The 230686-nt window shown below is 41.1% G+C and carries 188 protein-coding genes, 1 pseudogene and 1 riboswitch (1 of these 190 cut by a window edge); of the genes and pseudogenes, 98 read left to right on the top strand and 91 right to left on the bottom strand.

Translation table 11 applies throughout. The features are described 5' to 3' along the window. The 3 genes from cysS to EHR06_RS11915 form a co-directional block, all read left to right on the top strand. Positions 1-253, top strand: partial view of a cysteine--tRNA ligase gene (gene cysS, locus EHR06_RS11925; RefSeq protein WP_135757208.1) — the 3' portion only. The gene continues 1157 nt to the left of window position 1, outside the view; only the last 253 of its 1410 coding nucleotides appear in the window; the start codon falls outside the window, past its left edge; it ends in the stop codon at positions 251-253. Then, positions 250-993: a 23S rRNA (guanosine(2251)-2'-O)-methyltransferase RlmB gene (gene rlmB, locus EHR06_RS11920; RefSeq protein ID WP_135757207.1), complete on the top strand. Its 744-nt coding sequence runs from the start codon at positions 250-252 to the stop codon at positions 991-993. Before cysS ends, rlmB begins: the two co-directional genes overlap by 4 nt. Positions 994-1094: 101 nt before the next feature. Then, a complete protein-coding gene (locus EHR06_RS11915; protein ID WP_135757206.1) occupies positions 1095-2276 on the top strand; it encodes an alpha/beta hydrolase in 1182 nt (393 codons plus the stop codon). 3 nt (positions 2277-2279) lie between these two features. Here the strand turns inward: EHR06_RS11915 and hisF are convergent, their stop codons facing one another. From hisF to hisD, 10 genes are read right to left on the bottom strand one after another with little or no spacing between them, the layout of a single operon-like run. Continuing rightward, a complete protein-coding gene (gene hisF / locus EHR06_RS11910; protein ID WP_135757205.1) occupies positions 2280-3047 on the bottom strand; it encodes an imidazole glycerol phosphate synthase subunit HisF in 768 nt (255 codons plus the stop codon). Next, entirely contained in the window at positions 3044-4504 is a 1461-nt protein-coding gene (gatA, locus tag EHR06_RS11905; RefSeq protein ID WP_135757204.1) for an Asp-tRNA(Asn)/Glu-tRNA(Gln) amidotransferase subunit GatA, read from the bottom strand. The genes hisF and gatA overlap by 4 nt, the downstream gene beginning before the upstream one ends. After that, a complete protein-coding gene (gatC, locus tag EHR06_RS11900) occupies positions 4501-4791 on the bottom strand; it encodes an Asp-tRNA(Asn)/Glu-tRNA(Gln) amidotransferase subunit GatC (RefSeq protein ID WP_135757203.1) in 291 nt (96 codons plus the stop codon). The genes gatA and gatC overlap by 4 nt, the downstream gene beginning before the upstream one ends. A gap of 22 nt (positions 4792-4813) precedes the next feature. Beyond that, positions 4814-6229: an undecaprenyl-phosphate glucose phosphotransferase gene (locus tag EHR06_RS11895; protein ID WP_135757202.1), complete on the bottom strand. Its 1416-nt coding sequence runs from the start codon at positions 6227-6229 to the stop codon at positions 4814-4816. Position 6230: 1 nt separating this feature from the next. After that, positions 6231-9176, bottom strand: coding sequence for an LPS-assembly protein LptD (locus tag EHR06_RS11890; RefSeq protein ID WP_135757201.1), 2946 nt, complete (start codon positions 9174-9176; stop codon positions 6231-6233). Between the two features lie 29 nt (positions 9177-9205). Further along, positions 9206-10051, bottom strand: coding sequence for an undecaprenyl-diphosphatase UppP (gene uppP, locus EHR06_RS11885; RefSeq protein ID WP_135757200.1), 846 nt, complete (start codon positions 10049-10051; stop codon positions 9206-9208). A 21-nt stretch (positions 10052-10072) separates the two neighbouring features. Next, entirely contained in the window at positions 10073-10813 is a 741-nt protein-coding gene (locus EHR06_RS11880; protein ID WP_135757199.1) for a lipoprotein LipL31, read from the bottom strand. Between the two features lie 50 nt (positions 10814-10863). Next, complete coding sequence (mfd, locus tag EHR06_RS11875) at positions 10864-14301, bottom strand: transcription-repair coupling factor (protein WP_135757198.1); 3438 nt, start codon at positions 14299-14301, stop codon at positions 10864-10866. Between the two features lie 6 nt (positions 14302-14307). Beyond that, entirely contained in the window at positions 14308-15159 is an 852-nt protein-coding gene (panC, locus tag EHR06_RS11870; protein ID WP_135757197.1) for a pantoate--beta-alanine ligase, read from the bottom strand. Further along, positions 15156-16448 (bottom strand): histidinol dehydrogenase, encoded by a 1293-nt coding sequence (hisD, locus tag EHR06_RS11865; protein WP_135757196.1) that lies wholly within the window; start codon positions 16446-16448, stop codon positions 15156-15158. Before hisD ends, panC begins: the two co-directional genes overlap by 4 nt. 64 nt (positions 16449-16512) lie before the next feature. Here hisD and EHR06_RS11860 point away from each other — a divergent pair, with 64 nt between their 5' ends. After that, positions 16513-17286, top strand: a complete 774-nt coding sequence (locus tag EHR06_RS11860; RefSeq protein WP_135757195.1) for an exodeoxyribonuclease III — start codon at positions 16513-16515, stop codon at positions 17284-17286. A 2-nt stretch (positions 17287-17288) separates the two neighbouring features. Here EHR06_RS11860 and EHR06_RS11855 read toward each other — a convergent pair whose 3' ends face one another. Beyond that, the gene (locus tag EHR06_RS11855; protein WP_207766654.1) at positions 17289-17657 is read right to left on the bottom strand and encodes a hypothetical protein; all 369 of its coding nucleotides are present in this window, start codon (positions 17655-17657) and stop codon (positions 17289-17291) included. A gap of 159 nt (positions 17658-17816) precedes the next feature. Then, positions 17817-18854, bottom strand: coding sequence for a diguanylate cyclase (locus EHR06_RS11850; RefSeq protein ID WP_135757194.1), 1038 nt, complete (start codon positions 18852-18854; stop codon positions 17817-17819). A gap of 179 nt (positions 18855-19033) precedes the next feature. On the opposite strand from EHR06_RS11850, the gene EHR06_RS11845 reads away from it, so the two are divergent. Then, complete coding sequence (locus tag EHR06_RS11845) at positions 19034-19504, top strand: four-helix bundle copper-binding protein (RefSeq protein ID WP_135757193.1); 471 nt, start codon at positions 19034-19036, stop codon at positions 19502-19504. Here EHR06_RS11845 and EHR06_RS11840 read toward each other — a convergent pair. The 4 genes from EHR06_RS11840 to EHR06_RS11825 all read right to left on the bottom strand — a co-directional run bounded on the left by EHR06_RS11840 (position 19501) and on the right by EHR06_RS11825 (position 24173). Further along, positions 19501-20925 (bottom strand): histidine kinase dimerization/phosphoacceptor domain -containing protein, encoded by a 1425-nt coding sequence (locus EHR06_RS11840; protein ID WP_135757192.1) that lies wholly within the window; start codon positions 20923-20925, stop codon positions 19501-19503. The two genes, EHR06_RS11845 and EHR06_RS11840, sit on opposite strands and share 4 nt — an antisense overlap. Further along, the gene (locus EHR06_RS11835) at positions 20922-21365 is read right to left on the bottom strand and encodes a response regulator (protein ID WP_135757191.1); all 444 of its coding nucleotides are present in this window, start codon (positions 21363-21365) and stop codon (positions 20922-20924) included. The genes EHR06_RS11840 and EHR06_RS11835 overlap by 4 nt, the downstream gene beginning before the upstream one ends. Beyond that, entirely contained in the window at positions 21362-23593 is a 2232-nt protein-coding gene (locus EHR06_RS11830; RefSeq protein WP_135757190.1) for a PAS domain-containing sensor histidine kinase, read from the bottom strand. The genes EHR06_RS11835 and EHR06_RS11830 overlap by 4 nt, the downstream gene beginning before the upstream one ends. Before the next feature lie 124 nt (positions 23594-23717). After that, positions 23718-24173 carry a peptidylprolyl isomerase gene (locus EHR06_RS11825; RefSeq protein WP_135757189.1) on the bottom strand — a complete coding sequence of 152 codons (456 nt, stop codon included), beginning with the start codon at positions 24171-24173 and terminating at the stop codon, positions 23718-23720. A gap of 215 nt (positions 24174-24388) precedes the next feature. Here EHR06_RS11825 and EHR06_RS11820 point away from each other — a divergent pair, with 215 nt between their 5' ends. Genes EHR06_RS11820 through EHR06_RS11805 form a run of 4 tightly spaced genes read left to right on the top strand, consistent with a single transcriptional unit; the run spans position 24389 to position 32768 of the window. After that, positions 24389-27046, top strand: coding sequence for an adenylate/guanylate cyclase domain-containing protein (locus EHR06_RS11820; RefSeq protein ID WP_135757188.1), 2658 nt, complete (start codon positions 24389-24391; stop codon positions 27044-27046). Beyond that, complete coding sequence (locus EHR06_RS11815; RefSeq protein WP_135757187.1) at positions 27030-29147, top strand: FecR family protein; 2118 nt, start codon at positions 27030-27032, stop codon at positions 29145-29147. The genes EHR06_RS11820 and EHR06_RS11815 overlap by 17 nt, the downstream gene beginning before the upstream one ends. Next, positions 29137-30324, top strand: coding sequence for an LIC11435 family protein (locus EHR06_RS11810; protein WP_135757186.1), 1188 nt, complete (start codon positions 29137-29139; stop codon positions 30322-30324). Before EHR06_RS11815 ends, EHR06_RS11810 begins: the two co-directional genes overlap by 11 nt. Continuing rightward, on the top strand, positions 30318-32768 hold the full coding sequence (locus tag EHR06_RS11805) for a right-handed parallel beta-helix repeat-containing protein (RefSeq protein WP_135757185.1): 2451 nt from the start codon (positions 30318-30320) through the stop codon (positions 32766-32768). Before EHR06_RS11810 ends, EHR06_RS11805 begins: the two co-directional genes overlap by 7 nt. A 15-nt stretch (positions 32769-32783) precedes the next feature. Here the strand turns inward: EHR06_RS11805 and EHR06_RS11800 are convergent, their stop codons facing one another. The 6 genes from EHR06_RS11800 to EHR06_RS11775 all read right to left on the bottom strand — a co-directional run bounded on the left by EHR06_RS11800 (position 32784) and on the right by EHR06_RS11775 (position 40956). Then, positions 32784-33470: an Lcl domain-containing protein gene (locus EHR06_RS11800; protein WP_135757184.1), complete on the bottom strand. Its 687-nt coding sequence runs from the start codon at positions 33468-33470 to the stop codon at positions 32784-32786. 193 nt (positions 33471-33663) lie between these two features. Beyond that, a complete protein-coding gene (locus EHR06_RS11795; RefSeq protein WP_135757183.1) occupies positions 33664-35526 on the bottom strand; it encodes an ABC-F family ATP-binding cassette domain-containing protein in 1863 nt (620 codons plus the stop codon). A 48-nt stretch (positions 35527-35574) separates the two neighbouring features. After that, positions 35575-37806 carry a PAS domain-containing sensor histidine kinase gene (locus tag EHR06_RS11790; RefSeq protein WP_135757182.1) on the bottom strand — a complete coding sequence of 744 codons (2232 nt, stop codon included), beginning with the start codon at positions 37804-37806 and terminating at the stop codon, positions 35575-35577. Between the two features lie 43 nt (positions 37807-37849). Continuing rightward, entirely contained in the window at positions 37850-38761 is a 912-nt protein-coding gene (locus EHR06_RS11785) for an alpha/beta fold hydrolase (protein WP_135757181.1), read from the bottom strand. Between the two features lie 7 nt (positions 38762-38768). Continuing rightward, complete coding sequence (locus EHR06_RS11780) at positions 38769-39242, bottom strand: cyclic nucleotide-binding domain-containing protein (protein WP_135757180.1); 474 nt, start codon at positions 39240-39242, stop codon at positions 38769-38771. 49 nt (positions 39243-39291) lie between these two features. Further along, on the bottom strand, positions 39292-40956 hold the full coding sequence (locus EHR06_RS11775; RefSeq protein WP_135757179.1) for a sensor histidine kinase: 1665 nt from the start codon (positions 40954-40956) through the stop codon (positions 39292-39294). Between the two features lie 175 nt (positions 40957-41131). Here EHR06_RS11775 and EHR06_RS11770 point away from each other — a divergent pair, with 175 nt between their 5' ends. Genes EHR06_RS11770 through EHR06_RS11760 form a run of 3 tightly spaced genes read left to right on the top strand, consistent with a single transcriptional unit; the run spans position 41132 to position 43650 of the window. After that, positions 41132-42361 (top strand): DUF445 domain-containing protein, encoded by a 1230-nt coding sequence (locus EHR06_RS11770; protein ID WP_135757178.1) that lies wholly within the window; start codon positions 41132-41134, stop codon positions 42359-42361. A gap of 1 nt (position 42362) precedes the next feature. Beyond that, positions 42363-42662 (top strand): hypothetical protein, encoded by a 300-nt coding sequence (locus EHR06_RS11765; RefSeq protein ID WP_100706117.1) that lies wholly within the window; start codon positions 42363-42365, stop codon positions 42660-42662. Positions 42663-42672: 10 nt separating this feature from the next. Beyond that, on the top strand, positions 42673-43650 hold the full coding sequence (locus EHR06_RS11760; protein ID WP_135757177.1) for an alpha/beta fold hydrolase: 978 nt from the start codon (positions 42673-42675) through the stop codon (positions 43648-43650). Here EHR06_RS11760 and pgsW read toward each other — a convergent pair. From pgsW to EHR06_RS11725, 7 genes are all read right to left on the bottom strand, one after another. Further along, the gene (pgsW, locus tag EHR06_RS11755) at positions 43647-44750 is read right to left on the bottom strand and encodes a poly-gamma-glutamate system protein (protein WP_244288592.1); all 1104 of its coding nucleotides are present in this window, start codon (positions 44748-44750) and stop codon (positions 43647-43649) included. The genes EHR06_RS11760 and pgsW overlap by 4 nt on opposite strands. 5 nt (positions 44751-44755) lie before the next feature. Next, positions 44756-45220: a poly-gamma-glutamate biosynthesis protein PgsC gene (gene pgsC / locus EHR06_RS11750; protein WP_135757175.1), complete on the bottom strand. Its 465-nt coding sequence runs from the start codon at positions 45218-45220 to the stop codon at positions 44756-44758. A 1-nt stretch (position 45221) separates the two neighbouring features. After that, a complete protein-coding gene (gene pgsB, locus EHR06_RS11745; protein ID WP_135757174.1) occupies positions 45222-46412 on the bottom strand; it encodes a poly-gamma-glutamate synthase PgsB in 1191 nt (396 codons plus the stop codon). A gap of 42 nt (positions 46413-46454) precedes the next feature. Then, complete coding sequence (locus EHR06_RS11740; protein ID WP_135757173.1) at positions 46455-48062, bottom strand: SpoIIE family protein phosphatase; 1608 nt, start codon at positions 48060-48062, stop codon at positions 46455-46457. A gap of 35 nt (positions 48063-48097) precedes the next feature. Further along, on the bottom strand, positions 48098-49615 hold the full coding sequence (locus EHR06_RS11735; protein ID WP_135757172.1) for a PAS domain-containing sensor histidine kinase: 1518 nt from the start codon (positions 49613-49615) through the stop codon (positions 48098-48100). Between the two features lie 186 nt (positions 49616-49801). Continuing rightward, positions 49802-50200 (bottom strand): FKBP-type peptidyl-prolyl cis-trans isomerase, encoded by a 399-nt coding sequence (locus EHR06_RS11730; protein ID WP_162494898.1) that lies wholly within the window; start codon positions 50198-50200, stop codon positions 49802-49804. After that, complete coding sequence (locus tag EHR06_RS11725; RefSeq protein WP_135757171.1) at positions 50197-50556, bottom strand: RNA recognition motif domain-containing protein; 360 nt, start codon at positions 50554-50556, stop codon at positions 50197-50199. Before EHR06_RS11725 ends, EHR06_RS11730 begins: the two co-directional genes overlap by 4 nt. Positions 50557-50787: 231 nt before the next feature. Here EHR06_RS11725 and EHR06_RS11720 point away from each other — a divergent pair, with 231 nt between their 5' ends. Continuing rightward, positions 50788-53100 (top strand): inorganic phosphate transporter, encoded by a 2313-nt coding sequence (locus EHR06_RS11720; RefSeq protein WP_135757170.1) that lies wholly within the window; start codon positions 50788-50790, stop codon positions 53098-53100. 161 nt (positions 53101-53261) lie between these two features. On the opposite strand, the gene EHR06_RS11715 is transcribed toward EHR06_RS11720, so the two are convergent. The 6 genes from EHR06_RS11715 to EHR06_RS11690 form a co-directional block, all read right to left on the bottom strand. Next, the gene (locus EHR06_RS11715; RefSeq protein WP_135757169.1) at positions 53262-55250 is read right to left on the bottom strand and encodes a TRAP transporter large permease subunit; all 1989 of its coding nucleotides are present in this window, start codon (positions 55248-55250) and stop codon (positions 53262-53264) included. Between the two features lie 84 nt (positions 55251-55334). Next, positions 55335-56342 carry a putative solute-binding protein gene (locus EHR06_RS11710; protein WP_100767022.1) on the bottom strand — a complete coding sequence of 336 codons (1008 nt, stop codon included), beginning with the start codon at positions 56340-56342 and terminating at the stop codon, positions 55335-55337. Positions 56343-56395: 53 nt separating this feature from the next. After that, positions 56396-57394 (bottom strand): hypothetical protein, encoded by a 999-nt coding sequence (locus tag EHR06_RS11705; RefSeq protein ID WP_135757168.1) that lies wholly within the window; start codon positions 57392-57394, stop codon positions 56396-56398. Positions 57395-57523: 129 nt separating this feature from the next. Beyond that, positions 57524-59101, bottom strand: coding sequence for a BTAD domain-containing putative transcriptional regulator (locus EHR06_RS11700; protein ID WP_135757167.1), 1578 nt, complete (start codon positions 59099-59101; stop codon positions 57524-57526). A gap of 374 nt (positions 59102-59475) precedes the next feature. Beyond that, complete coding sequence (locus EHR06_RS11695) at positions 59476-63189, bottom strand: Ig-like domain-containing domain (protein WP_135757166.1); 3714 nt, start codon at positions 63187-63189, stop codon at positions 59476-59478. A gap of 5 nt (positions 63190-63194) precedes the next feature. Further along, complete coding sequence (locus EHR06_RS11690; RefSeq protein ID WP_135757165.1) at positions 63195-66812, bottom strand: tryptophan 2,3-dioxygenase; 3618 nt, start codon at positions 66810-66812, stop codon at positions 63195-63197. Positions 66813-67250: 438 nt separating this feature from the next. On the opposite strand from EHR06_RS11690, the gene EHR06_RS11685 reads away from it, so the two are divergent. The 5 genes from EHR06_RS11685 to EHR06_RS11665 all read left to right on the top strand — a co-directional run bounded on the left by EHR06_RS11685 (position 67251) and on the right by EHR06_RS11665 (position 72977). Further along, positions 67251-68393 carry an AraC family transcriptional regulator gene (locus tag EHR06_RS11685; protein WP_135757164.1) on the top strand — a complete coding sequence of 381 codons (1143 nt, stop codon included), beginning with the start codon at positions 67251-67253 and terminating at the stop codon, positions 68391-68393. Between the two features lie 157 nt (positions 68394-68550). Next, the gene (locus EHR06_RS11680) at positions 68551-69621 is read left to right on the top strand and encodes a fatty acid desaturase (protein ID WP_135757163.1); all 1071 of its coding nucleotides are present in this window, start codon (positions 68551-68553) and stop codon (positions 69619-69621) included. A 145-nt stretch (positions 69622-69766) separates the two neighbouring features. Continuing rightward, positions 69767-70633, top strand: coding sequence for a DMT family transporter (locus EHR06_RS11675; RefSeq protein ID WP_135757162.1), 867 nt, complete (start codon positions 69767-69769; stop codon positions 70631-70633). A 4-nt stretch (positions 70634-70637) separates the two neighbouring features. After that, on the top strand, positions 70638-72329 hold the full coding sequence (locus EHR06_RS11670) for a glycosyl hydrolase family 67 (protein WP_135757161.1): 1692 nt from the start codon (positions 70638-70640) through the stop codon (positions 72327-72329). Between the two features lie 42 nt (positions 72330-72371). Further along, positions 72372-72977, top strand: a complete 606-nt coding sequence (locus EHR06_RS11665; protein WP_135757160.1) for an MORN repeat-containing protein — start codon at positions 72372-72374, stop codon at positions 72975-72977. Between the two features lie 65 nt (positions 72978-73042). Here EHR06_RS11665 and lsa20 read toward each other — a convergent pair whose 3' ends face one another. Both lsa20 and EHR06_RS11655 read right to left on the bottom strand, forming a co-directional pair. Further along, on the bottom strand, positions 73043-73624 hold the full coding sequence (lsa20, locus tag EHR06_RS11660; protein ID WP_135757159.1) for an LIC11469 family lipoprotein adhesin Lsa20: 582 nt from the start codon (positions 73622-73624) through the stop codon (positions 73043-73045). Positions 73625-73627: 3 nt separating this feature from the next. After that, entirely contained in the window at positions 73628-75103 is a 1476-nt protein-coding gene (locus tag EHR06_RS11655; protein ID WP_135757158.1) for a discoidin domain-containing protein, read from the bottom strand. Between the two features lie 179 nt (positions 75104-75282). On the opposite strand from EHR06_RS11655, the gene EHR06_RS11650 reads away from it, so the two are divergent. Both EHR06_RS11650 and EHR06_RS11645 read left to right on the top strand, forming a co-directional pair. Next, positions 75283-75714 (top strand): Rrf2 family transcriptional regulator, encoded by a 432-nt coding sequence (locus EHR06_RS11650; protein ID WP_100723285.1) that lies wholly within the window; start codon positions 75283-75285, stop codon positions 75712-75714. Between the two features lie 132 nt (positions 75715-75846). After that, entirely contained in the window at positions 75847-76848 is a 1002-nt protein-coding gene (locus EHR06_RS11645) for an alpha/beta hydrolase (RefSeq protein ID WP_135757157.1), read from the top strand. A gap of 19 nt (positions 76849-76867) precedes the next feature. Here the strand turns inward: EHR06_RS11645 and EHR06_RS11640 are convergent, their stop codons facing one another. Next, entirely contained in the window at positions 76868-77767 is a 900-nt protein-coding gene (locus EHR06_RS11640) for a LysR family transcriptional regulator (protein ID WP_135757156.1), read from the bottom strand. Between the two features lie 92 nt (positions 77768-77859). On the opposite strand from EHR06_RS11640, the gene leuC reads away from it, so the two are divergent. The 3 genes from leuC to EHR06_RS11625 all read left to right on the top strand — a co-directional run bounded on the left by leuC (position 77860) and on the right by EHR06_RS11625 (position 80922). After that, entirely contained in the window at positions 77860-79263 is a 1404-nt protein-coding gene (gene leuC, locus EHR06_RS11635) for a 3-isopropylmalate dehydratase large subunit (RefSeq protein WP_135757155.1), read from the top strand. Next, positions 79260-79886 carry a 3-isopropylmalate dehydratase small subunit gene (leuD, locus tag EHR06_RS11630; protein ID WP_135757154.1) on the top strand — a complete coding sequence of 209 codons (627 nt, stop codon included), beginning with the start codon at positions 79260-79262 and terminating at the stop codon, positions 79884-79886. The genes leuC and leuD overlap by 4 nt, the downstream gene beginning before the upstream one ends. Positions 79887-80013: 127 nt before the next feature. After that, entirely contained in the window at positions 80014-80922 is a 909-nt protein-coding gene (locus tag EHR06_RS11625; RefSeq protein ID WP_135757153.1) for a lysophospholipid acyltransferase family protein, read from the top strand. A gap of 66 nt (positions 80923-80988) precedes the next feature. Here EHR06_RS11625 and EHR06_RS11620 read toward each other — a convergent pair whose 3' ends face one another. Both EHR06_RS11620 and EHR06_RS11615 read right to left on the bottom strand, forming a co-directional pair. Then, the gene (locus EHR06_RS11620) at positions 80989-81255 is read right to left on the bottom strand and encodes a hypothetical protein (protein ID WP_135757152.1); all 267 of its coding nucleotides are present in this window, start codon (positions 81253-81255) and stop codon (positions 80989-80991) included. A 144-nt stretch (positions 81256-81399) separates the two neighbouring features. Then, positions 81400-82206, bottom strand: coding sequence for an enoyl-CoA hydratase-related protein (locus EHR06_RS11615; RefSeq protein WP_208757785.1), 807 nt, complete (start codon positions 82204-82206; stop codon positions 81400-81402). 277 nt (positions 82207-82483) lie between these two features. Between EHR06_RS11615 and EHR06_RS11610 the strand changes: the two genes are divergently transcribed. Then, entirely contained in the window at positions 82484-82792 is a 309-nt protein-coding gene (locus EHR06_RS11610) for a hypothetical protein (RefSeq protein ID WP_100706146.1), read from the top strand. 111 nt (positions 82793-82903) lie between these two features. On the opposite strand, the gene EHR06_RS11605 is transcribed toward EHR06_RS11610, so the two are convergent. Next, entirely contained in the window at positions 82904-84319 is a 1416-nt protein-coding gene (locus EHR06_RS11605) for an OmpP1/FadL family transporter (RefSeq protein WP_135757150.1), read from the bottom strand. Between the two features lie 277 nt (positions 84320-84596). Between EHR06_RS11605 and epsC the strand changes: the two genes are divergently transcribed. Next, entirely contained in the window at positions 84597-85493 is an 897-nt protein-coding gene (gene epsC / locus EHR06_RS11600) for a serine O-acetyltransferase EpsC (protein ID WP_135757149.1), read from the top strand. Positions 85494-85529: 36 nt separating this feature from the next. Here the strand turns inward: epsC and EHR06_RS11595 are convergent, their stop codons facing one another. Both EHR06_RS11595 and EHR06_RS11590 read right to left on the bottom strand, forming a co-directional pair. Continuing rightward, positions 85530-87239 carry a family 2A encapsulin nanocompartment cargo protein cysteine desulfurase gene (locus EHR06_RS11595; RefSeq protein WP_135757148.1) on the bottom strand — a complete coding sequence of 570 codons (1710 nt, stop codon included), beginning with the start codon at positions 87237-87239 and terminating at the stop codon, positions 85530-85532. Further along, positions 87226-88167, bottom strand: coding sequence for a family 2A encapsulin nanocompartment shell protein (locus EHR06_RS11590; protein ID WP_135757147.1), 942 nt, complete (start codon positions 88165-88167; stop codon positions 87226-87228). Before EHR06_RS11590 ends, EHR06_RS11595 begins: the two co-directional genes overlap by 14 nt. Before the next feature lie 464 nt (positions 88168-88631). Here EHR06_RS11590 and EHR06_RS11585 point away from each other — a divergent pair, with 464 nt between their 5' ends. Continuing rightward, positions 88632-89930, top strand: coding sequence for a COG3014 family protein (locus EHR06_RS11585; protein WP_135757146.1), 1299 nt, complete (start codon positions 88632-88634; stop codon positions 89928-89930). Here EHR06_RS11585 and EHR06_RS11580 read toward each other — a convergent pair. Beyond that, the gene (locus EHR06_RS11580) at positions 89918-90478 is read right to left on the bottom strand and encodes a penicillin-binding protein activator LpoB (protein WP_135757145.1); all 561 of its coding nucleotides are present in this window, start codon (positions 90476-90478) and stop codon (positions 89918-89920) included. The genes EHR06_RS11585 and EHR06_RS11580 overlap by 13 nt on opposite strands. A gap of 95 nt (positions 90479-90573) precedes the next feature. Here EHR06_RS11580 and EHR06_RS11575 point away from each other — a divergent pair, with 95 nt between their 5' ends. Both EHR06_RS11575 and EHR06_RS11570 read left to right on the top strand, forming a co-directional pair. After that, a complete protein-coding gene (locus tag EHR06_RS11575; RefSeq protein ID WP_135757144.1) occupies positions 90574-91413 on the top strand; it encodes a helix-turn-helix domain-containing protein in 840 nt (279 codons plus the stop codon). Between the two features lie 78 nt (positions 91414-91491). Beyond that, positions 91492-92049, top strand: a complete 558-nt coding sequence (locus EHR06_RS11570; RefSeq protein ID WP_135757143.1) for a YbhB/YbcL family Raf kinase inhibitor-like protein — start codon at positions 91492-91494, stop codon at positions 92047-92049. Positions 92050-92131: 82 nt separating this feature from the next. On the opposite strand, the gene EHR06_RS11565 is transcribed toward EHR06_RS11570, so the two are convergent. Then, positions 92132-92377: a hypothetical protein gene (locus EHR06_RS11565; RefSeq protein WP_100766949.1), complete on the bottom strand. Its 246-nt coding sequence runs from the start codon at positions 92375-92377 to the stop codon at positions 92132-92134. A gap of 440 nt (positions 92378-92817) precedes the next feature. Between EHR06_RS11565 and EHR06_RS19235 the strand changes: the two genes are divergently transcribed. The 4 genes from EHR06_RS19235 to EHR06_RS11550 all read left to right on the top strand — a co-directional run bounded on the left by EHR06_RS19235 (position 92818) and on the right by EHR06_RS11550 (position 94962). After that, complete coding sequence (locus EHR06_RS19235) at positions 92818-93042, top strand: hypothetical protein (RefSeq protein WP_208757784.1); 225 nt, start codon at positions 92818-92820, stop codon at positions 93040-93042. Between the two features lie 82 nt (positions 93043-93124). Further along, entirely contained in the window at positions 93125-93271 is a 147-nt protein-coding gene (locus EHR06_RS19150; RefSeq protein WP_208757783.1) for a hypothetical protein, read from the top strand. 36 nt (positions 93272-93307) lie between these two features. After that, positions 93308-94099: a hydroxyethylthiazole kinase gene (gene thiM, locus EHR06_RS11555; RefSeq protein WP_135757142.1), complete on the top strand. Its 792-nt coding sequence runs from the start codon at positions 93308-93310 to the stop codon at positions 94097-94099. Beyond that, complete coding sequence (locus EHR06_RS11550; protein ID WP_135757141.1) at positions 94096-94962, top strand: rhodanese-like domain-containing protein; 867 nt, start codon at positions 94096-94098, stop codon at positions 94960-94962. The genes thiM and EHR06_RS11550 overlap by 4 nt, the downstream gene beginning before the upstream one ends. A gap of 5 nt (positions 94963-94967) precedes the next feature. Here the strand turns inward: EHR06_RS11550 and EHR06_RS11545 are convergent, their stop codons facing one another. Together EHR06_RS11545 and EHR06_RS11540 are read right to left on the bottom strand one after the other, a co-directional pair. Further along, on the bottom strand, positions 94968-95606 hold the full coding sequence (locus tag EHR06_RS11545) for a LuxR C-terminal-related transcriptional regulator (RefSeq protein ID WP_135757140.1): 639 nt from the start codon (positions 95604-95606) through the stop codon (positions 94968-94970). Positions 95607-95625: 19 nt separating this feature from the next. Continuing rightward, positions 95626-98766, bottom strand: coding sequence for a response regulator (locus EHR06_RS11540; protein WP_135757139.1), 3141 nt, complete (start codon positions 98764-98766; stop codon positions 95626-95628). Between the two features lie 233 nt (positions 98767-98999). Between EHR06_RS11540 and EHR06_RS11535 the strand changes: the two genes are divergently transcribed. The 10 genes from EHR06_RS11535 (at position 99000) to EHR06_RS11490 (ending at position 108558) form a co-directional block, all read left to right on the top strand. Then, the gene (locus tag EHR06_RS11535) at positions 99000-100277 is read left to right on the top strand and encodes an acetyl-CoA hydrolase/transferase family protein (protein WP_135757138.1); all 1278 of its coding nucleotides are present in this window, start codon (positions 99000-99002) and stop codon (positions 100275-100277) included. A gap of 207 nt (positions 100278-100484) precedes the next feature. After that, a complete protein-coding gene (gene ccoN / locus EHR06_RS11530; RefSeq protein WP_135757137.1) occupies positions 100485-101924 on the top strand; it encodes a cytochrome-c oxidase, cbb3-type subunit I in 1440 nt (479 codons plus the stop codon). Then, on the top strand, positions 101921-102610 hold the full coding sequence (gene ccoO / locus EHR06_RS11525; RefSeq protein WP_135757136.1) for a cytochrome-c oxidase, cbb3-type subunit II: 690 nt from the start codon (positions 101921-101923) through the stop codon (positions 102608-102610). The genes ccoN and ccoO overlap by 4 nt, the downstream gene beginning before the upstream one ends. Positions 102611-102618: 8 nt before the next feature. Further along, positions 102619-102765, top strand: a complete 147-nt coding sequence (locus tag EHR06_RS11520; RefSeq protein ID WP_020768294.1) for a cbb3-type cytochrome c oxidase subunit 3 — start codon at positions 102619-102621, stop codon at positions 102763-102765. Position 102766: 1 nt separating this feature from the next. Then, positions 102767-103300 (top strand): cbb3-type cytochrome c oxidase N-terminal domain-containing protein, encoded by a 534-nt coding sequence (locus EHR06_RS11515; protein ID WP_135757135.1) that lies wholly within the window; start codon positions 102767-102769, stop codon positions 103298-103300. Between the two features lie 36 nt (positions 103301-103336). Further along, entirely contained in the window at positions 103337-104704 is a 1368-nt protein-coding gene (ccoG, locus tag EHR06_RS11510) for a cytochrome c oxidase accessory protein CcoG (protein WP_135757134.1), read from the top strand. Continuing rightward, a complete protein-coding gene (locus EHR06_RS11505; protein WP_135757133.1) occupies positions 104694-105179 on the top strand; it encodes a FixH family protein in 486 nt (161 codons plus the stop codon). Before ccoG ends, EHR06_RS11505 begins: the two co-directional genes overlap by 11 nt. Beyond that, positions 105176-107641 carry a heavy metal translocating P-type ATPase gene (locus tag EHR06_RS11500; RefSeq protein WP_135757132.1) on the top strand — a complete coding sequence of 822 codons (2466 nt, stop codon included), beginning with the start codon at positions 105176-105178 and terminating at the stop codon, positions 107639-107641. The genes EHR06_RS11505 and EHR06_RS11500 overlap by 4 nt, the downstream gene beginning before the upstream one ends. Then, on the top strand, positions 107638-107796 hold the full coding sequence (gene ccoS / locus EHR06_RS11495; protein ID WP_008591697.1) for a cbb3-type cytochrome oxidase assembly protein CcoS: 159 nt from the start codon (positions 107638-107640) through the stop codon (positions 107794-107796). Before EHR06_RS11500 ends, ccoS begins: the two co-directional genes overlap by 4 nt. A 9-nt stretch (positions 107797-107805) precedes the next feature. Continuing rightward, a complete protein-coding gene (locus EHR06_RS11490; protein ID WP_135757131.1) occupies positions 107806-108558 on the top strand; it encodes a sulfite exporter TauE/SafE family protein in 753 nt (250 codons plus the stop codon). A 3-nt stretch (positions 108559-108561) separates the two neighbouring features. Here EHR06_RS11490 and EHR06_RS11485 read toward each other — a convergent pair whose 3' ends face one another. The 7 genes from EHR06_RS11485 to EHR06_RS11455 all read right to left on the bottom strand — a co-directional run bounded on the left by EHR06_RS11485 (position 108562) and on the right by EHR06_RS11455 (position 115665). Beyond that, complete coding sequence (locus EHR06_RS11485) at positions 108562-109230, bottom strand: dienelactone hydrolase (RefSeq protein ID WP_135757130.1); 669 nt, start codon at positions 109228-109230, stop codon at positions 108562-108564. 42 nt (positions 109231-109272) lie between these two features. Then, positions 109273-109953: a Crp/Fnr family transcriptional regulator gene (locus tag EHR06_RS11480; protein WP_135757129.1), complete on the bottom strand. Its 681-nt coding sequence runs from the start codon at positions 109951-109953 to the stop codon at positions 109273-109275. A gap of 140 nt (positions 109954-110093) precedes the next feature. Further along, a complete protein-coding gene (locus EHR06_RS11475) occupies positions 110094-111482 on the bottom strand; it encodes an MBL fold metallo-hydrolase RNA specificity domain-containing protein (RefSeq protein WP_135757128.1) in 1389 nt (462 codons plus the stop codon). A 135-nt stretch (positions 111483-111617) separates the two neighbouring features. Next, positions 111618-112340 carry a LytR/AlgR family response regulator transcription factor gene (locus tag EHR06_RS11470; protein WP_135757127.1) on the bottom strand — a complete coding sequence of 241 codons (723 nt, stop codon included), beginning with the start codon at positions 112338-112340 and terminating at the stop codon, positions 111618-111620. A gap of 5 nt (positions 112341-112345) precedes the next feature. Then, on the bottom strand, positions 112346-113695 hold the full coding sequence (locus EHR06_RS11465; RefSeq protein WP_135757126.1) for a PAS domain S-box protein: 1350 nt from the start codon (positions 113693-113695) through the stop codon (positions 112346-112348). A 133-nt stretch (positions 113696-113828) separates the two neighbouring features. Then, positions 113829-114491 carry an NAD-dependent epimerase/dehydratase family protein gene (locus tag EHR06_RS11460; RefSeq protein ID WP_135757125.1) on the bottom strand — a complete coding sequence of 221 codons (663 nt, stop codon included), beginning with the start codon at positions 114489-114491 and terminating at the stop codon, positions 113829-113831. A 4-nt stretch (positions 114492-114495) separates the two neighbouring features. Continuing rightward, positions 114496-115665, bottom strand: coding sequence for an MBL fold metallo-hydrolase (locus EHR06_RS11455; protein ID WP_135757124.1), 1170 nt, complete (start codon positions 115663-115665; stop codon positions 114496-114498). A 148-nt stretch (positions 115666-115813) separates the two neighbouring features. On the opposite strand from EHR06_RS11455, the gene EHR06_RS11450 reads away from it, so the two are divergent. Further along, positions 115814-116350 carry a TetR/AcrR family transcriptional regulator gene (locus EHR06_RS11450; protein ID WP_135757123.1) on the top strand — a complete coding sequence of 179 codons (537 nt, stop codon included), beginning with the start codon at positions 115814-115816 and terminating at the stop codon, positions 116348-116350. 182 nt (positions 116351-116532) lie between these two features. Beyond that, positions 116533-119016, top strand: coding sequence for a SpoIIE family protein phosphatase (locus EHR06_RS11445; RefSeq protein WP_135757122.1), 2484 nt, complete (start codon positions 116533-116535; stop codon positions 119014-119016). On the opposite strand, the gene EHR06_RS11440 is transcribed toward EHR06_RS11445, so the two are convergent. Beyond that, positions 119013-122528, bottom strand: coding sequence for a nitrate reductase (locus tag EHR06_RS11440; protein WP_208757782.1), 3516 nt, complete (start codon positions 122526-122528; stop codon positions 119013-119015). The genes EHR06_RS11445 and EHR06_RS11440 overlap by 4 nt on opposite strands. 337 nt (positions 122529-122865) lie before the next feature. On the opposite strand from EHR06_RS11440, the gene EHR06_RS11435 reads away from it, so the two are divergent. From EHR06_RS11435 to EHR06_RS11425, 3 genes are all read left to right on the top strand, one after another. Then, positions 122866-123387, top strand: coding sequence for a hypothetical protein (locus tag EHR06_RS11435; RefSeq protein WP_135757120.1), 522 nt, complete (start codon positions 122866-122868; stop codon positions 123385-123387). A gap of 292 nt (positions 123388-123679) precedes the next feature. Continuing rightward, positions 123680-125467 (top strand): alginate export family protein, encoded by a 1788-nt coding sequence (locus EHR06_RS11430; protein ID WP_135757119.1) that lies wholly within the window; start codon positions 123680-123682, stop codon positions 125465-125467. Positions 125468-125672: 205 nt separating this feature from the next. Beyond that, a complete protein-coding gene (locus tag EHR06_RS11425; protein ID WP_244288583.1) occupies positions 125673-126851 on the top strand; it encodes a two-component system sensor histidine kinase NtrB in 1179 nt (392 codons plus the stop codon). A gap of 46 nt (positions 126852-126897) precedes the next feature. On the opposite strand, the gene EHR06_RS11420 is transcribed toward EHR06_RS11425, so the two are convergent. After that, positions 126898-127536 carry a Crp/Fnr family transcriptional regulator gene (locus EHR06_RS11420; RefSeq protein WP_244288582.1) on the bottom strand — a complete coding sequence of 213 codons (639 nt, stop codon included), beginning with the start codon at positions 127534-127536 and terminating at the stop codon, positions 126898-126900. Positions 127537-127672: 136 nt separating this feature from the next. Between EHR06_RS11420 and EHR06_RS11415 the strand changes: the two genes are divergently transcribed. The 23 genes from EHR06_RS11415 (at position 127673) to EHR06_RS11305 (ending at position 150951) form a co-directional block, all read left to right on the top strand. Continuing rightward, positions 127673-128527 carry an SDR family NAD(P)-dependent oxidoreductase gene (locus EHR06_RS11415; RefSeq protein ID WP_135757118.1) on the top strand — a complete coding sequence of 285 codons (855 nt, stop codon included), beginning with the start codon at positions 127673-127675 and terminating at the stop codon, positions 128525-128527. Positions 128528-128558: 31 nt separating this feature from the next. Next, the gene (locus tag EHR06_RS11410; RefSeq protein ID WP_135757117.1) at positions 128559-129551 is read left to right on the top strand and encodes a catalase family protein; all 993 of its coding nucleotides are present in this window, start codon (positions 128559-128561) and stop codon (positions 129549-129551) included. Positions 129552-129614: 63 nt separating this feature from the next. Further along, positions 129615-129798, top strand: a riboswitch (cobalamin riboswitch). 135 nt (positions 129799-129933) lie between these two features. Continuing rightward, the gene (locus tag EHR06_RS11405) at positions 129934-130116 is read left to right on the top strand and encodes a CbtB domain-containing protein (protein WP_135757116.1); all 183 of its coding nucleotides are present in this window, start codon (positions 129934-129936) and stop codon (positions 130114-130116) included. Beyond that, a complete protein-coding gene (locus EHR06_RS11400; protein ID WP_135757115.1) occupies positions 130107-130922 on the top strand; it encodes a CbtA family protein in 816 nt (271 codons plus the stop codon). The genes EHR06_RS11405 and EHR06_RS11400 overlap by 10 nt, the downstream gene beginning before the upstream one ends. Then, positions 130919-132109 carry a CbiX/SirB N-terminal domain-containing protein gene (locus tag EHR06_RS11395; protein WP_135757114.1) on the top strand — a complete coding sequence of 397 codons (1191 nt, stop codon included), beginning with the start codon at positions 130919-130921 and terminating at the stop codon, positions 132107-132109. The genes EHR06_RS11400 and EHR06_RS11395 overlap by 4 nt, the downstream gene beginning before the upstream one ends. Positions 132110-132118: 9 nt before the next feature. Next, positions 132119-132493, top strand: coding sequence for a DUF3209 family protein (locus tag EHR06_RS11390; protein WP_135757113.1), 375 nt, complete (start codon positions 132119-132121; stop codon positions 132491-132493). An 8-nt stretch (positions 132494-132501) separates the two neighbouring features. Further along, positions 132502-133254, top strand: a complete 753-nt coding sequence (locus EHR06_RS11385; RefSeq protein ID WP_135757112.1) for an FAD-dependent oxidoreductase — start codon at positions 132502-132504, stop codon at positions 133252-133254. Between the two features lie 6 nt (positions 133255-133260). Further along, positions 133261-134367, top strand: a complete 1107-nt coding sequence (locus tag EHR06_RS11380; RefSeq protein ID WP_135757111.1) for a cobalt-precorrin-5B (C(1))-methyltransferase — start codon at positions 133261-133263, stop codon at positions 134365-134367. Then, on the top strand, positions 134368-135036 hold the full coding sequence (locus EHR06_RS11375; RefSeq protein ID WP_135757110.1) for a precorrin-8X methylmutase: 669 nt from the start codon (positions 134368-134370) through the stop codon (positions 135034-135036). It abuts the gene before it with no gap. Further along, positions 135033-136259 (top strand): precorrin-6y C5,15-methyltransferase (decarboxylating) subunit CbiE, encoded by a 1227-nt coding sequence (gene cbiE / locus EHR06_RS11370; RefSeq protein ID WP_135757109.1) that lies wholly within the window; start codon positions 135033-135035, stop codon positions 136257-136259. The genes EHR06_RS11375 and cbiE overlap by 4 nt, the downstream gene beginning before the upstream one ends. An 8-nt stretch (positions 136260-136267) precedes the next feature. Further along, positions 136268-137035 (top strand): precorrin-2 C(20)-methyltransferase, encoded by a 768-nt coding sequence (gene cobI, locus EHR06_RS11365; protein WP_135757108.1) that lies wholly within the window; start codon positions 136268-136270, stop codon positions 137033-137035. After that, positions 137022-138176, top strand: coding sequence for a cobalt-precorrin 5A hydrolase (locus EHR06_RS11360; RefSeq protein ID WP_135757107.1), 1155 nt, complete (start codon positions 137022-137024; stop codon positions 138174-138176). Before cobI ends, EHR06_RS11360 begins: the two co-directional genes overlap by 14 nt. Beyond that, a complete protein-coding gene (gene cobJ / locus EHR06_RS11355; RefSeq protein ID WP_135757106.1) occupies positions 138173-139636 on the top strand; it encodes a precorrin-3B C(17)-methyltransferase in 1464 nt (487 codons plus the stop codon). The genes EHR06_RS11360 and cobJ overlap by 4 nt, the downstream gene beginning before the upstream one ends. 10 nt (positions 139637-139646) lie before the next feature. Beyond that, positions 139647-140429 carry a precorrin-4 C(11)-methyltransferase gene (gene cobM / locus EHR06_RS11350; RefSeq protein WP_135757105.1) on the top strand — a complete coding sequence of 261 codons (783 nt, stop codon included), beginning with the start codon at positions 139647-139649 and terminating at the stop codon, positions 140427-140429. After that, positions 140426-140959, top strand: coding sequence for a cob(I)yrinic acid a,c-diamide adenosyltransferase (cobO, locus tag EHR06_RS11345; RefSeq protein ID WP_135757104.1), 534 nt, complete (start codon positions 140426-140428; stop codon positions 140957-140959). Before cobM ends, cobO begins: the two co-directional genes overlap by 4 nt. A gap of 6 nt (positions 140960-140965) precedes the next feature. Continuing rightward, positions 140966-142345, top strand: a complete 1380-nt coding sequence (locus tag EHR06_RS11340) for a cobyrinic acid a,c-diamide synthase CobB (RefSeq protein ID WP_135757103.1) — start codon at positions 140966-140968, stop codon at positions 142343-142345. Further along, the gene (locus tag EHR06_RS11335) at positions 142342-143046 is read left to right on the top strand and encodes an adenosylcobinamide amidohydrolase (RefSeq protein ID WP_135757102.1); all 705 of its coding nucleotides are present in this window, start codon (positions 142342-142344) and stop codon (positions 143044-143046) included. The genes EHR06_RS11340 and EHR06_RS11335 overlap by 4 nt, the downstream gene beginning before the upstream one ends. Continuing rightward, the gene (locus tag EHR06_RS11330; RefSeq protein ID WP_135757101.1) at positions 143043-143672 is read left to right on the top strand and encodes a histidine phosphatase family protein; all 630 of its coding nucleotides are present in this window, start codon (positions 143043-143045) and stop codon (positions 143670-143672) included. The genes EHR06_RS11335 and EHR06_RS11330 overlap by 4 nt, the downstream gene beginning before the upstream one ends. Next, a complete protein-coding gene (gene cobU, locus EHR06_RS11325) occupies positions 143660-144214 on the top strand; it encodes a bifunctional adenosylcobinamide kinase/adenosylcobinamide-phosphate guanylyltransferase (RefSeq protein ID WP_135757100.1) in 555 nt (184 codons plus the stop codon). Before EHR06_RS11330 ends, cobU begins: the two co-directional genes overlap by 13 nt. Then, the gene (locus tag EHR06_RS11320; RefSeq protein WP_135757099.1) at positions 144211-146811 is read left to right on the top strand and encodes a cobyric acid synthase; all 2601 of its coding nucleotides are present in this window, start codon (positions 144211-144213) and stop codon (positions 146809-146811) included. Before cobU ends, EHR06_RS11320 begins: the two co-directional genes overlap by 4 nt. Beyond that, positions 146808-147779 (top strand): adenosylcobinamide-phosphate synthase CbiB, encoded by a 972-nt coding sequence (gene cbiB, locus EHR06_RS11315; RefSeq protein ID WP_135757098.1) that lies wholly within the window; start codon positions 146808-146810, stop codon positions 147777-147779. Before EHR06_RS11320 ends, cbiB begins: the two co-directional genes overlap by 4 nt. Before the next feature lie 9 nt (positions 147780-147788). Next, entirely contained in the window at positions 147789-148391 is a 603-nt protein-coding gene (locus tag EHR06_RS11310) for a histidine phosphatase family protein (RefSeq protein ID WP_135757097.1), read from the top strand. 409 nt (positions 148392-148800) lie between these two features. Then, the gene (locus tag EHR06_RS11305) at positions 148801-150951 is read left to right on the top strand and encodes a TonB-dependent receptor (RefSeq protein WP_135757096.1); all 2151 of its coding nucleotides are present in this window, start codon (positions 148801-148803) and stop codon (positions 150949-150951) included. Positions 150952-150955: 4 nt separating this feature from the next. On the opposite strand, the gene EHR06_RS11300 is transcribed toward EHR06_RS11305, so the two are convergent. The 10 genes from EHR06_RS11300 to EHR06_RS11255 form a co-directional block, all read right to left on the bottom strand. Then, positions 150956-151717 carry a response regulator gene (locus EHR06_RS11300; RefSeq protein WP_135757095.1) on the bottom strand — a complete coding sequence of 254 codons (762 nt, stop codon included), beginning with the start codon at positions 151715-151717 and terminating at the stop codon, positions 150956-150958. 57 nt (positions 151718-151774) lie between these two features. Further along, complete coding sequence (locus EHR06_RS11295; protein WP_135757094.1) at positions 151775-152254, bottom strand: response regulator; 480 nt, start codon at positions 152252-152254, stop codon at positions 151775-151777. Beyond that, positions 152251-153414 (bottom strand): sensor histidine kinase, encoded by a 1164-nt coding sequence (locus EHR06_RS11290; RefSeq protein WP_135757499.1) that lies wholly within the window; start codon positions 153412-153414, stop codon positions 152251-152253. Before EHR06_RS11290 ends, EHR06_RS11295 begins: the two co-directional genes overlap by 4 nt. A 17-nt stretch (positions 153415-153431) precedes the next feature. Next, on the bottom strand, positions 153432-159758 hold the full coding sequence (locus tag EHR06_RS11285) for a hybrid sensor histidine kinase/response regulator (protein WP_135757093.1): 6327 nt from the start codon (positions 159756-159758) through the stop codon (positions 153432-153434). Between the two features lie 195 nt (positions 159759-159953). Then, a complete protein-coding gene (locus EHR06_RS11280) occupies positions 159954-160586 on the bottom strand; it encodes a response regulator (protein WP_135757092.1) in 633 nt (210 codons plus the stop codon). Beyond that, complete coding sequence (locus tag EHR06_RS11275; RefSeq protein ID WP_135757091.1) at positions 160583-161941, bottom strand: GAF domain-containing sensor histidine kinase; 1359 nt, start codon at positions 161939-161941, stop codon at positions 160583-160585. Before EHR06_RS11275 ends, EHR06_RS11280 begins: the two co-directional genes overlap by 4 nt. 122 nt (positions 161942-162063) lie before the next feature. Further along, positions 162064-163212: a hypothetical protein gene (locus tag EHR06_RS11270; RefSeq protein WP_135757090.1), complete on the bottom strand. Its 1149-nt coding sequence runs from the start codon at positions 163210-163212 to the stop codon at positions 162064-162066. A gap of 88 nt (positions 163213-163300) precedes the next feature. Continuing rightward, positions 163301-163693 carry an OsmC family protein gene (locus EHR06_RS11265; RefSeq protein WP_135757089.1) on the bottom strand — a complete coding sequence of 131 codons (393 nt, stop codon included), beginning with the start codon at positions 163691-163693 and terminating at the stop codon, positions 163301-163303. 101 nt (positions 163694-163794) lie between these two features. Continuing rightward, complete coding sequence (locus EHR06_RS11260; RefSeq protein ID WP_135757088.1) at positions 163795-165054, bottom strand: MFS transporter; 1260 nt, start codon at positions 165052-165054, stop codon at positions 163795-163797. A gap of 15 nt (positions 165055-165069) precedes the next feature. Further along, on the bottom strand, positions 165070-165666 hold the full coding sequence (locus tag EHR06_RS11255) for an NADPH-dependent FMN reductase (protein WP_135757087.1): 597 nt from the start codon (positions 165664-165666) through the stop codon (positions 165070-165072). A 186-nt stretch (positions 165667-165852) separates the two neighbouring features. Between EHR06_RS11255 and soxR the strand changes: the two genes are divergently transcribed. Then, positions 165853-166311: a redox-sensitive transcriptional activator SoxR gene (gene soxR / locus EHR06_RS11250; RefSeq protein WP_135680822.1), complete on the top strand. Its 459-nt coding sequence runs from the start codon at positions 165853-165855 to the stop codon at positions 166309-166311. On the opposite strand, the gene EHR06_RS11245 is transcribed toward soxR, so the two are convergent. From EHR06_RS11245 to EHR06_RS11230, 4 genes are read right to left on the bottom strand one after another with little or no spacing between them, the layout of a single operon-like run. Next, entirely contained in the window at positions 166308-167435 is a 1128-nt protein-coding gene (locus EHR06_RS11245; RefSeq protein ID WP_135757086.1) for a sensor histidine kinase, read from the bottom strand. The genes soxR and EHR06_RS11245 overlap by 4 nt on opposite strands. Positions 167436-167439: 4 nt before the next feature. Then, complete coding sequence (locus EHR06_RS11240) at positions 167440-171075, bottom strand: response regulator (RefSeq protein ID WP_135757498.1); 3636 nt, start codon at positions 171073-171075, stop codon at positions 167440-167442. Positions 171076-171091: 16 nt separating this feature from the next. Then, positions 171092-171661, bottom strand: coding sequence for a chemotaxis protein CheB (locus tag EHR06_RS11235; RefSeq protein WP_135757085.1), 570 nt, complete (start codon positions 171659-171661; stop codon positions 171092-171094). Between the two features lie 18 nt (positions 171662-171679). Further along, entirely contained in the window at positions 171680-172504 is an 825-nt protein-coding gene (locus EHR06_RS11230) for a CheR family methyltransferase (protein WP_135757084.1), read from the bottom strand. A 353-nt stretch (positions 172505-172857) separates the two neighbouring features. Between EHR06_RS11230 and EHR06_RS11225 the strand changes: the two genes are divergently transcribed. From EHR06_RS11225 to EHR06_RS11215, 3 genes are all read left to right on the top strand, one after another. Continuing rightward, entirely contained in the window at positions 172858-173160 is a 303-nt protein-coding gene (locus EHR06_RS11225) for an ArsR/SmtB family transcription factor (protein ID WP_135757083.1), read from the top strand. A 134-nt stretch (positions 173161-173294) separates the two neighbouring features. Beyond that, the gene (locus tag EHR06_RS11220) at positions 173295-174044 is read left to right on the top strand and encodes an SDR family NAD(P)-dependent oxidoreductase (RefSeq protein WP_135757082.1); all 750 of its coding nucleotides are present in this window, start codon (positions 173295-173297) and stop codon (positions 174042-174044) included. Between the two features lie 98 nt (positions 174045-174142). Next, positions 174143-174925, top strand: coding sequence for an enoyl-CoA hydratase/isomerase family protein (locus EHR06_RS11215; protein WP_135757081.1), 783 nt, complete (start codon positions 174143-174145; stop codon positions 174923-174925). A 14-nt stretch (positions 174926-174939) separates the two neighbouring features. On the opposite strand, the gene EHR06_RS11210 is transcribed toward EHR06_RS11215, so the two are convergent. Next, positions 174940-176763 carry an FG-GAP-like repeat-containing protein gene (locus EHR06_RS11210; RefSeq protein ID WP_135757080.1) on the bottom strand — a complete coding sequence of 608 codons (1824 nt, stop codon included), beginning with the start codon at positions 176761-176763 and terminating at the stop codon, positions 174940-174942. Positions 176764-177030: 267 nt separating this feature from the next. Between EHR06_RS11210 and EHR06_RS11205 the strand changes: the two genes are divergently transcribed. The 4 genes from EHR06_RS11205 to EHR06_RS11190 all read left to right on the top strand — a co-directional run bounded on the left by EHR06_RS11205 (position 177031) and on the right by EHR06_RS11190 (position 180367). Further along, on the top strand, positions 177031-178698 hold the full coding sequence (locus EHR06_RS11205; protein ID WP_135757079.1) for a hypothetical protein: 1668 nt from the start codon (positions 177031-177033) through the stop codon (positions 178696-178698). Positions 178699-178793: 95 nt separating this feature from the next. Further along, positions 178794-179312 (top strand): DUF1993 domain-containing protein, encoded by a 519-nt coding sequence (locus tag EHR06_RS11200; RefSeq protein ID WP_135757078.1) that lies wholly within the window; start codon positions 178794-178796, stop codon positions 179310-179312. 262 nt (positions 179313-179574) lie between these two features. Next, positions 179575-179892, top strand: a complete 318-nt coding sequence (locus tag EHR06_RS11195) for an ArsR/SmtB family transcription factor (protein ID WP_135757077.1) — start codon at positions 179575-179577, stop codon at positions 179890-179892. Beyond that, positions 179879-180367 (top strand): SRPBCC family protein, encoded by a 489-nt coding sequence (locus EHR06_RS11190; RefSeq protein WP_086449104.1) that lies wholly within the window; start codon positions 179879-179881, stop codon positions 180365-180367. The genes EHR06_RS11195 and EHR06_RS11190 overlap by 14 nt, the downstream gene beginning before the upstream one ends. A 74-nt stretch (positions 180368-180441) precedes the next feature. Here the strand turns inward: EHR06_RS11190 and EHR06_RS11185 are convergent, their stop codons facing one another. The 5 genes from EHR06_RS11185 to EHR06_RS11165 are packed head-to-tail and all read right to left on the bottom strand — an operon-like array spanning position 180442 to position 185636. Further along, positions 180442-180909 carry a hypothetical protein gene (locus tag EHR06_RS11185; protein WP_135757076.1) on the bottom strand — a complete coding sequence of 156 codons (468 nt, stop codon included), beginning with the start codon at positions 180907-180909 and terminating at the stop codon, positions 180442-180444. Between the two features lie 55 nt (positions 180910-180964). After that, on the bottom strand, positions 180965-182743 hold the full coding sequence (locus EHR06_RS11180; RefSeq protein WP_135757075.1) for a nitric oxide reductase activation protein NorD: 1779 nt from the start codon (positions 182741-182743) through the stop codon (positions 180965-180967). Continuing rightward, complete coding sequence (locus tag EHR06_RS11175; protein WP_135757074.1) at positions 182743-183564, bottom strand: CbbQ/NirQ/NorQ/GpvN family protein; 822 nt, start codon at positions 183562-183564, stop codon at positions 182743-182745. The genes EHR06_RS11180 and EHR06_RS11175 overlap by 1 nt, the downstream gene beginning before the upstream one ends. Beyond that, positions 183548-184918 (bottom strand): cbb3-type cytochrome c oxidase subunit I, encoded by a 1371-nt coding sequence (locus tag EHR06_RS11170; protein ID WP_135757073.1) that lies wholly within the window; start codon positions 184916-184918, stop codon positions 183548-183550. Before EHR06_RS11170 ends, EHR06_RS11175 begins: the two co-directional genes overlap by 17 nt. A 31-nt stretch (positions 184919-184949) precedes the next feature. After that, positions 184950-185636, bottom strand: a complete 687-nt coding sequence (locus EHR06_RS11165; protein WP_135757072.1) for a c-type cytochrome — start codon at positions 185634-185636, stop codon at positions 184950-184952. A 176-nt stretch (positions 185637-185812) separates the two neighbouring features. Between EHR06_RS11165 and EHR06_RS11160 the strand changes: the two genes are divergently transcribed. The 3 genes from EHR06_RS11160 (at position 185813) to EHR06_RS11150 (ending at position 188286) form a co-directional block, all read left to right on the top strand. Continuing rightward, complete coding sequence (locus tag EHR06_RS11160; RefSeq protein ID WP_135757071.1) at positions 185813-186499, top strand: Crp/Fnr family transcriptional regulator; 687 nt, start codon at positions 185813-185815, stop codon at positions 186497-186499. Positions 186500-186567: 68 nt separating this feature from the next. Beyond that, complete coding sequence (locus tag EHR06_RS11155) at positions 186568-187038, top strand: MarR family winged helix-turn-helix transcriptional regulator (protein WP_135757070.1); 471 nt, start codon at positions 186568-186570, stop codon at positions 187036-187038. Between the two features lie 66 nt (positions 187039-187104). Further along, a complete protein-coding gene (locus EHR06_RS11150; protein WP_135757069.1) occupies positions 187105-188286 on the top strand; it encodes a thiolase family protein in 1182 nt (393 codons plus the stop codon). Between the two features lie 25 nt (positions 188287-188311). Here the strand turns inward: EHR06_RS11150 and EHR06_RS11145 are convergent, their stop codons facing one another. The 4 genes from EHR06_RS11145 to amt form a co-directional block, all read right to left on the bottom strand. Continuing rightward, positions 188312-189934, bottom strand: coding sequence for a glycerol-3-phosphate dehydrogenase/oxidase (locus EHR06_RS11145; RefSeq protein WP_135757068.1), 1623 nt, complete (start codon positions 189932-189934; stop codon positions 188312-188314). After that, entirely contained in the window at positions 189931-190779 is an 849-nt protein-coding gene (locus tag EHR06_RS11140; protein ID WP_135757067.1) for a phosphotransferase family protein, read from the bottom strand. The genes EHR06_RS11145 and EHR06_RS11140 overlap by 4 nt, the downstream gene beginning before the upstream one ends. A gap of 41 nt (positions 190780-190820) precedes the next feature. Then, positions 190821-191171 carry a DUF3147 family protein gene (locus EHR06_RS11135; RefSeq protein ID WP_135757066.1) on the bottom strand — a complete coding sequence of 117 codons (351 nt, stop codon included), beginning with the start codon at positions 191169-191171 and terminating at the stop codon, positions 190821-190823. 68 nt (positions 191172-191239) lie between these two features. Then, complete coding sequence (gene amt, locus EHR06_RS11130; RefSeq protein ID WP_135757065.1) at positions 191240-193375, bottom strand: ammonium transporter; 2136 nt, start codon at positions 193373-193375, stop codon at positions 191240-191242. 211 nt (positions 193376-193586) lie between these two features. Between amt and EHR06_RS11125 the strand changes: the two genes are divergently transcribed. The 4 genes from EHR06_RS11125 (at position 193587) to EHR06_RS11110 (ending at position 198341) form a co-directional block, all read left to right on the top strand. Continuing rightward, the gene (locus EHR06_RS11125) at positions 193587-194285 is read left to right on the top strand and encodes a lysozyme inhibitor LprI family protein (protein WP_135757064.1); all 699 of its coding nucleotides are present in this window, start codon (positions 193587-193589) and stop codon (positions 194283-194285) included. Positions 194286-194569: 284 nt separating this feature from the next. Then, on the top strand, positions 194570-195532 hold the full coding sequence (locus EHR06_RS11120) for a lipin/Ned1/Smp2 family protein (RefSeq protein WP_135757063.1): 963 nt from the start codon (positions 194570-194572) through the stop codon (positions 195530-195532). An 89-nt stretch (positions 195533-195621) separates the two neighbouring features. Next, positions 195622-197406 carry an FG-GAP-like repeat-containing protein gene (locus tag EHR06_RS11115; RefSeq protein ID WP_135757062.1) on the top strand — a complete coding sequence of 595 codons (1785 nt, stop codon included), beginning with the start codon at positions 195622-195624 and terminating at the stop codon, positions 197404-197406. A gap of 149 nt (positions 197407-197555) precedes the next feature. After that, complete coding sequence (locus EHR06_RS11110; RefSeq protein ID WP_135757061.1) at positions 197556-198341, top strand: MBL fold metallo-hydrolase; 786 nt, start codon at positions 197556-197558, stop codon at positions 198339-198341. A gap of 92 nt (positions 198342-198433) precedes the next feature. Here EHR06_RS11110 and EHR06_RS11105 read toward each other — a convergent pair whose 3' ends face one another. Further along, on the bottom strand, positions 198434-199993 hold the full coding sequence (locus tag EHR06_RS11105; protein WP_135757060.1) for a helix-turn-helix domain-containing protein: 1560 nt from the start codon (positions 199991-199993) through the stop codon (positions 198434-198436). Between the two features lie 85 nt (positions 199994-200078). On the opposite strand from EHR06_RS11105, the gene EHR06_RS11100 reads away from it, so the two are divergent. The 3 genes from EHR06_RS11100 to EHR06_RS11090 are packed head-to-tail and all read left to right on the top strand — an operon-like array spanning position 200079 to position 206142. Beyond that, positions 200079-203327, top strand: a complete 3249-nt coding sequence (locus EHR06_RS11100) for an efflux RND transporter permease subunit (protein ID WP_135757059.1) — start codon at positions 200079-200081, stop codon at positions 203325-203327. Then, positions 203324-204538 carry an efflux RND transporter periplasmic adaptor subunit gene (locus EHR06_RS11095; protein ID WP_135757058.1) on the top strand — a complete coding sequence of 405 codons (1215 nt, stop codon included), beginning with the start codon at positions 203324-203326 and terminating at the stop codon, positions 204536-204538. Before EHR06_RS11100 ends, EHR06_RS11095 begins: the two co-directional genes overlap by 4 nt. After that, positions 204535-206142 (top strand): efflux transporter outer membrane subunit, encoded by a 1608-nt coding sequence (locus tag EHR06_RS11090; protein ID WP_135757057.1) that lies wholly within the window; start codon positions 204535-204537, stop codon positions 206140-206142. The genes EHR06_RS11095 and EHR06_RS11090 overlap by 4 nt, the downstream gene beginning before the upstream one ends. 33 nt (positions 206143-206175) lie before the next feature. Here the strand turns inward: EHR06_RS11090 and EHR06_RS11085 are convergent, their stop codons facing one another. Further along, positions 206176-207774 (bottom strand): Na+/H+ antiporter, encoded by a 1599-nt coding sequence (locus EHR06_RS11085; protein ID WP_135757056.1) that lies wholly within the window; start codon positions 207772-207774, stop codon positions 206176-206178. A 108-nt stretch (positions 207775-207882) separates the two neighbouring features. On the opposite strand from EHR06_RS11085, the gene EHR06_RS11080 reads away from it, so the two are divergent. From EHR06_RS11080 to mgtA, 5 genes are all read left to right on the top strand, one after another. Beyond that, the gene (locus EHR06_RS11080; RefSeq protein WP_244288581.1) at positions 207883-209178 is read left to right on the top strand and encodes a phospholipase C/P1 nuclease family protein; all 1296 of its coding nucleotides are present in this window, start codon (positions 207883-207885) and stop codon (positions 209176-209178) included. A gap of 99 nt (positions 209179-209277) precedes the next feature. Continuing rightward, the gene (locus tag EHR06_RS11075; protein ID WP_135757055.1) at positions 209278-210297 is read left to right on the top strand and encodes a VOC family protein; all 1020 of its coding nucleotides are present in this window, start codon (positions 209278-209280) and stop codon (positions 210295-210297) included. 48 nt (positions 210298-210345) lie between these two features. Then, entirely contained in the window at positions 210346-211356 is a 1011-nt protein-coding gene (locus EHR06_RS11070; protein ID WP_244288580.1) for an alcohol dehydrogenase catalytic domain-containing protein, read from the top strand. Positions 211357-211803: 447 nt separating this feature from the next. Beyond that, entirely contained in the window at positions 211804-214092 is a 2289-nt protein-coding gene (locus EHR06_RS11065; protein WP_135757053.1) for a glycoside hydrolase family 5 protein, read from the top strand. A gap of 97 nt (positions 214093-214189) precedes the next feature. Next, positions 214190-216718 (top strand): magnesium-translocating P-type ATPase, encoded by a 2529-nt coding sequence (mgtA, locus tag EHR06_RS11060; protein ID WP_135757052.1) that lies wholly within the window; start codon positions 214190-214192, stop codon positions 216716-216718. A 23-nt stretch (positions 216719-216741) separates the two neighbouring features. Here mgtA and EHR06_RS11055 read toward each other — a convergent pair whose 3' ends face one another. Beyond that, positions 216742-217587, bottom strand: a complete 846-nt coding sequence (locus tag EHR06_RS11055) for a class I SAM-dependent methyltransferase (RefSeq protein WP_135757051.1) — start codon at positions 217585-217587, stop codon at positions 216742-216744. 99 nt (positions 217588-217686) lie between these two features. On the opposite strand from EHR06_RS11055, the gene EHR06_RS11050 reads away from it, so the two are divergent. Then, positions 217687-218538: a helix-turn-helix domain-containing protein gene (locus tag EHR06_RS11050; RefSeq protein WP_135757050.1), complete on the top strand. Its 852-nt coding sequence runs from the start codon at positions 217687-217689 to the stop codon at positions 218536-218538. A gap of 36 nt (positions 218539-218574) precedes the next feature. On the opposite strand, the gene EHR06_RS11045 is transcribed toward EHR06_RS11050, so the two are convergent. Then, on the bottom strand, positions 218575-219729 hold the full coding sequence (locus tag EHR06_RS11045; protein WP_135757049.1) for an adenylate/guanylate cyclase domain-containing protein: 1155 nt from the start codon (positions 219727-219729) through the stop codon (positions 218575-218577). A gap of 187 nt (positions 219730-219916) precedes the next feature. Between EHR06_RS11045 and EHR06_RS11040 the strand changes: the two genes are divergently transcribed. The 4 genes from EHR06_RS11040 to EHR06_RS11025 are packed head-to-tail and all read left to right on the top strand — an operon-like array spanning position 219917 to position 222322. After that, the gene (locus EHR06_RS11040; protein WP_135757048.1) at positions 219917-220624 is read left to right on the top strand and encodes an MBL fold metallo-hydrolase; all 708 of its coding nucleotides are present in this window, start codon (positions 219917-219919) and stop codon (positions 220622-220624) included. Positions 220625-220651: 27 nt separating this feature from the next. Then, positions 220652-221077, top strand: coding sequence for a YeeE/YedE family protein (locus EHR06_RS11035; protein ID WP_135757047.1), 426 nt, complete (start codon positions 220652-220654; stop codon positions 221075-221077). After that, positions 221074-221511 (top strand): DUF6691 family protein, encoded by a 438-nt coding sequence (locus tag EHR06_RS11030; RefSeq protein ID WP_135757046.1) that lies wholly within the window; start codon positions 221074-221076, stop codon positions 221509-221511. Before EHR06_RS11035 ends, EHR06_RS11030 begins: the two co-directional genes overlap by 4 nt. 4 nt (positions 221512-221515) lie before the next feature. Next, on the top strand, positions 221516-222322 hold the full coding sequence (locus tag EHR06_RS11025; protein ID WP_135757045.1) for a sulfite exporter TauE/SafE family protein: 807 nt from the start codon (positions 221516-221518) through the stop codon (positions 222320-222322). 58 nt (positions 222323-222380) lie between these two features. Here EHR06_RS11025 and EHR06_RS11020 read toward each other — a convergent pair whose 3' ends face one another. The 7 genes and pseudogenes from EHR06_RS11020 to EHR06_RS10990 all read right to left on the bottom strand — a co-directional run. Then, positions 222381-223025 (bottom strand): hypothetical protein, encoded by a 645-nt coding sequence (locus EHR06_RS11020; protein WP_135757044.1) that lies wholly within the window; start codon positions 223023-223025, stop codon positions 222381-222383. 120 nt (positions 223026-223145) lie between these two features. After that, positions 223146-223979, bottom strand: coding sequence for a hypothetical protein (locus EHR06_RS19230; protein ID WP_135757043.1), 834 nt, complete (start codon positions 223977-223979; stop codon positions 223146-223148). Positions 223980-224327: 348 nt separating this feature from the next. Further along, positions 224328-224675, bottom strand: a complete 348-nt coding sequence (locus EHR06_RS11010) for a hypothetical protein (protein ID WP_135757042.1) — start codon at positions 224673-224675, stop codon at positions 224328-224330. Between the two features lie 183 nt (positions 224676-224858). Further along, positions 224859-225215, bottom strand: a complete 357-nt coding sequence (locus EHR06_RS11005; protein ID WP_135757041.1) for a hypothetical protein — start codon at positions 225213-225215, stop codon at positions 224859-224861. Positions 225216-225307: 92 nt separating this feature from the next. After that, positions 225308-225679 carry a hypothetical protein gene (locus EHR06_RS11000; protein WP_135757040.1) on the bottom strand — a complete coding sequence of 124 codons (372 nt, stop codon included), beginning with the start codon at positions 225677-225679 and terminating at the stop codon, positions 225308-225310. 274 nt (positions 225680-225953) lie between these two features. Next, complete coding sequence (locus EHR06_RS10995) at positions 225954-226421, bottom strand: hypothetical protein (protein ID WP_135757039.1); 468 nt, start codon at positions 226419-226421, stop codon at positions 225954-225956. Positions 226422-227257: 836 nt separating this feature from the next. Then, positions 227258-230686: pseudogene (locus EHR06_RS10990) on the bottom strand (RHS repeat domain-containing protein); the annotation flags it as partial.

Here is a 230686-nt window from a genome sequence, read left to right as displayed (position 1 = left end):
AAATTCTCCGAACGAAAATGAACTCGTCAAAAGATTAGAATTATTTTATAAGATAGATTCCATCCTAGGAGTCCTAAGTTTCGAAAGAAAGGTACAAGTTTTAGACTCGGAAATAGACGAACTCGTGAGACAAAGACAGGAAGCCCGCAAAAACAAAAACTTTGCGGAATCAGACAGACTCAGAGACAAGCTGAACGAATTAGGGATCATAATCGAGGACACTAAAGAAGGTCTTCGCTGGAAAAGAAAATGAGCCGCCAGGAGTATATCTACGGAAGAAGAAATATCCGGGAAATTCTGGAAAGACATTTAGAAAAAGGTTCCGAGCTTTCCTTCCAAGAAATTTGGCTGACCTCCGGTGCGAAAAAAGAATTAGAAGAGATCCTTTCCGAATTAGGGAACAAACTTCTGATCAAAGAAGCTTCTCCTAGTAAATTAGACAAAATGGCTCCCGGTGTGAATCACCAAGGAGTGCTTGCACTTAGGATACAACTCCATTCCGGAGATAAAAAATCATTCGATTCTCATCTGGAAAATTGTAAGGGCCCGATCTTAGTTTTGGACCGTATCCAAGATCCGGGCAACCTGGGAAATATTTTAAGAACTGCGGAATGTTTCGGAGTAGAAACGGTTCTCATTCCTGATAGGGATTCTTCCGGTATCACACCTGCCGTGGAAAAAGTGGCCTCAGGCGCACTCGCCTATCTGAATGTTTTTAAAGTCGGGAACCTCGCACAAATATTAGAAAAATTGCAAAAACGAAATTTCTGGGTAGTTTCTACTTCCGACAAGGGAACAGAAGATTGGTCCAAAATTCCCGCTTGGGAGGAACTCGTGATCCTGATGGGAAATGAGGGAGAAGGACTAAAAAGGATACTGATGGAAAAATCGGATTTTACGGTTCGTATTCCTCTTCATGGTCATATCTCCTCTCTAAATGTGACAGTTGCCACAGGTATTGTACTGGATCGTTTAAAAAACCGACCGAAGTAAATCTTATTCAAACATTTATTTCCTTTCCGTTACGATATTAATGAACACCCGCCATCAAATTCTAGCTTGCGGTTTTTCCGGATAGCGACCAAACATATAGTATGAAAAGATTTTTATCTTTCCGAACTCTATTCTTATTTTTCACACTACTATCTTTCGGGAATTGCGATTATGTGCAAGACAGGCTCACTCCTCCCGACAACAAATCTGTAGCGGACCAAATTAAGGATTATATAGTCTCAAGTTATTTCGCGGAACAGAACCATGCCTTATATAAATTTTCGACCGTATTTCCGAATATGGCAGTAGGTAGTCTTTCTCCTCTATACTTCCAAGATCCGTATTTTCAGAGAGATAATTTCAAAGCAAAAATCGTTCTCATTCACGGTTGGGATTTCGCGGAAAGGCAAACGGATCTTCCTACCGATTTTAATAAGAAGGTAGCAAACCTGCTAGGAACCTGGAACCAGGGACTTGCATTTACCACCCAAACCAGCGACCTTCCCAGCGGTTATAGTGCGAGTGTATACGATACTTTCGAGATCTATGTTTTTACTTATAGGACCTCGGACTATATCGAAATAAACGGCAGAAGGTTTATAGATTCTTTAAATGCTGCTTTCAGCTCTTCCGACAAGGTGGTCGTTGTGGCACACTCAATGGGTGGACTAGTTTCTAGAGCTGCGATCCAACATGCAAATAATACTAAGGACGTGATAGATCATATCGTAAGTTTAGGAACTCCATACTACGGGTCTCCCTATTCTTCTCCGCAATACACCGGAAATTTGAGCTCCATAGGAACTATTATCAAGTTTATGACGGACACTCCCGGCGGACAGGGTCTTGCTTATACGAACGGGATTAGTGCAGGTGTAAGCAGTATTGCTCCTCCCATCACTGATGGAACCAACCAAGCATTCAATTTTTTCTTAGAAAGTATGATCGCAAATACTTCCAAGGATCCCGTCACTACCGTATATGGTGGAAGCATGGTTTCTGCAAATTGCAGCGGAGGCGATCATGCAGCCACCTACCAAGCTGCTTGTACTGTAATCACGAATGGAAACCCTGCATTTACAAATTCAGATGGGATTGTTCCCCTAAACTCCGCACTTCTGAACAACAGATTGGCAGGAGGTAATACTCATACTGTCAGCGATATGGACCATTCTCAAATGTCTTTTAGGAATGAAGGCGGAACAGGCAGCGGACTTACTACAGTAAAAGCACATTTTAATAATGTGTTTGGTGAAGTTTTTACGATAGTGAGCGGGTTATAAGGATCAAAGCCTTACCTTGATCCCCATTTCCTGCATATTCTCTTTAGTTTCTCGGATAGTAAATTCACCAAAATGAAAAATGGATGCAGCAAGAACTGCGTCCGCTTTTCCTCTCAGGATCGCTTCTACCATATGTTCAGGATTCCCGGCGCCGCCGCTTGCAATAATAGGAATTTCTAAATTAGAAGAAAATGATTTTAGAAGTTGTATATCGAAACCTTTTTTAGTTCCGTCACGGTCCATCGATGTGAGTAGGATCTCTCCTGCTCCTCTTTCTTGGGCTTCTTTTCCCCAGTCTAATGCATCTCTTCCTGTTTCGGTCCTTCCGCCGTGGAGGAACACTTCGTATCTTTGTCTATCAGGATGGAACTTTACATCCACCGCGCATACGATACATTGGGATCCGTAAATTTCGGAGGAGGCACGAAGAAGGTCCGGATTTTCAAAGGCAGCAGTGTTGATGGAAACTTTATCCGCTCCCTTTTCTAAAACCGCCTTAACATCGTCCAGAGTGCGAATTCCTCCGCCAACTGTGAAAGGGATAAATATCCTTTCCGCAACAGCTTCTACCAAATGGATCAGAATATCTCTTTTATCGCTGGATGCAGTGATATCCAAGAAACACAACTCGTCCGCGAGATTTTTTTCGTAAACCACTGCGGATTCTACGGGATCTCCTGCATCCACAAGGTTTACGAAATTCACTCCCTTGACTACCCTGCCGTCTTTGATATCCAGGCAGGGAATAATTCTCGCGGCGAGCTCGCTCATTTGATGGCTTCGGGCAACTGAACCTTGGAAGCCCAGTCGGAGATCATTTTAGCAAAACCGAATATTCTATCTTCATGTAAAGAAGGAGCAGTGATCTGCAAACCGATCGGAAGTCCTTTTGAATCCGTTCCGATTGGGACAGACATAGCAGGAACTCCGGCTAAGTTCACGGAAGTAGTAAGTATATCCGCCTTATACATTTGGATCGGATCGGAAGTTTTCTCTCCCACCTTGAACGCAGTCGTAGGTGAAGTAGGTTGAAGGATCAGATCCACTTTAGAAAAATAACCTTCGTATTCTTTTTTGATCAGAACTCTCGCTTTCTGTGCTCTTCCATAATACGCGTCGTAATATCCGGCGGATAAGGAGAATGTTCCGAGTAAGATCCTTCTTTGGACTTCTTTACCGAAACCCTCACTTCTGCTTGTTACGTATAGATCTTCCAGTTTACCGCTTGGATCTTTTCTTTGTCCGAAACGGATCCCATCGAATCTAGAAAGATTGGAAGAACATTCCGCAGTAGCGATGATATAATAGATCGGAATAGAATTGGAAAGAAGAGAAAAATCCAGATCCACAAGTTGAGCGCCTTTGGATTCCAACTCCGCCAAAAGAGACTCATATGCTTTTGCAATATCAGGCTCAATCTCGGAAGTGATCTTCATCTTACCTATTTTCAAACCTTTCCAAGGAAGTTCTTTTACCTTAGAAGGATCGAATGCAGGAATATTTTTTGAAGTAGCATCCCGCTGATCTTTTCCGGAGATCACGGAATACACATCTATGATCCCGTCAATGTCCTTGGACAATGGACCGATCTGGTCCAAGCTGGAAGCATAAGCGACTAGACCATATCTGGAAACAGTTCCGTAAGTCGGCTTTAGGCCGTAGATCCCGCAAAGAGATGCAGGCTGTCTAACGGATCCACCTGTGTCAGAACCCAATGCGATAGGCACAAAAGAAGCGGCAACCGCAGCTGCAGATCCGCCTGAAGATCCACCCGGAATTCTTGTAGTGTCGAATGGATTTTTTGTGACTTGATAAGCTGAGTTCTCCGTAGATGAACCCATTGCAAACTCATCCATATTCGCTCTTGGGATCAGAACAAAACCTTTTGCTAAAAGTTTTTCGATAGCAGTCGCATGAAACGGAGAACGATAGTTCTCTAAAATTTTAGAAGCACAAGAAGTGATCGTATTCTCTATACAAATATTGTCCTTCACTCCGATTGGAATTCCGTCGAACTCGGAGAGAGGTTTCCCTGATTTTCTTCTTTCAGTACTTTCTGCAGCGGCCTTTAGGATACTTTCTTTTTCCCAAGAAAGGAATGCCTTAATTTTAGGATCCTCTGCCTCTATACGAGAGATCAAGGATTGGATCAATTCGGTCGGAGTGAACTCACCTGAATTTAAACCTTTTTTAATATCTGAATATTTTAATTTCCAAAGTTCTTTCATGTTTCGATCACCTTTGGAACTACGAAGTATCCATTCTGGAAACTAGGCGCGAAGGATTCTATCTGAGAACGACTTAAACCCTCTTCTGCCTTGTCTGCACGAAGTGAATTTCCTTCATTCGGATATAATTCCTCATCGGATACTGAACTTACATTTAATTCAGTGATCGTATCCACATAATTCAGTACTTTATTAAAATCCGTAAGGAAGTTCTGTATATCCTTAGGATCAATTTTGAGCCTAGATAACTCTGCGATTTTTTGAAGGGATTCTTCGTTTAGGTTCACGGCCTTCGTTCTCCTTTTTCCCTTAATAGGCGTTCTTATCCATCACACCTTTTAAAGGTGTGAGCAGGATGATCTTAATATCCAACCAAAGAGACCAGTTTTCTATATAGTAGATGTCCGCATCTATCCTATCATCGATAGAAGTGTCTCCTCTCAGGCCCTTGACTTGAGCAAGACCGGTTATCCCAGCCTTGACCGCATGCCTTCTCATATAATGTCTATGATCCGTTTTGAATTTTTCGACAAAATGAGGTCTTTCGGGTCTCGGACCCACCACGGACATATCTCCTAAAAGCACATTAAAAAACTGAGGTATTTCGTCAAGGGAGGTCTTACGCAGGATCTTACCAATCCCGGTTACCCTTGGATCATTTTGGACGGTCCAGGTGGTCTCAGACTGGGACTTAGTTTGGACAACCATACTTCTGAACTTGAGCATCTTGAAACTTTTATTATCCAGGCCCACTCTTTCTTGGTGATAGAATACAGGCCCCCTGGAAGTTAATTTGATGAGAAGTGCAATGATCAAAAATACGGGAGAAAAAAGAATAATAAAGAAAAGGGAAAATAGAATATCAAAACTTCTTTTAATAACTCTGTTATAACCCAGACGAACCGGGATGTTTCGGATGGAAATGACAGGAAGACCGTCCATCTCATCCACTCTTCCTTTCGCCTTAATAAACTCTTGGAAACCTGGAATTACTTTTAAGTCGATCCCTTCCGTATCACATGCATCCAATACGGTTTCCAGACAGTCCCCTTCCGCATTATTCAAGGCATAAACAACCAGATCAGGTTTGATCTCGGACAGAACTTTTTCTATCTTATCCGTCTTTCCGACAAGCACCATATCCTTGCGGATCGCTTTGGAATTTCCGGAACTTACATAACCTATGATCTGGTATCCGTAAATTTGGTGTCTTTGGACAGAATCCGCAAAACGCGAAGCAGTTTCTCTTGTTCCGATCACAAGTACTCTGCGTAAATTGTATCCTTTGCTTCTGAGATATCTTAAGAATTGACGGGCGAGAAGATGAAGAAGCCCGATCGAAAAAATATTTGTCCCCGCGAAAACTAGAATAAAGGAACGAGAAAATCTTTCGCTTCCAAAATCACCTCGAAAGAAGAACAACATAGATAATACGAAGAGTAGATTTAAGAATACTCCCCCGAAGATCGCAAGGAATTCATCCAAAAAGGACAATCCTCTTCTGGGATGATACAGATCTATAAATAAGAAAACGATTACTTGGGAAACGGAAAGAACGGAACCTAATATAAAATAACTCTCTAGATCTATATAAGATCTGTCTATTCCTGTCGGGTCTCCAATATAAAAACGAAGAAGGAATGCGAATATACAACTTCCAAACGAGAAGATCAGGTCCAAGAAGACGAATAATAATTTAAAAGTTTGGCTTCTTTCTTTCAGCATATTATTCCGACTCGACTCCTTCCGTATAACCTGTCCTAAGAGGACGTTTTCTAAACCTGAACAGACGGATCCTGGAAAGCTGGGCAGAATCTTCCTGACCCAAACTGAAATCCGTTAAAGATATGGAGAAGAATATGGACTGGTCGTAAAAAGTCACCTGACTCGCCCCGGTAGTTCCCCCAGGTACGGATCTAAGATCACTACTTAGACCTAATCTCAAATTCATAGTATGTAGATTATATTTTAAGACCGCCATTGCACGGTTGACGTTCATAGCGGTGGTCTGTCTTGCCTGTGTTCCGTTGATCCCGGAACCGTTGATAATATCCTGACCTAAATTTGTGGGGTTCATATTCATCGAAGTGAATGGAGAAGTCGGATCCGTATTCAGAATATATCTTTGGTAATAATAATTGTCCGTTTGGTTCGTATATCTCCAAGGTTCCGTTACCCTGGAATCGATCTCCGCCTCGAACCCGAATTCTCTAGTGATATCTATACTTGCCTTAGCATATATCCTATAATTGTCCATCATAGAAGCATAATAAATATGATACCAGGTCCCTCCCACTTCCAACTCACGAATATATCTTAAGAAAGGAAGTCTAAATCCACCCATCTTATAGGATAGGGTGAAATTATTGGACAAAGGACGATGTAAAGGTGTATGATACACAAAATCGTTATTGAAGAACAGTCCGGTGTAAAAACTTCTTTTCCTTTCCAGAAGGGTCCTTTTTCTTTTGCTGAACCCTTCCAAGAAGTCTATATGACCCGCAAAACGGAATACGGTATAGTACCATCTTTCCTGGCTCGTAGGTTGAGGCTGGTATTCATCCGAAAATGTTCTTAGGTCTCGGATCGTTTTAAGAGAGATCTCAAAATTCTCCAAAGCATAACTTTCCAAAGAAAATTCCATCTCATGTTGGCGGTTTTTCATTAGGATCGGATCTTGTAAGTCCGGCTTCTCCGCTTCCAATTTACGATAAGTGGTATTAAAGAATAGGATCGGAGCACCAATCCTTAAGTTGGTATTCGTTCTGAAATATTGATAACTATCCCTGGCTAAACTTCTTTCCAAAGACGTAAAATTCGTATTAACGGTATCCGCACTTCCCGCAGGCAATTGAGCGGACTGTTTTTTAGCGCCGTAGTATACACTTGGAGCCAAGGACACATAACTTCCAAAATTCATAGAAGTCCTAAATCCGGTCTCACCCTGTAAAAAGTTTTGGGTCCTAAGAAGATTTTCCTTATAGTCCCCGTTAGGATTATCATAACTTCCGTCGGAGGTAGGGATTTTCAATTTTTCTTGTGTAGGAACACCGTAGAATCTCATCAATGTATTCGTTAAATACACATCCCAATATACCGGGGTCTCAAAATAAGGAAGCCTGGTAATTTCAGAACTATTCTTAATAGTAACGGATGGCAGAACATCCACTGTGGGAAAATAACCCGACTTATTAAAAGGAGAAAGGTTATAGAAGAGCATATTTCTCTTCATATTAACATTAACGGAAAGATCTCCCCTATTCTCCGTATAATCCAATTTCCATTCTAAGTTATTACGAACGTAACCGAAACGAACATCTCTGAATGTATATAATGACTGTAAACTATTGCTCGGTTGGTATCTATTCCCGTATTCGTATTCGAATAAACGGTTCGTAAAATTCTCATATTGAACGGAAAGGTTACGGGTTACGTCCTTCTCCGTATTATTCATTTTAGAATTTAAGAATATTCTACCTTTCCACCATGGATCTCTATCTTCTCCCACATTAGGGATATTGGTTCCCCAATAATTTCCCTTATCCACTTGGTTGGTGACTGCACTTGTTCCTATGCCGTAATTTGCAAATCTATCCTCAAAACCTGAAGTGATCTGGTAAGCTTTATGATTTGCATAACCTATATCTATCAAATAGTTTAGGTTGGCGCTTTGCCTCCACATTTCCATTTGGAAGGCTTGTCCCGTTTTTTCATAAAAATCCGCACGGACCTTATAACCCATTGGAGCCAAAGCCCAAGTAGGGATCGTAGACCATTGTAATGAGTTTTGGATGAATAGGCCTTGTGTATTGTTTTTACCTGCTTGAGTGGTCCAACCGTTCCCTAAATTATTATTATAGAAGAATGGAAGCCAAAACACAGATGTACTACCTACCTGGAATCGAACGTTAGTTCCGATAACTGTTCTATCCTGATAGAGCACTACCTTATCAACCTTAAAGGAATAATGAGGTTTTTCAGCGTTACATGATGTGAAATATCCCATCTCCAACATGTAACGTTTATCATCTAATTTTTTGATCTTCTCCCCGAAAAAATAAGCAGGGGCGACGGTGCCTTTTGTATTATAGACCACACCCTTATCCAATCTATAGTCATAGATGAATTTGTCCCCGGTGATCTTTGCGCGGCCGTCCTCGAATTTGATCCCGCCTTCCGCATACACTTCTTGGCGGTCGGAATCCACTGAAATTGTTTCCGCTTCTAGACTTCCGGACCTGAGTTTGATACGAACTCTACCTCTTAAAACAAGAACACCACCCTTGGTCTGGTCCACTCTTATAAGCTCGCCTTCCGCGGCATTCTCTATCACCATAGGAAGATCTTTCTTAGATGTTCCGGCTAACGCGGCAAAATCAGGCTTATTGTCTTCCTTCTCCCCTAAAGCGGCTTTTAATCTTTTACGTCTAGTGTAGATGGAACCTTCTCTGGAAAGACCTAGGTTTTCCAACTGCTCATCCACTTCTCTCTCGCTAAGAACTTCGATGGATTTGTTTAAAAGGCGGTTTCTGGTCTTAACAACCGATCTTTGGGTATCGTCTTCCGAGTTCGGATCACCCGATTGACCCCTAGGGCCTAGGTCGACCGGCTGCCCCCAAAGCAAGGTAGGCAAAAAAAGTAAAAATAGACAATTTCGGATCCAGGGGCGCATTCCGATCTAAGCCACACTATTGTGTCGGGTCAGCCCTGCATCACTAATTTGTAGAAGGAAAGCACTGAGATCCCAAGAAGTATCCGATACCAACCGAATCCGGTAAAGGAATGGGTCTGTAAGTATTTTAAGAACCATTTGATCACGAAAAAACAAAGTAGGAAGGAAAGAACAAAACCCAAACTTAAGATCGGCAGATTCTCCCAATTTAACACTGCCCTATGTTTGAATAGTTTATAAGCACCGGCCAAGAATAGGACCGGAACTGCAACAAAGAAGGAAAACTCGGCGGAACTTCTGGTATCCTTTCCTAAAAATCTGGCAGTCACGATAGTAGCTCCCGATCTGGAAACTCCAGGGACCAATGCCAAACATTGGAAGATACCGATCAATATCGCATCCTTTGTTCCGATAGGCTCGCTTGTTTTGATCTTCTCTCTTTTTTGGAACCAGAACTCCGAAGCTAAGATCAGAATTCCTCCAACAAGCCAAGCTCCTCCCAAGATCGCCAAAATATCTTCTCTTGCTTTGATCTTATCTAAAAATCCTCTGAATAAGAATCCCGCCGCCATGATAGGCAAAAATCCGATCGTAACTCTGGTTAAGAAAAGGAATCCTTCCTTGTTTTCTTCTCTGCGGAGAAGGTAACGTACTGCCGATCTTCCCTGTTCAAAGAACTTCTCCCGATATAGAACGACCACGGATAGAATTGCTCCGCTTTGGATGAATATATCGAATAAGTCGTCGAAATCCCCCCCCTCAGAAAAAGGATAGAAGGAGGAGAATAAGAAAAGGTGTCCTGTGGAGGACACCGGTAAGAATTCCGTAATCGCTTCAATTACGCTACGGAAGATTGCGTTTAGATATGAATTCAAATCGTTGAAAAATTTCTTTTTTTACTTAGTAGCTTCAGGCGCCGGTGCAGGAGGGGAAACTTCCGGTGCTTTGGTCTCCTCGACCTTAGGAGATTCTTCCTTGCTCAATTCGGCGAAGCTAAATTCTTTATCCAGATATTTTTCAAGATCGAACTTATCGTTATGTTTGATAGCGACAGTTTCTTTAATTCTATCTAGAACGGATTTATATACTTCTTCCGATTTTCTTCCCTTGATCTGAGCTCTTGCTGCATCGTAACACTGCTCCAGAGTTAAGGACTCTGCTTGTTTATATTTAGTGCGGAGTTCTTGGCAACCTTGGTTCAATTCCTGCTCGGTGATCTTAATTCTGGATTCGATCTGCTCAGCGACATACATTCCATAGATCAACTGCATCTCTTGGAATTTTAAGATTTCTTTAATATCGGATCTTTTGCTGAAACCACTTTTGTCCGCGGCAGCTTTAACGACCATCATCTCATGATAACGATCAAAGAACTTTCTTTTTCTGAATTCGTTTCTGAGTTGGAGAAAACTTTGAGGAACTTTGCTTTCTTCTTCGGTTAAAAATTTGATAACGTTCTTTTTTTCGATGTTTTGAGTACGGCTTAAAGTATCCAAAGCGGTGTCCAAAGCACTTTCAAAACTTGCGGTAGTGATCTTATTGCCGTCGATAGATTCGATGACAGGAGTACCGTCTCCGCAATTTGCGAAAGAGAAAAAAGATATTAGTAAAGTGAGGGATATATATAGCCGTTTCATCTGTATTGGAATTCCTACGCAAAAAATAGGAGAACCGGGCCTGGCGTCCATTACTTTTTGTCGGGTAACATTTCCGTTAAGAAGTACACAAGTTTCACAAGTTTGTCCTTTTGGTTGGCTTTCCCTGGAACGTATATTAGTACATTCGGTTCTCTAGGATTCATAGTAAGACCCATCCGAGCGGAGATCAAGTTTACGATTTTGTCATAACTTCCTAAAAAATGAGTCCCTAATTTCAAACGGATTTCCTCCCCTAACTCGGATACGGATTCGAATCCCAAGACGGAGGCCAAGGTCCTGATCTTCTCCAACATTAAGAAAGTTTTTGCCTCTTCCGGAGGTTCTCCGAAACGGTCCGTCATTTCCTGGGTGACTTCTTCTATTTCGTCCAGGTCTCTTGCGCCTTCGAATCGTTTGTAAAATTCTATCTTCTGTCTTGTATCCGGTATGTAAGATTCGGGTATGAAGAAGTTAGAATCCAAATTGATAGCAGTTCGTACTTCAATTTTCACTTCTTCTCCTTTGATACGAGCGATCGCTTCTTCCAACATCTGCACGTACAGATCGAAGCCCACTTCCATGATATCGCCTGATTGTTCTTTACCCAAAAGATTTCCGGCACCTCGGATCTCCAAGTCACGCATCGCAACCTTAAAACCTGAACCAAGCTCTTGGTATTCGTAAATGGTATTCAGACGTTTTTCCGCGTCCTCGGTCACCACTCTGTCCTTAGGAAGAAGAAGGTATGCAAACGCTTTTCTGTCACTTCTTCCCACCCTGCCTCGGATCTGATACAACTGAGAAAGTCCGAATAGATCCGCTCTTTTTACGATCAGAGTATTCACATTCGGGATATCTATCCCGGATTCAATGATGGTAGTGGTGACTAAAATATCGAATTTGCGTGCGTAAAAATCCACCAAAGTTTCTTCGATCTCGTCCTCAGTCATCTGACCGTGAAGAACTCCTATGGCTGCCTCCGGCACGATCTCGTTTAATCTTTTAGTCTCTTGTTCAATGGATTCTACTCTATTATAAAGATAGAATACTTGTCCTTCTCTTGCAAGTTCCGTGCGGATCGCATCTCTTAGGACCTCTTCATCCTCTTCGATCACATAGGTTTCCACACTTTGTCTGTTCTTAGGAGGAGTCGCAATGATGGAAAGTTCTCTGATCCCGGTAAGAGCCATATGAAGTGTTCTAGGGATCGGGGTCGCAGTGAGTGTGAGAACATCCACAAGATTTTTGATCTTCTTAATGGATTCCTTATGGTTCACACCGAATCTTTGCTCTTCGTCTATGATGAGTAGTCCAAGGTTTTTAGGCTGGACTGAATTCGCTAAAACCGCATGAGTTCCGATAAGCATATCCACTTTCCCGGAAGCAAAACGTTTCAAAACGTCTCTGGTTTCCGCCGCAGTTCTAAGACGAGAAACTAGTTCCACAGTGATCGGATAGTTCTCGAATCTCTTTTTCATATTATTATAATGTTGTAAGGCAAGGATTGTAGTAGGTGCAAGCATGAGTATCTGTTTACCTGCCATCGCCACTTTGAAAGCCGCACGGATCGCAACTTCCGTTTTTCCGTAACCTACATCCCCGCAGATCAAACGATCCATAGGCTTAATGGATTCTAGATCTTTTTTAACGGCTTCTATCGCTTCTATCTGGTCTGGAGTTTCCTCGTATTCGAATTCCGCTTCGAACTCTTCCTGATAAATTGTATCCGGAGGGAAAGCATACCCTTGTAGTTTGATCCTATTGGAATACATATGGACCAGATCTTCTGCAAGACCCTCGACCGCTTTTTGGACCCTATCCTTAGTTTTTTTCCAGGTGCTTTTTCCAAGACTGTCCAGCCTAGGCCTTTCGGTTCCACCAACGAATCTCTGGACGAGAGAGATCTGGTCCAAAGGAACGAATAACGTATCACCGCCGTAATATTCCAGTTTTAGAAAGTCCCTTTCTTTTCCACCTGCATTTACTCTTTCTATTTTGAGGAATTTTCCGACCCCATGGTTCACATGTACCACGAAGTCTCCCTCTTTCAGATCCAAGAAACTTTGGATGGCCTTGCTGTTTTGTTTTTTGAATCTGGTCTTACGTTTGTATTCCCTTCCGAATACGTCGTTCTCGGATAAGAATAAAAGTTTTTCCTCTTCCCATAAAAAACCGTTCCGTATTTCCGAAACCGCTAAATATACTTCTTCTTTGGATTTGTTTGGAAGAAGGATTGGTTCCGGTTCGGAAGCCTCCGAATTTAATAAACGAATTCCTTCCGATTCAAAAAGTCCCAAAAGCCTTTGTGTCTGGGCTTCAAAGGAAGAAGTTAGAATGATCTTCCAGCCGCCTTCTGCTTTCAATTCTTTCAGTTTTTCTCGGACTTCCCTGATCTTTCCCTTAAAAGAAGGAGCCTGATGTAAAGGACATACCAAATCTTCCGACTTACTCGGAGGAAGTTGAGTAAATTTGATACCGTTTCCATTTTCTAAAATTTCGGATTCTTCTTTATCTCTTAACAGCATAGAAGGAGGAGCGCATAAGATCTCCTTACTTCTTTTTTCATAAAGTGCGTCATATTCTCTCAATAGATGAGAATATCTTTCTTTCACTCCGTTTGCATCCGGAAAGATCAAACCGGGTTTAGATTTAAAAAAAGATAATATTCCCTTATTCTCCCGGACCATAGGAATGAGTTCTTCGTAATAGGTCCCGCCTGCATCATCAGGAATTTCAGGTAAATGAAGTGATTTATCCGCGTTTAAGATCAGATTTCTATATTGTTCTTTTTGAGGATCAGTCAGAATGAATTCATCCGCAGGAAGAAGAAACGCCTCTTCCAAATTTTCCAAGGATCTTTGGGTTTCCGGATCGAATGTTCGAATGGATTCCACCTCATCTCCGAAAAAATCGATACGGATCGGATCAGCGGAGAAGGAAGAAAATACATCCAAGATCCCTCCCTTCAAACTGAACTCGCCGAATGCCTGGCACATGTCTACTCTGTGATAACCAAGTCGGACAAGATCTCTCATTAAGTTTTCAGGTTGTATCTCTTGCCCTAATTTTACGGACAAAGATCTTTCCATCAGAGCGGAAGCTTCCGGAAGAGTTTTCAAAAAACCGGAAACGGAAGTGAATACTAAAACTTTTTCTCCGGATAAGATACGAGCAAGAGCTTGTATCCTTTCCCTTTTCATTTCCCCCGGATAACGCATGTATTCGTAAGGTAAAACTTCCTGACCCGGAAGATAACAAACAAGATCCGGCCCTAAATAACTTAAAGATTCTCTAAATAAGAACTCAGACTCGGTATTCGTAGGAGAGATTACGATTTTGGAATTTTTCTGGGACTGAAAGATAACGGAAGATAGAAGTGAATGAACCGAATTCGGGACGGAGGAAATTTTAGAATTCTCTTTTGCGGAAGAGAAAAGATCTTCCAGAGATTTTTTCCAATCGGATTGAGTGGAAACAGACTTAGCCATATTAAATTAAGACACCTTAACGGTTAGATTATCGATCAATCTTACCTGCCCTAAAAAGGCAGCAACAGCGAGAAGTATTTCCCCTTTCAGAATAGTAAGTTCTCCTAATGTGTTTGCGTCCAAAATTTCCAGATAATCGGTTTGTATTTTGGAAGAAGAGTCCAAAACATCTCTCATTACCGTCAGAACTTCGGAAGGATCTTTTTCTCCTTGTCGGATCAAACTTTCCCCCAAACGTAAAGCTCGAATCAGCAGCAATGCTTCTTCTTTTTCAGGCCCGGTCAGACGAGCGTTCCTAGAACTAAGCGCTAAACCTTCTGCGGAGCGAACCGTATCCACCCCGATGATCTCCATTGGAAAACCGAGAGCTTTCACAAAATCTTTCACTACCAGATATTGTTGGTAATCTTTCTTACCAAAATAAGAACGATCTGCCGGGATTATATGAAATAAACGAGAAAGAACTAAAAGTACACCTTCGAAATGACCCGGTCTAGTTATTGCATCCAGATTTTTCATCAAATGAGGAATACGTAATTCTACCTCGGGAATTCCACCGGGATACATTGCATCCTTATCCGGTAAAAATACCAGGTCCACCTTGGATGATTTACAAATTTCCAGATCACCTTCGGTATTCACCGGATATTTTGCATAATCTTCGGGATCGTTGAACTGCGCAGGATTTACAAAAATAGAAACTACAGTTTTGGAATTTTCGCCGGACGAACGAACGAATAAATTCGAATGTCCTTCATGCAAAAAACCCATTGTGGGAGCAAAACCTACCGAAAGTTTTTCGGACTTCCAGGCGAGTATTCGATTTCTGACTTCGTTTGGATCCTTGGATACGATCATGGTTTTCCGTTTTGAGAAAGACGAACTTTTACTGAATTCCCATGTTCCTCATCCAAACCCTCGAATTCGGAGAGAACTTTTACATAAGGATATAATTTTTCCAAAGAGTCCCTGGTCACTTCTTGGTAGGTCACTCTTTTTAAGAATGTGAGAACTCCTAAAGAAGAAAAGATCCTGCTTCCCCCCGCAGTCGGAAGAATATGATTTGTTCCGCTGATATAATCTCCCATAGCAACCGGAGAATAAGGTCCTAAAAACACGGAACCCGCATGTGTAATCTTCTTAAATAATTCGTGATAGTTTTCGGTCTGTATCTCCAAATGTTCCGGAGCGTATAGATTAGAGAAATTCACACATTCTTCTAAATTCGAAAAAACGAGTATCCAACTTTCATTCTCGATGGAGGCTCTTTTGATAGCTTCTCTTTTAGGTCTTTCTTTTAAAGCCTTGTCTATTTCGGCAGAAACCTTTTTAGCAAATTCCAAGGAATCAGTGCAAAGTATTGCTGCAGAATCTTCTCCATGTTCTGCCTGGGAAAGTAAGTCTGCAGCTACCCAGTTCGGATTTGCGAAATTATCCGCGATCACAAGAACTTCGCTCGGACCTGCGGGGCTGTCTATTCCGATCACACCTTGTCCGCTTAATAAAACCTTAGCAGCAGTCACAAATTTATTCCCGGGTCCGATCACAAACTCTGAGCGTGAAATTGTTTCCGTTCCGTAAGATGCGGCAGCAATACCTTGCGCACCACCCACTGTTACGATAGAATCTGCACCCGCAATTTTAGCGGCTGCATACAATCCATCAGGTATACCTTCCTTTTGAGGAGGAGTAACTATCTGGATATTTTTTACACCTGCGATCTTAGCAGGGATGACTCCCATCAAAATGGTAGAAGGATATAATGCCTTTCCACCTGGAGCATATACGGTAACAGATTCAATTGGAGTATAACGAATTCCTAATGTATTTCCGGAAACTTTTACGTCCAAGTCGGCGGGGATTTGGGCCTTGTGGAATATTTCAATATTCTCTTTTGCCTTTTCTAATGCGGCAACAAGCTCCGGGTCCGCTTTTCCCTTCCATTCGGAGACTGGATAAACCAATTTTTCAGGTTTTATTCGATCGAATTTTTGGGTAAGCTCATAGACTGCCTTGTCCCCGCCTTCTCTCACCTGATCCAAAATAGGACGTACCAGGGCCAAAGTGTCGTTTAGATCCTGCTTTGCTCTCTGGAGAATGGGTTCAAAGGAAAAATCCTTGCCTACCTCCCTGATACGAATGCTCATACGGACATTTTTTTTCTTTGCCCGGACTTAGCATCCCGAAAATCCTGGGAACTCTTAAACGCCTATGAAAGTTTTCTGCCTGAACTGCAATGGGATCCGATCCGCCTCGAGTAAGGGTCTCGCGGACATGATCTCTTCCGAAAAACCCGATTTTGTATGTTTCCAAGAAACAAAAGCACAGCCGGACCAGCTAGATCCCGAACTTTGGGAAGGGCTTGGATATAAGGCGTTCTTCCATTCCGCAGTAAAAAAAGGTTACTCTGGAGTTTCTATTTGGACCAAACAGGAACCTAAAAAAGTTACCTATGGACTCGGCCTGGATGAATTCGATAAAGAAGGAAGAAGTGTACTTGTTGAATTCGATTCATATACGATCTGGACGGTTTACTTTCCTTCCGGAACCACGGGTGATGTGAGACAAGCTGCTAAGATGAGATTCTTGGAAGAATTCCTAAAAATTTCAGCAAAGTTAAAGAAGAAACATACGAACCTGATCCTATGCGGTGATGTGAATATCGCTCATACTGAAATGGACATTCATGATCCGAAAGGAAATGCAAAGAACAGCGGATTCCTACCGGAAGAAAGAGCCTGGGTGACCAAATTTCTTTCCACTGGCTGGGTGGACAGCTTTAGGGAATTATATCCGAATAAACAGGAATATACTTGGTGGACTTTCAGAGCCGGGGCAAGAGGCAATAATAAAGGTTGGAGGATCGATTACTTTTTTGTGACTCCAGAGCTTAAATCCAAACTCAAAAAACTCACAGTCAAAAAAGATCCTATCCTTTCAGATCATGCAGCGATGATCTTAGAAGTCGATCTTCCTAAAAAGTAAAATTACTTTTTAGGAAGTGTAAGATCTATTTTCGGAAGATTCTTTTTTAGAAATTCCGAAAGTTCCGATTCGAATACCAAAACAGTATCCGTGATCCTTTCGGAAGATTTGGATTTCACCACTTTCTTATCTAAAAGTTTTCCTGAGAATAATAAAGGTTCTTTCCAAAAAGGAACACGTATCTCTATAACAGCGTTACTTCCATCCGGATCCGGATGAAAACGATCCAAGGTAAAGCTAAGTGCAGTTCCTTCGATGCCCTCCCAAGTTGCTTGAAAATCCCCGGAAGAGGAATGCACCTGCACTGGAACCTTTACGGTCTCAAAAAACCTGTTTTTGAATTCCTGTACTATTTTATCCAATATAGCCATTTCTATCTCTATATATCGTTTAATAACAGATGAGACTTAGTGCGATGCAAACAAATTTCCAATTTTATCAAAAAAATGCAGAAGAATCATGACAATACGGGAAAAAAATGAGAAATAAGACCCGGGTCCCTAACATTTTGGACCATAGGCAAACCGTTCTTATTTGAAGTGAGTGCTTCTATTTCTTCCGGCTTCTTTGGATTGGTAGAGGGCCTTGTCCGCTTCTTCTAAAAACTTTACTGTGTCCTTATCTTTTCCGGACATACGAGTACTGATCCCAATACTCACGGAAACAAATTCGGAAGTTTGAGAAGCTTCATGAGGGATCTTTAGTTCTTGTACTCGAGATCTGATATTCTCCGCAACCAATATAGCTTTTTCTGCGTCCGTTTCCGGCAAGATCACTGCGAATTCTTCTCCGCCGTAACGAGCGGGAAAGTCCCCTGCTCTTCTTGCTGTACTTTTTAGAACACCTGCAACCTGACGGATACATTCGTCTCCAGCTTGGTGTCCGTAAGTATCATTGAATTTTTTGAAAAAATCTATATCTAATAAAAGTAATGAGATCGGCTTTTCGGAACGACATGCTCTCTTCCATTCTACTTCTAAGATCTCGTCGAAAAATCTTCTGTTCCAAATTCCGGAAAGACCGTCTGTCCTGGAAACTCTAAGTAAAGTTTGGTAAGCTTCCGAAAGTTTATCCGTGATCTCTTCCAGATCTCTTTCTCTTTGTTTTCTTTGCAGCATCTCATGTCTGAGCCTGAGCGTGGAACGAACCCTTGCTCTGAGTTCATGAGCATCAAAAGGTTTTGTAACGTAATCGATCGCACCCAATTCAAATGCGGATTCCAATGTTTGGGTATCGTGGATTGCGGTGATTATAATAACAGGCAGATCCGAAAATTCTTCCTTAGAACTTAAGGTGCGAAGAATATCCAAACCGTTCATTCCTCCCGGAAGAAGAATGTCCAAAAGTAAAAGTGAAATATCTTTTTTGTTTTCAGGGTTTCCTTGCAGGCCTAACCATTCCAAGGCAGTTTCAGGTGATTGGGTGGAAATCACATCCCCGTATCCTGCTTTTTTAAGGATCCTTTCCACAAGCAGGCAGTTTTCAGGTGCATCGTCCAGAATTAGAATTTTGTCCGATTCGCCAATCGCTGCGGATGATTCGCTTTTTTCTTTCGTGGGTCCGAACATTTTAACCGGTTTAATTCATCCGACGAGTCTTTTCAATTAGAGCTACTTAGCTGGAAGAATTTTCCAAACGTATTCTAAAAGTTCCGAAAAGAAAGCGGTTTTTTTTAAGGTTTTCAACCTATTTTCAGGCGACGAAAAGCGGATTCTGGAATAATTTAGAGGACCGAGGGAGGTTCCTTTTGGAACAGAAAATATCTAGAAAACAAATCCTTGGCCTGGGTGCGACCACCATGGCTCTACTCGCAAGTTCTTCCGTTTTAGGACATGACCACGGGGATAAAAAATCTTCTAAAAAGAAGAAGGCCGAAAAAATTTCCGTGCCAGGCTCCGCGATCGAGGCCTCCTCCGCTTGTATCTTAAAAGGCAGAGTCTGCATCAGTATGTGCGTGGACATGCTGGCAGAAGGTCATAAGGAGATGGCGGATTGTCTTAGATCGGTCGAGGAAACAGTAGCATTATGTGATGCTTTCGTCGTATTGTCTTCACTGGGTTCCGCTTCTACTAAAAAATTAGCGTCCATTTGTTTGGAGTCTTGCGAAAGATGTGCAGTTCAATGTGATAAACACGCGGACCACCACGAAGAATGTAAGTCATGCGGCGAAGCTTGTAAGGCTTGTATTTCCGAATTCAAGAAGTTACTGGCTGCTTAATACGCGAACTCTATTTGAAATCGGGTTCCCGGAGCCGAAGTATTGATGTCCAATTTTGCCTTCAACTGTTTGGATAAGATCCGTATCAGTTGTAAACCTAAGGTTTCTTTGGCCTCAATCTGAGGATAATCCGGGATCCCCTTTCCATCATCTCCCACTTCCAAATAAAATATCCCGTTTCCGGATTTTGCTTTTATATAGAACTGGCCCTTCTTCTTTTCGGAATAAGCGTATTTGATGGAATTTGTAGCGATCTCATTGATCATCATCCCGATTGGAAGCGCCTTCTCCACAGCCAAACTTAAATTTCCTACATCGACTACTCTTCCGATCTCCGCGCCGATACCGTATACGTTCCAAAGATTATCCAGTAATTTATCCACATAAGAGCCCAGACCTATCTCCGCTAGATTTTTAGAATTATAAAGTTCATTATGAACTAGAGACATGGAATAGATCCTGCTTTCGGTATCCCTAAGTTCACGAGTCACTTCCTTATTCTTCGCATAATTCGCCTGAAGGTTCAGAAGACTCGCCATGATCTGCAGATTATTTTTCACCCTATGATGGATCTCCTGCAGAAGAGCTTCCTTATCTCTCAATGATTGTATTAGATTATCTTCCGACTGTTTCCATTTGGTCATGTCCACCAAGATAGCAAGGACTACTTCCTTTCCTTCCAATTGGAATCGATAAGAAGTGATCTCCATTAAGAGTGGAGTTCCTTCCTTAGATCTATGCACATGTGTTTCCGGAATATTTTTACCGTTATGTAATGCAAGATACTGTCTGCGTTCTCCCGAACCGCCTATAAACAGATCCGAAAACTTCATATGAAGAAGTTCTTCCCTATCGTAGCCGTAAATCCGTTCCGTTTCCTGGTTCAGATCCAAAACACTTTCACATTCAAAATTGTATAAAACGATCGGATGAGGATTATGTTCAAAGATCAGCCTATACCTTTTTTCGTTCTCTTTGATCAGGAATGCCTGCTCTTCCAGCTTGGACAACATGTCTTGTCTTTCGATCGCATATAAAATAGATCTAAAAAGAAGATGAGAATCGAATTTTCCTTTGATCAGATAGTCCTGACCTCCGGACTGCAATGCTTCCATTGCAATAGTCTCATCCTGGGTCCCGGAGCAGATCACGATCGGTATTTTAGGATGGGATTTTTTAATAGCTTCGAACCCATCCAGACCAAAACTATCAGGCAGGGTCAGGTCCAGAAGAATACAATCTATCTCTTCTCCCTGGTCTTTCAGAACTTCCAAAGCATCCGCAACCGTAGTAGAATGTTTCAAACGTACTCCGGAAGGATCCGCTTCTTTCAAAAATATTTCGAACAAACGAGAATCGTCCTCGTTGTCCTCCACTACCAAAATCTGCTTTACCCGGACGGAAACTACCCTTGCATTCATTTTGGAGGCAACCTCGAAGTTTTGAACCAATAGATACGTAATGTATCCATTGCTTCCAAAAAATTTTCATATTCCACCGGTTTCTGTATGTATGAGTTCGCGTGTAAATTGAAAGTGGCTATAATATCCCTTTCCGATCCGGAAGTGGTCAATACCACAACGGGTATCCTTTTATATTCCGGATCCGATTTAAGCTCCTCTAAAACTTCTAATCCGTTCTTTTTAGGAAGGTTCAGGTCCAATAGTATCAGATCCGGTCGTCTTGCTCCTACGAATTCCCCTTCTCCTTTTACGAAGTCGATCGCTTCTTCTCCGTCTTTAGCTACGAATAATCTTTTTTCGGATTTGAGATCGTTCAGAGCTTCTATGGTGAGCCGAACATCCGCAGGATTATCCTCTACCAAAAGAATATCAAAATATTGTTTAGAAGAAGTATTCATGATAAGACCTCAGGCAGAGTGAAAAAGAACTCGGATCCTTTTCCTAGGAAAGACTGGACCCAAATTTTTCCCCCGTGATTTTCCACGATCTTTTTGCAGATGGACAATCCTATCCCGGTCCCGGGATATTCGGACCTTGTATGCAATTTTTGGAATATGATAAAAATACGATCAAAGTATTTAGGATCCATTCCTATCCCATTGTCCGAAACGGAGAACACATTGGCTCCGGGGATATGTTTTACCTTGATACGGATTTCAGGGGCCCTGCTCGGGGAACGGAACTTGATCCCATTGGAGATCAGATTACTGAACAAACGTCTTATCTGGTCCTGATCTGCATATACTTCCGGAAAAGGACCTTCTAAAACCAAGTTTGCACCTGTTTCCTGTATTACGGAAGAAAGGTCTTTTTTGACCTCGTCCAGGATCACATTCGGATCTCCCTTGGATTTTTTCACAGAATCGGAACCAACTCTGGAATAACTCAAAAGACTTTCGATCAGTCCCTGCTGCCTTTTTGCGGCTTCCACGGATACATGAATGAACTCTCTCATCTCCGGCTTTATCTCTTCCGAAAATTTTCTCTCCAATAATTGAAGATAACTTGCGATCGTCCTAAGAGGTTCCTGCAAGTCGTGGGATGCTATATATGCAAATTGTTCCAGTTCCTTATTCGTTTTTGCAAGACCCTGGAGAGCTTCTTCCAGGGACCTTCTGGATTCTATTTTTTCGGAGATGTCCCTATTGACCATGATAAGGCCGGGGACCAGATAACCTTCCGCATTAATTTTTTTAAAATTACTTTCGATCGTGATCTTTCTGCCGGATCTTAACGTATGTATCAGTTCTCTTTTGGAGGCTCCCAAGTTTTCCCAATCGTCCATTGCGGATCTATAATTTTCCTCGGAGATCCAATCCTCTTGGAAAAGAGAAGTATAATGTTTTCCTAAAAATTCTCCCTCTTCTACCTCATACATTTTTGCGGCATAACTGTTATAATAAGTGATCTTCATATCGCCGTCTAATGCGATAATTGAATCATTCACTTGAGAGATGACTTCCATATTAAAACGATTCTCTCGAGTCATCTTGACCCGCTCTGAAACATCCATCGCGGAAACAAGGACCGCCTCGGTCTCCTGGAATTGTATGGGAGAAGAAACTATATCCAAATATACGATACTTCCGTCTTTTTTCAGATGTTTCATTTCCTGGAAAAAATTCTGACCGGGTTTAAGATACTTGATCTTTTCGATCATAAGTTCTCTTTCTTCGGGAAGCCTAAGCATCTCCACTGAACTTTCTAAAAATTCTTTTTCGGAATATCCGTATGTTTGGATCGCGGTTTGGTTTACCGCCAAGATCTTAAGAGAAGTTCTTTCAAAAACGAACATGATTTGAGGATTATTTTGGAATAAATTCCGATACTTCTCCTCATTTTTACGGATCCGATTCTCGTATTCTTTGCGATCCGAAATATCATAAACAATCCCTAATATTTCCTGTATACGGCCGTTCTTACCGATCCTAGGATACATTCTTGTTTCCAAGAGAAGATCGTTTTGATCCGTATGATAGATACTCTCTTCTCCCTGAAGTGCTTTGGAGAACGCTTCTAAAACTTCGGGTCGATTTACTGCTCTTTCAAAAATGGTTTTACCCACCACTTCCTTAGGATTGATCCTTAATCTTTCCAATCCTTTCCCGTCTGCGAGTATAATCCTTCCCTCCGGAGAAATGGAGAATACGACCACGGGTAATACACCTATCAGGGTCTCAAAATCAATAGTACGTTTTTCTAATATATCTTCCGCGATCCTGCGATCCGTAATATCGAGTGAAACCCCCACTATCCCTCTGATCTTACCGTCTTCTCCGATTGCGGGAGATATCCTTACCGAAAAATGCCTTCCTAAAAATATCGTCTCAGCACTGATCTCTTTTCCGGAAAGTACAAGTTTTAACGCATCCGTTTGTTCCAGACGACGTATGGTCCCGTCTTCTTCTCTTATTTCCGCATTCCATTCATGTTGTATAAAATTAGTCCCTGTGAATGCGCTTGAATCCAGGCCAAGCATGTCTAACGCTTTGCCCGAGGCAAAATTTATGAGTCCGGCCTCGTCAGCGGAAAATAATACGATGGGGGAATTAGAGAGTATATAATCTAGTAAGGACTTAGGATTTCCGGGGCTTGGATCTGAAAGAATAGTAGAAGGAGAACCCATAAATAGATCCGCCCGGAATATAAATTCCGGGCAGGGGTCTCTAATTATGGCGAAATATAGATATTTTCAAGCATATTTCGTCTTTTTGTGGAGTTTGTGGAATATATATCCCACAAGGGATACGTTAGATGATCTCTATTGTCTCAATCACCACCGGCTGAACAGGACGGTCCCCTGGAGCAGTGGGAGTTTCGGAAATAGCTTGGACTATGTCTTCTCCTTCACTCACATGACCGAAAACTGCATGGCGATTGTCCAGATACAGGTTGTCTCTTACATTGATGAAAAACTGAGAACCGCCTGTATTCGGTCCAGCATTCGCCATAGAGATAGTATACTTTTTGTTTTTCAATTCTGGATGGAACTCGTCTTGGATTTTATACCCCGGTCCACCAGTTCCGGTTCCTTGAGGGCAACCGCCTTGTATCATAAAATTTGCAATAATTCTGTGAAAGATCAGGCCATTATAAAAGCCTTTTTGAGCCAATTGGATAAAATTCCCGGCAGTGATCGGAGCCTTCTCATCTTCTAATAAAACAGAGAAGGTCCCTCGGTTGGTGGTAAACTTAGCAGTTGCCATAAATGTCCTCAAAGTCCAAATTTCCAGCAATGTCCGTATAATCAACTAAATAGGTATCCTAGATTGGGAAGAACACATTCGACTTGTTTTCAATATAGAATGCGGTTGTTCCGATAATTTAACGGAGGATTTCCGGAATCTACTTTCCGCTAGACGGATCGATTTTTTAGCTTTCTAAAAGAGAATTTTTATTCCGGAACTTCCCTAGGAACAAAATGCCATCATCTACAAAATACATTCCGTTCGGACCAAATGGTGCGGTCGCCTTCTGGGCCAGAGCAAATGATAAGGTCCAAAACCAGGACGAGTTAAGAGCCTGGGCAGATCTAGGGATCAAAACTGTAGTTTGTGTATTCTCGGAAAAAGGTTCTTCATTAATCACAGACTTGGAAGAAGTTCTGCATGCGGGAGAATGGAAACTATTCGCATTAGAAATTCCTCCCGGACCGGAAACAAACGAGTCAGTCTTCTACTCCGCTTGGAAATTAATTTCCGCAGCTGCAAAATCCAATATATTATTTTTAATCCCGGAAGAATTGGAAGAAAGATGGGAAGTGATACTTTCCAAAATGGTAATATCTTCCTATCCTCATATCGCCTCAGGCGAGTTAGGCGCTTGGTTCCCTAGTCTACTGGGAGAAGCGGAGGCGACATTTTTAGGAGAATTTAAAACCTATGCTTCCCGCAAAAAAGCTCCTAAAGAAATTCCGGACTCTACAAGAGGTGAATTTTCTCTTTTTCTAAAGGAACTTCCTTTGGCGGTTTCCGGAATCGAACTCGGAGTTTTCAAAAACGGTCATAAAGACTCCAACGGAAAGAAGAAGGTCCCGAAATTCCAAGAGGCGGAGAATTTCCGCAACTTGGAAAGTAAGCCTGTAATCTCTTTTGATACTGTATTCTCTGGAGATAAGCAGGAACCGGAAACTCCGGAACCTGCGGCAGAAGTTCCAAAAACTCCGGCAGTATCGGAAAAGAAGAATATTCCAAAAAAGGAATCCGCTCCTGCTCCTTCCGCGGATATGGGAGATTTGGCGACGACCGCAAAATTCCCTCTTCAGCTGAAACTAATGGCAGTGATCTCTTTATTGCTCACTGTCACAGTTTCCACAGTCATTTTATACGCATCCAGCGAGTTCAAAAAGAACTACGAAGTAAGAGTATTAGAGACTAACTTTTCTTTGGTGAATATTTTAGGGATCAAGGTAAAATCGGATCTAAAAGATATTCGTGATAAGGGTAAAACTCTTACGGAAAAACTTTTGGATCCTAAAGGTCCGGGAGCTTACGCGGATCTATTCTTCAGGAACGAACCTGATTTTCTTTTAGCGGGAATTTATTCCGCGGAAGGAGACAAACTTAAAAAAAGAACCGTTCTCTACAACGACTCTTACTTGGAAGGGATCTCTTCCAATAGAGAAGAATTGGATGCGGCAGTTTTTCAAAAGGAATCTTCTTTTTTAAAAACGATCCAATCAGGCGGAAGAATAGATAACCTAACGCCTAATTTTAAAGAACCTACTTTTTCCATTTCTGTATATGATTCTCAGAGTAAGTCCGTTCTACTTTATATCATCCGAGCAGAAAGGCTTCTCTCCGTATTCCAAAAACAAGATATTAACGTTCCGTTCCTGATCAATGGTGATGGAGATCTGATCGCACACCATGATCTTCAACTTCTTGCATCCCAAACAAATTGGGCGGACCTGCCTATTTTTGAAACGATGCTTTCTTCCGTAAGAGAGGACAGCCAACAGACAAGATACGAAGATTCTACTAAGACCAGATATTATGGTTCTTACCAAAAATTAGGTTTTGGCGGAGCAGGAGTAATCGTTTCCGTTCCGGAAGAAAAAGTTTTCGAGATGGTCTATAGGATCCAGACCAAAAACCTTCTTATCATGGCGATCGCACTTTGTATCGCGCTCATCATCGTATTCTTCTTAGCAAGAACCATTACCATTCCGGTATTAAAACTTTTGACCGCAACAGTGGAGATCGCGAAAGGAAATTTCAGGATAGGTATCAAGTCTTCCACAAGAGACGAGATCGGCGTTTTGACCGATTATTTCGTGAGCATGGGAAAAGGTCTGGAAGAAAGAGAGAAGGTAAAAGACGCACTCGGCCGTTTCGTAAACAAAGAGATCGCCGAAATGGTATTGAACAAGGAATTAACCCTTGGCGGGGAAAGAAAGATGTGTGCCATCTTCTTCTCGGATATTCGTTCCTTCACAGCTATATCGGAAAAACTGCAGCCGGAAGAAGTGGTTGAATTCTTGAACGAGTACATGACGGAGATGGTCCGATGTGTGAACGATACTCACGGTATCGTGGATAAATTTATCGGGGACGCGATCATGGCAACCTGGGGAGCGGTCCGCACTTCCGAACAAGACGCAGAAAATGCTGTGAACGGTGCACTTTTAATGAGAGCCGCTCTTATTAAATTTAACGAAGGAAGAGGCGGAGATAAAAAGCCGATCATCCGTATCGGTTGTGGTCTCAATTTTGGACCTGTGATCGCGGGTCAGATCGGTTCGGAAGAAAGATTGGAATATACTGTGATCGGTGACGCAGTGAACCTAGCCTCTCGTGTGGAAGCTTTGAACAAACCTTTCGGCACTGACATTTTGATCACACAAGATCTTCTGGATCATGTAAAAGATATTTTTGCGGTCGAAAAAATGCAATCTATCAAGGTAAAGGGAAAAGAAGAACCCCAAACCATTTACGCGGTCCTGGGAAGAAAAGACGATATGGACCGTCCGAGGGATCTGAATGATCTGAGAAAAAAACTCGGAATAGAATACGAATCTAAGAAAAAAACAAAAACAGGAGATGAAGAAGAGGAATTAAAGTATGAAATACTTGAATGACGGCAGAGTCGTCGTTACTGCTTTAGTTCTGCTCCTATTCTTTTTTTCGGGGTTATTATATCTATACGCCAACGCAGGCCCTAAAACGGGGACCAATAAGATAGTCGGCGAACTCAAAACGAAACAACTCAAAATATTAAGAAAACTTGATTCTGAAGTGATCTGGGAGGAATTGGACGAGTCTGATCCGATCCGATACAGGGACACGATCCGTACGGAAGAAGGTTCCGAAGCAGTATTACTTTTTACCGATGGAGACAATACCGCAGAGATCAGAATGGACGAAAGAAGTATGATCCTTGTGGAAGACACCGACAAGATCAGCTTCGTATCCGGTTCACTTTCCGCAACCGGAGGAGGATCAGGCAATTTGCAGATCAGTTCGGGAGATACTAAGATCTCTCTCGGAAATTCGGACTTAAAAATCTCAAAGGACGAGAATAATAAAGGTTTAAACCTGGAAGTAAAACAAGGAGAGGCTAAGGTAGTCTCCTCTTCCGGAGAGAATACAGTAGGTAAAAACCAATCCGCAGACTTAAAAGACGGAAAAGTAGAGGTCCATACATTAAATCTGGAAACAGTTTCTCCTCCGGACAAATCATATTTTCCTTTAGCGGGAGAATCACTTCCCGTTAGATTCGAATGGAAAAATTCTCCGAGTGTTAAAACATTCAGATTGGAAGTCGCGAAAGATTCAGGTTTCAGGACAGGTTTAAAAAAATTGAATGCAGGCGGAACAAACGCCTCCATCTCACTGCCTAACGGTTCTTATTATTGGAGACTCGCAGGTAAAAATCCTCAGTCGGGAAAAGACGAATTCAGTTCTTCTAAAAACCTTAAAATCCTTTCTTGGAATAAACCAAGACTGGTCTCCCCTACCAACAAAGAAACATTCTCCTATACAGAAACCGCTCCACCGGTCCGTTTCCAATGGAGTACATTCGATTCCCAGACAAAATATAAATTGGAAGTTTCTTCGGACTCGAATTTTAAACAAATCGTATATACAGGAGATTCTTCTTCCGGTTTCTTAAAATGGGAACCTAGATCGGAAGGACAATTTTTTGCCAGAGTCAAAATGAATTCGGATAAACAAGGATTCACCGAGCTGAGTTCGGATGCTGTCTCTTTTGTTTTACGTAAATCTGAACAGGCAGAACCTCCTAAACTTCTGAAACCTTTACAGGGAGAGGAGATAGGGATACGTGTATTCAAATCCGGCTCCTTCTTCAGTTGGAGTTCCAGCAAGGAATTCAAATCTTATTCCCTGGAAGTATCCGCCGATCCCGATCTCAAAAATATAGTTTTCTCGAAATCGACTAACTCCAATTTTGTGAAGCCGGATCTTGATTGGAAAGAAGGGACTTATTTCTGGAGAATTAAAGCGATTTCTAATGCTGAAGTAGAGATATTATCTTCTACAAATAAGTTCACTTTAAAACCTCTGGGTTCCATCCGGCTTTCCTTTCCTAAAGACGGATCCGAGTTAGGTCATCCAGTGGACGGCAAATTACAATTCAGATGGGACAGACCTGATCCAAGTGGAACTTATAAATTAGAAGTTTCTAAAGATCCTAATTTTGGTTCTAAGATATTCGAAACCTCGGTCCGTTCCGGACAGAACTCCGTGCCTCTCCAAGGTCCTGGGGACTATTATTGGAAAGTGACTCTACTTTCTCCGGAGGGAGAAGTTCTGACGAGCAGCCCTTCTTCCGGATTTAAGACCTCGGACTCTGCTCCTTTTATTTCGCCTGTATATCCGCGAGATAGAGATAAGATAGACCTGGATGAGAAACCAAGTTTGTCATTTTATTGGGAAATTGAAGGCAAATCTGAGGCGTACATTTTGGAGCTTTTAGAGGCAGACCAAAAAACCCTAAAAACGGTATTTAAAAAGGAAATAAAGGGAGAATCTTACGACTATCGAGAGTTGTATAAGTTAAGAGAAGGAAAATACCAGTGGAGACTGAGCGCAAAATACAGGGACAGCTCCGGGCAGATCCGCGTAACCCTTCCTTTGACCAGGGATTTCGAAGTAATCATGTCCGCTACTTTTAAAGCACCGGAGATTTTGACTCCTAAGGAATTCTATGTTGAGTAAAAGATCCCGAAAATCTACTACGATTGCGGTCCTTTTAGTCGGATCCCTTTTATTCTCTCTTCCTATTTCCGCTAAGGAAGAAGGAGTAAAATTGGAATGGAAACCTATTCCTGACGCAGGCGGTTATCAAGTAGAGATCAAAGATTCCCGTGGAAAGATCACCAGGGAAAAAACGAACGCTTCTCAGATACAGATAGAATTACCCCCCGGTGCGTACGAACATAGAATTGGTGTATTAAATAAATACGGTAGAGTTTCCGTATTCTCCGCTTGGATCCCGTTCGAAGTGATCCTTTCCCAAAAACCCGAAGTGATCGCCGCCGAAAAAAGTAAGTTCTTAAGTAAGGACATGCCTGAAACTTTCGAGATCAAGGGTAAACATTTTACGGATGCCACAAAAGTAATATTAAAAGATTCTAAAGGAAATGAGATCCCGGTTAAGTCTATCGATCTCAAAAATTCCGAAACTATGGTAGTTACCATAGATAAGAAGAAGTCTCCGGAAGGAGCAGTTACCTTACGTTTGGAAAATCCGCGGAACAAGTCCACAGAAAGGGAAAATTATTTCTTAGTCGCGGACACGGAAGATGAGTTAGCCGCTTTAGAATCCAAGTCCTCTTATTCTGGATCCTCAGGGCCTTCTATCTTTGATTTGGGAGCTGCCGCAAGATCCGCAGTCCTCCCAGGATGGGGACAATATTACCAAAAGAAGTCCACATTTAGAACTGCAATCTTTCCAAGTTTGGTTTTAGTCGCAGGTGGTTATGCTGCGGTAAGAGGAAGTTCCTATTTAAGCGCCACTCATGAGTTAGATACGGCCAGACAGAGTAATATTTTATACAACGCCGCATTCTTACAATCAGGGAACCCTGCACTATTCAATCTTGCATTATACAATTATACTCAGATCTCTCCTAAATATTCTCATGCTGTGGGAGAATACAACCAGTTAGGAGTGGCATTAGGAGTATTAGGATTCTTTTATCTAATCAATGTGATCGACGCAGGATTTTTCCCGGGGCCTAAACAAGTAAAGGTAGAAGGAACCGATACTCCGGTATCAGTCTCGCCAATCCTCAGAAATGCAAGAGAGTCCGACAGAGCGGCAACTTATGCTTCCGGCAGTTCTTATCTTCTACAGCAAAGAATGGAATTAGGAGTGGAATTCGCATGGTAACTCTAAAGAATTTTCTCCCCAAATTATATTCCATTTTTCTGATCGTATTCACCTTGAGCACGATGGGTTGTTATACACGTCCTAAAAAATCGGGCATTTTAGATTTTATGAATATATCTAATTTTGTGTCCTATTTGACAGGAACCGCCTTCCCTTTGAATGTTCAGGTAAACGGCCTCACTAACTCAGGTGTTTTGGTGGTGGAATTAGGAAGCACAGGAGAACAACTTACATTCTCAGCGGCAGGGACCGATTCTTTCGCAGGATATTACGATCCGAATATTATTTATACCTTAAGCATTATTACTCAACCTGCTACTCTTCCTACCCAGACTTGTATTATAAGTAACCCGAATCTCAATCTTACTTTTTCAAACACCACATTCGTAATAAATTGTGCGGAGAACTGGTATAAGGCGAATGTTTCCGTTACGGGAATAGACAGCACAAACACTACTAATTTAGAAATTTATAATAATGGAACGGACCTAAAAACGACTTCCGCCAATGGAACCGTGAGTTTTGATGTGGGGGACGGTTTAGCTTACGATATTACTATCGGAACGGTCCCTACGGTTCCTTCTACCCATATCTGCCAGGTTGTTACTTCTCCGGCAAACGGGACAATCAGCGGTGCGGATGTAAATCTACAGATCAGTTGTTTGAGCCTGATGAAAACAAGTGTGCCTGCAGCAGGTTCTTTTTTCCCCGCCACTAAGGCCATGAATTTTACGTTCTCAGGTCCTGTGACCGGCTGTTCGTTGGATGCAACTGCAGGAGGTCCTCCTTATTCCGCCGGAACGGCCAGTGGAAGTCCCGGTATAACTTACATCGGGAATACTGCAAGGGTCGCTCCTACTACTCTTCCTTGGTCCTTCGGCGCGCTGACCTTCCCTCTTAACGTTGTATTCATACTTACAGGTTGTAAGGATGCGGTGGCACTTGCAAATAATGGAGCAACCATATCTCTAAACGTTAAAATGATGGAAGGTGATGTTTTCTTTGTAAGCGATACTTCCGGTAACGATAGTAATAGTTGTACAGATCCGACTGATTCTTGTAAGACCATCCAAACTGGGGTCAATCAATGTTCTTCTACAAGCGTTTGTTCCGTGTTCGTAGAAGGCGGAAACTATATCATTTCAGGATCAGTATCTCCGATTTCCTTAACCTCGTCCGGAGGAGTCCGGCTTGTGGGAAGTTTTGATCCCACATTTTCTATCCAGGATCTGACAGGCACTCCTACTAGGATCTTAGATAACCGAACCGTAGCACAATGTTCCGGAATAGTTTTAAGCTCTAATGAATGTGCTCCGATCACAATCACAGCAAGTGGTATGGGCGGGGATTCCACGAAAGCACATGTAATCCAAGGGTTTAGTATATTTGCAGACGAATCGAAACCTAACGCATTCGCTATTCGGATCCTAAATGGAGATTCGAATAGTTATGTGTATCTCTATGGAAATTATATTTCAGGGGGAGAAGGAGGACTCGGAGTCGAGAATTCCACTGGAACACGAGGAGGGATCTACCTGCTTAGCTCCAGTTCTAATAACCAAATAGACACGAATGTGATCAAGGGCGGCTTCGGCGCGTTAAATTCTTCAGCGGTTTACAGCTATAATTCTAACGCCTATCTGCTTCGAAATAGGATCAGCGGAGATAAAGCTGCGAACGATTCCCATTCAGTATGGATCGTGAATTTTGTAGATACATTAGTGGCAATAATAAATAATACGATGAATTTCCGCCCATATTCGGATGCTGCCGTAACTTCTAAGTTTGCTTATGGGATCCGTGCCGAAGAGAATGCAACAGCCCTGACTAAATTCTATATAGCGGGAAACACGATCTTTGCCAACGGAGCTACTGTAGGTTCGAATTACGGACTATATATGACCGGAGCAGCGACTAATGCGCAGATGGATAATAACTTGATTATGGCTCAAGGTTCAAACGGAGTATGCGCTAATTTTACGAATGATCCTTCCACTGTAGCAACATTCAGAGGAAATAATCTAACCTGCAGCTCCGGCACGATGGTGCATTCTGTTTCAACAAATTTTAATTTACTATGTACTGGAGTATTTACCAACGCTGGATTATGCGTATTAGCGGTACTCAGCGATAAGTTCATGAACGACGGTTTTTCTACTACCAGATCGGATCAAAACTTTACATTTACTCCTTCTCTCGCGGGATATCCCGCGCTTCAACCTTGGTTGTCTCTCAACCTTGCAGCAGGTGGGCCATGTAGTATAGCTTTCGGTGGAGTAGAAACATCCGCATATTTAAACAGTTTCGATCCGGCTTATAAACTGGATGCAGTTATTGCCGCTCCAGTAACTAGAACGACATCTTCAGGTGGAACTACTCCGTCAGGCTCCGCAGGTTATTCTATCGGAGCCTTTGAGTTAGATGATGCTGGTTGCGCACCTTAAATCGATCTAGAACAATTATAATTTAGCTACACAAATCAAACTGGCAAGACCGGTAGAATCCGCAACGGCTACATAACGCTGAGCTACCGTTCCGCTTGTATAAGTATGAATGATCTTATCAGTAGTTTGGGTTGAAGTCCAAACAACGCCGAGCCTTTTTAAGGATTCTTTCGTTCCGAATGGAGTTAAAGAAAACGGACTTGTTGAAATATATAAAGTATCTAACTGAATTGCATCCGGTAAGAACCAGTCAGTATGACCGGCAAAATTTAAATTTTCACAAAATGTAACCGCCTGAGCTTGCGTAATATCCCTATCTGCAGTAACCACTCCTCCCGCATTACAATTCGAAGTAACGTAATCGTACAGAAGGATGGTACCGGCAGGCTTGTAAGCAGTGCAAAGGGTCCATAAAAAATGGTTTTGGGTATCAGTGACTGTTCCATCATCATTATCCACTAAAGAAGCTGATCCGCAGTTATTACCACCTGCGGCATTTATAAAATCAGAAATACTAGCGGGCGATTGATTGGTCGTAGTTGTATAAGGAACAGGATTCGCAACCGTCTGACCGCAATGAAATGAACTACCTGGTCCTCCTGCTAACAATAATAGTAAACCGCTTAGATCTTGTTTGGAATCGCTGCCGCAATTCGTTAATGTAATATAAGAAAATAGGAATAGCAATGTCAGACGTTTCATAGGAAGGAAGATGCTCCTAGTTCTTTTTCCGTCAAGCATCGAGCGACACTAAGGAACAAAAATCATGGATTTAGGAATATTCTGCAGCAAAAACTAATCACTTTGGATTAGTTCGTTTAACACTGTTTAATAGGACTGAAAATGTGAATCTATGTAAAGGACCCAACTGAGTCTTGTTAGATTAGAGCAAATTCTATTCTTTAGAAGCAAGCTCTTCCCATTCAGTGACCTTCTTCTGTAACTCTTCTTGCAGATTGCTCAGTCGTTCTCCCGATTTTCTGGAGAGTTCCGGATCTGTTGACTGCAGATTTTGGACCAGTTCCTTCTCCTCCGTTTCTAAAGAAAGTATCTCCTTTTCCAAGATCTCCAATTTTCTTTTGTCTTGGTAGCTTAGGCCCTTCTTCTTATTGTCCGATTGTTTTTCAGTCGGCTTGGGAGAGTTTGTCTTGGTTTCTTTTTCTTCGTATTCTCTGTATTCCAGATATTCCGAATAGTTTCCAGGGAATCTGTCTATCTTCCCTTCCCCTTTAAACACAAATAGATAATCGGTGACACGGTCCATGAAGTAACGATCGTGAGAAACTACGAGCACCACTCCGGGAAAATCGTCCAAAAATTCTTCGAGCACGGAGAGAGTCGGAATATCCAGATCGTTTGTGGGCTCATCCAAAACTAAAAAGTTCGGGTTTCTCATTAGAAGCAGGATTAGATAAAGTCTTTTCTTCTCACCGCCGGATAACCTTTCTATCTTAGTCTGCTGTAATTGGGGAGGAAATAAAAACCTTTCCAGAAACTGAGAAGCGGTCCAAGAACTTCCGTCGTTCATCTTGATCGTAGGCGCGATCTCTTCTTTTACATATTCCAATACTTTTTTGGGACCGGGGAGTTCTTTTCCAAGCTGATCGAAATATCCGAAACTCGTATTCAATCCCGCCGCCACATCCCCGGAGTCCGTCTTTTCTCTCCCGGTAATCAGATTCAAAAGTGTGGTCTTTCCAGCACCGTTAGGTCCTACGATCCCTATACGCTCTTTACTTTTGAATACGTAGGAAAATCCGGAGATCAGCTCCATCTTGGGATAGGATTTTTTAATATTCTTTAATTCTAATATTTTACCGCCAAGCCTTCTTCCTGAAACTGAAATATCCAGGACTATATCTTTGCCCGCTTTTTTCCTTTCCATTACCTCGATCACACGATCCGTTCTGGCCTTCTGCTTAGTACCTCTGGCCTTAGGCTGGCGTTTCAACCATTCTAGTTCCGTTCTAAGAAAAGATTTTCGTTTTGCTTCTTCCTTCTCTTCGATCACCTGCATCTCTACTTTTTTTTCCAGGTAAAGATCGTAATTCCCGGGATAGATCCTGAAATTCCCTCTATCTATTTCCAAGATACGGTTAGCGATCTCTTCTAAAAAATATCTATCGTGTGTAACTAGTAAGACCGCTTTGTCAGTACTTTTTAAGAAGTCCTGCAGCCAAAGGATCGCATCTATATCCAGGTGGTTGGTAGGTTCGTCTAAAACTAAAAAATTAGACTCGTCCGTTAGTGCCTGTGCGAGAGAGACTTTTTTAGCCATTCCCCCGGAGAGTTCCCCCATTTTTCTGGAAAGGTCAGGTATATTCAGTTCTCTTAATATATTTTTGAGTTTGGATTCAAGTTCCCATGCTTGTTTAGAATCCATTTCCTCCATTGCGGCATGGTATTCTTTTTCGGCCTCTTCTCCTCCTTTTTCCAGTTCGATACATGCTTTTTCGTATCTTCTGACCGTATCTAAAAGAATTCCAGAACCTGAAAGTATATGTTCTAATACCGTTTTATTCGGATCGAATTCGGGGAATTGGGATAAGAATGAAATTTTAAGTTCTCTGTTTCGGACTACTTTGCCGGTATCAGGCTCTTCTATTCCGAGTAAGATCCTGAGTAATGTGGATTTTCCGGATCCGTTGATCCCGAGCAGGCCTGTTTTTTCTCCCTCGTCTATCCCAAAGCTCAAACCTTGGAAGAGTTGTTTTTCGCCGATGGATTTACCGACCTTATCAATGGAGATTAGATTCATCGCTTCCAGCCTTTTTAAAACCGGATGAGAAGCAATTCTTTTAAGAGACTATTTAGGGATAGGAAGTTCTATTTTGTACCTGGTGCCTATATCTACAGTTTCCAGTCCCCATTTTGCTTTCAGCTTATCCAATAACATCCCTACCAATTGTAATCCCAATCCTTCCGAATTTCTAACATCCACTGTTTTAGGAAGTCCTACTCCATTATCTCCGATAGAAATAGAAAGCCCATTTTCCTTTTTGGCAATGGAGATGAATATCTCTCCATTTTGGTTCCCTGGAAATGCGTATTTTAAGGAATTTGAAACTAGTTCATTGAATACCAATGCAAGAGGGATCGCAAAATCCAAATTTAAACGTATGTCCTGGGATTCTATAGAATAATTCACTCTTTTGTTCGCACCGAACGACTGGACAAGTGCTACCAGTAAATTGTTTAGATATTCCGTGAAATCCGCATCTGCGATCGTATCGTTTTGATAAAGTTCCTTGTGAACTAGAGCCATGGATTGGATCCTTCTCTCACATTCTTTTAGAATAGAAACTAGTTTCGGATCATCCGTAAAATCGGTCTGCAAACTCAAAAGGCTGGAAACCACTTGCAGATTGTTTTTTACCCTATGATGGATCTCCTTCAACATCACTTCTTTTTCGTCCAAGGATTTTCTTAAGGTTTCTTCGTATTGGTATCTATCGGTAACATCCCGGATGATCTGGGTAGCACCTATCATATTATGGCTTTCATCGCGGATAGAACTGTAATTGATCTCTAACACGATAGAATCTTTAACTAAGCCTGAAATTTTTCTTTCCATTCTAAAAACTTCACCCGTTAAAGCGCGGCTCCAATTTCGGATAATTCTTTCTCTTTCTTCCGGATTATCGATCGAGATATCCCAGATCGTTTGGCCTACAGTGATCCTTTTTCCATATAGTTTCCAGACCATAAGTTCAAATGCAGTATTGCAGGAAATAATTCTTAGATCCATGTCCACCGCACAGATGGAATCCTTCACACCTTCTATAATTGCCTGCAGTCTATCGTTCGTTTGTAAGATCTTTTTTCTGAGTTCGCCTAACTCAAGTTCCGCTTTTTTTCTTTCGGTGATATCTCTTACGATCACCTGCATGAGTTTCTGTCCTCTTTGCTCGAACGCCACTCCGGAAACTTCGACGGAGATCTCCGTTCCGTCTTTACGGATAAATTTTTCCTCAATCGGTTCCAATGGTTCCGATTGCAGCATCGCTTTAAGAACTCTTTCTCCAACGACCTGTCTGGATTCAGGGTGGATAAAATCTATGATCGGTTTTCCTTCTACTTCTTCCACAGTTTCGTAACCGAGCATCTTGAGACCGGTCTGGTTGATATAGATTACTTTCCCGTCTGCGTGTAAGCCTATCGCATCCGGCGAGACCTCCACTAATTTTCTGTATTTCTCTTCGCTGGCGAGAAGTGCAGTTTCCCAAACCGTCCTAAGGGTTACGTCTTTTAGAAATATTACGACTTCTTTAATTGCCCCTTCCTTGGATAAGGGAGCGAATGAAACTTCAAGTTCCGAGTTGGGTTGGACGGGGAATAGTTTAGAAAAATGCCATTTGACCTTTGCGCCTGAAAATGCCTTGTTTAGCTGTGCCTGGAAAATTTCCTTATGAGTCTCCGAGATCAAAGATAAGATCTTAGAATCGGGAAGTAACTCTATCCCGAATTGTCTTCTGACCTCCGATCTTCCGGAAGAATTTACATATTGTATTTTTCCTGCTTGGTTTACCCGGATCACCCATTCTTCAGTACTATCCAAAAGAATATTCGTATAGGAAAGCTGGTCCTGTAGAATTATTTCACTTTTTCTTAATGGAGTAAGATCCTGGATGGAACCGTAGATTTGGACTACTCGCTTTTTGACGGGATCCCAAATCGGATGGGCATGGTCTCTTAACCAACGGATCTGTCCATCGGGACCATAAGTCCTATATTCGTCCGCTCTGGATGCTCCGGATAATAAGGATCTTACTCTTTGTTTGACCAGATCGAGGTCATCAGGATGAAAATATTTCGGATCTGCAGCAGGCCAAGGATTACTCAAATCGTCTATCGTGATCCCGCAAAATTTCAGGAATCCTTCGTTTGCCCAGCTTAATATTAGATTTCCATTATCTAATACGTCTATCCGGTATAGATAGTCGTTAAATACTTCGGGTGCGAGGGCGCGGATCTCTTTTTCTATTTTTTTTCGAAGATTCCGATTTTGAAACCATTTTAGAAGTTTGGCAAGAGCCATCGCAACTCCGAACAACTCCAAGAAAACTAAGTTTTCTTGGAGCTTACTTCACTAAAAATTCTTTATAAGTATTCGCTACTTCTTCCGGTCTTTCCAGCATGGGAACATGGCCCATATCTTTCAAGATCACCTTTTTAGATCCTTTGATCCCTTTCTCTAATACCGCAGCTCCGGAGACACTCAATACTCTATCAGTATCTCCCCAAAGGATCAGGGTTCTCGCTTGGATCTTATTCATATTTTCCTGCAAAGGAAATCCAGTAGATCGGATCTGTTTGAATATATATTTATTAAATTCGGAATTTTTAATCGCTTTTTCCGCGAAATAAGAAGCTAAAAAAGAAGGGATCGGAGGAGGAGTTACGAAAATGAATTTCATCAATTCCTGGAATTCTTCTGCATTAGTCGCAACTAAGTTGTTCTTTCCCTTTTCCAAATTTTTGGATAACTCGCTTTTTTCGGGACTATTCACACCGGAAGGAGCGAATAGTCCTAGGGACAATATCTTTTGCGGATAAGTTGCCGCATACACTCCGGAGATCGCTCCTCCCATGGAGTTTCCTACGATATGGAATTTTTCCCAGCCAAGCTTAGTAACGAACTCATCCAGCCGTTTTACTTGCTGGGCAATATTATAATCCTGATCTGCGATTCTATCATTCTCCCCAAAACCGGGAAGATCCACCGCTACTACGGTATATGCAGGCGTAAGCCATTTGGAGAATCTAGTCCAATTGTCTTTGTCACCGCCGAATCCATGGACCATTAGGATCTTTTCGCTGCCTTGGCCACCCTCTAAGTATACCCAGTTCCAAGGTTCTAACTTGGTTTGTTTTTTTTCCAGGCCGGCCTTCCATCTTTCATAACCGATGCCTGTTTTGACCAGGGTCTCAGAACAAGAGACCAGCGCGAAAAAAATAAGTAGAAGGTAGATTGGGAAAAATTTGCGGTTCATAGTCCGATCACGAATAACGTTTTTTTAATTCTCTAGCGTAAGCTAAGTCATGAGTCAAAAGTCTCATTCTTTTCACCAGATAATTGGTGATCCCTTTATAAAACTTAAGAGCGAGTTCCTTATCTCCATCCAAGATATGCTGTAGATGATCGAAAGGAATTTCCAAAAGTTCGCAACGTTCCATTGCTTCTACCGTTCCTGCTCTTTTTCCCTGATCCAAAAATGGGAATTCTCCGAAATGATCGCCGGTAGCAATCGTAGTTACGTTTACATCGTCACCCTTTTCGGTAGAGGTCAAAATTTTTAGAGTTCCGTACATTACCACGTAGAACGCTTTTGCATCGTTTCCTTCTTGGTAAACTGCGTCCCCTTGTTCGAGCACCTTGTATTTAGTCTTCTCAGCTATTCTAGCCAATTCATCCATAGAGAAGCTGGAAAATAAATAGATCTGGTGTAGGATTTCTTCTGTAGTGTGTTGCATGTGTTCCTTACCAAAGACCGAGTATTAAGCCTAGAAAAAAACCATCAAGCTACTTTCCTGGATTCCGGTCCGGAATTCTAAGACGAAAAACAACTCCATTTTCCGAAGTAAATTCTGAGTTCGCCTTAAGCTGCCTGGACAAGATCTCGATGAGCTGGATGCCTATGGTCCCGGAGCCGTTTTGATTTTCTTTTCGAAATCCTATCCCGTCGTCTGAGTATGAGAAGATGATATTCGGTTCTTCTCTATAGATCCTGACTTGTATTTTTCCGGAACGATCCTCCGGAAAAGCGTATTTTAACGAGTTGGTAAGAAGTTCATTTAAGATCAGTCCTAGAGGGATCGCTCTTTCAATGCTCACCTCTAAGGAGCTTAGATCCAATTGGAGTTGGATGCGGGGAAGTCCTCCATAAGCACGGATCAGGTTGGAAGAAACTGTGGTAAAATAATTTTCCAGGTCGACTGCCGCGAAATTTTCGGATCTATACAATTCGGCATGAACGAATCCCATGGACTTGACCCGGTTCTCACATTCCTGCAAGATCCTTTTTAAGTTCGGATCTTCCGTATTCTCATATTGTAAGCCCAGAAGGCTGGATACGACTTGTAGATTATTTTTGACCCGATGATGGATTTCTTGGAGCATAGCCTCCTTTTCTTTTAAAGATCTCTCCAATGTCCTTGTCATAGAATTTCTTTCGGTCACGTCCCTTACGATCCCCATATAACGAGACTCGTCTATCCGAACCGCATTCACATCCGCTTCTATAATTCTCCCCGACTTACTTTTGAACCTTCTATTTAAAATTACGGGTTTACCGATCTCTAATATTGGGATCCGATTTACCGCGTCTGCAAAACTATCCTCATCCAGAATATCCTTTAATGTGAATGTTTTGAGTTCTTCTTTGGTATATTCCAAAAGTTCGGATAATCTTCTGTTCACTTCCAAAATTTTAGTTTCAAAATCCGTAATGATGATGGAATCGGAGGCGCTTTCCACTAAGGAACGATACCTTCTTTCACTTTCTTCCAAAGAAGAAATGGCTCTCACTCTTTCAGTGACATCGTATAGAATGGAGAATAAAACCCTTTTGCCTCCGAACTGCAGAGGCCCGCTATAGACTTCCATCTCACGGATCTCTCCGCTTTTTAATTTATGTTGGAAGCGGAAATATTGCCTGGCCTCGAACGCGGCCTGTTTCATCTCTTCGAAAATTTGTTCTTTTGTGAAGATATTAATATCCGTGATCTTCATCCGTAAGAGTTCTTCTTGGCTGTATCCGTAAAATTGGCTCGCTGCCTGATTCGCGTATAAAATATCTCCCGAGTCCGGATCTAAGATCCATTTGATCGCTTGGTTGGTCTCGAAAATTTGTCGGAACGGTCTGTCGCTGGATAAGAACTCCTTCCAAAAGGAATTTTCGATCAGAAAATCGGAACCTTCTTCCATCGGTTCCATCCTGATCCAAAATATCCCATGAGTAAGCGTCCAAGTCGCGACGATCCCGATATTCCCAGGGAATGAAATAGGGCTTTTTTCAGGCTGCCAAGAAAGGACAGCGCTTCCCTTCTCCCCTTGGATCTTCTCCGTTCCATGTAAAAAATAAGAGAGAGGGTTTTGTCTCCAGGATTCCAAAGGCAGATTGGTCTCAAGGATCAATCCGGAAGGATCCATTAGAATACACCAATATGGAAAGAATGAGGACTTCATATTTAAAAACTGGAGAGGTCTATTCCCGGGTTTTATTCGACTCTGAAAAATCTTTTTTCAAAACCCAGAGTTCAGATCCGAAAAACGAACGGAAAAATAACTTGCAGTGCGCTGGGTCGAAAAGGACTTTGCAATAGAACCGAATAGTATAGCGCACGCTACAGGAATTGAAAATATGGATCTGTCCTTCTTCAGTCAAAACAAAGAATTGATCGGGATCATTATGATGCCCTTCACCTACGGATTCGTGGGTTGGTTTACCAACGTGGTAGCCTTAAAAATGACATTTTATCCCCTCGAATTTGTGGGAATTCCTCCTTATCTAGGATGGCAGGGGATCGTTCCGAAGAAGGCCCAGAAATTGGCCCTTAAATCCGTGAATATCATGACAGAGAGGCTCATCAAGGTAGAGGACTTTTTCTCCAAAGTGGATCCGGATCAATTGGAGACCGAGTTCCAACCTGTTCTAAATGATCTGATCCCTTCTGCCACTCATGAGATCGTTCATCATATCAATCCGATCTTAAGAAAACATTTAGAGAACGGACATGGAGAAGAGATCGTAAGAGCGGTACAAGAAAAATGCGCTCATACGGTAAAAAATATCATGACCCAGGTGAAGGAGAATGTATCCTCCGTTTTCAATTTCAGGTCACTGGTATTACGTAAACTCACAGGTCCGAATGTAGAAAGGATCGTAAACATATTCGAAGAAGTCGGTTCTAAAGAATTCAAATTTATAGAACATTGCGGCTGGGCTTTAGGTGGAGTGCTCGGGATCTTACAGGCAATCCTTTGGAATTATCTTCCTATTTGGTGGACTCTTCCTATCCAAGGGATCATCGTAGGATATATTACGAATTGGGTGGCACTCACTATGATCTTCCGCCCTCTTTATGAAAAAAGAGTGGGACCGATCAAATACAGAGGACTATTCATCGCAAGACAGGAAGAAGTTTCTAAAAAATATTCTAACGTATTCGCGACACAAGTCCTTACCGCAAGAAACGTATTAGAAGAGATCTTATACAAAAGAGCCGCAAGAACTCTTGTAGAAACCATCCAAGTAGAGACTGAATCCGCCGCTTCTCGTTTGAACTTAGCCGGGCAGCTAGATGAGGAGAATAAGGGAGAAGATTCCGATTTCGAAAATACCAAAAAAGAAGTCATCCGCAAAGTAAGCGATTCTTTGGCAGGAAGTTCCACTAAACTCGAAACTTATATGGGAAGAGCGATGAGCATAGAAAATAATATGTTCAAACGTATGAAGGATCTCCCACCGGAAGAATTCGAACCTATTTTAAGATCCGCTTTCCAAGAGGATGAGTATGTTCTCATACTGATCGGTTCCGTTCTTGGAGCAATCGTAGGTCTTGTGCAAGGGATCTATATGATCGCGGTGTAATATGGATCTGATCAAGGTTACTGAATCTGATCCGGAATCTTTCCTCCGGAAATTAACAAAAGCAATCTCCGGAGGAGAATTAGGTGCGGTCACAAAATTCGATCTGAAAGAAGACGATTTTTGTATCAAATTTTCCGGATTAGGTGAATCCAGGATCTGGTTCAAACTACAAAGAGAAGGAGAAGGATTCTCCGCAGTCAAAAAAAGGGAAAAGATTGCTTTACTACATTTAGCATTCAGATCAGAAATGGAAAAAAATTTGGAGAATATTCTGATCCGCTTAGGAGCAGAAGTTTCCTAAACATTTCAGAATGTTACAATTCGGTTCGGATTCCAAAATAGCAACTCTACCTTCCGGAATCCGAATCGCCTATCGGATCTTTCCAGGTAAATCCAAGGTCCCTCTTTTCTGTGTTCACGGTTTAACCGGAAATCTAAAAAACTTCGAACCGATCGCCCAAGGTCTTTCTAAAAAAGGGATCACAGTAATCGTATACGATCTGCGAGGCAGAGGGAATTCGGACAAACCTAAAGAAGAATATTCAGCCAGAGTCCATGCACAAGACCTGAAAGAACTCTCCACTATATTAGGATATTCTAAAATATCTATACTTTCCCACTCATTGGGTGCCTGGATCACTCTTAGATTTGCGGAAAAATTCCCCAGTTTCTTAGAAAAAGCGGTGCTGATAGACGGAGGCGGGGAACTTTCCATCAAACGTAAAATTTCCAATCTGCTTATGATCCAAGGTTCTTTGGCTCGTCTGGGTAGAAGGATCCCTAGCAAGGAAATATACCTGCAAGAAGCTAAAAAGTCTCCATTACTTTCCGTTTGGAATACGAATATTCAAAATTTCTTATTATATGAATTGGAACCGATCGGAACTTTATCTCCGTCTCTAATGCCTGGAGATACTTTTTATGGACCGGTTCTTTGTTCCATTCCCCCATTTGTGATCGATTCAGAATTAAAAAATATGGGTGGAGCAATGAGGCCTGCAGGTATTATAGCGAGGCTTTTCAAAGATCCTAAGGATTTTTTCAAAACTGTCCAAGAAAATAAGGTAATGCCTTATTCCGCATTACGCTGCCCGGTTCTTGTGATCCGCGCTCTAAAACCGAACTTTAAACCGGGGGATGAACTTTTACCTTCTAGCGCTATGGACAAGATGAAAGAGAAGATCCAAACTTTGAAAGTTTACGAATTAGCGGATAAAAACCATTATGAATCCGTATTATTGGAAGATAAGGAAAGAGACCAGGAAATATTCAAATTTCTGAGATCTTAAAGAGATTCGTCTCTATCTTCTTCTATAAAAGAATCTCTTTTAAAAAATACATACAATAAAACTAATATTCCAACTAAAACTGACGTCCCCAAACGAAGATCATATTCGGATCTTCTGAAAATTTTGCCTTCTCCAATTTCCGGAAGTTTTTTAGGTTGGATGGTAAATCCGTTTTGGATGGCAAGTTCTTCTACTCGAACCAAATGAATGACTGGAATTCCTTCATTTGCAAAACGCCTCATGACTGAATCTCTTCCATCACGAATGACTGGATGTTTTAGATTTAGACCGGGAGAAAATTCTCCTGCATTCTTCTTAGTTCCTACAGAAACAGTTCCCCCACCGACATTGATATAAACTTTGTATCCGGAAAGAGGGATTGTGGCGGAATACAGACCTATTCTTTCTTCCAGACTTTCCGAGTAATTTTTGGAATGTAACATTGGGAGAGAGTTTTTAGAAGCGGAATTTTGTAGAAGCTTCGACCCTTTTTCAGAGATCCCGAATGCCTGGTCTTCTATTCCTCCCCAACTATAGGCCAAGGACTTATAGGGAAAAATTCCCCGAGAGTAGAGCCATATCTCCATATCCGGCCATAAAAATTCAGGATCGTTCGCTCCCCATTGGGAAGAAGTCAAACTGGAGATGATCACAAGTTTTAGTTCCAGAACTTTTGCGGCAGAATACACCGCAATATTCAATGCGGGAAAAGAACCGGAAAGAGAAACTGCAACAGTATCCCCTTTTTGGACCCCGGCTTGGATTAAATATTCCAGAATCAATGCACCAAAATTCGGATTGATAGAAGTTTGTTTTGCTCTAAGAGAACCTAAATTACTTGTAACTGGCGTAAAAAATTCGCCGATCAATCCCGAACCGGAAGGATCAAATTTCAGATCTATCTTTTTACCCTTGGATTCTTTATAATGTTTAATTTCTTCGAATACTTTTGCAGTGAGTTTGGCGGCTTCTATTTTTTCCGAAAAATTCGGCTGAATTTTTTCAGAATGAAAATGTTCCACCATATACATTCCAAAAATGGAAAATACCGCTAAAACCAGATAATATAGAACGGATTTGTTAGAAGATTTCCAATACATCCCCTTCAAGGCAATAACTCCTTTCCGAGAAATAGGATTAGTATCAAACGGACGATCACGGAAGCAGTGAGTAAAGATGCAAGAGTCTCCAGCCAGCCTTGTCTATCCATCCAGACCGCGATAAGCCCGGGAATGATATGACCAACTGCCCTTACTTCCGAATCAAAATGGATCATTTCTTTAAAAATACCGGGAAATATCCATTCGTTCCCTATCGCATCCAATACGAATCCAAGAAGTAATAGGATCGCAGTCCTTCTTTTTCCGTATAATATTACAAATTTTGAAATTATCTTTCCTAAACCGAAAACACATAGGCTCACCGATAATGTAAGAAGAATACTGATCGGGTTCTGGAGCTGCAATGCAAAATAACCCGGAACCACAAGCCCGCCTGCTATCCCGAAAAATTCGGAAAAGAATAAACTGATCCCAAGTCCTAATCCTATGGAAATACTCAATAAGTCCATATTAGCTTTTTAGTATTTCCTTTTGTTTTAAATATTCCAGAAGTTCTAAACCTAGACCACCTATATTCCCAAGCCCGACTATCACTGGATCGGCAGGCAGAGACCTTTCGAAAAAGCCTAATATTTCCTTAACATTCAGATATTTCAGATCCTCTAATTTAGAATTTCCCAAATTGAATTTCGAACAGGTCTTTTTGAATACTTCAGTTTCTTCTCCCGCAATCAAGATCAAGTCTGCCGGATTTTTTTTCCAAGAAAGTATTTCTTTTGCCATTTGTTCCGATCTTTCCGGTCTGTCTTTTCTACAATTCACGAGAGCAACTTTATATTTATATTCAGGAAATTCTAGGATCGCATTTTCCCAAATACTTGCTGCAGATCTTGGATCGTTCGCTGCAAAACCGTTTGCAAATGCGACGGTTTTTGTTCCAAGATCGTATTCTACAAAAAATGTAGCTCCTAAATCCGGAGAATGGGACCACATTCCTCTGATTGCGATCTCAGGTTTTACTCCCAAAGATCCACATACTTCTAAGGCCAAAACCACATTTTCAGGATGTTCATAATATGCAAAACCTTGCATATAGTCTAGATCCGAATATTTTTCAAGACGAGTCGGAATGATCTCTGTATTTTTTCTTTTACATATCTCTTGGAAGAACGGATAAAACTCCTTTTCGGAAGTGAATAATATTTTGGCTTCCGGAATGGAACCGCTCAGAGCCAAAGCCACGTCCTTCTTCTCCGGTCCCATAATTTCCAAATGATCTTCTCTTACATTCGTGACGACTGCATGCGTAGCACGGATCAATTTTTCTTCCGAAACTTTTTGGTTGAATGGAACAAGTGCCATACATTCTAAAACGATTATATCCGCGCCTAGTTTGACTGCTTCTTGTATCGCAAACTTCTGTTCTAAAATATTGGGAGCGCCGTATCTGATGATATTTTTTTCCGAACCGTCAGGCAATATCAACCTTGGAATAGTGCCCGTGGTTTTAGCAAGAACGGAAAATCCACCCTCTTTCAAACCGGATGCGATCAGTCTTGTGACGGAACTTTTTCCCCGAGTGCCGTTTACATGGATACGGACCGGGATCTTATTCCTTTTGGAAATATGAAGAATATATTCTGCAAATCCGAAGCCTAATAAAACCAGAAGTAATGGAAATAGTATGAGAAATTCGGACACTTAAAGAATGTCCTTCTAAATCAACCTTTAGGTCAACTTAGATTAGGTTAGGTTTAGGGAAATCAGAGTGATATCATCCTGAGGTTCTTTTTCTCCCAGGTGAGCGTTCATTTCCTTTATGATCTGAGAATGAAGTTCCAAACCGTTTAGTCCGGACTCTTTATAAATTTTTTCTATCCTTTCTTCTCCGAATGGATTCTGCTCGGAATCGAATTCCTCAAAGATACCGTCCGTCAACATCAGTATGGAATCTCCTTCAGAGTAATCATACTCTTCTTCCAGATATTCCATTTTAGAATTCAAACCTAAAAGAGATCCTGTTCTTTCCAAAGGTTTGATCCCTGATCTTGATTTCCATAAGAGTGCAGGATGTCCTCCGGATGCGAATCTGATCTTTCTTTCTATCGTATCCACATCTAAGATAAAACAGGAAAAATACATCTGCAGATTTTTGAAATTTCTGCAATAATCCGTATTGATCCCCTTGATCAATTCCACAGGAGAATCCGCCAGGTATTTCAGAGGCTCATAAACTCCTTTGATTGTCATTGTTACGAGTGCTGCCTGGACCCCGTGGCCTGTTGCGTCCGCTAAGATCACTCTTAGTACTCCCGGACGGAATTCGAATATATCGAACCAATCCCCTCCCACTTCCATTACCGGAACGTAATTTACAAAAGTTTGAACTCCTGGAATGGAATAATCGATCGGTGGAAGTAAACTGTTTTGTACTCTTTTAGCAAGATTCAATTCTTCCTTCATTAAACGATAGAATCTGGAAAGTTCCTGGGAACGAGACTCCACTTCCGCTTCCAGATTTTGCAGCAGGTCCAACCTTTCTCTATCTACTGTTTTAAGTTCCTCTACGGTACCTCTTAATTTCTTTTGGATGGAAATTCTGTCCGTAATATCCCTAAGTATAAGAGTATAACCTTTTCCGGAAGAAGTATTTACCTTGGAAACGGAGGCTTCTAAAATTGGTTCGGTCCCATTCTTTCGTCTGGCCCTAAAAGGACCGAAAATCCCTCGGTCAGGATTTCCGCCAATTTGGTGTAATACTTTGGAAATATATTTCCTGCGTCTGGTAGGAAGTAGAAATTCCAAGGATTTTCCGGTCACTTCCCAAGAAGAATACCCGAATAACTTCTCCGCTGCAGGATTCATCATCACGATCTCCATGGATTCATTTACTGAAAGTATAGAATCCAAAGAAGTTCTCACAAGTTCGGAAAGTCTTTCCTCCGATTCTTTGAGTTTTACTTCTCCTTCTTTTCTGGCGGTAACATCTCTCAGATATACGGCAATATCTTCGATAGAAGGAAAAATACGGACCTCGTACCAGATATTCTCTTTGGAATCCAATATCTCTAGATCTTTTGGAAGTCCAGTATGCATGGACTCTATCATTGCGGGAAATAAAGCGGTATAATTGAATTGGGGAAGTATCTCGGGCAGTCTTTTTCCCACCAAATTTTCCCGGATAATATCCAGAAGTTTTTCGGCCTCAAAATTTGCGTATAAGATCCTAAGTTCCCTGTCCAAAGATAAGAATGCGTCCGTAATTCTTTCTAAGATCCGAATTACGTCTTTTCTAGAAGCGGATTGGAATGGTGCTCTGGTCCCGGAAGTTTTTTCCTCTGCTTCTGACATAGGAGATCAAAAGTATCTCCTCGCCTAAAGCAAGGTCAAGAAATCTTTTCCGAAGCCGGGATCACGATATGAAATGTGGCGGACTCGTCCTCGCAGCTTTCTACCTCTATATCTCCGCCCATTTCTCGGACGATCTCATAGCTGACTGAAAGTCCAAGCCCTGTTCCGACCGTAGTTGGTTTTGTGGTGAAGAATGGATCGAAAATCCGATTTAAGTTTTCCTCGCCTATCCCAAGTCCCCAGTCTTTAACGGTGATCCTGACAAAACGAGTATCCCCTCTCTGGAAGATGGACTGAGAAACCTGGATCTTCTTACTATCCGTCTCGAAAGGATATTTTTCGTTCAGTGAATCCCTCGCATTCGTGATCAAGTTTAGAAAAACTTGTTTTAGTTTTTGGGGTTCACCTACAACGAGAGGGATCTCGGAGTCCGCATCCACCAAACTTTCCATTCCTTCTATCCGGATACCGTCCCGGACCAGAAAAGGCAAAAGAAGTTGTATGGAAGAATATAAAATTTCTCCCGTAGAAACGTGGGCCTTAATACCTTCTTCTTTATGAGCAAAACCTAATAGACTTCTTACTATCCCGGAAATTCTTTCACTTTCCCGGATAATCACTTCCATATTTTTAGAAAGAGATTCGTTCTCTTCTACTTGGGTACGGACTAGTTCCGCGTAATTTAAAATACCTGTAAGAGGATTATTGATCTCGTGTGCCACACCTGCGGCCAGGGTCCCCAGGGCCTCTAATTTTTGTCTATGTCTTTGGGATTCCATTCTTCTCAAACGATCCGAATCGGATTCTTTTTGTTGTGTGGTATCCGAGATCGCAAGTAAGATCGCACTGATCTCTCTTTGTTTGGTTACCGGAGAGATCCTGATATAATAATGGCTTCTTTTTCCGGTGAAGCTGCTCCATTCTTCGAATGCTTCCGGGTTTCCTGTGTTTAATACTCTTGCTATGACTGCTTGTAATTTTAATGCATCGGAAGTTTTTAATACTTCGAAAAAATTCTTACCTTGGATCTCTTCCGCAGGAACCCCTGTGAATGTTTTATTGATGAATAATACATTCCCATTCAAGTCCATGATAACCACGAAGTCCATTCCTTCCATTAGAAAGGAACGCCAGCGGTAATCCGAATCTTCTAAGGAATAATCTTTTAGAAGTCCTTCTTCATCCAGCTCTTGTATTTGAACGAGCACTCTGCCTTCTTCCGTTGGAATTCGATTTGCTCTTACATATACTTTTTTGTATCCGTTTGCGGAAAGAAGTCTTGTTCTTGCGGAAAACACTTTAGGGACTTCGTTCCTAAATCTGTCCATGAATGCGTCGGTAAGGCTTTCCGTATCGTCAGGATGAGCGAACTGGGACCATTTCATTCTACCTTGGATCTCTGATTTTTTACGTCCTGAGATATCTTCGAACTTCTGGTTTACCAATGCGATGGTTCCATCTGCTTCTACCAAAAAAGCAGCTAATGGCTGGTGTTCGAATAAGGTACGATATTGGGAAGAAGTTGTACTAGCTAATGTGTGTTCTTGATTCAAAACCTTCTTCCTCCCTTTAGTAAATGGGAAGAGCGGGCTTGTTTAAATATTACAGTTTATGAAAAAAAAGGAGAATTAAGAGGAACTAAGATGCAGGTTTGTCGTGAATTGCAGTGAAATCGTGATATTTTGCTACTGTTGCTTCCGATCCATTAGGATAGAAGCAACAAATTTAACACAAAATTGTCAGTAAACTTTCAGCAATTCTACTTCGAAAATCAAGGTAGAATTCGGAGGGATAGTCCCCGCTCCGGAGCTTCCGTAACCCATTTCCGGAGGGATAGTCAATTTACGAACCCCGCCTTCTTTCATACCTTGGACCCCTTTGTCCCAGCCACGGATCACTTGTCCGGCACCCAAATCGAAGCGGAACGGAGTTCCTCTGTCTTTGGAGCTATCGAATTTTTTTCCGTTGGTAAGCCAGCCGGTATAATGAACGGTTACGTTAGACCCATTGAAGGCCTCTTTTCCTGTCCCCTTTTTGATATCTTTAATCACCAGACCATTTTGAGCGAATACACCCAGGCTCAAAACGAATGCCGAGATTAAAATTGCGGTTAATATATAGATTCTTTTTAAATTCATTTTCCTCTACCTCCAGTACGTCTGACGGAACTTCCAAAACCTCCCGTGGTCTGGCTTCCCTGCACTTTATTGTGGCTGGGTCCGCCTTTTACGGATTGTTTTTTATCGAATTCTTTTTTCCATTCGTCGGCGTCTACCACCGTTAGAACTTTTCCGGAAACCTCGTACTTGTTTAAAGCTTCCAGGGCTTTTTTTGCCGCTGCATCTTCCAATTCCAAAGAACCGTAACCCAGAGAACGTCCTGTGAGTTTGTCCTTTTTGATGGAAATATGTTCGGCCTTTCCATATTTGGAGAATAATTTTTCCAAATCTTCTTCCTTCCATTCCTGGGGAAGATTGCCCACTGAAATCTTCATACCGCCTCCTTTTTATATCGTGACGATTGATTCATCGGTCTTCTGCTTTCTAAAAAACCGGTTAGATCACCCATTCTTTCAGGTCGGGGAGAAATCGAAAGCCCATTTCATAATCCATATTTTGAAAAAGAAACTCACGGAAATTTAGGTTGAGGCTCCCACTTTGGCTTAAATACTACCCAAATCACCCTGCCTGGGTGTTCTTCTCCAATAATTCCAGGAAATAAGAATATGGATATTTTCTTAATCATCGTAGCGGTCATGGCTGTGCTCGGGGTAATGGATTTACTCGTCGGAGTTTCTAATGACGCAGTGAACTTTACGAATTCAGCAGTCGGTTCTAGAGCAGCCTCCAGAAAAATCATCCTGATCGTTTCTGCATTCGGTATCCTGCTCGGGGCCTTAAGCTCCAGCGGAATGATGGAAGTCGCTAGAAAAGGGATATTTCATCCCGAGTTTTTCAGCCTCGCCGAGTTGATGTTCTTATTTTTGGCCGTGATGGTCTCCGATATCATCCTTCTGGACTTATACAATACATTAGGACTTCCTACCTCCACTACAGTGTCCTTGGTTTTTGAACTATTAGGAGCCTCCTTGGTCCTAGCGATCCTCAAAGCAGATACATTAAACGACGCATTTAAGATCATAAACTCCGAATCCGCTTTAAAGATCATATTCGGGATCGCACTTTCCGTGATACTCGCATTCTTTGCGGGACTGATCTTGATGTTCTTCTTTAGATTGATCTTCAGTTTCCGTTTAGAAAAAACGATGAAATGGTTCGGAGGGATCTTCTCAGGACTTGCGGTCACAGTTGTGATCTTCTTCATCCTTCTTACCGCAATGAAAGGGTCTACTTTCTTGAGTAAGGATGTATTAGCTTGGATCCAGACAAATTTTAAGACCATTCTGGCCCTAAGTTTTATAGGATTTTCTATCCTATTCCAGATCCTGATATTATCTAAAATTAATGTTCTGAAAATCGTTGTATTATTCGGAACCGCAGCACTTGCGATGGCGTTTGCAAGCAATGACTTAGTGAACTTCATTGGTGTTCCGATCGCAAGTTTACAAACTCATGAGCTGATCAAGGCAGCCAATTGGGATGCAGGCGTAATGGCATCCGGCTTAGGAAAAGAAGTTCTTACGGATAATAGACTTCTGATCGGTGCTGCACTCATCATGATCATCGCATTATTCAAATCCAAGAAGGCGGAAACGGTCACAAGAACAGAAGTAAGTTTAGGCTCTCAAGGAGAAACTGTAGAGGCGTATCAATCTAGTTTGGTAGCAAGAGTATTCGTCCAGATCGCAGTCGGGATCTATTATCCTATCAAAAGATTTTTGCCTTCTATTCTCCGAAACTGGATCTCTTCCAGATTCAAACAAAGCGGAACCTTGGAGTTAGTTCGTTTGCATGAAAGTGACGCATTCGATTTACTCAGAGCCTCAGTAAACATTTTAATCGCATCCGCACTCATCCTCATAGGAACCATTGAAAAACTTCCGCTTTCCACTACATTCGTAACCTTCATGGTAGCGATGGGAACCTCACTGGCAGACGGAGCCTGGCAAAAAGAAAATGCAGTCAATCGTGTAAGCGGAGTTTTAACGGTTGTAGGCGGATGGTTTATGACTGCGATATTCGCCTCCTTCACGGGCGGATTTATCGCGGCCCTATTCTATACATTCGGCTTTGCGGCAGTTGTAGTTGTTTTAGTATTCACATTCTTCTTGGTCCTTGCATTCAATCGTATCCACAAGAAAAGAAAGGCAGAATACGATGAGAACCTGGAAAAACTTCTTATACTCTCCAAACATCCTGAAAAAGCGCTTTCTAAATCATTATCTTCTCTATTAGCAAATTTATTATTAGAGAAGAAGGCGATGAATACTCTTTCTTCCGGTTATATAGGAGGAAAGAAGAAGGATTTCAAACAGGCTTCTAAAATATTAAAGAACCTAAAGAAGAATTATGAATCTTCTATCTCCGGTTTTTTAAGTCTGGTGGATAGGCATTTTGATGAGTCGGATTTTCAATCCATTCATCCATTCACAAATGCACTCGGTTATATCGATCGTATCGCGGAGAATCTTGCAAATATCCATAGAAACACTTCCGAAAAAATAGATCGTTTCCAAACGGGTCTCACCAAGGACGAAAGAGAAGATCTGAAAGAATTACGTAAACTTGCGGAAGATCTTTTCGAACTTTTAGCTCAATCAGACAAGGTTCCTGGTTTAGTGGAAAAGGCGAGATCGGGTAAAAAAGCAAAAGAACTTTCCGATCTCAAAGTTCGTATCTACAAAAATCAGATGAAACGGATCCGAAAAGGAGACAGCAAATTAAAGTCCAGCGTAGCCTACTTCTTAGTGATAGAAGAACTTGTGGATATTAACGAAAACTTATTTGCTCTCGCAGAAGAACTGGTTTGGGTCTTACCTTGGATAGAAACCAAAAAGAAACAATTTGCAAAGGGAAATATCGGTTCTTCTAAACTGGAATTTCCTAAAACTAAAGGTAAGAAGAAAAAGAAGAAGTAGTGGTTTCGCACGGAGCTTAATTCCCACGCAGAGGCGCGAAGTCGCGGAGAACTGAAAAAAGTTTTGTAGGAATTCCAACATCTACCTTACTTTAAACCCTCTGCGACTTCGCGCCTCTGCGTGAGAAAAAACCTCAGTCTCTGTGCGAAACTCCGCGCCTCTTACCCAGCGTACTTAGAATACAGGATCGGTCCGAAAGCGGTTACGAGCAAGGTTAGAGTCAGAACAATGATCGGAATCACGATATGTTCATGTCTTGCAAAGAAACCTTTTCCTTCTAAACTTTTATCCTCTATCAATAGATCTCTCACAACATGTTTGGTCAACAAGTGGTTGAGAGCAACCGGAGGAGTCAGATAACCTAACTCGAAAGAAACAAGTGCAGTCATCCAGAAATTCAAAGGATGGATCCCGTTTGCCTTGGCGATCGGATACAAGGTCACTGAAACTAAAATTACAGCGCCGTATGGATCCATTAGCATTCCAATGATCACGAGTGCAAATGTTAAGATCAACATAGCAGACATTGGAGATCCAAGCTGGGTCGGGAATAGATCGATCACTTCCGATCTTTCAAAAACCCCGCCCATACAAGCGGATAACCCCATAAGAAGAAGAAGTGCACCTAAGTGAGAGCCTGCATCATAAGAAGTTCTGGAAAGTTCCACTTCTTCATTATGAGTTTCTCCCTTCTCCAATTTTTCCTTCTTGGAAATTCTATAATCTATGAATAGAAGAGCCAACATCGCGATTGGTAAGATATACGGTGCGGTTCTTTCATCAAAATGGGTTCCGAGTGCAAGAACGATCGTTAGAACGATAGCGATAGAGATCACCAAATATACGGAAAAGGATTTGAATGCTTCTAATGATTTTCCGAAAGCACCTTGCTCCGGTTTGATCTTCCAGGATTCAGTCCTGCTAAACCAGCTAACGATCAAGAATAAAGTGGAAGAAAGTGCAAATACTCTCCAACCCCAATGGAATAATTCGTCGGTAGTCACTTCTAAGTTTAAGGAAGCAACAATCACCACCAGCAAACATGGAGGAAGAACCACTCCCAAACTTCCGGACATTGCGGTCGCAGCAAGCGCTCTCTCTTGGCTTGCACCTGCCCTTCTTAATTCCTTGAAGATAGTAGCTCCTAATGCTAAAACCACGATCCCGGAAGCACCGCTATAAGCGGTAGGAAGAGCCGCAACAACAACGATGATCACCGCCATAAGTTCGGAAGGGAATTTCCATGGGTTCAGAAGATCGAAGAACCTTCTTCCCAAAGAAGTATCTCTTAAAAGAATACCTGTCCAAACGTAAAGACCGATCTGTATATAAAGCTGAGCATGAGCGGTCAATTTTTGCAGATAGATCGCAAGTCCGGCCGGGTGTTTTTCCAGAATGAAAAAGTACAATCCGCAGACAATCGCCATCCAGCAATATAGAGGAACGCATAATAATGCGTTGGAAAGTTTGGTATTCTGTTTTCCTTCTCCATTCTTAAATACAGGATTTTTTAAATTATAAAAATTTAATCCTGCCAAAAGAAGCAGTCCCAAAACCCAAAGCACCTGGATCTGAGCTTCCACACCTTTTTGAAGAGGATACATGAATGCTGCAGAAACCATGATGATCGTATTTGCGATGATCTGGCTCCACTCGGTGATCTTTTCCTCTTTGGAGTTCTCAGGGTTTCTAAGAGCGATATGATATCTTCGAGTAGTCGAAACGGTTCCTGCTACGATCAGCAAGAATACCATTGTCATTGGAATATAATCTATGGCTGAGATAGTGATCCAAGAAAGCCTGCGCTCAAATCCACAATAGATTTTTTGTCCTGTTGTTAGAGAGCCTGCAAGCTTCTCCAATTCCAATTGGGTTTCAGTAGGTCCTGTTGGAACTCCAACATTTTTCCCACCGGAAGTATCTCCTAGACCAATATCATCCAAAGCGTCCATATCCGCTTGGCTGACTTCTGCTTTTGTATCCGCTTCCGCATTCGGATCGGCGATACAAACATTTCGGATCATTGCATAGTTCGGCCAAATACTGCCGCCTAAGCCTAGTAACCTAGCCTGAACTAACTGGCTTCCACTTTGAACAAGGGGTACGAATAAAAAGAATAATACCGCCCAGGAAACGATTTTTCTCCACATAGAATATCCTCTGGAATCTGCGATTGATTGATATAAGAGTAGCGGGAAAGAATTTTCCCGCCTTTTTTGTGTTAGTTTTAGAAATTATTCCAGGTTATCCGCGCACTCAGCGGCTTCTTTATCCGCGCTGCAACGAACCCTTTTCATTAGTTTCAGAATGGTAGGATGATATACTTTTTTGTCTCTCAGCCTGATCCTTACTTCTCTGAATTTTTCGAAATAGTTCTTTTGAAGATCTTTAGGAACTTCTATCCAATACTTAGCAGGGATCTCCTGCTCCGCTTTTTTGGTAAGAGAAAGCATTGCATCAAACTGAGTTGCCGCCCAAGCTCTGGAAGTATTTCCGAAACCTTCTGCGAAATCTTTATGACGAGCCACGATCTGGAAAGTCAATTGTCCGATCGGAAAACGAACGATACCGCCGTTCGGAGAAATTCCTTTCATAAGTTCCAACGGTTTAATCCCGATCGCAGGGGAATAACAAGCGTCCGCTCTTCCGTTATTAAAAATACCTGCAAAAGTAGCGATCTCTGCAGGAACCATAGAAGCTCCTACGATATCCACCATAGTTGTTGCTGCTTGGTCGTAAGTTAAAGTAGCGATCTTTCTTCCGGCCAAGTCCTTGATATCTTTCAAGTTCTTGTCTCTTAATAAAAGATAAACCGCGCCTCCAGGGAACATAGCCATGGTTTCGTAGTCGCCGTCTGTATTCAGTTCTCTTACTTTAGGATTTGATAATGCTTCGATCGTTTTGCGGAGAAGGTCATAACTTGGCAATGCGCCGATCGCTTCGATGGATCCGGATTCATGCACATAACTTCTTACTCTAAGAGAAGTTAAGAATGCCATATTACATTTTCCGGCTTTGAAGTCGGAGTTTGCCACTACTTCGTCCGTATAAGCTTTTAGATCCAGACGAATTCCCCATGTTAAAGCCTGTGCTTGGTATCTTTGTGCCGCTTTAAACACGTCTCCGTGTGCGCCGGAAGGATCGAATACACACATGGATCGATCCACCGTCTCCGCTGCTCCCACACCTACGGACATCCAAGTCCCGAGAATGATTACCGATAGAATGAGAAACTTCTTCATATAGTTTTTTCTCCTTAAGGTCCCTTTTTTTTCGTTTTCCACCCAAGAACCGCTCAAAGATCTTTTAACAGATCGTCTTCTTCTTTATTGTTTTTCTTTTTTCCCGGGAAAGAGGAGAAGTTAATCGGTCCTCTATGTCCGGTTTCTTTCATCCAAATTTTATCGGATTCATGACGTGATAAATTTTCCGCAAATGCCTCTAAGAAACGATATTCTTTTTTAGCTGGGATTTGGCTTAGAACTTTAGAATGTTCTAATATAAGTTTTTTGATCTTCTCCACGTCTCCCTTTCCGGCAGCCGCTTGGATCTGGAATGCGCGGGCTAAACGAACACCTTCTTTGTCGCCTATCTTTACCGCTTCTTCCATTTGTTTGATAGGATCCTTTCCCTCGGGAGTCGCTCCCGGAACGGAAAGCCATACTACAGCTTCCAACGCTAAAGGAGTTCCCCACCATTTTTTAGGATCCAAACATCTAGAAGCACCTGCTACTACGCTTGGCACATCTCGAGTGATCCCTGCATATCCTTGGGAAGCGAAATCGTGAAGGATCGCTAATAACCCGGAAGAAAGTCCTACTAAATAATATAACTCTTCGTCTTCACTGATAGAAGGACATTTTCCATTCCATTCTCCGAAGTATTGGAGGAATCTGGTATGTGCATCCCCGTATCTTTTTGCGGCAACCCCATGGTAACGGATCTGTCTAGCCTGGTGATCCAGTGCTTCTTCTCCCTTACCTTTACGAACTGCTGCGATATATAACAGTTCGGCCTCTTGTGCTTGTTTTTCCGCACACATCCCTGCTCCCATTTGTGCCACCATAGTAGCCAATTCCACAGAAGCTCCCGTTCTTTCGAAAGAAGCTACCAATGGTCCGAGTGCAGTTCCTCCGGTACAAATCGCGTCCAAATCGTCGGAAGCTAGGTAAAAAGGGACCAAATGGTCTTGGGCATAAGAGTTTAAAGTTTTACCGGTAACTCTATATACGATGGAACAGTTTGCCAGGGTAATTGTAACAATCGTTACAAAAAAAAAGATTCGTTTATTCATTTTATTTCGGGGGTTATTTTTTACTTAGAATTTGGGGGATTCTGGAAGAACGTACAGAAGGGATTTACTTCGTCCAATATTTTTTTTCTAATGAGTGTTTTATTTTATAGTGCAGCGTTTCCAAAACAATCAGCTCACCGGAGAAGTAACACGGATCTTTTCAATGAGCGAAACTGTCTCTTGGTCAGGTTCCACGCCTAATTCTTTTTTCAGGATCTTCTTCATATCCTCGAATTTGCGTAGGGCTTCATTCTTACGATCCAGAGATTGTAAAGATTCGAAATGAAATCTCCAAGCTCTTTCGTCCAGATCATCCAAGCGGATCCAGCTTTCCGAATCGGAAAGTAGAGAATTTGCATCTCCCGCTTTCTGAGCGTATTCGCATAAAATTCTATAAATTTCGATCAGGTTCTTACGTAGATATTCTCTTTTTAGTTCTGATTCCGGGAAATACAGATCGAATTCAAAGAAGTCTCCCGTATACAGCTCCTGTGCTTCTCTATAAGATTGCACCGCTTCTTCTTCTTTTTTGTTACGAAGAAGTTTGCCTGCAGTCTCGAATTTTTTCTCGAATTCCACAAAGTCAGCTTCTACCAGATCAGGATGGAAGAAGAGCCTATCCTCAGCGAATACAACCGCTTCCGGGTTTCCTAATATTTTACGAAGACGGAATAGTAGTGCATGTAAACTATTGAGAGCATTTTTCTCGGACATCCCAGGCCAGAGATTTTCTAAAAGTTCCTCTTTATGTACACCTTTGCCGAATCGAACTAATAATAACTTAATCAATTTAAGTAGTTTTTTCTTACTGGAATATTCAGCTGCAGGGATCTTCTTCCCATCCAGATCCAATTCCAACGGCCCAAGTGCTCTAACACTTAACTTTTTAGGATTGCGGCCCTTTTCTTTATTAATATTAGATTCGGGACCTTCTACGCTTGTGTCCTTTGTTTGTGATCCAAAAGAAGAAGCCTCCGGCTTAGTAAGCCATTTGGAAACCGATTCCTTGAATTCCATTCTGACTTCCCTTTCGGACTTATTCACTGTGAGGAAGCTGTCCACGCAGAACATGAGGATCAAAAAGCTAAAATGAGAAGTATAAGGAATGCCGAGTAGATCGCTCGCAACCAAGATGTCCGCGATCAAACTCGCGAAAAATAATACCAATCCATAGAATAGAAAATGGTTCCTGAATCTGTTCTTTCTGAACTGATTCATCACCTTCATCACAGTCCATACGATCATCAGGATCCCGGAAAGGAAGATAAACTGCATGATTGTTGGCTGGTCCGTTTCATAGATCACTATGCCCAAAGAAGGAAAATGTTTAGGATGAGCAACGCTCATTGTATAAGCGTTCGGATCTTGCAGCAATATCCCCGCAAGGATCAAGTTCATGAATACGTATAGAAGAATGAAATCCCTGCTAAATAATTTCTTATAATTATTCACGAATAGAGCGATAAACGTTGCGAATATAGCGGCAGTCGCATTCTCCATTCTTTCCCAGATTAAAGCTTTTTCAGGATTATCTACATTGATTGTTTGGATAAAACAGAATAGATAACCGCCATACGCTACTTGCAATAGTGCAAAGTAAAGAAGGTATGCTTGTTTCCGATTTCTAAAATATAGAACTAAATTATGAATCGTACGGTAGACTAGTACAGTCACCACCAAGTAACATGAAAGCTGGTAATACGTCATATCCACTTTTCGTTTCCTATCTTATCCGGATTCCTGCAACCCATTTATGAAAACGGGACAAAAATTGTGACTAAATGCTCACTATTTTTAAATGCAAGTATTTGAATGAGTTTCCTTTTCATTTTTATAAAATTATCGAGCACGTTCTAACGATCGTTATGAAATAATAAATGCCGTTCGATAGAAATCGAACGAAAACTTTTGCGAAACTGTAGCAAAAGAAAATCAAAATTACACAATCCTAATTGAGTGAAGACTCACTCATAAGTTTTTTCTAATTTAGTAATCCAAAAAGCTCCTTAAAAAAAAAACCGAAAGGGTTTTTCCCTTTCGGTCATTTCGACATCTAGTTTTTCGAAATAGCTAGGAGTGTTTTAAGGGCAGACAATCAGAGATGCAGGATCTGTTACGGCTTGTCCTACAAATCTCATTCCTCCTAACAGATACGGATCCGCAACTTGAGGAGTATTCAAGGTGAAGAATTGTACCTTATCACTCTTCGCACTGATCGCACAAGATTGAGTTCCTGCAGGGTTGATCAATTTAGGGAAAGTGATGTCCGGAGGCATTGGTATCTCTTTCATAATACTGTTTACCATAGGAATTACCAAAGTGGTGACTAACGGAGAGATCACCGATTTGATACCTTCCGGGTCTAAGCCGAATGGATTGTAAGTTTGTCCTTCCAAAACTTCTACTGCATAATCCAAGTTATTCACCGGATCCAAAATCACCTGAAGTGCATTCAAGTTAGCAAATGCAGGGTTATTGGTCGGGTTAGAGAACATTTTGAAACGGAAATCTGCGTCCGCTGCAAAATTGATCCTAACAGTTCCAAGAGTTTGTTGGTAACCGTTCGCTCTTGTATCCGCTTGGCATTCGGTAAGTTCAGTATCCAAAAGACCTGTGCAAGAAGTCGGTTTCTTTGCAACGATCTGTAATTGCATTTCCGTAAAATACAATCTCATCTTAGGCACTCCGGCAGAAGTCATAGGTTTAAACTTCACGTTAGGAGCATGGATCGGAGACATCACCATATCTATATCATCATAAGATTTTACAGGAGGTGCAATCGCGTTGGAACCGTTCAGACCTTGTAATTTATTCCTTCCAGGCACAAGGATCGTGACCAAAGGAGAAGCTTTTAAGAAAGAAGTGGTCAAAGCAAATAGAGGATCCGCACCTGCAAAGGCATTCATTCCATCGATGAATGCTTTATTCAGAACGATATCCAATCCCCTTCTCTGCCATAAATGGAATGCAGCCTGAGAAATTGTATCGGTATGCATAGAGATCAAGAATCCAGGGTTTGCAGCGGATTGGCTGAACTGATAGGTAGAAGGAGGCGGATTTGCAGCAGTCCAAGTCCTGGTCGTAACCATACCTGTTTTTCCGGATTGGGTTCTTAGTCCGCCTGCAGGATTATAATTGCTTGTGAACGCAAAATCCAAAGAAGTCACAAGCCCTTTATTGGTTCCATCATGTTTGATGGACGCATCCGTATTCAGTTTAAACTTCACTGTTAATGGGAAATTCCCAAGAGGTGCAGGAAGATAACTTGGTAAAGTGATAGTCACTCCTGTGTCCCTTAAGTCGGCGATCACAGAGTTAAGAACGTTAGGAGCGATCCTTTGTACGATATCTCTGAGCATATACTGTGTGATGATCTGTTTTACCTGATCCACAGTTAAGTTCGCCATATTACTTAACTCTTCTCTACCTACGAGTGCTTCGATGATTGTGTTAAAACCTTCACTACCATGAATGTAAGTCATCGGAGCCGTATACATGAAGTCGGAAGTATCTTCCCCAGGATACAAACCTGCTAAAGACATATGCAAAGGGTTTGCCCAAGGACGAATGAAGAAGTTATTCGAATTCGAGAGTATCTGTGCAACGCTAGGATTATCAGGGAAGTAATCGTCGTTTACTGTGAATGGGGTCTTAACGGTCATATTGATCAAACCGTCGGAAGTCACAGTCATATTATTACGAGTACGGGCTAAAGCCAAACGAGGTTTGGACAATTGCACGTTATTCCAATCATAACCGGAAGGATTTAAAACTCCTTCTACGGCTGGATCCCAGTTCAACTTAGCAGTGGTTCTGAATACGAGTAGAGCTCCAGGTCCGTTAAATGCCCCATACCAGTCTTCGAAACGAGATACAACTAATAGATCCACTTCCGTATACCTGGATTTTAGATCCAAACCTAATCCAGGTGTAACTCCTCCGGAACCAGGGTTTACTTTGAGATCCGCAACAACGTTCCCTAATTGGGTCCCGGTTCCTGCGGCACAACCATGAGTTGCATTATTCGATCCGCATTTGACGAACTTAGGAAGTCTCATGTCGGTTACGTATACGTCTAATGTGATAGCAGCACTTCCATCTGCAATTCCGCCGGAAGCTACGTTTAAGATCGCACTATATTTTGAGAAAGGTCCCGGAGCGATTTTTTCGATATGATAAGAATCGAAGAAACATGCGGGGAATGCACAATCTAACAGGTCTTCTCCCGCTGATCCGATATCCCCTTCCGGTCTACCGAATGCGGAGAATACTGTAGAAGTATATCCACCGTTCTTATACGTCTTCACATCGGTAGGATAATGGCAAAGACTCCAAGCAGGCTCGTTCCAATGGAATAAGTTCTTACAAGCTTGAGGATAATTCGCGTTATTCTGGTTTTGACCACAATTATTATTATTGTATATAGTCCACCATTGGTCTCTGTCGATCCCGTTCCTTTTTTTAGGGTGATAAGGAGGTCCGTTATCCGTAACACAATCAGGGTGCCTTACCCAACAATATCCTCTTCCGGCACCGCCTGATTTCGCTCCGAACACAGGAATATAATCGAAATCTTTAAATGCAGCTGCGTTTGCATCCCCGGACATTTTAGCGTCTTGTCTCATACAAGCTTCACCGATAGTCCAAGCTCCGTTCTCAAAGAATTTTTTCTTAGGAAAATCAGGCATCCCTAATAGGAATTCTTGGAAAGTACGAGGTGTTCCGTTTGTATCTTTTACTTTAAAAGCGCCTGTAGTATATTTCTGGATGGCCTTCCCTAAGAATGGAAGCATCTGAGCCTCATCCATCACACCGTTTGCTACGTAAGGAAGAACTCCGTTCGCATTCTCCAATTTACCGTAGTTAAAGCTGAAATACTTACGGGAAGTTTTCCCATTGGCAGTAACGATCTCATAATAGTAGGTATTCCCACCGACAGTAGGAGGAACCTGAGAAGTATTTAAATTCAAAGAGATTGTAGCACTCATTGAACAAGGAGGAGTGGTACAAATATCTTGAGAATTATTAGAACCGATCTTTTTCAAAGAGACCGATTGGATATAATTCTCTCCTACAACCGGATTCGAGTAGGTGGATGCCAGTGTCAAAGCCGCTGACTGATCGAATGTCATATCATTCGATCCATTCAGAGTATATTGGCTTCCTTGGGTAATTTTGTTGGTCATACTATAATCGGCAGTCGTTCTAAAAGTAATATTATAATTTTCTAAAGAAACACCTGCGATAGTAGCCGCATTCGGATTAATAGTAAGAGTATAGGTCTCGGTAGGTTTTAACTCACGATAAGGGTTAAAAAATAATCTTTGCGGACTTTTCCAGTAAAATTCTCCACCCGGATTAGGTCCGATCAGATTCCCGGAATTTCCGGAAATCGTAAAATTTTGCTCCACTGTGGTTTTATTCATCGGATGAGAAAAGCGGATCTCTAATTCCTTGTATCTGTCTACGTTCTCGACGGAATTAATGAATAAGGTTGCCTGAGGATTGGTAGAACCGAAATCTACAGGAAGAACAGCGGTATCATTGTCCACGCTATTATACGGAGGTTGAAGATTAGGATTAGCATCAAATATCCTTCCCCCGGAAAAGAATCCCAAGTCGAAAACATCCGACATTGCAAATCCTTTCATTTTTTCAGGGCTACATCCTAAGATTCCTGCCCACAAAATAGAAAGGATCGCGAGTTTGATTCCTTTATCGACATTAGAAATTTTTATATTTTTCAGATCCATTTCCAGCCCTCGACTCATTTTTCCCAAAAAAATTCTCTTCATTATTCTCACCGGGTGAATACCGTAACGAACCTATCCCAATAGGTGTCCGAGTTTTCATCTTCGTTAAATCTGTCGTAGAATACGAACCCATCCGGGAATTGTTTTTTACCCGTTGAAGCAAGATCCGCAAAAATACCCATCAACACTCCTGCCGTATAGATCAGTGAGCTTTCGTCTTCTCTTTGTGTTTGTATCATATCCGACATCAAAAGTCTTTTGGCGTCTTTGAATATGGATTTGAGTGAATACGGACTTCTCATATCCGTTTCTAAATAAGAGTAGAATTCACCTGTCTTAACTATTCCCATCAACACTCCCACGGTGCTTCTTCCGTAAGGAGCGGAGACTTGCGCCAAGTCGGCAGTATCTACACTTAATAAATTCGTAATTAAGTAATCTTGTGTATTGGTATTATCAAGAACAAGTCCGCCCAAAAGATCCACAACAGCCGTAAGCTGAGCGTTTGTAGGGACATTGTCTATGATCATATCCATAGAAAAATCCAAGGTAGAGATAAGACTATATACTGAATCCGGATCGAAATAATCTCGGATACGGACTGCCCATACTCCTAACCTATCCCATTCCGGATCGTAAATATTCGTAACCCTTGAATCAGGGAAAGTGGCAACCATATCTCGGATCTCACCCAGATAGGCTTGAAGATTAAATTGGATCGGAGTAGGACTTTCGTTCGAAAGTTTAATCTCACCCATCAGATCTGCGATCGCCTGAAAAGTAATTTGAGCTCCGCTTGCTCTTTCCGGTTTTCCCATTTCGGCCAGCATTTGCACGAAAGTGCTTAAAAGATCCGTTCTTGAAATGAGATTCAAAAGACCGTCTTGGTATCTTCTTTCATTCTCTGCGAGGACGGAAAGTGGAGAACGTACCGGTTTACTTGTTACCGGATCTAAATAACGGAAAAAATATTCCTCTTCAGTGGAGGAGTTACTTCGAATATCGGAATCTACATTGACTATTTTCACAACATCGATCGTAGTCCCCGGAGTACTTGATGAAGGATCTTGGATACGAGCGAGTAGCGGCCTAGTTAAAGCAGCACTCAGTCCTGTTAAAATTTGGAACGGGTTTTTATTCAAACTTGGGCTTGCTTGGTCGTCCAGAGACCATGCAAGAGAAAGTATCAAAGGTAGAAGTCTATTTCTTTGTTCCCAAGATTCATCTACCGATTTTCCATATAGAGCGACATTCGGCCCGGATGGTAAAATTTTGTCAGGAGTCAAAAAGGACAATCTTTCCATCACAGCAAAGTTTGCCGCAATCACCTGAGGTAGAACTCCGTATCCGTCCGGATCCGGATAGAAGATACTATAAACGGAAGCATCTCCTAAACTATTGAATGTAAGAGAACCGGTTCCACTTGTACCATAATCCCAGGCTTCCAAATAGAACATACTATCGCCAGGAATATCGGAATAGTTTTCTTGTAAGATCGGAACTCCTGGAACTTTAAAATTAGGTTGAGAAGGACCTGCACATCCCGGTTTCAGGAATGTATTTTTCTCTCTCCAGATCGCATTTTTCGTTTCCCCACAAACAGTGCTGGTAGCGTCCAAAACCGGTCTTGCGCTCATTAGACCGGTCAAACCATTTGCTACCACAGTTACGAAAGCCGCCATTTTATAAGGAACTCCCGTTCCCAAAGAAGCGCGAAGCGGGATCACAGCAACCATACGTTTTTCATGAAGAAGCCACTGGAAGTTCTTATAGATCGCTTCTTCGTCTGTGTTTACGGCTCTTTCCGTAGCATTATCTTTTGCAATTTCCCAAACTGGAATGCTCCATCCCCTTGCACCGGAAGCATTTGCCCCTGCAGCAACCGGAGTGAAAGAGTTATTGGCTACGACCGCATTTGTTTCTCTTCCTCCAGGACCTACCCATTTACAGATTGTTCCACCTGTGCAGGAACCGCTTCCTGTATTGGATACTTTGATCCTATATTCAGAAGTATTCCAAGATTCCTTATAGATCTGATCTACACCATTCGAGTCTTTATAAAGTTTTCCATCGATCGTATATACGTTTCCATTCGAATCAGTGCGGTTTTTATTATAATACGGCCCACCACCGGATACCAAAATTGTCCGGATCAATTTCATGATAAAAGGAATTGTTTTAGTATAAACCGGATCGTTCGCAGCAGGAATAATGCTTGGATCCGGAGCCTCCAGCAAGGTTAAAGTGGGGGTATTCAATCCTATTATCAAAGGAGAAGGTGTACTTGCGTCCCCGTTTTTATAAACGGCTCCGTCATTAGCACTTTGTTTCATGAATTCTTTAATCCCGATCGATCCGGTCATAGTAGAATTCATGGAGTAAATACTATCACCTACGGTAAGCACTCCGCCTGTCATCGGTCCGCCGTTCGAACCATCCGTTTCTAATGCTTTTGTTCCGTTACTATTAAGATCTGCCCAACGATATCCGTATACGTCCGACAAAGTGAGAATGAACATTAGCGATTCAAGAGCAGTGACCGGACTGCTAGTAATATTTGCAGGATTAGATCTGTCCAGACCGTTCGCATCCAATCGGACTAGCTCTCTTAAAGAGTTATCAACCCCGGTTATACTAGAAGAAAAATCGAACTTTGCAAAGTTCTTCGCCATTTCCAAGGAAAGAAGAACATTAGGATCTGCTGTAAAGTTTCCACCCTTCCCAAGCATTGGTCTTAAATAACGGAATGATTCGGATAAGATCGCTCCTAACTCAGCCGGATATGTGGCATCTCTATAATCCGCAAAGGTTGGATCGGAATATAAAGTATAATCATCGTTCCCCGGATCGGAGTCTCCGTCAGGATTCGCAGCAGTATAATAATTTTCTAAATTAACTACTAAGTTTTTCAGAACGGTTTCAGAAGACTTAGCGTCGCTAAAACCCGCTCTTTGGCGAAACGACTTTCCTACCGCGGAAATCATCTGGATCAATTTTTCTTTCATTACTCTATCAGCAATAAGAGAAGGATCGACCATTCCTTGTAAAAGACCTTTGATTGCCTGTTTCGCATTCGCGTTTCGGTTGATTGCCTTGTCTAGCACATCTTCCAATTCCACAAAAAGGATCTTAATTTCAGGATCTTTTAATATTGCAGAAACCTCTTTAAACTTGGTTTCCATAACTTCTTTGGAATACGTAGTATACATGTATTTCAAAGCAGTCTGGCTAAGCGGAGCCATATTACGAAGTACAGGTTTACGATAATTGCGTAATGCTTCCAACCAAGGTTGAAGTGTATCGAATGCGTTATTCGGTGCGTTCTCTATACGATCCAAAAGAGAATGAACTCTGACAAGAGACTGACGCACATGAGCTTCCGGTTTAAGAAGAAGATCTCCGGAAACTCTTAAGAATCCTACGATATCCTCTCTGTAAGGAATAGTCATAGAGGACTCTAATTTAAGATTGAAATGAATAGGTTCTAAACTTTGGAAACCTGATTTGATGGAAGGATAATCATCGAACAAATTAAAAAGGCGAATTCCCTTATAATCGATATTATCGTAAAAAGTATCCGCGCTTGATTTCTCACCACCTGCCTGACAGCCCATCCCCAGAGCCAAACAAAGCGAGAAAAGAATGTGTGCTTTCTTTATATTCATATCTATTAGCTTATCCTAACAGTTTCTTTCCAAGTGTGGACAGCATAGCGATCGCTACATAAAGCGGGCTTATATCAGGCTTATATTTCCCAGGCATTTGAAAAAAAATAAGCGAGACTCTATAAAAAGTTTCCGGATGATTTTTCTGTATTTTTAAAATAACAATTGTTATTCAATATAGGTCTTTTCGATTGGAGGTCTCAATCTATCTTTTGAGACTTCGATTTTGTCCATTCGAATTAAAACTATATTACAAAAAACGAAACTACCTTTCTATCCCTTGGGAGATAGGTTAAATTAAACGATCGTTTTATAAAATTTATTCTAGATTTTGTTCTAACTTGTAGAAGTGACTACAAAATTCATCTCAGTAGGAACGGCTCCGAATCCAAAACGGAATCCTTGACAACTTGCTCAGTTTTTTTCATTCTCCCTGCCATGCCTCCAGACTCAATGGGAAGTCATAGTTACTACAATCCGGGGACTTGGTTCCAGATCCTTTGGGCAATCACCCAATTCGGAACTGCACTCGGAATTCTAATGTCTCTTGGGCAGCTTGTTATGGAGAATAAGTCAGCTCTAAACAGGCTTTTGGCCCTGATTTTCCTGATTTTGGGCTTAATACAAGGCAGTTTCCTACTATTAGTTTCCGGTCTATATATAGAATTTCCCAGGATTTCACTGATCCAATTCCCTCTAATCGCATCCGTAGGTCCCATCCTATTCGGAATTCATAGCGTGAGCCAGGATAGAGATTCGGAAGATATCTCCTATTTAGGACTTCCGAAAAAACATCTGATCCTGCCCGGTCTTGTATGGATCGTATATTTCCTGGCAGTGTCCCTTCTTCCCCAAGAATGGATCTTAGAAAAGATCTCCGCTTTCCTGAAAGAAACCGGCTGGAACGAGGGGGAGATCCTACTTTCTTCTCCTATCCTGATCCTGATCTTTTATATATTTCTGATCCTAAAAGGAAGTTCCGACCTGCTTCGGTGGGAGGTACTACAAGAAGAATGGACCGCCAGGATCTTGGCGTTCATGGTAATTTCTACATTCATAAATCTTGGATTCGGTGCGGTTTACTTGTCCAGCAAGTCGCCTGTTTTCCTTCTTGCATGCTCTGCAATGATGGGGGTAAGCCTTTGTCTCGCCTATCTGATCGGGCACAAACGACCTGCATTCTTCCAAGTTCTCCAAGAAGTAAGCCAGGCAACCAGACAAAAATATGCGCGCTCCCTGCTCTCCGGAGTGAATAGACATGCACTCAGAGACAGTTTGACCCAGCTCATGGAAAAAGAAAAATTATACAGGGACGAAAAGCTTGGGCTCGCAGATCTCGCAGACGAACTTGCGCTTTCCACTCACCAGGTTTCCGAGCTGATCAACCAGGAATTGGGAAAAAATTTCTCCGCATTTGTGAATGATTATAGGATCAAAGAAGCTTGCGAACTTCTACAAAAAGAACCGGAAAGATCCATCTTGGACATCGCATTCGAAGTTGGATTCGCGACAAAGTCATCATTTCATAGAGCATTCCAAAAACACACAGGCAAAACTCCTTCCGAATTCAGAGGAAGTTGATCAGTTTGGCACCAAACTAACCAAGCGTATCGACAGCAGATTAGTAAAAATTTATAGATTGGGACAAATTCGGCAGTTGCATTCGATCAATTGAGACGACTGTTTCCAAAAATTTCCGTAAGATATGGACAACCGAAAACAAATACGGAGGAAACCGATGATCGCCATTGCAGAAAGAGCGACCGCTCAGGTTCCAACCAAACTTTATACTAGATTGTCCCAAAAGGAAAAAAGTAAGAAGATCATGAAATGGATCCGATTCAGGGACAGAAAACTACGTGGTAAATTCGAATTCTTAAAACACCAAGATGAATTAGGTCTTGCGATTACCTTAGGTTCCGCTGCGGGCATGATACTGTTTGCAGGACTTTATATCGCAGGGATCATTCCTGCTTGGGCATGTATCGTAGCCAACGGAGTGCTTGCCTCCATTCTTCACGAAGTCGAACACGACTTAATCCATAATTTATATTATAAGGATAATCTAAAGATCCAAAACTTCATGTTTTGGACGGTTTGGATCTTCCGCGGTAACACAGTGAGCCCTTGGTATAGAAGAATGATCCATACTCTTCATCATAAGGTATCCGGCCATAAAGAAGATATAGAAGAACGTCTCATCGGGAACGGAATGAAATTCGGACTAAAACGTTTTATCACTATGATGGACGGGAATATGTCCTTCTTATTCCAATCTCACACCCTACGCAGAGAGGCCCCTAAGTTTAAAAGAAGTGAGATCACTCGCTCCAGTTGGCCTTACCTTGTGATCTATTTTCATCTCTGGTATAATTTTTTATTCATTAATCTTTTCTATATCGGAAATGAATTGTTGGGAAAACCTGTAGAAGTCCCGGCTTGGTTGGATACTGTCCGCCATCTATTGAATATTTCAGCAGTGGTTTATACCATCCCGAATTGGATCAGACAAACCAGCATCCAAGTCGTTTCTTCTAATATGCATTATTATGGAGATGTGAAAGGACTTCATGAGCAAACTCAAGTGCTGAATCGTTGGTTCTTATTTCCTCTCCATCTATTCTGTTTTAATTTCGGAAGCACTCATGGGATCCATCACTTCGTAGTGAATCAGCCTTTTTATCTCAGACAAGCGGTGGCACCTTTTGTTCACCCTGCTATGAAACGTTATGGGATCAGATTTAATGATTTCGGAAGTATTTTCAGGGGAAATCGTTTGGGTAAAGAGCAAGCCCTAACAGCGGCTTAAAGAATACATTCCTCTTTGGTATGGGATCCGGGTGAAAGCCCGGATCCTTCTTCTTATCTTGATTATTACAAATCATAGAAATCATTTATAGCGCAAAAGTAATTTCTTTCCGTTCCAAATAGGCATCGGAAATTAGTCCTGCCAGATGCAGGAAAACAGACTTAGAACCTATCTTGAATTCCAAGTTTCCCAAATTTTGATCAGTGGAAACGTATTATTCGCTCAGGTTCTTTCTTATTCCCCTTCTCTAATCACCTGGGGAAGAACATTATTCGCGGCAACCCTACTCGGCTCCGTTCTTTGGTTTAGGAAAAGACCATTCTTCTTCCCCACTAAAAAAGAAAATTGGATCTCATTTTCTTTAGGTGTACTTTTAGCATTTCATTGGGTTACTTTTTTTGCTTCTGCACAAGAAGCTACAATTGCCGTGGCGGTGCTTACACTATTCACTCATCCTGTATGGACAGTATTGCTTGAACCTTTATTCTTTCCTTCTAAGATCAGGAGTTTGGATCTAGGACTCGCAGTCTTAGTTCTATTTGGAATGTGGATACTCGTCCCAAGTTTTGATCTAGAAAATAAATATCTTTTGGGAGTGGTCCTTGGACTTGCATCTTCCTGGGCAATGGCATTCCGGAATATTCTCACTAAAAAATATCTTTCGGGTCATGGATCCACACAAGTCATGTTCCACCAAGTCACCGTTACATGTTTGGTCTTGAGTCCGGTTTTATTATTCGAGGATCTATTCATCACTCCTCAAGATTGGGGATTGATCGTTCTTTTAGGAGTATTTTTCACTGCAGTAGGACATACATTCTATATCAAATCCGTCTTCAAGATGAAGGTGAAAACGGCAGGATTATTATCCACGGTGCAGCCCGTATATTCTGCAATTCTAGCTTGGGCGATCTTACATGAGGTTCCCAGAAAAGAAGAATTTATAGGCGGGACTCTGATCTTATTTGCCGCTGCTCTAGAATCTTTTAGATACAGAAAAAAAACGGAGTAGAAGAATGCTTTCTCTCGTAGATGGATCTGCTCCTTTCTTTCTGGAATCCAAAGAAAAACACCAAAATTGGTCCAAGGCCCCTCTGGCTCATTTAGAGAAGTCATCTCTTCCTTCTAAGAAAAAACATAAAAGAGTCAGAGAATCCTTTTATAGATATACTAAAAGAATTTCTAAATTAGGATTTAACGCTATCAGTTTGGATGAACTGTGTTATCTCTCGGAAAGAGATTTTTACCCTGAAGATCTAAAACGTAAAATCGCATCCTATCGTAAAAAGTATAAAAAACTATTTAAGATCGCTTCTTCCCAGGATCTGAAAGTATTTATCACCAGCGATTTTTTCTCCATCAATGATTCTATTCTGGAACATACAGGTGAAAATCTGGATAAGATCATCCAACTTTTTAAAAAATCTTTAGAAGATCTATTTTCCAGTTTTTCGGAAATTTCCGGAATTGTTCTTAGGATCGGTGAATCGGACGGAGTAGATGTAACGGGAGATTTTAGAAGTAAACTTCTTCTTAAAAACCCTAAACAGGCAAACTCATTCCTAAAACAAATCCTACCCGTTTTCGAAAAATATAATAAAACATTAATATTCAGGACTTGGACATTAGGAGCCTATGAAATTGGGGACTTGATCTGGAATCCTAAAACATATCGTAAAGTATTTCAGAACATCAAAAGTAAATCACTGATCATTTCCTTAAAATATGGAGAAGGTGATTTTTTCAGATATCTTCCTATCAATCCGTTATTTTTCGAAGACGATAGACCTAAACTTCTGGAATTACAAGCCAGAAGAGAATACGAAGGTTTCGGGGAATATCCAAGCTTTGTAGGATGGATGTATGAAAAATACAGATCGGAACTTTTAGGAAAAGCGAATATAGCAGGGATCAGTGTTTGGACGCAAACCGGAGGATGGTCCTCCTTCAAAAATATCACATTTTTAAAAGGTTCTTCTTATTGGAATGAATTGAATACATTCGTTTCCGTTCAGTTGTTCACAAAACCGGAAAGAAGTTTAGAAGAGATACTGAATAAATTTTACGGCAAAAAGAATGCGGATCTATTTTTAGAATTTTTGCAATTAAGTGAAAATTTGATCTTACATCTTTTATACGATCCCGGGTTTGCCGGACAAAGTTTTTATATGCATCGTGTTCGGATCCCCCCGATTCTTCATATCACCTGGGACAAGATCACGGTTTCAGACCCTTTTCGGTCCTTATATTCTTACTTAAATCCGAATCCAAAAGAGTCTGTCCGATTAGGAGAAGAGGCGTTTGCATATCTGCCTCGAATGAAAAAAATTTCTGAAAAACTGGACCTTCCCTATGATTCCCAATTCCAGAAAAAGACATTCAAGCTCATTCTAAACGCAAGAAAACTACTCTACTCCGAAAATCCTTCTCTATTAGCCGAATCCAAAAGGCTTGCAAAAGAGTATCATAAGAAATATCCAAAAACGTTTCGCTTCCAATTCCAGGCCTCCAAGTCCAAACCTTCCTGGTTTTTAGGATTGATACTGAAATTATTTTTAAGGAATAGAAGCAGCTATCGACTACGTGACAAAATCTTATTTCATCCGGTTTTGCGTAAGATCTACTATCTGGTATTTTTAGGGATCAAAAACAAACTTCCCGATTTTATCAACCGCCAGGGGATGCCGGTCCGAGAATTATTACAGTGAAATCGGATTGACGAAACTAAGTTTAGGGTCGAAAATTTTACCATGGCTCGAATTTTCACAGGTTCCCTGATTTCCATTTTCGCATTTTTTATAATATTCAACTGTTCTTCCTCGGAAACCAAGGATACTTCCCAATCTTCTAATAATGCAAGCGCTAGTTCGTCCAGACCAGAAGGTTCAAATTCTGCTTCTAATAGATCCATGAATTCTGACCAAGAAAGTGAAGATGGTCGTTGCGAATCGGGCGACTGTGAGAACGGCACAGGCACCTATGTATATTCTACAGGAGATATATATACCGGCGGATTCAGTAGTGGAATGAGAGAAGGTAAAGGCAAATTCGTTTACAAAAACGGAGACAAGTTCGAAGGAATTTATGTAAACGACCTGAAAGAAGGAGATGGAATGTATTTCTGGTCCAACGGAACCGTGATCCGAGGAAATTTCGCAAAAGGGATCATTAAAGGTTCCGGAAAAGTTACATTCACTGACGGAAGCGTTTTAGTAACGGAATTTACCGACTCCAGCAATTCCAATCCTGGACCTTATACCAAAAAAGACGGAACAGAAACGGAATGTTATCTGGAAAATAAGGTTTTGGTTTGTGTAAAACCGGATCCTGCAGCAGCTCCTAAAACCCAGCAATAATCGGCGCCCAGTGCGGCATCCTTATAATTACTTTAAAATATTCTAATATTATTTAAAACACATTCTCATTCATCCGAATGGGAATGTGTTCCTGAATTACTCCATTCTTTTGCCTGGCTTGGATCCACTCTCACCAAAGTATGAGTGATCTGGAACGGATCACTTGCCCAGTTCGGCATTGTGCGGATCTCTACGATCCTATACCAAACAGAACCTGGTTCCACTTGGAATAAATGGTTCACACAAAGACATTTGAATTTAAAACCAAAACCGAATTCGGGCGGATTCACAGAATGAGGCGCAGCGAAGAAATACAATTTCTCCTTCGTTTCATTCTTATATACTAAAGCAAACTTTCTGGTTTCTCCCGGACCCAAAACTAATTTCGAATCTTCTATCAGACTGGAAACCGGAGCCAGGCTTAAGTCCGAAACCGTATTTGTATCCCAGAGCTGTACCGGCCTCTGGGAAGCCAGTTCGTAAATTTTCATTTCTCCGGGGAAACCCTTATAGATCCAATCTATACGGACCGGAACTCCCCCCTTTTTCCCGGATAAATTCAGGGAAAAAGAAGGATCAGAACTTTTTTCCTTTTCGCAGGAGAACAAACTCAAAACGAAAAGAAGAAGTAAAACTTTTCTAAACAAGGTTTATTCCTGAACCAATTCCAAAGTAGCAAATTGGAAAACTTTCCCAGGATTTTCATTCTTTATGAAAAGTTTATTTCCGGACTTGCGGAGAAGTATCTGTTCTTGGAAAATTTTCTCTCCATTTTCGGAATCCTGGCTATTATTACAGTCTCTTCCGCAGCCATTACAATCCCCTCCGTAATAATCTTCGTTATATTCTCTTTGGCTCATTTTTCTGACCAGACCGAATATACGAAGTTTCAAACCGTCCGGCTTAGCTTCTTTTACTTCATAATTTCCTAATGCAAAGAAACTTTTATTGATCTGTCCATCCCCGTCCGCTTCAGTCGTATTTCCTTCGAAGAAAAGGCTTCCGTCAGATCTTAAACGTAAAGTCCAGTTAGAAGAAATAAGACCTGCTTCAGGAGCCTGTTCTTCTCCGGTAGATGCCTCTGCAGCAGCTTCGGTAGTTTGTGCAGGTTGTTCCACGTTTGTATTGGAAGAAGTAGGAATGTCTCCGGTGTATTCTCCTCCCACATAACTCCAGTTCAGAACATTATCTATATTAGCCGCGGAGAATTGGAAAAAGTTATTTTTTGCGATCTTCTTCACTTGTTCCATCGGATTCGGCAGGATCCAATCATCTCCGTCCGAAAAACGGACCTCGCTGATCACAAGTCCTTTATAATCTTTTCCCGTATAAATAGAATCTACTTTAAGTTTTAATTTTTTACCTTCGAAAGTTTTGGAGAACTGGATGGTCTGAGGCCCCATGATATCCGCTACTTCTATCTTTTCTTCAAAACCATTATCACCTGTAAGAGTTGCCGTTTTTAATCTTCCGTTTGTCTGGCAATGTCTGTCCGATCTTTGGTAGCCGTTCCAGATCTTGATGGATTTTATTTTTTGAGTTTCTTTAAAGTCGAAATCCAGAGTCACTCCCGGACCTTTTTTATCGGAAGCCCAAGCATATTCGTATCTGGAATCGAATAAGTTCATCACATCATAAGAAAGATTCGGTTTCGCGGTTTCGGATGCGGTTACGGAAGCTTCTACCACCTTTGGGCCCTTCCATTTCATCCTGGAACCTTTGTCGTCGAAAAAGTTCACTTTTTGAACGCATAGATTTGCATTTCTGTGAAAGTTAAAAGTCACTGAACGAGTACTTTTAGGCGCGTCAAAGGTAACTGCGGCGGTAGATCCTGTGGATAATTCCTGACTATATTCATCAAAATTAATATAGGCGGTGATAGGATCGGAGAAGTCCCCGTTGCAGGATTCTACTTCTATCTTGGATAATAAGAAGGTCTCATCCGGATAAAAATGAAGTTTAACGAATTTGGCACCTTCTTCCGGTCTCCATTTTTTTCCGTCCAAGATCTCGAATGGCAGACCGCTATCCATAGAAGTGGCAGTTATCATGGAAACAGGTAGTTTTTTACCGCAGTGAAAAAAGAACAATGCCCCTAATAATAGAGTCGAATATTTAGCGAACATAGGATTGCCTCCGAGAAATTGCAGAAATCAGAAATATATTTCTTAAACCAGGGGAAAACGAAAAAATAGACCCAAATTTGTTTTTTATTCCCTGGCAAGAGACTTCCCAGATATTTCGATCGTCTGAAAATATGATTGGCGAATCCGAAACATCGTCCATTATCAACTAAGAGGGAAAGATGTCGATTCCGAGCAGATATTCCATTGCAATCCATATTCTTTCCTTGATCGACAGGGATGGAGAAGAAGCCAGTTCCTCTCAAATTATGGCGGATAGTATTGGAACAAATCCGGTTGTAGTCCGAAACCTATTGGGAAAATTAAAAAAAGCAGGCCTCGTGGTTTCCAAACAAGGTGTGGCGGGTGCCAAACTTGCCAAATCTCCTGAGGAGATCCAACTTTTACAGATCTATAAGGCAGTGGAAACGGAGGCTCCTCTATTCTCCATCCATGACAAACCGAACCCTAAATGCCCTGTGGGTAAAAAGATCCAAACCACTTTAACCGGGATTTTCCAAGAGGCCCAATCCGCTCTGGAAGCAAAGTTAGGTGAGTTCCATCTTTCGGATGTGCTTTTCCAATTGGATTCGGAAAAGAAAAAAAGAGCATAAACACCGCTCATTAATGAAGAACCCGGTCTAAATCATAATATTTCTTCCAACAAAAGTCCTTGCCTCAAAATAAAGGGTTCCTAATATCCTTTTCGTCGCTCATTTCAATCCGCAAAATAATTGGAGAGAAGGATGAAAAAAATATTCAAACGGGTTTCGATCGGCCTAGGTGCTGTGCTTATCGCCTATTTGGGGATCTATTACGCTACATTTCCCAAATATGAATTCCACCCAAAGGCGGACTTAACTCAAAGTTTCGATTCGTTCTATAAAACTAAATTAGAAGAGACCAAATCACTTCACGGTAGGCCAGGCTCGGAAGAAAAACTGATCCGCTATTCTCCAGGTAAAACGGAATATACAATTCTATACATACATGGTTTCGGCGCGTCCCGCGCAGAAGGAGAAGAAACTGTAGATAAAATTTCCGCCTCTCTCAAGGCGAATACTTACTACTTAAGACTTCCAGGTCACGGAACCAATAACGAAGATCATAGAGACACTCCTTTCACCGAATACCTGCGCGTAGCGGAAGAAACTCTATTAATGATGGATAAATTAGGAAATCAAACTATACTTATGGGAACAAGTATGGGCGGTTTGATCTCGGTTTATTTGGCGGGAAAATATCCGGATAAGATCAAGGATCTGGTATTATTCTCCCCATTTTTCGATTTTGCGGTTCCACTTGCTAAAATATTCTTTTATCCGGGTGGAATGACATTCGGAGAAACGGTGCAAGGAAAGATCAGAAAATCCCCTCCTAAAACTCCGGATGACGGAATTGGAGAACAATATTACGAACATTGGTATAAGGATCAATATTTATCCGCTATCCAACACGTAAGTAATGCAACTAAGTTCGTTCTAAGCCAGCATAGTTTTGAGAAGATCAAAGTCCCTACTCTATTAGTATATTATTATAAGGACAAAGATCATCAGGACAAAACGGCGAGCGTAGATGCAATGCTGAAAGGTTTTGATAAAATAGGCGGAGATAATCCGAATCCTTTAAATACAAAGGCTCAAATAGAAGAAGGAAGCCATGTTCTGACTTCCAAACATGTATTCTCCGATAAGGAGAAGGTCCAAAAAGAAGTTTTGGATTTTTTACATAAAACCGGAGTAAAATAAGTTGTTCACCTTCTTCCTTTCAAAAGGAAGAAGGTTCTCTCTCAGATCCCCATTTTTGAGAGGATCTTAAAATTTCCTCCGCAAGTAAAGCAAGTCCCGGTCCTGATTTTTTGCGGTAACAAAGATAAAATTTCCTTTCTACATTCCATTCTTCGAAATGTATTTTTTTGAGTTTAGGACCGATAGAATATTCGGATAAAAAACCGATCCCGAGTCCTGCTTCTAAGGATTTAATGACTGATTCTACACTTCTAAGTTCCATTGCGATCTTAGGACCGAATTCTTTGGAGAATGATTTTATTCTCTTCTCCACTGCTTTCCTAAGTGCTGAACCCGGATGGAATAATACATAGGATTGTTTTTTCAGATCTTCTATTCTAATTTTCTTTTTTAGAAAGATTGGATGATCTTTTGCAGCAACAGGAAAGATCCGATCAGATAAAAATTCCAGAATATTCAGACTCGGTTCCGAGATAGGACCGGTCAAGATCCCCAGGTCTACTTCTCCCTTTAATACCGAGTCTCTGGTTTCCTGGGCATCTCCTTCTCTTACGGAAAGGGAAAGTCCCGGTCTTTTTTTTAGGATCTCTTTTAAGATCTGAGGCAGGATCCAAGCGGATACTGTTCCACCTGCGGAGATGGAATAATTTCCTTTTAGTTCATTTTCCTTGGAAAAACCATCTTGGATCTCTTCCCATAATTCTTTCATCCGGATGGAATACTGGTAAAATCTTTCTCCTTCGTGAGTGAGTCTAACCGACCTTCCCCCTCTTTCCAAAACGCTAACACCTAATTCTTTTTCCAAAAGATAGATCTGCTTGGAGAGAGCGGGCTGCGTTAACCCCAAACGGGAAGCTGCCTTTTGGAATGTTCCCGATTCCGAAATTTCCAGAAAATAAACGATCTGTCTGAATTCCATAGGAACATATAACTTTTAGTTATATGTTTTATAAAACCAATTTATTTGCATTATATCAGTAAATTTGATACCTTCTTTAACAAGAGGGAAATATGGGACAAACTTTATACGACAAAATTTGGGAAAGCCATCGGATCTCGGAGAATTCCGATTCTGAATCCATTTTATATGTGGACCGTCATATTCTTCATGAAGTGACTTCCGCTCAGGCATTCGAAGGTTTAAGAACAAAGAATAGAAATGTAAGAAGGACGGATCTTACTTTCGGAGTTGTGGACCATAATGTTTCCACAAGGGATCGTAAGAATAGAGATGCGGCAGGTCCTGTCTCCAGATTGCAAATAGATACAATGGAAAAAAACTGCAGAGACTTCGGAGTTCGTTTATTCGGACCGGAAGATCCTGAACAAGGTATCGTGCATGTATTGGGTCCCGAGTTAGGATTTACCATCCCCGGTTCCGTAATCGTATGCGGAGATTCTCATACTGCGACTCATGGAGCATTCGGTGCATTGGCATTCGGAATAGGAACAAGCGAAGTGGAACATGTGCTTGCCACCCAAACTTTAAAACAGGCCAAAACAAAATCCATGTTGGTACGTTTTGCAGGTAAACCCGGTTTTGGGATCACTGCTAAAGACGTGGTATTAGAACTTATTTCCAAGATCGGGACCTCAGGTGGAAGAGGATTCACCATGGAATATTCGGGAGAATGGATCAGTTCCCTTTCTATGGAAGGAAGAATGACTCTTTGTAATATGAGTATCGAAGCGGGAGCAAGAGCAAGTTTGATCGCACCTGACCGGATCACATTCGATTATTTGAAAGATAGAAAGCTGATCCCTAAAGGAGAAAATTTCGATAAAGCTGTGGAATATTGGAAAACATTCTTCACGGATAAAGATGCAGTCTACGATGAGATTATAGAATTAGATATTTCTAAAATAGAACCTCAGGTTACCTGGGGAACAAATCCTTCTCAATCTTTATCCATCGGAGGTGTTGTTCCGGATCCGGAAGAATTCAAGGATACACGAGCAAAAGAAACCGCTCGGAACGCGTTGGAGTATATGGGCTTAAAACCCGGAACTCCAATCTCAGAGATCAAAATTGATAAGGTATTCATAGGCTCCTGTACGAATTCAAGGATAGAAGACTTGAGATCCGCTGCGGATATTGCTAAAGGAAAAAAAGTCCATCCTGGTGTCCAGGCATTGGTGGTGCCAGGTTCCGGTTCCGTAAAACGTCAGGCGGAATTGGAAGGTTTAGATAAAATTTTCAAAGAGGCAGGATTCGAATGGAGGGAACCCGGTTGTTCTCTTTGCCTTGCAATGAACGACGATGTATTACAACCGGGGGAAAGATGCGCTTCTACTTCTAACCGTAATTTTGAAGGAAGGCAAGGTAGAGGTGGAAGAACTCATTTGGTCAGTCCTTCTATGGCAGCGGCTGCGGCGGTAACCGGAAAATTTTCAGATGTGAGGAAAATGGCATGAGCTCAAAAATTTGGACAATACATACGGGAGTCCCGGTCTCTATCCCAAGAGAGGATATTGATACGGACCAAATACTTCCTAAACAATTCATGAAATTGATAGACAAGAAAGGTTTCGGAAAACATTTATTTCATGACTGGAGATATTCGGATTTAGAAGGAAATATTCAAAATCCTGAATTCATTTTGAACAAAGAAGGATTTAAGAATGCGAGTGTTCTTGTGGCTGGAAAAAATTTCGGCTGCGGTTCCAGTAGAGAACATGCGCCTTGGGCTCTTGCGGATTTCGGATTTAGAGCGATTTTGGCTCCTTCTTTCGCGGATATATTCTCTATCAATTCCGCTAAGAACGGGATCGCATTAGTTCGTCTGAAAGAAGAAGAGATCTTTTATCTAAATGAATGGGTTTCTAATAATCCCGGATCACAGATTAGGATCGATCTTGAAAATTTGGAAGTGCAAGCGGGAGACAGGACCTTCTTCTTTCATTTGGATCCTGCTTCCGTAAATCGGATCCGAGAAGGTTTAGATGATATAGATATCACTCTAAAAAATGAAAAAGAGATCTTGGATTTCGAACAAAAACGCAAAACGGAAAAACCGTTTTTGGAAGTACATTGGTGACCTTCTCTCCAAAATTTTCGTAACGGTGCTCTGCACAATAGATCTTAAAAAACCTTTTATTAGCTGGAAAAGAATTCGGGGAAAATTAATATGTTCGTCATTCTTTCGCTTCTAAAAGGAACCTAGAGTGAGTTTAACAGAATCCATTCATGATAAGATCACAACACCTATAGTTAAAATCCCGGATTCGGCGCTAAAAACCGGGATCTACGACTTAACCAAGGAAGAGCTGGGACGCAGGATCGAACTAAGAGATGGAGTGAGCTTGAGATATATCACTCCTTCTAATCGGAGAAGATGGCTCTTAGATCGGATCCTATTCGGTTCCGATCTTACATTTTTATACGGATACTTCCGACAGATCATGATCGCAAGACAGAATGCTCTAAAAGGAAAGTTTTTCGATCCACGTTGGATAGAATTATCCGGAGGGATCCTGGATCTGATCGAAGGCTGCCAAGGCAAATTCCAAATTGAAAATTTAGAGAATGTTGTCTCTCCTAAGGGGCCTGTGGTTTTTGCAGGAAACCATATGAGTGTTTTGGAAACTTTCGTATTTTCCTATTTTTTAGTGCCTCATAGAAGACTTACCTATGTAGTTAAAGAAAGTTTAATAAAGGGTTATTTCGGCCCTATTATGAGAAGCAGGGACCCGATCGCAGTAGGACGGGACAATCCAAGAGAGGACCTAGTCAAGGTATTGGAAGAAGGCGCGAATCTTCTGAAAAAAGGAGTATCTATCGTAGTATTTCCTCAAAGCACAAGAACTAGAACTTTTAATCCTGCTGAATTTAATTCTATCGCGGTCAAACTTGCTTCCAGAGCGGGAGTTCCTGTGGTTCCCTTTGCGATCAAAACCGACTTTTGGGAGAATGGTAAGGTTTGGAAGGATCTAGGAAGCCTTTATAGGGACAGAAAGATCCATATGAAGTTCGGTCCAGAGATAGACACTAAGGATTCTAAAAAAGCACAGGCTGCACTTTTGGATTATGTATTAACTAATTTAAAAGAATGGAATGTAGAAATTCTTTCCTAGCAAAAATGAAATGAAAAGCGGATCAAGCGACTAACCCTGATCCGCTTTTTATACTGGGGAGAAGGTTTAGTAACCTCCCCCGCCTCCTCCACTTCCCCCGCCGTAACCGCAGGCACCGACTGCCAATAGATATTGGGAAGAACATGCAGTATTTGCATATCCTGGGTTTTCGTTAGAGCAGGTTAAATATAATGCAGCTGCTGCATTACAATTTTTCTTGTCGCTCTTATCGTTTCCTCCGGTTCCGTATAGATCGTTATACGCATCACAATTTACAAAACCAAGCGAAGATAAAACCAATAGTAAGATCAAAATCCTTTTTTTAGTTCGCATAAACATTCTCCATATTATGGCGGATAATTTTTTCTAAGAATATCCGATCGATAAGGAACCGCAATGGTTTTAGGATTAGATCACTATTCTTCGGAACCAACAATACAATTTCGGAAATAGAGAATGTACTGAACTTGTTTTATTTTAACGAAACCAGAAACGATCTCCATCTAGGAAACGTTTTACACCTTCTTTGGTACTTTTGCTTTCCATTACAGGAAAAGTATTTCTAGCCTCTACGGTTAACGCTTCTTGTAAAGGGAGATTCCAACCTTCTAAGGCTGAATTTAGATCTGCGAACATTGCATCTCTGGGTTGTTTACAAAGTTGAGTGGCATAAGAAAAAGCTCTTTCTAAACCTTTTCCTTTTTTTACGAGTTCCCATACTAAACCTAATTGGTATGCCCTCTCTGCACGGATCCTCTGTCCTGTAAGTATCAATGGTAATGCAGATCCCCAACCGAGTAATCTGGGAAGATACACAGTTCCTCCATCTACTAGAGGAACTCCCCATCTTCTACAAGCAACAGAGAAAATTGCCTGAGGTTCTGCGATACGTATATGGCCATGGCAGAATAATTCCAAACCGCCTGCGTACGTATAACCGTGTGATACAGTGATCACCGGTTTTTTTTGGACGATCCTGGATCCTCCTAAGGGACCCGGATCATTCTTAGCGTATTCTTCTCTTTCTTCCTTGTTTAAATATACATTTGCAAGTTTGTCCAAACCGGAAAGATCTGCGCCGGAACAAAATGCCTTATCTCCTGCTCCATGCAAAACGGCTACAGTAAGTTCCTGATCTTTTTGGAAAGTTTTCCATGCTTCTACAAATAGATCCGCCATCTCCTTATTCACCGCATTGTGAACCTCGGGACGATTCATTGTGATCTGGAAAATTTTACCTCCAGGAACATCATGGATATTTGTGATTAATGGAAGATCTGACATGCCAATATAAGAAAGTAGATCTATAATTCTGGAAGAACTTTTTGATAATACGAAAACTTACGTTTTTGCAGGAATTCCAACCTTATAGTAGGTTCTTGATCCTATTTAAGAATTAAATATCCGTTTTCATTTGATTTCTTTGAATTCGGTGAAATTTCGATTTTTGGAATATTCGATTTATTTTCAAAATAAGCCGAATCGGGTTGCTCCTTCGTTCAAAAAGATCTACACTTAAGGAATGGATAATAGAAGCCAGAAGTCGGACCAAAAGTACCGAATGAGAACCCAACCGGGCGGCGTCGTGATTCATTCAAGAGCTCAGCCCCAGAAACCAATCAAATATAGAACAGGAAAACCGGAAGAGGAAGAAATAGCCTCCTTTTGGGTATTTTATCTTTTCCTATTTATAGGATCGTTAATCCCGATCGTAGGAGTATTCCCTGCGTTTATACTGTTCTCGTTTGCGAAAAATAAGTTTTTTAAATTTCTACCGCTTGTTTTGAGTATATTAACCAGCAGTTATGCTCTTTATGTAAGAGCACATTCAGGTTCCGTATTCCAACAGCTTAGAAATTTCGTCTACTAAGCAGAAAAACTTACAAGGACTTAAATTCTTCCCCAGAAAGGATCAATAAGTCCAAACAGCTTTATCTTTCTTTTAAAAGCCGGCAAAACCGGCTCCTATTGGCCTATCATATCAATCGAAAGACTTCACGGCCCCAATACTAAAGGATGGAATTCCCGCTCTTGCGTTGTAAGAATAACCCGTCAAGTTCGCGTTACCCACGCTTCCCACAGCATGAGAAAGGTCCCAGTCAGTTCCCTTCCCACCTTCTATCGTTTTTCTAGGAATATTATAACTTACCGCCAGATCCAGACTCCAACTATCGAATAGATAACTGAAACCTGCGGAAACAATATCCGTAAGAGAGAAAAATCCTCCGGTAGTCCCTCCTAAAGCATTACTTTTAACTAATGGAGAATTATAAGAGTATCCTCCTCTTAGTATCCAGGAAGAAGAAGCCTTATACTCTACCCCTAAAATAACTGCCCATTGGTCCCTGAAATTCAAATGTGCATCCGCAGAACCGGTCTTTCCTAAAGGAGTAGGAAGCCATGGATCTTCCAAGGTTTGGTTTGCTTTTCTTAAATAAGAACCGTAGTTGGTATACACGAAATCCAATGCGAATTTCAGATTTTCAGGTCCGAAAGCAAAACCCAAAACATGTTTTTCAGGCAAATCGAAAGTATAAGAAACTCCTGTCTTACGGTAATAATTCGGATCGTTTGTACCAATACTATATCCGCCATTCAAAGGAATTCCTACATGAGATTGGTATGCGTATGCAATTCGGAAAGAATCTGAAAAAGAATAATTAGCTCCTAAAATCCCTCCTAATGCAAAGGCGTTTTTGGAACTCTCATAATAATAACCTTGGCCGGGGATCTCTATATTGCCCGTAATATCGTAATATTTTTGATTTAATTTTTGGGTTCCATAAGCGAGTTCCACACTTCCGCCCAAAGATAAATTCCCGAACTTAACAGAAAGTCCGTTTACCAATTTAAAAACCGCGAACGTATTCGAATTGGATTCTTTGATCTGTTTCGAATTTCCGAGCGGTCCGGGTAAATTTACATCCGCCCATTGGTTCACCGATTCTCCAGTCGGAGTATTCCTTGTGATCTTATCCACTCCTCCGGAAGCTCCTCCAGGAACATAGAATGTAATTCCATAATTGATAGTTTCAGTAACAGGAAGTTTAAAGGCTATATAAGGGCCTGGGCCTACAACGTTAGTCGACTTATCATTCTCATAAACAAGCTCCGGGTTTGGATCTTGAAAACGGTCCCTGTATCTGTTTTGGATGAGAGAAGCACCCAAACCGAATTCCAATTTTTTACCTTTGACCAAAGATAAATTTGCAGGATTTAAAGCAACGTCCACCGGGGAGCCTCCGAGTGCGTAGCCGGCTCCTGCAAGACCTAAATATCTGGAATTGATCGCGTTGAAGTATAACCCATCGACCGCCAAAACTTCTCCGCTTCCAAAAACGAATAGTAAGAATATTATAAAAACCGAATACTTATTTCGGACAAAACCTCTCTGCATTTCTGTTCCTCCCTTGGACCCTGAATAATCAAAAGTCTCCGAAGGAGTTCCGTCATAGCACTCAAAAAATCCAATAAAACGAATTCAAATACCGGAAAGAGATGAATATATTAGGCATATGACCTTCTTAATTAAACAGTGAGATTGAAATTATACAATTAAAGCAGAATAAAATTTAATATATTAAAATAATTCTGGATTCTAAAGAAATAAGAATCATATATATCTATTATAACAGATTTTATTCTGTAAAAAAGAGATCTATTAGGAGATTATTATGGGAATCCAGGAACCGAATGGAACACCTCAAATCGATCCGCACTTGGAAGATAACTACCGTAATTTTCTGGATTCTATATTCAAAAAACAGAATGAAGATCCTCATCGTTACGGGGGAAGACAGGTCGCAGGGCAATTCATCCAGGAGTTATTCGATATTCTTTTTGCAGGATTTTTCTCCGACCTGAATTTTAGAGACCGGACCCAGGTAGAAGATAGTATCTCCCGTTTTCTATTAGATGCTAAGAAAAAATTACAACCTTATTTAGTAGGATCTAAAGGCCCCGAGATCAATTGGGTCCTTTCGGAATTCAAAAAAGAATTACCCTTACTTTATGATCTCATTTGGAAGGATGCAATCGCGGCTTACGAGGGAGATCCTGCCGCGGAAAGTGTGAAAGAAGTTATATTAGCTTACTCAGGTTTTTATGCGATTGCAGTTCATAGAGTCGCACATGTATTACATCGTTTAAGAATTCCGATTTTTCCAAGAATGTTAAGCGAATACGCTCACGAAAAAACGGGGATAGATATCCACCCTGGAGCAAAGATCGGAAAATCATTCTTTATGGACCATGGTACTGGTATCGTGATCGGAGGAACCTCGGAGATAGCGGATAATGTTAAAATCTACCAAGGTGTTACATTAGGCGCGCTCTCCGTAAGCAAGGATCTAGCCAGTATCAAAAGACATCCTACAATCGAAGAAAATACGATTATCTATGCAGGAGCAACTATATTAGGCGGGGACACTGTGATCGGCAGGAATAGTATCATAGGAGGAAACACTTGGGTCACGCAAAGTGTTCCTCCTTATTCCGTAGTGTATCAAAAAAACGAGATTAGGGTCAGAAATTCCAAAGAACTAGACAATGTGATCGATTTTTCTATCTGAAGAATATCGACTGGAAACTGTTTCAATATCCGGCCCTTATAGAGGGCCGGAAGTCCTTCCACCTTTTAGATCGTATAAAGCTCGGATGAGAGAGTCTATATCTTCGCAAGTATTATAAAATGCTAAAGAAGGTCTGACAGTACTTTCTAATCCGAATCTTCTTAAGATAGGTTGAGCACAATGGTGTCCCGATCTGACTGCAATTCCTTCTTGGGCTAAGTATCTTCCTACGTCCTCCGTTTTAAAACCTTCCAACACAAAAGATAATACTCCTGCCTTATCAGGTGCAGTTCCGATCATTTTTAGACCGGGAATTTTTTTAAGCTCCTTAGTCCCATATTCCAAAAGAGAATGTTCATATTCTGCAATACGTATCATCCCGAATTTGTTTAGATAATCGATAGCTGCACCTAAACCTACTGCATCCGCAATATTACCGGTGCCTGCCTCGAAACGAAAAGGAGCAGGCTGATAAACTGTTCTTTCAAAGGTAACATCTTGGATCATATTTCCACCGCCTTGCCAGGGTGTCATTTGATCCAAAATTTCCTTCTTACCGAATAGTACGCCGATTCCAGTCGGAGCGAATACCTTATGACCGGAGAACACGTAAAAATCGCAATCCAAGGCTTGTACATCCACAGGCATGTGAGAGACCGCTTGTGCTCCATCCAATAATACCTTGGCACCTTGTTTATGTGCCAGTTCTATCATTGTTCCGGCAGGTGTAACGGTTCCCAATGCGTTTGAAACTTGAGTGAATGCAACTATACGAGTCTTAGGTGTGAGTAATCTTTGGTATTCGCTTAGGATGATCTGCCCTGTTTCGTCTACCGGAATTACTTTTAATTTAGCACCTTTCTCGGAACATAACATCTGCCAAGGAACTATATTGGCATGATGCTCCAACCAAGAGATAAGTATCTCGTCGTCTTTACCTATATTCTGTCTTCCCCAGGTCTGGGCCACTAGGTTGATCGCTTCAGTGGCACCTCTAACGAATACGATCTCTTCGGCAGATGAAGAATTTAGGAAACCTTTTACCTTCTCCCTTGCCGCCTCGTACGCGTCAGTCGCTCTTGCCGCAAGAGTATGAGCTCCCCTATGAATATTGGAATTCTCATGTTTGTAAAAATGAGAAAGCCTATCTATTACTGCCTGAGGTTTATGAGTTGTAGCAGCATTGTCCAACCAAACTAAATTCCTGCCGTTCACCTTTTCTTCTAAGATCGGGAAATCTTTTCTGGCATAACTCAGATCAAAATTCCCGGAAGAAATATCAACGGAAGGAACAAGGCTCGGACTGAAACTGAATGGATCAGAAATTTGAATATTCTGAGCTTTAGAATCGAAGGATCTAAAATCTTCCAAAAAAGAGAACGGAGAATTCTGTCCCGGCAACCCTTGTCCGGAACCTGGGACATTCAATCCTCCCGGAAATGTAGGAACTCCAGCTCCGGATAATCCTAGATCGGGAACCCTTGTGTATCCGGCTCCGGAACTAGGAGTCCATGAATTTACTCCAGAAGCAGATTCCGCCTGAGAGATAATTCCCTGGCTATCCGCAGGTATTTCATTCGGAATTTTAGAAGAAGAAAGAACCAATTCATCCACGTTAGATCCGCTTGATAGAGGTCCGAAAAAATTTTTGGACCATTCCGCTATCAAGTTTGGATCTATAGGAGGAGTATCCTTCCAGTTCGAAAATTCTCCGGGAAGTTCCGGGGAAAAATCACTTGTACTCATAATAATTGCCTACGTCCACGTTCTCTAAAACGGCGATCGCATCGTCGGTCAGAACGGCGGCAGAGCAATAGAGAGAGATCAGATAAGAACCGATTGCAGAACGATTGATCCCCATAAAACGGACCGAAAGTCCAGGAGTTTGTTCTCCAGGTAATCCAGGCTGGTATAATCCGATCACACCTTGTTTCTTTTCTCCCACTCTCAAAAGAAGAATGTTTGTTGTTCCGCCAGGAGACTTAGGAGTAGTTTCTCCTCCTACTAAAAGTTTATCCGTAGGAATGATCGGAAGTCCTCTCCAAGTTAAAAATTGTGCTCCGAAAAGGGAAACAGTAGCCGGTGGAACTCCTCTGCGGGTACATTCTCTGCCGAAAGCAGCCACTGCCAACGGGTGCGCTAAGAAAAAAGAAGGCTCTTTCCAAACTTTAGAAATGAGTTCGTCCAGATCATCAGGTGTAGGAGCTCCTTTTCTAGTTTGTATCCTTTGTTTTTTAGGAACATTCTTCAATAGACCGTAATCTTCATTATTGATCAGTTCGTTCTCTTGGCGCTCTTTAACACTCTCTATAGTAAGTCTAAGTTGTTCTTGGATCTGATCGTGAGGATTACTGAATAAATCGGAAACTCTGGTGTGAACATCCAGCACCGTTGATATTGCACTCAACGTGTATTCCCTAGGTTTTTCTTCGTAGTCTACGAAAGTTTCAGGAAGAGGTTGTTCATCCTTTTGTCCGCAGACAACTTCTACCGAGGTATTGTCCTTTACTCGGTTCACTCTTAGGGTTCCGGACTCTAACGGTTTCCAATCCAATAAACGAACCAACCAACGTGGAGTGATCAGATCATACTGCGCCTGCGTTTTAGTTGTATTTGCTAACTTACGGGCTGCGCTATCTCCCAAAGAATGCTGCGGAATGCTGTTTTCAGCCATATTAAAAACTCCTGATTAGCTGAACGTTTCGATCCATTATGTTTATCTCTATCGTTCAGAAACGGATAAAAGGATTCGGATATCGAAATAACTCCGTTTAATATATTTTAATAGTTTATAAGTATATTAAACAAATCAAATGTACTAAGTTGGATCGAAACATTCGTTCCTGTTGGTATTCGATAAGTAACAAAATTGGGAAATACTTTTTTATTCTTTTGGGAAATTAATAAAAACGGAAGGAGAGTAATGAAATCAAGAAGAGCAAAGTACAATAAAACGAAAAGAAATTTCCAGACGATATAATGAATCCATTTAGATGGATATTTAGGACAGTTTATTCTATGAAATGTGCCCTATTTCCGCGAAAGAAATCGTAAAAATAAAAGTTTTCCAAATGTTTTTTAGTTCCCATCTAATATTCTTCCCTTATTACTCCTAACTACCCTATGGCGAAAAATTTCTTGAAATTAGGCAGCATTTTTCTTCTACTTCTATCTTTATGCGTTTCCTGCTCTTCTCTTTTAAAAAGAGAAGATTATGCTCCTTCTAAAAAAGAATGGGCCAAAGGAAATCCTAGATCCGCCTTAGAAAGTTTTCCTTCTAGAGAAAAAGGGACTTTTATCACATCTCTCGAAAAAGCGATCATAGGGTTTTATACCCAAGAAAATGATATCTCTAAACTGCAAGATATAGCGGAAGAGAACAAATCCAGACTTAGATTCAGTGCAAGCAGAGAATTACGTTCCTTCTTCTACTCTGAAACTCCTGAAGGTTATTACGCATCCGAAGCGGAAGTGATCTTTCTTCATATACTTTTAGGTCTTTATTATGCTAAGAAGGAACAATACGAAGAGGCTTTAGTAGAAGCAAGATATGCATCTAACTTATTAAACGGAGAATGGAGTGCAGAAGGACAATTTGATGATCCTAATTTAAGGATATTACTCGCCTCTCTTTGGACTGCATGTGGAGATTGGCAGGAAGCTAAAGTAGATTTGAGAGCCGCCTTAAGACTTTCTCCTAAATCCGCTTGGCTTAGGCAATATGCTTACTCGGAGCAAGCTCCTAAAAACATCTTTTTGGTTTTGGGCGGCCCTGGGCCGGAACCTTTTATGGACCCTGAAACAAATTTAAACTTAGTAAGAGGACTTAGAAAGTTAGGATTCCAATTTAAAGGAGAAAGAAGTGAACTCCAATGGATTGATCTGGAAGGAAATCGGGATAAATTGTATTTAGGACCTTCTACCCAGAATTGGTACCAAAGACATTTAGACAGAGATAATTCCATTCATGAGATCATAGACGACTCAAAATATTTTCAATTGGTTACTCTTAGCACAACTAAGCAGGCGTCTATCTTAGCTGCAAAAGTCGCAGGAAGTATTGCAGTGGGAAGTGTTATTGTAGCATTGGGAGGAGGAGTAATGTATTTAGGCTTTGAAGCTCATTCCAATGAGATAGGAGCCATCGGTTTATTTATCGCGATATCCGGATTTAAACTGGCTGCAAAATGGATAGATAGCTCCATCCAAACTTCTAAAAAGGAATTTGCGGAAGAAATAGATATTTCATCTAATTATAGATACGTTCGCTTTTTACCCGAGTATATTTGGTTTGGGTCTTCCAAATCTAATTTAAGATTTCCTAAAATAAAAGAGAAACAATCCGGGAAGGAAGTCCTACAAATCTCTACATTCGGAAAAATCCCAGTGACTATAGGCTTTTATCCGGATGTAAAAACCGATAATCAAAGCCCGTAGCCTTCTGTATCACTTATTTTCAGAAATTTTTTATCTGTTTGCCAAACGATCTCATTCGATTCCACACTTGTTAAACGAAGAGTGATCAAGATGTATTGTATCTTCTTCCCCTTTTCGTAATTAACTAGATCATTCAACTCACCGCTCAAACGATAACTTGGAGATTTTAATTTTCCAAAATCAAGTTTAGCGTCGGAAGATACGATCCCCGACTTATTCAAACTAATCTCGTCCAAAGATGCTTTTCTTTGAGAAGTATCTACGAATGGGATCTTATTAGAGGTCAAGTTAGTAACGATCTCATTCGCTAAAATTTTGGTATCTATATGTTCGGAGGTATTATTCTTAAATTTTTGAAGTTCTATATAACCCTTAACTGAGTCTTTTTTATAAAAATCGGAAAGTGAAACACTCATATTCTGGACGGTTTCTCTGATTTCTCTCACACCCCATTGTTTTGTGCCTTGGACTTCGCTCGGGTCCCGATATTCTACGCCTGCGCAATAAAAACTTAATATGATAAATATAGATAGAAGATAGAATTTCATATTCGAGTTAAACGTTATCTCTACCTAAAAATACGAAAAGCAAAAAACAAAAATCTTGCAAATCTCTTTAAAATGGTCAGTCTAACACAAAACCTATGAAACGTTCCATTATATCCAGAGACGGGGTCGGACTCTCGGCCACGGTGATCCAAAAAAGGGAATTATACCTTTCCAGAGTGATCACAGATCTACCCACATTGGTATTCGTCAAAAAAGGGATCAAAAGCCTAAAGCAGAATGATCTGGAATTGGATATTAGATCGGGAGAAGCGGTGGCGATTGCTGGAGGCCAAGCGTTCGACGTGATCAATCGTCCGGATGCAGGAGAATTCGAAGCTGCTTGGATCGCATTCCATCCGAACGTGATCCGAAATTATAAGCCTAATCTCCAGGACCTAAAAGATATAGAACCGGCATTCATTTTTTCTAATATAACTTCCGGATTTTCGGACGCTTTTCAACTCGCAAGAGAATCCATCACCACCGACAAATTGATCTCCGATCAGGTTGCGATCCATAGGGCGACGGAAATATTGATCTGGTTAGGAGAATACGGCAGAAAATTTAAAGTACCTTCTACCGATAATATCTCCCAAAAGATACGATCTTTTTTAAACGCGAATCCTGGGAAAGATTGGTCCGCTATAGAGATCGCGGATCGACTGGAGATGAGTGAAGCAACTCTCAGAAGAAGACTTTCTTCGGAACTTTCTTCTTTTTCCGAAATACTGATCGATGTCAGAATGTCATTTGCACTCTCCCTATTACAGGCAACCGACAGAAGTATAGGAGAGATCGCAAGAGAGGTTGGATATGATTCCGCTTCCAGATTTGCAGTCCGATTCCGGGATAGATTCGGATATTCTCCCACTATGCTCAGAAGGGAAGCAAGTCGTGATCGGAACGGCACAATCCATGATCGGGTCAGGACATAAGGCCTATTTTTTGATAAATTAGGAATGCATACTTAAACTTTCGGTGTTATTCTGCAACGCGTAGAACTCGGAGGTTTTATGAAAAAATTCCTATCGTTCCAAAACGGTATATTGTTTTGTGTTTTATTCTTTGCCGGATCCACGTTTGCCGGGGATCTAAAGGTCACTAGCTCCGCCCTCAAAGAAGGAGGAACAATCACCAACACTCATGTGTTTTCCGGATTCGGATGTTCCGGAGAGAATAACTCTCCCGACTTACAATGGTCAGGCGCTCCTAAAGAAACCAAGTTTTTTGCAGTGACTGCATATGATCCGGATGCTCCTACCGGAAGCGGATGGTGGCATTGGACTGTGATCAATATCCCTGCGACTGTCACAAGTCTTCCTGCAAAAGCCGGAAATGATAAAGGACCTCTTCCTGCAGGTGCAGTCCAAGGCAGGACCGATTTCGGTAAGCCCGGATACGGCGGCCCCTGCCCTCCTAAAGGAGATAAACCTCATCGTTATATCTTTAAGGTATTTGCTTTAAAGGATAAGATCGATCTGGATGGAGAGGCTTCCGGAGCGTTAGTCGGATTTTATATCAATTCACTAAAACTAGCAGAAGGAAAATTAACCGCAAAATACGGTAGATAATTTTTTCTCCGAAGTCGGGTCCCCCGGCTTCGGATACTTATATAATTCTACATTATTAAAAAAAACAGAATATACTTAAAGATCATTCCGCGTTCAATAGAGTAAGTGCGATCTCTTTAGAACAATCGTATGCCTCTATATCCAAAACAAAATCATCTCCAGAAGTCATATTGGTCAGGATCTCTGTTCCGCTACTTCTCAATTCACCGGTGATTACATGATCTAATTGCATGTATTCTACATTACCAATTCCGAATGTATATCCGTGCTCGGTAAGTATGATCATTTTATTCGACTTCTCATTGATGCCGGCTATCCTTCCTTTCATTATTCCTCCCTAATGAAACTAGATAAAAGTAGTTATAAATATAGACGGATCTTATAAAAAATCCCTACACTATGTCTTACGATTTCAAAAAAAATCGCAAAAAATATTAAGATAACTGTTAAGTTCCCGACCTAAGACTATGAGTCTCTTGAGTGATATATCGGATACTTATCCTAATATAGAATATCATAACGTATCTCATAAATTAAACGTTATGCGCTCTTAATCAAAACACAGTAGACCTAATTCCTTTTACCTACACCGGCTTTCTTTTGCTCCTTCTTCTTTATTCGTTTGAAGTATAAAAAAAGTTTGACTCATTCTCCCCAAAGCACTTCTTCTGTTATATTATAATATAATTCAATATATTAGATATACTGAAAGATATATTAGCGGATCCCTTAGATAAGGGAATTTTGGTTTGGAATCAGGAAAAACGTGTGGCACATAACCCCCGCCTGGGTCTGGATTACCCTTTTCAAAACGGCTTCTTCCATCTGACCAAACAAGACGCCATCCAAAATGCCGGCGCCGGTACAGAAGCTCGTTACGAAGGTCTCGCAGAATGGTATGATTCCGTAATGCAGGACCAAAACAATAGAGGGGACCTGGCAAACTCCGCGTATTCAATTTTGAGATCCTTGCTTTTACGGGGCTTACTCTGAACCTCTTTCTCAAGGTGAAATTTTACAAAAACCGGGATATAATAAGTCCCAATTCGTAGAACCGGATCTTTTGAAAGGAACAGTGAGAAGTAAAGTAGGAGCTTGGCATAGACCGGTCACTGATGTGATCAATACTTTCTTATCTGCAGGTTTTAAATTGATAAAAGTGGTAGAAGGTGGACAAGGGGCTCTTCCCCAACTTCTCGCATTGAGCTTATTAAAAGAATAGATCCATAAAGTTTTTATTATATTAGGAGAATAAAATATGACAACCGCTTCTTTGACACAAAAATCCTGGCCTTCTCCGGACATCGTTTCCGATCTTGCAGAAGTGCGAAAACATGCACCTCTTACCCATGTGCTCACGAATATTGTGGTCACAAACTGGACTGCGAACGTTCTCTTAGCTGCGGGAGCTTCTCCTGCTATGGTAATAGCGGAAGAAGAAGTTTCCGATTTCGCTGCAATCGCAGGTGGAGTGCTTATCAACGTAGGTACGATCAATAGTTTCGATGCAAAGGCAATTAAGGCGGCGGCGATCGCGGCCCAAAAAGCGGGGACCCCTTGGGTCTTAGATCCCGTTGCAGTAGGTGCTCTTAGATACAGAACGGAGATCGCAAAAGATCTTTTACAATATAAACCTACGGTGATCCGAGGAAACGCTTCCGAGATCCTGGCTCTTGCGGGGGCTGCAGGCGGAGGAAAAGGTGTGGATTCAACGGCTGCTTCTTCGGATGCAGTTCATCTCGCTAAAGAACTGGCGACGAACACGGGAGCAGTGATTGCGATCAGCGGAGAAGTAGACTATATCACCGACGGAAAAGAGACAATCGCAGTTCCGGGAGGTCATATTCTGATGACTAAGGTTACGGGAGTGGGATGTTCTTTAGGAGCCTTGATCGCTTCCTTCTTAGGGATCCAAAAAGATGCGTTACGCGCTTCTGTCTCCGCATCCGCTGTTTTTGCCATTGCAGGTTCCAGAGCTGCGGAGAAGTCTTCCGGCACTGGGAGTTTTGCCGTGGCATTTTTGGACGAACTGAGCACAATCTCTGCATGAGTATCGCTGTCGCAGTTCCTACAGGAAATATAGGCAAATTCCTTCTTCCAAAACTTCTGGAGTCAGGCAAAAAAATTACTGTGCTGACCAGAAGTCCTCAGAAATTGGATCCGACGATCAGAGAAAGAGTCAGGATACAACAAGGTGCCTTGGAAGATGAAAATTTTATCTTAGAAGCAACCAAAGGAACGGAAGCTTTGCACTGGTTGAACCCTGGAAATAAAAAGGCCGAAGATGTTCACGGATGGTATCGACTTTACGAAAAAAGTGTATCTAACGCAGTCCAAAAGAATAAAATAGAATTCGTGGTGAATATCTCCACGATCATTCCGGAAGTGGTGGAAGCTGGAGTAGCGGACGGGATCGTCCATGTGGAAGAATATCTGAATGAAACGGATGCGAATGTGGCAGCGGATTATCTTTTGAACAAGAACTGGAAAGGAAAGAAGATCCATGTTCTGCATGGAGGAGAAGACCTAACCTTCGAAGCCGCGGTAAAAAGTTTGAGTGCTGCCGTCGGGACTACATTAAAGTATAATTATATAAGCCTTGAGAATTTTTACGAGGACTTGGTTGCAAAAGGTTATATACCGTGTGCAATCAATATTCCTCATACAAGTTTAACCGACCCAAAAACGGGAAAATTCCTATCCAAAGAGGATCTAAAACTTTCTTTTAGGAACGCTGGTGTGGATACTGATTCTCTTCCGGAAAAGATCATCTGTTATTGTAATGGAGGAGTTTCTGCGACAGTTGTCGTAACAGCTCTCGGAATTTTAGGAATAGAAAATATTCCGGTTTATGACGGCTCTTGGAACGAATGGGGGAAGGACGAAAATCGTCCTAAGTCCCGACTCATCTGAAACGTTTAAGGCAATAGTCCTATATCGCTTGCCTTTCTTACCAGTTCCGCCCTGTTATGTACATTCAATTTTTTGTATATATTCTTAACATGATGCTGGACCGTATACTTACTGACTTTAAGGAATTCAGCCACTCTTCCGATGGTTTTTCCTTTTACCATTTCATCCAGGATCTGTTTTTCCTTAGGAGTGAGCTTAAATTCTCCAGAATAATCCTTTTGTTTAAAACTGTTCAATACGCGAAAAGCGATCGTAGGAGTGATGATCGCTCCCCCTTTTAAAACCGTGTCCACTACATCCGCAATATCTTTCAGTTCCGATTTTAAGATATATCCGATGGCACCGTTCTTTAAAGATTCGTAAATTAGTTCGTCCGAATTCATATTGGAGAGCATAATTTTGGCGATCTCAGGATCTCTCGCGGAAATTTTTCCGGCAAGCTCTACCCCATTCATTTCGGCTAACATAATATCCAGAAAAATAATATCCAAGGATCTGCCCTTCTCGTCCTCCCAAAAGGATTCTGCGGATTCCCAATGGAATACTCCACCTATCTCCGGAATAGATTCCAAGGTTTTTAGGATCTGTTCCTTAAAACTTTCATCGTTTTCTACGATCCCTACTTTGATATCTGAAGTTTTCATGCTCGTATTCACACCTTATTTATTTTACGGAAAAATTTCCGATCGGGATATTTATTTTTATTTTATATATATTTTCGACTAAGTACATTTCCACTTTTCCACCCAGGCCGGAGATCCTATATATCAGATTTTCCGTACCTCTTCCCGTTTTATGTTTTTTCAGATGATAAGAAGATTCCGCATTCATTTCCGTGATCAAGTCCCCGCCTTCCAGATAGAAATTCCATTTGGTTACTCCCTGACCGTATTTTAGATCGTTATTCGTGATCTCATTTACGATACTATAAAGTTCTATGATAGAAGTTTCATTTCTTCCTTCTTCAAAAAACTGAAGCACCTCGTCTTGGCATTCGAACTCTAAGTCCCTTTCCACATCGGAATATCTTCTGAGTAAGACTAAATTGATACCTGTAATAAAATTCTCGGACAATAATCCAAGATCTTCTATCTTCAACATCTGCTCTCTCAGAATATGGATGGATTGGTTTACCGCCTCGTTGATCTTCTTGAAGATTGGTTTGTCTTCCTGGCTTTGAGAGAGCAATTCTTCCGACAAAAACTTTAAGTCTGTGAGTTTTCCGCCCAGGTGATCATGTAAGTCGATATTGATCCTTTGCCTTACATTATTTACCGCTTCTCTCTTCTCATTCTCCTGGTTTAGGCGGCTCTTATGACCGTCCGCTAAGGCGAGCAAATTATTGATCCTTAAGATCAATTCCTCGAAATCAAAAGGTTTGAGCAGATAATCATTTGCACCGTTATTCAATGCCGCCATCAGATCTTTGTCCTGATTTTTCGCGGTCAACATCAAAATAGGAAGCTCCAGTGTGCTAAGAGTTTTACGGATCTCCCTGGCAGTTTCTAAACCGGACATTTTAGGCATCATCACATCTAAAATAATAACGTCAAAAGCCTTATCTTTTTGTAATATTTCCAAGGCTTCCATTCCGCTTTTTGCGGTGATAGAGGATATATTCCGCAAAGATAGATAGTTTTGTATTACCTGCAAATTCACAGGCTCATCATCCACTACCAGGATCCTTGCATTCTTCTCCGAATCGGACGACTCATTTTGAAAAGATACGGTAGAACCCGGATGATTTCCTTCTTTATAATTTTTTAATTCTCTTCCATCGGATCTCGGGATTTTTCCGGATACCAACGGGATCGTAAAATAAAAACGAGAACCTAAGCCTAGGCTGGATTCTACTCCGATCTCTCCTCCATGTAATACAACCAATGCCCTGCTGATGGAAAGTCCAAGTCCTGCACCGGAACTATTTTTGGAATCTCCCCTTTCTACCTGCTCGAAAAATTCGAATACCTTTTGGTGTTCTGTAGGATCTATTCCGATCCCAGTATCGGAAACACTGATCTCCGCAATCCCTAGAGCTTTGATACGAGCACTGACTATGATCTCACCCTTCTCCGTAAATTTGATCGCATTACTCACTAAGTTCTGTAATATCTGTTGTAACCTATTCTCGTCCGCAAGCAAGTCCGGAAACTCGGGTAAAACCGCATTCACCAATTTTATCTTAGTTTGGTCCGTAGAGATCCTATTCAATTCCAGAGTAAAATTCACCGCTTGGTATAAGTCCACCGATCTCAGATTTAGATTTAAATCCTTATGTTTTAATTTAGAAAAATCTATAATATCGTTTACTAAACTAGAAAGCCTTTGTCCGCTTGTGACGATCATCCCCAGTTGTCTTTCCACGGATTGAGATAATGGACCACCTACTCCTCTTTTCAAAGAGTCCGCAATACCGATGATCCCCTGCAGAGGAGTTCTTAATTCATGAGAAGTATTCGCTAAAAATTCGTCCTTCAGTTTGTCCAAAGAGATCAACCTTTGGTTGGATTCTTGTAGATCATGAGCTAATTTTTCGGAAAGTTTATAGGCACTTGTAAATCTTTGAGAGACCATAAATGCCTGTGCGACGAAAAAGGAAGCCACTCCGTAAGGAGAGAAGTATGCGGTATTTATGATCATATTCGCATATAATATGTCGTTGGTCACTACCGCAAAAAATAGAAGAAAGAAAAATAAACCTACATCTGCTCCTAACTTCTTATTTTGCATCGCTTTCCAAAAAACGTATACTAGATAAAAACAAGCTATAGTCACTAAAATCCCAAAAATAGAAATTGTCTTGGAATATATGATCAAAGGTGTGAATAATACGATGAAAGAAAGCCCGATAATGATACCGATAAAAAACCGAATGACTTTTTTGTTTATCTCGTCCGGATATAAGGTCCGGATAAATAAAGGAAAGAATATACCGATCAAAAAACTGGACATCAATTCCAATCTGTATCCCCATTCGAAGTCGAAATTCGGGAAAATAGAATACAATATTCTTTCTCCTGTGATCAAAATACGAATGGTGGAACAGATCGTTAGAATTCCATAATATAGTGTGGAAGTTTCTCTTCTTAAAAATGCGAACAAACTTAGGTGATATAAACCTAAAACTAAAAGTCCTCCACCTACAAACAGATCCAATCTAACATTACTTTGGCGTATGATAACCAGATCTTTTCTTTTTCCTATAAAGATCTTTGCCCAAGGGCCCCCTTTAAAATGGGAAAAATTGGAGATCTCAATCGCGACCTCGTTCTCTATTCCCAGGTCGAAAATTTCGCTGACTCCAGGTCTATATAAAGGTTTACTAGTTTCAGGGGTTTTTCCGACTACCCCGCTGGAAATTACCTTCTTTCCATTTACGTAAAGTGTATAAGATGTGGATGCTTCCAACATCTTGATCGCCATATCGGTTTCCGGCTTTTCTAAACGAACTAGTATCTTATAAGTCGCATATCCAAAACCTGGATACTTTTGGTCCTTGTATTCGTTCCAAACATTCGGAACATCTCCGAATTTGATCTGTTCCTTTTGTTTTTGAGAAGGAGCCAGATCTGTCTTTAAAGGATTTTTGATCTCCGAAAATAATTGAGACCAATAAAACGCCCAATCACCTTCTATACTCAAAGGTTCTTCTTTTCCGAAGTCCCAATTTTTACTTAGATCTAATATTCCATTTTCTACTCTAGGTTTTTTCTTGGGAGAAGATCCGGACTCACAGCCCATACTAAAAATTAGGATTGAGATCAGTAAAACTCCCTGGAATTTTTGAGAGAAAATGGAAACCATCTACACTGATTCTTCAGACCATTCCGGATTTATAAACCTTTTTAATATTCCAAAAGACTATTCGGTAAATAAATAGAAGGAACAAAATTCTCCCTTATTCTAGGGATCTTTCGGATCAGGCCGATCTTCTTTTATACTCTCTTCAACTAGGTAAAAACTAAGAAATATCAATACGTTTTCGCAAATTTTGTCCCTTGACTTCCACTCGGTAAAAATTAGAAAATTATTCCGATATGGATTTACATTTTGTTTCCCCGAAAGAAGCAGTTTCAGAGATCGAAAACGACCAAAGGATTTTTATCCACAGCGTATATGCTGCCCCAAAACTTCTGATAGAAGCATTGAGTGCCAAATCTTCCGAACTACGGAATATTGAGATCGTTCATATCCATACGGAAGGAGAAGTTCCATATGCGCAAAATGGAATGGAGGCTTCTTTTCATACGAACGCTTTATTCGTGGGCGCAAACATGAGAGAAGCCGTAAAAGAAGGAAGAGCGGATTACTTGCCGATCTTTTTAAGCGAATGCCCTTCTCTATTCAGAAAAAAGATACTTCCTTTAGATGTGGCACTTATCACTGTTTCTCCTCCGGATAAACATGGATTTTGTTCCTTGGGAGTTTCCGTAGATACAAGTAAGGCCGCAGTGGATTCCGCAAACGTTGTGATCGCTCAGGTGAATCGTTTTATGCCTAGGACCCATGGGGACGGGATCATTCATATAAACAAAATCCATAAATTAGTAGAAGGTAATATTCCTCTCTTAGAAGCCTCACATGCGGAACCCGATCCGGTAGAAGCTAAAATAGGAGAATATATAGCAGGTCTTGTAGAAGATGGGGCCACTCTCCAAATGGGAATAGGTGCCATCCCGGATGCGGTCCTATCTTGTTTAAAAAATCATAAAGATCTAGGGATCCATACTGAAATGTTTTCCGACGGTGTGATCCCTTTGGTGGAAAAAGGAATTATCACCGGTAAAAACAAAAAGATCCATCCGGGAAAGATAGTCACCGGATTCGTGATGGGCACCAGAAAACTTTATGATTTCGTGGATGATAATCCGGAAGTCGTATTTTTAGATATAGGATATATTAACGATACTGCGAATATTCGCAAAAATCCCAAAGTAACCGCAATCAATTCAGCGATCGAAGTGGATCTCACCGGCCAAGTATGTGCGGATTCTATCGGAACAAGACAATATTCGGGAGTGGGAGGACAGATGGATTTTATCCGGGGAGCCTCTCTTTCAGACGGTGGTAAACCGATCATTGCACTTCCTTCCGTGACTTCTCATGGTAAATCAAGGATCGTTCCAATTCTTCAGCCTGGCGCAAGTGTAACCACTACAAGAGCACATGTTCATTATGTAATCACTGAATACGGAATTGCGGACCTTTACGGCAAAAACCTAAAACAAAGAGCGAAACTTCTTACACAAATTGCTCATCCTAATCACAGAGAATCCCTGGAAAGAGAAGCGTTCGAGAGATTCAAAGGATTTTAATTCTCAAAATCGAAAACGGAGAATTTTCCACTATACATTAGAATTTCATTAAACACTAATTTATTGACAATCAAATTCAACTCCCTACCCTCCTCTTGATAATTATCAAGACCGTTTCGAAGGAAGAAAAAGTCGGATTACTTGCGTTTCGACATTCCAATCTAAATATGGAATTATCCTTCACGGAAAAAACCGGAGAGATCAAGAATGAGTTCTTCAGAACAAAAATATAACGATACGATCGTCAAAGGATTTTTGATATCGGGATTGGTTTGGGGTGTGGCTTCCATGCTTGTGGGAGTATGGGTCGCCTTCCAAATGGTATATCCTGAATTAAATTTCGGACCCTACTTCACTTTCGGCAGGCTGAGGCCTTTGCATACGAATGCGGCTATTTTCGGGTTCGCATTAAGTATCATATTCGCAACAGGTTACCACACTGTACAAAGACTTTGTAGAGTAAGGATATGGAGCGATAAACTCGCATATCTTCACTTATCCCTCTACAACCTCACCATAATCGCTGCGGCAATCACTTTACCTTTAGGTTTAAACCAATCCAAGGAATACGCAGAATTGGAATGGCCATTGGATCTTATGATCGTGATCTGGTTTGTGATATTCCTGATCAATTATTTCGCAACGATCTTTACGCGTGAAGAAAAACAACTATATGCAGCGATCTGGTTCTATATCGCATCTTGGGTCACCATCCCGATCTTATTTATAGTTAATAATCTTTCTATTCCGGTAAGTTGGATCAAATCCTACTCCGTTTACTCGGGTGTGTATGATGCAAACATCCAATGGTGGTATGGACACAACGCGGTGGCATTCGTTCTTACCACTCCATTTTTGGGATTGATGTACTATTATCTTCCTAAACATATCAAACAACCTATCTACAGCCACAGACTCTCCATCATTCACTTCTGGAGTTTGATCTTTCTGTACATTTGGGCAGGTCCTCACCATCTACTTTATTCTCCTCTTCCTGATTGGTTACAAACGACAGGTATGGTATTCAGTATCATGTTATGGATGCCTTCTTGGGGAGGAATGTTAAACGGATTTTTAACTCTCACTCAGGCTAAAGAAAAGATCAAAACGGATGCGACATTGAAGATGTTACTCGTGGGACTTACGTTCTACGGTATGTCCACTTTCGAAGGTCCTCTTCTTTCCATTAGAGCGGTAAGCGGCTTAGGTCATAACACCGACTGGATCATCGGCCACGTTCACGGAGGAACCTTAGGCTGGGTAGGAATGATGTCGTTCGCGGTCATTTATTATCTAGTGCCGAGATTGTGGAATACGAACCTATTCTCGGAAAAACTTGCAAACACTCACTTCTGGGTCGCAACTCTCGGGATCTTATTATATATCGTATCCATGTGGGTATCCGGTATCACTGAAGGCTCCATGTGGAGAGCGATAGACGAAACAGGAGCATTAAAATTCCCGAACTGGGTACAGATTACCGAAACTTTGAAACCATATAGATTATTCCGAGGTATCGGAGGCGGTCTATATCTGATCGGACTACTCATCATGATCTATAATGTTGTCCGCACAATCCTGAACTCCGGCTCCGGATTTAAGGAAATCGATCTAAGGATCGGATCAAAAGAGGAGAAAATTGTATGAATTGGTTCGACAAATTATTGGATTGGTTCTCCGGTTTTACGGATCAGTGGGAAAAACACGGAGTTAAGTTCACTCTTTATACCACGATCGCCATCCTGATCGGTGGATTATTTGAATTGGTCCCTCCATTCTTTCTCTCGAAAACGGCGGAACCCATCCAGAACGTAAAACCGTATAACGCATTAGAATTGGCGGGAAGAGACGTTTATCAGAAAGAAGGATGTAATAACTGTCATACTCAGATGATACGTCCTTTCAAATGGGAAGTAGATCGTTTCGATCCGCAACATTCTTACGGTAAAGACGGATATTCCAAAGCGGGAGAATATGTTTACGATCACCCTTTCTTATGGGGATCCAAAAGAACAGGCCCGGATCTTGCTCACGAATCACAGATCCAACCATCTGCCGAGTGGCATAAGACACATTTGATCAATCCTAGAGATACCGCAAAAGGTTCCATTATGCCTGCTTATCCTTGGCTATTCGAAGAATCTTCCATAGTTGACGCTTCTAAGATCGCGGACCATATGAGAGGACTCCAAAAGATAGGAGTTCCTTATACGGAAGAAGATATTTCCTCTGCTTCTACCCTATTAGCGGGTAAAACTGCCGGAGATGCACTGATCGCATATCTTCTGAAGTTGGGAAGAGATACCGCCGAATTGTCCAAAAGTTTACAGTGAGGTGAAATATGGATCTAGATACATTACAAATCTATAAATCATTAAGACTTCCGATCCTGGTACTTTCCATATTTACGATTATCTTATACGTATATAGAAGTTCCAGAAAAGAAAGAATGGAAAAACCTAAATTCAGAATGCTGGAGGAGGATTAATATGAGCGATCCTAACAAGGAATTCGACGGGATCAGACAAGCGGATAACCCTCTTCCTGAATGGTGGAAATGGGTGTTCTTAGGATGTATAATTTTCGCAGGGTTTTATGCGGTATACTTCCACGTTTTTTCGGATTGGGGAACGAGCGAATATTACGCTGCCCAAATACAGGAATTTGAGAAAGAATTTCCAAACCGTAACGTTGCGGTAGAATCCAAAGATGGATCCAACCCGTTCAGAGGAAATCAAGATGCGATCAATGCAGGACAAAAAACATTCCAAACATATTGTGTTGCTTGTCATGGCCCAACAGGAGAAGGTTTAGTAGGCCCGAACCTAATGGATAAGGAATGGCTGCACGGAAACACGGATCTTGAACTTTATGAAACCGTTATGAAGGGGATTTCAATAGAGAGGGCTAAATTAGGCAGAGGACCTATGCCGGCACACGAGAACTCGCTGGGTTCCGAAAAAGTATACCAAGTGCTTGCATGGTTAGCCTCGAAAAATCCGGAGCTTAAATCTTCCAAATAAATTCAACCGTCTCAGAGGATCATAAGGAGGGGCATAATGATCATTTCAAGACCGATGCAGGGAAAGATAAGGACCGCAAGAAATTACGTCCAGGTATTCTTGGTTCTTCTCTTTTTTATAACGCCTTGGATTCGCTGGGACGGATTTCAAGTTATCCGATTGGATATACCGGATAGAAAGTTCTTTCTATTCGGTCATATTTTTATTCCACAGGAAGGATACTTTCTTCATCTATTCCTGATCGCCGCAGGACTTTCCCTTTTCTTTTTTACCACTCTAATCGGTAGAGTTTGGTGCGGATGGGCCTGCCCTCAAACGATCTACTCGGATATTTTCGATTGGATAGGAAGAAGGATCCAAGATTCCAAATACGGAAAGAAGGACGCAAATCCCGCATTAGTAATTTTAACTCATGCAGCTTGGATCTTTGTAAGCTTTGCCGCATCCTTCGCATGGATCTCTTATTTCTCGGATCCATACCAAATGATCCATTATTTCCAAAATCCTAATTTAGATTTCCCTACTTGGTCCTTATTCCTAGGATTTTTTACATTCGCGATGTATGCCGATATAGCATTCATACGGGAGCAATTCTGCAAATACGGATGTCCTTATGCACGTTTCCAAACGGTGATGATGGACAATCATTCAGTTAATATCACCTATGATTACACTCGAGGAGAACCAAGAAGAAAAGGGCAAACTAAGATAGGAGATTGTACCGCTTGTAATATGTGCCTTGTAGTATGTCCTACAGGAATAGATATCAGGGATGGAGCCAATCCTTGGTGTATCGCCTGCGGAAAATGTTCCGACGCATGCACAAAACAAATGGCTAAGGAAAATAAAAAAACACTGATCGGATATTGGTCCGAAAATCAGATCTCCGAAAAAGGTTCTTCCATCCGCTGGATACGGTCAAGGACCATAGTGTATGCACTTTTCTTAATACTAACTGTTTCCGCTATCGGCATCTTATTATCCAGCAGGGTTCCTCTCTATCTATCCGTTCTTCCGGACAGAAATATACAACCGATGCTCATCCAAAACGGGATCGTTCGGAATTTCTACGAAGTACAAATGCAGAACCTGACTTCCAAGGATAGGACCTTAAAATTCGAAATAGAAAATTCAGATCTTCAGGGAGAAAGAAGAATACTCGTAGGTGGAACGGAAGAAGCCGTTGTGGAGTTAAAAGGTAATTCCGAAGAAAGATACAGACTATTTATAGAACTTAAAATTTCGGAACAAGACGCTAAAAAAAGAAGCCATGATATCAAGCTGAAAGTGATAGACATTCAGGATTTTGAATATTCCAAATCGGAAACAGTTCCATTCCTGCTACCGGTATCTATCTCCGGCTGGAAAATACAAAACGATGAGAGGATAGTCCATGGACGTTAGTTTAAAAAGAGCATTTTGGGTGATCAAGATCGCATTTCTGGCATTGTTTGCTGCTACATTTTACACAGTAAAACTTGCATTAGCGGGACATACACCTGCTATCGATTCCAACTATTACGAAAAAGGGCTCAAATACGAACAGTCCATTCTATCTCAAAGAAAAATGATAGAGGCCGGTTACGGATTCCAAGCGGATTGGATCCAAAATCCGAATGTATTCCGATCTGGAAAACAAGAACTATATTTGGAATTCAAACATGGACAGGAAAGGATCAAAGGTGCTCAGATCCAAGTCCAGTTGGATAAAACCGCCACTGAAAAATTCAACGAGACAATCGCCTTAAAAGAGATCACTCCGGGAAAATACCAAGGAACACTTTCTATTCCATTCCCGGGAGAATGGAGAATTTCCGTCTCTGCCAAGATCCCGGAAGGGATACTGGAAAAGACAGTATCCACTAAGGTAATCCATTGAAAGTATTAGAAAACAGAACATTATGTTTTCATTGTAATACTGAAATTGACGGGGTTTCCATACGCAGAACAGAACGCGGAGTTGAAAGAGAATATTGCTGTAACGGATGCGCGGAGATCTCTCATCTATTACTCGAAAACGGACTAGACAAATTCTATCAGATCAGAGGATCCCAGTCCTTAGAACCGATCGATAAAGAGATCCAAAAAATTTCCCCGGAAGAATTGGATAATGAATCCGTATATTCCGAATATCTAGAAAAGAGGACCGGCGCGGATTCAAATGTTTATATCACAGTCACCAACCTGCATTGTTCCGCCTGTGTATGGCTGATCGAAACCGTTCTCACAAAAACGGAAGGTGTCCAAGAAGCAAGGATCAATTTTGGAACAGGAAGACTCAAAGTAGGATTCGATCTTTCTAAGATCACACTAGGGAAAATTATCAAAACGATCGAAAGTTTGGGATACAAAGCCAAACTATATTCTCCCCTAAAAGCTGAATCCAAGGTGGAGAAACCCTTCCAAGAACTTAGCATTCGGATGATAGTAGCAGGCTTTTGTTGGGGGAATATCATGTTATTCTCCGCGAGCCTATACGCAGGTTACTTCGAAGGAATGGAATTCAATATTAAAAATTTATTCCATTATATATCCTGGATATTCGCTACGCCGGTCTATTTTTATTCGGGTTATCCTTTCTGGAAAGGAGCTTACGAATCCTGGAAAAGAAAACTCCTCGGAATGGATACATTATTATTCGCAGGAGTAAGTCTCGCCTACTTCTATAGTATCTATGTAACCGTTTCCGGAAAGGGAGAAGTTTATTTCGACTCGGTTTGCACCATCTACTTCTTCATATTACTTGGAAAATATTTCGAGGCGATGATCCGTTACAAGGCGGGCGCTAAAATAGGGGAATTACTCTCCCTTCTACCCGAAGAATACGAAGTATCCAAAAAAGGGATCTGGTCCAAACATTCCGCCTCCTCTATCGAAAGAGGAGATATAGTCAGATTATCCCTGGGAAGTAAGGCCCCGGTAGACGGGATCTTAGAATCCGAAACTGCATTTTTCGACGAATCCGTTTTGACAGGAGAAAGTAAACCGATCCGAAAATCCAGAGGAACAGAGATCAAAGCAGGTTCAGTTTCACTTTCCACGGATATAAAATTCCAGGCGAAAGGAAATGCAAACGAAAGTTCACTCGCACAGATCGGAAGAATATTAGAAGATTCTTTATTAACAAAACCAAAAATACAAAGAAGTACCGATAAACTGGCGGCAGTATTCATAAAAGTAGTCTTGTTTGTTGCGGTCGGAACGTTTATCTACTGGTTTAATTCCCATTCCACAGAAGAAGCGATCTTAAATACGATCAGCGTTCTGATCGTAGCCTGCCCTTGTGCATTAGGACTAAGTGTGCCTGCGGCATTAGTAATCAGCCATCTACTCCAATCCAAAGAAGGGGTCCTCGTCAAAAATCCGGAGTCCGTGGAAATTTTAGCGAAAGCAAATCGGATTTTCTTCGACAAAACAGGTACATTGACCACAGGAAAATTGGAATTAAATGCGGAGAAGTATTTCGCGTTAGAGGAAGATCCTTCCAAGTTTAGAGAGACCGCGATCCGATTGGAGTCTAACTCATCTCACCCGATCGCAAAATCGATTATAGAAGCTTTCGCAGGTGAAACACCGCGGTTCTTAGAAGAAATCACTACGGATGATACTGCAGGCACTTCCTCGGACAACCTCGCAGGTTGGAACTCCTACAAAGAGATTCCAGGAGAAGGAATGGAGGCTAAATTCCAAGACAAGATCTATCGTATCGGTAAGAAAAATTTTGCCTGGGAAAATAAACCTGAAAACGACGGCTGGATCCATCTATCCGAGAATGGTATACCTTTAGTCGCCTGGGAATTTAGAGATAAGGCAAGAACGGAAGCAAAAACTTCCATCCAAGAACTAAAATCACTTTTTCCTAATATGGAAATTTTGTCCGGGGATATTCCTTCCAAGGTTGAAACTCTATCCAAAGAACTCGGCATTCAAAATTATAAGGCAAATCTAACGCCTATCCAAAAGAAAGAAAGGATCATAGAGGCCCAATCTTCCGGAGAAATAGTAATCATGGTGGGAGACGGGATCAACGATTCCGCATGTATCGCACAGGCGGATCTCGGGATCTCTATGGGAATGGGCTCGGATCTTTCCTTGGATAAATCGGATATCATACTCGTAAAAGATAGGTTGGATTCCCTTCCCAAATCGGTATTGATCGCAAGAAAAACAAGAAAGGTCATTCTGCAGAATATCTGTCTTTCTCTAGTTTATAATTCCATAATGATCCCTTTAGCGGCAGGAGGATTAATGCTTCCCGTGATCTGTGCCGGTTTTATGACATTAAGCTCTTTGACCGTAGTATTAAATTCAATTTCTTTAAAAAATAGGGTATTTACATGAACGCTTTGTATCTTACGATCCCGATCGCATTAGTGATCTCCTTCGGAGCATTTTACGTATTCCTGCTCAATTTCAAATCGGGACAATACGAAGACATAGAAGGCCCTAAATACAGAATGTTATTCGAAGAAGACAAACAGGAAAAATCGAATTAGGAGTTTATAATGGAACTGATATCTGCGATATTATTCGGATCTTTTTTAAACGGACTAACCGGTTCTTTCCATTGTTTGGGAATGTGTGGTCCTTTGGCGGGAAGTTTAAATCTTTCTCTTTCCCCTGCGGATAAAAAAACAAGCCCGGTTCTATTACAAATTTTGTATAATCTGGGAAGATTGGTCTCTTACACTTCCATCGGATTAGGTTTTGGATTTTTGGGGAATATTACGAACCAAAGTCTTTCCTTGCTGCTCCCCGCTCAAGAATTTGCAGCTTGGTTCGGAGTGGCGTTCATTCTACTCTTCGGGATTTCCATTTTATTCCAAAAGGATTGGACCCAAAATAGATTTTTCACCAAAGTATTTTCCAAGGTCGGATCAAAACTTTTAAGGTCCAGGGAGAATAAAAGCCCGCGCTCTCGTTTAGCGATAGGTTTTATGTTCGGGATGTTGACCGGGTTTTTACCCTGCGGGATCTTATATCCTGCATTCGTAATGGCATTTGCAACAGGATCCCCTGCATTCGGCGCCTTAAGTATGTTCTTCTTCTTTTTAGGGACCTTCCCTTTATTATTCGGATTCGGTTTAGGATCCAGAATGATCTTGGCAAAATTCGGGAAGGACAAACTTAAACTCGCAGGTTTTGCGATCATTCTACTTTCTATTTCTCTAATGTTATTCAGAATGAATCATACTCATAATCATTCCGAACCGGGAGGAAAAATGGAAGAAGGCGGCCACCATCACCACCATCATTAAATTTTAAAATTCGGAGAATTCCCTGGATCTTTTTTCGGGGAATAGATACCATCTTTGGATCGCTTCCGATACCATAAACCATTTGGTATTATCTTCAAAATGACTGGGAGATCCGGGTACAAAATATACCCTTTTGACTGAACTCTCTATTTTAGAAAGAACGGAACGATTCACTATCCTTCCAGTAAAATCAAGTTCGCCTAAAATATTTAAAACGGAAGCATTTAAAAATTTGCCGCTGTATTCCTGAAGACCGTTCCCTATCAGTATGAGACTTTCCACAGGAGAATCCGAACTTCCTGCGGCCCGGAACATTCTACCCGCAATTGCAGAGGAACCTATATAAGAAATTTTCAAAGAATCGGCGCCTTCTATATTTTTGATCTGTTTAGTGATCTCTAAAAGACGATCGGATAAAAGACTTGTATCGGAACGATTTGCATGAATTTCCCTTTCTTCCTGAGTCAATAAACCTTTTAGAAAAAGAGTAGCCACTCCCCTTTCATTCAGAAAATTTCTCATCCTAGAAAATCTGTCCGCAAATTTGTCGTCCTTCTCATCCAAGACAAGGACCGCTATAAACGCGGCCCTGCTTGGGATAAAAAGTTCTCCTTTTAGTTGGACCCGATTTACTTGAAAGTCGAGAGTGGTTTGAAGATCATACCGGACCATTTTATAAAACTTTAATTTTCGATTTAGAAAAGGTTCGGATGTTTAATCCAATAAACGAAGAAGAGCCTCTTCATTTTTGATCACTATTTTTCTTTTGTCTATTTCCACCCAACCTCTGCTTTTAAAATCAGCTAAGGCACGAACCAAGGTCTCTGTAGTCACTCCGATCATGGATGCCATGATCTCACGAGTGAATGGAAGATCTTCTTCCGAGTCTTGGGATTCAGATAATTGTAGTAAAAATTCCGAAAGTTTAGCGTGAACCTGACGAGTTCCCAAAGAGTAGATCTTATTCTCCGCTTCGACCGCTTCGATGGTCACTTGTCTGAATACTGAATTTTGGAATTCAGAATCCGAGTTTAGAAGTCTGCGAAGTTCCTCTTCCTCCACAAAAAGTACTGTGGATTCTACAAGAGCAACCGCATGGTGCAGATAATTTCCGCCGATTGCAGCGTCTCTGATCCCCACCCAGTTGCCGGGATGATAAATTTTGAATGTATGCTGTTTTTCTCCGGAACCGGAAGTTCTATAAGATCGGATGGAACCGGTCTCGACTATATAAAATCCGTTTGCCTGTTCTCCCTGAGAGAATAGGATCTCGTTTTTGGAAATCTTCCTACGGGTAAAATTAACTTCATGGTGGTGGAGAAGGTTTTCTTTTGGAAAAATTTCTCTTGGTAAAACTCGGTTTGTTTCGGGTGCGATTTTTACTGCGCTGGTCATATTTCAAGTCCCTTCTATATGTCGATGTTCTTACCATACGTGAGAAAAAAGCAAAGGTCAAGGGCCGGTGGGAGATCCTGCCGATTGGAGTGATTTCCTGCGGATTTCCAGGGTGAAAATTCCAGGCCCTAAATCGCGGATCACACTTCGAATTCGAAAACTTCTCCCCTTTCCGGGATCCTGGTTTCCCAGCCGTATTCCTTGCGGATCCGATTTCCTAAGATCCTGCTTGCATCCTCTTCTCCATGCACAATGAACACTTCTTTTGGCGGGGTTTTGATCTTGGATAACCAACGGATAAGTTCCGTTTGGTCCGCATGAGCGGATAGGCCGTCTATATTCTGAACGTCGCATCTGACTTCGTGGTACTTGCCTCGGATCTTGATCTCAGTATCTCCTCTTAGAAGTTTATTCCCTCTAGTTTCCCTTGCTTGGTAACCTACGAATAATACTAAAGAATTAGGATCTCCTAAAGAATGTTCCAAATAAGAAAGTACCCTTCCACCGGTAGCCATTCCACTTCCTGCAATCACAATTTTAGGACCTCTTTTGTTTGCGATCTTTTTGGTCTCGGCAGATTCAGTGATGCAGAATATATCCTCTTTAAGTTCTTCCAACTCATCATCCTTTAATTTATGCCACTCTCTTCCATAAATATTAAATAAATCTAAAACTTTGGAGCCCATAGGAGAATCCATATAAACTGGGATATTAGGGATCTCTCCTTCTTTCATCAATTTCCAGATCAGATACATAACAGCCTGAATTCTCTCTACTGCAAAACATGGAATGATAATTGTTCCTTTAGAAGTGGAAAATTCTTGGATCAACTGGGCTAGACGTTTGATCGGATTTCCTCTGTGGATCCGATTTCCATAAGTGGATTCGATTAGGATAATATCTCCTTCCTCCGGTTTTTCCGGAGCAAATAAAAGAGGATCCTCATCTCTTCCAATATCTCCTGAAAAAATAAGGGTCTTACTTCCTATCTTCAATTCAATGAAGCTTGCTCCCAAAATATGTCCGTTATATCTGAAACGAAATCGAATATTCGGCTCTAGATCGAACCATTCTCCTATTTCTACCGCTTGGAATAATTTGATCGTTTTTTCCGCGTCATCACTATCGTATAAAGGAAAGGCAGGTTTATGTTTGGAATATCCGCCTGAATTTGCGAGTTCCGCATCTTCTTCCTGTAATTTTGCGCTGTCCTTTAGGACTATATTAGATACATCTAATGTAGGCTTGGTGCCGAATATTTTACCCCTAAATCCCTTTTTAACCGCTCTGGGCAAATACCCGCAGTGGTCCAAATGTCCGTGGGTAAGAAGAATATGATCAATTTCAGTCGGAAAAAATTGGTCGGAGTCCCAATTCAAAAGTCTTAGTTTCTTTTCCCCTTGAAAAAGTCCGCAGTCGATCAGGATCGTTTTACCGAACGCTTTTACAAGGTATTTGGAGCCGGTAACCGTTCCTACTCCTCCTAAAAATTGTAAACTGGCGAGACGATCCTCTATCTGGTTTTCCACTTTATATTCCCCTTTTGGCGCGAGTCTTCTTGAGCGCCGTAAAAGGAGAAGGATAAGTAAATTTTTTTCCTAAGTCAATGCCAAAGAGGGAATTCGGGGAAATCCGTTCTTAAACGGTAAAATTACAGGGAGAAATTATAGAAGTTCTTTGATCTTGGAAATATATTTTCTTCCTACAGGAAGTTGTGTTTCATCCTCGTCCTTCAAATGGACCGAATAATTCCCCATATTATCACTTTGTAAATGAGATAACTTTTCCAGATTAATTATGTATTGTTTATATATTCTTAAAAACTTGCTGGGAGGAAGTTTTTGCTCCAGACTTTTTAAGGACTTGTAGGTTACATATTGTCTTTTTTCGGTATGGACCACGCTAAAATTATCTCTGGAAGAAATATAAATGATCTCTCCATAAGGGATCAAAAAATGATTTTCCTTTTCTAAAATAAAAAGCCCATGCTCATTAAAAACATTCTTAGAAGGTTTATCTGCTTCATTTCCTAAAATTTCCAAGGCACGATCTACCGCCTTAAAAAATCTTTCTTTAGAAAACGGTTTGAGCAGATAATCTATCACTCCGAATTCGAATGCTTCGATAGCCTTGTCTCTTAACGCGGTGATAAATATGATATACGGAGGATTTTCCAGTTTTTCCAGAATATCCAAACCGGAGAGGATAGGAAGATTGATATCCAAAAACGCAAGATGAAACTCTTCATTTTGCAGATATTCGAGGGCCTCTTCCCCGTCTTTTGCGACTTTTACTAATTTTAATTCAGGTCTGGCTAAACAATAATTAACGAGTAATTCCCTGGTAGGAGCTTCGTCTTCGACAATAAGTGTTTTCCATTCTGCCATATTTTTTAATTTTTCGCGGATTTAAAACCGATAGTGACGATCGCGCCGCCCTCTGGATGATTTTCAATTTTTACTTCCGAATCGTAAAGATAAAATTTCAGACGTTCCGAGATGTTCGCGATACTTCTAGAATGGATATTTGCGTCACTCAACCCTTTTCCATTGTCTCGAATGGTCACCAAAGTTTTTCCATCTTGGATAGAAGCTTTTACACTGATCTTTCCTTTTCCTTTTCTATCTCTTAGGCCGTGGATATATGAATTTTCCACAAGAGGCTGCAAGGTCAAAGGAGGGATCTGGCATTGTTTAAAATTTCCCAATTTTTCCGATTCCACTTCTAAGAAGTCGGAAAATCTAAGCTTTAGAAGTTGTAGATAATTTTCCATAAATTCCCATTCTATGTCGAAAGGAACAAGCTGCTGATTCGCCTGGTCCATTAGAAATCTGTAATTATCCGCAAGCATCAAAATGGCGGAATCCGCAAGTCCTGGATTTGTCTGCAGATAAGAATGGATAATACTCAAAGTATTAAAAAGAAAATGGGGACTCATCCTATCTTGGAGGATTTTGAGATTATTCTCCGCGTGTCTTGCCTTCTCCTCTGTTTCTTTTCTTTCGGTAATATCGTTGCGGATCGCCAGATATTGGTAAGGTTTCCCGTTACTGTCCAGGATGGGAGAAATGGTCGTGTCCACCCAGTAATATCTTCCATCTTTCGCCTTATTCTTAATCTCTCCCTTCCAAATTTTTCCTTTCGCGATCGTCTTCCAAAGATCCCTAAAAAACTCCTTAGGATGGTAACCTGAATTGATGATACGATGGTTATGACCTAAAAGTTCATCCCTCGAATAACCGCTTATATCGCAGAAGTTTTGGTTTACATAAATAATTGTCCCGGCCTTATCGGTGATCGCAACGATGGAGACTGCGTTAAGTGCAGTTTGAAAATCGGAAAGTTCTTTTAAGGAGCTTGTTAATTCTCTTTCTATCTCCTTGGTCCTTGTGATATCCACTCCTACGAACCAATTCGTAGAACCGAAAAGAGGGAATTCAGAGGAAATATTTGAAAGAGAAACTAACTTTAATTTTCCCTCCTTAGAAAGAAGATCCAATTCCCAATTTTTAAATTCGGAATTTAGAAGTTCAGGATTGAATCCGGAAGATTCTCCTTCTTCTTTTACCTGGATCAGATCCTTAAAGGAGAAGTTTCGGTCGTTCAGAATTTCTTCGGAAGAAAATCCTAAAACTCTTTCACATTCATAGTTCCAGGAAACGGGCCTAAAATTCTCATCCAAAGAAAAGAAGAGGATAGGCATATTATCCAAAACTTTTTTCATTCGTGCTTCGCTTTCCATAGACCTGAAAAAATTCCTTATAATACCTCAGGATCTTTCGGAAAATCCGCAGAAGAACGAGGGTTATTTTTAAATTAAAAAATAACCCTCGGTTTTTACTATTTCAATTTTTCAGACAAAATACCATAATTCTTTAAGGTTTGGATAACTCCAGAATATCCTCCACTTCTATAGTATTCTTACTATAACCGTTTTCACTCGCACGGATCATAGCGAGTGCTAGCTGTTTTAAAGTGGAAACTCGTTTCGGGAAAATCGTTCTTAAGATCGGAAAACTCCAGCCAATATACTTATATGCAGACAAAGTATTTTTTGCTCCCGGGGTCGGATGCATATAACCCGGACGGAAATTATACACCTTTGCGAAAGGAAGTTTTAATAGATCATTTTCAGTTTTACCTTTTACTCTCGCCCACATCGTTTTTCCTTTTTCAGTGCTGTCCGTTCCTGCACCGGAAATATAAGAAAAACTCATATTAGGATTTAAAGAAGCCAAGATACTTGCCACATGCAAAGTTAATGTATAGGTCAGTTTAAGATATTCTTCTTCTTTTAAACCGATAGAAGAAACCCCGGAACAGAAAAAGCAGGCGTTATACCCTTTCAATTTGTCTTTGATCGCGGAAATATCCGAAAAGTCGGAATGAATGATCTCCTCCACTTTCGGATGGGATATTCCATACGATTTTCTATTCAGCAGAAGTATTTTTTCCACATTCGGATCTTCTAAACACTCCAATAAAACGCCTTCTCCCACCATTCCCGTGGAACCCGTGATGATTGCTCTTAATTTCATTCGATTACCTCGCACTCGCGGTATTTTCTTCCAGTTGACTGGATAAGATAGGATCTTCTTTAGCGGAATTATAAGGAAGTTTAGGCCACCAAGCAATATAATCTTTTTGTAAACCGGGCTCCGCACTTTCTCCCGGTTTAGGAGTGATCACGTTAACTCCTAGTTCTTTAGACTTTTCTAAAACTCTTTCTATGGGTTCCGTCCATCCATGAGAAGCAAGAGCGAATAGCCCCCAATGGATCGGAAGTAAAACTTTTCCATTGAGTTGTGTATGAGCGATCACCGCCTGTTCCGGTCCGATATGCCAGTCTGGCCAGGCTTGGTTGTATTGGCCTGTTTCTATCATAGTCAGATCGAAAGGTCCGTATTTTTCTCCGATCTCTTTCATCTTAGGGAATAAACCAGTATCTCCCGAAAAATAAACCCTATGTTCAGGACCAAGGATCGCATAACTGGACCAAAGTTTTTTATCATTATCTAATAGATATCTGCCTGAAGCGTGTCTTGCGGGAGTGCTTACTATTTCCAAACCCTTGATCTTCTTAGTGTCCCACCAATCCAATTCTATGATCTTTTCAGCAGGAACTCCCCAATAAGAAAGATTCGCTCCCAAACCGAGCGGAACAACGAATACTATGTTCCTATCTTTCAATTTAGAAATGGTCCCTAAATCCATATGATCGTAATGATCATGAGAAATTAATACCGCATCTATCTCAGGAAGATCTTCCAAGGAGATCAAAGGTGGATACCATCTTTTAGGGCCAAGCCAAGAAGAAGGAGAAGTTCTTTCCGACCAAACAGGATCGGTTAAGATCCTAACTCCGTCTAATTCTATCAAAGAAGAAGAATGTCCAAACCAAGTGACCCTTAAACCTGACTCAGGTAATTTAGAAAATCTTGATTTTTCTATAAAAACCACCGGAACAGGATCCTTAGGGCTTACATCCGCGCTTTGTCTGAACATACTTCCTAACGCCATCCAGAAATCGTTGATCAGAGGCTGCGGATTTACGAATTGTCCATCCTTCCACTGCGGGGACTCCTGCATTCTGATCAGTCTTTCTCCTTCTGCCTTCTTCCCGAGAGCTTGGCAGGTGTAAAAAAATGACGCTCCCAAAACTAAGACTAGGACGGGAAAGAGCCATTTTCGAGAACTGTGTACCTTCTTCATTTAATCGTTTCCTTGTTCAGAACGGATCTACCCGGGATGGAGAGATATTATTCTTACATTTTGACAATTTTAATCTAACTTGTCAATTTTTCAGACCTGGAAATCCGGATAAAGTTGACATTTTTTTCTAAATTTGTCAAATAATCTTATGACCCGAAAGGTATCTCCCGCGGATGAGGAAAGAAAAAAGGAAATTTTGGATGCCGCCCTATATTGTTTTCTTCAATTCGGATATTCCAAAACTTCTATGGATGATATCGCTAAACGGGCGAATTTGTCCCGTCCTCTCCTCTATTTAAAGTTTAAAAATAAAGAGGATCTATACGAAGGGATTTTCGATTATACTTTGGAAGGAAGTTACGAAGAAGCGGAGAAGGTTTTATCCCAAAATATTTCTCCCAAACAAAAACTTCTGCGAATATGCGAGCTGATATTGATAGAACCTTGGGCGAAAATAGAAGGAAAGCCTAAGACCTCGGAGTTTTATGAAACCTGTTCTAAATTATCTCCAAAGAGCACTCAAAAATACGAACGCCAAATTATCAAATTCGCGGAACAGATATTAGGGGACAAAGAAAGCGCAAAAGTGTTCTTCCTGGCTTTAGAGGGACTTTCCGCAGACCTTCCCAAAACGAAATTATTGCGTAAAAGAGTGGAATTACTCACAGAAAGATTCACACGTTAAGAGCCTGTCGGCGCTGTCCCGATGACTTAAGTTTTGGGAACGGACTATAAGTTATTTTCCGTTTTCAATAATTTTCCGACCTTTCCGGGTCGAAAATTACAATCATGCTACGTCTTAGGATTTAGCTCTTGCCAATAAATCGGGGTATTATACCCTGCAGCAGACTTTTTACAAGAATCGTAATGACCAAACTGAAATTTCTCATTCCATCTAATTTACACAGATTTGTCTCACAAAAACTTCTTATATTCTGCCTAGTTTTTTTCCTTGGTAATTGTGAGAGAGCCTCTTGGATCGCGGAAGATTCTATTCTCTCCTTGAATGGAGAATGGGAATTTATCTCCGACAATAATACCAATCCCGATTTCAAAAAAGGAACTAAGATCACAGTTCCGTTTGATTTTAGTTCGGATGATGTTTATCAGAATTTTGACGGATGTATTTCCATACGTCATGCGCTACCGGAGAAGGTCCGTGCGTGGATGAACCAGCAGACCTCCGTTGCGATCGACTCGGGTCATAGTTCCGACTTTGCGGAATTTTATCTAAACGAAACTTCTAAATTAGGTTTGATCGGAAAAACAGGAAGAAGAGATCCCTATCTTTCCGGGCAAGACGGAAGGATCGTATCCGTACTCCCTGCTGCCGCATTTCGTCCGGGCGGAGAGAATTATATCTATGCAAAGGTCTGCACAATTCCGGGAAAACCATTCCATTGGAGCGGACCTAAAGTTTCTTTAGGACTTTCTGAATCCATTTTTAAAAAATTCGGATTAGAGTTGAGCGTGGCATTCTTACTTGCCGCAGTCTATATCAGCGTTGGACTTTATCATCTACTTTTGGCAGTCAGAAGACCGAGCGATATATTCAATTTATATTTCGGATTATTTGCGATCTTCTTCTCCATATTCCATCTCACGAATAATTCCACTGCGGAGATTCTTTTCGGTTCCCATAGACAATTACAGTCTAAAGTGGACCAAGTCTCTCTGATGATGTTCATAGGAAGCCTTCTATTATTCATTGCAAGGTTCTTCCAGGGAAAACATCCTAAATTTGCTGTATATTCCGCCGCTCTTTACGGATTTGTAGGACTTTTAGATATATTCGTAAATCAGTATATTCGGGATTTATTACTTACGATCATTGCGGGACTCACGGTAGTTTTCGTTCTTCCTTATATCTCCTTTATTACGGGAAGATCCGCCTGGAAAGGGAATTCCGATGCAAGATTACTCTTAGGAGGAGTAGCACTCATCGCTCTAGGCGGGCTTCATGATTATGCGGTTACAAACAGGCTCATCAATTCCGCTCTGATCATGCCTTTTACGTTCCTGGCATTCATATTAGGGATCGCATTCATATTAGCGAATCGTTTCGTTCGTGTTCACAACGAGGTAGAAGAATTAAATGCAAGTCTTGAGGAGAAGGTCCGACAAAGAACAAATGACCTCCAAAAGAGCTTAAGCGAGATCAAAGAACTAAAACACCAGCAAGACGGGGATTATTTTTTAACTTCTCAGTTAATGCAGCCATTAGCGGGAAACTACGGACATAGTGAAATAGTAAGAGCGGAAATTCTCTGCCGGCAAAAGAAAAGATTCCAGTTCAGAAATTGGCAGGGTGAATTAGGCGGGGATCTATGCGCAGTATATTCCCTGAAATTAAAAGGAAGACCTGTATTAGTTTTCTTCAATGGGGATGCAATGGGTAAATCCATGCAGGGAGCCGGTGGAGCTCTTATCATGGGAACCATTTTTAAGACCATAGTCACAAGGACCCAAAACACGTTAGAAATGCAGGAACTCTTTCCTGAACATTGGCTCAGAAGATGTTACCATGAACTGAAAAGTGTATTCGTTTCCTTTGATGGAAGAATGTTGATCTCTATGGTAGTCGGGATCGTGGACGAAGAATCAGGTCTAATGTATTTCGTAAACGCTGAACATCCCCAAGTGGTGATGTATAGAGACGGAAGAGCAGACTTCTTATCCGAAAATGGGATGTTGAGAAAAGTAGGAGTAGAAGATCCGGAAGAAGTATTCGTAGTCCAAACACTCCAACTCAAGCCGAATGATGTTATTCTGATCGGTTCCGACGGAAGGGACGATGTTCAACTTGGGATCAACGAAGACGGAAATCAGATCATCAACGAAGACGAAAGAGCATTCTTAAGAGATGTGGAAGAAGCCAAGGCCGAATTACTACAGATAGAAGCTCTGATCCATTCCAGAGGAGATATCATAGACGACTTAAGCCTCGTCAGAATTTCTTATAAGGAAGAAATGACTTCTGTCGCGGATATTTTGGATGATCCTTTTCAAAACCAGCAAGTTTCCGATGCGATTTCCGAAAAATCGACCCGTAGAAAAGCGCTCAGGAATGCAATTGAAGAGAAAGATTATATTTACGTAGGATCGGAAGGCCAAAAATACCTGGAAAAATACCCGGATGATAGTGCGGTTTATTTATGGGTTTCGTATGCACTTGCAAGACTCGGAAATTACGATAAAGCGATAGATTTCGGAGAAGTTCTCTTGATGAGAGACCCGACCCATTCCAAGAACCTGGAACATTTAAGTAAATTACATTACAAAAATGGAAACAAGGTAAGAGCGGAGGCTTTGTTAGCTGCGTCTAAGCTTAAATCAGACCAAGTCCTTTAAGCTTCTTTTAACATACTTTTCAGGATGGTGGTCACTTCCAAACGGCAGCTACCGCATCCTGTTCCTGCTCCGGTCCTTCTTCCGATAGCCTCCAGGGTCCTTTCCCCATCCTGGATGGCTTCTCTTATATTACCCTCTCCCACCCCATTGCAGGAACATACAACCTTTCCTTGGAGAGGTTTCATTATCTCCCCGTCATTCAGCAGATGTTTTCTACGATCTCCCAATTCAATACCGGAAGAAACCCAGTCTTTCATCCTGCTAAAAGAAGATTTGTCTCCGATCAATATCGCAGCTACTAATCTGTCGTTCCGTATGATACATTTTTTATAAAAACGTTTTTTACGATCTAAGAATATGATCTCTTCGAATTCTCCCATTTTGTCCTTAGGGATTTCCATCGGAACATCAGGAAGACGGATCGTCGCCAATTCCAAACCTGGAATTTTTAAAATATGAGCATGCAATGAACCTGTATATTCGTTAAATGCGTAACCGAATAGATGCTGAGCTGCGATCTTTGCCTGATCGTCCACTGCGGAAATATTTCCATAAGTTCCGGTCTTATGTTCTGCGATCTCTCCTATACAATACACATCCGGATCACTGGATCTTAAAAAAGAATCCACCACTACTCCGTTATTACAATCCAATCCACCTTTTACTGCGATCTCAAAATTCGGCTTGGTCCCGATCGCAAAGATGATCCCGTCAGGTTCTATAAAGTTCCCGTTCGTAAGCTGGACTTTAGAAATCCTTTCAGTTCCTTCTATTTTAGAGATCTCGCATTCAAATATTAATTCTATTCCTCTTGAAAGGATCTCTTCTTTTAGGATATCCGCTCCGACTGAATCTAGTTTTTGGGACATCAAACGATCCGATCGAACAAGAACAGTCACCTGTACTCCTACACCTTTTAAAGCGACGGCAAGTTCCAGTCCCAAAAGTCCTCCGCCAACGATCAACGCATGAGATTTCGGGACAAAAAAACCTTTGATACGATCCGCATCCGCTTTACTTCTTAAACTAAATACTCCCAGCATTTCAGGAGGGATCTTAGTGGGCCAAACGGGAGAACTTCCCATTGCGAGCACAAGTTTATTATAAGAATATAATGTTCCTTCGGTATCTCGGACCTTCTTCCCTTCCGTATAGATCATCTGAACCGATTTATTCGGGAACAGATCCAAATTCCAGGACTTGACTTCCTCAGGATCGGCAGGCATCAGATCGTCAAATTCCTTCTCCCCTCCGATATAATCGGGAAGAAGTACTCGATTATAAAACGGATCTGCCTCTCTGCACATGACTGTAATATCATCTCCTGGAGCGAGATCTCTATACTGTTTCAAGAATGCGTAAGCTGCAGTCCCGCCGCCAACGATGAGTATTTTTTCTTTCGGTTTTTTATACGGAACGATACGAACTACAGAAATTTTAAAACCCGGTTGTTTTGAGAACGGATCGGAAGCGGAACTTGTCAGATTATTAGATCTGAATATATCCGTTCCGTTCTTTCTCCCCCAATGCATCGGTAAAAACACGACACCCCGTTTAATGGATTCGGTAAGAAGCGCCTTTGCACGAACGGATCCTCTCTTACTCGAAATGGTTACAACCATTCCGTCTTTGATATCATATTTATAAGCATCATCCGGATGGATCTCCAAAAAAGGTTCAGGTCTATGTTCTCTTAATTTTTTGACCTTACCTGTCCGAGTCATCGTATGCCACTGATCCCTGATCCTTCCTGTGGTAAGCACCAAGGGAAAATCCTCGTCCGGTTTTTCGGAATCGTCTTCCGACTTTACGGAATGGATCTTAGCCTTCTCGTTCTTCCTATAAAATTTACCATCACCGAATAATCTTATATTATCTGAATGTCCTTTTTGAGGATAGGGCCATCTTACAGCCCTATGTTTACGGATTTCTTCATAATCTAAACCTAATATATCTATCCTAGTTCCTTCCGTTAATCTACAATGCTCCAGAAAGATCTCTTCTTCATCCGAGTATTGGAAAGAAGGACCGAATCCCATTCGTTTTGCAAAATCTTGTACGATCCAAGAATCCGCCCTTGCCTCTCCGGGAGGTTCTAAAATTTTAGGAAGAACCGAAATACTACGGTCGGAGCTTGTCATCGTACCTTTCTTCTCCGCCCAGCCTGCAGCAGGCAAAACAAGATCCGCAAAAGGTATTACGCTTGAGTCTGCGGAAATATCCTGGACAACTACAAACTCAGCCAAACGAAGACCCGACTCAGCGGACCTCACATCGGGAAGACTTACGGCAGGATTTGTACAGACGATCCATATCGCTTTCATTCTTCCGGAAGCGAGCTTTTCAAAAATTTCAGTCGCACTATAACCTGGAGTCTCGGATATAGAATCGACTCCCCAAAATTTTGCGACCTCCTTCCTATGTTCCGGATTTTCCAGATCTCGATGTGCAGGAAGAAGATTACAAAGTCCGCCGACTTCTCTCCCACCCATTGCATTCGATTGTCCGGTTAAAGAAAATGGTCCTGAGCCGGGTTTTCCGATATGACCCGTAAGAAGAGAAAGATTGATAAGAGCTAAATTTTTATTTACTCCCACCACACTTTGGTTCAAACCCATTGCCCATAGGCTAATAAAACCTTTTGACTTAGAGATATATTCCGCTGTTTTATAAATGAGTTCGGAAGAAATTCCGCAGATCTCTGCGGCTTTAGAAACGGAAATCTCAAAGACCTTGGCTTTTAATTCTTCGAATCCTTCCGTATGATCTTGGATGAACTTAGGATCTATCCAATCCTTCTCTATTAGAATTCTTGCAATTGCATGAAATAAATAAATGTCCGTCCCCGGGGCTATTTGTAGATGAATATCCGCATGTTCGCAGGATTCGGTCCTGCGAGGATCTACAACGATCAATTTGATATTCGGATTTTCTTTTTTTCGAGCCTCAATTCTTCTGAATACGATCGGATGGCACCATGCAGGATTCGCTCCTGCTACCATAAAACAATCCGCGAGATCCAAGTCCTCGTAACCTACAGGAACTGCATCCTCTCCGAATGCCATCTTATATCCTGTGACCGCAGAACTCATACAAAGCCTGGAGTTCGTATCTATATTATTTGTTCCTAAAAAACCCTTAGTTAACTTATTTATAATATAATATTCTTCCGTTAAAAGTTGTCCCGAAACGTAAAAACCGACCGAGTCAGGTCCGAATTCTTGGATAAAACTTTTGAATTTTTCCGCGGCAAAGTCGAGGGCCTTGTCCCAACTCGTTCTTTTTAAAGGAGCAAAACGATCTTCCCTCATCATAGGGAATAAAAGTCTGTCCGTTCTATCCATGACGGAATAATGCAAATTCATCCCCTTGGAACAAAGTATCCCTCTGTTTGTAGGATGATCCGGATCTCCGCTCACGGATATATCCAGCGGCCCGGACTTTTCCACCTTCAGGCCGCAACCCACCCCGCAGTACGGACAGGTGGTTTGAAAGGTTTCCGGGTTTTGCATATCTACAATCATGCAATTATCACGCCAGATCTTGGATTATTTAGGAAACGGGCCAAATAGTGACTTCTGGAATCTGTTATCAGGGAAGCCAGGCTCTCTTCCCCACAGTTCTGAGGCAGTTTGTATAGAATTTCTGCAATGTAGTATCTTCGACAAAACTCTTACAGCCAAGATCCACTGTCTCTTTCCGGTCAATACGTGCGGAAGATACACTGGAATCAGGATTCAGAGCAATTAGAAACGAATTGCCTTTCTTTTTAAGATCTGGCATTTATCCTGCATATAAAGAAAAAGTGTCCCTTGGATACGACGAGTCCCCCAGGCTCGAACCCAAAAAATGAAAGAGAAGAACGAACATGAAATTTTGTTTTTTTTCTATTCCCAAGCGGATTTTTTAGAAGAAGTCTGGGCGGAATACAAAAGATCTCCTGCAAAACTTTCCTGTTTAAATCTTGTGAATTGGATTTTTGCCGCATTTCCGATCTATGAAGACATTTCTAAACTTCTCCCTTCCGTGATCTCAAAAACAAAACAGTCTTCCGAAAATGGGCACGATCCCGACTTCTCTTACGAATTAAAAAAAGTGGATATAAACGTAAAAACTCCGAGTGAACTTGTTTCGATCTACAAAAGAGTTTCCGAAAGTAAACAAACGGATAAGAAGAAGTCTCTCCAAAACAGTAAATACTTTTGGAATCTCCAAAAAGAAGTCCAAGAGGGAAGAAAAGGTCCCCTAATCCTTTCATTGGAAGAAACCGCCAAGAGCATAATTCGTTTCAATAATGAACTCGAACTGGAATTGATAGAACATTACGGATTCAATTTCCGTAAAAAACTGAGTATAGACATCATCTCTTAATTAGCAAATCTTGTGCCAATCATAGAATATTTCCTGAAATAGTAATTTCGGATACCAATTTGAGTTTATATTAGAACTGTCGAAGATACTACAAATAGAATTTTCCTAGAAAACGTACTTAAATTATACATTACGCATATTTTTAATTCGAATAGAAAAGAATATACTCTAATCAAATTTCGGCAGATTGATCTAATTAGCCAATTTATTCAATATTCATTTATTTTTATAATATTGGCACAATAATTGCTAAAAGTTTTGGAAAGATACTTTTACAACGGGTTGCTCCTGGATGAACATTATCCCGAAATCGAAACTTAATTCTATACTTCTCTTAATAACTATTGTTATTAGTATTACAATATATTCGGAAGAAGACCCGAATAAAAGTGTAAAGGAAACAAATCAGAACCCACTTCCCTCTTCTTCCGATCCGAATAAGATAGAAGTTACCGATCAAAAAATTAAGAAGCAAGAGCCTAAGTACAATTCTGCTTGGAAGGGAAATATTCCGGTAGATCATCTCAGAACTCTCTTAGTTACTCCGGAACAAATGAAGGATACCCAAAAGTCGGATCTATTTTGGCTGGATAATTTGAAATTAGGAGTTTCTCTTAGACCAAGATTCGAGGCAAGAGAGAATCCTGATTTCAATAAGAAGACGGATGATTACAGTTCTTTTGTAGGACAGAACACTCAACTCTGGTTCTTATTCGATCCTTCTCCCTATTATGCGATCAAAGTTACTATGCAGGATAGCAGACTTTGGGGAGGAAGCCAAACTCCTCAGAACGCCGGCAACTGGACTTACGGGCTTAGCACAGGCGCCGGAACCACTTTGACTCCGGCTACTTCTACAAATACGAATATCAGGAATAATACCGATATTAGAGAAGCTTATATAGTATTCAAAAAAACTGATAAACTTCCCGTTTCCGTTTTTGTGGGCAGACAGGTATTCGCTTTTGGGGATCTGAAAATTGTGGGTCCGTTAAATTGGCTTCATACGGGTTTTGCATTCGATGGAGTTAGGTTCGTTCATGACTCCCAATGGTTTAGATCACACGTATTCGGAACGATATTGTCCAATCAATATGATGCTCCTTACGGTTTAACCACAAGTAACGGAAGATCCAAAGGTTCCATCGACCAGGCATACTTTTTCGGGGCCTATAATACGGTCAAATTCGGAGAAGAAGCCCACCTGGATCTATATGTGTTCGAAGTTTCTAAAAAATGGATCCCTAACGCAAATCCTACGGACTTCGATAATCGTTTGAAACAAAGAGACGATCTATTGACCACAGGTTTCAGGTTCACCAATAGAACGAATAATAACCTTTTGCCTGCCGGAAAGATCTGGGACTGGACAATAGAATCCGCATGGCAGTCCGGAATGACAGGAGACAGAGTGAAAGCCGATTGGGATATTTTAGACCAAAAAGCGGCTAACGGTAAAAATATTTATACGGAGAAGGTTCAGTATGACACAAAACTTCTCTCTTTGGATACCGGGATCAAGATCAACGATTGGATCCGCTTAGGTTTAGGTTATACATATGCTTCCGGAGATCCGAATAGATCCGATTCGAAAGTGGGAACTTGGCAGAGTTTATTTCCTCAGATCGCAGGTTCTTTTCCAAATTGGAATACTATGAATGGCCAATCCCTGATGGCAGGATTTGAGAATATAAAATCCTATTCGATCAGGGCAAATCTCAAAACGGAATACGGAATGTTCATATTTGCGATCTACGATACTCAGAAAGCGAATCTGCAGGATGCATGGTATAAGGTTTCCGGGGTCCCGAATACCGGAGCGAGCACTGAAAATTATTCCAATGATAAGTTCTCTTATGATAATTCCAGATTAGGAAGAAGATTATTCTATCAGTATGATTTTACTTGGATCCATAATTACACCGAATCCGTTTCGATCTGGATGGGAATCTCTCTTGTGAAAGCTAAAGAAGCGATCGGAAATGAAAGAACAAATCCATTCGCTTCCAATCCTGAGAACAGATACACTTTCGACGATACTTCTAAGTTCTTTTATCTCATGGTCTCCGCCTCCCTATAAGGCAATCCTTTCCTTAGGAGGGGTCGGAATCCCGGCCTCTCCTTTCTTTTTTTGGGGAGAACTCTAACTTCTTTTTTAACACCTAGAATCAGTTAGACTATGATCTATCACCGAATGGAGTACAAAATAGATACATAATTTATTAACAATAGTTAAGACGAAAGCCTTTCCCCTCTCTGTCTTAAATAGCATGGAAGAGAAGGTTATGCAAAACTGCGATGAAATTCCTCCAAAAATAAACCAGCCCTCCGGTTATTTAGAGAAGGACTTTTTACCTAAGGAAATGGGCTGGGATGAATGGTTCTGCCAAGCGGCACAATTTAAAAATATACTCTATCATTCTCCGAACGGATTTGCGATCATATCTTTGGAAGGAAGGTTTATCAGTTCTAATCCGGCGCTTTCTCAAATCTTAGGTTATTCTGAAAATGAATTAGTCGGAATGAGTTTTGATTATATTACTCATCCGGATGATCTGGAAGAAGATCTTAGATCCAGGGATCAATTTTTAAAAGGATTAATATCCACTTTCAAAAGGAAAAAAAGATACTTTCATAAAGACGGGCATCAACTCTGGGTCCAAGTGGATGCGACCTTAATAAGGAACAAAAAGGGAAATCCGAATTATTTTGCGGCACAATTCCAAGACATTACCAAACACCATGAATTAGAAAAACAACTTATACATTCCCAAAGAATGGAGTCGATCGGTTCTCTTGCAGGAGGAGTTGCTCACGACTTTAATAATATTCTAACCGTGGTTCTAGGTTACACCGCCCTCTTGGAAAAGAATTCGGGACATCCTGAAAAGATATTACAATATTCCGAAATTATCAAAAAGACCGCGGAAAGAGGATCTTCCTTAATTAAACAACTTTTGACCTTGGCAAGAAAGGTCGAATCGGACCTAAAACCTTCTATTTTAAATGATCTAGTTTCGGAAGCGGCCCATATAGCTTCTTCTACTTTTCCTAAATCTATTAGAGTGATTTCCGATCTTCCTCAAGATCCGATCCTGGTCCAAGCGGATCATACTCAGATCCATCAAGTATTTTTGAACTTATTCTTAAATGCAAAAGACGCGATGCAAAACGGCGGGTTACTTTCCATTAAATTGAAAATGGAAGAAGGAGAATTTATTTCTCCCGAAAAAAACCAAAAGACCGCTGTGATAGAAATTTTAGACAGCGGGACAGGAATAGACAGAAAGACGATCCGTAAAATATTCGATCCATTTTTCACTACGAAAGAGCCTGGAAAAGGAACCGGTTTAGGACTTTCGATCGTTTATGGTATTTTAGAAAATCATAAAGGAAAGATCAAGGTAGAGAGCGAACTTGGCTCAGGCACAAAATTTACCGTATACTTTCCGGTTTTAGACTAGAAGAAGTTTTGGATACTTCTCCTTTATAATAAATTCCATAAAAAGCCTATTTTTGTTCCTTCCAGATCCTATTTCGGATCCTACTCAAGGACACAGGAGTAATTCCTAAAAAAGAAGCGATATAATGCTGAGGAATACGTGCTGCAATATCCGGCTGCTCTTTGATCAGATTCAAATATCTTTGCTCCGGACTATCTCTGATCCTGGACAAAAATAAATTCAGATAAGTATCAAACCTTTCACCCACATATTCCAATAAAAAATCCCGGACACCTTCATTCTCTCTATAAATAATTTCCGCATCTTCCCCGTTTAGGATCAATAAGTCCGTTGGTTCTATACTCTCCACACTGAGTTGGCTGTCCTTATAAGTTCCCCTGTAACTATGGATAGAAGTGATCGCTCTATTTTCAGGAAAAAATGCGATCGTAATATCTCTGCCCTTATCTTCGAATTTTAACCGCAGACATCCCTTTTTAACGATGAATATGTTTTTGGTATAAGCTCCTCTTTTTATGAGTTCGGTTTTTGCCGGGACCTTCTTTTCTTTTAACATGGAGGTATAACGGTCCCAATTTTTTTCCAAACCTGGGATCTTCTTCCTTAGATTTTCCAGTAACGGTATCTCATGCATCTTAAGACCTTGGATTCTCACGTATTCAGTAGTATAGGAACGAAAAGGCAAGATTTGTTTTAGGGTCAAACCAGGAATTTAAGATTTTGGAGCAAGTTCTCAAATTCTTTATACAAAAAGTTTCGAATTAGATTGAATAGTTTCCTAAAAAGGGAAACCTTGCCCGCATCGAAGAGAATTTTTCAAAATGTCATTTAGCAGATACAAAGGTAAAAAAGTATTTATAACGGGCGGTTCCGCGGGTATAGGCAAAGGAATAGCGATCCAATTGGCGAAGGCAGGAGCAAGTGTAATCGTTTCCGCCAGGGGAAAATCCAACTTAGAAAAAACAGTCCAGGAATTGAAGTCTGTAGGAGCTCCAACAGCAGTATTCGGATTCGCTGTTTTGGATGTTTCAGATAAAAAGGCCATCGAAAAAGAAGCCAAAAAGGCAATCCAGACGTTAGGAGGATTAGACCTTTTAATTTGCAGCAGCGGTTTCGCAAAAGCAGGGGAAGCTTCCGACTTGGACGACGAAGTTTATAGAAATCTAATGGATGTGAATTTTTTCGGCCATGTGAATAGTGCACTCGCATTTAGTGATCATTTTTCCAATCAAAAAAGCGGTGAGATCGTATTTTTAGCCTCTACCCTTGCGTTCTTTTCCATCTACGGTTACGGAGCTTATTCGGCGAGTAAGTTTGCGATCGTAGGTTTTGCGCAAGGTTTTCGCCAAGAGATGATGCTTCATGGAGTGAAGGTAAAATTATTCCTTCCTCCTACAACAGACACTCCCGGTTTGGAAAAGGAGAATACCGACAAACCTGAATTGAGTAAGGAAATAGAAATGGGTTCCGCATTGAATAGAATACATGCGATCGATTCAGTTGCGAAAGCGATCTTAAAATGGATACCGAATTCCAAGTTCATCGGATATACCGGCTGGGATTCTTGGCTCCAATATTTTCTATTTAGACACTTTCCCGAATTCAGTATTAAACTTACCGATTCCGAATTAAAAGCGGCCCAGTCCAGACTGGATAAGAAAAAACAAAAAGTATAACTGTGGATATTCTTAAGGTTAAGGAGACTCTATGAAACCGATTAGCAAGGACTGGAAAGAAGATATTTCTCCGGATGAAGAAACTCGTTTTGCGGAATATGTGAAAGCATTCCAAAAGATCCAAAAAGTAAACTCTTCCAAATTCGGAAAGGGACGTACATTACATAGAAAACAGATCCTGGGATTGCAGGGTAAGTTCGAAGTTCTATCCAATATTCCAGATCACGCAAAACAAGGTTTGTTTGCCTCTCCAGGAACAAAAGACGTATGGATCCGTCTTTCGAGCGGAAGTATGAAACTACAACCCGATACTACTGGAGATATCAGAGGATTTGCTTTAAAAATTTTAGGAGTAAACGGCAAGAGTGCATTAGGAAACGGTAATACTTCCGCTCAGGACTTTCTTCTGATCAATTTGGAAGCCTTTTCTTCTCCCAAAAGTGAAGAGTTCGTAGGTGTGGTCACCGCTGCCGCAAAAGGCGGAGGTCCATTATTAAAATATCTTTTTTCCACTTACGGTTTTTTCGGAGCATTTGCAAGGATCAAAAAAGTATCAAAAAGTTTTAATAAACCTTTTAGTGGATTTGCGACTGAACCATTCTATAGTGCGGCACCGATCTCGTTCGGCCCTTATGCGGTTAGAGTTAGGCTTCTTCCCCCTTCCGGCGTAACTCCAAGTAAAGATGCCTCTAAAGATTGGGCAAATGATATGAAATCAAAACTTTCAAAAGGTACTTTGGTATATTCATTCCAAGTCCAATTTTTCACGGATGAAAAAACAACACCGATCGAAGATGCTTCCGTGAATTGGGCCGAGTCGGAAGCGCCTTACGTTACTATAGCTACTCTTTCCATTCCGACTCAAGATTTTGGATCCGAGCCTGGTCTATCTTTGCAGAAAAAGATCGAAGATACAATTTTTGATCCTTGGGAAGCTTTATTAGAACATAGACCTTTGGGAGATGTGATGAGAGCGAGAAAACATGTATATCTCGCAAGCCAAAAGGGACGAGGAGCGGTCTAGAGAATTTTACTAGATCTAAAATAAAAGACTATACAGATAAACGGATCGAAATAGATCCTGAAATCTCAGACTATTTTTGTAGGAACATAGATGTCTCCATCTATGGGAAGACGGTGCAATTCCGTCACGGTACCCGCCGCTGTAAGAGGGACAAAAGGCACAAGATGTCACTGGGTGTAAAACCTGGGAAGACGTGCCGAGTAGGACGATCTCGAGTCAGAAAACGACCTTACAAAAATCCTGAAGCTACGTGATCCAGTCTCGGATGTAAGGCGATTACGTAACTAAACTCAACAATTTTGCTTATACGATGCTTCGGCGAGATCCGTTTTGCCTTAATATCGTTTATATCTTGTTAGGTGAAGATCTAGGAGGGATTTTTATGCGCTCGATTTCCGTTTTAAAGGATTTTTCAGGGACCAAATCATGGTTCCGAGGTTCTGTTCTGGTTTTGGCCGGGTTTCTCGCCTTTTCTACAATTTATGCGGTAGGCCTGGAGCCTATGGTGTATTTGCACGATACTTTTCATGATATAAGACATTCTACGGGCTTTCCATGCCATTAAGATCGGGATTTTCCGATCTATTACGGACCGGGATATTTTCCGGTCTGGTATCCGGGCTTGTTTTAGGAATCCTGGTTTGTGTTTGGAATCTCCCTCTTATCCTGGAAGCGGAGAAATTTGAATCCAAATCTATATCAGAAAATCCGAATACAAGCCGTACGCATACCCATTCTCACTCACATGGAAAAGATCATTCTCATACAAAAGCAGGATCTGCTTCCGATGAAAAGATCGAAACCGATGGACTTTGGCAAAAAAGGAATTTAGGAACATTCATAGGTTCCGTTCTATTAGGAATTTCTTTTGGAGTTTTGATCTCTCTCTGGATGGTTCTATTTCCTCCGAAAGATTTTTTAGAGAGCCCTTCCCTATCTAAGGCTGTCTTCCTAAGTATTTTATTTGCAGTCGCTGGATTTCTGATCTTCTTCGGGATCCCATTTTTGGGACTCCCTCCGGAATTACCAGGCAGAGCTTCCGGGGCTTATGATTATCCGGAAAGACAGGCCTGGTGGTATCTTAGCGTTGGATCCAGTTTAGTCGGTGTTCTGGGATCTCGTATCCTTCTATCTTATTTAAACGTTCGTAATCTAGTAAAATGGGCTTTCGCTTTAATAACGGTTCTATTCTTTGCAGGACTTCCATTCTATATAGGTGTTCCTGAAATTTCGGAAGATTTCGCAGCTCCCAAAGAATTAAGGATACAATTCGAATATGTAAGCTTACTCACAAACCTGGTCTTCTGGTATTTGTTATCTTCCTTATTTTTCCTATTCTGGAAACCAAGGCAGGTATTAGGATCCAAATGAAACCTAAGGTCGCGGTTCTCGTATTAGGTCATGGAAGCAGGGAGGAAAATTCCAATCTGGAATTTGTTTCCCTGGTGGATACGTTCGCACTGACACATCCGGATCTGAAAATTTCCCATGCATATGTGGAACTTGCAAAACCTGACTTGGAAACCGCTCTTAGGGATCTCTGCGAAGAATATTCTAATATTATAATATTTCCGCTATTCTTATTCACCTCGGGTCATATCAAAAATGATGTTCCGATCGTATTAGATAAGATTAAATCCGAGTTCCCGGGACATTCTTTCAAAATTGCGAATAGCCTAGGCATCCATTCTAAGATGGTATCCTTACTCAGAAAACGAGCGGAGGAATTTATACCTCTAAATAAAGAAGAATCTTCCAAAACCGGAGTGATCATCGTAAACAGAGGTTCTTCCGATCCTGACGCGAATGGTGACTTTTATAAAACGGTTCGTTTATTCCAAGAAGGAAATCATTTCTCCTTTGTTCTTCCTTCCTTTATCGGGATCACCAGCCCTCTTCTTCCGGAAACTTTGGAAATGGCTTCCAAGTTGAGACCGGAAAAACTTCTGGTGGTCCCCTACTTTTTATTCGGCGGGATACTGATCCAAAAAATTTCCTCCTTAGTACAAAACTTCTCCGAAAAATTTCCTTGGATCAAAACGGGCTTATCTTCTTATCTCGGACCCGATACCGAATTAATATCCGTGATGGAAGAAAGGATACAAGACTGTATCTCCGGAAAATTTTCCCTTCCATGTGATACCTGCGAATATAGGGAACAACTTCCAGGTCTTTCTAAAAAAGTGGGAGGATTGAAGGCACTTCTTTGGAGTATCCGTCATTTGGAAACACATAACCAAGCCGCTCCGCATCTATTCCCTCATCGTAATTTACAAAAACATATATTTGTCTGTGATAATATAGATTGTTCAAGCAGGGGAAGCTCAGCTCTGGTCGCCCGAATGAGATCTATTTTAAAATCACAAGGAAGACATTTGGATTTCAAAATTTCCCGTTCTTCCTGCATGGGGAGATGTGGAGAAGGTCCCGTAGTAGTAGTCTATCCGGACGGAGTCTGGTATCAAAAAGTGAGTGTAGAAGACGCTGAGGACCTCGTTTCGGAGCATCTTTTACAAGACAGATTGGTTTCTCGTTTAGTCGATAATATTATGCAATAGGAATATAGTATGGCATGTCATGAAATTGCAGCTTTAAGATTAGGAATGATGAATGTTCTTGGTATCAAGGACGAATCCGTTATCCAACATGAAAAAAATGAAATAGGAGCTGAGGCTCTCTCTTCTCCCGGACCGATCCAATCTCTGACGAAATCGAATAATTTCGAAGATCTGATCCGATTTTTCGAAGCAAGTTTAGTAGAGTTGGAACAAACAATCTCAAGGCTTCCCTCCGGAGATCCTAAAACGGGATATTATACTTCTCTTTTAATACTTACTAAAAAAGTGGAATTGGATCTGAAAAACTCCGCTAAGTCATTCCAAACTTTGTATCTGGATTTAGAAGAAATGCATGATTTTGTGCATGAGATCTATCCTTCTTAGGAGGAACATTGAGCCAAAAACTTCTTAAATTGATCCATAAAGAAAACGTAAGTCCTTCTTCCGATATTTACCATTTCGAAAGATCGGACGGTTCTAATTTTGAATTTGTAGGAGGACAATACGTTATCCTAAATACCGGAAATGATGAGGACGGAAAATCGATTAAAAGAGCTTATTCTATTCTGTCCTCCGATTCCAAAAAAGATCCCTTTCAGATCTGCGTTAAACGTTTAGGGACCGGCAAAGCATCCAGCATTCTTCCTGAATTAAAATTAGGATCTGAATTGGAATATTCAGGCCCTTGGGGAAAATTTGTGGGAGATCCAACTTGGCCTTCTCCAGGTTTTTCTTTGATCCTGGCAACGGACACCGGGATCACTTCTCTTGCGGGACTTCTTCTTTCCAAAAAATTCTCAGGCCGTTTGGACAGCACTACGGCGGTCTGGTTCAAAACAAAAGAAGAGGACTTCCTTTCCGAAAATGAATTAAGGAAGATCCTAAAAAGTGTTCCAAATTTTCCAAGTATCTTCCAGATCCCGCCGATTTCAGCCTCGGATCGAGTTTCAACCGTATTAGAAATTTTGAAATCGATCTTAGGAGACTGCACCGTTCCTGATAATGCATTCTTAAGCGGAGATGGAAATGTTTTAAGAGAAGTAAGATCCGAGTTAATTCGCTTAGGTACTTTAGAATCCAGGATCGGTATGGAGGCATTCTTCCATACCCAAAAAAATCCTTCACCGGTTATAAGTCTCGGATAAGTTTAAATGGCGACCAAGGAATTAAGAGAAGGATTCACTACCGGGGCTTGCTCCGCTGCCGCTGCGAAAGCCGCCACTCGAGTCCTGATCTTAGGCCAAACCATTAAAGAAATTGAAACTACTCTTCCGAACAAAAGAAAAGTTATCTTCGAACTAAAACGCTGCGAGATCTCGGAAGATACTGCGGTTTGTAGTATTATCAAAGACGCAGGAGATGACCCTGATTGTACTCATGGTGCAGAATTAACCGCACTAGTAAAACTCAACCAAGAGAATAAGATCGTATTAAAAGGCGGAGAAGGAGTAGCAGTCGTAACTAAAGCAGGACTTGGCTTAGAGATCGGAGAACCTGCAATCAACCCTGTCCCTAGAAAGAATATTACGGAAATGATATTGGAAGAGCTGATCGGCTCCGCGTTTTCAGGAGCAGAAGTTACTATCAGCGTTCCTGGCGGCCAAGAGATGGCTAAAAAAACGATGAATGAACGTCTGGGACTCATCGGAGGGATCTCGATCTTAGGTACGACCGGGATCGTAAAACCGTATTCCACCGCGGCATATAAAGCAAGTGTAATACAGGCGATACAGGTCGCGAGAGAATACGGAGAACAAAGTATCGTTTTAACCACGGGAGGAAAGTCCGAGAAGTTTGCAATGGACCTTCTTCCGAACATGAATGAGATCTCGTTTATCCAAGTAGGCGACTTTATAGGGACCGGGATAAAGACCTCTATCAAAGAGGACATTCATCATGTGATCATAGTAGGTATGATCGGAAAACTCTCCAAGATGGCCGATGGGGTCATGATGACCCATAGAGGCGGCTCCTCGGTAAACACAAAGATGCTTGCGAATATCGCAAGGTCTTTGGAGATCCCCGAGGAAGTCTGCTCCAATATAGAAGCGGCAAATACTGCAAGACACGTATTAGATATTTGTAAAGAATCAGGACATTTCTATATCACTACTCGGATCTGTGAGATCGTTTCCGAAAATTGTTCCAAACATGGATTAGGCCTGAGAGTTTCCACTTATATGGTGGATTTTGACGGTACACTTTTAGGAAAATTCGAGGCTCCGGAAGAATGGGGAATCAAAGGAGAAGCTGAATAAATGAATGATATGCGGCAAATGACTTCCTTAGGAAGGGAAATCGAAAATAATTCTTTTGCGATCATAGATGAAGAAGCGGGAAACCATTCCCATCCTCCTGGTGATTGGGAAGTTGTTAGAAGGATCATACATGCTACCGCGGATTTTGAATATAGAGATCTAACAAAGATCCATGAGAATGCCATCCGTGACGGTATCCAAGCCTTGAAGAATGGATGTCCTGTCATTTGTGATGTCCAGATGATCATCGCGGGTTTAAACAAAGAACGTATGGATGCTTACGGCTGTAAAACATATAGTTTTATCAGCGATCCGGAAGTGATCCAAAGAGCGAAAGAAAATAATTCCACAAGAGCGATAGAGTCGATGCGAAAGGCTTCTAGTTTAGGACTTTTGAATGGAAGTGTGATCGCGATCGGAAATGCACCCACTGCACTCTTAGAAATTGTTAGACTCGTTCAAGAAGAAGGAATTCGCCCTGCTCTTGTGATCGGAGTTCCCGTCGGATTTGTTTCCGCCGCGGAATCTAAGGAAGTATTATTGGATATTAAATTCCAATCCGAATATTCCATCCCATATATACTCACTCGAGGAAGAAAAGGTGGAAGCACGATCGCAGTTTCTATCATACATGCACTTCTACTTCTTTCGACGGAGAAAAAGTTTTGAAAGCAGTTACCGTCATAGGGATCGGAGACGACGGCTGCGTCGGACTCTCCAGCAAAGCAATGGGTGCGGTTGCAAGGGCAAGAATTCTTGCAGGAGGAGAAAGACACCTGGACTTCTTTCCTCAATTTGACGGAGAAAGGATCGTCATTAAGAATGATGTAGTTCGAACAGCGGAGAAGATTGCCGAACTTTCCGCAGAACATACGATATGTGTACTTGCTTCCGGAGATCCTCTGTTTTTCGGGATCGGAAATCTGATCTTAAAAAAAGTAGGAAGGGATCATGTGGATTTTATTCCGGCTCCAAGTTCGGTTCAGAACGCTTTCTCCAAAATTGGAGTTAAATGGGATGATGCATCTTTTCTTTCATTACATGGCAGGCCGATCGAAGGGTTTATTACAAAATTACAAAGTATATCCAAGGTTGCTTGTCTCACCGACGAGACCAATTCACCTTCCAGGATCGCTAAGTATTTATTAAATTATTCCGAAACGGATTGGAAAGCATTCGTTTGTGAAAATTTAGGAGGAAAAGAAGAGAAGGTCCGTGAATTCGAATTGGAAACCTTAGCGGAAACTCGGAACATTTCCGACTTAAATGTTCTCATACTTCTTAGAAAAGATCCGAATTGGAAACCTTCTCCTTTTCTTCCCTTTTTAGGAGAAGAGGAATATGCAAAACGTCTTCCTAAAAAGGGTCTCATTACCAAAAAAGAAGTCAGAATACTTTCTTTGGCCGCACTTGAAATCAGACCTGATTCCTTAGTTTGGGATATTGGAGCAGGTTCCGGAGCGGTTTCAATAGAAGCGGCAAGAATTGCCAGAGAAGGAAAAATATACGCTATCGAAGTAGATCCGGAAGGAATAGAGATCTGTCAGCAGAATATATTCTCCCATAAAACGGATAATGTTTTTTTAATACATGGCAAAGCCCCTCAGGCCTTAGTAGATCTACCCTCGCCCGATTGTGTGTTTGTAGGAGGCTCTAAGGGGAACATGAAAGAGATCATCGAACTCTCTTGGAAAAGATTAAGTTCAGGCGGATGTTTAGTGGCAAATGCAATCACCCTGGATAATGTTTCAGAGGTTTACAAAACTTTCAGGGACATGGATCTAATCCCGGAAGTGAGCCTGATCAATATCTCCAGAGGGCAAAAATTAGCGGACTATCTCAGGTATGAGGCATTAAACCCGATCCATATCTTTAAAATTAGGAAATCTTAATACATTTTATGAATGTAAAAACAAAATACGGAAAATTATACGGGGTCGGAGTCGGCCCCGGGGCTACAGACCTAATCACTCTTAGAGCGGTAAATGTCCTAAATACCGTTCCGGTACTTGCCATTCCAAAAAGCAGCGAATCACTTCCCTCCTTTTCCTGGAGAGTATGTTCCCCTATTGTTCAGGAAAATGAAACGCAAGAAAAATTATTTCTACATTTCCCAATGACCAAAGATCCAAAAATACTTATCCCTGCTTGGGATAAGGCATTCAAAGAAATAGGTCTTAGATTAGAAAAAGGCCAGGATGTTGCATTCATCACGCAAGGAGATCCTTCCGTATACAGCTCTTGGAGTTATCTATTAGAAGAGGCTCCGGAAAGATGGCCGGGTATAGAAATAGAAATTGTTCCGGCAGTTTCCTCCATTACCGCTATTCCCGCAAGTTTACTTACTCCTTTAGCCGACGGAAGAGAAAGATTCTGTGTTCTTCCGGCAACCTACGGTTTGGAAGATCTAGAAAAGCTTATCCAAGACTTCGACACGATCGTACTGACCAAAGTAGGACAAGTAGTTCCGGAACTGATCAGAATATTAAAAGAGCAGAATATTCTAGAAAATGCAACCTATGTTTCTTATGGAACAACGGACCGCCAAAGGATCGTAAAAGATATAGAATCCATCAAGAACGAAACTTGCGATTATTTCTCCATGGTGGTCATTTCTATCCGAAGAAGGAAAGGTATCCTAAGGGGAGTTTCCGATGATTCAGAATAGAAAGCCTTACGCAATCTATGTTATCACAAAACATGGACTAAGGACCGGAATAGAATTATTTCATTCTCTAAACGGAGCGGACATATTCGTTTCCCCTAAATTCATTTCAGAAGCTCCTAAAGGATCGAAACATTTAAGTCTTCCTATGGAACCCACACTTAGAAAAACTTTTATGGAATACGATTGCCATATTTTCGTGATCAGTGTTGGCGCAGTGGTCCGTATGATCTCTCCTCTTTTAGTCAGCAAGAAAACGGATCCTGCAGTTCTTTGTATAGATGACCAGGCAAAATTTACTATCTGTGTTTTGTCCGGTCATGTAGGAAGAGGCAATTTTTTTACCCAGAAAATTTCGGATCTATTGGAGAATACCCCCGTAATTACGACCGCTTCAGATGTTTCCGGGACTTTGACCGTAGATATTTTAGGGAGAGAGCTTGGCTGGAGTTTAGAAGATCAGGATAGAAATGTAACCAGGGCTTGCGCTGCAGTAGTGAATGAAACTAAAGTTTTATTCTTACAGGAAACAGGTGAGCCTAATTTCTGGCCCTTGGAAAAAGTCCTGCCTAAGGGTATAGAATATTCTCTCAGCTTAGAAAATATAGATCCGAAAGATTACGAAATCCTGCTGATCGCAAGCGATAGAACTAATATCAAAACCGAAACTCCAGGCATATATTCTAATTCGGTGATATACAGGCCCAAATCTCTGATCTTAGGCCTGGGCTGTGACAAAGGTATTCCGACTGAAACTGTAGAGAATGGAATTAGAAAAATATTAGAAGAATATAATCTATCTTTTGAAAGTATAAAGGCAATCGCAAGCGTAGATGTCAAAAAAGAAGAACCTGCATTTTTGGAAATTTCGGAAAAGTATGGCTGGGAATTTACGACCTTCTCTCCCGAAAAATTAGACAAAGTGGAGGGAATTACGGAAATTTCCAAAGCTGCGTCCGAATATATCGGGACTCGCTCGGTAAGTGAAGCGTCGGCACTTCTTCTTTCCGGATCTGCGAAATTACTCGTTACTAAACAAAAGTATAAAGAAACGGAAGGCGGAAAAAATCTCACGGTGGCTATCGCGAGAATTCCATTTGCAGCCAGATCGGAAATCCGTTCCGAAAGTTTGGAAAAAGTATGAACGAAACCCCAAAAGGAAAATTGAATATTGTAGGTATCGGCCCGGGAAACGATTCACATATCACTCCTGCAGCATTATCCGCCATCAAAGAAGCTGATTCCATAATAGGATATACAACTTATATCAATCTGGTAAAACATCATCTAAGCGGAAAACAAGTCACTCGCACTGGAATGACGGAAGAGATCACTCGTGCCCAAACCGCAGTGGAGTCCGCGAAATCGGGACAAACAGTAACATTAATCTCATCCGGGGACGCAGGCGTCTATGGAATGGCAGGTCTTGTATTTGAAGTGCTAAGAAAGACAGGCTGGAAAAAAGGAGACTCTCCTGAGATCAAAATGGTCCCGGGTATAAGTGCGGATAGCTCTTGTGGTTCTCTTGTAGGAGCTCCTATGGTGCACGATTCGGCCAGGATCTCACTTTCAGATCTTTTAACTCCTTGGACTGTGATCGAAAATCGTATCGAGTCTGCGGCAAAGGGTGACTTCGTGATCAATCTATATAATCCGGCTTCCGGAAGAAGACAAAGACAGATTGTAGAAGCGGCTCGTATTATCAAAAAGTATAGATCTGGGACCACACCTGTCGCGCTCGTCAAGAGCGCATATCGCAGGCAGGAAAATATCCAGTTTTCGGACCTAGATCATTTTTTGGAATTCGAGATCGGGATGAATACTACGGTTATCATAGGTTCTTCCCAATCTTTTGTATATGAAGGTTTTTTCGTAACTCCAAGAGGATATGGAAATAAATATTCTTTAGAGGACGGCTCATTGAAGCCGGGACAAAATAGAGCCGTTTCTTTGAGAACTGAAAACGATCTGGCGAGCAAAATACCGAAAGAATCACCTTCTCCTAATTTAAATATTACTAAAATACAAGGCGCGTTCGTCAAAACAAGTACCACAGTTTTCGAACAAGAGAAAGAAGAAGAGATCTATACCCAAGATTCATCCGTAGCCACTGCGATTAAAGCATTACAATTTCTAGATACGAGTCACCAAAAAAATGAAACTGAGATCTTAGAATTAAGATCCGAAGAAAAAATACAGCTCTTGGGACGTATAGGCGGGGCTGTTCTTTATCAAAATGATGAGAACTACCACCTAATCGGGAAACTAAAACGACCTACCGACTTAGAAACATTCGGCTTTTATAATCCTATCGAACAAGACCAAAAGTGGACTAAATTGAATATCAAAGATCATTCCATCGTTTCTCAAAATAGGTTCGATATTTTGATCTCTTTTCCTTCGGAAACTTCTCCGCAGATAATTTATGATCTATTCTCCATTTATAGGAATTCATCCATCAGCGAAAGACTTTGGGATTATGTTTTAGATAATAGTAAAAAAACTCTCTGGGAAAATAGGAAATATGCGGACGCAAGATGGCTGGGACATTCTCCCGAACAAGTTTGGTCCTCTTTCAGGGAGAAAATTTTAAGATGCGATTGAGAGCAATATTATGAAAGTATATATCATCGGTGCCGGTCCTGGAGATCCGGATCTGATCACTATCAAAGGCGCAAGGCTTGTGGAAACCTGCCCTATCGTTCTTTATACGGGTTCACTTGTACCTCAAAGAGTGATAGAAAGAGCTGCTTCGACCGCAACAGTATTAGATTCTTCTAAAATGACCTTGGAAGATATCATTTCTATCTTGGAAGAAGCCAAGAAGAAGGACCAGGATGTTGCGAGAGTCCATACAGGAGACCCGTCCATTTTCGGATCCACGGCAGAACAAATGAGAAAAATGGATGAGCTGGGAATTCCTTACGAGATCGTTCCGGGAGTCTCCTCGTTCACTGCGGCTGCAGCGATGCTCGGCAAGGAGCTTACTCTTCCTGAAGTCTCTCAATCGGTAATCATCACTCGGGCAGAAGGAAGAACCCCTATGCCTGAAAAAGAGAAACTAGCAACTTTTGCCTCCACAGGAGCGACCCTAGTATTCTTTTTAAGTGTTTTACATATTCGTAAAATTGCAGAAGAACTTATCCCTCATTACGGCAAGGATTGTCCTGTTTCCGTGGTACAGAAGGCCACTTGGCCGGAACAAAAAATAGTGATCGGAACATTGGAAACTATAGTATCTAAGGTGAAAGAAGAAAAGATCTCCGCAACCGCGATCATTTTCGTAGGTAAGGTATTGGACTGTCATGATTTTGCGGATTCCAGACTTTATGCTTCCGACTTCTCTCATAAATTCAGAAAAGCAAATAAGAAACAAATCGTTTCGGAAACCACATGAATCCTTCTCAGGAAAAAAAAGGACTTATCTTAGTATTTACCGGTCCCGGAAAGGGAAAAACCACCGCTGCTCTAGGAATTCTGTTTAGGGCCTTAGGAAGAGGAATGAAATGCGGGGTTGTCCAATTTTTAAAAGGAAAATGGGAAACAGGAGAGAGAAAATTTGCTAAAACAATTTCAGATCTCGACTTCCATGTAATGGGACTTGGATTCACCTGGGAAAGTGACGATCTGGACAGGGACAAAAAAGCGGCAAGATCAGCCTGGGAAAAGTCATGCGAGATGATATTTTCAGAAAATTATAAAATACTCATATTCGATGAGATCACTTACGCCTTCCATTACGGATGGCTTACCCCGGAAGAAGTTTCAGAAGTTTTATCCAAAAAGCCGGCAAATCTGCACATAGTGATCACGGGCAGAAACTGCCCTGATCTTTTGACGGATATGGCGGATTTAGTCACTCATGTTGAATCTCCTAAACATCCTTATAAGAACGGGATCCCGGCTCAGATCGGGATAGATTATTAGAAAAATATGATACAAGAGATCAAAATACCTAGGATACTGATCTCCGGAACCGGCAGCGGCACCGGAAAAACAACCATTACGATCGCACTTACCAAGGCATTACAAGCCAGAGGCCTAAAAGTTTCCATATTCAAATGTGGCCCCGATTATTTAGATCCCGGCTATCATTCTTTCGTTACTGGAAAAACCTGTCAAAATCTGGATGGATGGTTGATGGGAAAGGAATCCGTAATTTCAACATTTATCGGCGCAAGCCAAGGATCGGATATTTCTATCATCGAAGGAGTGATGGGATTATTCGACGGTCATTCTCCGAATTCAGAAGCAGGCTCTACCGCTGAAATAGCAAAATGGCTGCAAGTCCCAACTATCATTTCAATAGATGCCTCAGGAATGGCGGCGACCTTTTCAGCAATTGCTTCCGGTATCAAAAATTATGATCCTCAAGTCCCTATCCGGGGTTTTGTCGCAAATTTTATAGGAAGCAAAAATCATCTTTCCATTATAGAAACTGCAAGTATTCCATTGCCTGTTTTAGGAGGATTTCCTAAGTCGAATGACTATTCTTTTCCGGAAAGACATTTGGGACTTCGTACTGCCGGTCCGGACATTCTAACGGAAGAAAAACTTTCCTTCTGGCAAAACCTATCGGAACAGTGGCTGGATCTAGATAGGATCTTAGAAATCGCAAATTCCGCACCTCCACTTTCAGTAAAAGGATCGGCCGAGGGCCGGATCAGGACAAAAGATTGCAGGATCGGAGTTGCTTACGATGAAGCATTCCATTTTTATTATGAAGAGAACTTCAAAAAATTAAGAGAAGAAGGAGCCGAACTTGTTTTCTTTTCCCCCTTAAAAGAAAACAAACTCCCGAAAGTAGACGGATTATATTTTGGGGGCGGATATCCGGAACTATTCGCTGATAATTTATCAAATAATAAAGACCTAATGCAAGAGATCGGAAATTTTGCAGCCTCGGAAAGGCCGATCTACGCAGAATGCGGAGGATTAATGTATCTTTCTTCCGAGATCAAAAACATAGAGGGACAAAGTTTTCCAATGATAGGACTTATTCCCGGCAAAGCGATCATGGGGCCCAAACTCAAAAGTTTAGGTTATGTGGAAGTTCACACTGAAAAAAGGACTATCCTAGGAGAAGCGGGCATCCGCTTTAGAGGACATCAATTCAGATATTCAGATCTAATTTTAGAAAATGAAGATGAGTCATTATTCTCCTATCATATCAGAAAACGAAAATCAGAACAAACTACTAGAGAAGGTTATACGGTTTCCAATGTTTTAGCAAGTTATGTACATGCACATTGGGCCTCAAATCCGGAGATCCCTAAAAACTTTATAACTTCTTGCAGGAGATTTAAAGTTTGAGTTTTTTTCAAAAAGATCAGATCGGAGCTTCGGAAACCTGGCTGGAACTCCAACTTTCAAGACCTCATTCTTCTTTAAGCTGGGCGGTTATGGGAGGAGGATATTTAATCACAAACAAAGTGTACTGGTTAAAAGTTTCCAATTCGGATCTAGGTCCGGAAATCGTTCCGGAAGAATTCTACAGAAATCGTTTAGCAGATAAGGGAGAAAGAGAAGAAGTTTTAGGTTTTATGACAAGCGCTTCTCTTTTGAATTACTCCGTAGCTGAAAAAAGTCTGAATGATCTACATGTTAGATCCATTGCAACTGTAGGTTTAGGAAATGCGGTCAGAGTAGGAGATCTCCCGATACAAAATAAAAAAATCGGAACAATCAACCTGCTCATTCAAACTTCCAGATCTATTACTCTCTCCGCAAGTATAGAAGCCATTTCTATAGCTTCAGAGGCAAGGACCCTGGCCGTTTTAGAATCCGAGATCTTGATACAAAGCGAAAACAATTTTGCGACCGGCACAGGCACAGATTGTATCGGGGCCATCTCCCCGATTTCGACGAATACGATAGATTATGTGGGAAAACATACAATCTTGGGGCATTTAATTGGGGCCGCTTCTTACGAAGCAGTCAGAGAAGGTATTCTAAAGTGGAAAAGGACTAGAAGTCCGATTCTTTCAGAGCACCCAAGATCGGTAAATATATGAAAAAATCATTATGTTTACTTAGGCATCCAAGCATTCCTTCGGAATATGGAGGAAAATATTTGGGAAGAAAAGAAGTTTCTCTCTCTGCGGAAGGTTTGCTGGAAATAGAAAAAGTGAAAGAAAAAATCCGACAGAAATTCCTGAACGGAAAAGTATATTTAAGCCCAACGGTTCAATGCAGGGAAACTTTTGATACATTAGGATTTCCTAAAGAAGTCCGGCCTGAATTCAGAGAAGAATTACAGGAATTGGATTTTGGAAATTGGGAAGGCAGATCTTTTTCGGAGTTAGCTGAAATAAATCTGGAAGGTTTAAAAAAATTCGCAAATTTCTCTTCTTCCTTCAGATTTCCGAATGGAGAAAGTTTAAATGAGTTCCAGAAAAGAACGGAATTATTCAAAGAACATATCCTTTCCTCACCGGATCATTGCATTTTTATCTTAAGTCATGGAGGAATTTTATCAAGTTTACTTTGTTCTTTTTTAGAACTTCCCCATTCTTTCTATAAAAAATTCAGAATTTCTCCTTCTACACTTATTTACTTAGATATATTTCACGATGGCCAAGCGGTCTTAACCGATCTCATCAGAATTCATGGCGCAAGGAGATCCGAATGGCCGGGATAATTTTAGTGACCGGGGGATGTAGAAGCGGAAAAAGCAGATTTGCCTTAGAAAAGGCGGATTTTGCCGGAGGAAAAAAGATCTTTTTAGCCACCTGCCCTCATATAGATCCCGAAATGGATGAAAGGATACAAAAGCACCGACAAGAAAGAATAGATTGGAGTACGATAGAAGAAGAATTAGAACTTTCTCATATATTTGATTCGATCCCTTTAGGATCCGTTGTGTTATTAGATTGCTTAAGCCTTTGGATCAATAACTTGATGTTTGATGCAAATAAGAAGGATCTATATCTTACTCAAGACCGGATCAAAGACATTTGTTCAAGTTTAGGAGAACATATCTTAGGCTCAAAAGCGAAAAATGTATTTATAGTCACGAATGAAGTCGGAATGGGTCTCGTTCCGGAAAATAAAGAAGGCAGATTGTATAGAGATCTATTAGGGATCTGTAATCAAACATTTGCATCTATTGCAAATGAAGTGTATTTTTTAGTGAGTGGTATACCTGTCCGCATCAAATCTTCCAGGGATAACGGTCTATGAAATCGGATTATATAAGTTTGCACGGAGGAAATCTATTCAGGATGGCAGATATTGCCGGGGTCGACCCTGCGGAAATTTTGGATTTTTCCTCTAATCTAAATCCTTTAGGTTTTCCGGATTGGGTTCGTCCGTTGATCAATTCCAGGATCAGCGATTTAATACATTATCCAGATCCGAATTATACCAAGGCAAGGATCTCCTTAGAAAAACATTGGAATATCCCAAGAGAAGAAATTGTTTTTGGGAATGGTGCCTCGGAGTTAATACATATTCTTCCTAAGATCAAACATTTCGATCTGGCAGTGATCGCCCAACCTTCCTATATAGATTATCGTAAAAGTTTAAAATTAGCCGGGTTACAAATCCAAGAAATCCTTCTCCAAAAAGGATCCGACTTTGAATTAAACCACGAAGAACTCATCCAAATCCTTCAAAAAGATCCTAACAAACAAATACTAGTTCTATTAGGACATCCGAATAATCCCACAGGAAAATTATTAAATAGGGAAAAGATCTTAAAGATCGCCTCCGATCATAAAAATTCGTTTTTTGTAATAGATGAATCTTTTATAGACTTCGTCCCGGGAGATATTTCCTTTCGGAATTTTAGATCGGAAAATCTGGCTGTCCTTTGGTCTTTGACTAAAATTTTAGCTCTTCCAGGGCTTAGAATAGGACTTCTACTAGCGGATCCCAAAATTGCTTCCGGAATTTCGGAACTTCTTCCCAGTTGGTCCTTAAATAGTTTAAGCGCTTCTATCTTAGAAAAATTCGGAGAAGATCAGGATTTTTTATCCAAAACCAAAGAAAAAATCCCAGAGTGGAAGAACATATTTAAGAATGGCTTGGAAGATCTAGGGATTTTCCGGGTTTATGATACGCACACAAATTTCATCCTTCTCGAATTTTCGGATCCTAAAGGAAATGTTCAGGAATTAGAGAACCTTCTTCTTAAAGAATTCAAAATCGGAGTTAGGAACTGCGGAAATTTTAAAGGATTAGAAAATAATTATATAAGGATCGCGATCAAAACTCAGGAAGAGAACGAAATACTCATACGATCATTCCGCTCTATTTTTAAAAAAGATCCTAAGGCTTCTAAAACTAAAAAAGTAAAACCTTCACTTATGCTCCAAGGCACCGCCTCCAACGTAGGGAAAAGTATATTAGCCACCGCATTCTGCAGGATCTTTACACAAGACGGATTCAAAGTAGCTCCTTTCAAATCCCAGAACATGGCGTTAAACTCTTTTGTAACTTACGAAGGTGCAGAGATAGGAAGGGCCCAAGCTTTGCAAGCTCAGGCTTGTAAGATCAGAGCGGATTATAGAATGAATCCGATCCTTCTCAAACCGTCCAGCGAGAAAGATTCCCAAGTGATACTAAATGGAAAACCCGTAGAGGCGATGGATTTCAGGGATTATATGAAATTCAAATTAAGCGCTTTTGACGAGGTTAAAAAATCTTACGATTCACTTTCCGAAGAATTTGACATGGTTGTTTTAGAAGGAGCAGGAGGAGTATCCGAAGTCAATTTAAAAGATAAAGATATTGTAAACATGAGAATGGCGGAATATGCCAAGGCAAAAGTATTATTAATCGGCAATATTGATCATGGAGGAGTATTCGGTTCTTTCGTGGGCGCCATGGAAACAATGTCGGAATGGGAAAGAAAACTAGTTTCAGGTTTCCTAATCAATCGGTTTAGGGGAATCAAAAGTTTACTCGACCCGGGGATCAAATATTTAGAAGAAACTACCCGTAAAAACGTATTTGGGATCGTACCATTCTTAAATGATCTAAGATTACCCGAAGAAGATTCATTAGAATTCAAATCCGGCAGTTTAAGCGATACTTCTCCATTAGGAGACAGGATAGATATCTTACTAATAGATACGCCCAGGATCTCCAACCATACGGATCTGGATCCTCTGCGAATAGAACCGGACGTAAGAGTTAGGATCGCTCGAAAAAAAGAAGAAATCGGGAATCCTGACGTTCTAATCCTTCCGGGAAGTAAGAACGTGATCACCGATATCAATTATCTGAAAGAATCTGGAATTTCGGAAACTATTTTAAATTTCCATAAAGAAGGAAAAACGGAGATCATAGGGATTTGCGGAGGATATCAAATGTTAGGAGAATCCATCCATGATCCTTTTCAAATAGAAAGTAATTTAGGCTCCGCTGAAGGTTTAAATCTGATAGGAGTCAAAACCGTATTAGAAAAAGAAAAATTACTCAAACAGACGGAAGGAACTCATCTTGCGTCCGGAAAAAAAGTATCCGGTTACGAAATACATCATGGAAATACGAAAGAAATCTCCGCAAAATCCATATTTCAAGATATATCCGGAGAAAGCCTAGGTCACCAAGGAATTTCAGAAAGAGTCTGGGGAACCTATTTGCATGGAGTATTCGACGAAGACGAGTTCAGAAGGGATTTTTTGGATAAGATCCGAGTAAGAAAAGGAATGAAACCTTTGGTAAAAATCCAGGCCAGATATGAATTGGAAACCAATCTAGATCGTTTAGCCGAGGAAGTCAGAAATTCAGTGAATATGAATGAAATTTATAGGATTTTAGGATTAGCATGAATTCTATCTGGATCCTTCCTGCTTCTTTACTTCTGGATATTGGATTTGGGGACCCGAAAGGATTTCCACATCCGGTCAGACTCATAGGAAAATTCGCAAGATATATGGAGAAGTTTACAAGAAAGTATATATCTTCCGAAAGATTTGCAGGAATAATCACTTCATTTTCGGTATATTCTATTTCTTTCATATTCACTTGGATAATTATAGAATTTTCAAGATATCTACATCCTTTTTTAGGAGAACTAATATCTGCATTCGTTATATATACCAGCATCGCCTTAAAGGACCTTTTGGACCATAGCAAGGACGTATATTCCGCACTTCATGAAAATGATCTGGAAAAAGCCAGGACTATGGTCGGCAGAATTGTAGGAAGGGACACGGCAAATTTAGAACAACCAGATATAGTCAGAGCAGGTTTAGAAAGTGTGGGAGAAAGCCTAGTAGATGGGATCACTGCCCCGCTTTTTTTTGCGGCATTGGGAGGACCGAGTTTTGCGATGCTCTATCGTTCTATTAATACATTAGATTCACTTTTCGGTTATAAGAATGATACATATCTGAAATTTGGCTGGGCTTCCGCAAGAATGGATGATCTGGCAAATTATATTCCGGCAAGACTGACTGCTCCTATACTTTGTATTTCTTCCGCTATTTTAGGTTTTCATCCATTAAGATCCTTTAAAATACTGATCCGAGACGGAAGAAAACATCCAAGCCCAAATTCAGGGCTTTGTGAGGCCGCTTTAGCCGGAGCTTTAAAAATACAATTAGGCGGAAAAAATTACTATTCCGGGGTTCCAAGTGAAAAGCCGAAATTAGGGGATCCGGATCGTAAATTGGTCCCGAATCTGATCTTAGACGCAAACAGGATAGTATTCCTAACCTCAATCCTTTCCTCCATTTTGTTTTTAGGTCTAGGACAAGTAATTCATTTGGCATTTGGGACCTTCTTCCAATCTTAAACCTGTCCCATGAACAAAGAAAAATATCATATTTTCCTAATACGACATGGAGAAACGGAATGGAACAAGGAAAGAAGGTTACAAGGACAAATCGATACCCCCCTCTCCGAGTTCGGGAAAGAACAAGCTTCTAAATTAGCTGAAAAATTAAAGAATAAAGGAATAGGACTCATTTTTAGCAGCGATCTAAAAAGAGCTAAAGAGACTTCCGAACAAATCTCCCATCAATTAGGAATAAAGATCGTATATCATCCAGGGCTCAGAGAGATCCATTTAGGAGAAGCACAAGGGATTTTAGAATCTGAACTTTCGAATATATTTGGAGAAAAGTCCTATTTTTCCTGGAAAAGTCAAGATCGGAGCCACGATCAATTTAGATTTCCGGGAGGAGAAAGTAAATCCGAAGCAGAGTTAAGGATCATTGATACTATATTATATTTATTGAAAATGTATGGAGAAAAGAAAATTGCAATTTGCAGCCACGGATTTGTTCTCTCCAGATTTTATGGACATTTTTCACTTAAAGAGTTTTCACATTCTAAACTTGGGAATTGCGAAGTAAAAACATTATCCATTTCACCGGAGATTCCGGAAAAAATTATAGGTAAGTAAAAAATTAGAACGTTCTTTTTTGGAACTGATAAAACTTTTTCATTGAATAAATCGAGACGATCCAAAAGATCGTCTTAACTTTCAGGATGAAGTTGGGTGTAAATCCCACGCTGACCCGCAACTGTGATCGGAATTGATCATAAAGATATTATCTTTTTGTTCTAATTCCGCAAGCCAGATCTCCCTGCAGACTAAAACCTCGAGGTTAGGTATGTTAGCATTCTCGCCAAGCACGTCCGTGCATCAGCGAAGGGCCCCGGAAGTTAAAAATCGGGGCTCCCGCAAACCAGGATAAACTTCTGATTTTGTACATTATAAAAATTATATATTCTTATTTTGACATAAATTAGACTAATATTTGTTAGTTTATCTTCGTTTCGGAAGTTTTCCAAAGAAAACGGACGAAAACATGAGGCAAAACATCCTTAGGATTGCCGGTATAGGCATATCCTTATCGTACTTTATATGTGCGATCTTCTCTCCTATCCTTTCCCAGGATCAGGAAACAAAACCGACTAACGGAAAAGAACGAACAGAAGCTGAAAAATTAGAACTTAAAAAAAAGATCTCGGAGTATAAACCGGATGCTATCGTGATCAGGGACAGAAGATCCAATCTGATCGGGATCGCTTCTTCCGCAAGTGAAGGTGTCGTAGGCTCCGAGCAGATCAAAACAAGGCCGATCATGAGACAGGGAGAAGTCGCGGAGTTGATCCCCGGTGTGATAGTAACCCAACATAGCGGCGGAGGAAAGGCAAATCAATTCTTCCTAAGGGGTTTCAACCTGGATCATGGGACAGATCTTGCTTCCAATGTAGACGGAATGCCCGTGAATAATGTTAGTCATGCTCATGGGCAGGGATATACCGATCTAAACTTTTTGATCCCGGAACTTGTCGAACAAATGCAATATAAGAAAGGGGTTTATTATGCGGACCAAGGCGACTTCGCCTCCGCAGGTGCATTCAATATTTCTTATTTTAAAAGTCTGTCAAAAGGGATCGCGAATATAGAAGGTGGCACCTTAGGTTACGCAAGAACTTTAATAGCAAAATCCCACAAAGTAGGACCGGGAGATCTCCTATACGCTTTCGAAGCTTCTCATAATGACGGCCCTTGGGCTATTTCGGATAACTTCAGAAGGGTAAATGGTGTCACAAGTTATTCCGTAGGAGATAAACAGAAAGGATTCAGCATCAGTCTTATGGGCTATAAAGGCAGCTGGCATTCTACCGGCCAAGCTCCTAAAAGGGCGCTTAGAATGGGAGATTCCTGGTTAGATCCCGATTCAGGTTTGAGTAGATTCGAAAGCGTGGATCATAATGACGGCGGTTGGTCAAACAGAGCAAGCGTCAACTTCGAAGCTCATCGTCTAGAAAAAGGATATGAGGCAAAAACCCAATTTTACGGAATATATTACGATTTACGATTATTCTCCAACTTCACTTATTATCTGGATGATCCGGTAAGAGGGGACCAACACGAACAATCTGATAGAAGAACGATCGCCGGAAGTAAATCCAGTTATAAGGATATAAGCGAGTTCTGGGGGATCCGTATGGAGAATACGATCGGACTTCAGATCAGAAGGGATTATATCCAGAACGGTCTTTTTCATACCGAAAAAAGAGCTAGATTGGAAACTGTTAGAGAAGACGGGATCATACAACTCAGTTCCGGAATATATTATGAAAACAAGATACAATGGTCTAAAAAATTCAGAACGGTATTTGGATTAAGAGGAGATTATTATAAATTCAACGTAGATGATTGGGGAACAAAAGAAAGATCGGACAGAAATGCAAGAATTTACAGTCCGAAAGGAAGTATCATCATAGGACCTTGGTATAAAACCGAATTTTATTTCAGCGGGGGATACGGATTCCATAGTAACGATGCGAGAGGTGTCGTCCAAAAAACGGACACCGCAGACCCGCTGGTCCAGACAAGAGGTGGGGAAATTGGACTTAGAACTGAACCTGTTCATGGTTGGCAATCCACGCTCTCGGTTTGGCAATTGGATATGAATTCGGAACTTCTGTTTACCGGAGACAATGGGACCACGGAAGCAAGTAGGCCGAGCACTCGAAAAGGATTCGAATGGGCCAATTATTATTCTTACAATTCTTGGCTGATGATAGATGCCGACTTTGCGACTTCCAGATCCAGGTTCAGAGATGATGATCCTTCGGGGAATTATATTCCGGGATCCATTCGTAATACGTTAGCGTCGGGGATCACATTAAAAAATTCGAATGGATTTTTCGGATCTCTTAGAGTGAGATATTTCGGAAATCGTTCCCTAATAGAAGACAATTCTGTCCGTTCTCCTTCAACAACTACAGTGAATCTTCAGCTCGGCAGGAATTTCGGAGAAGATCTAAGTATCGTTTTCGAAGTATTCAATTTATTGAATGCTCACGTAAGTGATATAGATTATTATTATGCTTCCAGACTGAAAAACGAAGCAGTCGGCCCGAATGAAGGAGGGTATAATGACATCCACACTCACCCTGCTCAGCCTAGATCGATACGACTCTCTATGAGAGCTTCTTTCTAAGGATCTATTTTTTGACGTAATCCCGTATTACCAAAATACGATCCACATCCACTTCCTTATTTTTAGGAACGGATTTAGTAAAAGTAAATACTTCGGTACTAAGTCCGTTCTTAGAAAGTAAAAGTCCGTGAGAAGGAACTGTCTCTAAGGGGACTTTTTCCGCAAAATGATCATCTAATTCGAAACTCTCCATATCCGGGATGTTTTTCATACTCAAAACGTCTCCGAGAGGTTTTCCGATCGCGTCCGATTCCAGCCAACCGGTAAGTTTCTCCGCAGATAAATTCATAAAGGAAATTTGCCCTTTAGAATCGAAAGCAATCACTCCTTCATGCATATTTCGGAGTTCCGTGGAAACAAGTCTCGCCTTCTCCATTAACTCCTTCTCTACCTCGTGTTTGTAAAGGATCAGCTCTATCACTATCTGCAATTCCCTGGTCTGAAAAGGTTTTAGAATATATGCATTCGGTTCAGTTAGTTTAGCTCTCGTTAAAGTCTGGGAATCGGAAGAAGCGGTGATATAAACGATCGGAACATCTAAAAACTTTCTGATCCGTTTGGCAGCATCTATTCCATCCAAATATCCATTTGCGAGAACTATATCTATGAGGATCAGATCCGGTTGGAGTGCAATTGCCTGTTTGACCGCAGTTTCTCCCGTATTGGCTATACTAGGTTCAGGATATCCCATCCTTATCAGTCTATGACGGATATCCTGGGCAACAAGCCCCTCGTCCTCTACGATCAAAATCCTAGTGTCCTTCATTTTATCTTCCAAAATATTCAAATATTAAAAAATATGAATATTATTCCTCAAATTAGATCAAACACCGGCTTCTTCCGAGGAGGTTTTTATAAGATCTTTTACCCCATGAAGTATGGCTGACATATTCCTTCTTTCCCTTTTTCTTTTTTTATCCAGCCCGTGTTTGTTCAAAGCGATCTCTATCGCAATTTGTAATTCTTTAGTCTGAAAAGGTTTCAAAAGATACCCGTAAGGCCTTGTTGGCTTACTACGAAGAAGAGTAGATTCGTCCGCATAAGCGGTAAGGTAGATCACCGGTAGATCCATTTTGTCCAAAATTTCCTGGACTGTTTCTATTCCGTCGTAATTCCCTCTGGATAACATGATATCCATGAGTAGAAGGTCCGGTTTATCTAAATAAACTTTTCTTAATGCTTCATTCCCCGTAGAAGCGATACTTACGAAATCATATCCAAGATCCGACAATTTATGGAGTATATCTTTGGCTACGATACTTTCGTCTTCTACGATCAATATTTTTGCTCCGCTGGAGATCATTTTCGGACTCGGCTCCTTTCTCGAAAGACTAACGTGAACTTAGTCCCTTTGCTCCGATCCAAGATCAAACTTCCGTCTATTTGCTGGGTCAAAGTATTGACTAATTGTAAACCCAAAGAATCGGTTTGTCGATAGTCGATTTCTTCCGGAAAACCTACCCCATCATCTTCCACAGTTAAAGAATACTCTTCGTATTTAGATGTAATAGAGATTTGGATAGTGCCCTCACCCCTTTCCCTAAAGCCGTATTTTAACGAATTGGTAACAAGTTCCGTTACGATCAATCCGCAATGGATCGCAGTATCCAGCGTTAGATGAACGGATTCCGCATGTATTTCGAATCTTATCTTCGAATTTACCCTGTAAGTTCTCAAAAGATTGGTAACCAAACTATTCAGATATTCCTGGAAGTCAGTGTGGGCCAGATCTTCATTTTGGTATAACAGCTCGTGAATGAGAGCTATGGACTTGATCCTAGATTGGCAGTCTTGGAACATTTCTAAAGACTTACGATCCGTTATGTAGTTTCCCTGCAGACTTAGGATACTGGAAACGATCTGAAGATTATTCTTAACCCTATGATGGATCTCTCTGAGCAGAACTTCCTTTTCCTTTAGAGAAGCGGTTAATGCTTCTTCCGCTCTTTTCCTTTCGGCGATCTCTGTCATTAACTCGTTATTTACTCTATGCAGTTCGAATGTCCTTTCTTCTACACGTATCTCCAACTCGTCATGACTTTGTCTTAAAAGTTCTTCTTGGATCCTTAATATTTTGTTTTTCTTATGTAGATCTACAAATACTGCCGCCTTAGATCTTAGGATCTCCGGCGCGGTAGGTTTTACCAAGAAGTCCACTGCTCCCAAGGAATATCCTTTGAACATTCCGGTTTCGTTATTTGCATAAGCGGTGAGAAAGATGATCGGGATCTTGGCACATTTTTCTCTCTGTCGGATCAATGCCGCCGCTTCAAAGCCGTCCATTCCGGGCATTCTCACGTCCATGAAGATCAATGCGACTTCTTCCGGTTCATCTAGTAGTGCCTTTAATGCTTCTTCTCCGGAACCCGCTTTAATTAAATTTAATTCAGGATTCCTAAGAATATGCTCCATTACCTGCAGATTATCCGCGTGATCATCTACTAGTAAAATACTCACTTTCATTGGCTGTTCCATATTTTCTACCTGCACAACAACACCCGAAGTAGAGAAAGCAAATGGTCCACACTTACCGGCTTCGTTATATATTCTGTCGCGCCGGCCTCTATACATTTTTCCCGATCCCCTTTCATCGCCTTTGCCGTAAGCGCCAAAATAGGGAGATTTGTAAATTCTGCTTTGGAACGGATCACCTTCATTGCTTCGTATCCATCCATGTCCGGCATCATCACGTCCATAAGAACGATCTCTATGTCCGGATTTTTTTCCAAAATATTAATTCCGTCTAATGCATTCTCCGCATAATGTATTTTCATTTTATGTAATTCCAACATACTCGTTAACGCGAATATATTCCTTACATCGTCGTCTACGATCAGGACCTTATGCCCTTCGAGAGAATACGTGTCTCCCGATTTAGAAATAGATTCAGGTTCATGCAAATGGATCTTGATCTCTTCCAAGGAAGTTGCATAAGAATTTACGAATTTCAGTATATTCGAACCGTTAAAGGATAGAAGTTTCTGAAAACTTTCCGGCCCATTTTTATCATCCGAATAGAATAGTATCAAGGTCCTTTCAGGATCCAATAGACTGATCTTAGAGACTAGATCCGGAACGGACATGTCCTCGAATTCATTTCCTATGAGTATACAATCGGGAATCTCATTTTTCAGAATGTCCAAAAGTTCCTGACCAGATCCCATACTTTTCAGCATAAGATCCTTAGAAGTAAGCTTCTCCTTTAGAAATTCAGAATGTTCTTTTTGTATTCCACAAAAATAAAGTGTTTTGTCCGTTTTATGCAGATAGGTTTTGATCTTCTCGAATGCCTCGTTCAAGGATTCTATCCCTACAGGTTTCCTTAAATGAGAGATCGCTCCGATCTCCAAACTTCTTCTCCAATCATTTTCTCCGGAAAGAACATGAACAGGGAGTTGTCTGAGTTTAGGATTTCGTTTCAGCCAATTCAGGATCAAACTTCCGTCCATATCGGAGAGTTGGACATCCAACAAGACCGCATTAAAAGAGGATTCCTGTAATGCTGAGATCCCACTCTTTCCATCCAAGGCAACCGTTCCCTTGAACCCATTACTTTTAGCGATCTCTAAAAGTGACTTCGCGAATGTTTCATCTTCTTCAATGATCAAAACCTTCTCTTTGGATTCGTTTTGGGTTTCATCTTCCAAAACTCTTCTAGTGGCTTTAACCTTACTTCTTACATAAGAATCGCCTGAACCGGATATATCATTATCAGGATTCTCGGACCATTTGATTGAATCAGGTTCGATCGGATTTTCTTCCACTTGGATATAATCCAATGGAAGGTATAAAGTAAATTTACTTCCTACTTCAGGTTCACTTTCCAGTTTTAATTCTCCGCCTAAAATACGAGTGATCTCTTTACTGATGGAAAGTCCAAGCCCTGTTCCTCCGTATTTTCTGCTAGTACTTCCATCCGCCTGCCTGAATGCTTCAAAGATCAAGCCTTGCTTTTCGGCAGAGATCCCGATCCCGGTATCTATCACCGAAAATGCGATCACACCTCCCGCTTGGTTTAAGATCTTATGCTCCTTACTCCAACCGCTAGGAGAAGATTCAATTCTAAGTTTCACTCCACCTTTATGAGTAAATTTGAATGCGTTGGATAGAAGGTTCTGTAGGATCTGCTGCAATCTCTGCAAATCGGTAGTGATCCTGGAAGGAAGTTCGGGATCTATTTCCACTTGGAATTTTAGGTCCTTATTCCTTGCAGTTTCCCTGAAAGATCGATCCAGATATCCTCCCAATTCCTCTATAGAAACCGAATCCAGATCCACACTCATCTTACCGGATTCAATTTTAGAAAGATCTAATATATCATTGATCAATTGTAATAGATCATTCCCGGAACTATGGATCGTTTTTGCGTATTCAGTCTGCTTTTCGGACAGATTGCGACTCTCGTTATCATACAATAATCGAGAGAGGATCAGCATATTATTCAAAGGAGTCCTTAATTCATGGGACATGTTCGCTAAAAACTCCGATTTATATCTGGAAGTGAGTGCAAGCTGACGTGCTTTTTCTTCCAAGGAATGTCTTGCCTGCTCCACCTCTCTATTCTTTCTTTCCACCTCACTGTTCTTTTTAGCGAGTAGTCTTGCCTTTTCTTCCAACTCTTCGTTCTTTTCCTGTAATTCCTCCCTTTGGTCCTTGAGCATGTCCTCGGAGGCCTTCAGTGATTTGGCTTGTTCTTCCAAACGTTGGTTGGTATTGGTCAATTCCTCTTGTCTACCTTGCAACTCTTCTGTCAGAGTTTGGGATTGGATCAAAAGTTCTTCCGTTCTCATCCCTGCTGCTATCGTGTTCAATACGATCCCGATACTTTCAGTCAACTGATCCAAGAAGTTCAAATGGATCGGAGTGAAGTTGGAGAAGGAAGCGAGTTCTATCACCGCTTTTACTTCTCCCTCGAATAACACCGGTAAGACGACTATATTGATAGGAGGAGCTTCTCCTAGAGCAGAATTGATCATGATATAACTGGAAGGAACCTGTGTGACTAGTATCCTTTCTTTTTCCAAGAAACATTGACCGATCAGGCCTTCTCCCGGATAAAAACGATTGGATACATTTTTCCTTTCTTGGTATGCATAACTCACAAGTAGTTTGAGTAACGGGCCTTCTTCCACATTTTCAGTTATGAAGAATGCTCCATGTTGTGCGGAAACAAGAGGTGCAAGTTCGGACAAGATAAGTTTACTTACGTTGACTAAATTTCTTTGTCCTTGTAATAGTCTGGTGAATTTTGCAAGGTTCGTTTTTAACCAGTCTTGTTCCGTATTGATCCGAGTGGTTTCCCTTAGGTTTCGGATCATTTCGTTGATATTATCCGATAAGGCTGCCACCTCCCCAGCCGCTTGGATAGTAACTGTTCGAGACAGATCTCCTTTGGTCACACCCGTTGCCACTTCCGCAATCGCCCTTACCTGAGTGGTTAGGTTAGAAGCGAGCTGGTTCACGTTATCCGTAAGGTTTCTCCAAAGACCAGCTGCACCAGGCACACTTGCTTGGCCTCCCAATCTTCCTTCGATACCAACTTCTTTTGCAACCGTGGTTACCTGGTCCCCGAATAGTCCTAATGTATCGATCATATCGTTGATCGTATCAGAGAGTTCTGCGATCTCTCCCTTTGCTTCTAAATATAACTTTTTCTTTAAGTCCCCGTTCGCAACGGAGGTTACCACCTTAGCGATCCCCCTTACCTGTGTGGTGAGATTATTCGCCATGAAGTTCACACTATCCGTAAGATCTTTCCAGATACCTGCAACCCCTTGCACATTCGCCTGTCCACCCAGTTTACCTTCTGTACCTACTTCTCTTGCTACCCTGGTTACCTCGGAAGCGAATGAATTCAACTGGTCCACCATCGTGTTGATCGTATCCTTTAATTCGAGGATCTCACCTTTTACATCCACTGTGATCTTCTTGGATAAGTCTCCTCGAGCTACCGCTGTAGTAACTTCGGCAATATTTCGCACCTGACCGGTTAGGTTGGATGCCATAGAGTTCACACTATCCGTTAAGTCATTCCAGGTTCCAGCAACACCTCGAACATCCGCCTGTCCACCAAGCTCTCCTTCTGTTCCCACCTCTCTTGCAACCCTAGTTACCTCGGAAGCGAATGAATTCAACTGGTCCACCATAGTGTTAATGGTGTCCTTTAACTCCAGGATCTCTCCTTTTACATCCACCGTGATCTTCTTAGAAAGGTCACCTCGGGCTACCGCTGTAGTAACTTCGGCAATATTACGAACCTGACCTGTTAGGTTGGATGCCATTGAGTTCACACTATCCGTTAAGTCTTTCCAGGTTCCCGCAACCCCTCGAACGTCAGCTTGGCCTCCCAGTTTACCTTCTGTACCTACTTCTTTTGCAACCCGAGTTACCTCGGAAGCGAATGAGTTCAACTGGTCCACCATCGTGTTGATCGTGTTCTTTAACTCTAGGATCTCACCCTTAACATCCACTGTGATCTTCTTGGATAAGTCGCCAGTTGCCACTGCCTTGGTAACTTCTGCAATATCACGAACCTGGCCTGTTAGGTTACCTGCCATGAAGTTCACACTATCCGTTAAGTCTTTCCAAGTTCCCGCAACTCCTCGAACATCCGCTTGTCCACCCAGTTTACCTTCTGCACCTACCTCTCTTGCAACCCTGGTTACCTCGGAAGCGAATGAATTCAACTGGTCCACCATCGTGTTGATCGTGTTTTTGAGTTCTAAGATCTCACCCTTAACATCCACTGTGATCTTCTTAGATAAGTCTCCTGTCGCAACCGCTGTAGTAACTTCGGCAATATTACGCACCTGACCCGTTAGGTTGGATGCCATTGAGTTCACACTATCCGTTAAGTCCTTCCAGGTTCCTGCAACTCCTCGAACGTTTGCCTGTCCGCCAAGTTTACCTTCTGTTCCTACCTCCCGAGCAACCCTGGTCACCTCGGAAGCGAATGAGTTCAACTGGTCCACCATCGTATTGATGGTGTCCTTTAACTCTAGGATCTCTCCCTTAACATCCACTGTGATCTTCTTAGATAAGTCTCCGGTCGCAACTGCTGTAGTAACTTCGGCAATATTACGAACCTGGCCGGTTAGGTTGGATGCCATAGAGTTCACACTATCCGTTAAGTCCTTCCAGGTTCCTGCAACCCCTTGTACGTCCGCCTGGCCTCCCAGTTTACCTTCTGTACCTACCTCTCTTGCAACCCTGGTTACCTCGGAAGCGAATGAGTTCAACTGGTCCACCATCGTGTTAATGGTGTCCTTTAACTCGAGGATCTCTCCTTTTACGTCCACTGTGATCTTCTTGGAAAGGTCGCCTCTAGCTACCGCTGTAGTAACTTCGGCAATATTTCGCACCTGACCGGTTAGGTTGGATGCCATCGAGTTCACACTATCCGTTAAGTCCTTCCATGTCCCTGCAACCCCTTGCACATCCGCCTGGCCGCCTAATGCACCTTCCGTTCCCACCTCCCGAGCAACCCTGGTTACCTCGGAAGCGAACGAGTTCAACTGGTCCACCATTGTGTTAATGGTGTTTTTGAGTTCTAGGATCTCTCCTTTTACATCCACCGTGATCTTCTTAGATAAGTCTCCGGTTGCAACCGCTGTAGTAACTTCGGCAATATTACGCACTTGACCTGTTAAGTTGGATGCCATCGAATTCACACTATCCGTTAAGTCCTTCCAAGTCCCTGCAACTCCTCGAACATCCGCTTGGCCCCCCAGTTTACCTTCTGTTCCCACCTCTCTTGCTACCCGAGTTACCTCGGAAGCGAATGAGTTCAACTGGTCCACCATCGTGTTAATGGTGTCCTTTAACTCTAAGATCTCTCCCTTAACATCCACTGTGATCTTCTTGGATAAGTCTCCTCGAGCTACCGCTGTAGTAACTTCGGCAATATTTCGCACCTGGCCCGTTAGGTTGGATGCCATCGAGTTCACACTATCCGTTAAGTCCTTCCAGGTCCCTGCAACTCCTCGAACATCCGCCTGTCCTCCCAATTTACCTTCCGTTCCCACTTCCCGAGCAACCCTGGTTACCTCGGAAGCGAATGAGTTCAACTGGTCCACCATCGTGTTGATCGTGTTCTTTAACTCTAAGATCTCTCCCTTAACATCCACCGTGATCTTCTTGGATAAGTCACCTGTCGCAACTGCTTTGGTAACTTCCGCAATATCTCGAACCTGGCCGGTCAAGTTAGACGCCATCGAGTTCACACTATCCGTTAAGTCTTTCCAAGTCCCCGCAACTCCTCGAACATCCGCTTGTCCACCCAGCTTACCTTCTGTTCCTACCTCTTTTGCCACCCGAGTTACCTCGGAAGCGAATGAGTTTAACTGGTCCACCATGATATTCACGATCTTCGCAGTTCTAAAAAATTCTCCCTTAAGAGGTCTTCCTTCAATTTCCAAAGACATGTTCTGAGAAAGGTCACCGCCTGCCACTGCGCCGATCACTCTCATTACCTCGGTATTCGGCTGCACAAGATTTCCGATCAGAGAGTTGATCGAATTCATACAAGTACCCCAAGAACCTGTGGAAGAAATTCCACTTACCCTTTGAGAAATTTTACCTTCTTGCCCAACCTCATTACTGATCCTCTCAAACTCTTTGACCATTCTATCGTTCTGGTCCATGATATCGTTCAATAAGTCCGAAATTTTACCCGCGATCCCCACATTATCCAAAGGCATTCGTTTGGAGAAGTCCCCACGTTTAAATGCGGTGAGAACTTCCAATAATTGTTTCGGATTTAGAGAGTCTTTATCTTGTTTGGGATCTATTGTAGAGGCATTCTTCATGTCAGGACCTGAACCTATAATAAAAGGTTAATGCGCACGAAGAAGAATCATGACGTAAAATGAATGGAATAACAACAAAAATTATTTCACAAATAGATCGTATGGATTAAGTTAAACGAAGAATTTTTCTGTCACAAGAAATGTGACAGAAGGCAAAGAACATTACAAAAACGAATTGTTTTTAATTTTGGAAATTTATTCCAGAAGTTTATGGTCGTATGCGTACCGAACAAGCTCTTGTGTGGATTTCAAACTCATCTTTTCAAAGATCCTGGCCCTATATGTGTTTACTGTATTCACACTCAAACCTAGATCTTCCGAAATAGATCGAACATTTTTACCTTTCACTAAAAGCATAAGTATCTGGAACTCTCTTTCTGAAAGAGTTTCATGAGGAAGCCTATCCGAAGGTTTAGAAAGTTCTCTCACCAACATCTCGGTCGCTTCAGGACTAATATATCTAGCGCCTTCTATCACCTTACGCACTGCGGAGATGAGTTCATCTCCGGCGCTTGCTTTAGTGATATAACCGGATGCACCAGCCTTCAAAGCGCGGACCGCAAATCTATCCTCCGGATACATGCTCAAAATAAGAACTCTTGTATCGGGAGAAAGTTTATGAACATATTTTAATATATCCAAACCGCTCATCATCGGCATATTTATATCCAGGATCAGCACTTGCACGGATTGTCCCGCAAGATAATCCAAAACCTGCTGTCCGTTTTCCGCCTCGTAAACGATCTCTATGTCTTCTTCTTCCGATAGGATCTTTCTTAAACCTTCTCGGATCAATAAATGATCATCAGCGATCAATGTGGAAATCATAGGAAATCCTCCTTATTTCGATTTGAGATTGGTATTTTTACGATCACACTTGCGCCCTTTCCAGGACCGCCTGAGATGGAGACCTCCCCGCCCAAGACGACCGCTCTTTCTCTCATTCCGATCAGTCCAAGGGACTTAGATTGGTTCATCTTTTTAGGATCTATCCCGATCCCATTGTCTTGGATTTTCAGAATGAGAAATGGACCTTCTTCCGAGCAGGAAACCTGGATGGAACTTGCCTTAGAATGTCTTGCTGCGTTAGTTAACGCTTCTTGGAAAATACGGAATAATGCGATGGACGGATCCTTTTCAAGAGATAGAATTCCCGCAGGGATCCGGATTTCGCAGCGAATTCCCGTCCTCTTCTCGAAATCCTTTGCATACCATTCAATCCCTTCTAAAAGGCCTAAATCCTCCAAAATTAAAGGCCTCAATTCGGTTGCAATTCTTTGCACCGACTCTATACCGGAGTCTGCGACCTTGATCATGGATAGAAGTTCGGATACTAGTTTTGAATCTGATCCTTTTGATTTTTGAAAATTATTTTTTAATAATGTAAGATCTATTTTAAGAACGGTTAATAATTGTCCCAACTCGTCGTGAACTTCTCTTGCTATAAGTAGTCTTTCTTCCTCTCTTACTTCTTGTAGTCTTGCAGACAATGCTCTTAATTGTTCACCGGAAGTTTTCAGATGGTTCTCTGCGTCCCTTCTCTCGAATACCCTTCCAATCTGGGAACTGATATGAGAAACAGCTTCGAAAAAAGAAGGATCAGTGGATTTATTTCCGGAATAAAATTCAAGAACACCTACCAGATTTTCTTTTACTAGGATAGGGATCCCGATCGCCTCTTCAATCCCAGCTTTGATAGAAAGTTCCTTTATATCTCCTTTTATATAAGAAGGAAAGTTTTCGAGCAAGATCGGTTTTCTTCCGTTCCTGACCCTTTCCGTAAGAATAGATTCTTCCTTTTTAGATCTGTTCCTTAATAAATTCCGAAACTCTTTTAGGAATTTCTCCTCTCTGGAGAAGGAGATAGAAGAATATTCCGGCTTTTCTGACTCTTCTAACACTAAACATACGAGACCCAATTTCCAATCCGCAATCGCACATATTCTATCTACCGAAAATTGAAGCACTGATTCTACATCATTTGCTTCGTTCGCAGCAGTGGCCACTTGCTGTAGAAGATTTAAAACGGAGATCTTTTTTAAGAGTTCGTCTTTAGTGTTTTGGTCTTCCGGATTGTATCTATCAATAGGATCATCCTTAGAAAATCCTGCGGATTCGCGAGGAAAAGGTTCGGAAAAGGAACCGTAACTCGGCTCTTGGTCAATATTCGAAAAGCCTTGCACCCCGCGATTATCTAATTAAAATTTTCATCTTTCAATCCGTTTTTTCACCTAACAGCAAAGAAAAAGAAAATAGTAATGTACTATATCTAAAGTCGTAGAAATTTGAATAATGGAGAATATTCCTATTTTTTAAAGAATAAATGGATATAAGAGGACTTTACCTCTTTCCCGGAAAACTCTATACCAAAATCTTCTTTTCTTTCCCTAAGTTTTTGATACAAAGCTCCACCGTTATATAATGCTTCTATCTCTAAAACAATCCCTTTATTCGGGTCAGGACCGGAGGTCTCACTTACACGATTGACTCCTTGGATAGTCCTTATAATCCCCTGCACATCCTTCTCCAAATAATCATCATAACTTAATCCTTCTATTTTAATGCGGATCAAATTCCCAGGTTTCCATTTATCGGAGATCTGTTCTTTTATTTTAGGATAAGCTTTTTCCACCGACCTTTTGATAGATTCCTGGATCCCCGTGTTCGGATTTATATGAGGAGAAACTCCGGAAGAATTATCAGCCGCGATGATCCTGGCGGTATTTACATCAAAAATTTTGAATCTAAGAACGGATTGGTAAGAATGAAGATTTGAATCTTCTATCTTTCCCAGATCAGTGACTTCCGTTTGTCCTACCAGTAAGATCTCCGCCTCCGACTCGGAAGCCAAAGATAATATTTTATCCTCAAAAGAGTGTTCGGAAAGAACGCCCGGGTCCTTCTTCCCTTCCTTAAAAAGAACACGATAGAATTGTTTTTTATCCAAAAAATCGAAATCCGAGAAAACTCGTATGATCTCATTTTCGGTAATCCCAATCCTCTCTTTTATATTTTGTTTTCCTAATATTCTTTCTTCGATAAATACTAAAAATTTCGGTTTTCCGATATCCTTATATCTTTCCTTCAAAGCGTCCTGGACTGCTTTTCGGTTCACCTTACCTTTAGAGTCTATTTCCAGAAGACCGCCGGCCAGCTTTCGAGTAGTACCTACTTTAGAATATTCTAACACAAATCCTTCGACGGAGGAATTTACTATAGTTTCCTTCAACTTACCGCCGATGACTTGAGAATATCCTTGGACTAATTCTCCCAATCCATTCTCTAAAATTTTTCGTTTAGCGTTTAATTCCAATTCTTCTTCACTTTTGCCCTGAACGTTCTGCACGTATACAAACTCGTCTTTTGGATCTTTTACGGAAGAAAGACAGGAAATTAAAAATGCGGAGGTGAAAAATAAGTAGAATGGAATAATTTTAGAAAATACGAATTTCATACGGTCAAAGTGAGATTCGATTGATTGGACCTGGTTTCCCTGCCTTCCGTTTCCCAAAGAATAAGATTAGAAGGCTTGGAAATTATTTTTAGCCCAGTTTGGTCTCTATCTGGATAGGATGCGTCAGAGTTTTGTGAACCGGGCAGGCGTTTGCGACCTGCAAAAGTCTTTCTCTTTCCTGCTCGCTCAAATTTCCCTCTAACTTAACGATCCTTTGGATCTCAGTATGATCCGTTCCTTTGGTAAGGTTCAGTTCTACGATCACTTCTTTCAGATCCATTTTCTTTCTTTGAGCATACATTCTGATAGTGATATCAGTGCAAGCTCCTAAGGAAAGAAGAAGGTATTCATGTGGAGAAGGTCCCAGATCTCCTCCACCATCTTCTTTGGATTCGTCCGCGATTACTTCGTGATTTTTACTACGTAGGATTGTTTTGTAATTTTCAGGAGTGCTAAGTACCTTAACTTCTATATCGCTCATAAGGTAAAGAAGATAGGAAATCTGGTTTTAAATGCAATCTTAAATCGTAGATTAGGATTTTCAGAGAAGAAGAGCACCTTCTTCCCTGAAAAATAGATCGATTAGGTTTCGGAAACTAAGGCTGCTTCTTTTTCACCTTTAACCGGGGCAGGATGTTTAGAAGAAACATACTCGTTCACCTTATGCATGATCGCCACAGTGATCAAAATAGCTATAATCACAACATAACCCAAGTTCGGATAACCTTGGATATATCCGCTTGGAGTCTGGACAACGATAAGCCCGGCCGCATAAGAAGCGATTCCTCCGGATAATTGCTGCAAAGAAGAACTGATCGCCATATAAGCTCCCCTGTCTCTCAGTTCAGGCATCGCAGAATTTAATGCCTGAGCCGAGATCACTCTACCAGTAATCACTACAAATAACGCGGAGTTGATCAATATCACAAACCAAAGAGGTGTGATCCCCATTGCAGTATAATAGAAAAGTATCCCGCAGGCAATTAGAGAAGAAATAAGAAATATTGGATATTTTCCGAATTTGTCCGCCGCCCTGCCGATCAAAGGACCTGCAGCCATACTTACAACCCCGGTCACAAAATACACTAAAGGAAGATCTTCTAAAGTAATTCCTAAATTATGAACACTGAACGCAGAACCGAAAGGCATAAGCATATATCCGCCGGTTGCCAAGAGCATTGTTGCCAAAAATCCAGGAAGATAATTCGAATTTCCTGCAGTAGCCACCAAATGTTTGATCGCTTTATTTTCAGTTCCATGACCCAAGTGAGAAACGATCGGCTCTAGCTTAAATAAAGCGGCAACTCCAACAAGACCGCTAATAACAGCGATCATCCAGAAAGGAGACTGCCATCCCCAAAGGTTCGAAAAGAACACACCGATCGGAAGACCGAAAACTTGGCTGGCAGCAAATGCAGTCATCACGAGTCCCATCACTCTTCCTCTTGCTTCCATAGGAAATAGATCCGCAATGATCGCAAAGCTGATAGAAGCGATTACACCGCCGAAAAGACCCGTTACAATTCTTGCAAATAGTAGAAATTCGTAATTTGGTGCGATCCCACAAAGAACAGTTCCTAAAACGAAACCCGTATAAAAGAATAATAACATCTTTTTACGATCGAATCTGTCTGCAAAACCGGCGGCCAAGATCCCGGAAATCCCCGCGCTAAATGCATATGCGGAAACTACCAGACCGAATTTGGTTGTGGATATTTTCAGTTGATCCATGACCTGAACTCCTAATGGAGATAAGATCATAAAATCAAGAACCACTGTGAATTGGATAAATGCCAATAAGGCGACTACAAAGATTTGGTATTTACTAAACGTAAATTTCATATTTATTCCTTAAAATCAGGACCTCAGAACGGATTGTGGGAAATTCATCCTAGCTTGTTTCAAAACGTTTCCCCACCAATACAATTCATTCAATAATTTCTCAGCCGAAGATGCGTAACGAAATTCCTCAGTAGGTCTTCCGTTATGGAACCTGGCATGAGCCCAATGAAAACTAACACAGTCTCGAATGGTGGTCATTCTTAATTCCGCAAATACATTGCGAAGCTGCTCCACCGCTCTTAAACCGCCGGAACTTCCTCCATAGGAAACGAATCCAAGAGGCTTCGCATTCCATTCTTCATGAAGTGAGTCAATTGCCAACTTTAAATACGCAGGATATCCGTGGTTATACTCCGGTGTAATTACTACAAAAGCATCCGCTTCAGCTATTCTATCCGAGAATAAGGGAAGGTCCGAATCCATATCCTTTGACATGTCCCAAGGCAAAGAAAATTCAGAAAGATCTATTAAATCGGTCTCGAATCTATAATCTTGTTTAGAGATCTCTTCAAACCATTTTGCGACCGTATCCCCAAACCTGCCCTTTCTGGTACTAGCTAATATAATTCCTAATCTAAGACCGGAGCCGGTACTGATCTTTTCTAATAACATTATAGAACACCCTTGTATTATTAAACTTAGAAGATTCTACAAGTTAAAGTGAACTTGAAGTAAAGAGTCTTAGGTTGTTTTTTTAGGATTTTTCCTGAAAAAATCCTAAAATGTTTGTGCTTATAATGCTATTTGGATAAAATTCATACCTAAAGTTCACTTTAAGTTTAGATTTGGGAGAATGTAGTGGATAAGGACGAATTTTTAAGTATCGGACAAGTTTCCAAAAGAAGCGGGGTCGCCTCGTCTGCATTACGTTTTTATGAAGAAAGAGGACTGATCCGTTCGGTTCGAGCAGGTTCAGGTCATAGACAATATCCTAGACATGTTTTGAGAAGGATTGCTTTCGTAGTATTTGCACAAAGAGTGGGACTTTCCTTGGATGAGATCGCCGCAGAGATCGCAAAATTACCGGAAGATCATACTCCCAATGGACAAGACTGGTCCAAACTTTCCAAAACCTGGAGTTTACGTATAGAGGAGAAGATCGCGGAACTTCATAGATTAAAGAACGGATTATCCGTTTGTATCGGTTGTGGCTGTCTTTCACTTCTTACTTGTAAATTAGCGAACCCACAAGATAAGCTGGGAAGATACGGAAGCGGCCCTTTACGCTGGATGGGCAAACCAAAAAAACAAAATTAAATTTCTTGGATCTCCGGAAGAGTAATATAGAAGGTTGCACCTTTGCCTACTTCACCTTCTGCCCAAACTTTTCCGCCGTGACGAGTGACAATCCTATGAACGATTGCAAGTCCTATACCCACACCTTCGAAGTCACGGTTATCGTGTAATCTTTGGAATACACCAAAAAGTCTGTTCTGGTATTTCATATTAAAACCGGCGCCGTTGTCTTTTACAAAGTAGGTATTTTCTCCGTTTGCTCGATTACATCCTATTTCAACGATCGGCTCTTCCTTTTTGGAAGAATACTTGATCGCGTTAGAGATCAAATTTATAAAAACCTGACCGAGCAATTCCATATCTCCCATAACGGGATATAATTCTCCTATTTGGATCTTGGTTTTTCCATTTTGTGTTTCCACTTGTAGTTCGTAGAGAATATGTTGCACAAGTTCCGAAACATTCACTATAGTTTTTGTAATTTCCTTCTTCCCCATTCTGGAAAGCAGAAGTAAACTATCGATCAGCTTGTCCATCTTTAGAGTGCTTCCAACGATCACTCCCAGGATCCGTTTTGCCTCATCATCCAGATCCTTCGTATAATCTTCCTGGAGAATTTTAGCAAAACCTTCGATAGCACGTAATGGTCCTCTAAGATCGTGAGAAACGGAATAGCAGAATGCATCCAGTTCCTTGTTTGCGCTTTCCAATTCTTCATTCTTCTTTAGGAGGTCCTGATTTAGGTTCTGTAGAGAGATCTCCTGCATATGTTTCTCTACAAAAAATTTCACCTTATTCCTCAATATCTGAGGTTCGAAAGGTTTTGTGATAAAGCTGAATGCGCCTCTTTCATAACCCTTAAATACGTTCATATTATCCGTATAAACTGCGGAGATAAAAATAAAAGGAAGCCTTGCAGTCTTCTCTTCTTCTCTTAGAATGGTAGCAAGTTCATATCCGTCCATTTCCGGCATTTGGATATCCAGTAAAGCCAAAGCAAAATCATGATGTAATGTAGCCTTTAATGCTTCATTCCCGCTCAATGCACGGATCAGATCCACATCCAGATCTTTGAGAACCGTTTCCAGCGCAAGAAGGTTTTCCGGCCTATCGTCAACGATCAGAATTTTAGCCTTAGTGTTCATAAACTTACCTGCTCAACCAAACTCTCATCAAAGAAAGTAATCTCTCCACATCCACAGGTTTTGAGATATAATCGTTAGCTCCCGCATCTATACATTTTTGACGATCGTCTTTCATCGCTTTAGCAGTGAGCGCAATAATAGGAAGTTTATCGTATTTTTTATCGGAACGTATTCGTTTCATCGTTTCGTATCCGTCCATCTCAGGCATCATGATATCCATTAGAACAATATCCATATCCTGCCTGGAATCCAGAGACGTTAAGGCGGTCTTCCCATTATCCGCCTTAAACACTTCCATTCCCCTATCCTTTAGAATTTTAGATAATGCGAATACATTCCTCATATCATCGTCCACAACTAGAACTTTCTTTTTCTGGAAGATCGCTTCCTTATCATATAAATTGTTTATGATCTTTTGTTTTCCTTCGGGAAGTTTACTGATGGTCCTATGAAGGAATAGTGCGGTCTCATCCAATAATCTCTCTTCCGATTTTACTCCTTTGATGATAATACTCTCCGCATATTTTTGGAGTTCCGCATTTTCTTCCCTGGTCAGTTCCTTTCCGGTATATATGATAATAGGAGGCATTGTCTGGCCTTTTATTTTCTCCAGCTCATAGATAAGTTCGAATCCACTCATATCAGGAAGGCCTATATCCAAAACGATACAGTCGAAATAATTTTCTTGGTAAGCCTTGATCGCATCCCTGCCATTACTTGCCTCGAAACATTTTACATCTCCGTTCCCGATCAACTTTCTCATGGCGATCCTGGAACTATCATCATCCTCAATGATCAGAAGATTTTTCATCTTTCGATTGATAAAGTTCTCTATCCTGTTGAACGCCTCTTCTAATTCTTTTTTGTTCACAGGTTTTACCAAATATTCCACTGCACCTTCTTTAATAGGTTCTATAGAATATTCGTTACCGGAAATTACATGAACAGGGATATGCCTTACCTTAGGATTGGATTTAAGCTCGTTCAGCACAGTATGACCGTTGATCCCGGGAAGATTCAGATCCAAAATAACCGCACTCGGTAGATATTTCTCGGCAAGCACCAATCCATCTTCTCCCGTAGAGGCGGATAAACATTTAAAATCCTTATCATGGGCCTGCTTGATCAAAACGGATGCAAATTTCAAATCATCCTCGATCACCAGAACTACTTTATCATTTTCTGAAATAGTATTTCTATCGTCCTCGGCGTTCGGAGAATCTATAAATCGGTTTTCTCTCAGAGCAGAAGGGCTTTTTTCTTCCAAGACGGGACTTACTTTTTCCAAATAAGAAGCGGAGGTTACATTTTCCTTTTTAATATCCAAAGGAATGAATAGGGAGAATGTAGAACCTTGGTTGATCTTACTTTCTAAATTGATATAACCTCCTAAAATTTTAGCCAATTCCCTAGAAATAGATAATCCAAGACCTGTTCCGCCGTATTTACGAGAAGTGCTTCCATCCGCCTGCTGGAATGCTTCGAATATGGACATTTGTTTTTCTTCCGGGATGCCTATCCCCGTGTCCGAAACCGATATTAGGATTTTCTGATATCCCTCCGGCCGGACTTCCAGACTGATCTTTCCTTTTTCAGTGAATTTTAAGGAATTAGACAATAAATTTTTAAGGATCTGATTCAAACGAAGCGGATCCGTAAAAATATACTCCGGAGAATCCGAGGAAATAACACTTACTAAACTTAGCTGTTTTTTGTCCGCCTGGTGTTTAAAATCCCTGAGCAGAGAATCCATCAATTCCCGAATGGATACCTTTTCTATATTGATCTGCATCTTTCCGGACTCAATTTTAGAAAGATCTAATACTTCATTGATCAACACTAGAAGGTCCTGGCCGCTTTTATAGATGATATTCGCACTTTCTACCTGGTCGGAATTCAGGTTCTTTTTGCTGTTTTCGGATAGATCCTTGGAAAGAATTAAAAGACTGTTCAAAGGAGTCCTAAGCTCATGGGACATGTTGGCTAAAAATTCGGACTTGTATTTACTGCTAACCTCTAGTTGTTTACTTTTTTGTTCTATATCGGATCTTGCTGCCTCCACTTCCCTATTTTTAACTTCCAAGGTTTGGGTTTGTTCTTCTAATTCTTCGTTTGTAATGCGGAGTTCTTCTTGTTGTTGTTTTAGGACCTGGGTCTGCTCTTCCAGCTCCTCATTCATTTGTTTCAATTCTTCCTGCTGGGACTGTAATTCCTCTCCTTGAGCTTGGGTTTCTTCTAATAACTCTTGGATCTTTTTTCTAGCAATTGCGGAGTATACGCTGATCCCGATATTCTCCATGCAATTTTTGGAAAATTCGACTTCCAACTCGGTAAATTGGTCCAATTTTCCTATTTCTATAACTCCCAAAGTTTGGCCTTCGAATAAAAATGGAAGAACTAGAATATTAGCAGGTTTCGTATCTAAGATAGAAGAAACGATACGTATCTGATCTTCTTTCAGATCCGTTAATAAGATCGTTTTTTGGTCAAATGCTGCCTGGCCGATCAAACCTTCTTTCAGGGAGAACTTATTCGCGGCTTTTCCCCCGCTAAACGCATACTCTCCGCTCAGTCTCAGATATTTATCTCTTTCATCTAAAAGATAGATCGCGCCTATTTGGGCCTTAAGATATTCTCCTAAAAAGTTTACCACTTCCTGGGCGAGAGCTTCTATACTTTGGTCCCCTTTTAATTTTTCGTTCAATTGGTTTTGGCCTTGGGTTAACCAATTATGCCTTTCATTTTCGGAGGTCGTAAGACGAAGTGCCTGGGTCATCTTCGTCAATGAGATCCCCAAAATATCGTTCTCAGATCTAGGAAGCAGATCCACGGAATAATTCCCGGAGGCTACAATACTTGCATTATGTGCTACCTCCTTAAAACTTTCGTTTATATTCACCAAGGAATCGAAGATCGCCCTTAGTTCGTCCTTTGTAGGATCCTCCAATTTTCGATCCATAGATCCTCTTCCGGCGATCAGTTCCGCTTCTCCCGCCATAAAACGGATCCTTTCGGTGATACTTCTTACGATCCAATAAGCAATCAATACCACGGCAGAAGCACTAAATATCACCACAAAGACCAAAACGGAAAACGTATATTCGTAATCCTTGATATTCCTCTGTCTTTCCGCCTCCATTGACTTTTGACTTCTTTCCACAATTTTGGCGATCTGCTTGGATGCCAGATCTCTCAAGAGCCGTCCTCTCCCTGCGGAAAGTGCGAACGCCTTTTCATTATTATTTTTTAATGCAAGAGAAACGATCTCATCCAAATAGATCTTAAATTCCTTCCAAGTAGTTTTAAATTCTTCTAAAAGTTTCCTGCCCTCATCGTCCATGATCCCGTCTAATTGGAAAATCCTTTCGTCTACAGATTCGGTCGCAGTATTGAATCTTTCCTGGAAATATCCCATTTTCTCGGGAGACATTTCTAAAATGAGATTTTTTTCATGGCGGGTAGCTTCCAACAGATTGATCAAAATTTCGTTGGATAAATTTACTCTTTTAGCGGTTTCATCAACGATCTTCTGCAGCCTAAAATTAGATTCCGAAAGTTTATCGATTACGAATATAGATGTGCCTACAAGTATCAAAAGTAGGATGGAAAAACCGAAAAATAGTCTGGCTCGGATCGTCATTCTTTTTAAATTCACTTCAATCTCTCTCGCCTAATCGGATCAGTAATTTTTGGATCCCTTCCAAAGGAAGTATATGATCCACGGAAGAAGTTGATATAGCATGTGCAGGCATGGAGGACGATTCCGCGGTTTCCGGGTCCTGTACGATTGTCAGCCCGCCTTCTTCTTTTATTTTTTTGAGACCTAAGGCTCCATCCGAATTGGAACCGGTCAAAATAAGTCCGATCAATTCCTTTCCGTAAACTTCCGCTGCGGATTCGAAAAGTACGTCTATGGATGGTCTTGCAAAATTCACCTTTGCATCCGTGCTTAGGGAAAACGTCCTATCTTGTTCCACCAATAGATGATAATTTGCAGGAGCCATATAAATATTCCCTCTTTCTATTTTTTCTTTTTCGTCCGCTTCTTTCACGAATAACTTACAGATCTTATCCATACTCTCGATCCAATATCCGTCCGAACGCGGACTCAGATGCTGCACGATCACTATCGGGATAGGATAATTCTGAGGCAAAGAAGGTAAAATTTCACCAAGAGCCTTCAACCCTCCCGAAGAAACTCCAATCACAATCGCACCGTATCCCATAAAATATTTTAAAAATATCTAATACTTCTTCTTGAATATTTTCTGTTTCCGATCCAACTCTTGGTATACATCCTTCAGCTCGCTAAAATACATCCCTTCCTTGGAGCCCAAACAAAGAACTCCCCCGTTAATTAAACTTTCATAAAACATTTGATGCACCTTGTTCTGAAGTTCCCTTTTAAAATAGATAAGTACATTCCTACATAATATCATATGCACCTCCGCAAATACGCTGTCGGTGACTAGGTTATGATTTGCCCAAACTATATTCTTTTTGAGATTTTGGCCTATGATCGCCATATTCTCATCGGCGGTATAATAATCCGAAAAAGAGGACCTTCCCCCCGAAACTTGATAATTCGAAGTATATTCCTTTATTAGATTATTCGAAAATATACCTTGTTTAGCCTCGTCTAAGGCTCTCTGGTTGAAATCGGTTGCGTAAATAGTAGTTCTTTCCATAAGTCCTTCTTCAGTGAGAAGGATTGCCATCGAGTATACTTCCTCGCCGGTAGAACAACCTGCATGCCAGATCTTTATGAATGGATAGGTTTTTAAGATAGGCACGATCTTTTCACGAACGGATCTGTAAAAGCCAGGATCCCGGAACATCTCCGTAACGGTGATAGATAGATCGTTCAAAAGCTCGTTCGCAAAACTTTTATTATGTAGAAGTTGAAACTGCATTTCCGAAACCGTATTATACCCTGCCAATACCATCCGATTCATGATCCTGCGTTTTATATGAGCGTCCGAATATTGCCTAAAGTCGTACCCGTATTTCTGGTAAATAGCCTCCAATAATAAATCGATCTCTATCTCGGTACTATCCTTAGCTGCCATATTTTAACTTTTTATAAAACTTCCCGGGGCCAAACCGAGGGGATATTCTATGATTTTTAGGAAACTGAAAGCAACTATTTATTTCAAATTTGAGGCAAAATAGCAGAAATTATGTGGTTTTATATGCTACAAAACTTGGAAAGTGGAATTTAGAATGGATCAATAGATCCCGTCCGAATCCTAGAAAAACGATGCTCCAGGCATGATATGAACTTCGGTTAGGATCTGTTTGGAATGACTGCTTATTTGCCCCGGATCTATATTCGGGAAACTTAATAGATAATCGTTGAGTCGTCGCAGGCGCTTTCAAAAGCGAAATTTTCTTTTAGACAGGACCGTCTAAATAAGTAATCATGGAGAGAGTGCCGAATCCTAAACCACTCAAACTTACGGAAAAGGAATTTACTAAAATTTCCAGGGCCTTAGCCGAGCCTAGGAGATTTCAGCTTCTTCAATGTATCGGCTCTACTAAAGAACCCACCGCCTGCAGCACCTTGAACAAGTCCCAGGATATCAGCCCTGCCACACTTTCCCATCATATCAAAGAATTGGAAAATGCAGGCTTAATAGAGACATCCAAAGAAGGAAAATTCGTGAATATCACCCTAAGAAGGGACGTATTCAAGGCATACCTGGACAAACTTTCCCAGATCTAAATTCTACCGACCGACGCTCATTCTAGTTTCGTTAATTTGATAATTATCGAATTATCTAAATATTTCAAGAACAAACACTTTGATACTTGTCTAACTATAAAATTTATCAGATCCGAATATTCAGGAGTGATCTTATGAGTCAGTTAAAAGGTAAAGTTGCAGTGGTAACGGGAGCTTCTAAAGGAATTGGAGCAAGTATCGCTAAAACATTGGGTTCTGCCGGTGCATCCGTAGTGGTGAATTATTCTTCCAGTAAAGAAGGCGCGGATAAGGTTGTGGCAGAAATCGAAAAACAAGGAGGCAAAGCGATCGCGGTACAGGGAGATATGTCCAAGTCATCGGATGTTAAACGTCTTTTCACAGAGACAAAAAAAGCTTTCGGTTCAGTGAATATACTGGTGAATAACGCAGGCGTATTCGAATTCGCTCCGTTACAATCCGTTACCGAAGACGAGTTTCATAGACAGATGAATATTAACGTTCTCGGTCCGATACTCGCCACTCAAGAATCTCTGAATTATTTCTCTCCGGAAGGAGGATCCGTGATCAATATAAGTTCCATTGTGAGTGATATTCCGGTACCGAATTCAGTCGTGTATGCTTCTACGAAAGGTGCGTTGGACACTGTTTCAAAAGTATTGGCTTTGGAACTTAGTTCCAAAAAGATCAGAGTGAATACGATAGCACCAGGCGGCGTGGAAACGGAAGGGGCTCATAGACTAGGAATGATAGGAAGCGATATGGAAAAACAGATCGTTTCCAAAACTCCTTTAGGAAGAATAGGACAGCCGGATGACATCGCCAAGGTCGCATTGTTCTTAGCATCCGAAGATTCCTATTGGTTAACCGGAGAAAGGATCAGTGCATCCGGAGGTTATAGATAAAATTTCGGACCTGTTAACATACCAGGGCATGGTTAGTTTGTCTTTTAAACCATAAAATTCGAGTGGATGACTTCTGTCGGACTTCCTAATCATGCCTTATGAACTATTTGCGGGAACCTATCCAATTAAAAAACGGCAGAGCCGAATGTATTAAGATACAAACGAACGATCAGAATTCTTTGACCAGGGAGAATATGATAGAGCTGGAAAATATCCTGGCAGAGATCGACAAAGACGATAATATCCGTGCGGTCCTTATAAGTTCCGACAATCCTAAATTTTTTTCCAATGGTATTGATGCGGAGAACATCCTAAATACTCCTAGAGAAAAGCTCACTGCAGAAATGGGTCAGATCGTGATCCTATTCGGTAAACTTTTAAGTTTCGGAAAACCTCTTCTTGCAGAAGTGACAGGTTACGCGATGGGCGGAGGCGCAGTGATCACTCTATCCTGCGATTTCAAATTTATGTTGGAAGGCAAAGCAAGGATCGCTTTTACCGAAGTTCTGGTCGGACTTCCTCTTCCTATCAGTTTTATCGATAAACTGAAGATCACTGTTAAATCTGAATACCTGAACGAGGTTTGCCTTTTAGGAACCGCATACAAAGCGGGAGAAGCCAAAGAAATTTCCTTGATCAATGAAACTGCTGATAATAAGGAAGATCTGCGTAAATTGGTCCTGAAAAAATTGGATGAAGTAATGGCGATCGCACCAAGCGCTTATAGAAGGACTAAGGCGGCGATCAACAAAGAGATCAACGATAAATTCGGATCCCAATTGGAATTCACCAAGAGTAGTTTTGAAGATCCTAAAGTAGTGGCGAATTTGCTGGAAGCAATGAGCGCTTTAAAGGAAAAAAGAAGACCGAAACTGACTTAAATATTTTAGTTTTCTTAAATTTGGATCCTATAATTTTCTAAATTTCCGAAGGTCCAAACTCCTAAAAACTTAGGGTATAGGTCCTTCGGAATATTTGCATCCACTACATTATTTCCGAATTCGTTTCCGGAAGCCCCTGAGATGATCGTTGTAGCAGAGCCAGCACTTCCGGCCGCATATGCAGTGGAACCGAAACTATTAAAAATATAGGCTCTTCCGAATAACGTAACTCCGTCAGGATAAGCATAAGCTCCGACCGCTAAGTCTCCGTTACCATCTCCATTTATGTCGGAGATTACAAGAGAACCTCCAAAAAAATGATTGGATGCTTCTCCCAAAATTGTATTGATAGAAGTCGCTGAAATTTGGGTTCCATTACTCATATTCACGTACACTCTACCGGTACCCGTAGCATAATTGGGAGCACTTGTAGCAAAATCATCGAATCCGTCCCCATTAATATCTCCCAAAGTGACTCCGGCTCCCAAACCGCTAAAAACTGAAGAACTGATTATCGTGGTCGCACTAGTGGCAAAAGTAGCTGTTATCCCGCTCGTAGTCCCAGTGCTGTTAAATACGTAACTTCTTCCGAAAAAGCCGCTGAATTGAGGGCCTCCTGCAGCAAGATCCGCATATCCATCCCCGTTCACATCACCCGTAAAAACGCGTATCCCTAAATTACTAAGAGTCTCCCCAACTATATTCGTATTTGCTAATGTATAAGAAGTCACAGTAATTCCTGCTGACCCGGTGCTATGAAAGATCCAAATCGCTCCGGCAGAAGCAGAGTATGCGTTTCCCCCGACGATCAGATCCGAAAATCCGTCTCCATTAATATCGCCTAATGCGATTCCACAGGCAAAATTACTTCCGCCCGGGCCTGAAATAGTAGTTCCGGCGACGGAAGAGATGCCGCCTGTTCCCGTGCTATAATAAACGAATGCGAGTCCCGAAAATCCACCTACACGATATGCTCCGTTTGCCAGATCATCGTACCCGTCTCCGTTCACATCTCCTAAGGCAATAGAATATCCGAATTCGTTTGCGCCGCCGTAAGTTAAGATCAGGTTCGCGCTTCCGGCAGAGTTAGTCGTAATCCCGGAAGAACTTCCGTGAAATATATAAGCGATCCCTTGTAATCCTGCATAATCGGAAGCTCCAATCGCAAGATCTCCATAACCGTCTCCGTTCACATCTCCCATTGCGGAAGCATAGCCCATTCTACCCTGTCCGGTAATGGAATGATCCGCCATAGTCGGGTCTGTAGCAGTTATACCGGAAGAACCCCCGTTAAAAATATAAGCTACTCCCATTCCGGAAGCATCTCCAGGAGCGATCACAACAAGATCCGCATAACCGTCCCCATTTAGATCCCTATTATAACCTTTTCTAATATTCAAACTCAGGACTGTGGAAATATTTCCGCTGGAATCCACACTTCTGATATCTATAGAATGCGGAGATCCCTGCCTCCAATTAGAAGAGCCGCTCGGTAAAGCAAAACTCCAGGTAGTTGTTCCAATCGCAGCACTGTATGTTCCCCCGTCTATACTGATCTCTACGGAAGAAACCAAGGTATCATCGGAAGAAGTTCCAAAAAGAAATCCTGTCTCCACTGCAGGTCTTCCGGAAGTAGGAAGATTTGTGATCGTGACCGTGGGAGGTGTTACGTCTCCAGGAGGTGGAGTGGTACTTGCATCCACGCAAGTGCTCCCTGCGACCAGGCAGGCGATTTGAGCCTCGAGCATCGCTTCAAATGCGAGATCCATAGATTTGAATGAGCAGGATTCTAAAAAGAAAAGAAGAAGGGCCGCCGTCCCGTAAGAAAACTTTCGCATCCGAATATATTTACATTCGATAGCAGGCCCTATTACAACCCAATTATAAAAATTTGAGAAACAATTCGGAATTTCAGAAAAAAATTCACTCCCTCATTTTAGGGATATTTTAAAATTTCTCACCCGAACACCCATTCCGGAATCGGTAGCGTTCGTTCCAAACTCGCCTCCGAACAGGGTTTTCCCCTCAAATTACACGGAACAACTTGTCTGTTTTTTCAGAAGCCAGCCCTAAAACAAACGAGAGTTATACGAGGGAGTTAAGACATGAAAAAATTTCTGAAAGACGAGAAATTCCAGGATATTCTTCTAAAAACCGCCCTGCTAGTAGTCGCCTTACTTCTAATTGTATTTTTATCCACAGGATGTAATAACGCAAAAGCGGTGAGCATAGACGCAAGTTCTTCTGCGATAGGCGCTCTTGCATTCGACGGAAACCTGGGAATTTTCGGAAGTAATACCCCGGGACCTTCTCTGATTAAAGTTAATGTTATAGGATATTTAAATAAGTCGGGCAAAGAGATGAATCTGACCCTGACAAATACGGATACTTCTGAAACTCAAACTCTGCAAATTTCGGATAACGGAACCTTCTCCTTTCCGGATACTTTGGATGCAGGCACAAATTTTACGATCGATCTTGGAACTTATACTGGAGGACAAAACTGTACTCTCACTGGAGATTCCGGAAAAGCCGGTTTTGTTTCAGCTTCTAAAATCGACTGTGAAAGGAACTTAGCTGTTTTCGGGACCTGGTTTACCGGAAGTGTTCCGGTAATGAATCTTTTTCAGGTGAACCAAAAGACTTCCTTAGTTGTAGGAACTCCTATGTTCTTTAGCACCAGTGCAGGAATTCCTATGCTGGATCTAGTTTGGTCCGGGAATAAATACCTGGCAGTTTGGACTTCGGCCGGAAATACGATCAAAGCCAGGTTTTTGGATATTGAACAGATTGCTGTCGGTTCGGATATTACCGTCGCAGGGGTGGTCTCCACCGCTCCGGGTGCTAAGATAAGCACGTTATCCGCCGCTTATAATCCGGATCTGGATGAATTCGTAATAGTATTTGTGGAATTTGGAGGAAATACTTCTTTTGCGAACTTAGTTAGATATATCCGAGTGAACCCAAGTGGAAGTTTGATCGGAACTCCCACAACCGTCAAAACAGTCGATGGGACCATCGGGACCGTATTCGGATATTTAGACGTAATTTGGGACGGCAGTAAATATGTAACTGCTTTCGAAGATCACGACAATAATACGGATGATGCGCCTAATAATTACGTAACAGTATATCGTTTTACGAATGGAGCAGCCACTCAGGTCAATCAATTGTTCCTATCTTCCGGAACCGGTTCCGTTGGAGCTGTTTTTCCTGTGGGTTCCGGAGGTGCGGCATATCCGAAATTTATAAAAACCTCTTCGGATCTATGGCTTTTTTATAATAGATCCAATCTGGATATTTCAGGGAACACAACCGATTCCAGTTTAATGGAATGGAGAAATTTAGCCGGAGTTCCTACTCAGATCCGAAAAGACACGAACCCGAACGGATGTCATCCAAGCGGAGCAGGATTCCAAACCTATGTTCCTTCTCCCGGAAATATAGGTTCCAGAGTATTAATGGGTTACGATCTGAGATGCACCCAAAACAGTTCCCTATTCTTTGATATATACCATTCCCCCTTTAACTCATCCAACGGTACTTTAGGAACTGTTACGAATTATTCAGGAAGTACTCTTGGTATGAACTTTACCGTGGGAAGTTCCACCACTTGCAGAACTTCCAGATGTTATACGAGTGCAGGTGCATTAGGGGACGGGATGTATATTTTCGATCCTAATTTTGACGGGACCACTCATACGTTCTATTCGATCAAAATCTCTTCTCCTGGAAGTTCCGTGGATTTTCCGGTCCAAACTTCCATCCAGTAAAACTTCAACCGGATCTATTTCGATCGGTGCCATAGAATCAGATGCAAATTGTTTTTAAGACTTGATCGATCCAAATCGGAGCTTTCCATGGAAGTATGTCAGACATTTCGATTTACGAAATCACAGTAACACAAGTAATCAAAAACCTAGAGCACCTGAAACGATTTATAGATAAGGGAAAAACTTTCGCCGAATCCAAAAAGATCGAACTAGATGTTTTGTTGAACTCAAGACTTGCACCGGACCAATACAATTTTATCCGCCAAATCCAATTGGCCTGTGATACTGCAAAATTAGGAGCGGCTCGTCTTACCGGAAAACAATTCCAATCTCATGAAGATACCGAAAAAACTCTTTCTGAAATAACAAACAGGATCGACTCAGTTATTGGAATTCTGAAAGGGCTGAAACCGGAAGATTATCAAAATTCTTCCGAAACTAAAATTTCTCTACCTCGTTGGGAAGGAAAATCCCTGACCGGAAAAGAATACGCACTTCATCATATGATCCCGAACTTCTTCTTTCATATCGTAACTGCTTACGATATTCTCAGACATAACGGAGTGGAACTTGGGAAGAAGGATTATCTGGGAGATTTTCCTTTTAGATCTTAAATTTCAATTTTTGAGAACCGGGGCGCCTGCCGCTTCGCGTCACCGGACTCTCCGCTCCAATCAGCGGTTCGCCATAAACGGCGCACCGCCGGATTTCCGCTTCGATTCCTGGCGCAAGCTGCAGAGATTTTCAAATGTAGTCACTTCGACAGCTCAAATTTTTTCCAAAAACCTTTACTTTTTCCAAACTTAGGTATTTACCTAAGTTTCTTTTCATGATATAGTTAGGTAAGTGCCTAAGTATAGTAACAGTCTGGATAATATGTTTCATGCTCTGGGGGACCCGACAAGAAGGTCCATTTTAGAACGTTTGAGCATGGGACCGGCGACAGTAGGAGAACTGGCAGAGCCTTTCAAAATGGCCCTTCCCTCTCTGATGCAGCATCTAGGCGTGCTGGAAGATTGTTCTCTGGTTGGTTCCCAAAAAGTGGGTCGTGTAAGAATTTATAAACTTACCCAAGACTCCATGAAAGCGGGAGAAGATTGGTTCGTTAGACAACGCACCCATTGGGACAAAAGGTTAGATCAATTGGACAGTTACTTACTTGAAATGAAGGAGAAAGAAAATGGCAAAAACTAATTATTACCAACCGGACCCGAAAACAGATCTAGTTCTTGAGAGGATAGTAGACGTTCCTACAGAACTGGTTTGGAAAGCATGGACCACTCCGGAACATATACTGAAATGGTTTACCCCTGCCCCTTGGAAAACTATAGATTGCGAGATCGATCTTAAACCGGGCGGGATCTTCCGCACAACTATGTTGTCCCCGGAAGGACAAGAATTCCCGAACAGCGGATGTTTTTTGGATATCGTAGAAAATGAGAAGCTTGTATTCACCGATATTTTCGAACCGGGTTTTAAACCTACCCCAAGCGGCGGATTTTTTACAGCGATACTTACATTAGAAAAACATGGCAATGGTACCAAGTATCATGTTCTTGCCCGTCATAAGGACGAAGAGAGCAGAAAAAAACATGAAGAAATGGGTTTCCACGACGGTTGGAACGCAGCTCTAGATCAATTAGTAGAACTCATGAAAGCAGTTCGCTAAAATTCCCGCATATACGATCATCTAAAATCGGAAAGAAAGGCCCTCTGCCGGTTTTAGTTGGTCTTTCTTATATTCTAAAATGCAATTTTATACGTTGCGTGGCATCTAACACAATTTTGGGTAAGCTTATCCAATTCTTTTAGGATAATTTTAGTGTCTTTTTTTTGTCTTAGATCTTCTGCAATCTTATCGAATTGGTCATGAGTGCCAAACCCTAATTGTTTGAACTCTATCGGTAATTTTAGAAGGATCGTCTTTTCCTCATCTTCCAGTTTTTTTACCATTTCCATTCCACTGGCAGAAGCAGCCAATTCCGCCTTTTTATAATCATCTTCCGCTAATGCGGAAACGATCCCGTTAACTGAGGCAAGTAATCCTCTCATCTCGGTTAATACTAAATTTTTTTCCTGTGGATTTAGATGGATCGCAACCCTACCGTCTATCGATTCGGACACATTTCCGGAAAAGAAAAAATATAATAAAACGGAAACAGAGACTGCCCATAATACTAAAGAGATCAATCCTAAAGGAATTTTTTTCACAATTTACTCCATTCTTTATATAAATGATTACTAATATACTTTCGACTGTTTAGGATCATCTGACCAATTTAATAAAAAAATCAGTGAGTGCTTCAGGCAATTCTTTCGGGTTCGGCAGGATCCTATAGGATTCTTTCCCGAGCATTGCCGGAAGATACTGTTTTGCACTCTTATCTATTGCAAGTGCAAAAACTCCCACATTCGATCTTTCACATTCTTGGATCGCTTTTTTAACGTCTTCTATTCCGTATTTTCCTTCGTAACGATCATAATCATTCGGCTTTCCGTCGGTAAGAAGTAGGATCCAGCGTTTTTGGCTTTTTTCATTTTGGATCAAAGAAAGTGAATGCCGGATAGCAGGCCCTATTCTTGTATACCCTTTCGCTTCCATAAGTCCTATCTTGTCTCTGGATCTTTCCCAAGGCTCATCGAAACTTTTTATATTAGAATAATCGCAATGATTTCTGGTATTAGAATAAAATGAATCTATCCTAAAACGATCTCCGAATTCCGAACAGATCTGCCCGAATAATACCAAGGAAGTCTTTTCGACATCTAAGATCCTTTGGTTGTCCACATAAGAATCGGTGGATAAACTCATATCGGCAAGTAGAAGTATGGAAACCTCTCTAAGTCTTTTCCTATCCGACAAATACACATTTTCAGCGGGAGTTTGCCCGCAAGATAGATCCGAAAAATATTGCAGAGCGGCGTCCAGATCCAAATCCTCTCCGTAAGATTGTCTCTTGAGAGAGGTTTTAAGATTAAAAAAACGATTCATCCTGGATCTAAGTGAATTTAAGGTGCTGTAATTTTCCTGGAAGATTCCTTGCGTAAATCCGTGGTTTCCGTCAGGGAATTTTTTAGGAAATACCTTACAATGGTCTTTTCTATATTTCCTTTTTTTAAAGTCCCATTCATCATAGGAGATCGGATTTTCGTTCGAGCGATCGTTTTCCACTTCTCCCGCAAATAATCCTGATAAAAAATCGGTCCTAAAAACGGAATGTGTAGGCTCATTGGAACGAACGGTATGCCTAAGATCCAATTCTCGGATCGCTTCTTCCTGTTCCGATAAAGTATCCGATCCATCAAAGTCCCTCCAATTTCCTTGGAATTCTTCTGCGGTTTCCACCTTTTCGAATTGGTGCATTAGAGTATAATCTTCTTGGGATTTGAGATCCGCTTGGATGGTTTCTATTCTTTCTCTGGGGACACCTTCCAATTCGGTTTCTATCTTATCATTTTCCTTTTTTTGAGAGAGTAATTCCTGAGATGAAATCCGATTTTCCAATGTAAAAGCGGAAGAAGACATCCAAACCCCGTACAATAAAGAAAGATCCTCGGCTTGGTCCTTATTTTTTATTATAGATCTCTGGAATTCTCTCTCACTTTCTATTACGGATCTAAAAATAGATTTTGCATCCGGATAATTTTTCCCCAAACTTGCAAGGACTTGTGGATAGGTCTCTTTTGCCGCTTTTAAGGATTCGTTCCTGCTTTTGATTTCTCCTTTTTTCCAATGGAACCCGAGTTTTTTTTGTTCAGACATATAAAGTATTCTGAATATATAAAATTGAATATTGGAGAATATATCAGGGCCATGAGAATAAGATCCGGGTAAAAAATAGGTCTGATCTTGGAAACCTCCTTCTTTTTCGGCGGTAAGTATTTCTATATTTTCCCCGGTCAAAGACTTTGCCAAAATGGAAAGCCTGGGTTTAAGTTCGGAAAGTTTTACTATTTTACTTTTTAAGGACGGATCTTTTTCGGGAGATAGAATTTCTCTGACTGTATGATAGGTCTTTTTGAATATGAATTCTTCCCAACCCATCAGATCATCAAAGAGACCAGATCTTTCAAAGAGCGGATCGTGTCCGGATCATCACTCAACGGCTGGACGATGGCGACTTCACAAGACAGACGAGAAGGTAAACCGGTCGAGATCAATTTTGCAGCATCCACAAGCAATCTTGTGGAACAAGATTCCAATAGTCCTAATTCCGTAAGATTTCGGATCTTTTCGGCGAGCTTTACAAGTTTAGAAGAAGTAGCCGAAGGAATTCCGGTTTCCTTACTCAATATCTCCGCTTCGGTTTCCTTATCCGGATAATCGAATTGGATGGATATAAATCTTTGTCTTGTAGAAGGTTTTAATTCCTTCCATCCCCTTTGGTAACCTGGATTATAAGAAGCAACTAAAACGAAAGAATCCGGAGCCTTTAGATTTTCATTCTTTCTATCTATAAAAATTTCCCTTCTATGGTCCGTCAAAGGATGAATGGAGACGATCGTATCCGGCCTTGCTTCCGCAATTTCATCTATATATAATATTCCGCCGGACCGAACACTTCTTGTCAAGGGTCCGTCCTGCCAAACAGTCTCGGAACCTTGGATCAAAAATCGTCCGAGCAGATCCACCGCTGAAGTCTCCTCATGACAAGACACACTCGTCATGGGAAGACCCAATTTAGAGGCCATAAATTCTACAAATCTAGTTTTACCGCAACCTGTAGGACCTTTAAGCAAGATAGGAAGTTTATTCTTATAAGCGTGTTCGAATATTTCTATCTCTTGCCCTATCGGTCTATAATAAGGAATGTCAGTTTGTACTAACATTCCATTTTTATGATCTGTTTTAGGATCTACGGGCAAGAGAAATATCTCCTGAAGCCTGCTCCGCACCTAGGGCCTCGTCTGTTGGAGTTCCAAAACGTATGAAGTTTATAATGAACGCAATAATCCCTGAAGTAAACACAAGTGCGGCAAGGACCAAACCTAAGAAATGGACTTGGATCTCTTTTTGAACCGTCAAAAAGTCTAATCCTAGTTTTCTCTCTAAGTAAACTTGTGCAATACCTGCCACCGCAAACGCCCCGGTCATTCCTAACATTCCTATATTAGATGCCCAGAATGCAAACAGTCCTGTCGGATTATTCCAAAGTTTTCTGCCTGTAAGTAAAGGCATTGCGTAGGTTAAGATCGCAAACACGATCATTGCATACGCTCCCCAAAATGCAAGGTGACCGTGCATCGCAGTGATCAATGTTCCATGAGTGTATAAATTCACCTGGGGAAGAGTATGAGCGAATCCTAAAAACCCTGCTCCCACGAAAGACATGATTGCACTTCCGATCGTCCAGAATAAAGCGATCGTATTCGGGTGATTCCTTCCGCTCTTTCTATACATTGAAATTGCGAACATCGCCATCGCAAGAAATGCAAGAGGTTCCAGCATGGAGAAAAATCCGCCTACCCATTTCCAATATTCAGGAACTCCGATATAGTAATAATGGTGGCCTGTTCCCAAGATCCCGGATAAGAAAGTTAATCCGACGATCACGTATAACCATTTCTCGATAACTTCTCGGTCCACTCCGGTAAGTTTGATAAGAAGGAAAGAAAGTATCCCTCCCATGATCAATTCCCAAACTCCTTCTACCCAAAGATGGACTACCCACCAACGAAAATAAGAGTCCACTGTTTGGCTGTTGAATTGTATCATCCCGGGTAGATAGAGAAGTGCCGCGGAAAAAAGACCGAAATACAGGACCAGAGCGGTCGTAGTATATCTTTTCCCTTTCCAGACGGTCATTCCTATATTAAAAAGGAATAATAGAACGTTAACTACTACCAGATAATCCAAAGGACGAGGGATCTCTAAGAATTTTCTTCCTTCCCAGAAGTTCAGGTGAAATCCTATGATAGACACCACTCCCACCAAGATTAGAGATATCAGCTGTATATAAGCAAGTTTTTCCGAATAGATCTCTCTATCTGATTCGTCAGGAATGATATAATGGGCGGCACCCATAAAACCTGTGAGTAACCAAACCACCAGCAAATTTGTATGAGTCGCTCTGGCAGCATTGAACGGGATCCAATCGTGCAGACCATCGAACCCCATTCTGGCAAATCCCATCACGAATCCATAAACTATTTGCAAGGACAATAAGAGCATGCAGGTAGCAAAGAACCAGTATGCAATTTTTTGAGATTTATATTTCATAAAGAAACCGTTATATTCTAATCCTATTTGTTTATTTCAATTGGGAAAGATAAGAGGACAGATCCTTGATCTCGTTCTCGCTTAGCGGAAGTTTAGGCATCGCAGTGCCGGGCTTGATCTTTTGCGGATCCCTCAGCCAATTTTGTAGATACGCGATATCGTATTTTTTCCCTACGGAATCCAATGCGGGACCGACGTTCCCACCGGCACCTCCAACCGAATGGCATGCAGTACAGATCTGTTTAAACTTTTCCGGTTGAACAACTGCAGCGGACTCGGCGTTTACTAGCTGGGTAGAAGATTTATATTCCGGTTTAGGAGGAAATCCCTTTAGATCCAACTCTCCATTCCATTTTAAGAATGCGATGATATCCGAGATCTGAGATTCAGAAAAATCGTATTTCACCATTTTTCTTTCTCCAGGATACATCGCTTGTGGATCCTTTAAGAAAACACGGATCCATTCAGGACCTCTTCTTTCGTAAACCTTGGTCAATTCAGGTGCGTAATATGCTCCTTCTCCCAAGATCGTATGACATCCCATACAATTATTCTTCTCCCAAAGCTCCTTGCCGGAGATCACTTCTTCACTTAAAGTTTTGGAAGAAGCGGAAGAATAAACGTATTTTAAAGAATCATAAGTAAGAAGCAGGAAAACTGCGGAGAATAAAAAGGTCCCAACCAGGAAAAATAATTTCGCCTGAAATTTTGTAAGCATACCCTCTTCCTTATCTTTAAAAAAACCGCGAGCTCGCGGGAAACAGTGATTTAGAAATCGGGAGTATTCTCAGTGATGTTTCAAAAAATTTCCTTGATATAGATCAAGCCTATTCGGAAAAATTTGGAACTCTTTTGGCTTGAATTATTTTCGAAAACGAACATAAAACAACTGTTATGTCTAAAACGTTAAGCGTTCAAACAAGTGAGCATTGGGTGGAGATCCAAAGAGAATTCCAGAACGAACTCTCCTCCATCGGAATTCGAAAAAAGATCTCAAAAGGTGAAGTGGTTTTCGGGGAAAGAGATCCCTATGACGGTTTTTTTGAGATCCTATCCGGCATTTTTAAAGTATATTCTTTATCTCAAGAAGGAAAGGAAGCCATCTTAAAAGTATTTTATCCGGGAGAATTGATCGCTGCCCATCCGATCTTTCAACCTCAGGAGCCTTGTTATTATCCCGCATTCTGTGAAGCATTAAAAGACGGAGAATTGATGTATTATCCCAAAAGGGAATTTACATCCTTCTTATTCGAAAACACCAAAGCGCTTTATTTATTTTCAGCGGTTACCATCCAACATCTCAATTATTTCAGAAAAAAATTGGTAGAAAATCTACATCTCTCCGTAAAAGACAGGATCTTAAATTTTCTAAAAGAATGCGGAGCCTCTCAGAAATTAATTACACTTCCTATTACTAAAAACCAATTGGCCTCCCTGATAGGAACCACTCCTGAATCGGTAAGTAGAGCATTCAGATCCCTTTTGGATGAATGTATCTTGGAAGAAAAGGATTCTTCTTATAGGATCATAAAGGAAAATCGTTCCAAACAGTCCCACGAATTCCCCGCTTTGAGACAGTAACGCAGGGCCCAAGTGTACTTTAAAGCTTGACCCAAGAATAGTGCATACACACCATTTGGTTAGAAGATATGAAAAATAGACCTTCCTCTTCAAAGCTCAAAAAAATAGGATTATCCTGTCTAAACGTAAGTTTAAGAAGGACCGCAAGATTAGTTACATCCTATTATGATTCCATACTCAGACCTTCCGGGCTTAGGATCACACAATTCAGCATCTTAGTGGGGATCGGACATGAAGAGGAATGTAGTATTACGGATCTTTCCAGGCTTACTGACATAGACAGAACTACCCTGCAAAGAAGTTTGGAGATCCTAAAACGGGACAATCTGATCCGGATCGAAAAAAAAGAAGCAGGGAATATACGAAATCTCTCCCTAACTAAAAAGGGAGAATCCAAATTAGCGGAAGCTATCCTACTCTGGGAAGAAGCACAAAACGGACTTACTAAATCATTAGGAAAACCTAAATTCCAAGAAACATTAAGGATCCTCTCCGAAGTCAGAAAAATTCCGATATTAGAAACCCAAAACCAGGTCTAAAGGATATTAGAAGCTGCAGTCCTTTAAGCGATTATATAGTGTATATACAACATAGTAGGAGACAGAATGGTAGTCATAGTAGACGGGGCGAGAACCCCTTTCGGAAAATTCGGCGGAGGATTAAAAGACTATAGTTCCTCCGATTTGGCGGTAATTACCGCAAAAGAAACCGTACGTAAGACTGGAGTGGATCCTTTAAATATAGAGGAATCTATTTATGGAAATGTAATACAGGATAATAAGGACTCCGCTTATCTTGCCAGGCATATTTCTCTTAGATCCGGACTTTCGGAACGATCCAGCGCACTTACCGTAAATCGTCTCTGCGGTTCCGGATTAGAAAGTATTCTGATAGGGGCCCGCAAGATACTCTCCAAAGAAAACGATCTGATACTCGCGGGAGGAACCGAATCCATGAGTAATGCACCGTTCGTATTAAAAGGTGCCAGATGGGGAAACAAATACGGGGACACAATCGCAGAAGATAGGCTCGCTCAAAGTCTCACCGATTGTTTTGCGGATCTGACAATGGGAATGACTGCGGAGAATATCTCCCAACATTTCAAAATTTCCAGATCGGAACAAGACGAATGGGCCGGGATCTCTCAAGTAAGAGCGGAGAAGGCCACAAAGAACGGAACATTCTCCTCCGAAATGATACCCGTTCCAACCGGAGGTAAAAAATCTTTCTTACTAGACAATGATGAACAGATCCGAGGAGAAGAATGCCTGCCTCAACTGAAAAATCTGCCAACTTCATTTTTGAAAGATGGAACTGTCACTGCGGGAAATGCTTCCGGGATCAACGACGGAGCGGCTTCCATCCTACTCTCCTCCGAAGATTGGGCAAAAAAGAACGGATCAAAACCTTTAGCATCCATATTAGGTTATGCGAATATAGGCTGCGATCCTAAAATGATGGGTTTAGGTCCGGTATTTGCAATCCCTAAAGCGCTCCAAAATTCGGGATTGAGCTTAAAAGATATAGATCTGTTCGAGATCAACGAAGCCTATGCTTCTCAAACATTGGCTGTGATCAGGGAATTAGGACTGGATCCGGAAAAAACAAACGTAAACGGTGGAGCGATCGCGATAGGACATCCGCTCGGAGCAAGCGGAACAAGAGTGACGCTAACGCTAGCTTACGAGCTTAAACGTAGAAATTTAAGATATGGAGTGGCCTCTCTTTGTATTGGAGGAGGACAAGGTATCGCAATCGTCCTAGAAAATTACGAACTTAGAAAATAGCACATTAGATCGGAGGAGATCTAAATTAAAAAGAAACAGGAAGTTTAAGCCTTCTTTTTAGTTTTTGGATCTCTTCCGATTTTTTTTCAGAAGACCAATTCCATTCTTTACCTGCAATCTCTGCCACCTTAGAGAGTATCTCATCATTAGGAAGTCCTATAGTTCCAAGACCTGTCCGTCTTAAGAATATATCATTCAAATTCATTGCCATTTCGAAACGAATTGAATATAAAACCTGAGCTGCCAATTCCCCATCTTCATCCAGCACTTCGGATAGTTGTTTAGAAAAATTTGCTAATTCCAGAACTGATCCGTATTCGGTTCCGTAATGAAGGACCAGATACTCTATCGTATTTTCGGGAAAATTAGGATGAGAAGATTTAGCATTTTCTAAATAAGATCCTAGGTCGCTGATCTCACATCCTTTAAGGAATTTTTTCTTCGAAATATTCGGTCCCGTTTTTTTAGAAAGTTTCTTTTGAATGAGTTTGAATATTTTTTCCGCAAAGTGACGACTAGTGGTATATTTCCCTCCACCCGCGCTGATCAACCCCTCTATCCGATCTTTAGAATGATCCTGTAATTCGGATTTCCTAGAGGCAGAGTAAGTTTCCTTATCTTCTACTCCGGTTTCCGCAAGAGGCCTAAGTCCACCGTAAGCAAATTCAATATCTTTTAATTCTAATTTTTCGGAAAGCAAACCGGAAGAATTGATATATTCCAAAAATTCTAAAATACTCTCCTGAGAAAGTTTCCAATCTTCCACAGATCCATAATATGATCTTTCGGTTGGCCCGATCATATTTTTTCCTCTCCAAGGAGCGAAACTGAAATGGCCTTTTTTACCCACGTGGAGCACCATTGTATCGAAGTATTTTTTAGTGATTAAGTAGATCCCTTCCGATCTTGTTTTAGGGACCGGGACCTTGATCTTTTTGGTCCCGTTCAGAAAATCCTGGCTCCAAGGCCCGGAGGCATTCACGGTCACGGATGCATTCAATTTTACGTTTTTATTATGGATCGTATCTTTGACAAGTGCTCCTATTACTCTGTTTCCATCAAAGATCAACTGTTCCGCCTTTGTATAATTGGAAATGGATGCACCTTCCTGGACTGCGGATTTTAAAAATGTTAGAGTTAATCTTTCCGGACTAGGCATGATACAATCATAAAAATAGATCGCTGAATCCATATCCAAACCCAGACTTTGGATCTCCTTTTTAGAAAGATTTTTATGCGCAGGTATCTTTTTGGATTTGTCCCAAGTCCGGTTCCTATCGAAAGAAAGTAGATCGTATACGAATAGACCGATCTTCTCCAAAAGACCAGGATCCGGAAGTATCATCGGGTAAGGATAAACTAAATTCGGGGCTATATTGGATAAGATCCTTCTTTCTTTGAGTGCTTCTCTGACTAAAGATAGATCGAAACGTTTTAAATATCTGAGTCCGCCGTGGATCAGTTTGCCTGTGGCGGATGATGTTGCTCCGCCGAAATCCTCTTTTTCGACCAAGGCAACGGAAAGTCCTCTACTCGCCGCCTCATATGCCAAGGCAGAACCGGTGATCCCGCCGCCAATGATCAATACATCGAAGAAGGCTCCATCCCCTGCTTTTTCGATAAATCGTTCCAATTTTTGAGGACTCATTTACCTGCCTTAGAAGATGATATAATCTCTCTAATTTCTTTTTGTAGAGCAGGCCTTTCACTTTCTATATTCCAAAGTCCTAAACGAAAAATTAATATAGGAAGCCTCCATTTTTCTATATCCTTCCGATCCATTCCGGAAACGGAAAGATATCTTTTTAAATAACCCTTTAAGATGAACTTTCGAACTATATTATAAAATATCACCTTTAGGAAAGGAGTTCCTGGCCAAAGTTCCGCGTCTTGGAATAAAAAAACTGTAGAAGCCACATCCGCAGCAGGATCTCCTTTTAATGCAGTCATCCAATCTATGATCACGAACGAGTCCTTTGTAACGATCACATTTTCAGGATGAAAATCCAGATGTAAAACGGAAGAACCATCGGGTAAATTTTCTATAAATTGTTTTGCGATCTTCTTCTCTTCCTTACTTAAGAAAGAAAGCGGTTCTTTAGAAAGGACTTTCACAGCTTCCGATCTAATATCATTCATCTTTTTAGTATGTTTATTATGTAAGTCCAGATGAAGGTCCGCTAGTATTTGAGAAATGCTAAAAAGAGCCAGAGGATTTTTGTCCGGAAGTTTGGTGAGCGAAATCCCATCCAATCTATCGAAGACTAATCCATGTCTGTCCCCTAGCTTAACCTTTTCATAACATTTCATGGAGCTGGCACCCGCAGAAAAGGCAATTACGGAATTAGAATATTCGGTATTCACCTCGGAAGCAGGGAATTCTTTAAAAAATAATTTTAGGATCTTGTTCGGTCCATATTCCGAAATTTCGGCGGACCTGCCGATTGCAAGCGTATTTCCGGGACTTGGTCTGTTTGTTTTTTTGGCGGGCATGATTCTATTCTCTATTTACCGAAGCAAAACTGATTCTGCACTTATATAAGTTTGATGCCAAATTTTTCAAGAACGTAATTAAAAGAAATGAAAAGTAAAATAGTTAAGAAAATACAAGATCCAAGTGCAAACCAAAAGCCAAATGCAGAATACAGTTTAGGAAATACCAAAAACGTAGGTAAGGTGGGGATCACAAACCAAAAAGTATAATAAGCATGATTGGAAATCTTTTCCGGATCTGTTTTTTCAAACTGAAGCCAGAGTAATGTTAGAATCGTAACCAAAGGCAGAGAAGCGATCAATGCTCCGATCCGATCATTTCGGCGAGCAATTTCGGAAATTAAAACCACCAGTGCAGAAGTCACTGCGTATTTAAGTATAAGATATAACATGGAATTTTAGGATTATCAAAATTGAAATTTAAGGATTCGGTAAAAGTTTACAACGCAAAAATGGATTTCTATTTTTTGATCTTTCTGCTGATCCCTAAAACGGAAATATCATCCTGTTTAGGAGCTCCTGCCAGGAATTCATCCAATTTTTTTAATATTTGGTCGATACCTTCTCCAATAGGAATTCCTTTTAGATTTCCTACGATCGCCTCCACTCTTTCTTCTCCAAACTCCTCTTTTTGAGAGTTCCATTGTTCGAAAAGTCCATCCGTAAAAAGGATTAGTTTAGAATCTTGAGTGAATTCCATCTCATTGGAAGTATATTTCGTATTCGGGATCACCCCCATGATCCTTCCGGTTTTTTCCAAAGAGTGGATCTCTCTTCCTTGGATCAAATATTGAGGAACATGACCCGCGGAAGAATATCGGATCAAATTCAAGTTCGTGTCTATGTCGACCACGATACAGGTAAAAAATTGATTCAAATTTTTGAATGTATGTAAGAATTCATTGTTTAAGTGATATAAAATTTCGGTAACGCTATAAATCCCTCGCTTTAAGGATTCATAAATTGCTTTGATCGCCATCGTCAAAAGTGCTGCCTGCACTCCATGTCCAGTTGCATCCGCAAGGAATACCCTAGTTAGTCCCGGACGAAGTTCCATAATATCAAAAAAATCCCCTCCAACTTCCGTAAGAGGAAGATACCTTATGGTAATTTCCAAATCCCCGGTGAGCTTATCTTCCTGGGAAATGATCCCGGATTGGATCTTTCTGGCGGTGGACAGATCACTTTGGAGCAGACTTAAATTATGCTCCAGCTCTATTGCCAAAGTTTCCTTTTCTTTAATATTGGTCCTGATCTTATCTAAGACCAAATTATATCTTTCTGCGATCTGCCCTACCTCCGTAAACGGTTCTATGGAAAGATCTTGGCTTAGATCCCCGGTCTGTTTTTGGTATTCCATTTCCATAAACAGATCTATCAGCTCCGTAGTGGCTCTATGTTCCGTATAATTGAGTCCTTGGAATTCATTTTGAGGAGAAACCCTCAGGCTATAAAAACGATGTATGATAAAAAGAAGAGGATAACTTACACCGAAAGAAAGGGCCGCACAGGAAACGACTCCTAATAACTGCACAAGTATTTGAGTCACTCTGTCCAATCCTGTACCTAAAATAGAAAGATCCCCGAAAAATCCTACAGCCAGGGTTCCCCAGATCCCGGAAACAAGATGTACAGGAACGGCTCCTACTGCATCGTCTAACTTCAGCTTATCCAAAAGGACTCCAGCCTCGAACATTAGAATTCCTGCAACTAATCCGATCAAAATTGATTCTATAGAATTAACCGCATTACAAGGAGCGGTGATCGCGACGAGTCCGGCCAAGGTGCCGTTTAAAGGTAGAGTAGCTTCCGCATATTTTAAACGGATCCAGCCGTAGATCAGACTGGAAGCCATTCCGCCTGAAGCGGCAAACATAGTATTTGTTATGATTTTCGGAACTTCGGAAGTGAATGCAAGAGTGCTTCCCCCATTAAATCCTATCCAACCGAACCAAAGGATCAATGTTCCGAGCATCGCAAGTGGCAGATTATGCCCGGTGATCTTTCGAACTGCCCCGTCTTTTCCGTATTTTCCGGTTCGATTCCCGATGAGTATCATCGCAGAAAGACCTACCCATCCTCCTACGCTATGTACTACAGTGGAGCCCGCAAAATCCATAAAGCCTAGATGAGCAAGCCAACCTGTAAATTGATCCCAATTTTGCAGATCCCTTCCCCATACCCAATGGCCGAAAATCGGATAGATCAAAGAAGAAATGATCGTAGTAACGATGATATAGGCGCCGAACTTCATTCTTTCTGCGACTGCACCGGAGACGATAGTCGCTGCGGTTCCGCAGAACATGAGCTGGAATAAAAAGAAAACGGAAGTTTCAGGACTTGTTTTTGAAAAATCAGGAAAGAACATATCCTTTCCGATCCAACCATAATAGGTTGAGCCGAACATGAACCCGAATCCTATTGAATAAAAAACAAGAGTAGCGATCCCGAAGTCGGTAATATTCTTAATTGCTACGTTAATCGAATTCTTGGTCCTAGTTAGGCCGGATTCTAAACATAAAAATCCGGCCTGCATAAAAAACACCAAGCCGGAAGAAAGAATGATCCATAGAATATCGAAATTCGTTTTAGGCATCTAATTTCTTATTTCAGAAAATGATAAGCGAATTTGCAAGAAGCATTTCTTCCCGGAGGATGGGTTTGCGACAGGGATAGCAGCGGAAATACTGCGATGCACCGTTTATGGTGCCTCGCAGATTGGAGCGGATAGCCCGGTCCGCGAAGCGGAGTCGCCCAATTTTATTAAAAAATTATTGCCTTCTACCCTTAGATAATAAAATTCCTTTATGCGTTTCTGCCTCACTGCTTTATTACTCTTAATAACTTTTTCCGCTTTTTCCAAGTCGTCCGAACCCTCGGATGTATGCACCAAGATCAAAAATAAAAATGATCGAAAAAAATGTTATTCTAAGGAATACCAAGCTGCGGACAAAGAATTGAATCTGACTTATAAAAAGATAAGGGAAGGTTTATCCGAATCCCAAAAGGAAGATCTGAAAAAATTACAGATCCTTTGGATCGGATACAGAGATGGAGTATGCGAAGGACCTATGTATTCTTCGGACGGATCCGGTGTGGAAACAATCGTCTGTAAAACCGGAACAACTACAGAAAGAACTAAATATTTAAATCATGTTTGGAAATTCGGTGCGGCTTCTAAAGAAGGATTAGGTTCTTATACGGATGGTTTCGGCGGCAATTTAAAACTTTTCAGAGATAGATCGAATAAGGATATCCAATTTTCTTTTGAAGTTGTTAGAGGTCCTACGGCCCATTTGGGAGAAGTGAGCGGGAATTGGATCCCAAATAAAGAAGGTAAATGGACCTGGGCTTCCACTAAAGACTGTAAGTCGGATGATCCGGATTGCTGCTTATTGGAATTCGAGTACTTTCAAAATAGGATAGAAGTAGAGGAAGTTTCCTGCTCTGCGTATCACGGGGCAAGAGCTTACTTCGGCGGAAGTTATAGATACGAATTCAAATAAAAAAGATCAATCGTTTGACTTCGAACTAAAATCGCAGAGCGATCCTTTATTCTTTATATATTTCTTATATATAAATTACATATAAGTTATTTATAACATTCTTATCTCATTCGATCTTCTATTTGTATTTTGTATTTTCGCATATTGTCACACTCATATTTAGTTTCTTCTTGCTCTGCATATGCAGCTCCAATATATTCGCCGCTGTTTGGATTATTTTTGTAATCCGTTTACAAAAATTTTCCAAAAGAACTTTCAGATGAAAAAAATATTTGGAGATCCCTATGCGATCCTTTGTGTTAGCCCTGTGCTTAAGTGTGTTCTCGATGGGAGTTTGGGCAGATTGTCCGGACTACACCACTCCTTCTAACCCACCTTCCTTTTCAAAACCTACCAAAAGAAGTTTCCGCAATTTCGGAAATACGATCTTGGCGGGCCTATATGTACCTTATCATATGGTTTATGATACTATCGTAAAATCAGGATCGAACGCAACTATGGTCGGCAAATTCGATTACGATGCCGTATTTCATAAAGATCTGGAAGGTGAATACATTCACGTTTATATCTATGGAACTGCGATGAGCGGTTGGACCTATGTGGGTCGTTATACTACGAATGGTGACGGTAAGATCACTGCAAACTTAGGTGTTCGTGCTACAGGTGACTATATTGTTCGTATGGTGGTAGAAGGTGATCTTTCCAGCGCGGACGGTTATCTGACTGTTGCCGATCCCGGCCGCCAAACCGTTCTATTCGATGTGGATGGTACCTTGACCACGAATGATTTCGAAGCTCTTGCGGATTATGCGGGTATTAAAATTGCCGATGCTTATTATTACGCTCCGGAAACTGTGAACGCATATCGTAATAAAGGTTATCAGATCGTTTATCTGACCGGCCGTCCTTATTGGAATACAAAGGATACTCGCGATTGGTTCCCTTCTAAAGGTATGAAGTCCTGGCATTACCATCCTAGTTCGGATTATTTAGGTGCGAATGTTCAGGCTTACAAGACAGACTATATTAATTATTTGCGTAATATTGTCGGCCTGAATATTATACGCGCTTATGGAAATGCAACTACTGATATTGCAGCGTATGCGGCAGGCGGTATTCCAAAATCGGATACTTGGATTATTGGAACAAATGCAGGCAAAGAAGGGACCCAGTCGATCACCGGGAACTATTCTCTTCATTACAACACTGTAGTAACAAGTACTCCTCAAGCTTCTTCCTGTTACTAAAATTATCTTCGATGTCCTCCCTCGAACGAGGGAGGCATTTATAGCATTACAAATCGAATTTAGGAAATTAATTTACGAAATTTGAAAATGTGTTGCTTGGAAAGTTTTACTTACATTTTTTCAAATTAGTGTTTTTATCCAGATCCTTCTTACTTTGTTTCTTAATTTTATTTTCTTTCTGCAAGGTAGAAACTTATAATCCTGCGATCCCTTATTCTAGAGCGTGGTGGGAAACTACATTTCTTTGTTTTGCCACAGGAGAATGTAATCAATCTTCCGTTGTAGTTTCTAATATTCCGAGTGGAGGGCTTTTAGAGACCGGGTTTTTAGTAGGCACTTCCGAATCTGAAGTGGAAGTCAGTATAGATGGAGGAGCTTTCCTGCCCGCGACCGGAGTAGCAACCTGGAGTTTTCCTCTTCCTACCGGAAGCTCGGTTTGGAAACATAAAAGTATTCATAGCATCCATGCTCGAAATGTAGGTTCTGTTTTCGGAGTTGTACTAAGTGTAAGGAAAGGATTTAACAGAGATATTAACGGAGACGGTTATCCGGATCTGGTCGTTGGAAGTCCTAGTGCGAATTCAAATACCGGGGAAATATCTATTTTTCATAATACTCCAAAGATAGGAATTGAGGCGGTATCTTCCGGAGAAGCAAACACTACGATATCCGGCACCTCCGCTTCCGATTATTTCGGGGGTTCTTTTCAAGTAGGAGATATAAATGCGGACGGTTACGCTGATCTAGTAGTGGGCTCGGAAGGTTATTCCACTTCTGCCGGAAGAGTTTATGTATTCCATAGTGCAGGCACAACCGGAATTACAGGAAGCACAAGTTCCGCTAATACGACTATCACAGGACCTTCGGTTTCTTCCCAATTCGGACATGTTGTGGCACTTGGAGATCCGGACCAAAACGGATTTTTAGATCTGGCGGTCGGTTCTCCAGGTTATCCTTCCAATACAGGGACTGTATATATTTACAAAAGTACTGTAGACGGGATCACGGACGGCGCAGGAGGAACTAGTTTAGGTATTTCTAATGCCTTTTCCACTATTACCGGGCTATCTTCTTCGAATAATAATTTCGGCTCCGGTGTAGTATTCGGAGATTTTAATGGGAATGGATCTTCTGATTTGGCGGTAGGGGGATCTCTTTGCGACGGCCAAAGAGGGACTGTTTGGATTTTCTTAAGCGCCGGAGCATCCGGTATCAATGTTCCGAATTCTTTATATAGTGACGCATATACCACTATAGCAGGCGGTTATTATTTCAGCCGTTTCGGAGAATCATTAGCATCAGATGATCTAAATTCAGACGGGTTTGAAGATCTGGCAGTAGGAGGGACTGGATTTCCTTCTAACGGTTCCGGTCCTACCTATGCGGGTAAACTTTCATTTTTCTATGGATCTATTTCCGCAATTACGGCAACTGATATTAGTAACGGAGCATTTCACGTATATAGCAATCTACCTGCAGCTGAGTATGTAAGCTCTTCTATAACTTTTGGAAATATTAATGGGGATGCTTTTCCGGATCTTATTTTTGGTGCAAAAGGATTCAATTCGAATATCGGACAAGCTTTCATAATTTATGGTCCGGCAAGCGGCGTTACCGGTTTTCTAATTACTGGAACAGCTGTTATTCCTAATATCGCAGGAGATCCAGGGCAGACCAGCCAATTCGGAACCGGAGCCCAAACAATCGATCTAAATTTAGATGGAAAATCGGAGCTGATCATAAGCGCCCCTAATTATTCAGGCGGAGGAAAAGTTTATATCTTCAATGGATCTTCATCTCAAATTTCTGCGATAGATGTAAGCGCTGCAAGCTCTACGATTACCGGGAATGCAGGTTTCGGCGGATCATTCTAATAATTTTAGAGAAGTATAAACTACCGATTGACCTTCGGTCGATAACGACACTTATCTTTACAAGGTCCAAAAAGGAAAATATTCTGGATTTTCAATCGGTCTAGTTCCCGTGAATACGGAAACTTCTAGATCAAAGACAAGGAGATCTCATGAGATCAATAAGTAATCTTTTTCGAAACATACCAATCTTTTTAGCCGCGCTATTAGCTGCGGGTCTTGTACAAGGATTTTTAGGATGTGCTACGGCAGAGCCGAAACCTAAAATAGAGATCCCAAGTTCTAAAACTTCTATCCAAATCCAACCGATCTTTCATGGAAGTTTGGTCCTAACCATTGGTGAGAAAACAATCTATGTGGATCCTTCTTGGGGAGGAGAAAAGTATAAGGACCTGAAAAAACCGGATCTGATCCTAATTACGGATATTCATCCCGATCATATGGATCTTAAAACTTTGGGAGAGATCGCGACTAAAGAAACCCAGATCATAGCTCCGGAAGCAGTCGCGAAAGAAGCAAAAGAATATACCAATATCACTCGTTTGAAGAACGGACAATCCGCTTCCGTAGGTGATATCAACTTCTCCGCTATTCCTATGTATAATATTACCAAAGAACATTTGGATAAACATACTAAAGGAAGAGGAAACGGTTATTTGATCAAGTTCGGAGGTAAGACCATCTATATTTCCGGAGACACCGAAGATATTAAAGAAATGAGATCTTTGAAAAATATCGACATCGCGTTTCTTTGTATGAACCAACCTTATACTATGTCTGTAGAAAAAGCGGCGGATGCAGTGAAAGACTTTAAGCCGAAAGTTGTGTATCCATATCATTACCGTGGAAAAGACGGATTAAGTGATACTGAAAAGTTTAAGGCGCTTGTAAAAGAGTCCAGCCCTTCTACTCAAGTCGAATTGATCAACTGGTATTGATCTAGTAATCGATAGTTCCGAAAAAGAAAATATTTTCTTTTTCGGAACTTCTTCCTTTAAACTTATTAAGTATATTGAAAATTTAAATCGGATCATTCCTCAAGTGAAGCCGATTTTTTGAATTCCTGAGGGGTCAGTCCCGTATACTTCTTAAAAGAATCATAAAAAGAAGACTTAGACTGGAAACCCACTGAAAACGCAAGATCCAGTATATTTGCAGAAGGATCATTTAAAATAATACGTTTAGCCTCTTCTATCCTATATTTTTTAAGAAGGTCAGGAAAAGAAATATTCAATACTTGGTTTAGAAGTTCTGAAACCTGATGCACGGATAAACCTAACACAGCAGCAAGATCGCTGATCCTTAATTCTTCTTCTAAATAGATCTTGTCTTCATCCAAAAGTTTATTCAATCGAGCGAGGGTATCTTCTACATTGATACCTACTATGGTGGATTTTTTCTTTCCGGATATGTCCGAAGATGTCCTATCTATCTGGAAGTTTTTGAGTTCTTCTCTTCTCAATATAATTTCATGTTCCAATTCTCTGATCCGGGTCCTAACGGAGCGGCTGGTCAGGAATATATTTACCGGAACGAAGAAGGCTATAAAAAATAAGAAACTTTTCCCATCGAAAGAAAAGAATGCCTTATACGAAATGATATTTAAGATCTCTATCGCGAGTAGAGAGAACATTCCGAGCACAAACCAGCGAGTTTGGATCGTTTTTCGTTTTGTAGCGACCAAACTAAGAACGATTGCAGTGCCGGTCACTGCCAAATAAAAAATAGTAAACGAGCGAGATACGAATTGCCTTGGAAATTGAGTAAAACTTAAAACGATCATGACCGCAGTCAGTATATTCACTACGATATAAAAATACCAAACCGGTTTGAAATTCTGCCTGATCTTTAAAAAATGAGAAACCCAGAGAGTGCCGGAAATGATCAGATAACCTATCATGATCTTCTTCCCTAAAGAAAGAGGGAAACCGAATCCTGGAAAAAGATATCTGGAGGCTATCCCGGACACGAATAAGAAAGTAAGCCCGATACCGAATGAGAATAGGATCTGATACAGGATCCACTTAGAACGAAGGCGAATATAGGAATTGATCAGATAGGCAACCTGAACGATCACAAGCGCGAGAAGCGAAAATACGATCCCAGAATAAACTGTGGAAATGGAATATAACTCTTCCGCGCTTACTAACCGAACTTCCGAAAGTATATAATTCCTAGACTGGATCCTAATATTGATCTCTTGGCTATTCTCCAGAAACTTTCTGAGGGGAAAAACCGGAAATATCCCAGGGATCAGCCATTCATTGACCGGATGAATGAATCCTGCCCGTAAACAATCCCCATTAAGATCGCATACCTGAACTGAATCCAAAAGGCTCCAAGGAAAGATCAAAAATTCAGTCTTAGATTCCTCAGGTAAATTACCGATCCGAAAACGCAGATCGATCGGCTCCGGATAAAATCCCCAGTCGAGTAATACCGAAAAATCGTCTATCTGCTTCCAGTGAGTTTGGTCGGAGCCTTGGATACGAAGATGCCCCACATTCTTCTTCTCATCCCCTTGGGAATGGATTTGAGTAGAGATCCCTAAAACCAGGATCCAAATCAGAAATACTTTTATTCTAGACATATTGATCATTCAAGAATCCTGTCCAAACTTATAAACCGGGACGATTTTCTCCATTTTAAATGCTACTAATATATGAGGAAACAAAATGAATGAAATCGTTCTCATTGCTCTAAAAAGACCTTACACCTTCGTGGTCCTCGCTATTCTAATCCTGTTCTTCGGGATACAATCCATTTTCAAAGCCCCTACGGATGTTTTTCCAAACATCAAGATACCGGTTATTTCGGTAGTATGGGGTTACCAAGGTATGCTTCCTGAAGATGTTGCGGGAAGGATCACTTACTTTTTTGAAAGAGCATTAACCAGCACTGTTGAAGGGATCAAAAGTATCAATAGCAGATCCTATTACGGAAGCAGCATTATCAATATAGAATTACAGCCTCATACCGATCTTGCAGGTGCAGAAGCGGAGGTGGCTGCGATTTCGCAGACAGTAGTCACATCCCTGCCTCCGGATATTTCTCCGCCTATGATCATGCGTTTGGAAGCATCTTCCGTTCCGGTTGCGATGCTTCAAGTCACATCGGAGAAGATGACTCCGGCAGAACTTTATAACCTCGCATTCATGAGGATACGATCCTTACTAGTTACCATCCCAGGTGCGATCATCCCTCAGCCTTACGGTGGAACTCCGATGCAATTATTGGTATCACTCGATAAGCAAAAACTTTTGTCCAGAAACCTTTCGCCTATGGATGTATTCAAGGCGTTCAATGAACAAAGCGCGGTGTTGCCTGCGGGAGACCAGAAGATCGGTAAAACGGATTGGATGGTAATGACGAATGCAATCCCGATCCAAGTAGAAGATTTTAATAATATTCCGATCAAGAGAGTCGGTAACAGCACATTTTTCATGAGGGATGTTGCGAGTGTCGCATTAGGCGGCCCTCCCCAATTAAACTCCGTGCTTGTAGATGGAAAACAATCCGTATTGATCGTCGTTATGAAAAGTGGTGATGCGTCCACCCTGGATGTGGTGGACGGGATCCGTAAAACCATGCCGAGGATCAGAGAGATCTCTCCGGACGATGTGGAGATCAAATTATTAAACGACGCTTCCATCTTCGTTAAAGATTCTATAGAGAACGTTGTCCATGAAATGGTATTGGCCGCGGCTCTAACCGGCTTAGTGGTATTGCTCTTTTTAGGTTCCTGGAGAGCGACTACGATCATCGCTACTTCCATTCCTCTTTCTCTTTTAAGTTCCATCATAGGTCTTCATTTAATCGGAGAATCCATCAACGTGATGACCCTAGGAGGTCTTGCACTAGCAGTGGGGATCCTTGTGGATGATGCCACTGTGATGATAGAGAATATAGATACTCATATCGAAATGGGTAAACCGTTGGAGAAGGCGATCATTGATGCCGCTAACGAGATAGTAATTCCTACTTTCGTAGCAACTCTTGCGATCGTGATCGTTTGGTTCCCTCTATTTCAATTGAGCGGAGTATCCGGTTGGTTATTCAAACCGATGGCGGAAGCGGTTGCATTAGCGATGATCGCTTCCTTCATTCTTTCAAGAACTCTTGTGCCTACCATGGCTAAATATCTGCTGACTGCTCATCATTCTCCGGAAGCTCATGGTCATGGATCTCACTCCAAGGCAGCTTCAAAACATAATATAACCCATACTCCTGCTAAAAAAACGAACTCTCGTTTCGCTTTCATTGCGGAATGGATCGATTTCTTAATTCGTTTTCAAAAAGGATTCGAACGTAACTTCACTGAATTCAGGGAACGTTATTATATTCTTCTACAAAGAGTAATAGCGAATCGCAAAAAATTTGTGCAGGTATTCTTAGGAATAGCAACCGGGTCCCTTCTTCTATTCTATCTGAATGGTAGAGACTTCTTTCCAGAGATCAAAGCGGGAACTTTACAGATGCATATGCGTGCACCTTTGGGGACAAGGATAGAAGTTTCCGGAAGGATTGCCACTCTGGTTTCGGAAGATATTAAAAAATTACTTCCCGGTAAGGTGGAGAGTGTTCTGAGTAACTGCGGTCTTCCGGTAGGACCCCATAACCTCGCATTCATTCCTACTCCTACAATCGGTTCTCAAGACTGCGACTTAACGATCTCATTAAAGGATGAAGAATCTCCTGTTTGGGATTATAGACAAACTCTTAGAAAAGGATTAAACGAACTTTATCCGGGAACAGTATTCACATTCCAACCTGCTGACTTGACCGCAAAGATCCTGAACTTCGGCTCACCTTCTCCGATCGATATTCAGATCAACGGTATGGATCTGGAAAAGAATTTTGAATTTGCTCAAAAACTACAGGGTAAACTGAAAACGATCCCGGGCGCGGCGGATGTTGTGATCCAACAAACAATGAGCACACCTACTCTTCTTGTGGATGGAAATAGAAGTTTAGGGATCAACGTTGATCTTCCGATGAAATCAGTTGCAGAAAATATGTTACTCGCAACTTCGGGAAGCCAGCAGATAGACCAAGAGTATTGGATGGATCGTAAAACTGGTCTTTCTTACCAGATCAATATCTATGTGCCTCAACCTCAGATGAGAAGAACGGAAGATCTGCTCACTGTTCCAGTCAATCGAGGAGACTTACAAGATAATACGGAGAATGGGATCCAACTCTTAGGGAACGTAGCGAATATCACTCCGACAGGAACTCCCGGTTTAGTGACTCACCAAAACCTTTTGCCTCTGATAGACGTATATGTTTCCGCGGAAGGAAGAGACCTAGGAGGAGTTTTAAGTGATGCTCAAAAGATCATGGACTCTATGAAGAGCGAACTTCCAAGAGGTGCAGCAATTGAGATCCTAGGCCAGGCCGAAACAATGAGAAGCGCATATATAGAACTGATCGGCGGACTCTTTGTAGCAATTCTTCTGGTATATCTTTTGATCGTAGTGAACTTCCAGTCTTGGACCGACCCGTTCATCATCATCACCGCATTGCCTGGTGCATTAGCGGGGATTGCTTGGTCCCTATTTCTTACCCGCACATATATCTCAGTACCTGCTTTAACGGGAGCGATCATGTGTATGGGAACTGCGACTGCGAACTCTATATTAGTAGTTTCTTATGCAAGGGACCGTTTAGAAGTCCATGGAGATGCGATAAGGGCCGCAATCGAAGCGGGATATTCCAGGATCAGACCGGTACTTATGACCGCTTCCGCGATGATCATTGGAATGGTACCTATGTCCATAAGTAACTCTCAAAATGCTCCGTTAGGCAGAGCGGTGATCGGAGGATTGGCTGTTGCTACATTCGCCACACTCTTCTTCGTGCCTTGTATCTACGCGATCATCTATAATAACCGTGCAAAAATCCAAAAGGAAAGCTCAAAATGATCCCAACAGTACCTAAAAAGAAACTTTTAACATTATCCACAATCTCATTCGGAGTTATATTCCTGTGCTATATATTCTATCAACAGATACATAGCGCGGAAGAATTCCGAAAGGAAGCCTTGGAAGCATCCATTCCGAATGTTTCCGTAGTAAGTCCTACACCTCCCAACCCTTTGGAAACGATCACTCTGCCCGGAACAGTTCGAGCTTGGTATGAGGCCGTCATCTATGCTCAGGTCCCAGGCTACGTTAAGATGTGGTATAAAGATTATGGAGCGGAAGTAAACGAAGGAGACGTACTTGCTCGTATCAAGGTCCCTGCTCTAGACGCGGAATACGCACAAGCGGAGGCTGACTTAGATTCCCAAAAAGCAAAATACAAACTGGCAGCAGTTACCGCGGACAGATATCTAGCATTAAGAAGTTCTCATGCGGTTTCGGAACAGTCCATTTCAGTAGCAGTAGCCGATAAAAATTCCGAAGAAGCAAAACTGAAATCCGCGGAAAAGAATGTGGATAAGTATAAGGCCAAGATCAATTTCAAAACGATAGTAGCTCCTTTCAAAGGAGTGGTGATCCAAAGAAATATTAACGTAGGCGATTATGTTACCCAAGAAGGAAATATCGATGATAGTAAAACTCCTTCCAACCTATTTACAGTGGCGGATATACATAAAATGCGTCTATTCGTTTCAGTTCCCGGGACCTTCGCCTACTTGTTGAAGCCTGGATTGGCGGCGGAACTCACCGTTCAACAATTTCCGAATCGAAAATTCACAGCAAACTTCCTAACGATCTCTAAAGGTTTCGATCTGAATATGAGAACCGTAATTGCAGAATTCACTATAGATAATAAGGACAGATCCTTATGGCCGGGTTCTTATGCTCAAGTGACTCTCACTGCTCCCGTTAAGAAAGATCTTCTTACGATACCATCCAGCTCCTTAGTCTTCGATGAAAACGGCACTCAAGTTGCGACTGTCACACAAGACAATAAGGTCCATTTCAAACCGATCACTGTGAATAAGATCATAGACTCCGTTATAGAAGTAAGAGATGGGGTCAGCACAAACGATCGAATTGTAAATAACCCTTCCGCTTCTTTATTGGAAGGTGATCTGGTTAAAGTGGTAGAGCCAAGAACCGGATATTCTGATATGAATACTTCTAAAAAAGAAGGTTCAAAATTAGAACCAGTAGCATCCAAATGAACCGATCTCAAAAAATAAATAATAGATCCATTATCCTAGGACGATGGATCTTACTTCTATCATTGGCAGTCTTATCGGTTTCTTGTTTGAACGGTCCTGCATTTGATCTTGCTCCTAAATATTTAAGTCCAGACTATGTGGTCCCGGATTCTTGGAGCGGGTCCGGTCCTTTTGTAAAAGCAAATCCTTCGGAAGGAGAAGCGATACAATCGGATTGGTGGAAACTTTTTAATGATCCTGTATTGAACAAATTAGAAGAGCAAGCGATCGCTGCGAATCCTGATCTACAAGCTGCTGCGGAAAGATTTGTGCAAGCAAGAGATGCGATGCTTAAGGTGCGTTCTCAGTTGATCCCTCATCTTGGAGTCGGTTTAAGCGGATCCAATAATAGACAATCCGATAATAGACTCTTTAGAGGAGCTGGAGAAGCGAACCAAGAAGGAACAGCATCCTTAGGGGGAATCGCTTCCTGGGAGCCTGACTTTTGGTCTTCTATCAGGAACTCTACAAGAGCACAAATTTATAATGCACAATCCGTAGCTGCCGATTTTGCATTAGCTCGATTAAGTCTACAAGCGGAACTCGCCGCTGATTATTTTACTTTCAGAGGTTTGAACGCTCAGGATACGACCTATCGCCAATCGATAGAATTTTATGAACAATCCTTAAACCTTGTGAATGAAAGATATAAAGGAGGCATTGCGCCTGAATTGGATGTACAAAGAGCGCAGTATCTTTTATCAAGCACCCAGGCAAAACGTTTAGATATACAATCCAAGATGAGAGTGACCGAGAATGCGATCGCGATCTTACTCAATAGAGCTCCGACAGGATTTAAGATCCCTCCTGTGGAAGAGATCCAAGTTGTTACGTTTAAGGTGCCTGCTACTCTCCCTTCTACCCTATTAGAACGTAGACCTGATATTGCTTCTATGGAACGTAAAATGGCGATTGCAAATCGTAATATAGGTATAGCTCGTGCCGCGTTCTTTCCTAATGTTTCATTTAGCGGGGGCGGAGGATTTGAAGGAGGAGTCAATTTAGTTCAACTTTCAAATAGTTTCTGGTCTTACGGTTCCACAGTTTCTCTCCCTATTTTCCAAGGTGGATATCGTAGAGCTCAGTTGCAGCAAGCATGGTCTGCTTATAGAGAGACAGAGGATAATTACCGTTCTACCGTATTAAACGCTTTTAGAGAAGTGGAGAACGGACTGACAGAAACTACATTCATGTCCGAACAATCCCAACGACAAGACCAGGCAGTAGACGCTGCATCCCAAGTGCAGAATATGACCATGGCCTTGTATAAAGGAGGTTTAAGTAATAGTTTGGAATTGATCTATGCACAGGTTAACACATTAGATGCCAGAATAGATGCAATCCTAGTTAAGACTGAATTAAACAGGGCATCCGTTCGATTGATAAGAGCATTGGGAGGCGGCTGGAAAAATTCTCAATTGCCTGGAGACGATGAGATACAACCTTTCAATATATTCGATTTTAGTAATTCTAAAAAGCCTGATGCCGCGGGTGGAATTGATGTGAACGCGGAAGATAATAACTCTCAGAATAAGGATCTAACTGCACCTATTCCGGATAAATGATCCGGAAAGACCGAAATAAGACCAAAGAAAAAGTCAGTCGTTTTCTCTGGTCTTAAATTCCTCTATATCTATGAGTGTATGGTATTTACGGATCACTTCCTCATCGAATCCGGAATCATGATTGAGCCTGTTTAGAACATCTCTTTGGAATTGAAGAAGTTCCAAGTATACATCTCCGTATTCTTTTCTTTCCCCTCTATGAATTCCGGACATTCCTTTTAGTTCTTCCTCGAAATATCCTAATTCCGTTTTCAAACGAGAGATTAGATTTTTGAGATGTTTATTTTTGCGAGGACCTGTTTTATTTTTATCTTCTAAATAATGAAGTGACTCCGTTGCCAATTTTTTTTGGATCATCACCTCTTGTCTATGAACGGGAACAGGAGTTTGAAAATCTTCTACATTCAATTTTCGGATAAGCCAAGGAAGAGTCAGCCCGTTAAAGATCATAGTGGTCAAGATCACTATGAATGTGATAAACAAGATCAAATTTCGGTACGGAAATGGAGTCTCTCCGATCGTATATAATGGAATGGAAAGTGCTGCGGCAAGAGATACAACTCCTCTGATCCCTGCCCATCCTAAAACGACCGGAATCTTCCAGCCCGGATTTACTTCCGTAACTTCTATAAAATTGCTCATGACGCGGGTAAAACCGGAAGTGCATAGTGCAATGACGATCCGAATAACTACTAAAGCAAATGAGATCACAAGTCCGTAGACAATTGCGCTTGTTAAACTAATATCTCCCAGTTGGTTTACGATAGAAGGTAACTGCAAGCCGATCAGCAGGAATACAAGTCCATTCAGAATGAACACGATACTATTCCAAACATTCTCACCTTGGATCCTACTCGCGTAACTCAAAAGGCCTTGGCGTTTACTGGAAAGAAGAAGTCCTCCACATACCACAGCAAGAACTCCGGAAACATGAAAATGTTCCGCCAGATAATACATACAGTAAGGAGTCACAAAAGTTAAAACGATCTCAATACTTGGAGTAAGCGGAAGCCAGCGATGGATCCCATAAAATACAAGGCCTACCGCCAGACCGATCAGAGAACCTGCGATCACCACCCAAACAAAACTGAAAGTAGCCTCTTGAAGATTGAATTGCCCTGTAATCACGGCCGCCAAAGCGAATCTAAACACGATCAAAGAGGAAGCATCATTCAATAAACTTTCTCCTTCTGCGATACTTACCACAGACTTAGGAGCTTTTGTCTGTTTCATGATGGTAACGGAAGAAATAGAATCAGGAGGAGATATGATCCCTCCTAATAAAAATCCGATCGCTAGTGTAAATCCAGGGATAAGAGAAGTGGAGATCAAAGCGATTACGCAAGAAGTGATAATAACTATCGGAAATGCAAAACCTGCAATGATCCTTCTCCATTTCCAAAACTCTTTCCAGGAAATTTGCCAAGCTGCTTCATATAATAATGGAGGAAGGAATATTAGAAAAACAAGTTCCGGTGTGATCGTAATATTTTGGAATAATGGAATTGCGCTTACAACAAGTCCCCCGATCAAAAGAACGATCGGATAAGCAAGCCCAAGTCGATCGGCAATTACAACCAATCCCAAAATGATCAAAATCAAATAAACGTATTCAACTAGGATATTTTCCATCTGTTCCTGTTCGAGCGGAAGATTTTACAGATCATCACAAACCTTTTCTTCCACTCAACAACTTTACAGTTTGTGTTGACTTCTCTTGCTTATCGAAAATACTTTGGTGTGCTTAAATTCAAATATTATTCTAGTCTAATCTGTATTGCCTCTCTTAGTTTATTCGCTACACCTGCGGAAGCATGGTGGAATCACTTCTTATTTAACCGACCTGCACTCGAAGTTATGCCGGAATTAGTATCCGCACCTAAGGTAAAGGTAGAATCCCTAGAAGATTTTTTACTTAAAGAACAAGACAAACTTATCCCTCTTATGAGGGATCTGGAGAAGGAAGCAAATCTAAATTACGATAAAACTGCACCTCTTCCGGAAGTACTCTACTTCAAAGGTGGAGATAGAAAAACGATCCGTAATCATTTTTTAAGAGCACTTAGGCTGAATACCGGAACACCGTTAGGTTATTTTTTACAAAATCTTCCAGGGAATGCTCTTCCTGCAAAAAAATCGGATCCGATGACTGTAAGCATCTATGGAGAGAAGGATCTAAAACAAGATTACGAATTTTATGATATTCGAATAGGAGAACTTGTAAGCCCGCTCGAAGTGCTGGCAACCGCAGGTGACGAACCCGATTTCGGTCTAGACCTGAATCTATTCGAAGACAATGGAGAGAGTTTCGGAAAAGATTACGGTTTTGGAATACAATCTTTCGGGGATCCTAAGATCTATTATGCGACCCAAGTTCCATTTCATATAGGTTACTACCATGAATCTCCCATCATATTTGCGGCTGCAGAATTTCTGACCCGCACCTATCCTAAATACAGAGTGTACCAGTTCATGACACTCTCTCGTTATGCTTTTGAGACAGGTCATCCATATTGGGGATATCGGTTTTTAGGCTGGGGAATGCATTATGTTGTGGATCTAACACAACCGTATCATTCCAGAGTTCTCCCGAATTTCGGAACGATCAGTATGCTTTGGATCAATATAAAAGCAATCCTAGGATTTGAATCCGCCAAAAACGAGGCAATCGAAAGGATTTCCAGTAGACATACCACTATCGAAAAATACCATTTCAGCACATTAAGAAATGCTTATATTAACAAAAACCTAAATCATCCTTTTATCGTAAGCGTAAAACAAACCGATCTGGATAATAGTTACGGTAAATATGATAACTCCTATATCGTGGACACTGTAACCAAACAAAGTTACGATCTTTCGGATAAGATCGATACTCTTATAGATGAGTCCAATCTGCTAAACGGTTTTTCAGAAGGGAAACTGCTTCCGGAGATCAACCGAAAATTTTTAGGAGATCTGGATTCCACAATTACGGATCATATGAAAAGTGTAGGCTCCCATATCCGTAATTATGTGAGAAGCGGACTGAAATAAGTAACCTCATTAATTTTTAGATTTTTCATCCATATACCGGATTCATTCAAGCGTTAAAGAATGGATCCGTGTATTCTCATCTAAAAGGAATTCGTTTAGATGAGAAATAGGCCAAGAAAGAAAAAATCACTACTTATACTTGGGATCTTAGCCCTAGTTCTTTCCATTTGGTATTCGGTTACCGCTTCTCAAAGCGAGTATCATAAAACTAAAAATACCAATTTTACTTTTGAAACAATCATCGTAAATAGTCCGGATCCTGAACGACTTTCAGACTTTTACCGGAATGTATTTAGGGCAACAAAAGTAGGATCAGATCCGAAATGGGATCTTGAAAATTCAAATCGTTCTTCTATCACTCTTAAGACTCCGGATTATAAGGACCAGGGCCCCCTGCTCACTATCTTTAAAGGGCAGAAAGAAAATTCTAAACTTCCTTCCGCCAATGATATTGGGTATGCACATATTTGTTTTGAGGCAGACGATATCCCAGGCCTTATAAAACAAATCCTAAAGAATGGAGGCAAAATTATCAGCAGCTTTGAGGATTTGGAAAAAGTTCCTGCAATTTATGGAACAGATCCGGACGGGACTGTATTCGAGATCCATCTTCCCTTTCCGACACCTTTTACTCCTCTTACATTGTATCGTACTTTAAATTCTTTAATAAGAATACAGCTTAAATTATCCCCTCCGAAGACCGACAGTATTCGATTCCTTCACGTGAATATTAACTCTAAAGATTGGGAAAGGACACTTTCATTTTATACCAGAGTATTGAATACAACTAGCACCGGTTTTGAAAGGAACTATAAGGGAGAATTTATTCAAAACTTAACAGGTATACAAAATGCGGAAGTAAAAGGCAGACATATCATACTTCCAGGATATAGCGCGGGAGGTCCTACCTTCGAAATTTTCACTTACAATCAATTCTCCTCCGATAGTCCATTAAATAAATCTGATACAGGAAGAGTCGCGACCGGTTTCCGTGTATTGAGTCTTAAAACCGCCGTGAATAAAGTGATCCAAGAAGGAGGAACTCTTATCAGTGAGAAGGAAAATGAGTCCGCAATCCTAAGAGACATCGACGGAAATTTGTTCTTATTGGCCCAATAAAAATAGAATATCGAAAAGGAATCCATGAAAAAGAATCTTCCCTCCAAAATGAAAGCTCTACGACAATTAGGACCTCTTCCTGAAGGAGCACTTTCCGATCCGAATGCGATCAAAAAATATCTACAACTTACGTTGGTAGATATTCCTAAACCCAAGCCTGGGCAAGTCCTTGTAAAAGTAAATCGAGGTTCTATGAACCCGAACGATCTATATCATATCAAAGGAGTATATAGTTCTACTTTAGATTATCCTTATCCCAGAGGAGTTGGTTTCGAAGGTGCAGGGACCGTCGTTGCAAACGGTGGAGGTATTGCCGGCTGGGCAAGGATAGGAAAGAGAGTCGCCTTTTATAGTAAATTCGGAATGTTTGCGGAATACGTTTTGGCAGACGCATTAAAATTAATCGTATTGCCTAAGGACTTGGAATTCCAAGAAGCAGCTTCCTCTGTTGCGAATCCTATCACTGGAGTCGGAATGGCGAGATGGGCCAAAGCCTCCGGTTCCAAATATTTCTTTATTACCGCTGCAGCGGGTGCTGTCGCAAGAATGACAATGAGAGTCGCTCATACTTACGGACTAAAAAGTATCGCGATCGTTCGTAGAGAAGAACAGGTAGCAATATGCAAAGAGGAAGGAGCTTCTTATGTATTGAACCAATCGGATCCTGATTTTGAAAAAAATCTTACCGATCTATGCAAAGAAGTCAATTGTACTTATGGTTTCGATTGTATAGGCGGAGATATGCCTCTCACACTCATTCGCTCCATGCCACAAGGATCCACACTATGTATGTACGGTTATTTTAATACAGGGCCAGTCCAATTTCAGCCTCAGAAGCTATTTAATGGCTGGAAGATCCAATTTTTCGAAACTGAATATTATATAAATTCACTCTCCTTACTTTCGAGATTCAGATTATCTAGGGAAGTAATCAATAATGTGAACGGACTTTTTAGGCCCAAGATACAAAAACAATTCAGCTTAGAAGAAGCTGCGGAAGCCTATTCTTATTATAGCAAGAACATGACGGGTGGAAAGATACAAATCTTAAACGAGTGAGGATAAGTCCCCTGGTAAAAGGATCCGCGCCAGGGATAGTAGCGTCATCCTGCGCCGCAACACGATAGTGGTGAGGCGCAGATGGAAGCGAATAGCCCGGTCCGAGCGATAACCAATTTTTCATATAAACACACTGGCATTTCGCGAGGAGGCGCCCCAATATTTTAAAAGCCACTTGAACCAGTTCTAATAAAACCATCCAAGATATCACTCCATATACATTAAGAATTTATAATACAACAAGCAGATCGTAATAAATAGACTTTAAATATATGGACTGTTCGTTCAATGTTTTTATCATAACGAACGCTTTAAAAAGAAAAAACATTCAATATAGAATAGAATCTTGGAAAAAAATAAACGGTATATAAGTATGTCCTGTTTAATATCCCCACATATACAGATAAATCCGTGATTGACTTGGGAATTCAATGGAGAGAATTTAAAATGTTTAACAGAAGGAAAATGAAAATTTTTTGTTCTGTTTCGGTGGTCTTTACTATATTAGCAAGCTGCTCCCCCGAAACGGACCAAGCGTATTTACCTTTCTCACTTCCAAAATCGGCTAAGTCCGCATACCGCTCCGTGATGTCTTTGGCAGTAGCGACCACTCCTCCGGTCGTTCCTCTTAGCACAAACGGTAGATATATCGTGGATTCGAATAATAACCGTTTCAAATTGAAAGCGGTGAACTGGTACGGAGCGAGTGATACTCGTCAGGTAGTGGGAGGCTTGGACAAACAACCTATCTCTCATATTATTTCTTTGATCCAGGAATGGGGCTTCAACTCGGTTCGTTTGCCTTTTTCCAATATAATGCTCCATGATACGAATATCGTTCCGAACGATTATGTGGCTGCTAACCCGCAATTTTTCGGCAAGACAGCATTACAGATCTATGATGAAACTGTTGCCGCTCTGACTGCAGCCGGGATCGTAGTGGTCTTAAATAACCATACTACTTTTTCAGAATGGTGCTGCGGATTCGACTATAACGGTCAATGGTACCATACAGGATCTTCCTTCGCTTATAACCAAACTCCTGAAATGTGGAAAGCGGATTGGGTATTCTTAGTAAATCGTTATAAGAACAACAAGTTAGTTGCCGCTGCGGATCTTAGGAACGAAGTGCGCACACAACGTTTTAACGATACTCATCTTCCTAATAGTCCTAACTGGGGCTGGAATAATACGGACGATTGGCGTAAGGCTGCCGGTGAAGCGGGCAACGATATCTTACGTGCTAACCCTGATATGGTCATCGTTGTAGAAGGTATCAACTGGTGGGGAGCGATCCCGATCTTAGGTTCAGGAGAACGCCCTCACCTAAAACCTGTTAGAGATCTTCAAGTCCATATTCGTAATGTAAACAAATTGGTTTATGCCGCTCATAACTACGGATTTATCGGACCTAAACATAACGGTGACGATGCAACATCCGGCGGAAATATCAAATACAAGGATATGGATCTAAATACATTCCGAAACACTATCACGGACGAATGGGGATATGTAACCGATCCGGACGCGGTCACTACTGCTCCTGTTTGGGTAAGTGAATTCGGAGCTTCTCCGGGAGAAACAAATCCTGCGGATAGAGAATGGCTGAAAAGACTCGTGGATTATTTGATCGAGAAGGATCTTGATTTCGCATTCTGGCCTCTGAACGGTGAAGACGAATGGGGACTTGTAACTTCCGATTGGTCCCAAACCAAAAGAGGGAATTGGCGTGATGAACATATGGATCGCCTTCTTGCTTCCAATGGTAAAACCGGGTCCGTTGCCTATGTGGATCATTTGACCAAGATCGGTTTTAACGGCGTAGATGATAACGTAAGTACGATCGATAACGATTGGTTATCTGGCGCAAACAAAGGGACCTGTCCTGACGGAGAACGTCTATTAGGTTTAAGCCGAGACCAAAGAGCTCTTTGTAGTGATACAAAATACGGAAAACTTTGGCATGCTGACCGTGCGATTAATGTGCAGGCAGTGTATGAGACTGGTACTCGTTACCATGGCACAGGAGATTGGGCAGGCGGATTTACAAAGTACGAATGTCCGAATGACTACTATGTTGCAGGAGCGACTAAACACTCCTGGGGAACAAGCGGTATCCTTTGTGCTCATAGTAAGGTCCCTCTTGCTAACTCTTGCCGCACGATCTGGTTCGATAGAGGAGACAGCCGTTCCTCTCAAAGAGGCGGAGACTGGGCTCCAGGTTCCTACAAAGGCCAATGTGCTGATACTGAATACGTAGCCGGGGTTGCTCAAAGAGACGGAGGAGGAGCTGCACTACTTTGTTGTTCTTCTCCATTGAGCGGAGAATTACCTTTAGTGTATAAGGCAAAAAATCTTTCTCATCGCACCGGTTTCGCAGAAGGTGATGCTTGGGTTGTAACCACAGCTGATCATTGGGCGGACCATATTATCTATGGTCCTTATGACAGAGGCCGCTGGGGAACCGGTAACAAACGTGCCGTATTCCGTATGTTAGTAGATGTTACTAACGCGAATAACGATAAGATCGTGACTATAGACGTTTATGACGGCCAGGATGTATTGGCGAGAAGAGACGTTTACAGAAACGAGTTTGCAGGGCCAGGCCAATACACTAACTTCTCATTAGATTTTAATATCGCACCTGACAAAGCGGATCGCCCTATGGAAGTCCGCGCATGGTGGTTTGACACTTCTTATGTGAAGACTGAGAACGTTACCATTCAAAATAGGTAATAAATATCAACTCTCCTCCGCTAGATCGATACGGCGGAGGAGATTTCACGAATGAATTAATACTTTTCTAAGAATCCAGGGATCTCAACCTAAGAGAATGGAATCCCGGAAGACCTCCCCCGCCAATTACTGGACTTATACCTCTGAGAAAATTTTTTCTGAAATCGGTTCCGGGCCAAATGGTCTCACCGAATCCGAAGCCAAAAAACGATTAGGGACTTATGGGAAAAATAGTTTCGGTTCCAGCCAAAAGGTTGGCGGGATCGTATTATTCCTAAGGCAATTTGCAAACCCGATCACGATCATTTTACTTTTTGCGTCCGCATTGTCCTGGTTCCTAAGCGATCCTACAGATGGGATCATCATCCAGTGTATCGTTTTATTGAGTAGTATCCTGGGTTACTGGCAGGAAAAAAGTGCAAGCGATTCACTCCATTCCTTATTGTCCATGGTTCGATTAAACGCATCTACGATCCGGGATAATGTAGAAGCCGAACTGGATTCACAATCCTTAGTTCCAGGGGACCTGATCCGATTAAGAGTAGGAGATATAATACCTGCAGACGCTTATCTTATAGATTCAGATCGTTTGTTTTTGGATGAAGCTGCTTTCACGGGAGAAACATTTCCGGTAGAAAAAACCCCCGGCCTATTACCCGAAGAAACCGCATTATCAAAACGATCGAATTTATTGTACATGGGTTCTCATGTAGTCAGCGGTTCCGGTTTAGCTCTCATCTATGCAACAGGGAAACATACTCAATTCGGAGAGATCTATAAACGATTGAACGAAAGAAAGCCGGAAACTGATTTCGAAAAAGGGATCCGCAAATTCGGTAACCTTCTTCTTGAAATCACCTTAGGCTTAGTATTGGTAATCTTAGGTATCAATATATTATTAGAAAAACCGATCTTAGATTCCTTTTTATTTGCATTAGCGATTGCTGTTGGACTCACACCTCAATTATTACCCGCAATCATCAATATAAATTTGGCCAAGGGCGCCAAACAAATGAGCCAAAAAAAGGTGATCGTAAAACGTCTGAACTCAATCGAAAACTTCGGTAGTATGGACGTATTATGTTCTGACAAAACAGGAACATTAACGGAAGGAGTCATCCAAGTTCATACAAGTGTTGATCCGAATGGAAATCAAAATCAAAACGTATTAAAATTTGCATCCATTAACTCTAACCTGCAGAGCGGTTTCCAAAACCCGATGGATCTAGCAATTAGTAAGGCATGGCCGATCTCACCTGATACAATTTCCAAATCGGGGGAACTCTCTTATGATTTTCATAGAAAAAGGATCACTGTAGTCGTAAAAATAGATGGGAAACGCACTGCAATCTGTAAGGGAGCATGCACTCCATTATTAGAAATTTGTGATCGGTATTTGGATTCGGAAGGATGTATCCAACCCATTTCAGAAGCAATCGAGTCCATCCAACAAGTGTATGAAACATTCAGCCAGCAAGGGTATCGTATGATCGGGATCTCCATTAAGGAGATTGGAGAGAATGATCCGCTCGATTACGAGATCGAATCTTCAATGATCTTTATAGGATTCGTAGCTTTTTCAGATTCCGCAAAAGTAGGAATCCAGGACACTGTCCGTAACCTAGGAGACTTGGGTATTCGTCTAAAAATGATCACAGGAGATAATAGATGGATCGCGCAGCAGGTCGCAAAGTCTGTCGGAATTTCCAGTGCAACTGTACTTACCGGCCAAGAACTACAAAGTATCGGAGAAGAAGCGTTAAGGGTAAAGGCGGAAGAAACGGATGTATTTGCTGAGATAGAACCGAATCAAAAACAAAGGATCATATTAGCTCTCAAAAAAGCAGGCCATGTGGTAGGATATATTGGAGACGGGATCAATGACGCTTCCGCACTCCACTCCGCAGATGTGGGAATATCCGTGGACTCTGCTGTGGATGTCGCTAAAGAAGCAGCGGATATCGTATTATTAGAAAAAGATTTAGCAGTTTTGTTGGATGGAGTTAAAGAAGGACGTATAACGTTTGCTAATACCTTGAAATACGTGTTTATGGCAACAAGCGCAAACTTCGGAAATATGTTCAGCGTGGCGGGAGCCTCGGCATTCTTAAGTTATCTCCCACTATTGCCAAAACAGATCTTATTGACGAATTTGCTGACCGATCTACCCGAAATGACAATCGCATCCGACGAAGTGGATAAAGATTGGATCATCCGTCCGCGTAAATGGGATATCAAATTTATCGGAAGATTTATGCTGGTGTTCGGTTTCTTAAGTTCACTTTTCGATTACGCTACATTCGGCTTACTACTATTCGGATTAGGGGCGAACGAAACCCAATTCCAAACCGGATGGTTTATAGAATCAGTGGTTTCCGCAAGTCTGATCGTATTAGTGATCCGAACTAAAAACGTATTTTACAGAAGCAAACCTGGAAAATTACTCTTAAGTGCTACCTTACTCTGTATCGGTTTCGTATTTTCAATCCCCTATCTTCCATTAGCGGAAACATTCGGCTTCGGCCGTTTGCCATTATTGTTCTATGGCTACTTACTTGGAATAGTAGTATTCTATATCGGTTCCGCAGAATTTGCGAAATACATCTTTTATAAAAGAGAAAGATAGAAGAACCGATATAGGTTTTCTGGTTATAGGTCCACAATCACTCTTAAAAAAGTAGCAGGAATCGAAATCCCAATATTTGCACTTCGATTCTGCGAATTTGCGAGTTCTATCAGTTGTGCACTTAGTTCCTCTAGTTTTCCATTCTTTGAGGCCGCTTCGAAAGCATTCATTGTTGGACCGTAAAATTTTCCGAGCAGCTCTATCAAATCTTCAGGAGTTTTATTCGGAGAAATAAAATTATATGTGTCTTTCAATAAGGAAATTTTCTCCGCTTTTACTCCTGCCTTAGCGAAATAATCCATAATATATGCTTTCATTCCCCAAGTCATAGGACTTACAAAACCTTCCGGGGGTGGAGGTGAGAAGGAAGCACTTATCTTTAATAACTGAGAAACAAATGAACTAGGATCGTTTGGGATCCAATTCCCCATCACAATACGACCGCCAGGTTTTGTAACTCTGACCATTTCACTTGCAACATCAAACGGATTGGGAGCAAACATAGCGCCAAATATGGAAAGAGTTAGATCGAAAGAATGATCCGGGACTCCTTCTAAATTACATGCATCTCCTTCTTTAAATTTTAAATTGGAAAGACCTTCTTCTTTTGCTCTTCTGTTGCCGGCTTCTACTAAATTTTTAGCAATATCTATCCCAAGCACTTCTGCTCCGGTTCTCGCAAGTGGGATCGCAGTAGTTCCATCTCCTGATCCTAAATCCAAAATTTTCAACGCTGACATTATTCCAAGATGAGTTACGAGCTCTTCTCCAGATTGGCGCATCAAAGAAGCTATCTCAGTAAAATCACCCTTCTCCCATAATATTTTGTTCGGATTTTCCGTTCTGGATCCTAAAGCCTGGTTTATCATGTAAGTGTAAATCCTATTATAAAGTAGTATGTTCTTTCCGACCTTCTACCCGATATCAGGCAGAATAAATTCTCAGTGACAGGATGATTATATTTGCAGATGATGAAAGCTCCTTGTATAATTCTGCAACTTATGGAAATTAATTCTCAGCCACTCGATCGACAGGAAAGGATTTGTATTTGGGGAAGTCGCTGCCTGTTTGCAGGACATCTTCCCGACCTAACCCTGCGTCGAAGAGCCGCTGCAACAGTTTGTATTAGTTTAGATGGAGAATTCCAAGTTTCTTTAAATGATTCCGATTGGATCAGTTTTCGTTCCGCACTCATCCCGCCTATGGTGGATCATTCCATTCGATTTTCAGGAAAGTATTGCGTATTGCTCTTTATGGATTTAAGCAGTCCCAATTATGAATCCTTAAGAGCATCCAATTTAGAAAGTGAAACATATGGTATTTTTATTTCTTTAAGAGAAGAAGAACAATTATTCTCCAAGATCAACCAAGTCCTGTCTACCGATCCAGACTCGGAGGCGACAATATTCGAATTATTGAATCAGATCCCGCCGATCGTAGAGAGTAATATTAGAATGATAGATCCACGTATCCAAAAAATAGTGGAATTGATCACCACGATGCCTCATGAAGATCATTCAGCAAAAGATCTGGCGGAATTTGCAGGTATGTCCGTTTCCAATTTAGAGCATCAGTTTAAGAAGGAGATCGGCATCCCATTTCATTCTTTTCGCACTTGGTTCAGACTTAAGTTAACGGTATATTCACTTCTGCACGGAATGAGCCATACGGATTCTGCACATCGTGCAGGATTTTTCGACTCTGCTCATTTTACTCGGACCTTTAGAGCCACATTCGGATTGCCTCCTTCGGAAATATTCAGAAGCACAAGACATCTAAAATCATTTATAGAAGTACCAGCAAGTTACGCAGAAGCTTAACAATTCTATACCTAATAAAAATATTAGGCTATTCTTCTATTCGTAACTAAGATAGGTCCTCATTTCTCCCTTACCTTTCACATCTATTAATCTTCGAATTTCTATCTGAGAAGTATCTTCAAGTAGATCGTAAGTTGTTTCAGAGATCTGGATCCTGCCCGGCACACCATGAGATTCTAATCTACTAGCAGTATTCACTGCATCACCCCAAAGATCGTATGCGAATTTTTTCTTACCGATCACACCTGCAACGGCAGGTCCGGAATGGATACCAATCCTCATCCTCAGAGGTTTTCCGGAAGGATCCTGTAAAGTCTTAACAAACTTTTGCATTTCTATAGCCATTTTCATTGCATTTTCAGCGTGATCACGATTCCAAATCGGGATACCTGAAACTGCCATATATGCATCTCCGATCGTTTTGATCTTTTCCATTCCGTATTTTTCAGCCAGAAGATCAAAATGGGAAAACACATCATTCAGAAAATGTACCAAAGTTTCGGGAGATACCTTTTGGGAGATCACCGTGAAATTCTCAATATCCGCAAATAGAATAGAGACCATTTTGTATCCATCTGCAATGGTAGACGGATTTCGTTTTAATCTTTCCGCTATAGGTTCCGGAAGAATATTCAGGAGTAAATTTTCAGCTCTATCATGCTCTTGTTTGTTCTTGGAAATAAAATAATATAAGCTGAAAAAAGTAAGTGTTCCTGCTCCTATAATATTGATCACAAAGAACAATATTTGCATATTTCGCTCCACCTTCGGTACAGGTAGATGTAGATAAAATTCTGCGAGTCCCGTTAAAACCAAAACGATCAGAAATAATCCGAACCAGACCAAACCTTGACGGATAGGAGCGAAAGAAAGCGCTCCAAGCGGACAAAGTACGGCCCAAATAATCACCGCTCCTGAATTTTCAAAACCTCCTAAGCTTAATTGCAAAAGTACAGGAAGTATTAGGATAAAAAGAAATTGCAGAAATCTAAAAGCCAAATACTTACCTGAAAGAAAAACAAAAAACAGGCTTAATAAACTTAAAACAGCATAACCTCCGGGGATCAGTGCCGATTGGGGAAAACCTAATATAAAATATAAAAGGCTCCATAAAAATCCAGCTGCAGTAAACGCCATCGAAAAATTGATAAGCCCATCTTTGTGAAGTTTGTCTCGTTCTTTTGTTCTCATATCTCAACTCTCATTCACTTAATCGACTGATGGAAAAAGTTCCGATGTTTGTATAATCCTGCAAAATCCCTAAAAATCCGATTACCTCTGAAAATTTTTTCCAATCGTATGCAGGATTATACAAGAACCAAAAATGGAAATGTACTATATTGATGTATATGCACGTTACAAAGGGTAAAATATAAAAATGAAAGATATTCTTTTTTACCAGTTATTCGAATCCCAATCTTCTACTTACACTTACTTGATCGCCGATATGGAAACCAAGGAAGCGGCAATTATAGATCCAGTTCGGGAAACCGTGGATAGAGATCTAAAACTGATCCGAGAATTAGGTCTTTATTTAATGTATATTTTAGAAACTCATATCCACGCAGATCATATCACTGGAGCATCCGAGATCCGAAAAAACACTATGGCCCAAACGGCCGCAAGTGCACTTACAGAAATCGATTGTGTGGATATTCTATTAGAAGACGGGCGCATTCTACCGCTTGGGAACAAAAATATAAAAGCGATCACCACTCCGGGACATACTAGCGCATGTATGAGCTTTCTATTCGAGGGAATGGTATTTACAGGAGATTCACTTTTGATCCGAGGAACGGGCAGAACGGATTTCCAAGAAGGCTCCGCTTCTAAGTTGTATGACAGCATCACTCAAAAGTTGTTCTACCTTCCGGACGAAACTAAAGTTTATCCGGCACATGATTATCACGGTTTAACTAGCACAACGATCGGATTAGAAAAAAAATTTAATCCAAGAATAGGAGTAAATCGTTCAAAGGAAGAATTCAAAAAGATCATGGAAGAATTACAATTCGCAACTCCTACAAAAATGCACTTAGCATTACCCGCAAATACTAGATGCGGCAAAAATACTGAATTGGAATAAAAAGTTACCACCTAAGGAGAAGAAAAAATGGGAATAGAATGGGCAATGGGTTACGCAGGCGGAGTGGTGATCGGTATCGCCGTTTCCTTAATGCTTTTATGGAACGGAAGAGTCACAGGAGTCAGCAGTATTGTATATGGAGTTCTCGTTCCTACCAAAGGAGATCTAGCTTGGAGATGGTATTTTATAGCAGGACTACTTATAGGTGGTCTTTCTTTAAAAGTCACAGCACCGGAACTTTTGGCGGCGGAACTACAAACAAACTCATGGATAGGAGCAATTGCAGGGATACTAGTCGGATTCGGCGCAATGTTAGGAGGAGGCTGCACAAGTGGGCATGGAGTTTGTGGAGTAAGTAGAGTATCTCCAAGATCTATAGTTGCAACAATCGTATTCATGGCCGCTGGAATGGCAGCAGTAGTATTACTCAGAAAAACAGGGCTATATATATGAAGTATAATATCGGAGCCTTGATCGTAGGTTTATTATTCGCGATCGGCCTAGGCCTGTCGGGAATTTTACAACCTGCAAACATAATAGGATTTTTAGATATATTCGGAAAATGGAACCCTACTCTTCTTTTTACAATGGCCGGGGCAGTTGGAGTTCATTTTATCACCTATAAATTGATACGAAAAAGAAAAACCCCAATGTTCTCTAAGGATTGGTTTATTCCAACTAGACAAGAGATCACTCCCGCATTGATCATCGGAAGTTTGATTTTTGGGATTGGCTGGGGACTGGGAGGCTATTGTCCTACCGTTTCAGTCACCACTCTTGCAAGTTTTGAAACAAGACCGCTTATCGTTTTTATAAGTATCATTTCAGGAATGTTATTATTTTCGTTCTTGGATCGGAAAACGAATTTGAAAAGTAAATTAGAATAATCGAATGCTAATCTTAGGATATATATCATCCTTTATCATGGGAACTATGCTCGGAATGATCGGCGCAGGAGGCTCTATCCTCACAGTTCCCATACTTTTCTATTTTTTCGGACAAGATGCGATTTTCGCCACTACAAACTCACTCTTTATAGTAGGTATATCGGCTTTAACCGGAGCAATCATCCAAGTCAAAAAGGGAAATACAAATATAAGAATAGGAATGTATTTCGCAGTACCGAGTTTTTTAGGGATTTATATTGCGAGAAACTTACTTCTTCCTTCCATTCCAAATATATTAATTTCTAATTTTGGGATCATATTAACAAAACCTCTATTTATAATGATCCTATTTTCGATCATTATGCTATATAGTTCTTGGGCAATGATCCACTCGAGTAACTCTCTTACTATAGAAACAACCGAACCGAATACACGATCTGCGAACTTACTATTGATTTGTACCAAAGGATTGATGGTCGGAATGATCACCGGTTTCCTAGGAGCAGGAGGAGGATTTCTCATCATTCCTGCCCTTATAATTTTACTTAATTTTCCGATCAGAAAGGCGGTAGGAACATCACTTATTATTATTTCAGCAAATTCTCTTTTCGGTTTCGGGATCAGTTTTAGATCAGTGCAAACTGAAAATTGTCCGTTACTTCTAACCATTTGCGGATTTGGAATTGCTGGAATGTTTTTAGGGCAGAAACTTTCACACAAAATGAGTGAAAGATCTTTGAAAAGCGGTTTTGGCTATTTTGCGCTGATCGTAGCTTCCCTAATCTTATGGGATCAGGGTTTGAAATTGTAGGAATTTTCACCTATAGAAAATTCCAGACTCGCAAAGAATGAGCCTCTATAATACTAAATTATTCTACAGTCACTTTAACTTCATTTTCTGTCCCCAAAAAACCGAAAAGAGGAATGGGGACTCCCGTCCAAAAATAAACTATCGCTGTATCCACATAGATAACGAAAGTAAGAAGTTTATTTATTTTTCTTTCTTCCGAGATATTTATTTTTATCGCCTTACTGACTCCTCCATTTTCCCAAAGCGCAGGACACTTGTAAACGTTCCGATATTCATTTGAACAGGATCCTCGTTTTTCATAACCGGTTTGATATCTCGACCCAAGAATTCCTTTCTCAACTCCTAATAGCATGCTTAATCCAGATTGATTATAGAAAATAAGAGGATACCAGGTACCATTCAGGATCTGTATCCTACCATAAATGGCCTGAGCTGGAATCTCCAAACGGATCGATTTACTTTCGATATACATTTCTTTGTAATACTCGATCCTCTGTACTTTTTCAACTTTGTTGAATGGATCAGAAGTTAGATCTACAATTAATAACGGTCTGTTCTCAATATTGCCCTCAATTTCAATCTCTAATATTTTCATCGATTGATTCTCGTAAGGAGGATTTGGTTTGGGGTCGAAGATACCCATACCAATTGTTGATCTGCAGGAAATCAAAATAGTTACTATTGTTATAGTGATAAATTTCATAAACTTTGCGTGTAAGGCCCGATTCCAGGAATTCATTTTTATTTCCAAATCATATGATATAAGCACTCGAATTTCTTTCGGCTTATATTACTAAATAGAATCATTAATTGATTTATAATATTATAATTTAACCCCAATACCGACCTTGCCATTGTATTCCTGCAAAGTCCAAGCGTAAGCCTCTTTTCCCCCAAAGTATTGACCAAAATTTCCAGTCGCTTTCGAGTACCCGTCGTAATTATTTCCTGAAAGTTCCACCAGGAGATAAAAATTCTGGCCGAATATATATCTTGTTCCGACCGAAACTGTAGACTGAACTACTTTAGCGTTGCCAGTTGTTTCATTTCCATATGCCAATCCAAAGCGAATATATGGATCAAAAGTAGAATTTTCCAAAAAATGATATGCAACGTTCAGACCGTATGTCCTCATTTTCAAAAGATCATTCTGGTGATATGTATAGTATGGAGAATTTATCTGAATATTTTTTAATTCGTTTTGAGTCAAATTTCCGTTTCCGTAAGTATCATCCAGAGCAATAACACCAAGCATAACTAAATCTCGGGAGAACGTCAGGTTAGAACCTTGGAAATCTGCACTATTCACGCTCGCACCTAATCCAATTCCATTCTTAAAGACATACTCGAAAAGAAACGAATAATTTTGACCGGTAACTTTCTGTTTCGGGGAATGATCAAACGCATAAAGGCTCGCGGCTTTATCCGGACCCGTTCCGGTATTCCAAACATAGTTTCCGATCGAATTATCCAGATTATTATAACTATTTTCCTTATTCATGACATTTGGATCATATTTATAAGGTTTAGAATTCGGGTAGGAGAGCCCTTCTCCGTAAGTCAATTCAAAGAAAAAAGAACTTCGATTATTAGTTTGGGCATATATAGACTGAGCACTAACGAAGCAAAGGATGCTAATAAAACGTATGATTTTCATTTAATTTTGCAGAATTGAAGTATTCCGGAATGATGTAAAATGATTTTCTCAAAATTATCCCACTAAGAAAAACAAGCTTGGAAGCAGCATAACGTTTATATACGTCAGTCGGACTCGAAATTAATCTTAGTTCTTTGTCGCTTCCCTCTGTGGGGTTATCGAAATACTCGTAATAATGGGAGTCGGAGTGGTTCGATGGAATTCCATGATCCGTCCAATCAATATCTCTTTTTCCTGAATTTTCCCACTAGCATTAAGCTCTCATCGCGAGATCGGTGATATACTGACATTTAAATAAATGCAGAAGCGAATAGTAATTGTTTGATATAGAGTTTTTAAGCGCTGAGTTTACTTAAGGCGCCTAATTTGTTCCGCCATTTCCAAAACCGCAACCCAATTCTTTGAATGTCGAAAGCTTTCCAGTGACCATTCCTCGTTTTCACGCAATGAATCTACCAATTCTCGCAATTGTTCACTTTTCTTCATTTTTTCTTCCGAAATATATCCGCTTTGGAATAATTTCATTAATGCTTCGGGGTGAAGAAAAGAGACAGCCTCAATATCAAATTCTTCAAATATCTCATATTCAATTGTCTCATCGTCTGCAGAAAGCAATTCAATCCTGCATCTATTTAATGCATCAGAATATAGATAATATAAATCTTTAGGCTCTACTTCTCTCACCTTAGTGACCATTAGATATTATATCGGCCTTATCATTTGGTAACGGCTTATAGTCTAAGCCAACAATTTTATTTTTACCAAGTTCAGCACCCGCAATACTATTTACAATTGAAAGTCAAATTAGATGTCGCTTATGCAATCGATAACTTCGATCATATCCTTCCTAAGGTTAAAATCTTTTATCTCTTTCTGCATTCAGATAATAAATTCTTCTCCAGCAATATTGAACTTTAGCGACTCATATTCTATGCTGTCATCATGCACTTTAAGCTTTTCTTTATTCGAAAATATCAGCGATAAAGTCCTATCGTCATCTTCTAAAAAACTACTTTCAACATTATTACCGACTAATTTAATTAATTCAAATGCCGTCTGTGGGTCAATATTATAGATGGACATTGGAGGAGCATCTCTAATAGAAATTGAACTCTCTATTGTTATGACCGTCTCATTTTGAAAAATAAGAATAATTTGATTAACAGAAAATGACAGTTTTTCTAAGATTAAATTTCGGAACGATGTAATCGGAAATGTTCTTGGAAATCCATACATACTTATTTAATCCAAGGACGGAAACTCAACGTGAGTCTGTTCGCGATTACCTGGTCGCATCGCTGAAGGATAAGTGATATAAAGAACTGGTACTACCAATCAATTTTCTTAATTTCCATACTCTTAAATTGTAATTCAATCTTAAGCATATCAGAGTTGACTGATCCGTTAAAGATTTGGTCTCTAAAAGTGGAAACCTTAATAGAATAAATTTCATTTGCCTTAACGTGATCACCAGAAGGGTCGTAGGCAAGATTAATATCGAATTCAAATTCCTCTGTTTTTAATATTTGAATTACTCCTATTGACGAAAAGACTATCTTTAATAGTCCTTTTTCTCGCTTACCCTCTTGAGTTAATGGATAATACGCCTCCGTTAATATATAAATTGAAGATATTAACTTATCAACTCCAAAATCAATTAATAAGCAGTCTGTAAAATCATACTGTTCAATTTCGTTCATTTTTGATTAATCTGGGTCTAAATCCAAATGGCCCAACTCCTTCCTTGTTCCCGTTCTTCCAGTTGCAGGATCATAGTATTCTCCAGGTTTTGTCCGAGACGAATATCTTGGTTTTTGACTGTCCGGACGAATACCCGGGGCTTGAGGACTCTTTTAATTTTAATCACCAACCGTCAGTGTTTTTTCACAGAAGCAACATCCGTAAGCTTACAGCTTCAAATAAAACTTGAATCCGTAAAAGGGATCCATTTACTTTTTCGAATTCCCAAAAAAATTATTCTAAAAAGAATGAAATTTCACCTTGAGAATCGCAAATAATTTGCTTCTTACTCGCATTTGGTAAATCACTTGACTCAGTTAATATCCAACTTTCTTCCCAGACATCCTCAATACCTGAAATGGTAATTTCTTCATTATCAGAAGTAAGTAATACCAAAGTACCATCATCAAGAATTTCAACTTTAATAATATCCGACCCGATACATAACATGATGCGATATGCAAAAGTTGGATAATCCAACTCTCCTCTCCTAGCTGGATATGGCATACTTTCGACTAAGCTAGTCCACTCAGTGTAACTCCCAAAGAAAGCTCGTGATCTCAATTCCAAATATAAAACATTCGGTGTCGTACGAATACGCACGTTACTTTCTAATCTGATTCTGAACATGGCTGCATACTCAAATGCGGCAATGGTCATATTAGCCAACCACTCTTTTAAAATACCACTACGGTCGATCATAAGTCTCTGCTTTACGGATTTTGTGGAAAATGATTCGCATTTTTTATCTCCCGCTTCGTCCCCATAGGGGTTTTTCCATCTATGGTTCGAGGGCTATTTGTACCAGGAGTAGATATTACTGTTCTTTGAGGATGATTTTTATCTCCTGGCATAGATCTAACTTCCACTTTACCATTTGGAGTATCGACATTATAGATTTTACCATCACCTTTATTCGAAGGAGTAGATTTTATTCCGGCTTTTTCAAATCCGGCTTCCATAACTCTCTGACTACCTGGAATAGCTGTTCCTTTTTCAGATCCATAGAAATCAGGAACTGGAGGACTAACATTTTGGGAAGGTTCTCCAGCTTGACCAGTTGCTGGTCCAGCCCCTACAGGCTGCTCGCTCGGTGCCTTCTTGAAGAAATTCTTGGCTGCGTTTCCAATTTTACCGCCGACTTCGGATGCAGACCTTGAGGCAAATTTAGCCGTCGCTGTTCCAGCACCAACGCCACCAACTAAACCTCCTGCTCGCTCCCACCATTCAAGGTCTCCCATGGGTCGACCACTCTGATCCGTATTTTGGACCAGAGCTTTCCCCTCTGAATACGCCAGTAGCATACCGGTTGCAAAAAGTCCAAATGCTACCGCTATTCCCAGCGGGGGACAAGCCACTGATATGGTAGCTACTAATGCAGTTGCTCCATAACCGAGTATCCCTCCGACGACCGCTCCGATAAAAAGTCCCTTGGTGAAAGCCCAAGCCTTTTCTCCTCTAGTCGGAGCCCTACTACTACCGATTACATTAATCGTTCCAGATTTGTCAACGGTCGGCTTTTGCCCTTTTAGACTTTCTGATTCATGCCCCGTCGGATCCTTCGCATTGATCGGATTGCCTCGGACATACATATAACGGTTCCAGCCCTGAGTATCAACCTCCCCGTCAATAATAGAATCCGCAGTTACGAACCTCGCGATACTCGCATCATAATAACGTGCATTATAAAAATAGAAACCGCTCTCTTGGTCCAGCTCCTGAGAGTTAAATTTAGGAGAGAAATTCTGATTGCCTCTCTGGACAAAACTATCTCCATATGGATCGTTCTGGATCCGAGTAAGGGTTTTCCCTTGATCGTCTAATACATGGGATACCGAATCTACCTGATCGGTAAGATAATAAGCTGCAGTTCCTTCTTCGTTTAGAGCTGCGATCCGGACACCATTCAAATAAATATTATTGATGGATCGAAGAACATTCTCTTCATCCATGTATTCTAGGCCGTAAAATTTACTAGGATACAGAATTTCCTGGTGTTTGTATTCGGCTCCGTTCGGAATTAAAGCGCTTTTATGGATCCGGAAACCGCCATCATCATACCAATAACGACCTACAGTATAATTATTCTCATCTCTTACCCGTATGAGACGATTGTCAGAATCATATTCCATTTGTTTGGTTTTATCTAAAACTTGGTCCCTCTGGGTGATCATATTCCCGGAGGCATCGTAGGTCATAGTAATAGTGCCACTTCCATACTTAGAAGAATCGATATATCGAGCCTGGTGATTATTGTATTGGTAAACTCTTTCGTCCGTAATGGCCCCATCCGCAGGATTATGGACCCTCTTGGCAGTTAGGTTTCCATTCTGTGCATAGGAAAAACTCTGTTGGTATTTTTTTGAATACGCATCCCCGGGTTCCGTATAGAATCCGCCTGCATTCGTGAGTCGACTCAGGCCGTCATAAGCAAAATCATACTTGGTTTGGTATCGGGTGCCGGTATTTTCAATACTTGTAATATTATTCTTACTATTAAAAGTATAGACTGCGTTTTGTAGTGTCTCGCTATATCCGTCCACGACTCCGGATGAGTTGGATCGGATCATTCTCAACTTCTCGTCGTAATAATATCGGGTTTCGATTCCGTTACCTAGTGTGAAAGCAGAAGTTTGACCGAATTCATTGTATGTGATATTTTCTACGATATTTTTATTACAAAGTCCCGGTAAGATTCCGTTTGTATTCACTTGCACGGAAATCCCTGTGATATATCCGGCGCTACCGTAGGAATAGCAGGCCCTAAGGCGGGAATGGTTTACAGGATGTTCCGGATAATCAATTTTTGTTACTCTGCCAAGAAGGTCGTATGCATATTCCGTAATATATGGCAGATCGCTATTTTTGAGCGGAATTTCTTTGAAGGAGCGCGTTTCTTTTTTCACCCTACCTAACTTATCATAACTGAAAGTTTTGGTTTGATTTTGATCTTCTACCAGAACGAGTTGACCAAGAGCATTCTCGCTTCCGGACCGGGAATCGTAAGTATAATAGATTTCCCCTTCCGGCATTCTCTTTGTAATGATTCGCCCTCTCGAATCATAGATAAGTGTAGTTATCCGACCAATTGCATCGGTAGTCTTGGTCATCTCGCCAAAAGCATTGTATTCACGCTTTTCTACTCCGAAATCAGGATCGCTTTGAATCCTCACTCTTCCAAATCCATCATAAGCCCAATAGGTTTGGTTCTTTCCGGAAGTATCCTTTTGGTTGATTCCCGTAGAAATATCAGAACAATTCAAAGAAGATCCATCATTCAGATCAGACTTCTTGGTTCGATTTCCAGCCAGATCGTAACAGAATCCTATCTGAGCAACAATTCCATCTCCCCCCGAATCTTCTACATATAGTAATTGGTTCCTGCCGTTCTGAACGGTACGTTTTCTTGTACCAGAGCTGTGGATCTCGATTTTTTCATAAGGATCATTGTATGTCACTGTGAGAACGGTATTACTCGTTTCTCCTTGGGCTAATGGCAAGGTAGAAGACCTGAGTCGCCCGATAGCATCATACTCAAAGATGCTAGGATTTTTTTCTTCCATATGCAGAGCGAAATGATCGAGCTCGCTGGAATCCGCCCAATCCGATTGCCCCTGTCTGGAAACTCTTCCTGCTCCATCATAAACGATACGACCTGTTCGAATTGTTTTGCCTTCCGAGCCGGTTTTGACTGTATAGACAGATCGCCCCATCCCATCCACATAAGACCTTGTAGCGAAATCGGGATCCCAGCCGCCTGAGGGCAATGTACTTTTTGCACTTAAAGGAAAAGAAGAATTGTACGAATAGGTCGCAAATACCTTATTGCCTTCGTCAGTGTCTACTTTAGTTATTACTGATCTACCATAGGAATCGTATTCATAATAGGTTTTGTTTCCGTTTGGATCTGTGGTTTGGACAGGAGAACCAAAAGCAGAAGTATAATCGATCTGATATTGGGTACGGAATCGGAGAGAACCTCCAAAGCTAGTTTTTTCCGTTACGAAGATCTTGAGTTCGTTGTCATAAACATATTCCGTTCCTCTTGCTGGATTCCCACTTACATTTTTTTCAGATAGAGTGTTTCCCAAAGGATCATACGTATATTCGGTAATATTAGGAGAAACAGCGGCAAGTCCTGAACCTGTATAATTGGTTTGTTTCCTAATTAAGTTCCCGACAGAATCATATGTATTGGTTGCAGTCGTTTCATTCGCCGATCCAGCTAAAGAGACTGTCCTCTTTGCTCTAAGTTGATTGGTGGAAGAAACGGTTTCAAAATCGGTAATCGTAGTTTGAGTAGTACTTGTATGAGCTCCATCTGCAAACCAATCCGTTTCCGAGCCGGTTTGTTTGGTAAGATTGTAACCGCTAAATTGAAATGAGATTTCTGACGAGATTGTCTTGGTTCCTTTCTGAAATTTTTCCGTTTTTACAGGTAAAACTAAATAGCTGGAAAGTCCTCCTCCTGCATCGACCACTTTTATATCGTATGTATTGATTTTGGATCCATAATCCTGGTTGTCCGCGCCGATAACATGAGATTCCTTTTCAGCTCCGCCCAACGCTCTGTTCATCCTGAAATCGGAATATGGAACATTATTATATAAGTGAGTTGTTTTTACCCCATACGGATCTTTCTGAGTAAAATTCCCAAACCCAAAAAAGTCCTTTTCCACTTTCCCATTTATAAAAGCGGAGAATGCATACCCATTGCTATATTCATAAGTTTTGAAGATCCGATTGCTAAAGCCATCATCTGCGGTGATTTTTGTACAAACTCTATAACTTCCAGGCAAATCCGGAATACCATCTCCACCGGTATTATCGAATTTGGTGGAATCAGTGTATTCGAATTCGTAACTTCCACCGATCCCGTTTTTGACGAGCTGCATAACGTCTGGAACGATCCCATCCGACATAGCAAAATACCAAGTGGGTTCTTTAAGATGGATAATCCCTATATC

The sequence above is a fragment of the Leptospira dzoumogneensis genome (assembly GCF_004770895.1).
GTDB lineage: Bacteria > Spirochaetota > Leptospiria > Leptospirales > Leptospiraceae > Leptospira_B > Leptospira_B dzoumogneensis.
This window is presented reverse-complemented; position numbering and strand designations above follow the sequence as displayed.

Coding starts and splice junctions, on each gene's coding strand:
- hisF (WP_135757205.1), bottom strand. CDS start 3,047: ATGAGCGAGCTCGCCGCGAGAATTATTCCCTGCCTGGATATCAAAGAC.
- EHR06_RS11595 (WP_135757148.1), bottom strand. CDS start 87,239: ATGAGTACAAGTGATTTTTCCCCGGAACTTCCCGGAGAATTTTCGAAC.
- EHR06_RS11740 (WP_135757173.1), bottom strand. CDS start 48,062: ATGTCAGAAGCAGAGGAAAAAACTTCCGGGACCAGAGCACCATTCCAA.
- EHR06_RS11465 (WP_135757126.1), bottom strand. CDS start 113,695: ATGGAAAGCGAAGCACGAATGAAAAAAGTTTTGGATAATATGCCTATC.
- EHR06_RS11850 (WP_135757194.1), bottom strand. CDS start 18,854: ATGTTCGGACCCACGAAAGAAAAAAGCGAATCATCCGCAGCGATTGGC.
- EHR06_RS11485 (WP_135757130.1), bottom strand. CDS start 109,230: ATGGTCCGGTATGATCTTCAAACCACTCTCGACTTTCAAGTAAATCGG.
- EHR06_RS11435 (WP_135757120.1), top strand. CDS start 122,866: ATGAAAGAGAAGAACGAACATGAAATTTTGTTTTTTTTCTATTCCCAA.
- ccoS (WP_008591697.1), top strand. CDS start 107,638: ATGAACGCTTTGTATCTTACGATCCCGATCGCATTAGTGATCTCCTTC.
- EHR06_RS11455 (WP_135757124.1), bottom strand. CDS start 115,665: ATGAAGAAGGTACACAGTTCTCGAAAATGGCTCTTTCCCGTCCTAGTC.
- EHR06_RS11470 (WP_135757127.1), bottom strand. CDS start 112,340: ATGGCAGAATGGAAAACACTTATTGTCGAAGACGAAGCTCCTACCAGG.
- EHR06_RS11140 (WP_135757067.1), bottom strand. CDS start 190,779: ATGCCCGCCAAAAAAACAAACAGACCAAGTCCCGGAAATACGCTTGCA.
- EHR06_RS11710 (WP_100767022.1), bottom strand. CDS start 56,342: ATGAAGAAGTTTCTCATTCTATCGGTAATCATTCTCGGGACTTGGATG.
- leuC (WP_135757155.1), top strand. CDS start 77,860: ATGGGACAAACTTTATACGACAAAATTTGGGAAAGCCATCGGATCTCG.
- EHR06_RS11005 (WP_135757041.1), bottom strand. CDS start 225,215: ATGTATGGATTTCCAAGAACATTTCCGATTACATCGTTCCGAAATTTA.
- EHR06_RS11565 (WP_100766949.1), bottom strand. CDS start 92,377: ATGAAAGGAAGGATAGCCGGCATCAATGAGAAGTCGAATAAAATGATC.
- EHR06_RS11780 (WP_135757180.1), bottom strand. CDS start 39,242: ATGCAACACACTACAGAAGAAATCCTACACCAGATCTATTTATTTTCC.
- EHR06_RS11650 (WP_100723285.1), top strand. CDS start 75,283: ATGTCGATTCCGAGCAGATATTCCATTGCAATCCATATTCTTTCCTTG.
- EHR06_RS11800 (WP_135757184.1), bottom strand. CDS start 33,470: ATGAAACGTCTGACATTGCTATTCCTATTTTCTTATATTACATTAACG.
- EHR06_RS11620 (WP_135757152.1), bottom strand. CDS start 81,255: ATGCGAACTAAAAAAAGGATTTTGATCTTACTATTGGTTTTATCTTCG.
- EHR06_RS11165 (WP_135757072.1), bottom strand. CDS start 185,636: ATGCTTACAAAATTTCAGGCGAAATTATTTTTCCTGGTTGGGACCTTT.
- gatA (WP_135757204.1), bottom strand. CDS start 4,504: ATGAAAGAACTTTGGAAATTAAAATATTCAGATATTAAAAAAGGTTTA.
- EHR06_RS11440 (WP_208757782.1), bottom strand. CDS start 122,528: ATGCAAAACCCGGAAACCTTTCAAACCACCTGTCCGTACTGCGGGGTG.
- EHR06_RS11545 (WP_135757140.1), bottom strand. CDS start 95,606: ATGAAAACTTCAGATATCAAAGTAGGGATCGTAGAAAACGATGAAAGT.
- EHR06_RS11570 (WP_135757143.1), top strand. CDS start 91,492: ATGAAAAAATTCCTATCGTTCCAAAACGGTATATTGTTTTGTGTTTTA.
- EHR06_RS11505 (WP_135757133.1), top strand. CDS start 104,694: ATGGACGTTAGTTTAAAAAGAGCATTTTGGGTGATCAAGATCGCATTT.
- EHR06_RS11720 (WP_135757170.1), top strand. CDS start 50,788: ATGGATATTTTCTTAATCATCGTAGCGGTCATGGCTGTGCTCGGGGTA.
- EHR06_RS11240 (WP_135757498.1), bottom strand. CDS start 171,075: ATGACGATCCGAGCCAGACTATTTTTCGGTTTTTCCATCCTACTTTTG.
- hisD (WP_135757196.1), bottom strand. CDS start 16,448: ATGAGCATTCGTATCAGGGAGGTAGGCAAGGATTTTTCCTTTGAACCC.
- EHR06_RS11680 (WP_135757163.1), top strand. CDS start 68,551: ATGATCGCCATTGCAGAAAGAGCGACCGCTCAGGTTCCAACCAAACTT.
- ccoN (WP_135757137.1), top strand. CDS start 100,485: ATGAGTTCTTCAGAACAAAAATATAACGATACGATCGTCAAAGGATTT.
- EHR06_RS11020 (WP_135757044.1), bottom strand. CDS start 223,025: ATGAAATTTATCACTATAACAATAGTAACTATTTTGATTTCCTGCAGA.
- EHR06_RS11855 (WP_207766654.1), bottom strand. CDS start 17,657: ATGGCTATATTGGATAAAATAGTACAGGAATTCAAAAACAGGTTTTTT.
- EHR06_RS11575 (WP_135757144.1), top strand. CDS start 90,574: ATGAAACGTTCCATTATATCCAGAGACGGGGTCGGACTCTCGGCCACG.
- EHR06_RS11295 (WP_135757094.1), bottom strand. CDS start 152,254: ATGATCTCCAGCGGAGCAAAAATATTGATCGTAGAAGACGAAAGTATC.
- EHR06_RS11450 (WP_135757123.1), top strand. CDS start 115,814: ATGACCCGAAAGGTATCTCCCGCGGATGAGGAAAGAAAAAAGGAAATT.
- EHR06_RS11045 (WP_135757049.1), bottom strand. CDS start 219,729: ATGAGAACAAAAGAACGAGACAAACTTCACAAAGATGGGCTTATCAAT.
- EHR06_RS11405 (WP_135757116.1), top strand. CDS start 129,934: ATGCGCTCGATTTCCGTTTTAAAGGATTTTTCAGGGACCAAATCATGG.
- EHR06_RS11815 (WP_135757187.1), top strand. CDS start 27,030: ATGAAATACTTGAATGACGGCAGAGTCGTCGTTACTGCTTTAGTTCTG.
- EHR06_RS11155 (WP_135757070.1), top strand. CDS start 186,568: ATGAAAAATAGACCTTCCTCTTCAAAGCTCAAAAAAATAGGATTATCC.
- EHR06_RS11490 (WP_135757131.1), top strand. CDS start 107,806: ATGGAACTGATATCTGCGATATTATTCGGATCTTTTTTAAACGGACTA.
- EHR06_RS11640 (WP_135757156.1), bottom strand. CDS start 77,767: ATGGAATTCAGACAGATCGTTTATTTTCTGGAAATTTCGGAATCGGGA.
- EHR06_RS11610 (WP_100706146.1), top strand. CDS start 82,484: ATGAGAACCCAACCGGGCGGCGTCGTGATTCATTCAAGAGCTCAGCCC.
- EHR06_RS11515 (WP_135757135.1), top strand. CDS start 102,767: ATGAGCGATCCTAACAAGGAATTCGACGGGATCAGACAAGCGGATAAC.
- epsC (WP_135757149.1), top strand. CDS start 84,597: ATGGGAATCCAGGAACCGAATGGAACACCTCAAATCGATCCGCACTTG.
- EHR06_RS11765 (WP_100706117.1), top strand. CDS start 42,363: ATGGATCTGATCAAGGTTACTGAATCTGATCCGGAATCTTTCCTCCGG.
- EHR06_RS11205 (WP_135757079.1), top strand. CDS start 177,031: ATGAAAAAATTTCTGAAAGACGAGAAATTCCAGGATATTCTTCTAAAA.
- EHR06_RS11770 (WP_135757178.1), top strand. CDS start 41,132: ATGGATCTGTCCTTCTTCAGTCAAAACAAAGAATTGATCGGGATCATT.
- EHR06_RS11425 (WP_244288583.1), top strand. CDS start 125,673: ATGCAAAACTGCGATGAAATTCCTCCAAAAATAAACCAGCCCTCCGGT.
- EHR06_RS11195 (WP_135757077.1), top strand. CDS start 179,575: ATGTTTCATGCTCTGGGGGACCCGACAAGAAGGTCCATTTTAGAACGT.
- EHR06_RS11260 (WP_135757088.1), bottom strand. CDS start 165,054: ATGAAATTTACGTTTAGTAAATACCAAATCTTTGTAGTCGCCTTATTG.
- EHR06_RS11225 (WP_135757083.1), top strand. CDS start 172,858: ATGGAGAGAGTGCCGAATCCTAAACCACTCAAACTTACGGAAAAGGAA.
- EHR06_RS11150 (WP_135757069.1), top strand. CDS start 187,105: ATGGTAGTCATAGTAGACGGGGCGAGAACCCCTTTCGGAAAATTCGGC.
- EHR06_RS11730 (WP_162494898.1), bottom strand. CDS start 50,200: ATGAATTTAAAAAGAATCTATATATTAACCGCAATTTTAATCTCGGCA.
- EHR06_RS11430 (WP_135757119.1), top strand. CDS start 123,680: ATGAACATTATCCCGAAATCGAAACTTAATTCTATACTTCTCTTAATA.
- EHR06_RS11100 (WP_135757059.1), top strand. CDS start 200,079: ATGAATGAAATCGTTCTCATTGCTCTAAAAAGACCTTACACCTTCGTG.
- EHR06_RS11400 (WP_135757115.1), top strand. CDS start 130,107: ATGCCATTAAGATCGGGATTTTCCGATCTATTACGGACCGGGATATTT.
- leuD (WP_135757154.1), top strand. CDS start 79,260: ATGAGCTCAAAAATTTGGACAATACATACGGGAGTCCCGGTCTCTATC.
- EHR06_RS11000 (WP_135757040.1), bottom strand. CDS start 225,679: ATGAACGAAATTGAACAGTATGATTTTACAGACTGCTTATTAATTGAT.
- EHR06_RS11785 (WP_135757181.1), bottom strand. CDS start 38,761: ATGAACCGCAAATTTTTCCCAATCTACCTTCTACTTATTTTTTTCGCG.
- EHR06_RS11670 (WP_135757161.1), top strand. CDS start 70,638: ATGCTTTCTCTCGTAGATGGATCTGCTCCTTTCTTTCTGGAATCCAAA.
- EHR06_RS11245 (WP_135757086.1), bottom strand. CDS start 167,435: ATGAACACTAAGGCTAAAATTCTGATCGTTGACGATAGGCCGGAAAAC.
- EHR06_RS11320 (WP_135757099.1), top strand. CDS start 144,211: ATGAAATCGGATTATATAAGTTTGCACGGAGGAAATCTATTCAGGATG.
- EHR06_RS11135 (WP_135757066.1), bottom strand. CDS start 191,171: ATGTTATATCTTATACTTAAATACGCAGTGACTTCTGCACTGGTGGTT.
- EHR06_RS11550 (WP_135757141.1), top strand. CDS start 94,096: ATGAGTATCGCTGTCGCAGTTCCTACAGGAAATATAGGCAAATTCCTT.
- EHR06_RS11310 (WP_135757097.1), top strand. CDS start 147,789: ATGAACAAAGAAAAATATCATATTTTCCTAATACGACATGGAGAAACG.
- EHR06_RS11220 (WP_135757082.1), top strand. CDS start 173,295: ATGAGTCAGTTAAAAGGTAAAGTTGCAGTGGTAACGGGAGCTTCTAAA.
- EHR06_RS11410 (WP_135757117.1), top strand. CDS start 128,559: ATGAAACCGATTAGCAAGGACTGGAAAGAAGATATTTCTCCGGATGAA.
- EHR06_RS11760 (WP_135757177.1), top strand. CDS start 42,673: ATGTTACAATTCGGTTCGGATTCCAAAATAGCAACTCTACCTTCCGGA.
- EHR06_RS11880 (WP_135757199.1), bottom strand. CDS start 10,813: ATGAAACGGCTATATATATCCCTCACTTTACTAATATCTTTTTTCTCT.
- EHR06_RS11685 (WP_135757164.1), top strand. CDS start 67,251: ATGCCTCCAGACTCAATGGGAAGTCATAGTTACTACAATCCGGGGACT.
- pgsC (WP_135757175.1), bottom strand. CDS start 45,220: ATGGACTTATTGAGTATTTCCATAGGATTAGGACTTGGGATCAGTTTA.
- EHR06_RS11590 (WP_135757147.1), bottom strand. CDS start 88,167: ATGGCTGAAAACAGCATTCCGCAGCATTCTTTGGGAGATAGCGCAGCC.
- EHR06_RS11695 (WP_135757166.1), bottom strand. CDS start 63,189: ATGAAGAGAATTTTTTTGGGAAAAATGAGTCGAGGGCTGGAAATGGAT.
- EHR06_RS11835 (WP_135757191.1), bottom strand. CDS start 21,365: ATGAATACTTCTTCTAAACAATATTTTGATATTCTTTTGGTAGAGGAT.
- EHR06_RS11280 (WP_135757092.1), bottom strand. CDS start 160,586: ATGATTTCCACATTGATCGCTGATGATCATTTATTGATCCGAGAAGGT.
- EHR06_RS11065 (WP_135757053.1), top strand. CDS start 211,804: ATGTTTAACAGAAGGAAAATGAAAATTTTTTGTTCTGTTTCGGTGGTC.
- EHR06_RS11265 (WP_135757089.1), bottom strand. CDS start 163,693: ATGAGCGATATAGAAGTTAAGGTACTTAGCACTCCTGAAAATTACAAA.
- EHR06_RS11675 (WP_135757162.1), top strand. CDS start 69,767: ATGCAGGAAAACAGACTTAGAACCTATCTTGAATTCCAAGTTTCCCAA.
- EHR06_RS11085 (WP_135757056.1), bottom strand. CDS start 207,774: ATGGAAAATATCCTAGTTGAATACGTTTATTTGATTTTGATCATTTTG.
- EHR06_RS11200 (WP_135757078.1), top strand. CDS start 178,794: ATGTCAGACATTTCGATTTACGAAATCACAGTAACACAAGTAATCAAA.
- EHR06_RS11830 (WP_135757190.1), bottom strand. CDS start 23,593: ATGGGTTCTCCTTCTACTATTCTTTCAGATCCAAGCCCCGGAAATCCT.
- EHR06_RS11340 (WP_135757103.1), top strand. CDS start 140,966: ATGATACAAGAGATCAAAATACCTAGGATACTGATCTCCGGAACCGGC.
- EHR06_RS11395 (WP_135757114.1), top strand. CDS start 130,919: ATGAAACCTAAGGTCGCGGTTCTCGTATTAGGTCATGGAAGCAGGGAG.
- EHR06_RS11170 (WP_135757073.1), bottom strand. CDS start 184,918: ATGAAATATAAATCTCAAAAAATTGCATACTGGTTCTTTGCTACCTGC.
- EHR06_RS11285 (WP_135757093.1), bottom strand. CDS start 159,758: ATGAAGAATGCCTCTACAATAGATCCCAAACAAGATAAAGACTCTCTA.
- EHR06_RS11520 (WP_020768294.1), top strand. CDS start 102,619: ATGGATCTAGATACATTACAAATCTATAAATCATTAAGACTTCCGATC.
- EHR06_RS11230 (WP_135757084.1), bottom strand. CDS start 172,504: ATGGCAGCTAAGGATAGTACCGAGATAGAGATCGATTTATTATTGGAG.
- EHR06_RS11145 (WP_135757068.1), bottom strand. CDS start 189,934: ATGAGTCCTCAAAAATTGGAACGATTTATCGAAAAAGCAGGGGATGGA.
- EHR06_RS11540 (WP_135757139.1), bottom strand. CDS start 98,766: ATGGTTTCCATTTTCTCTCAAAAATTCCAGGGAGTTTTACTGATCTCA.
- EHR06_RS11235 (WP_135757085.1), bottom strand. CDS start 171,661: ATGGGATACGGTGCGATTGTGATTGGAGTTTCTTCGGGAGGGTTGAAG.
- EHR06_RS11010 (WP_135757042.1), bottom strand. CDS start 224,675: ATGGTCACTAAGGTGAGAGAAGTAGAGCCTAAAGATTTATATTATCTA.
- EHR06_RS11035 (WP_135757047.1), top strand. CDS start 220,652: ATGGGAATAGAATGGGCAATGGGTTACGCAGGCGGAGTGGTGATCGGT.
- EHR06_RS11715 (WP_135757169.1), bottom strand. CDS start 55,250: ATGTGGAGAAAAATCGTTTCCTGGGCGGTATTATTCTTTTTATTCGTA.
- EHR06_RS10995 (WP_135757039.1), bottom strand. CDS start 226,421: ATGATCGACCGTAGTGGTATTTTAAAAGAGTGGTTGGCTAATATGACC.
- EHR06_RS11190 (WP_086449104.1), top strand. CDS start 179,879: ATGGCAAAAACTAATTATTACCAACCGGACCCGAAAACAGATCTAGTT.
- EHR06_RS11090 (WP_135757057.1), top strand. CDS start 204,535: ATGAACCGATCTCAAAAAATAAATAATAGATCCATTATCCTAGGACGA.
- EHR06_RS11255 (WP_135757087.1), bottom strand. CDS start 165,666: ATGTTATTAGAAAAGATCAGTACCGGCTCCGGTCTTAGATTAGGAATT.
- EHR06_RS11305 (WP_135757096.1), top strand. CDS start 148,801: ATGAGGCAAAACATCCTTAGGATTGCCGGTATAGGCATATCCTTATCG.
- EHR06_RS11290 (WP_135757499.1), bottom strand. CDS start 153,414: ATGAAAGTGAGTATTTTACTAGTAGATGATCACGCGGATAATCTGCAG.
- EHR06_RS11210 (WP_135757080.1), bottom strand. CDS start 176,763: ATGCGAAAGTTTTCTTACGGGACGGCGGCCCTTCTTCTTTTCTTTTTA.
- EHR06_RS11180 (WP_135757075.1), bottom strand. CDS start 182,743: ATGGGTTGGGAAGAATTCATATTCAAAAAGACCTATCATACAGTCAGA.
- EHR06_RS11480 (WP_135757129.1), bottom strand. CDS start 109,953: ATGACCAGCGCAGTAAAAATCGCACCCGAAACAAACCGAGTTTTACCA.
- cobO (WP_135757104.1), top strand. CDS start 140,426: ATGAATCCTTCTCAGGAAAAAAAAGGACTTATCTTAGTATTTACCGGT.
- EHR06_RS11580 (WP_135757145.1), bottom strand. CDS start 90,478: ATGAAATTCTATCTTCTATCTATATTTATCATATTAAGTTTTTATTGC.
- EHR06_RS11860 (WP_135757195.1), top strand. CDS start 16,513: ATGAAAGTTTTCTGCCTGAACTGCAATGGGATCCGATCCGCCTCGAGT.
- EHR06_RS11330 (WP_135757101.1), top strand. CDS start 143,043: ATGAAAAAATCATTATGTTTACTTAGGCATCCAAGCATTCCTTCGGAA.
- EHR06_RS11375 (WP_135757110.1), top strand. CDS start 134,368: ATGAATGATATGCGGCAAATGACTTCCTTAGGAAGGGAAATCGAAAAT.
- EHR06_RS11050 (WP_135757050.1), top strand. CDS start 217,687: ATGATGAAAGCTCCTTGTATAATTCTGCAACTTATGGAAATTAATTCT.
- EHR06_RS11725 (WP_135757171.1), bottom strand. CDS start 50,556: ATGAAGATTTCAGTGGGCAATCTTCCCCAGGAATGGAAGGAAGAAGAT.
- EHR06_RS11125 (WP_135757064.1), top strand. CDS start 193,587: ATGCGTTTCTGCCTCACTGCTTTATTACTCTTAATAACTTTTTCCGCT.
- EHR06_RS11535 (WP_135757138.1), top strand. CDS start 99,000: ATGGATTTACATTTTGTTTCCCCGAAAGAAGCAGTTTCAGAGATCGAA.
- EHR06_RS11025 (WP_135757045.1), top strand. CDS start 221,516: ATGCTAATCTTAGGATATATATCATCCTTTATCATGGGAACTATGCTC.
- EHR06_RS11300 (WP_135757095.1), bottom strand. CDS start 151,717: ATGAAGGACACTAGGATTTTGATCGTAGAGGACGAGGGGCTTGTTGCC.
- EHR06_RS11215 (WP_135757081.1), top strand. CDS start 174,143: ATGAACTATTTGCGGGAACCTATCCAATTAAAAAACGGCAGAGCCGAA.
- EHR06_RS11095 (WP_135757058.1), top strand. CDS start 203,324: ATGATCCCAACAGTACCTAAAAAGAAACTTTTAACATTATCCACAATC.
- EHR06_RS11915 (WP_135757206.1), top strand. CDS start 1,095: ATGAAAAGATTTTTATCTTTCCGAACTCTATTCTTATTTTTCACACTA.
- EHR06_RS11810 (WP_135757186.1), top strand. CDS start 29,137: ATGTTGAGTAAAAGATCCCGAAAATCTACTACGATTGCGGTCCTTTTA.
- EHR06_RS11030 (WP_135757046.1), top strand. CDS start 221,074: ATGAAGTATAATATCGGAGCCTTGATCGTAGGTTTATTATTCGCGATC.
- ccoG (WP_135757134.1), top strand. CDS start 103,337: ATGATCATTTCAAGACCGATGCAGGGAAAGATAAGGACCGCAAGAAAT.
- rlmB (WP_135757207.1), top strand. CDS start 250: ATGAGCCGCCAGGAGTATATCTACGGAAGAAGAAATATCCGGGAAATT.
- EHR06_RS11795 (WP_135757183.1), bottom strand. CDS start 35,526: ATGAATCTAATCTCCATTGATAAGGTCGGTAAATCCATCGGCGAAAAA.
- EHR06_RS11790 (WP_135757182.1), bottom strand. CDS start 37,806: ATGGCTCTTGCCAAACTTCTAAAATGGTTTCAAAATCGGAATCTTCGA.
- cobI (WP_135757108.1), top strand. CDS start 136,268: ATGAATGTAAAAACAAAATACGGAAAATTATACGGGGTCGGAGTCGGC.
- EHR06_RS11615 (WP_208757785.1), bottom strand. CDS start 82,206: ATGTCAGATCTTCCATTAATCACAAATATCCATGATGTTCCTGGAGGT.
- thiM (WP_135757142.1), top strand. CDS start 93,308: ATGACAACCGCTTCTTTGACACAAAAATCCTGGCCTTCTCCGGACATC.
- EHR06_RS11655 (WP_135757158.1), bottom strand. CDS start 75,103: ATGTTCGCTAAATATTCGACTCTATTATTAGGGGCATTGTTCTTTTTT.
- EHR06_RS11690 (WP_135757165.1), bottom strand. CDS start 66,812: ATGAATATAAAGAAAGCACACATTCTTTTCTCGCTTTGTTTGGCTCTG.
- mfd (WP_135757198.1), bottom strand. CDS start 14,301: ATGGCTAAGTCTGTTTCCACTCAATCCGATTGGAAAAAATCTCTGGAA.
- EHR06_RS11110 (WP_135757061.1), top strand. CDS start 197,556: ATGAGATCAATAAGTAATCTTTTTCGAAACATACCAATCTTTTTAGCC.
- EHR06_RS11040 (WP_135757048.1), top strand. CDS start 219,917: ATGAAAGATATTCTTTTTTACCAGTTATTCGAATCCCAATCTTCTACT.
- EHR06_RS11415 (WP_135757118.1), top strand. CDS start 127,673: ATGTCATTTAGCAGATACAAAGGTAAAAAAGTATTTATAACGGGCGGT.
- EHR06_RS11775 (WP_135757179.1), bottom strand. CDS start 40,956: ATGAAGTCCTCATTCTTTCCATATTGGTGTATTCTAATGGATCCTTCC.
- EHR06_RS11270 (WP_135757090.1), bottom strand. CDS start 163,212: ATGAAATTCGTATTTTCTAAAATTATTCCATTCTACTTATTTTTCACC.
- mgtA (WP_135757052.1), top strand. CDS start 214,190: ATGGAATCCCGGAAGACCTCCCCCGCCAATTACTGGACTTATACCTCT.
- EHR06_RS11665 (WP_135757160.1), top strand. CDS start 72,372: ATGGCTCGAATTTTCACAGGTTCCCTGATTTCCATTTTCGCATTTTTT.
- EHR06_RS11605 (WP_135757150.1), bottom strand. CDS start 84,319: ATGCAGAGAGGTTTTGTCCGAAATAAGTATTCGGTTTTTATAATATTC.
- EHR06_RS11075 (WP_135757055.1), top strand. CDS start 209,278: ATGAGAAATAGGCCAAGAAAGAAAAAATCACTACTTATACTTGGGATC.
- cbiB (WP_135757098.1), top strand. CDS start 146,808: ATGAATTCTATCTGGATCCTTCCTGCTTCTTTACTTCTGGATATTGGA.
- EHR06_RS11895 (WP_135757202.1), bottom strand. CDS start 6,229: ATGCTGAAAGAAAGAAGCCAAACTTTTAAATTATTATTCGTCTTCTTG.
- pgsW (WP_244288592.1), bottom strand. CDS start 44,750: ATGTATTGGAAATCTTCTAACAAATCCGTTCTATATTATCTGGTTTTA.
- cobM (WP_135757105.1), top strand. CDS start 139,647: ATGAAAGTATATATCATCGGTGCCGGTCCTGGAGATCCGGATCTGATC.
- EHR06_RS11840 (WP_135757192.1), bottom strand. CDS start 20,925: ATGAATGCAAGGGTAGTTTCCGTCCGGGTAAAGCAGATTTTGGTAGTG.
- cobU (WP_135757100.1), top strand. CDS start 143,660: ATGGCCGGGATAATTTTAGTGACCGGGGGATGTAGAAGCGGAAAAAGC.
- amt (WP_135757065.1), bottom strand. CDS start 193,375: ATGCCTAAAACGAATTTCGATATTCTATGGATCATTCTTTCTTCCGGC.
- EHR06_RS11105 (WP_135757060.1), bottom strand. CDS start 199,993: ATGTCTAGAATAAAAGTATTTCTGATTTGGATCCTGGTTTTAGGGATC.
- EHR06_RS11120 (WP_135757063.1), top strand. CDS start 194,570: ATGCGATCCTTTGTGTTAGCCCTGTGCTTAAGTGTGTTCTCGATGGGA.
- EHR06_RS11380 (WP_135757111.1), top strand. CDS start 133,261: ATGGCGACCAAGGAATTAAGAGAAGGATTCACTACCGGGGCTTGCTCC.
- EHR06_RS11055 (WP_135757051.1), bottom strand. CDS start 217,587: ATGATAAACCAGGCTTTAGGATCCAGAACGGAAAATCCGAACAAAATA.
- EHR06_RS11890 (WP_135757201.1), bottom strand. CDS start 9,176: ATGCGCCCCTGGATCCGAAATTGTCTATTTTTACTTTTTTTGCCTACC.
- EHR06_RS11700 (WP_135757167.1), bottom strand. CDS start 59,101: ATGACGTATTACCAGCTTTCATGTTACTTGGTGGTGACTGTACTAGTC.
- EHR06_RS11460 (WP_135757125.1), bottom strand. CDS start 114,491: ATGAAATTAAGAGCAATCATCACGGGTTCCACGGGAATGGTGGGAGAA.
- EHR06_RS11825 (WP_135757189.1), bottom strand. CDS start 24,173: ATGGCAACTGCTAAGTTTACCACCAACCGAGGGACCTTCTCTGTTTTA.
- ccoO (WP_135757136.1), top strand. CDS start 101,921: ATGAATTGGTTCGACAAATTATTGGATTGGTTCTCCGGTTTTACGGAT.
- EHR06_RS11820 (WP_135757188.1), top strand. CDS start 24,389: ATGCCATCATCTACAAAATACATTCCGTTCGGACCAAATGGTGCGGTC.
- EHR06_RS11805 (WP_135757185.1), top strand. CDS start 30,318: ATGGTAACTCTAAAGAATTTTCTCCCCAAATTATATTCCATTTTTCTG.
- EHR06_RS19230 (WP_135757043.1), bottom strand. CDS start 223,979: ATGAAAATCATACGTTTTATTAGCATCCTTTGCTTCGTTAGTGCTCAG.
- EHR06_RS11160 (WP_135757071.1), top strand. CDS start 185,813: ATGTCTAAAACGTTAAGCGTTCAAACAAGTGAGCATTGGGTGGAGATC.
- EHR06_RS11360 (WP_135757107.1), top strand. CDS start 137,022: ATGATTCAGAATAGAAAGCCTTACGCAATCTATGTTATCACAAAACAT.
- cobJ (WP_135757106.1), top strand. CDS start 138,173: ATGAACGAAACCCCAAAAGGAAAATTGAATATTGTAGGTATCGGCCCG.
- EHR06_RS11705 (WP_135757168.1), bottom strand. CDS start 57,394: ATGAATAAACGAATCTTTTTTTTTGTAACGATTGTTACAATTACCCTG.
- EHR06_RS11390 (WP_135757113.1), top strand. CDS start 132,119: ATGGCATGTCATGAAATTGCAGCTTTAAGATTAGGAATGATGAATGTT.
- EHR06_RS11445 (WP_135757122.1), top strand. CDS start 116,533: ATGACCAAACTGAAATTTCTCATTCCATCTAATTTACACAGATTTGTC.
- panC (WP_135757197.1), bottom strand. CDS start 15,159: ATGATCGTATCCAAGGATCCAAACGAAGTCAGAAATCGAATACTCGCC.
- EHR06_RS11645 (WP_135757157.1), top strand. CDS start 75,847: ATGAAAAAAATATTCAAACGGGTTTCGATCGGCCTAGGTGCTGTGCTT.
- EHR06_RS11070 (WP_244288580.1), top strand. CDS start 210,346: ATGAAAGCTCTACGACAATTAGGACCTCTTCCTGAAGGAGCACTTTCC.